The following is a 225,975-nucleotide window of genomic DNA, read 5'->3' as shown; positions in this document are numbered from 1 at the left end:
TCGGAAACGTCGCCATAGAATTTCGAAAGCACGGGATCGACGCTGTCGCCGGCATGAACGAGGCCGGCATAGGAGCCGAGCCGGCCGGCGAGATCGTCGATCGCCTCGTAGCGCCTGACTGCCCCGGCAAGCCAGCTTCCGCCGTCGTCGCGGGCAACGCCTTCCGCCAGCCTGCCCTTGTAATCCGCTTCAAAAGCGGTGCAGTCGGCATCCATCTTTTGCAGATCGCGCGCGATTTCGGGCGCGTCGATGCCGGAATAAAGATCGGCGAGGTTCCATTCCGGCAATTTGCCGGTTTTGGATTTGGCTGTGGCCGCCTTGCTGCCCGTGGCTGATTTGCGGGACGTCTTGCCGGCTCTGGAGGTCGCAGATTTCACGCTCATGACACTTTCAAAATTGGGAGGTGATCAGGAAATGGACGGGAAGATCAGGCCAAAGCCGCAAGCTGCGGTACGAACTGGACGAACAGCTCTTCGCCCTCGACGAGCCACGGCTCTGCCTTTTCATGGAGCGTGCTGCGAATCGCACACCACAATGTGATCGCACGTACCATCAGCCAAGAGGTCGACGGAACCGCGGCCTTCGCGTGCAGCGCGACAAGATCCAGGTTCCGATGCTCGAACAGCAGCCGGCCCGATCCGTCGTCCAGGATGTAACGTCCGTCGATCCGCGATACGCACACCTCGCAGGCCTGTTCCGGCAGCGGACCCAGCAGATAGAACTGGACGTCGCCCTTCTCGGTCATGCCGGTTTCCCACTCACGCCCGGTCCCCGGCGCCATCGCTGCGCCGAGCGCCGCGACAAGGGTGCTGAGTTCCTTTTCGCTCCATTCGCCGCTGTCTTGTTTGCGCTCGAACGCAACCACGCTCATTTGCTTTCTGCTCCGAACAGCAGCCGGTACAATTCCGGCTCGTAGTACATTAACAGATGCCTAGCGAAGGCGGCCTGTTCAAGGCCCAACTCGCGCGCCCATGCTCCCATGATTTCGGTTGGAACACGACTGAACCCGTTCTCGACCTGCGAGATGAAGGTGTAATATTTCAAGCCGAGGCGTACCGCGAGATCGGCCTGCGACAATTCGGCCTCCGCCCTTCGCTGCTTCAGCCAGTCCCCAGCCAGTTTGCGCAATTGCTTGGCATCCGTCGCCGCCTTGCCGGGCAGCCGTTCAGCGAAAACATCTTGATGTTTTCCTCGTTTCATGATTACTAAACTATCAAAATTGAATTGCTGGGTAAGTCATGTTCCCTACCACAATTCCAGTGCGCGAATAACAATCCGATGGCCTTCCTGGACCGCAGTCACACTGTCCCAACGAGCCACCGGGCAACCGCGGCGCGGGGCAAGGAGCTGTTCGCGGGGATCCTGCTGATCGCGCTGATTGTGACCCTGGGAATCCGGAACGTGGTGCCGGCGGACGCGCTGGCGCCTGCAATCGTCACCCTGCTCTTTGTCGTTGCCGTAATGACGGCCGGCTGCGCGCTGTTCTGCCGGCGCGATCGATTCCGCATCATGTGGTTCGACCTCGCCGGGAGCCTGACGTTCATCGGTGTCGTCCTCTCCGTTCTGATCGAGCCGGACCAGATGGTCAGGCTCTTCCCCCTCTCGGATCAACCTGAGTAACGGGAAAGCATTTTTCCGCAGTCTGACTGCGTCTTTTTCTACGCACGTCCAAGCCCGGGCCCCTCTGGCAGTTCAAGCGAACTGCGATGTCGGATTGGACCATCAACGGAGTGGCCCGAATGCTGGAATTAATCACCTCGCAGCACCTGACAGCGCTTTTCCAGGTCATCATGATCGACCTGGTGCTCGCCGGCGACAATGCGATCGTCATCGGGCTTGCAGCCGCCGGGCTACCCGAGGGGCAGCGCAAGAAGGCAATTCTGATCGGCATATTGGCGGCAACGATTCTGCGCATCGGCTTCGCTTCCGTCACGGTCCAACTGCTGCAGATCATAGGACTGCTGCTCGCAGGTGGCGTTTTGCTGCTTTGGGTTTGCTGGAAGATGTGGCGCGAGTTGCGTATGTCGCATCATCATCAACCGAAATTGCAGAGTCTTTCAGCCGCGAGCACGATCGATGTGTCAGCCGGTGCCGGTCATCAAAAGACGCTGAGCCAGGCCGTATGGCAGATCACGATCGCCGACGTCTCGATGTCGCTCGACAACGTGCTGGCGGTCGCCGGCGCTGCGCGCGAGCATCCGATGATTCTGATATTCGGCCTGGCGCTTTCCATCGCGCTGATGGGGCTCGCCGCCAACTTCATCGCGCGCCTCCTGGAAAAGCACCGCTGGATCGCCTATGTCGGCCTCGCGATCATCCTCTATGTGGCTTTCGACATGACCTACCGCGGCGTGCTGGAGGTGTGGCCACACCTCAACGCTTAGTGCCCGCGCCCTAAGGATGCCATTTCCAACAATTAAGCGTCCGTTAATCGGCATCGGCGAAAGTGCCCCGATTCGATACATTTCAGTAGCGTGCGGGGAGAGCCATGGCTGCCACCATTTTGATTGCCGACGACGACGCCGTGCAGCGCCGTTTGGTTGAAAACATGGTGCAGAAGTGCGGCTACGAGCCCTTGGTCGTCGATAGCGGCGACGCCGCCGTGGCTTTGCTGACCGCCCCTGATGCGCCGGCGATCGACGCGGTGGTGCTCGACCTCGTGATGCCCGGCCTCGACGGGCTCGGCGTGCTTTCAAGAATGCGTGAAGCAGGCCTGAGCATCCCGGTCATCGTGCAGACCGCCCATGGCGGCATCGACAATGTGGTTTCGGCGATGCGCGCCGGCGCGCAGGATTTCGTGGTCAAGCCGGCGAGCTTTGAACGGCTGCAGGTGTCGCTGCGCAACGCGCTCAACACCTCCGCGCTCAAGGGCGAGCTGCAGCGCATCCGCCACAGCCGCGAAGGCCGGCTGACTTTCGCCGACATCATCACCCGCAGCGAAGCCATGGCAGCCGTGCTGCGCACCGCGCAGAAGGCGGCTGCCTCAAGCATTCCGGTGCTGGTCGAGGGCGAGTCCGGCGTCGGCAAGGAATTGTTCGCCCGCGCCATCCACGGCTCCAGCGAACGCAAGTCCAAACCGTTCGTCGCGGTCAATTGCGGCGCCATCCCCGACAACCTCGTTGAATCGATCCTGTTCGGTCATGAGAAGGGCGCCTTCACCGGCGCCACCGAACGCCACATGGGCAAATTCGTCGAAGCCTCCGGCGGCACACTGTTTCTCGACGAGGTCGGCGAGCTGCCGCTGGCCGCGCAAGTAAAGCTGCTGCGCGCGCTGCAGGAAGGCACCGTCGAGGCGGTCGGCGGCCGCAAGCCTGTCAAGGTCGACGTCCGCATCATTTCCGCGACCAACCGCAAGCTGCTTGACCTCGTGAAGAACGGCGCGTTCCGCGAGGACCTGTTCTACCGGCTGCACGTGCTGCCGTTGACGATCCCGCCCTTGCGGATGCGGCGCGAGGACATCCCGCATCTGCTGCGCCACTTCCTGGCGCGCTTTGCCGCCGAGGAAAACCGCACCATCACCGGCATCAGCGGCGAGGCCGTGGCCCATCTCGCGCAGCTCGATTGGCCCGGCAACATCCGCCAGCTCGAGAACACGGTGTATCGCGCCGTCGTCATGAGTGAGGGCGACCAGCTCGGGCTGTCGGATTTCCCGCAAGTCCTCGGTCAGTCCGTACCGGACGGCCAGCTGGCGCACAGCGAACCTTTGATCGTCGCGCCATCGACGGCGCCTGCCATGGTTTCGGGTAGCGATATACCGATCGCCCCGCTCGCCACCGCCGGCAGCCTTGCGATGCTGACCGCCACCGGCGAGGTGCGGCCGCTCGAAGACATGGAGAACGAGATCATCCGTTTCGCGATCTCGCATTATCGCGGTCAGATGTCGGAAGTCGCGCGCCGGCTCAAGATCGGCCGCTCCACGCTCTACCGCAAACTCGATGAAGCTGCCGCCAACGACCCGGCCGAAGGGGACGCGAACTGAGCGGCCGGCGGTCGCGCGATTATGGCGCCCCCATGGCAAAGATCGTGGCAAACCAACGACATCCGCCGTTCGGAAGCTTTTGAACCGTGGCTTGGCGGTGACAGACAAAAGGCGGGGAGCGTGGCAAAACCATGCAACCCGAATGTAACGGGTAGTTTGAGGTCAGTTTGTCGTGAGTTGCCCCGCATGGCGCTGGCTGCATGAGAGGGGCATATGTATCGTCTGCGTTTGAACCGTGGCGTGCAGGCGTACGACTGAGAACCGACCGAGCCGGCGCTTCCCGCGCAAGCCGTGACGAACGATACCTAACGAACTGTTCCATGCCGGGGCAGTTTCGCCCAAGGGGGTGTGACGATGCGTGACTGTTCGACGAACCGTGCAGGATTTGACCGCGTGCTGATGGCCGTCGCGGCGACCTTCCTCACGGTGTCCGCGACCTCTGCACTGGCGGCGCAATCGACCACGCCGCGCGCCAGCGCCGCCGAGCTCGCGATCGACGCAGCAGTCCCCCGTCCCGAACCGGCCAACGTTCCGCCTCCGACCGCCGGCGACTTCAAGATGGACACCACGGCCACGGTGCCTGACGCCACAAAGCCGGCTGACCCCAGCCCCGCCGCAAAGGCAGCCGAGCCCAAACCCGCCGAGACCGTCACCGCACCTGCAGCCGTCACCACACCTGCAGCCAACGACGCCGCACCCGCCGCGCCGCCGGCGGCGACAGCTACCGCGCCGGCCGCCGAACCCGCCAAGGAGCCTGTGAAAGTCAGCACCGTCGCTCCAGCTGACCAGCCGGTCGCCGACCGCCTGCGCGACATGCTCGGCACCAAATCGCTACGCTACTTTGATCGCAAGAACGAGCGCGCGGCCGTCGAGAAGTTCTACACCGCACGCGACTACGCGCCGCAATTTACGCAGGCCGGCAAGTTGACCGACAGCGGCAAGGGCGTGATCGCCCGTTTGAAGGATGCGGCCTCCGAGGGCCTCAATCCGGCCGACTATCCGGTGCCGGAGTTTGCGGCCGCAGCGTCCCCGGACCAGCTCGCCGAAGCCGAACTGAAACTGACCGCGAGCATGCTCGACTATGCGCGGCAGGCCCAGAGCGGCCGGATGCACTGGTCGCAGGTCTCTGCCGACATCCAATATCCCGAACACCCGACCGACCCGGCCGAAGTGCTCGCCAACATCTCCACCGCCAAGGACGCTTCCGCGGCGCTCGACGGCTACAACCCGCCGCACAAGCTCTACAAGGAACTGAAGGCAAAGCTCGCCGAGCTGCGCGGCCAGGGCGACGGACCGATGATCCACATCGCCGAAGGTCCCGCGCTGGCGTTCAAGGCCGCCACCAAGAAGCAGGGTGAAGTCGCGCCGGAAGATCAGCGCGTGCCGCAACTGCGCGCCAAGCTCGGCGTCGAGAACCCCGACGATGCGCGCTACGACGCCAAGGTCGCAGCCGCCGTGCGCAAGTTCCAGGATCATGCCGACCTTAATCCGACCGGCGTGCTCGACGATCGCACCGTGAAGGCGATCAATAGCCCGAAGCGCGACCGGCAGATCGACACCGTACTCGTCAACATGGAGCGCTGGCGCTGGCTGCCGCGGCAGCTCGGGGCCTCCCCGCTCGGCAATGCCTATGTCATTCTCAACGTGCCCGACTTCACACTCAAGGTGATGCAGAACGGCGCGCAGGTCTGGACGACGCGGGTTGTGACCGGAAAGCCGGGCAAGCATGCGACGCCGATGCTCACGGAGACGATGAAGTTCATCACGGTCAACCCGACCTGGAACGTACCACCGTCGATCATCTACAACGAATATTTGCCGGCCCTGCAGCAGGATCCGACCGTGTTGCAACGCATGGGCCTGCGACTGGAGCGTAACCGCGACGGCAGCATCCACATTTCGCAGCCGCCGGGTGAAGCGAATGCGCTCGGCCGTGTCCGCTTCAACTTCCCGAACAAGTTCCTGGTGTATCAGCACGACACGCCGGACAAGCACCTGTTCGCCAAGGAAGAGCGTGCGTTCAGTCACGGCTGCATGCGGGTACAGAACCCGGATGTCTACGCGGCAACGCTGCTCAACATCACAATGCCGAACGAGCGCTACACGCCGGAAAAGATCCGCAGCATGTACGGCCGCAGCGAGATCGACCTGAAATTCCCGACGCCGATCCCGGTCAACATCACCTACCAGACCGCTTTCGTGGATGACGCCGGCAAGCTGCAGATCCGCAAGGATATCTACGGCCGCGACGCCGCGATGATCGGTCTGATGAAGAACGGCCGCAACAAGGATCTGGAGGCCATGGTCGCTCATGCGCAGCCGAGCTATTCGCGGCCGTCCGGCTCGAGCCTGCCGACTGGCGTCAACTTCGCCAGCGACAACACCTATTCCTCCGGCCCCTCCTTCTTCGAGCGCCTGTTCGGCGGCCCGTCGACCGCAACGCCGCCGGCCCCGGTCGGCCGCCGCCCGCAACAGCGGTTCACCAGGTAATCCGGAGGACTACTGCCCTGGGGCAGAATTTCCGAATGAAATCAACAATCTCTCCCACCGGGAGAGATTGTTTACGTTAACCATTGTCCACCCCGGACTGGCACCGGGCGCTTTTTTGCCACAGTCCGCGGGTTAGGTTAAGCATGGCTTGGGGGCGGGACGGTAAACCTCGGTTAACCATCCCGCTTTAAGAAAGCGTTCACCCTCTTTTGCCGGGGTCTGCAAAAGAAAACCGTGAACGCTCGTCGACTGGGTGGGCTTATACGTGCTGGCTGGTTTCGCGCGCCAATTCAATCCGCTTGCTTTGCCAAAAGCCGGATATCGGATCGGGCTAACTTCGCTGTTGCTGCTGGCAGGAGCGGGTTCGGTGCATGACGCGACGGCGCTGAACGAAACCCGCACCCTCTCCTTCCACCACACCCATTCCGACGAAGACCTCACCGTCACCTTCAAGCGCGACGGCCGTTACGACGAAGAGGCGCTGAAAAAGATCAATCACTTCCTCCGCGACTGGCGCAACCAGGACTCGACCACGATGGATCGGCATCTGTTCGATATCCTCTGGGAAGTCTACCGCGACGTCGACGGCAAGAAGCCGATCCAGATCATCTCCGCCTACCGCTCTCCCGCCACCAACGCCATGCTCCGCCGCCGCTCTTCCGGCGTGGCCCGCCATAGCCAGCACATGCTCGGCCACGCGATGGACTTCTACATTCCGGACGTGGCGCTGGAAAATATCCGCGCCGCCGGGCTCCGTCTGCAGCGCGGCGGCGTCGGCTTCTACCCGACCTCAGGCTCTCCGTTCGTCCACCTCGACACCGGCAGCATCCGTCACTGGCCGCGCATGACCTACGACCAGCTCGCCAGGGTGTTTCCGGATGGACGCACCGTCCACCAGTCCTCCAGCGGTCCGATGAAGGGCTATGAGCTGGCCCGCGCCGATATCGAGCGCCGCGGCAATGGCGACGATGCTGCAAGCTCCGGCAAGAAGCCGAGCCTGTTCGCGGCCCTGTTCCGGGGCGGCAAGTCGACCGAAGAGGATGACGAGGGCGCCAGCGCTCCGATCAAGAACGAGAAGTCCGCACCGGTCAGCGTGACGACTGCGAAATCCGCCGATCCGGTCCCGACGCCGCGCGCAAAGCCGGTCGGCTCGACCATTCAGCTGGCCTCGGCCGACGCACAGATCGTGTCGGCGACCAAAGCCAAGCCCGAGTCCAAGTCCGAGTCCAAGCCTGAAGCGAAACAGGCTGAGCAGGCTTCTGCCGAGCCGAAGCCGCAGACGCCGGCCGATATCATCAATTCCCGCGGCTTCTGGGACGACGTACCAAGGGCGGCGAACCAGGCTACCCCCGCCCAGGTCGCAGCGCTGCGCGCGCGCCAGGCGCTCGCCGCCGCCACCGATCCGCAGCCGACCGCCAGCGTCACGGAAGCGTTCAACAAAGCGATGGCCTACGCGCCGGCCGCGTCTCCGTCTTCGCCGGTTGATCGCGCCAACGTCGTCGCCGCCACCGCACCGGTCCCGCCGCGCCCCGCCCGTCCGGCGCGCAATGCCGGCGCCGCCGCCACCGAAATCAATACCGTGGTTGCCAAGGGCGCGCAGGGTCAGGACACCGTGGTCGCGACCTCGACCCGTCTCGCCGCCGCCCAGGGCAGCAGTATCTGGATGCGCGTGGTGATGCTGGCGCCGAGCGCGAGCAATGCAATGTCGACGACCGTGCTCGGCGACACCGAGATGACCCAGATGCGCAGCCACTTCGTCAAGCCGCAGGCCGCGATCGCCATGACCTTCTCGGAAGATCCGATGATGGGCATGACCTGCGACCGCTTCACGGGATCGGCGACCGCACAACTGCCGACGCAGTCGTTCGTGATGCGCACTGCCGCGCTGCGCTAAGCTTCAGACGTTATTGCCAACTCGTTGTCGTCCTCGCGAACGCGAGGACCCATAACCACGAATGCACGTTGCCGGAACACGCTGCGGCACCGACCCGATTCAACGCGGGCGTTTGTGGTTATGGGTCCCCCGATGTGCAATTGCACATCTGAGATCGCGCATCGCTTGTCCGGGACGACGAGAGAGTTCTGTGACGATCTAGCGCCTCACAGCATTCCCAGCGCCTGCATGTAGGTCTCCAGAATGGTCTCCTGCTCGGCGCGCTCATTGGCGTCCTGCTTGCGCATCCGCACGATGGTGCGCAGCACCTTGACGTCAAAACCGTTGCCCTTGGCTTCGGCATAGACGTCGCGGATGTCGTCGGAGATCGTCTTCTTTTCTTCTTCCAGACGCTCGATGCGCTCGATGATGGCCTTGAGCTGGTCTTTGGCGAATTTTGTCGCGGGCTCGTCCTGGACGGCGGCGGCGGCGGAGGTGGCCATCGGGTACTCCTGAGTGGAACTGAAGGGTGATGCTGAAAGATCAAGCGCCGCACGCGTTACCGCACGGCGCTTTTTACAGGATGACCCTCAAGATCGCCGCGCCTTGCGTCAAGGAAACATCGCGCTCATCCACAGCGCGCCCACAGGAAGGTACGGCACGCTGTTCCCTCGTCATGGCCGGGCTTGACGGAGGATTTAGTGGCAGATCACACGAGCGAATGAAAACGCATCAATGCCCGGGGTGAACCTTCTTCATCGCGGCCAATTGCTCCGGGGTGGCGGCGCCCTGATGTTTCGCCTTCCATTCCTCGTAGGGCATGCCGTAGACCGCCTCGCGGCTCTCGTCCTTGCTGACGGCAACCCCCTTGGCGTCGGCCTCTTCCTTCATCCAGTTGGACAGGCAGTTGCGGCAAAAGCCGGCCAGATTCATCAAATCGATGTTCTGAACGTCGGTACGGGCGCGCAGGTGGTCGACCAGGCGCCGGAAAACGGCGGCTTCCAGTTCCGTTCTGGTTTTGTCGTCGATCGTCATGGCCTTGGTCCTGGTCTTGGGTCCTGCGTCAGATGGAGCCGAGCATATTGATATCAGGTAGGAATTGTCACAGATTTTGCCATATCTGCGCGCAAAGGTGGGTATCGCACGTGGAGTCCCGGTTTCCCATAGCGCGGGAAAGGCGTGCCCGGCCGTTGACAGGTCCCGCCGGCTCACGCGAAATCGTCAATGATTTGATATAGCTTCGGTGCATGACCGCAAAAGATTCTCGCCGCTTGTCCTCCCTTTCCGCACGCATGACCGCCGGCCTGATGCCGATGCTCGCGTTGGCGGCGACATGCCTGTGGAGCAGTCCGGCGGCGGCCGATTTCCGGCTCTGCAACAACACTTCCAGCCGGGTCGGCATTGCGCTGGGCTACAAGGACGCCGAGGGCTGGACCACCGAGGGCTGGTGGAACGTGTCATCGCGCAGTTGCGAGACCCTGCTGCGCGGAACCCTTGTCGCCCGTTACTATTACATCTACGCGCTCGACTATGACCGCGGCGGCGAATGGTCGGGACAGGCCTTCATGTGTTCGCGTGACAAGGAATTCACCATCAAGGGCACCGAAAATTGCCTGGGCGCGCGGCTACGACCGCACCGGGTTCTTCGAGGTCGACACCGGCGAACAGCGAGCATGGACCGTGCAACTGACAGAAGCCAACGAGCAGCCCGCGCAGCGCGTGCCGGGAATTCCGGGAACGGTGGGACCGGGCAACCCCGGCGGGGTTCCCGGCCTGTCCAGTCCACCAAGCGGTCCGGGTCTGCCGCCAGCCGCGGCGCCCAAGCAATGAGGCGGCTCCGTCGCATCAAGATTCTCGCCACCCTCGGCCCGGCATCGTCGGACAGCGCGATGATCCGCAAACTGTTCGAGGCCGGTGCGGACGTATTCCGCATCAACATGAGCCATACGCCGCACGACAAGATGCGCGAGCTGGTCTCGACCATCCGCAATGTCGAGTCGAGCTATGGCCGGCCGATCGGCATCCTGGTCGACCTGCAGGGGCCTAAGCTGCGGCTCGGCGCGTTCGCCGAAGGCTCGACCCAGCTCAAGAACGGCCAGAGTTTTGTGCTCGATTCCGACAAGACGCCGGGCGACAACAACCGCGTGCAACTGCCGCATCCGGAAATCCTCGCAGCCCTTCGGCCGGGCCATGCGCTGCTGCTCGACGACGGCAAGGTGCGCCTGATCGCCGAGGAGACCTCGCCGGACCGCGCGGTGACGCGCGTGGTGATCGGCGGCAAGATGTCTGATCGCAAAGGCGTCAGCCTGCCCGATACCGACCTGCCGGTGTCGGCGATGACGCCAAAGGATCGCGCCGATCTCGAAGCAGCCCTTGTAACCGGGGTCGACTGGATCGCGCTCTCCTTCGTGCAGCGCGCCGAAGACGTCCACGAGGCCAAGCGGATGATCCGCGGCCGCGCCGCCGTGATGGCCAAGATCGAGAAGCCTCAGGCGATCGACCGGCTCGGTGAGATCATCGACGCCTCCGACGCGCTGATGGTGGCGCGCGGCGACCTCGGCGTCGAACTGCCGCTGGAGCGGGTGCCGAGCCTGCAGAAACAAATGACGCGGATGGCGCGCCGCGCTGGCAAGCCGGTGGTGATCGCAACGCAGATGCTGGAATCGATGATCCAGTCGCCGGTGCCGACGCGGGCCGAAGTCTCCGACGTCGCGACCGCCGTCTATGAAGGCGCCGACGCCATCATGCTGTCGGCTGAATCGGCCGCCGGCAAATTCCCGGTCGAGGCGGTCTCGACCATGAACCGCATCGGCGAGGAAGTGGAGCGCGACCCGACCTACCGCTCTGTGCTGATGGCGCAACGGCCTGAGCCTGAGAATACGGTCGGCGACGCCATCGCGGACGCTGCACGGCAGATCGCCGAGACGCTGGAATTGTCGGCGATCATCTGCTGGACCTCGTCGGGCTCGACCGCCATCCGCGTCGCGCGCGAGCGGCCGAAGCCGCCGGTGGTGGCGATCACGCCGAACCTGGCGACGGGCCGCAAATTGTCCGTCGTCTGGGGCGTGCATTGCGTGGTGGCCGAAGACGCCCACGACCAGGACGACATGGTCGATCGCGCCGGCTCGATCGCGTTCCGTGACGGCTTTGCCAATGCGGGCCAGCGCGTCATCATCGTCGCCGGCGTGCCGCTCGGCATCGCCGGCACCACCAACATGGTGCGCATCGCCAATGTCGAGCCGGAAGGCGGGGCGAAGAAGTGATGGCGTTCATTCCGGGGCGCGGGCAGGCGCGAACCCGGAAATGACGACGTCAGTTACTGCAGCATCGCGTCCAGCGTGATCTTCGTGTTCAGCAGTTTCGACACCGGGCAGCCGGCCTTGGCCTTGCCTGCAAGCTCCTCGAACGTCGCCTTGTCGGCGCCCGGGATCTTCGCATTCAGCACCAGATGAACCGAGGTGATGGCAAAACCATCGCCCTGCTTTTCCAGCGTGACGTCGGCCTTGGTCTCCATGTGTTCGGCGGTGAGCTTGGCTTCGCCCAAAATCAGCGACAGCGCCATCGTGAAGCAGGCGGCGTGCGCGGCGCCGATCAATTCTTCCGGATTGGAGCCGGGCTTGCCCTCGAAGCGGCTGGCGAAGCCGTAGGGGTAATCGTTGAGCGCGCCGCTCTTGGTCGAAATCGCGCCCTTGCCGTCCTTGATGCCGCCCTGCCATTTGGCGGATCCTGATGTCGTTGTCATCGCATGCTCCTGATCACGGTTGAACCGTCGATAAGCCGCAGCGTGGCAAATGGTTGCGACAAAGTCGTGTCGCCGACGGCAGAGGCTTTCTAAGCTCCCACCAGCGCTTTCGCCGGCAGCACCGCCTGCACGACGAGGCCGCGGGCGCGGGCATCCATCACGCCGACGGCGCGCAGCGCCAATAACGTGACGGTTTGCACGGCGTCGCGCAGCTTCGCGGGATCATCCAGGTTCTCGGGCGCCAGCGGGCCGACCAAGGATTCATGCAGCGCACCGAGCAGCGCGGTGGCGGCGAGCGCCGTATCCTGCGCCGGCAGATGGCCAGCGCGCACCGCGGCGTCGATTCTGGCTGCAATCTCGCCGGAGATTTCGCGGCGGCTGGCGAGCCGCGACGCCGAGACGTCGACATCGACAGGTTCGGCCAGAATGCCCCAGGCGAGCTTGCGCTGCGACAGCACATGCACGGCAACCGTGGTGACGGCGCCGGCGAGCGCCGAAGACGGCCCCGGCGCTGCATCCGCCGCGCGGCGGATCGCCGCCAGTTCGTCGCGCGACACCTCGGCGATCAGCTCGGAAATCAGCTCGGCCTTGGAGGGGAAGTAACGGTAGACGGTGCCGGCCGCGACATTGGCGCGGACTGCAACCGGGGCGATCTGCACCGCCGCCATGCCTCCCTCGGCCGCAGCGTCCCGCGCCGCCGCCAGGATGGCGCTACGCCGCGCCGCCAGCCGCTTTACGACCTGATGGGTTCGCCGATAGACCATGGCGTCTTCCGTCCCCGACGCGCCCTCGAGCCCCTGGGGCCCGCCAGAACGCGCGCACCTTCAATATCTTGAGCGACAGGCACACCCATCGCTTTGAAGAAGTGAACAACTATTCAGGCCCGATGACAAGACGGTTTGCAGCCTGGTTCGGGAGGATTTGCCGATAGGGTCTTCCAACCATTAACAGGCTCTCAACGCCGCCCGGCTAGCATGCGCCGGATTGGGCAGCCTCAGATTACTTCCCTCGCGCTCCAAATTGCGCTCGGCCCGAATCGGTGAGCGCCATCCAAACGGACGAGCCGTGTACACCTACGACGAAGCTGAGCGACCCTGGAGAACATTTCCCTTGTTGCGCCTTGCCGCGTTCCTGATGGGTGGCGTGCTGATCGGCACGATTGCCGGCGGAATGCTGACGCCGGGCGCCCGCCAGGCCGGCCTGGCTGGGCTTCCGCCGCCGCCGGCGCGCGTCGAACGGGCGTGCGGCCCCGTATCCGGCAAGACGGCCGTTATCGTCGTGCACGGCCAGAGCAACGCGGCCAACTACGGAAGCGCCCGACATGCGGCCCGCGAAGCCGTCGACAATTTCGATCCCGCGAGCGGCAAATGCTTTGCTGCAGTCGATCCCTTGCTGGGCACCGATGGCATCGGCGGAAGCTTTGCAACACGCCTCGGCGACATCCTGATCCAGGCCGGACGCTATGACCGCGTGATTTTCGTTCCCCTTGCCCGGGGCGGGGCATCGCTCGCCTTCCTGAACAGCGAGGGCGCCGAGTTGACGACCAATGGCATCGCGAAGCTGAAGGAAGCCGGGCTGACGCCGACGCATATTCTGTTTCAGCAGGGAGAAACGGATGCGGTATCGGCGACGACTGCCGAACAATATGCCTCGCTGTTGCATCAGCTGGTCAAGCGATTTCGCGCGGCCGGTTTCGATGCGCCCTTCTATCTGTCACGTAGCGCAAAATGCGACTACGTCGGGCCGAACAACGTTGCGGCGGTACGTGCCGGTCAACACTCCGCGGTCGATGAAGCTCTGAATATCCGCCCGGGGCCCGACACCGACACGATCGGAAATGAAGGCCGCAGCCCAGATGGCTGCCACATGAACGAGGCCGGCACGCTGGCGAATGCTGCCCTGTGGGCGGCGTTCATCAAATAGCGACCGCTGACTTTACGCCCCTGCCGCGACGAGTTTTGGCGCCGGCTGATGCTGCCACCACGATCCGGCGCGGCGCAGGATCAGCGCGGCCACGACCAGCGTGGCGCCAAGGCCCGTCGGAATGCCGGTGAACATGTAGCAACCGATGAGGGCGACGACGGCGCCCAGCGCCGGAAGCTCGTAGGCGCGAAAACCGCTCGTCAATCCGATGCGGACCAGGAAGGCGATCGGGATCGTCAGCACCATCATGTCGTACATGAAGAGATAGGGCGTGGTCAGCAGCGCTCCGGCGGCGAGCGCTGCGGCCTTCAGCGTGTAGGGCACGCGGCTTCGCCACATCAGCGCCAGCACCACGGCCACGGAGGCGGTGAGGACCCACTGGAACGCCCAGCCAAGCGGCTCGCTGCCGCCGAAGTAACGCACCAGCGAGAAGATGCTCTGCAGCTTCCACCATGGGGCCTTGCCTTCGGTCAGGAACGTCTGCGAGAATTTCGGCATCCAGTGGAAGAACGCCAGCCAGCTCTCGATGCCGAAGGCGAGCCAGGAAGCGGTGGCCAGCACGACAGCCGTGACGGCGGCGCTGATGAACACGCGCCAATGCCCGGCCGCGATCAGCGCGATCGGAAACAGCAGCCCGTATTGCGGCTTGTAGGTCAAAAGCCCGAGGCAGATGCCTGCCAGTACCGGCCGTATCGGGATCAGATAGAGCGTGCCGCCGATCAGGGCCGCGGTGAGGAATCCGTTCTGCCCGACCAGCGCATTGATGAACGCCATCGGAATGGCGAGCGCGAGCAGATAGCCGAAGGGGTGGCCGACGATCGCACGCATCGCGACCAGGAAGGGCAGAAAGCTGACCACGACCCAGCCGATATACGCGACCTGATAGGGAAGCTGCGCCAGCAAGGAAGCAATGAACAGGAATGGCGGCGGATAGTGCCAGGCAAAATAGCCGACAAAATCCTGCCCGAGTTTTGCGACCTCGACCTGCTTCTGGATGTCCCAGTCATAGGCCTGCGCCGGGAGGCCGTCGAGCACCAGTCGGCCGGCAGCCCAGACGTTGATGAAATCGGTCGGGATGCCGAGGCCGTTCGGATCGTATACCCACCAGTGTGAGAAATACGCCGACAGGCAAAGTGTCACGTTCGCAATCGCCAGCACCAGGCAGACCCTGATGAGCCACGGCGGAATCGAAGCTTGCTCGCCTGCGGGCTTGAAGGTGGAAAGAGAGGCGGTCATGCGCGGTCCTTGCCTGGGCGCACGCCTTCCCCGAAGGCGCACACCCCAAGCAATAGGCCGGACTGCATTGAGGAAATCTTAAGTTTTAGCGCGGCAACGGCGGGATTTTCTGTCGTCCCTGCGAACGCAGGGACCCATACCGCGTGATCTAACGATTTCGCGGGATGGGAGCCGTCATTCGTAACGACAAAAGCTGGTGGTTATGGGTCCCTGCTTTCGCAGGGACGACGGGCAGAGGGAGTAAGCCATCCCTACTCCCAGCTCAGCGCCCCGCCGTTCTGATATTCGATCACCCGCGTCTCGAAAAAATTCTTCTCCTTCTTCAGGTCCATCGCTTCCGACATCCAGGGAAACGGATTCTCGGTTTCGTCGAACACCCGCGCCAGGCCAAGCTGTGCGCAGCGGCGGTTGGCGATGAAGTGCATGTAGGTTTCGCACAGCGCCGCATTCAGGCCGAGGAAACCGTGCGGCATGGTGTCCCGCCCGTAGGCCGCTTCCAGTTCGGCCGCCTCACGCACCATGGCGCGGACTTCGTCCTGAAAGGCTTTGGTCCACAGATGCGGATTCTCGATCTTGATCTGGTTGATGACGTCGATGCCGAAGTTCAGATGAATCGATTCATCGCGCAGGATGTACTGGTACTGCTCGGCGATGCCCACCATCTTGTTGCGGCGGCCGAGCGAGAGGATCTGGGCGAACCCGGTATAGAACCACATGCCCTCGAAGATGACGTAGAAGGCGACGAGATCGCGCAGGAACGCCTGGTCGGCTTCCGGCGTACCGGTCTTGAAATCGGGATCGTCGAGATGCTGAGTGTGCTTCAACGCCCACGCCGCCTTGTCGGTGATCGACGGCACCTCGCGGTACATGTTGAACAGCTCGCCCTCGTCGAGGCCGAGGCTTTCGACGATGTACTGGAAGGTGTGGGTGTGAACGGCCTCCTCGAAGGACTGCCGCAGCAGATACTGCCGGCATTCCGGATTGGTCAAATGGCGGTAGATCGCCAGCACGATGTTGTTGGCGACAAGGCTTTCGGACGCCGCGAAGAAGCCGAGATTGCGCTTGATGGCGCGGCGCTCGTCCTCGGTGAGGCCGTCGCGCGATTTCCACAAAGCGATGTCGGCCTGCATCGAGACTTCGGTCGGCATCCAGTGATTGTTGCAGCCGGCGAGATACTTCTCCCACGCCCATTTGTATTTCAGCGGCAGCAACTGATTGACGTCGGCGCGGCAGTTGATCATCCGCTTGTCGTCCACGGACACCCTGCCGCCGCTTCGGTCGATGGCGCCGAGGCCGGCTTGATCGGCCGCAACGATGGTTTGCGCCACCAACGGAGGCGGCATCCGGAGCGAGGGCGCAGCGGGTTCTGACCAGTCGAGCATTGTTGTTTCCTTCTCTTCTTGTCTGCTTACTGGCAGGCTTCGCATTCGGGATTATCGATGGAACACGCGATTGCGCCGGACAGGTCAGGCGCCGTGATCGCTGATGGCACGATGATCGGCGCGCCCGCCGACATCAAAGGTGCGGCCGCAACGGCGTTGAGCTTGCCGTCGGTGCCCCGGAGCGTGGATTTTTCGACATGCGTCGCGCTGCGCGAACGCAAATAATAGGTCGTCTTCAGCCCACGCGCCCAGGCCAGCCGATAGAGCGCATCGAGCTTCTTGCCGCTAGGGTTGGCGATATAGAGGTTGAGCGACTGCGACTGGTCGATCCATTTCTGCCGCCGCGAGGCCGCCTCGATCAGCCAGGCGCTGTCGATCTCGAAGGCGGTGGCATAGAGCGCCTTGAGGTCGTCGGGAATGCGATCGATGGCGCCAACGCTGCCGTCGAAATATTTCAGGTCGTTGACCATCACCTCGTCCCACAGCCCGCGCGCCTTGAGGTCGCGCACCAAAAACTCGTTCACCACGGTGAAGTCGCCGGACATGTTGGATTTGACATAGAGGTTCTGGTAGGCGGGCTCGATCGACTGCGCCACGCCGCAGATGTTGGAAATGGTCGCCGTCGGCGCGATCGCCATCACGTTCGAATTGCGCATGCCTGATGATTTGACGCGCTCGCGCAAGTGATCCCAGTCAAGCGCCATGCCGCGGTCCATCGCGAGACCACCGCGGGCTTCCGCCAGCAGTTCGATCGAATCGATCGGCAAAATGCCCCGGCTCCACAGCGAGCCGTCGAACGACGGATAGCGCCCGCGCTCGGCGGCCAGATCGACCGAGGCCGAGATCGCATAGTAGGAGATCATCTCCATGCTGGTATCGGCGAAGGCAACAGCCGCATCGGAAGCCATCGCGATCCGCAACGCCTGCAGTGCATCCTGGAATCCCATCAGCCCGAGGCCGACCGGGCGGTGCCGCAGGTTCGAGCGGCGCGCTTCCGGGATGGTGTAGAAGTTTATGTCGATGACGTTGTCGAGCATCCGCATCGCAATGGCCACGCTGCGCTGCAACCGCGGCTCATCGAGCCGCCCTTCCCGCACATGGTTGAGCAGATTGATCGAGCCGAGATTGCAGACGGCGGTTTCGTCGTCGGAGGTATTGAGCGTGATCTCCGTGCAGAGATTCGAGGAATGGATCACGCCGGCATGGCGCTGCGGCGAGCGCAGATTGCAGGGATCCTTGAACGTGATCCAGGGATGCCCGGTCTCGAACAGCATGGTCAACATCTTGCGCCACAAATCCGTGGCGCGAACCTGCTTGAACACGCGGATTTCGCCGCGCGCCGCCTTCGCCTCATACGCCGCATAGCGCTCGGCGAAGGGCTGGCCGTAGAGGTCGTGCAGGTCGGGCGTCTCGTCCGGCGAGAACAGCGTCCATTCGCCATCGGCCTCGACGCGCTGCATGAACAGGTCAGGCACCCAGTTCGCGGTGTTCATGTCATGGGTGCGGCGGCGATCGTCGCCGGTGTTCTTGCGCAGGTCCAGAAATTCTTCGATGTCGATGTGCCAGGTTTCGAGATAGGCGCACACCGCACCCTTGCGCTTTCCGCCCTGGTTGACTGCGATGGCAGTGTCGTTGGCCACCTTCAGGAACGGCACCACGCCCTGGCTCTCGCCATTGGTACCCTTGATGTGGGCGCCGAGCCCGCGCACGCGGGTCCAGTCATTGCCCAGCCCGCCGGAATATTTCGCCAGCAGCGCGTTGTCCTTGACCGACTTGAAGATGCCGTCGAGATCGTCGGCAACGGTGGTGAGGAAGCAGGACGACAATTGCGGCCGCAGCGTTCCCGAGTTGAACAAGGTGGGCGTCGAAGCCATGAAGTCGAACGACGACAGCAGATCGTAGAACTCGATGGCGCGCGCCTCGCGGTCGATCTCTCGCACCGCAAGGCCCATGGCGACGCGCATGAAGAACGCCTGCGGCAGCTCGATGCGGTTGCCGCGTTCATGCAGGAAATAGCGGTCGTACAGCGTTTGCAGCCCCAAAAACTGAAACGCCAGATCGCGCTCCGGCTTCAGCGCCGCGGCCAGCTTCTTCAGGTCGAACCGCGCCAGATCGGGATCGAGCAGTTCGGCCTTGATGCCGGCCTTGACGTAGGCGGGAAAATATTCGCCGTAGCGCACCGCCATATCGGCCTGCGACGCACTGGTCGGCGCTCCAAGCACGAACGACAGCACCTCGGTGCGCAGCTTGTCGAGCAACAGCCGCGCGCTGACATAGGCATAGTTCGGCTCCTGCTCCACCAGCGTGCGCGCAGCCATCACCGACGCCAGCGCCAGTTCGCCCTCGCCGATGCCGTCATAGAGATTGCGCTGCGTCTCAGTGAGCACGGCAGCAGCGCTGGCGCCCTCTAGCCCGGCGCAGGCTTCTTCGATGATCAGCGTCAGGCGCTCGATATCGAGCGGGACCTGCACACCGCTGGCCAGGGTGACGCGCAGCGAAGGCTCCCCCGACGGTTGGGCGGCATTGGCCGCTTCCTGCCCGGCACGCTGCCGCGTGCGCTCCTCGCGATACAGCACATAGGCGCGCGCGACCTTGTGGTGCTCGCTGCGCATCAAGGCCAGTTCGACCTGATCCTGCACGTCCTCGATATGAAAGGTGCGGCCCTCGCTCATCCGGCGCGACAGCGCGCCGACAACTTCCGTGGTCAGTTGCTCGACGATTTCATGCACGCGGCGGGAGGCTGCTGCGCCATGCCCCTCGACGGCGAGAAACGCCTTGGTCATCGCGACCGAAACCTTGCTGGCGTCGAATTTCGAAACCGTGCCGTTGCGGCGGATCACCTGCATCGGCAGCGCGCCTTCCGGCGAAGCTGACGATTCGGTACGCAACGCAAGAAAGGGAGCGGCTTTGGCTTCGGGAGAAACGAGTTGAGAAGATTGCGACATCGGCAGACCCCGTAGTGTTGTTGGGGCTGGATGTCTTGGAGCGACGCTGCATTGGATGCCCGGCGCAAAGCACCGGCATGATTCTGCGAGCGACCGCCGGACACCCCGCCCGTGGACGTTTTTCGGTGTCGCGGCAGGTCTCCTGGCTCGCAGGTCAGCGTCGTGCCCGGTCTTCCCAATGCGTGGCCGCATCAGTGACGTGAAATCGGGAACAACTCACTGCTTACAGTTGCGGGGGCAGCGCCGGACTCGCGCGCGCTGGCGCGTTACACCGGCTTCCCTCTTAGCCACCAGCTGTTGAGGTCTGGCGGACCGTGACATCTACATGTGGTAGTATTCGCGAGAGAGTGTCAATGGGCCGTTAAGATCAATGCCCGCTATTCAAGAAAAAAATTATCCGACCGGTGGATGAGAAGCACGACAAGCTGATTCTTTCTCGGCCTGAAAGACGTTTTTCCCCGCTATCCCGGCCGCATCGGCTCATGAGGTCGCATACGGCGCGAATCGGGACCGCGTTTCGTCGATTCGCAAGGCGCGGCCGACCGGTGGAAACGCGCGTTGCGGACAATCCGGCCGTTCGCACACCTTGCAGCCCATGCCGATCGGCGTCGCCAGTGACGGATCGATCTTGAGGCCCTGCGAATAGACGATTCGCTCCGCATGGCGAACATCGCATCCGAGCGCGACCGCAAACGTCTTGGCGGGCGCGCCGTAGCCTCCTCGGCCGTGCGTCACCGTCCGGGCAACCCAGAGATAGGTTCGCTCATCGGGCATCCTTGCCAGCTGCGTCAGGATACGCCCGGGGCTGGCGAAGGCCTCATAAACGTTCCACAGCGGACACGTTCCGCCAACCCGGGAAAAATGGAAATCGGTCGCCGATTGGCGCTTCGATATGTTTCCGGCGCGATCGACGCGGATGAAGAAGAACGGCACGCCCCGCGCGTTGTGGCGCTGCAGGGTGCTCAGCCGGTGACAGATCGTTTCAAAACCCACGCCGAAGCGGTGACTGAGCAGTTCGATGTCGTAACGGCACCGCTCCGCCTCGTTGAGGAAGACGGAGTAAGGCAAAATCAGCGCACCGGCGAAATAGTTTGCAAGCCCGATCCGAGCAAGGCCGCGCGCTTCGTCGCTGGTCAACTTTGCCTTGTCGACGATTGCATGGATCGCCTCGTCCAGTTCCAGAATGGCGATCTGCGTCGCGAGCTGAAACGCCTGCTGGCCCGGATCAAGGCCAGGCGACAGACGTAGCGTTCGGGTGCGACCATCGAACAGGCGCTGCGTTCCCGATCCGGGTTCGTCGATCGCATCGATCAGGACAGTCACGCCGTGCCGGCTTTCCAGATACGACACCAGGCCTGGCGTCATCCGCCCGATCGGCAATTCCATGCGGCTGGCGATCGCTTCCGCCGCATCGTCGAGCTCGGCAATGTAGTTGTGCTGCAGATAGAAGAAGTCGCGGACTTCCTCGAACGGCGTGGAGGGCAGCACCGCCGCCGCGGCCTGACGGTCCTCGCCGAGCCGCGCGGAGATAGCCGCATATTGCTCGGCGGCGTGACGATATTTCCGGTTGAGATTGACCAGCGCGCGCCCGACTGCGGGCATGTTCTGCGCGAGTTCGCGAAGTTCAGCGACGGCGATCGTTTCACCCAGTGAAGGGTCCGCGAGCGCTTCGCGAAGGTCCGAGATCAAGCGCGCCTCGTCGCCCTCGGCGAACGACTGCACGTCGAGGCCGAATACCGAATTGAGCGCCAGCAGCACCGGCAGGGTGAGCGGCCGCTGATTGTTTTCCAGCTGGTTGAGATAGCTCAGGGAGATCCCGAGTTTGCCAGCAAGCGCTGCCTGCGTCAGGCGCTGCTCCTCCCGCAGCCTCTTCAACCGCACGCCCATGAAGGTCTTTTTCATCGCACCACCTTTGCAAACTTTGCAAATCAGCCGTTTTTTCTTCGCAAGACTATGCTTTTTCAGCCATTTCGAGAGCGCATGTTTGTAGATATTGCGAAGTCGTGAGGAAATAACAAGTCGGGCGGAGCAGGAAAATGCACTCAGCGGCGTCGCCAAACCTCCATCCCGTCGAAACCCGGTTCGTGGAGATGGTGTTTCCGGAGCAGGCCAATCACTACGGCACGCTGTTCGGCGGCCATGCCCTGAGCCTGATGGGCAAGGCGGCATTCGTCTCGGCGACGCGGCACGCGCGCCAGAGCGTCGTGATGGCAACCTCGGACAGAATCGAATTTCACGAGCCCGTCCATGTCGGCGAACTCATCGAGCTCGTTGCCCAGGTCGTGCGCGTCGGCCGCAGCTCCATGACGGTCGCGGTCGACATGATCCGCGAAGACCTGATCAGCGGCAGACGGAAATCCGCGGTGCGCGGAACGTTCGAGATGGTCGCGGTGAATGAATTCGGCCGGCCGGTCCCGATCACGCAATCAACCATGACCGACCCCATCCAGAAGGAAGCTGCGTCTTGAAACAGCATAGCGTTCGTACGTTCAAATCGGCCGATCATCTGCCGCGCGCAGGCCAACTGGCATGGAAGATCGCCGAGGTCGCTGCCGATCCCGTCGCGGTCGAGAGCGACGTGGTGGAGATGCTGGGCAACCGCATCATCGACAACGCCGCCGTTGCCGCAGCCTCGGTGGCGCGGCGTCCCGTTGCCAGCGCGCGAGCGCAAGCCGAGGCGCATCCTCACCAGCCGGGATCAACCGTGTTCGGGCTGGCACGGTCGCAGCGGACATCACCGGAATGGGCCGCCTGGGCCAACGGCGTCGCCGTCCGCGAGCTCGATTTCCACGACACGTTCCTTGCCGCGGACTATTCACATCCCGGTGACAACATTCCGCCGGTGCTGGCTGTGGCCCAGCACTGCGGGCTGACGGGCGCGGACCTCGTTCGCGGACTGGCTGCGGCCTACGAAATCCAGGTCGATCTCGTGAAAGGCATCTGCCTGCACGAGCACAAGATCGATCACATCGCCCATCTCGGCCCGTCCGCCGCCGCCGGGATCGGCGCGCTGCTCGGCTTGCCTGCCGAGACGATCTATCAGGCCGTTCAGCAGGCGCTCCACGTCACCACGACCACGCGGCAATCGCGCAAGGGCGAGATTTCAAGCTGGAAGGCCTATGCGCCGGCCTTCGCCGGCAAGATGGCGATCGAGTCCGTCGATCGCGTGATGCGCGGCGAAGGCGCGCCGTCCCCGGCCTATGAAGGCGAGGACGGCTTTATTGCCTGGCTGCTCGGCGGCCCCAGCGCGGAATACACGGTGCCGCTGCCGGAGAAGGGCGAACCCAAGCGCGCCATTCTCGACACCTATACCAAGGAGCATTCGGCCGAATACCAAAGCCAGGCCCTGATCGACCTGGCGCGCCGGCTGGGGCCGAAGATCGGCGATCTCTCGAAAATCGAAAGCATCGTCATCCACACCAGCCACCACACCCACTATGTCATCGGCACCGGCGCCAACGACCCGCAGAAGATGGACCCGACGGCGAGCCGCGAGACGCTCGACCATTCGATCATGTATATTTTCGCGGTCGCGCTCGAAGACGGCAGCTGGCATCACGAGCGATCCTATGCCCCCGAGCGCGCGGGCCGCGAAACCACGATCGCGCTATGGCGCAAGATCTCGACGGTCGAAGACCTCGCATGGACCCGCCGCTACCACAGCCACGATCCGAAGGAAAAAGCGTTCGGCGGCCGCGTGATCGTGAAGCTGAAGGGCGGCTCCATCATCAGCGACGAAATTGCGCTGGCTGACGCACATCCGCTCGGCGCCCGCCCGTTTAGGCGGACGGACTACATCCGGAAATTCCGCAACCTGGCGGAAGGCGTGATCAGCGCGGCCGAGCAGGATCGCTTCATCGCGACGGTCGAGAGATTGCCCTCGCTCAAGGCAGGTGAACTGACCGACCTCACCTTCACGGTCGATCCGAAATCACTCGGAGCGACATCGACGCACGGCATCTTCGACTGGCGTGACACGGCCCCGGTTGCGATCCAGCGCGCCGCCGGCAATCGATAGGAGATTGAGATGACGGACATCAAGCCCGCCCCGAAGAAATCGGTCGCCCTGTCAGGCGTGATCGCCGGCGACACCGCGCTATGCACGGTCGGCCGCACCGGAAACGACCTGCATTATCGCGGCTACGACATCCTCGATGTCGCCGAAACCTGCGAGTTCGAGGAAATCGCCTATCTCCTGGTTCACGGCAGCCTGCCCACTTTGGCCGAGCTCAAAAACTACAAGGCCAAGCTGAAGGCGCTGCGCGGGTTACCTTCGGCGGTGTTGCAGACGCTGGAATTGCTGCCCGCCGCCGCACATCCGATGGACGTCTTGAGGAGCGGCGTCTCCGCGCTCGGCTGCATCCTTCCCGAGGCCCATGACCACAATCAGCCCGGCGCGCGCGACATTGCCGACCGGCTGATGGCCTCGCTTGGATCGATGCTGCTCTACTGGCACCACTACGCCCACCACGGCCGCCGGATCGACGTCGAAACCGACGACGATTCGATCGGCTCGCATTTCCTGCATCTGCTCCATGGCAGGAAGCCGTCGCCATCGCACGAGCGCGCGATGCATACCTCACTGATCCTCTATGCCGAGCACGAGTATAACGCCTCGACGTTCACCGCGCGCTCGATCGCGGGCACCGGCTCGGACCTCTATTCCGCCATCACCGGCGCGATCGGCGCGCTGCGCGGGCCCAAGCATGGCGGCGCCAACGAGATCGCGTTCGAAGTGCAAAAACGTTACGGCAACACGGAAGAAGCGGAGGCCGATATCCGCCGGCGCGTCGCGGCCAGGGAAGTCGTGATCGGCTTCGGCCACCCGGTCTACACCATCGCCGACCCGCGCAACAAGGTGATCAAGGAAGTCGCGCGCCGCCTCAGCATTGAAAGCGAGAGCACCCGGATGTTCGAAATCGCCGACCGGATCGAGGCCGTGATGGCCGATGCCAAGAAGATGTTCGCCAATCTCGACTGGTTCAGCGCGGTCTCCTACCACGCGATGGGGGTGCCGACCGCGATGTTCACACCGCTGTTCGTGATTTCCCGAACATCCGGATGGGCGGCGCATGTGATGGAACAGCGCGTCAACAACAAGATCATACGCCCGGCCGCGAATTACATCGGCCCGGAGAATCTGAAGTTCGTGCCGCTGCAGGAGCGTGGCAAGGCTGCGATCGCCCCGCGCGCCGCGTAAGGACGTAATAATGGTATATCTCCTGGGTACTGATGCGGCCGACAGGCCGGCCGGGGTTCGCTTCCGCGATCTCCTGGACAGACCGGGCATTCTCCGGATGCCCGGCGCGCACAACGGAATGGCCGCGTTGCAGGCCCGGGACGCGGGCTTTCCCGCGCTCTATCTGTCGGGCGCGGCGATGACGGCTTCGATGGGCCTGCCGGACCTCGGCATCATCACGATCGAGGAAGTCGCCTTCTTCATCCGCCAGGTGGCACGCGCCAGCGGCCTGCCGCTGCTGGTCGATGGCGACACCGGCTATGGCGAAGCGCTCAATGTCATGAACATGGTGCGCACCTTCGAGGATGCCGGTGCTGCGGCCGTTCACATCGAGGACCAGCTGCTTCCGAAAAAATGCGGTCATCTCAACGACAAGAAGCTGGCGGATGCGCGCGACATGGCCGCCAAGGTCGCCGCCGCCGCCAAGGCGCGGCGTCATCTCTATCTGATCGCGAGAACCGATGCCGCGGCGAGCGAAGGCATGGATGGTGCGGTAGCGCGTGCAAAACTCTATCTGGAAGCGGGAGCGGACGCGATCTTCCCGGAAGCGATGATTTCGCGCGAGATGTTCGAGGAGTTCGCCAGGCGCGTTCCCGGCGTTCCACTGCTGGCGAACATGACCGAGTTCGGCAAGACGCCGTTCTTCACCGCGTCTGAGTTCGAGGCCATGGGCTATCGCATGGTGATTTGGCCGGTGTCATCGCTGCGCGTTGCCAACAAGGCGCAGCAAGATCTATTCAACACGATCAGGCGCGACGGTGGCACCCACGCGATGCTGGACCGGATGCAGACGCGCGCCGAACTCTACGAGACTATCGGGCTTCACGAATATGAAGCCCTGGACGCCTCCATCGTCAGAACCATTCTTCCTGAAGGAGGCCGCAGAACTGAGTAACTTGGATGTTCGGCCCAACGGCATCGATCGGGAGCGATGGGTAGCTTCCCACTCCGGGCTCGATTGACCGGGATTGCCGTTGATCCTAACTGAGACCGTCGTGGTTCTTCGGGCTCGTTCGGCCCGAAGCTAAGAGGGAAGCCGGTGCGAAGCCGGAGCTGCCCCCGCAACTGTAAGCGGCGAGCCGCTGTCCAACAAAGTCACTGAGACCACGATTGGTTTCGGGAAGGCCGGACAGCAGCATTGACCCGTGAGCCAGGAGACCTGCCTCGACAACATACACGTCCACGGGCGGGGTGTCCCGGTGGTGCGGTTGCGATTCCGCGCGCGCTTCCCGCCGTACGCGGAATCCAGACGTGTCACTTCGGCCTTTGCCCCCAACTTTTGGGGTTAAGCCATGTCTACTTCTTCACTTCCTGTTGCAACGCTCGGAACGCCGCGGATCGGACCCCGCCGCGAACTCAAAATGGCGCTGGAAAGCTTTTGGTCCGGTAAATCCAGCGAGCAGGCGCTCCGCGACACAGCCACCGGGCTTCGAGCCGCAAACTGGGCGCGCCAGAAATCGCTTGGCGTCACCGTTATCCCGTCCAACGACTTTTCAATGTACGACCAGGTTCTCGACACCAGCGTGATGGTCGGCGCAATACCGGAAGTATATGGCTGGAAAGGCGGCGAGGTCTCGCTTTCCACCTATTTCGCGATGGCGCGCGGCGCAGAAGGTGCCGGCCATGACGAAAGCTGCGGGCATGCCCATCATGAACACGGGTCGTCGCATGGCGCGCCCGCACAGGAAATGACCAAGTGGTTCGACACCAACTATCATTATATGGTGCCGGAGTTCGGCAAAGGGCAAACCTTCAAGCTCTCTTCGCGCAAGCCTATTGAAGAGTATGAGGAAGCGAGGAGCCTCGGCTATCAGACGCGCCCGGTTCTGGTCGGTCCGGTCACCTTCCTGAAGCTTGGCAAGAGCTCCGATCCGACGCTCGATCCGCTGTCGCTGCTCGACGCGTTGTTGCCGGTCTATATCGAGGTTCTGGAAAAGCTCGCGAAAAGCGGCGCCGAATGGGTGCAGCTCGATGAACCCTGTTTGGTTCTCGATCTGAACGATACTGCGCGGCAGGCGCTGCAGCGTGCTTACGCGGCGTTTGCAAAGGCGTTGCCCTCGCTCAAAATCATGCTGACGACGTATTTTGGTGGGCTCGGCGACAATCTGGAAACCGCATTGGCGCTTCCTGTTGCCGGCCTCCACATCGACCTCGTTCGCGCGCCGGACCAACTGAACGACGTCATCTCCCGTGCACCGAAGAATCTGATTGTCTCGCTCGGGGCCATCGATGGCCGCAACGTCTGGCGGGCGAACCTCGCTGCCTCGATTGAACGGCTCAAGCCGGCAATTGCCGACCTGGGAGCCAGCCGGGTCCAGATCGCGCCGTCATGCTCGCTGCTCCACGTTCCGATTGATCTCGAACTGGAAGCCGATCTCGATCCTGACGTGAAAAGCTGGCTTGCTTTCTCTGTGCAGAAGATCAGGGAACTCGCCGTGCTCGGCCAGGCGCTCGCCGGTAACAGCGAAAAGGTCGCTGACGCGCTGGCAGCGTCGGAAGCCGCAGCCATCGCCCGCGAGACATCGCCAAAGATTCACAGTGCGAGCGTTGCCCGGCGCATGGCCGCAATCGACGAAACGATGTGCCGACGTAACAGCATATTCACCAAGCGGGCCGGCGTGCAGCGATCACGGTTCGCTCTGCCCGCATTCCCCACCACGACGATCGGCTCTTTCCCGCAAACCGCCGAGGTTCGCAATGCGCGGGCGGCGCACGGCAAGGGCACGATGAGCGACGCGCAATACGAACAATTCCTGAAGGAAGAGACGGCGCACGCCGTTCGCTGGCAGGAGGAAATCGGTCTCGACGTGCTTGTGCACGGCGAGTTCGAACGCAACGATATGGTGCAGTATTTCGGTGAGCAACTGTCAGGTTTCACCTTCACCAGGCACGGTTGGGTGCAGTCCTACGGTTCACGTTACGTCAGGCCACCGATCCTGTTCGGGGACGTCTCTCGTCCCGAGCCAATGACGGTCGAGTGGTGGCGTTACGCCCAGTCCCTGACAAAGAAGCCGATGAAGGCGATGCTCACCGGACCGGTGACCATTTTGAACTGGTCGTTTGTGCGCAACGATATCCCACGCAGCCAGACCTGCCGGCAGATCGCGCTGGCGATCAGGGACGAAGTCACCGACCTCGAAAGGGCCGGAGCGAAAATGATCCAGATCGACGAGGCGGCCTTGCGTGAAGGCCTGCCGCTGCGGAAGTCACAATGGAAAACCTATCTCGACTGGGCCGTCGAGAGCTTTCGCATCTGTTCGAGCGGGGTGGCCGACGAAACCCAGATCCACACCCATATGTGCTACTCCGAGTTCAACGACATCATCGATGCGATCGGCGCCATGGATGCGGACGTGATTTCGATCGAAACGTCGCGCTCCAAGATGGAACTGCTGGACGCCTTCAAGACCTACAAATACCCCAACGAGATCGGGCCCGGCGTCTATGACATCCATTCGCCGCGCGTTCCCGGGGTCAGCGAGATGGCGGAGCTTCTCTCGCTGGCGCGACAACGGCTGACAGATGCACAACTCTGGATCAATCCGGATTGCGGGCTGAAAACCCGTAAATGGGAGGAGGTCCGCCCGGCTCTCGTCAACATGGTCGCCGCGGCGCGTGAAATGAGGGCCGCATCCTGAGCAAATCCGGAGTGCGCGGCTTTGCCGCGCGCTCCGCCTGGCATCGAGGTCGAACATGCGCTTCTGGATCGAATGTACCAGGTGGGAGACAGGGCAGCCCACGCACATCAATATCGCACTGGTTGGCAGCATGTGGCGCGACGGCGAGCGAACGGTGCTCGCCTTCGTCGGCGGTGATGCCCAGCGCATCGAAGTCACCGAGACGCCCGAAAAGATCATGGCCCTTCATCTTGGCCCGCTGGCAAAGGCGTGACAACGCGATGACGGTGAGGCCCGATAACGCATGGTCGGAAGCATCGCTCGATCTTCGCAAGGTCGGCGCGCATCCGGATCACTGGTACCCGGTGGCATGGTCGCGCGAAGTGAAGCCGGGTCAGACATATGCCGCACGGTTCGCGGGCGAGCCGATCGCGCTGGTGCGGCCCAAGGGCGGCGAGGTCTTCGCGCTGGAAGACCGCTGCGCACACCGGCAGGTGCCGTTGTCGAAAGGCACGGTCGATGGCTGCACCATCCGCTGCGGCTATCATGGTTGGCGCTACGACGCATCCGGCGCTTGTGTGGATGTTCCCTATCTCGGCAAGGGCAAGCTGCCGAACGGCGTCCACCGCTACCCCTGTTTGGAGCGCGACGGGCTGATCTTCGTGTGGCCGGGCACGTCCCCTGCCGCTCCTCCGCTGGCGCGGATCGGCGCGGCGGCCGACGCGGCCTACAGGACGCGGCTGTTCGGCAAGCACGTCGCCTGCCACTATACATTCATGCACGAGAACCTGATGGACATGAACCACCAGTTCCTGCATCGCCGCACCACCGGCAAGGTCGTGCCGCGCTATCTTGGCAGCCGGGCTGGCGAGCGCTGGATGGAAGTCGATTACAGCTTCGCCCGGCCCGGCGAGAAGCCGCCGATCGGCGAGGCCGTCATCGTCGGCAGCTTGCGCGGCCGGGCGCAGGCGGCACGCGATCTCATGACGGTTCGCACCGAGTATCCATACCAAAGCTTGCGGATGTGGACGCGCGGGGACGAGCCCGTGCTCAGCGTATGGCTGGGCTACACGCCCGTCGACGCAGCCCAGCGCTGTAACCGGACCTTCGTTGTGCTGTCGGTGCGCAGGCCCCGAATTCCCGGTCTGCTCGACCTGGCCTGGCCGGTGCTGGCCTGGTTTACCAACCGGGTCTTCGCGGAGGATTGCGAGATCGTCGAGATGGAACAGGCCGCTCATGACGCGCAAGGCGCCGACTGGAATCAGGAAGTGTTTCCGCCGATCCGCGCACTGCGAAAACTTTTGCGCGAATGCGGCGAGCCGCTTGCCGCCCCGCGGGCAATTCTCCGCTAGTTCCCCGTCTGCAATTCCCCAAAACGCTCCCACGTCTTGCCGTTGAAACGCATGAATTGCATCTGGTCAACCGGCACGTGGTCGGTCGGCGAGGTGTTGACCTTGATGCCGGGCAATAGCATCGGCAATTCCAGATCCGTGATCGAATACGCCTGCTTTAGAATGTTCTCGGTCGACAGGTCGTTGCCGCAGGCCTTCAGCACGGCCTCCAGCACCATCGCACTGTTATAGGCGTTGACGTAGTTGGTGTCGTGCTGGTCGCCGTCGGGGACGTATTTGGTCATGAATTCCCGCCAGCCCTTGACGCCTGCATCGTCCTTCCAGGCGGGATCGTCGGGATCCTTGACATAGGCGGTGGAGAGAATGCCGGTGCCGGCCTCGACGCCCGCCGGCTCCATCACGGTCGAAATCCACACCGCGACATTGGAGAGGAACGTCATCGGCCGCCAGCCGATCTCGAACGCCTTGCGGATGGATTGCGCGGCAAACTTGGGCGTAGCCGCGATCACGAACACGTCGGCGCCGGAGGCCTTCAGCTTCACGATCTGGGAGTCGATGGTCGGGTCTGATATTTCGTAAGTCGCGCCGGTGACGACGGAATCGTATTTGTCGCCGAGTACGTCCTTCAAACCCGACAGATAGTCGCGGCCGTAATCGTCGTTCTGTGAAATGACGGCGAATTTGGCGTTCGGGTTCTTCGAAAGCGCATAGCGCGCATAGAGCCGCGCCTCATAGCGGAACGGTGCCTGCACGCCGACGGTGGCCTGCGGAAATTGCGCGATGTCGGCAAATTTCGAGGCGCCGGAGGCCAGAAACAGTTGCGGGATGTTCTTGCTCTGCAGATATTTCGCGATCGCGGTGTTATGCGCGGTGCCGATCGAGGAGAAGATCAGCGCGACCTCGTCGCTTTCGACCAGCCGTCGTGTCTGCTCCACCGTCTTCGGCGGCGCGTAGCTGTCGTCGAGCGAGATCAGGTTGACCTTGCGGCCATTGATGCCGCCGCGCTCATTGACCATCTTGAAATAGCCGACCTCGCCCTTGCCGAGCGCGCCGAACGCCGACACCGGCCCGCTATACGGCATGGTCTGGCCGATCTTGATTTCGGTTGCGGTGACGCCGCGCATTTCGGCTGCGGGCGAGACGGCAGGCAGCATCAGACAAGCGACAGCGCCCAGCGCGCCAACTCCCGTGACGAAACGCATCGGCTTCCCTCCCCTTGTGTCGTCAGCCGCGCTTAGGGGCGCGCGGAGCGGCCGGTATTTCGTTCCGGCCTGCGGAAACATGCCATGACGCCCCGACGGACGCCAACCCTAATCATGGTGGTTCGGACGCAAGGGATCAGCGGTCTCGGCCGCCAGTCATAGCCGTTTCGCCGCCACCGCATTGGCCAGCAGCGACTGAACGCCGGTCCGGTGGAACGGCACGATAAGGAACAGATAGATTTTGCCGGAGAGGTTATGCACTGAGCAAATCGTCGAAACGACGACGCTCTCCGCGTCGCCATCCACCAGCCGGAGCACCGAGAGCCTGAAGTCGAGATGCTTGTTGTTGCGGCCCGCGACAATCTCATCGTCACCAATGAAGAAAATCGGCCACGGACCGATCTTGTCGCCAACGCCGTAGTTCGCGCGCACCGCAGGCTTGAGAATTTCGGCGGCGGTCGGCACTTCCAGTCCGAAGCATCTGACTATGGCATTGCGGGTGATCAACAACGCCTTCATCCAGCGCGGCGTATGGCCGAACAGCGCAAAAAAGATTTCGACGATTGTCAGCCCCGGACGCGTCAGCGGCACGCGGTATGAATCATGGAAATAGGCTTTACTGATCGCGTCCTTGCCAAGCGCGCTCGTGGGCGGAAGCTCGCATTCGACCACGTGCATGCCGATCCCCCGTCAAGCGGACGTCCATAACAGAACGGGCGCTGATGCGCCCGTTCCTAACTCAGTCAGATAACAACCCAGCTTACGCCTGCGGCTGCGGCTCCAGGCCCGGGTCCGGATCGGGACGCGGGCGCGGCTTGCCGGCCGGCGGCACGGCGGAAGCGCGCGGCGTGCTCGGCTCAAGCACCGACTCACGGTTGGGCTTCTTGCCGTTGAGCAGGTCCTGAATCTCGTCGCCGCTCAGCGTCTCGAACTCGAGCAGGCCCTTCGCCAGCGTTTCGAGGTCCTGGCGCTTCTCGGTGAGGATGCGCGTGGCTTCGTTGTAGCCCTCTTCGACAAAGCGCCGGATCTCGGTGTCAATCTTCTGAACCGTGGCTTCCGACGCGTTCTGGGTGCGGGAAACCGACATGCCGAGGAACACCTCGTCCTGGTTTTCGCCGTAGGACACGGTGCCAAGGGCTTCGGACAGACCCCAGCGCGTGACCATCATGCGCGCCAGTCGCGTTGCCTGCTCGATATCGGAAGAGGCGCCGGAGGTCACCTTCTCCTTGCCGAAGATCAGTTCTTCCGCGACACGGCCGCCCATCATGATCGCCAGCCGCGACGTCATCTGCTCGAGCGACATCGACAGCTTGTCGCGCTCGGGCAGCTGCATCACCATGCCGAGCGCCCGGCCACGCGGAATGATCGTGGCCTTGTGGATCGGATCGGTCGCGACGACGTTGAGGCCGACGATGGCGTGGCCGCCCTCGTGATAGGCCGTCAGCAGCTTCTCTTCCTCGGTCATGACGAGCGACTTGCGCTCGGCGCCCATCATCACCTTGTCTTTGGCTTCCTCGAACTCGGCCTGCGTCACCATCCGCTTGTTGCGACGGGCGGCGGTCAAGGCAGCCTCGTTGACGAGGTTCATCAGGTCGGCGCCGGAGAAGCCCGGCGTGCCGCGCGCGATGGTCTTGAGGTTGATATCCGGCGCCAGCGGCACCTTGCGGACGTGAACTTTCAGGATCTGCTCGCGGCCAACGACATCCGGGTTCGGCACCACCACCTGGCGGTCGAAACGGCCGGGACGCAGCAGCGCGGGATCGAGCACGTCGGGACGGTTGGTCGCCGCGATCAGGATCACGCCTTCATTGGCCTCGAAGCCGTCCATCTCGACCAGCAACTGGTTGAGGGTCTGTTCGCGCTCGTCATTGCCACCGCCGAGGCCGGCGCCGCGATGACGGCCGACCGCATCGATTTCGTCGATGAAGATGATGCAGGGCGCGTTCTTCTTGGCCTGCTCGAACATGTCACGGACGCGGGAAGCACCAACGCCGACGAACATTTCGACGAAGTCCGAACCCGATATCGTGAAGAACGGCACGTTGGCTTCGCCCGCGACCGCACGCGCGATCAGGGTCTTACCGGTGCCGGGAGGGCCGACCAGCAGCACGCCGCGCGGAATCCGTCCACCGAGGCGCTGGAATTTGCCGGGGTCGCGCAGGAATTCGACGATCTCCTGCAGGTCCTGCTTGGCTTCGTCGACACCCGCGACGTCCTCGAAGGTGACGCGGCCATGGGCCTCCGTCAGCATCTTGGCGCGCGACTTGCCGAAGCCCATCGCCTTGCCGGCGCCGCCCTGCATCTGGCGCGACAGGAAGATCCACACGCCGATCAGCGCGATGAAGGGCAGCCAGGAGACCAGCAGCGAGACGAACCACGGCACGTTGTCGCCGGGCGGCTTGGCGGTGATCGAGACCTTGCCGTCATAGAGGCGCTTTACCAGCGTCGGATCGTTCGGCGCATAGGTCTGGAACGAGGAGCCGTTGGTGAAGGTGCCGTGGATATCCGGCCCCTGGATCACGACGTCGCGCACGCGGTTCTGGTCGACCTCGCTCAACAGCTGGGAAAACGAGATGTCCTGCGAGGACGTGCGCTGACCGGGATTCTGGAAAAGCGTGAACAATGCCAACAGCAGCAAAACAATGATGACCCAGAGGGCGAAGTTGCGCAGATTGGCGTTCATCGATCTTCCTTCGTGGTCGCGCGGATCGCGGCCCTATGTCCTTGGCGGAAACCCTAAAGTATTCCTTGGATAGCGTGGCGAGAATCCCCGGTCCACTGCACCCCAATCTAGGTGGCGCCCGGGTCAATGCCAAGGGAACCACACGGGACTATTTAACGCATCTTAACGCGATTCCCGGTCAAAAAATGACGCGAAAACCGAGGTTTTTCCGAGGTGGTTAAGGCTCTTGGCGCCGATATATCCGGATATTGCGGTATGTGGACGCCTCTCACGCCCGATTGCCCCTCCGTGGCGGTGCTGGATCGATGTGAATTCGCCCCTTCGTCAGGCTGATCGCCGCCCCGGCCAGCGTCTGTTTCAGCCTTGTCTGCCTCTCGCCATTCGCAATGGCCCGGTCCAGCACCTCCAGCAGCGCCTCGACCTTGCCAAGTTCCGCAGGCCCCTCGTGACCGGCCCGGTCGATCGCGCGCTTGAGCAGCCTAAGCCGGATTTCCTCGGGCAGACCGGCAAATGCACCAGCATCGAATCCGAAGCGCGAGGCATCATCGCGATCTCGCAAGGCGAGATAGCGCTCGGCGCCGTCGGCCAGCACTTCAACCGCGGCATTCGCCCGCGCCAGCCGCGTTGCCAGCCGCGCCAGGTTGCGGCTATCGCCGCCCTCCTCGACCAGCGCAGGCATCAGCGCGCGCAGCCGCGGCCGCGTGAAGCTCACGTCGCGATTGGTCGGATCGTCGGCAAAGGCGATCTTCGCCCTGCCCAGTGTCGCCACGAGCCGGGATTTCGGAACGTCGAGCAACGGCCGCGCCAGCCACACGCCCTCACGCTCGGTCTCGCGCGCCATCGCGGCGAGACCGGCGATGCCGCTGCCCCGCAGTATCCGCATCAACAGCGTCTCGGCCTGGTCGTCGCGGGTATGCGCGGTGAGGATGTGCGTGGCGCCGCTCGCCCGCGCGGCCTTGGCCAGCAAGTGATAGCGCGCGGCGCGAGCCGCGGCCGGCAAGCCGGTCTTCGGCTTGGTCCCGGTCCAGCGCAGTGTGCGATGGGGCACATCGAGTGTCTCTGCGAGACGCTTGACATCGCGCGCCTCGCGCGCGGCCTCGGGCCGCAAGCCGTGGTCGACGGTGACGGCGATCAATCGCGGCCCGCGCGAAAGCGCACGGCGCCAGCGGGCGGCAAGCCACATCAGGGCAAGGGAATCGGGACCGCCCGACACCGCCAGCACCAGTGCGGGCGCGGCCTTCCAATGCGCGAACAGATCCTTCGCTTGCGGAACCGAGATCGGCGCGTGGTCGTCGTCAGCCATGGCATTGCCAGTCTATCGGAGACCGGTGGCGGCCTCGACCGGCTTCCGCTTTAGCACTTAACCCGCTTCTGCTCACGATCGACGGCGGCTTTGACGCCGGCCGACGCGCGCGGATATTTCCGCGTCACCTCGCCGAGCGCGGCGCAGGCGGCTTCCTTTTCCTTAAGCGCCGCCAGCGACTGGCCTAGCCGCAGCAGCGCGTCGGGCGCCTTGCCCGATTTGTCGAACTTGGTTGTAACGCCGAGGAACGCCTCGGCAGCGTCGCGATACTGCTGGCGCTGGAAGTAACTTTCCCCGAGCCAGTATTGCGAATCCCCGATCAGCGGATCGCTCGGATGTTTTTGTGCGAAATTCTTCATCGTCTCTTCGGCCAGCGCATAATCCTTGCGCTGCATGTAGCCGATGCCGAGATCGAATTCGTCCTTCGACGTGGCGCCAGGCGGCAACGTGGTCAGCGCGGCGCTGGCGCCGGGCCCCGGGCCGCGCGGTGGCGGTGCTGCAGCGGGCGGCGGCAAGGCGCCACCGGGATCGCGCGGACCGCCGAGATTGAGTGGTTCGCCCGGACCGCGCCCGCCCGGCGCGCCGGCCGCCGCTTCGTTCGACATCGGCATCTGGCCGCCACCGAGTGCGCGCGGCGCGCCCGGAGCGTTGGGATTCTGGTTCGGGTCGAAGGCATCGCCGCGGCGCCGGCCGCCGGCCGCCGGGGCCGCCTGTTCCTGCACGATGGGCGCGGGTGAGGCAATCTGCGGTTGCTGCTGGTCGTAGCCAGGCTGTGCCTGCGGGTAACCCTGCGGCTGGCGATTACCTTGCTGCGGATAGCCTTGCTGCGGATAGCCTTGCTGTGCCTGCGGCGGCGCGGGCTGAACCGCGGGCGGAGCCGCGGCCACGTTGGGCTGCGCCATCGGCGGCTGGCCTCCCGCCGCCGGCGGCGCGGCGCCGAGCTGGCGCAGCCGGTCCTCGAGCTGGCGGTTACGGAATTGCAACTCCTCGTTCTGGCCGGTGAGTTGCCGAAGCTGATTTTCCAACCGCTGGATCCGCATTTCCAGGTCGGCGTCGTCGGACTGCACCTGGCCTTGCGGGGCGCTTTGCTGTGAACGCTCCCACGGGAACGTGATCTGTGCGGACGAGGTTTGCACAGACAAAGCGAGCGTCACGGCAATCGCCGCGGCGCCGGTGGCATTGAGAAATTTAGATGACATTTTGCCCTGACGACGAAATCGCGTGTCAAACGAAAGCAGAACACTATTGAGATAGGGAGTGCGCCAGAATTGTGACTGGCATTTCCGATTCGGTTCGCTGAGTTCCGGTATGGTTTAGTATCTGCTTCAAGACAAGCCGCCGGCCCGGCGGACCGTTCACAAATCGATGGAGATCCGCTCATGCACGTATCCGTGAACGGGGTGCGGCTGTTCTTCGACGTCGAGGGCACCAAGCTGGTCCCGGACGGCCCAGTGATGCGGGAAAAGCCGGTGCTGCTGATGCTGCATGGCGGCCCCGGCGCCGACCATTCGATCTACCGGCCCGCCTACTCCGCCTTGGCCGATATCGCGCAAATCGTCTACCTCGACCATCGCGGCAACGGCCGCAGCGAGGATGGTCCCACGGAGTGCTGGAATCTGGCGCAGTGGGGTGATGACGTGCGCGCGTTCTGTGACGCGCTCGGCATCGCGAATCCGATCGTGCTCGGCGCGTCGTTCGGCGGCATGGTCGCATTGGCCTATGCCACGAGGCACCCGGATCACCCTTCAAAGCTGATCGTGATCAGCACCGAAGCCCGTGGCGGGTCATATCCGGATCGGCGCGTGGAACTGTTCGAGCGCTTCGGAGGTCCGGAAGTAGGCGCGCTGGCGCGCCGCCGCTTCCTGGAGTTTCACGGCCATCCGGACCAGGCCTCACGCGACGCGTGGCGGCAGCTGGCCATGCCGCTTTACTTCCGCACCCCGCGCGATCCCGATATGGCGCGGCGCGCCGTCAACCGGCCGGAGGTGGCGCAGTGGTTCACCAGGCCGGGCGGCGAGAGCAACACGTTCAACATGTTCCCAGAGTTTGACCGGATCCGGTGTCCGACCCTGGTGATCGGGGGTGAAGACGATCCGATGCACCCGATCGAAAGCCAGGCTGATATCGCTGCCGCGCTGCCGCCGAACCTCGTGCAGTTCGAACGCTTCGCGGATTGCGGACACGGCGTAGTGCCCGATGCGCCTGAACGGGCGATGGCGCTGCTTCGGGAATTCATCCTGAAGCGCTAGATTAACTTGTTGTTCAGTTTCGTTAACAAACGCGTGCATCCAGCTGGACTACAAGCATAAAGTGCAGTTAAACCGGCGTCTGAAGACGCCGGTTTTGAAGCTCTGCGAAAGTCCGAAGGCTCAGGCGCCGGCGTTCAACACCGTGACGGCGCGGCGGTTCTGCGACCAGCAGGAGATGTCGTTACAGACCGCCACCGGACGCTCCTTGCCATAGGAGATGGTGCGCATGCGGTTCGCGTCGATCCCGCGCGAGGCGAGATAGCTGCGCACCGACTGGGCACGGCGTGCGCCGAGCGCGATGTTGTATTCGCGGGTGCCGCGCTCGTCGGCATGGCCTTCGATGGTGAAGGAATAGCGGTTGTAGGTCTGCAGCCACTGCGCCTGCTTCTCCAGCGTGGCGATCGCTTGCGGGCTCAGCTCGGTCTGGTCGCTCTCGAAGAACACGCGGTCGCCGACATTGACCACGAAATCCTGCTGGCTGCCCGGGGTCGCCGCGCTCGCCATCGCGCCATCAGCGCCGACGTTGTTCTTGGCGCAGGCGCCCATCGACAGCGCCACAGCGACCAAGGCTGCCAGCTTCCATCCCTGGAGGATACGCATCTGATATTTCATTCCGGAGCCTCCGCGCTCACGTTTTTCGACTGTTATCCGGTCTACAGGTCGATGGTTAAGCGAACGTTCCGTCAACCTTGATGGAACCTTGCCAGACCCGGTCAAATGCCGACAAACCGTGAAAAGCAAACGCGATAGTTAATGGTATGTAAATGTGGCGCGAGGGTGAAGGCAAGTATGCGCCTGCCCAAATCACCAGGTTTGGGGCGTTGTCGGAGGCAAAAGCGCGCCCGCGGACGAATGTCGCGCCGTGGCAATGGAATGCCCAGGGCGCGGGAGGCTGGGGCGTGGAGCCGCCGCGGTTAGCCGAATCAGGAACTCAAGACGATCGAGGCGCGCTCGAAGGGGGTGACGACCTCGCGCGGGGACGCATGACGCTCGCCCGAGCGCTGGAACAACATCCGGCGCTCGAAAGCGCTCGAACGCATGAACGGGAAGCGCTGGAAGACCCGGTCGCGAATCTCGCGATAGTTGGCGGCCATCAACCCGACCGGCTTGATCAGGCCGGGAAATAATTTCGGCTCGCCCAGCGGTGTCTGCAGAAATACCTTGCGATAGAAAGCCCGGTGCTCGGGCCGAACGTTGGCAAGTCCGATATCGGCATTGAACTGGCCGCAGGCGACGTAACCGAGCCGCACCGTGACGTAAGGCAGTTCGGGGAACACCCTGGCCTTGTCGGGATCGGCGACAAACCGCGTGGGATCGATGATGGTTTTGCCGCGATCCAGCTCGGGGTGCAGAAGATCGGCAAACATTTCTGACGATGGTGACCCGCGCCATTGGCCCTGGAGAACGCTGATGCGGATCGAGCTGTAGAGCTCGTCACGATAGTAGACGCCGAAGATGAAATTGTTCGGCTCGTCATCGTATCGATCGGTGACGCGCTGGGACTCGGACGGCAGGATCGCGCCCTCGCGCAGGTAAGCACGGTATCTCAGACGGTAGATCTCGTCCTTCTCCTCGGCAGTCTCTGCGAGGCGGTAATCGACGAATTCGAGGGGGTCCGAGCTTCGTTCAGGAAATAACGCGGTTACTTGAGCGGCGGATCTCATTCATTACTCCCAGCTCCGCCAGACAACTTCCGCGGGCACGCCAAAAGATTAACATCTTCTTAACGGCCGTGCAAAGGGATCACAATCTTAGGGTTAAGAGCAAGCCCCCGTATTTTCACGGGAATCAGGCGATGGACCGCGAGGAAAGCGGGACCAGCTGTCCCTCCGGCTGACGGCGGCCATGCGAGGCATTCAGCAACTGGCGAACCCGCACCGCGGGCACCGGCGGGCTGAACAGATAGCCCTGCGCCTCGGTTACCGCACCATCGGCGCTGATCAGCTCGAGCTGCTCATTGGTCTCGATGCCCTCCACCACCACTGACATTCCGAGATCGGCCGACAGCCGCGCCACGCCGCGCAGCAGCGTCAGCGGACGGTCGCTGTCGATCCCTTCCAGGAAGGAGCGGTCTATCTTGACCTTCTGCAATGGAAAGTTGTGCAGATAAGAGAGGCTGGAATAGCCGGTGCCGAAGTCGTCGAGCGAGATCCGCACGCCGAGCGAATGCAATTGCGACAGCACATCGTGCGTCAGCTGCGTGTTCCGCAGCAGCGAGGATTCGGTGATTTCGATTTCGAGCCGGTTCGCCGGCAGGCCGGAGACCTCGAGCGCGTAGCGGACCTCGCTCAGCACGTCGCGCTGATGGAATTGCTGCGGCGAGAAGTTGACCGCGACGCTGACGCCTTCGGGCCATTTCATGCATTCCATGCAGGCCTTGCGCAAAATCCAGCGGCCGAGATCGACGATCAGGCCCATGTCCTCGGCGACCGGAATGATATCGGTCGGCGAAACCGTGCCGCGAACCGGATGATTCCAGCGCAACAGCGCTTCGCAGGTGGATATTCGCCCCGATTTGAGATTGACCAGCGGCTGGAAGAACAGCTCGAATTCCTCATTGGCCAGCGCCTTGCGCAGGTCGAGTTCGAGGATGCGGCGGGATTCGACGACCTGCGCCATCTCGTCCCGGAAGAAGCAGAAGGTGCCGCGGCCGTCGGCCTTGGCGCGGTACAGCGCCATGTCGGCGTTCTTCAACAGCGTATCGGCGCTGACGCCGCGAGAGGTCATGGCGATGCCGATGCTGGCGCCGATCTCGACCAGATGACTGTCGATCTTGTAACGTTCGCTCAGGCGATCGACGATGCGCCGGGCGAGACCGGCGGCGTCGTCGGGAGAATGGATGTTCTGCTGGAACACCACGAACTCGTCGCCGCCGAACCGTGCCACGAAATCTTCGGGCCGCAGCATCTCGCGCAACCGTCCGGCCACCGCGCACAGCAACTGGTCACCGCAGGGATGGCCGAGCGTGTCGTTGACCTGCTTGAACTGGTCAAGGTCGATGAACAGCAGCGCCGACAATTGTTCAGCGCCCTGCTGGGCCGCCAGAAGATGTCCGATCTCGTCGCGGAAGTTGACCCGGTTTGGCAGCTCGGTGAGTTCGTCATAGCGCGCCAGATGGCTGATCCTGGCTTCCGCATCCTTGCGCTCGGTGATGTCCTCCACCAGCATCACCGTGCCGCCGCCAGCCATCGGCTGGAACGTCCAGGACAGCGACCGGTTCTTGGTGAAGTCCGGATCGGTCGTGATGATGTCGCTGGCGCGGGAGTGCTTGACTTCCTGCAGAATGAGCCGCGCGCTCGCCTCCGACATCGTTCCGGCTGCGACGCAGGCCGCGCAGATGTCCGATACGTCGGCGCCACGCTGCACGAAGTCTTCGGACAGGTTCATCATCTTGCTGAAGCGATTATTCATGACCGCGAGGCGGCCGTCGGCGCGAAACATCGCCAGGCCATGCGGCATGTTGTTGAGCGCCGTGTCGAACTGGCTGGCAAGCGCCGCCTCGCGCTCGCGCGCAATCAGGGCGTGGACGAAAATTTTCTGCAGGCTGGTCGAGATGTGCTTCAGGGAGAAGAAAAACAGTACGTTCAGCAGGGCCATGCCGATGTAGAACGGGCTGCCATCGGCGGCCAGCGCCGCGGTCAGCGGGCCGCAGGCCAGCAGCATCTGCACATGAAAGATCCAGGGCCGGCCGTAGGTGCGGCCGCCGCCGGCGGCCACGTAGCAGAGCGTGACCGAGGTCGCGATCATGTGGGCGACGGCATCGTCGCTGCCGGTCAGCGTGACCAGGCACCACAGCCCGAGGGCTGCGGCATAGAGCATGGCGCCGAACTGGTAGCGCACTTCCCAACGCACGACATCGTCGGCCGTCAGGCTGGACCGAACTTTCTTGTACTGACGCGTGTCGAGCGCGCGCAATGCACCGGTGACGACGAGCAGCGCGACGCACGGCCACAGCAGCGCATTGCCGGTCTTCAGCGCTGTCATGATTGCGGCGACGCCGGCGCATAGCGCACCCGCAAACATCGGACCAGGATCGGTGAATAGCGAATCGATCAGCGCCGCGTAAATCGACGGCGACATCTTCTGATCGGACTCTCCGCTCTGGTTGGCGAGTTGCATCTTGGGGGCAAGCATCCTGTTAGGGTACGTAGTTCTACCCTTCCCAGATGAAGCCTTTCTGAGGGAACATCGTTACCGAGACGTTGCTTTTATTCGGGACGCGAAAAATTTTCTTGAAAAATCAGGGGGCTAGGCAATGTTTACCTATTAACAAGGGCTTCCGCACCGACCGGGTTCCATCAAGACAGCAGCGGCGACCACGCCGGATCGGACGCAAAACCAGGCGTTGGTACCCGCAATTCGTTGCGACCTGAGATATCCACGGTGAACAAGGAAGGCCCGCCGCTGCCGCCGGGTTCGCGGAAGAACATCACGACGCGGCCGTTCGGCGCAAAGGTCGGCCCCTCATTGTGAAACCCCGAGGTGAGGATGCGTTCGCCCGAACCGTCGGTCTTCATGATGCCGATCGCAAACTGCCCGCCGCCCTGCTTGGTGAAGGCGATGTAGTCGCCGCGCGGCGACCAGACCGGCGTCGAATAGCTGCCCTCGCCGAATGAGATGCGCTGCGCCCCTCCCCCGGTGGCCGCCATCACGTAGATCTGTGGCTTGCCGCCGCGATCGGATTCGAAACAGATGCGGCTGCCGTCCGGCGAATAGGACGGCGAGGTGTCGATCGCCGGCGTATCGGTCAGCCGCGTCGTCGATTTCGAACGCAGGTCCATCACGAACAGGTTCGAGTTGCCGCCCTGCTGCAGGCTCATGATGATACGCTGGCCGTCCGGCGAGAACCGCGGCGAGAACGACATGCCGGGGAAGTTACCGACGATCTCGCGCTGCCCGGTCTCGACGTTGTACAGATAGACGCGCGGATCGCCCTGGCCGAATTCCATATAGGTGATCTCTTGCGTCGACGGCGAGAATCGCGGCGTCAGCACCAGATCGGCGCCCTTGGTCAGATATCTGACATTGGCGCCGTCCTGATCCATCAGCGCGAGCCGCTTGACGCGGCGCTCCTTGGACCCGGTCTCGTCGACGAACACGACGCGGCTGTCGAAATAGCCCTTCTCGCTGGTCGCGCGTTCGTAGATCTGGTCGGAGATGATGTGGGCAATCCGCCGCCAGTATTCCGGCGAGGTCTGGTATTGCTGACCGGCCATCTGCTGGGCTTGGTTGACGTCCCAGAGGCGGAATTCCGCTTTCAGCCGACCGTCGCCCTGCCGCGTCATGCGGCCGGTCACCAGAAACTGCGCGCTGATCTGCTTCCAGCTCTGAAATGTCGGCGGGAGGTCGGGATTGGTGATGCGCTCGATATAGGCGGCCTGATCGATCGGCGCGAACAGCCCACTGCGCTTGAGGTTGTTGGTGATGACCTGCGTCACACCGACGCCGACCTCGGCATCGCCCGGCGTGCCCGCGACGAAATTCGGGATCGCGATCGGAAGCGGAACGAACTCGCCTTCGGGAATGACAATTTTCTTCGGTGCCTGCGCGAGGGCATTGCGACCGCCGGTGACCGCGCCAAGCGCAGCCATTCCGGCAATGACCTGGCGGCGGCTCGGGCGATACAGCATGTTCGGCAATCCATCTTTGTCAGTCATCGCTTCAAACTTTGCTCATATCCGTCATTGCCAACAGGTGTCCGCCACGTGACAAAACCGTTAGACTTTTTCCTTGAACACCGGCGCGAAATATTTCCATTCCTCGTAAAAGGCCGCCGGCAATTTGTACGGCTGGCATTCGATGATCGCGCGTAACGCGCTCTCCTGATAGACGCGCAGGAACGGTGTCGCCGGAACGCCTTCCGGAACCGGCGAGCCTTCGAGGCTGCCGTCGCGCTTCAGACGAATGGCAAACGCGACCTCAGGCTTCTGCGACTCGATTCCGCCATAGGGCTTCTTCCAGCATCGCTCGACCTGCCGCTGGAACATCGAGCCCCAGGTGGCGGAATTGTCCGCCGCCGTGCCCTTGGAAAGACCGAGCGCGGCGTTGGAGTTCAGCGTGTCGTTCGCGACCGCCTGACGCGTCGGGTCGCGCTTGTCGAGAAGAGCGGCGATCTGGCTCTGATCGAAGTGGCGTTCGACGATTCTCGGCTTCTGCGGCTCCGGCGGCTTGGCGGCCTGCACCGGCTTCGGCGGCGGCTTCTTCTCTTCCTTCTTGATCGCCTCGGCGATCGGGTCGGGCTTCACCGGCTCGGTTTTTTTCTCGACCGGGTTATTCTCGGCAGCCTTTGGCGGGTCAGGCTTCTTCTCGGCCGGCTTCGGCTCTTCCTTCGGCTTGTTCTCGACGGCCTTCGGCAGGTCGGGCTTCTTCTCGACCGGCTTCTCCTCGACCTTGGGCTGCGGCGGCGGCGCGGTCTCGGTCACAACCGGCGCCTTCTCGGTGATCTTGCCGACGGCATCGTCCACGGGCTTGGCTTCGGCGACCTTCTCGGCCAGCGGCTTTGGATTTTCCTTCTTGCCGGTCTTCGTGCCGGCCATGACCTTGGCAAGCTGGTCGGGCGAAATCACATCGACCGGCACCGAATCTTCCGGCGGCATTTCGAGCGCCTTGGTCGAGAACGACAGCATCACCCACCCCAGCACGAGAACGTGCAGGGCAACCGACGCCAGGACCGTCTTGTCGACCTTGACCTTCACTTGAGCTTTCCCGCTCCACTATCAGCCGTCGCGTACCGCTTCATGCCTCATGAGCCCTGCTCTGGGATGATGACGATATTCGCCTTGAATCCCGCCGTCCGAATATACCCCAAAAGTTTCATCATATCCGTGTAACAGACGTCCTTGTCGCCACGCAGGTATACCACGCTCTCGGCCTCCGACCGGGTCTCCCGGATCGCCTTGATCTTGGGCAAGAGGTCGGTGGCCGAAATCAGCGTATCTCCGAGGTAAAGCTCGACGTTCGAATTGCACGCTCCGCCGGTGCGCTTGACCGACAGTGTCAGCGGTGGCGCATTGGCCGCGAGCGACTTGCCGCCGCCGGCGACCGGCAGGTCGATATCGATGGTCGACGTCATCAGGGGAGCCGCCACCATGAAGATGATGAGCAGCACCAGCATCACGTCGACCATCGGCGTGACGTTGATCTCCGCCATCACGGCGGCGCGACGCCGGCCGCGGCGTCCACCGCCACCGCCAGCCGAACCTGCCATGTTCATCGCCATGATCTGGATCTCACGATGCGCTCGTCATTTGCCGTCCTCATGCCCGCTCGTCGATCTGGCGGGACAGGATGGCCGAAAACTCGTCGGCGAAGCCTTCCAGCCGCTGCGCCTGCCGATTCACTTCGGACGTGAACTTATTGTAGAAAATGGTCGCGGGGATGGCAGCGATAAGACCGATGGCGGTAGCAAACAGTGCCTCCGCAATGCCCGGCGCCACAACCGCGAGTGAAGTGTTTTTCGAGGCCGCGATCGACTGGAAGCTCGACATGATGCCCCAGACGGTTCCGAACAGGCCGACGAACGGCCCGGCGGAGCCTACGGTGGCGAGCACCAGCAGCCTTCGTTCCAGCCGCTCGACCTCGCGGGCGATGGAGACGTTCATCACCTTCTCGATCCGCATCTGCAGGCCGGCAAAGGAGCGCGTCTGGCTCTCGAACGAGCGCTTCCACTCGCGCATGGCCGCAACGAAACACGCTGCCATCGACTGCGTCGGTTTGGCCGACAGCGCGCGATAGAGCTCCTCGATCGATTGACCCGACCAGAACGCCTGCTCGAAGCGGTCCATGGCGCGCTTGGTGCGGCCATAGAGGAATATCTTGTCGATCGCTATCGCCCAAACCCAGACCGAGCAGGCCAACAGCCCAAGCATGACGGTTTTCACGACCCAATGGGCCTGCATGAACAGGGCGATCAGCGACACGTCGGCGGAGACCAACGGCAGAGCTGACTGAGCCACGTCGGCGGGATTCATGGGCGGTATCCTCTCAACGCAAGTGTCCCTATTTCCTCCGGGAGCAAACGGCTGCCGGTACCACAGCCGCGCGTCGGGCGCGGCGTCATGCGCCAGCGCGAGAGCTCTCTTGGTGTCGCATGGGGGGCCCGCCGAAAGCCGGGTCCTGCTTCCCCTGCCAACATGTCAAAACGAGGGCTGTCAGCGCGTCATTCCGTCCCTAACCAGACGCTAAGCTTGGTTAACTTTAGGTTACCAAAGGGAAATGTGGCTGCCGCAAATCGAGGCAGGCCGGGCGGTTGCGGGCTCGGGCCCGGGTTCCACGAACCTGGTATGCCACGGTGCGGCCGGGGTGCCGCCCTTCGAGACGGCCGGTCTCTGCCTCCCCGTCATTGCGAGCGCAGCGAAGCAATCCATAGCGCCGCAAGTTGGAGAGGTGGATTGCTTCGCTGCGCTCGCAATGACGGTTGAACGAGCTTGCGCATCGCCTCTCGCGAACGTGACGCCAGCACCGCGGCGTCAGAACCACACGACTTCGCCGTAGGCTTCAGTCTCGTAGGGTGGGCAGAGCGAAGCGTGCCCACCATTTCGATGCGCGATCGGCGATAGATGGTGGGCACGTCGCTAACGCGCCTTTGCCCACCCACGGCTACGCGCTCAGGCGGAAACCTTTGACTCCGGGCAATTGGTCAACCGCACGGGAACGCCGACCGCGGTGCAGCCGGGCGGCACGTCATGCTCGATTATGGCGCCGGCGCCGATCTTGGCGAAATCGCCGATGCTGACACCGCCGATAATGGTCGATCCGGCGCTGAGATAAACGCCTTTGCCGATTTTCGGGGCGCGGTCCGGCTCCGAATGCTTTCGGCCGATGGTGACGTTCTGCAGGATCGTCACCTCGTCGCCGATCACGACGAAGGCGCCGATGATGATGCCGGTGGCGTGATCGAGAAACACCGACGTTCCGATCGATGCTGTGGGGTGAATGCTGACCTGAAGCTGATCGGACGACAGGCTCCGCAACAGCAGCGCGAGATCGCTTCGGTGCTGGCGCCACAGCCAGTTGGAGACGCGCCAGGCCTGCAGCGCGACATAGCCCTTGAAGTTCAACAGCGGCGGCAGAAGCGCCGTCGTCGCGGGATCGTGAACGGCGATGCTCTGTAGGTCGCGGCTCGCCGCATCGATCAGATCGGGCGCGCGACCGAACGCATCAAAGGCGAGCTGCGCAAACTGCCGGCGATCCGCCAGACTTTTGCCGAGCCGCTCGCCGACCTGATGCGCCAGCGCGTGAGCGAAGTCTGAATGATCGAGAAGCGCCGATGACAGCGCCACGCCGAATACCGGATCGCGCGCCACCGCGCTTTCGGCTTCACGCCGGATCATTCGCCAGAGCTGATCGACAGAAATTTCACTCTGAATCATGACGCCGTCCTGGATTAGCGCTGGCTCGTAGCATATTCCGGCTGTCGAATAACGCCAGACGTCTATTCAAGGATGGACATCCCAGGATGTTCCGCGACGCCCGTTTCCTGCCCAAAAGCGGAAACGTCTTATGGATTGAAACGGCCAACGCAAGGCTTTTGCTTCCGGCAATCGGCGACGCAGGTCATAGCAAGCCACCGCCGTTCTATCCCACAGAGCAGGCATCGCGAGGCCGCTTGCTTAGGCGAACCGGGTTCCACCCCTTCTGGCTGCAAGCCCTCGCCAATTCGCGTCTCGAACGGGACCGCAGAATGTGGAACCCAGGTCTCATTTTGCCAACCGCCGTTAAGGTCCACTGTCGGAACCAGCTAATTCGTTGTAAGATTGTTTTTGTCGCGAAGGGAATTCACCCACGTACGGGATGAATGAGCCGCGCCCATGGAAGAGAAGTCTCCTCAGATAAGATTGGCCCAGCCGCGGGGGACCGTGCTGACGAATATGGCCGTCGCAGCGTTGATCATTGCTGCGCTCTATTTCGGTCGCGAAATTTTTGTTCCCTTCGCGTTAGCACTTCTCTTGAGTTTCGTTTTAGCGCCCTTCGTGATGCGCTTACGCTCCTGGCGAATTCCGCGCACGATTTCCGTGCTGGTGGTCGTCTTCATCGGATTCTCGATCATATTCAGTCTGGGCGGTCTTATGGTTTCGCAGGCGACCCGCCTTGCCGCCAGGCTGCCTGGCTATCAACAAACATTGAGCGACAAGATCGAAAGCCTGCGCGGCTTAATGGGCGGCTCTGGAACATTGGAGCAGGCGTCCACAGTTCTCAAGGAATTGAAGACAGAGCTGCAACATCGAGATGCGGCCGGTCGACCTGCTGACAGCGAACTCACCAGACAGCCGTCAGATAAGCTGACACCCATACCCGTCGAGGTAAGGCAACCTGACCCTGGTGCTTTGTCGACGTTTGGCGCAATCATCCAGCCACTGATTTCACCTTTAACGACGACAGGGATCGTCGTGATCTTTGTTGTCTTTGTCCTGCTGCAACGGGAGGACCTGAGAAATCGGCTGGTCCGACTAGCCGGATCAGCGGACATTCAACGGACAACCGCGGCCCTGGACGACGCCGGCAAGCGTCTGAGCAAGCTCTTTCTTACCCAGATCGCGTTCAATGCCGTGTTCGGTCTTGCGATAGGCATAGGTCTTGAATTCATCGGTGTCCCCTCGGCTCCGCTATGGGGGCTGGTCGCGATGATCATGCGATTTGTACCGTATATCGGTGCATTGATATCTGCGGTATTCCCTCTCATTCTCGCAGCGGCGGTCGGCTCGGGCTGGCAGATGTTGATCCTTACGGCGGCATTGTTCGTCGTCCTGGAGCTGCTCGCAGGACAAGTCCTCGAACCCTTGATTTTTGGGCATAGCTCGGGACTTTCCCCGGTTGCAATTATCCTGTCAGCGTCATTCTGGACCTGGCTTTGGGGGCCGGTCGGATTGGTGTTGGCCACGCCCCTGACAATTTGTCTTGTCGTCCTTGGGCGGCATGTCGATCGCCTTAAATTCCTTGACGTCATGCTTGGCGACCGACCTCCGCTGACGCCGCCGCAACTGGCTTACCAACGAATGCTGGCGGGAGATCCCGTTGAAGCGGTGGAGCAGGCGCATGAATATCTGAGTGATGCGTCGCTTGAGAATTATTATGACGCCATCCTCTTGAAAGGCCTGAGACTCGCGGAGGCCGACCGTCAATTGGGTCACCTCGATGAAGACCGATTAAGTCGGGTCGTCTCAACGGTCGAAGAATTGGTCGCTGAGCTGGAGGCATACCATGACGTGGCAGCACCAGAAGCTGGGGCTCCAGATCTAAGCTCAAGCCCGGGAGCTGCCATCGCACTCGAGCAAGCAAGCTCGCGACACGCCGTGATTCAGGAGCAGCCGACCTCGCCGCTTTCGGTCGTTTGCATTCCTGGAGCTGGACGATTGGACGAGGCGACGGCGCTCGTGTTGGCGCAGCTCCTGCGGAACCGCGGGATTAAGGCAATAGCGGAAAAGGCTGACGCTTTATCAATGTCGAAATTGCTTTCGCTCGAATTGGCGAACACTGCGCTTGTATGCGTCTGCTACCTGAGTCAGCCGTCCGCCGCCAAGATTCAGCACGCCGTTCGAGGGCTCGGTAGAAGGATTGACGGAACCCGTATCCTGTTCGCTTTACTGGGAACGGAGGCCGTAGAGCCGGTGGAAAACGCTTCCAATGCGCTGGTAACGGGCGGGTCATTCGGTGCCACGTTGGAAGCAATAGTCCAAGTGACTTCCGAGCAAACGATTGACGCGTCGGGTCGGGCCAAGGTCGCATAGCACGAATCTTTTGCGCGTTTGGATTGCGGAGCGTCGCAGACGCGGCCGCCGCTCGTAACCGGCAGTCAAACCAATTCGAGGTCCGAATTGGGTCCAATGCCGGACTCATGCAGCGCAGCTACCCTTTGTCACGATCCTGCAAAGGAGGCGGCGAAAACATCTGTTCGATGAAGCAGCGCCACCCCCGACTTCAGGTGCACAAAAAAACAAACCGCCCATCTGCGTGTCGCAGATGGGCGGCTGTATCCGCCGTCAGGCATCATGGGGGCATCATACCCGAGGCTGAATGACTATCCGGTTGTCGCGCTTAACCCTGCTGGGGCTGGTCGTTCGGCGGGGTCGGACGCGGCTTGTGCTGCGCCATGAACTGGTCGAACTCTTCCTTGTCCTTGGCGTGACGCAGGCGATCGAGGAAATTCCTGAACTCGACCTGCTCTTCTTCGAGACGCTGCAAGGTTTCCGTGCGGTACTCGTCGAAGGCGCGGTTGCCGCTGGAGGGCGGACCGAAGCCGAAGCCGGAGAAGCCGCGACGCTCCATGCGGCCGCGCATCCGCTCCATCTTGTACTGCATCCGCTCCATCTTGTTCTGCCAGCGATCCTGGTGACTCCAGCAACCCATTTTTCTGCTCCCTAGTGTGAAAAAGAGAAGGGCAAGCCCGATCGGCCACCAGATGATGAAGCCGAGGATCGTCACGGCGATCCAGCCGGGATGCCAGGGCGACTCGAGCATATGCGGGGGTCGATAGGATTCTTCCGTTGGGCCGCGCCATCGATTGACATCTGCGGTGTAGGCCATTTCCCTCTCCATCACGGCGATCACGCCGTTGTGAATGTAAATAACATTTACATACCTAAACCATCCCACGTTTTTGTCAAGCGGACGGCCGGTCGCACCCTCGAAAATTTATTTTGGGGTGCCCCAGGGACCTGATGGCGCGCCGGCGGGCGGCACCGGCGGCGGACCCGGCGGTTTTGGCTCCGGCCGGCGGTCGGTCGGGAAGCCGAGGCCGCGCAGATAGATCAGCACTTCCGCTTCCAGCAGATCCTCTGGAGACATCGGCAGTTTGCGCCGTGCCGCGTCGCCGCGGCCGAACAGCGAGGCCACGCCGTGCGCCATCGACCAGATATGCAGCGCCATCATCATCGCCGGCGGCCGCGGCGTGCCGGGCGGCGCCAGCGCCGCAAGCCGCTCGGCAGCAGCGCGGATGATGCCGAAAGCCCGCTCACTGGCGGCCATCAATGTAGGGTTTGCATCGACGGGAAGCCCGGATTCGAACATCGCCGAATAGAACGCGGGCTCGTTGCGCGCGAAGGCGAGATAGGCCTTGCCGACCCGTTCGAACGCCGTGACCGTGTCCGGGCGGCCGTCGTCCCAGGCCTGCGTCAGCAGCGCTTCGAACTGCTCGAAGCCGCGCTGGGCGATCGAGGACAGTAGTTCATCGCGGTCGCGGAAATGTCGGTAGGGCGCGGCGGGGCTGACGCCGGCCATCCGCGCAGCGTCGGCGAAGGTGAAACCGGCCGCGCCTTTTTCGGCGATCAGGCCGAGCGCTGCCTGCAGCAGCGCCTCCTTCAGATTACCGTGATGGTAGCCACGCTCGCCGCGGCCTTGGTCCTTTCGCCAGCTCATGTGAAAGGCTTTTACATGAGCTGGCTGAAAAGGTCACTTGTTTTGAGGCCGTTAACTGGCGTTCATCAAGATTAACGGCGTGCGGGGAACGCAATTCCGGACGGTTCCAACCGGCCGGCCGGTCTAACCGCCCGGGATCGGGAGCACCGGCATGATCTCCACACGCTCGCCGGGGAAGATCGCAAAATGCGGGTGGTTCTCGAACATTTTCGCAGCCGCCTCGTGGGACGCGGCGCGCACCACGGTGAAGGCCCCCAGTTCGTTGCTGATGTCGGCAACACCACTTGAATCAACCCTCTTGGTCTTGCCCAGCGGGCCACCCAGCTCGACGATCGCTGCCTGGTGCTTTTCGACCCATGCCTTCCACGCCGCGATTCCCTGCTGCTCCTTGCCGCGCCGCTCAGCCTCCGGCAGCGCGTTCCAGGCCGCCATTTTCGCGTTGGTCTTGCTGCCGAGGAAGACGGCGAGAAACGTATCGCTGGTGCTCATTGGATTACTTCTCCCATGCGGTTGGTGGTAAACTCTCGACTTAGCGGCGCGCCGTTCTGCCCTGCAGCTCGGCAAGACCTTTGGCCGCCTCCTGCACCTCTTCGGAGAAATCGGCCATCTCCTGCACCTGGCGGATTTCGATGATCTCGTTCTCGGAGGCCGGGCACTTCTTCGCCCAGGCAATCGCCTCCTCGCGCGACTTCACGTCGATCATCCAGTAGCCGCCGAGCACTTCCTTGGCCTCCGTGAAGGGCCCGTCGGTGACGACGGGCTTGCCGGTGGCGAAGGAAACCCGCGCGCCCATCGACGGCGGATGCAGCCCGTCGAGCGCGATCAGTACGCCGGCGTCCTTCAGCGCCTCGTTGTATTTCATCATCGCCTTGACCCGTTCAGGGTCGAGCTGGACGTCCGGCGGCGCGGTCTCATAGCCCAGGGGGATCATCAGCATCATGAATCGCATGGTGGGTTTCCCTTTTTTCAAGTTGTCGTCATTCCCCGGTGCGCAAATGCGCACCGGGGAATGCGAGGGAGAGCGACGAACGTCACTTCTTCGCAGCCTGGGACCGCAGCCGCTCTTCCTGCTCGCGCAGCTCAGGGGTGAGCGCTTCGCCGAAATCTTCCGCCGCAAACACCTGACGGATTTCGATCTCGTCGCCATTGCCGAACGGCGCACGCTGCATCCATTCGACCGCTTCATCGAGCGATTTGGTGTTGATCAGCCAGAAGCCGCAGACGAGATCGCCGGAGAGAGGGAACGGGCCGCGGCGGACGCCGCCCTGCCCGCTGCCATACTTGATCCGCGCGCCCTTCGAGCTCGGATGCAGGCCCTCGCCCGCCTCCATCACGCCGGCCTTCACCAGTTCCTCGTTGAACTGGCCCATCGCGGTCAGCAGTTCCGTGCTCGGCATCACGCCTGCTTCCGTATCCTTGCTGGCCTTCACAATCACCATGAATCGCATCGTTATTCTCCGGTTTGATCTTTTTGGGCCGGCTACTGTCGCGTCGGCCTTCGTCAACAAGACGAGCGGGCTTCTACGCCGCCGACATGTCAGTGAAAATTATTTTTGAAGTAATTGTTCGGCCGCCGGATATTCGGATCTCGTCCCCGGACGAGCGCACTTGTGCTCACTCGGGAGGAGGCGCGCGAAGACATCCTCCCCATGAGGGGCACGTCCGCGGGCTACCCGGGTTGTTTGACGAAGGCGCCATCGTCGTAAGTCGCGCCGAAATAGACGTCGATGCGTCTCACCTTGAAGCCCTCGAAGACGAAGAATTCGATATTGCGAAACGTCCTGCCGCCCTTGGCGATGCAGCGGTAGGTGACAAAGGCTTCATCGCCTTCGACGAAAATCCGCTCCAGCTCGTGCCGTTCGATCCAGTCGCTGCCCTTCCAGCACCGTTCGAAATAGGTCGCCTTGTCGATATTGTCGTCGTAGGGACTGGTGAAGCGGAAATCGTCGCTGAACGCATCCTCGACGAATTTGCGGTCGCTGGCGAGATAGGCCGCAAAGATGGCACGGATCATATCCGCCCTGCTGGCGAACGCCATTCAACGCTCCTCCCTTAGGACGCTTTGGGCACCATCTGGAAATACGGCTCCGCCTCCTTCATCACGCGCGCGAACGAGGGCCGCGCCTTCAGCCGCTCGAAATAGGCCGCAAGATTCTTCTGCGTTTCCTCGAACGGCACCACCATGCTGCCGTAGAACAGCGGCGGCGCCGCGGCGCAATCGGCGAGGCTGAAATCCTGGCCCATCGCCCACCCGCCATTTGCCATCTGCTGCTCGATCATGGCGTAGGACGTCCGCAGTTGCGCCCGGGCCTCTTCGACGCCTTGTGGATCCCTTTTGTCCGCAGGCCGCATCCGGTTCAACATGATCTTCTGCATCGGCAAATGCACATAGAGATCGTAGAAGCGGTCGCGCAGCCGTGTCTGCAGAGCAAGACCGGCATCATCGGGAATGAATCGCGTGGGGCCGCGATAGTGGCGGTCCAGATACTCAATGATGATGCTGGATTCCGGCACGGTCTCGTTCCGCGCGTCGTCGCGCAGCACCGGAAATTTGCCTATTCCCCACAGCTTCACCAGCGCGGCGCGCTCCGCCGGATTGCCGAGATCGACCAGGTTCGGCGTGAACGGTATGTCGTTCTCGTACAGCGCAATCAACGCCTTCCAGCAATACGAGGCCAGCGGGTGGAAATGCAGCGTCAGCGACATGGGCAACTCCATACTGATTGCGATTTGCAACTGGTTGTATCCTGATATTACTGATGCAATGTTGCAAGCAGTTTTTTAGGACGCCCCGACCGTCCGTCTGGAACCGAACATGACCGACATCAAGCGTTCCGGCTGCCCGATCAATCTCTCGCTGGAAGTTCTCGGCGACAAATGGAGCCTGCTCATCATCCGCGACATGATGTTCGGCAACCGCCGGCACTTTCGCGAGCTCCTGACCAAATCGGAGGAAGGCATCTCCTCCAACATCCTCGCCGATCGGCTGAAGACCCTGCTCGACGAAGGGGTCATCACCCGCGAGGACGATCCCACGCACAAGCAGAAGGGAATCTATTCGCTGACGGAACAGGGCATCGAGCTGTTGCCGGTTCTCGCGCAGATGGCGGCCTGGGGTTACAAATATCTTCCCGTCAGCAAGGAGCTTGGCATTCGCGCGCGGCTGCTCAGCGAGGGCGGACCGAAACTATGGGCCGAGTTCATGGATGAGTTGCGCGAAAGCCATCTCGGCGCGAAGCAGCGCAAGCGAATCAGTCCATCCGTCGGCGAGCGATTGCAGGCGGCGTACGAGAGCGTCGTGAAACGAAAGTAAGTCCTCGAGGCCGTAGGACTACGGAGCGCCTCTCATCGCTGTGCATGCTCGCATGCATACGCGATCCAACAAATGTTAAGTGGACGAATTTTTTTCGCATTTTGTCGCAGCGATGCGCGCCGAGCCCCGCATGCTTCACGAAACGTTAAGTTGCATTCCGCAACCTAGGAAAAGTAGCAAAACTCCACAATTTATTCCTTTTCGATTTTTTTGAATGGAGCGGAGACTTGTTCAATTTTCAAAACAAATCATTGGTTCGAAATGCAATCGCGCAAGCCGCCGCCATCAACAAATCGCAGGCGGTGATCGAGTTCAAGCTGGACGGCACCATCGTTACGGCGAACAAGAATTTTCTCGACGCGATGGGCTACACGCTCGATGAAATCAAGGGCAAGCATCACGGCATCTTCGTCGACCCGGCCGAGCGCGAGAGCACGGCCTATCGCGAGTTCTGGGCACGACTGAACCGCGGCGAGTTCCAGGCCACGCAATACAAGAGGTTCGCCAAGGGCGGCCGCGAGATCTGGATCCAGGCCTCCTACAACCCGATCGTCGACGGGAGCGGCAGGCCCACGGGCGTCATCAAGTTTGCGACCGACATCACAGCACAGAAGATCCACAGCATGGAAGACGCCGGCAAGATCGCGGCGATCAGCCGCGCGCAGGCCGTGATCGAATTCAACATGGATGGCACCATCGTCACCGCGAACGACAATTTCCTGCGCGCGATGGGCTATACGCTCGCCGAGATCGAGGGCAAGCACCACAGCATGTTTGTCGTGCCCGAGGATCGCGGCAGCGCCGCCTACCGCGAATTCTGGGCCAGGCTGAATCGCGGCGAGTTTCAGGCCGCCGAGTACAAGCGCCTCGGAAAGGGCGACAAGGAGATCTGGATCCTCGCCACCTACAATCCGATCCTCAACGAAGCCGGAAAGCCGTTCAAGGTCGTCAAGTTCGCGACCGACGTCACCGGACAGAAGCTGAAGGCCGCCGACAATGGCGGCCAGATCGCCGCTATCAGTAAGTCGCAGGCGGTGATCGAGTTCAACATGGACGGCGCCGTCCGTACCGCCAACCAGAACTTCCTCGGCGCGATGGGCTACACGCTCGGCGAGGTGCAGGGCAAGCATCACGGCATATTCGTCGAGCCAGCCGAGCGCAACGCGCCGGCCTATCGCGAATTCTGGGACAAGCTCAACCGTGGCCAGTACCAGGCGGCGGAATACAGGCGCATTGCCAAGGGCGGCCGCGAGATCTGGATTCAGGCATCCTACAACCCGATCCTCGACCTCAACGGCAAGCCGTTCAAGGTCGTCAAATATGCCACCGACGTCACCGTGCAGGCGCTGATGCGCAGGAAGGCCGAGAACGCCAGAGGCCTGATCGAGCAGGTGGCGGCGGGCAGCGAGGAGATGAGCGCGTCGATCCGCGAGATTTCCGAGACGATGAGCAAGTCCAAGGCGAACGCAGCCCAGGCGACCGGGCGGATCGACGCCGCCGACCAGCAGGCGCAGAAGCTCAACGCTGCGGCGCAGGCGATGAGCGGGATCGTCGAACTGATCGGCAACATCACCGGCCAGATCAACCTCTTGGCGCTCAACGCCACGATCGAATCGGCGCGTGCCGGCGAGGCCGGGCGGGGATTTGCAGTGGTCGCGTCCGAGGTCAAGAATCTCGCCAACCAGGCCAAGCACGCCACCGACACGATCTCGAAGGAAATCGAATCGCTCAACGGCGTGGCCGGCGATGTCGCGGGATCGCTGACCGCCATCAAGGCGGCGATTGCCGGCGTCAACGAGTTCATCGCCTCCACGGCCGCGGCCGTCGAAGAGCAAAGCATCGTGACGCAGGACATGTCGAACAACATGCACCGCGCTTCGGCGGAATTGTCATGATGCGCTAATCGGCAGCACGGCGCTCGCACCGCGTTTAGCGCCGTGCGGAGACATCCTTAAGTCCGCACGGCCTTGCGATGTTGTTCTCCGTCATCCTACGGAGAACAGCGTTAACGCATTCTTTTTTTCTTTGATCAAACGTGAAAGCCGGGCAGCGAGGCTCGGAAAGCGATTGGTCGACAGCCTCATCATTTCACTGCAACCGGATGGGGCTTTTCGTGTTTCAGCTTCTCAAAAATTCCTCCGCAGACAAGTCGCTCGCCGACGCGCTCGGCCGCTCGCAGGCCGTGATCGAGTTCGGGATGGACGGCACCATCCTCACCGCCAACGACAATTTCCTCAAAGCCCTCGGCTACTCGCTCGGCGAAATCCAGGGCAAGCATCACAGCATGTTCGTCGATCCGTCGGAGCGCGACAGCGCGGCGTATCGTGATTTCTGGGCGGCGCTCAAGCGCGGCGAATACCAGGCCGCCGAATACAAGCGGATCGGCAAGGGAGCCAGGGAGGTCTGGATCCAGGCGACCTACAACCCGGTGCTCGACGCAGGCGGCAAGCCGGTCAAGGTCGTGAAGTTTGCGACCGACATTACCGCGCGCAAGATCAAGAGCATGGAGGACGCCGGCCAGATCGCTGCGATCAGCCGCGCGCAGGCGGTCATTGCGTTCGAGATGAATGGCACCATCCTCACCGCCAATGAAAACTTCCTGCAGGCGATGGGCTACACGCTCGCCGAAATCCAGGGCAAGCATCACAGCATGTTCGTCGAGCAGGCGACGCGCGACAGCGCGGCCTACCGCGAGTTCTGGGCGCGCCTCAACCGCGGCGAAAACCAGTCGGCCGAGTACAAGCGGATCGGCAAGGGTGGCAAAGAAGTCTGGATCCTCGCCTCCTATAACCCGGTGCTCGACGAAAAGGGCAAACCGTTCCGGGTGGTGAAATTCGCCACCGACGTCACCAAGGAGAAACTGGCGACAGCCGACCTCGCCGGGCAGATCGCATCGATCAGCAAGTCGCAGGCCGTGATCGAATTCAACATGGACGGCACCATCATCGGCGCCAACCAGAACTTCCTCAAGACGGTCGGTTACGCGCTGGACGAGATCCGCGGCCGGCACCACAGCATGTTCGTCGATCCGTCCGAGCGTGACGGCACGGCCTACCGCGAATTCTGGGCGGCGCTCAACCGCGGCGAATATCAGGCGGCCGAGTACAAGCGGATCGGCAAGAACGGCAAGGAAGTCTGGATCCAGGCGTCCTACAATCCGATCCTCGATCTCAACGGCAAGCCGTTCAAGGTCGTCAAATACGCCACCGACACCACCGCGCAGGTGCTGGTGCGCATGGGCAACGAGCGCGTGCGCGGCATGATGGAATCGGTTGCCGCCGGTGCGGAGGAACTGAACGCGTCCGTGCGGGAAATCTCCGAAGCCATGACCAAATCGCGCGAGACGGCGTCGACCGCGGTCGGGCGGGTCGAGGCGGCCGACGCCCAGGCCAAGCGCCTGAACGAAGCGGCGCAGGCCATGAGCGGCATTGTGGAACTGATCGGCAGCATCACCGGCCAGATCAACCTTCTGGCGCTGAACGCGACGATCGAATCGGCGCGTGCCGGCGAGGCCGGGCGCGGCTTTGCCGTGGTGGCGTCCGAGGTCAAGAACCTCGCCACCCAGGCCAAGCAGGCGACCGACAAGATCGGGCAGGAGATCAGCAATCTCAACGGTATCTCCGGCGACGTCGTATCCGCGCTCGACAGCATCAAGCAGGCGATCCAGGGCGTCAGCGAATATGTCACCGCCACCGCGGCCGCGGTCGAGGAACAGAGCACCGTCACCGGCGAGATGTCCTCCAGCATGCAGCGCGCCGCCGCCGAAGCAAAAGCGATCGCGCAGCGGTAACGCTTCGCCATCGGCAGGCGCATTAACCCGATACGGGAGGTTTTCCGTATCGCATCGGACCTGCCCGAATCTGCATTGAATTTCTCTGCACCGCAGCCGGGACACGGCACAGGGCTTGGGTTATAGGAGCGGGAAATTCTTTCTCTCGCCAACGGACCCGCCCATGCCCGCCTCCCCGCAAAAGATTGCTCTCGTCACCGGCGCCGCGCGCGGCATCGGGCTTGCGACGGCGAAACGATTTCTCGCCGAGGGCTGGCGGGTGGCGCTGCTCGACATCGAGGGCGAGTTGCTGCGCGGCGCGGTCGCTGGCCTCGCCGACCCGGATAACACGCTGGCGCTGCATTGCGACGTCTCCGATGCCAAGGCCGTGACGAACGCCATGGCGTCGGTGAGCGCGCGCTTCGGCCGGCTCGACGCGCTGGTCAACAATGCCGGCATCGCGGTGTTCGCGCCTTTGCTCGACACTTCCGACGAAGACTGGAGCCGCATCCTGCAGGTCAACCTCACCGGGCCGTTTATCTGCACCAAGGCGGCAGCGCCTTTGATGCGCGAACATGGCGGTGGCGCGATCGTCAACATCACCTCGATCTCGGCGGTGCGCGCCTCTACGCTGCGTTCGGCCTACGGCACCAGCAAAGCCGGGCTCGCGCATCTCACAAAACAGCTCGCGGTCGAACTGGCCTCTCTCGGCATTCGCGTCAACGCCGTGGCGCCCGGCCCGGTCGAGACCGCGATGGCCAAGCAGGTCCATACGCCGGAAATCCGCGCCGACTATCACGACGCCATTCCGCTCAATCGCTACGGCCTCGAGGAGGAGCTGGCGGAAGCGATCTTCTTCCTGTGCAGCGATCGTTCGAGCTACATCACCGGGCAGGTCCTCGCCGTCGACGGCGGCTTTGATGCCGCCGGCATCGGCCTGCCGACGCTGCGCGGCCAGCGGCGGAACGGGTAATTCTTCCTCGCTCTTCCCCAGGAGTGGGGCGATGGAAACGCGGCAAACAAAAATTGCTGGTGCATAATCGATTCTGCTTGAATCAGACCCGAAGCTCCAGGCTCTTGATTTGACGCGTTTTCTTCACGTAATCCGGAATCCATTTCGCTTGAGGGCGCCATGGCGCCCTTCGCTGGCGCAGCGTGACCTTCACGTCGCAAACGCTTAGGTTGTGTCGGCGCGGCGATGGTCCGGCGCCCTGCCTGTGCCAAAACTTCACACCGGATCCTCGGGAGTGACGTGTCATGTCGGGAATGCTCATCAACCTGATCATCCAGATCGTCAGCGGCGCCATCGGCGGCAATGTCGCAGGCGGCGCGGCCAAGAACATCGATCTCGGCACGCTTGGAAATACCATCGCGGGCGCCATCGGCGGCGGTGCCGGCGGGCAGCTTCTTGGCATGCTGATTCCGCTGCTGGCCAATAGCGCCTCGACGCCCGATATCGGCAGCATCATAGGCCAGGTCGCCGGCGGCGGCGTTGCCGGCGCGGTTCTCACCGCGATCGTCGGCGCGCCCTCAAAAACAGGACGGCCTGAGCGGTTCCGCGATCACGCGCCTGCATAATTGGCAGCGGACATCTGCAGAAACAGCATTTGTCCGCCGGCGGCTGCGACTGTATAGAACGGTAGCTTCTTCTCATGACTTGAAGAGGCTCTTATGAACGACTTGCATACGTGGCTTTCGCAGCAGCACCACGGCTTGCGGACCTTCCGCACCTTTCAGCAAAAACTGGATGATCTCGGCAACGGCGACCCCGGGCAACGCGCCATGTGCCGGCTGCTGAAGAGCATCGTGGGCAGCTACATCGATGCCTTCGATGAGGAACCCTTGCCGGTTGCGGTCGCCGACCGCGCCTACGGACGCCTGCTCGATACGGTGGCCAGCCTGGATTTCGACGGGAATGCCGACCGGCGGCTGGCCGACATCAACCGTGTCGCCGCCATGGATTTGCGTCACTAATCCTTCTGGTTGACCGCAACCACGCGCCAGCCGTCGGCAAGCCGATCGATACGCGTCAGCGAAAGCGGATCGATCACGAAACGCAGCGCCTGCTCGGGCGCAAGATCAAGCGCGATGGCGAGCACGGCGCGGATGGTGCCGGAATGCACGACGAGAATCGCCTCGCCTGCGGGCAGCAGCGCAAGCCCAGCGCTCGCGCGCGCGATCTGATCGACAAAACTTTCGCCGCCGGGCGGCCGGTTGCTCGCCGGCGATTTCCAGAATTCGCGATAGGCCGGGCCGAGCTCGCTCTCGAGTTCGTTGTGACGCCGTCCGGTCCATGCGCCAAAGTCCTGTTCGCGAAACGCGGCCTGTTCGACCGCAGCGAGCCCCAGTCTCTCGGCCGTCTCCCGCGTGCGGCGCGCCGGACTGCACACCGCCAATGCGCCTCCCGGCAATCTTGCCTTGAGCGCAGCAAAGGCTGCGACATCGCCGAGATCGGCCGGCGCGTCGGGACCGTGAATCACCCCGCGCGGTCCGTCGACCGGCGCGTGGCGAATCAGCCAGAAATTTGTTGGGGCATTCATGGCTGCGCCAGCCGTTTCATGACTGCGCCAGCCTTGCGGCGAGCAGGACAAGGATTGCGGTCTCGGCGACCTGCTCGGCGCCGCCGAGCACGTCGCCGGTCTGGCCGCCGATTTGCCGCAGCGCCAGCCACGCGACGGCGAGCCCGCTCAAGCCCGCCAGCACCGCCGCCCACAACGCGTTGCTCCATGACAGTGAAAGCAGCGCGATCAGCAGCGCCAGCCCGCCGGCGATGACCGCCGTCGCCGCGTCGGGCTGGCCGGCGTTGCGGGCCAAGCCATCCTTGCGCGCATAAGGCAGGTTCAGCGACATCGCCGGCAAGATGCCGCGTCCCAGCGCGTGCGCGGCGATCAGGCACGGCACGACATGGCTGTCCGGGATCGCTGCGAGCGCCGACAGTCTTGCGGCAAAGCTCACCAGCAAAACCATGGCGCCATAGGTGCCGAGCCGACTGTCGCGCATGATCTCCAGCTTCGATTCGAGATTGCGGCCGCCGCCGAATCCGTCGGCGACGTCGGCCAAGCCATCCTCGTGCAGCGCGCCTGTCATGATGGCGCTTGCGCCCAGCGCCAGCGCTGCCGCAGCCAGATCGGGCACGCCGAGATATCGCAAGCCGAGACAGAGCAATCCCACCGCAACGCCGATCAGCGCGCCGACCACCGGAAACATGCGGTGGGCGCGCACGAAATTTGCAGGTATAGCGCCATCAGGATGCGGCATCGGCAGCCGCGTCAGGAACGCGACGGCGGTTTTGAAGTCGTCGAACCATTCATGCATGGAGATGTCCGGAGAATCGTTTTAGCCTGCGGCGCCCGTTCGATGCCCAAAAGCAAAAAGAGAATCGCATGCAGTTCGCCAGTCTAGACGACATCCGCGCCTTCTGTCGCGACCTGCCCGGCGGCGATCGGCGATTCGCTGACATGGCCGCACACCGCCAACAGAATCTGACAAAGCCGCCGGGCAGCCTCGGCCGCCTCGAAGAACTCGCGATATGGCTGGCGCAATGGCAGGGCCGCGAGCAGCCGCTTCTGGAGCGCGTCACCGTCGCCGTGTTCGCCGGCAATCACGGCGTCGCCGCGCGCGGCGTCTCGGCCTATCCGCCGGCGGTCACCGCGCAGATGGTGGCGAATTTCGCCACAGGCGGCGCGGCCATCAGCCAGATCGCAAAAGCCGCTGCCGCCGAGCTGCGCGTGGTGCCGATCGAACTCGAACGTCCGACGCGCGATTTCACCGAAGCCGCAGCGATGAGCGTGGAAGAGTTTCTCGAAGCGGTCGACGCCGGATGTCGCACCGTGCCCCACGATTGCGATCTGCTGGCGGTCGGCGAGATGGGTATCGCCAACACGACGACGGCGGCCATGCTGTGCGCGGCCCTGCTTGGCGGCGGCGCGGCGCGCTGGGCCGGCCGGGGCACCGGCGTCGACGACAGCGGGCTGGCGCGCAAGCGCACGGCTATCGAGTCCGCGCTGAATTTCCATCGCGGCATTCTGGACGATCCGCTGGCGGTGGCGGCAGCACTGGGCGGCCGCGAGCTGGCGGCGATCGCAGGCGCCGTGCTCGCCGCGCGGCGGCATAACGTCCCGGTGCTGCTCGACGGATTCGTGGCGACATCGGCGGTGCTGCCGCTGGCGCGTCTCGATGCAGCCGCGCTCGATCATTGCCGCGCCGGGCACGTTTCGGCCGAAGCCGGCCACCGCGACCTCCTGCGCGAACTGAAACTGCCTCCGCTGCTCGACCTCAACATGCGGCTCGGGGAAGCGTCCGGCGCGGGGGTCGCGATCCTGCTGGCGCGCGCCGCGCTGGCCTGCCACGCCGGGATGGCGACATTCGCCGAGGCCGGCGTCTCCGGCGCGGACAATTGACGAAACCTTGCCACATATCTCAGCGTAACTGTCTGGGAGGGCAGTGCTGACGAAGGAGCCGCGCATGCGCATGGCGATCATCAAGGCAATTGTCGTCGCGGCCGCGCTTTTTGCGGTAATCGCGCCCGTTCGGGCCGAGATTCGCATTCTCGCCAGCCCCGGCGGACAGGTCGGACCGTTTCTCGACCTGTTCGATCGCGTGCGCCAATCCGGCGAGCGGGTGGTGATCGACGGGCCATGCCTGTCGGCCTGCACACTGGTGCTGATGACGATACCGGAAGAGCGGATCTGCGTGACCCGGCGCGCGGTGCTGGGATTTCATGCCGCGCGCTCGATCGACCGCCGCGGCCGGATGTATGCGGAACCGGAAGCCTCGCGCGCGGTACAGGAAGCCTATCCGGCGCCGGTGCGGGACTGGATCAGCCGCCACGGCGGACTGACCTCGCGGATGCTGCTGTTGCGAGGGCGCGAACTCGCCGCGATCTATCCGAGGTGCAGGTAGTGCTTCGCAAGGTGGGCAAAGGCGCATCTCGCGCCGTGCCCACCATCTTTCCACGAGGCGCCAATGGTGGGCACACTTCGCTTTGCCCACCCTACGATTCTGCGGGCTACCCGCGCGCCGTCCCGCCAGACCTCATCCAGAGGAGCGCGTCTTCGCGCGTCTCGAAGGATGAATGGCAACCAGCGGGGCCTCATGGTTCTCCCGGCGATGCGAAGCATCGTCCGGAGACGGCGCTACGCGCCTCCTCACCATGAGGATTGGAGAGCTCACATGTCTTCCTTCGGGCAATTGACCATCCAGGGAATGCCGAACTTATCGACGCACATGCCAAAGCCGTTGGAGAAGAAGGTCTTGCCGAACGGCATTCGCACCGTGCCACCCTCGGCGAGCGCGTTGAAGCGGCGCTCGGCATCCGCGGGATCCTCGATCGCGAGCGCAACCGAAAAACCCTGCGGCTGATGGTAATCGCCGGGTGTGGCGTCGGATGCCATCAGCACCTCGCCGTCGATGGTGATGCGCGAGTGCATGATCTTCGTCTTCCAGTCCGCCGGGACCGGCATATCGGCGGGCCCGTCGCCATACGGCATCGTCGCCTCGATCTGCGCACCCAGCGCCTTTTGATAGTACTTCAGCGCTTCCTCGCAATTGCCGTTGTAGAACAGATAGGGATTGACCTGCATCGCTGGCTCCTTGGGTAACTGGAATTCGAGTGACGATTTATTTCTCGGTGAGCTTCTTCAGTTTGGCGAGACCGGCTTCGAAATCCCGGCCGATCATGTTGTCCAGATTCATGAAGACCTGGATCAGCCTGGTCACGAAGCGTGCGGGACCATGCATCAGCCATGTGACATGGGTGCCATCGCCCTGCGGCAGCATTGTGAACTCGGCGGTGTTGTGGCCTTCGAACGGCGTGAAGAAATCGAGCTTGATGACGATCTTTTGCGGCGCGGAGGCCTCGAGAATCTGCATTCGGCCGGAACCGACATTCTTGTCGCCTTCCCAGGCATAGACGGCGCCCTTGCCGCGCTCAGCGCCGCTATAGGTGCGCTTCATCGCCGGATCCTTCTGCTCGTAGGGCGACCAGGCCACCCACTGATGAAAGTCGGAGATCAGCGGAAAGATCCCTTCCGGCGGCGCCTTGATGGTGACCGAGCGCTGCACGCGCAACGTGCCCGGCTTGGTTGCGGCGAGAATGAGGACCGCGGCGATGGCAATCGCCAATATGACAGCGATGATGACAATGACTTCAAACATGACTGGCTCCGTATTCGTGAAAGTTGAAGCACATCAGCGGCGAAACGGAATCAAGCCGAGCAGGTTACTGTCGCGCAGCCACAGCCCGCCCCATACCATCAGACCGAGATAGAGCCCGAACAGCGTGTGCGTGAACAAGGGGCTGCCGATCCGTACATGCGAGGCCATCGCGCCGCCGAGATAGCCGGTGAGCAGGATCGCGCCGAGGATCGAGGTCGGCGGAATGGAATAGAGCACCGTGCAGACGATGGTGATGAGGCCGAGACTCCGCGCCAGCGTTTCGCTCGAACCATAGCCCATCCTGTCCATGGTCTCGGTGACGACCGGCCACGGCACCAGCTTGATGGCGCCGTCGATCATCAGGAACACGATGACGAGGCCTGAGAGGATGCGGCCGATCCAGCGTGCGGGTTTCGAGGCTGGCAGGGTCTCGGCGATGATGGTCATGATGGGTCCCCGTGGTCTTGAATGGCTGTTCGAATTCAAGACGAACGAGGGGAGCGGAAACCGACAGGGGGATGAAAATTTTCGCGGCGCCTGCGGTTCTTCCCTTCTCCCCTTTTGGGAGAAGGTGGATCGAATGGGCGTCAGCTCATTCGAAACACCGCCTTAAACAATGATCTAGATCAAAGCGGTCGCTCGACTGCGGAAAAAACTGGCGCATGGGGCAGACATTTTGAAACGATTGTAGGAGGAGAGAACCATGCATAGGTATGCACTAGCCTTACTCATCGTTGCTTCTCCGTTTTCTGCATTCGCGGCCGAGCTGCCAAAGGAGGGCAGCTACGACTACACTTCCTGCTGGTCTGGCGTTAACAACGTGATCACGTTCTCTAAGACCCACACTGCATCTAGTTTTGAAATGACGGGCGCTAGCCGCAGCAATCCTCCCGGAGGCATATTTGATAAGAACACTTTTCGCTGCGTAGGAATGAATGCCTCGCTTGACGGGAAGATCACAGCGTCCACCGTATGCGAGACAACCGATGTTGACGGTGACAAGCGACTTACATATTTTTCGACTGGCGATGGAAAAGTAATCAGGACGTTCGTTGCAGGAACTGGAAAATACGAAGGCATGGTCACGGAGGGCACGGTTCAACCGCTGGGGCCGTTTCCGGCCATCAAGGCCGGAACGTTTCAGGACTGCAATATTCAGACCGGCACTTACAAGCTAAAATAACCCCGCAACGAGAATTGGCCGCCGCTGAAGGAAGCGCGCTACTTCCCCGCCTTTTTGCCGAGGGGCTGGCTGTCGCGCTGCAGGCGGTCGAGGTGCATGCGGATGTGGGCGGCTTCGGCCGAGGTGTTCGCCAGCGCAATGGCGCGGTCGAAGGCGGTGCGCGCCTCGTCGTTGCGGCCGAGCTGCATCAGGAAGGCGCCGCGCACGCCGAAGAAATGAAAATAGTTCGACAGCCGCGCCGCCAACGGTTCGATCATGTCGAGCCCGGCCTGCGGCCCCCGCACCTTGGACGCTGCGACCGCGCGGTTCAACGTCACCACCGGCGACGGTTGCATGATCTCGAGCGCACCATAAAGCAGGTCGATCTGGGTCCAGTCGGTATCCTCGGGCTTCCCGGCACGGGCATGCAGCGCCGCGATCGCGGCCTGCACCTGGTAGGGCCCGCTGCGGCGATGGCGCATCGCCTTGTCGATCAGCGCCAGCCCCTCGGCGATGAGAGACTTGTTCCAAAGCGAGCGATCCTGATCGTCGAGCAGGATCACCGCGCCATCGGCGTCGAACCGCGCAGCAGCCCGCGCATGCTGTATCAGCAGCAGCGCGGTCAGCCCCATGATCTCGGGTTCGCCCTGGAACAGCCGCAGCAACAGCCGCGCCAGACGAATGGCCTCCTCGCACAGGGTGCTGCGAATCTCGGCGGTATCGCCGCTGGCCGAATAGCCCTCGTTGAAGATCAGGTAGATCATGGCGGCGACGGAGGTGAGGCGTTCAGAACGCTCCACCGCACCAGGCGTTTCGAACGGCACATCGGCGTCGGCCACGCGAGCCTTGGCCCGCGTGATGCGCTGCTCCATCGCGGCTTCCGAGACCAGGAAGGCGCGCGCGATCTGCTTGACCGTCAGCCCTGAGACAATGCGCAAAGCGAGCGCGATCTGCTGCGTCGCCGGCAGGTCCGGATGGCAGCAGATGAACAGCAGCCGCAGGATGTCGTCGCGATAGTGCGAGCCGTCGAGCCGCTCGGCAAGCTGCTCCTCGGCGTCGTCGAGGTCGGAGATCGCGTCTTCCTCGGGCAGCGGCTGCTGCTTCTTGTTCCGCCTGATATCGTCGATCGCGACGTTGCGGCCGACCATGATCAGCCACGCCGCGGGATCGCGCGGCGGGCCGTTCTGCGGCCAGCTCTTCAGCGCGCGCAAGCAGGCGTTCTGGAACGCCTCCTCGGCGGTGTCGAGATTGCGGAAATAGCGCAGCAACGCGCCGACCGCCTGGGGACGCGCCGAGGTCAGTGCGCCATCGATCCAGGCGGCGTCGGTCACGGCTGCACACTCCCTGGCGTGAAGTGGCCGACGGGACGGATCTCGTAGGCGCCGCCCGGATTGGCCGCGCCGAGATCGCGCGCGACGTCGAGCGCAGCGTCTAGGTCCTTGCAGTCGACCAGGTAGAAGCCGAGCAACTGTTCCTTGGTTTCGGCATAGGGGCCGTCGAGCACCAGCGGCGGATCGTCCTTGCGCAGCGTGGTCGCCGCCGTCGTCGGCAGCAGCCGCGCGACCGGGCCGAGCCGGCCCTGCTTGACGAGCTTGTCCTGCACGACGGCAAGTTTCTTCATGACCGCAGCGTCCTGTTCTTTGGTCCAGGAACCGACAGTGTCTTCGTCGTGATAGCAAAGGATGGCGTAAAGCATGAGGGCTGGCATCTCCGTTGTCTTGATGACGAACGATTATGCCCGCTGCCGACAGGTGCGTCGAAGAATTTTTGGATGGTTCCGTCGCCGGTCAGGGACCGACGATCGGAGGCGGCGGCGGATTGCAGTGCCTCCAGGTGTGGACGATCGCCTTGGAACAAAGAAGGCACACACCGAGAATGAGAAGGATGTTCTTGATCGTCTTCATCTGACGGTCTCGACTTTGGCCGGGCCAAAGTCGCGGTGATTGTTCTGCCAGGAGAGCGCCAGCCAGAGCATCACCGCAACGATGATGAAACCGCGCATCACCAGGAGATGCCATACTGCGCGGCGATCTGGTGTACCGTTTGCTCGTCGGTCTCGCGCCGGCTGGCCGGGCTCTTGTTCGAGCTGGACGACGCCCGCTTCCTGGAGGCTGCTGGCGTGGCTTCCGCCGGCGCGGCGGGGGAAGCCGCCGCCGGCGCGTCGTTGCCGGCGGGGATCAGGCTGCCGATGTCGCTGGCTTGCGCCGAGGCGGAGGCCAGGACGAAAGAGGAGACGAAAGCGGAAACGAGGAACAGTTTGCGCATCTGCAGTCTCCCTTGCTGGATGAAAGGAGGCTAGAGAAGCGGTTCGATCGATTATGTGAGGCGGGTCACGCCGAGTTGGCGATACGAAAGGGACGGCCGAAACAATGACAGTGAATAAAGGTGCGCTCGCCCTGCTGGTGCATGGCGGGACTGAAAACTGGTCGCCGCAGCGCTGGAAAAGCCGGTTCGACGACGTCTGCGAGGGGCGGCCCGTGCTGCTGCTGCCGGATGCCTCGTTCGATCCGGCGGAGGTGCATTACGCCGCGGTGTGGAAGCCGCATCCGGGCGAGCTTGCCGCCTTCCCCAACCTGCGTGTGATCTTCAATCTCGGCGCCGGTGTCGATGCGCTGATGGCGGACCGCTCATTGCCCGACGTGCCGCTGGTGCGCGTTGCGGTCGGCGACCTCACCGCGCGGATGACCGAATATGTCGTGCTGCATGCGCTGATGCACCACCGGCAGGAGCTTTATTTGCGGGAATCGCAGCGCGCCAAGCGCTGGGCGCCGAAATCGCAATGGGCGGCGGGCGCGGTCTCGGTCGGCATCATGGGCCTGGGCACGCTCGGGGCTGACGCGGCCGACGCGCTCAAGCGGCTAGGCTTTCGCGTCGCGGGCTGGAGCCGGAGCCCGAAAGCCGTCGACGGCATCGATTGCCTGCACGGCGAAGCGCAGTTCGAAGCGTTCCTGCGGCGGACCGACATTCTGGTCTGCCTTTTGCCGCTGACGCCGGAGACACGGCACATTCTCAACCGCGCGCTGTTCGAGAAACTGAATCGCAGCAGTCCTCTCGGCGCGCCGGTGCTGATCAATGCCGGCCGCGGGGCTCTGCAGAACGAGGCCGACATCCTGCAATGCCTCGACGATGGCACGCTCGGTGGCGCCTCGCTCGACGTCTACGCCACCGAGCCGCTGCCCGTGGATAGCCTGTTCTGGACCCACCCAAAAGTGGTGCTGACACCGCACAACGCCGCCGACACCGATCCCGACGAGATATCCAAATATGTCGCGCACCAGATCGCGCGCTTCGAGGCCGGCGGCGCGCTGGAAAACGTGGTGGACCGCAACCGGGGGTATTAGGCGAGCATCACACCGGCACGAAGGTGATCGCGCCGTCGGCGTCGACATCGCGCGTCAGCCGCCCGATCGAGGCCAACATGTTCAGATGCGCAAGCGACTCGCCGAATGCCTGGCGGGGATTAGCGTACAGCACCCGGGGGAACACTTCCTGTGCAATCGCAAACGCCGTGGTTTTGCCTGTGATGACGGACGCCACGTCATCGAGTCGGGCCAAATGGTGCTCGCGCAACTGAGCGAGCCGGTCATGAAGCCCACGAAACGGCAAGCCATGCGAGGGCAGCACCAGCGTATCCGGCGGCAGCGCCTCAAGCCGCGTCAGTGAATCCAGATACTCCTTCATCGGGTTGGCCTCGGGCTGCGCTGCGGGCGCGATCACCGAGGGCGTCATGTGCGACAAGACCTGATCGCCCGCGATCAGGATCTTGTCGCTTTCGCAATAGAACAGGGCGTGTTCGACCGAATGGCCGCCTGCAGTGATCACGCGCCAATCGCGTTGGCCCATCGCGACCATTTCGCCGTCCCGAATGCGGATGAACTCGCGCGGCGGCCTCAGGCCGAGAAATTTCGACCGGCGCTGGGCATTCATTATCCCGGCGGCCTCATCGTCGGAGGTGCCGTTTCGCTTCATGAATACGGCGAAATGCTCGTCCGGCCCCTCCTCGCGCTCATGCCACATCTTCCACGCGCTGAGCCATTCCGCTAGCGGGAGGCGCACCGCGCATTTCATTTCCTTCGCGAAATATCCGGCGAGGCCGAAATGATCGAGATGCGCATGCGTGAAAATGAGGTTCTGCAAGGGTCGGCTGCGCAGCAGCCCCCGCCATAGTTTGTCCCAGATCTCGAACGTGTCGTCAGTGTTCATGCCGCAGTCGACCAGCGTCCAACCGGGGCCGTTGTCGAGCAGCCAGCAATTGACGTGATTGGGCGGCGTCGGCACCGGCAGCCGCACCCAGAACAGTCCCGGCAGGACGTCGGTCAACTCGCCATAGGCCGGCGGCCGCTGGACCGTGAATTTCAGATCATCGGTCATCTCTGTCCCCGGCGCCTTAACCCGCACGATTTCAAGCCGGCGCCTTCCGCTTGACCATCGATTGCAAGCTTACGCAATTTGATCAGCCCATCAATGCCGGCGAGACTGTTATGCCTCCTAGGCAGGACAAGACAGCAAGAATCCTCCTCTGACGGCTTGAGCACGAGCCGTTTTTCGCTTCCTCGCCCATATCAGGGCGGCGTGAGGGGCCGATCGGAAGCGAGTTCTATCGTCGTCCCTCAGCCCATCGCCGGAAGCGCGTGCGCAAAGCTCCAGGAATGGCCGAACGGGTCCATGATGCGGGCGTAGCGCGCGCCCCAGAATGAATCCCACGGCTCCAGCGTCACGGTGGCGCCGGCGTCCTTGGCACGCTTCACCGCGGCGTCGCAGTTCTCGACTTCGAGATGCATGGTCACCGACGTGCCCTTGATCTGGTCCGGCGGAAACACCGCGTCGACACCATGGGAGCCGCGATGCTCGGGAAAGTCGTCCACGACGAATATTCGCGCGCCGCTGACCTGGATTTCCGAATGCATCAGGCGCTTGCCGTCCTGGGCCGGCATCCGGACGGTTTCGGTCGCGCCGAGCGCCTTCTTGTAGAATTCGAGCGCGGCGTTGGCGTCGCGGACGACGAGATGGGGGGTGACGATCTGGACGGCTGCGGTCATTTCTCGGCTCCTGATTTCCTGGACACGTCATGAAGACGAGCCAAGAAACTGGAAACCGACAGGGATTAGAAAAGAAAGATCGTCGTGCCTGCGAACGCCGGGACGGCGCGAAAGTTATTTTGCGACCCCGAGCATCACATCGAGCGCTCCGTTCACAATCGCCTCCAGCTCCTTGCGCGGCGTCTGCGCGCGGGCGCGGATCGCGATCGTGTGAATGGTGGCGGAGGCAAGTTGCGCCAGTACGACCGGATCGGCGCGCTCAGGTAGCTCGCCCTTTTCCTTGGCGCGCCGGAAACAGGCGGCAAAGGCCTTGTCGAGTTCGACAAAACCTTCCAGCACCATGGCGCGGATATCGGGATCGTGCACCGCCTCGGAGGCCGCGGTCATCACCGTGAAACAGCCGCGGGGGCCGGATTCGCCGGACAGATAGATATCGAGCGCCACGGCATAGATCCGCTCCAGCCGCCGGCGGATCGGCAGTTCGTCACGGAAGATGTCACCCATCGCGCCCCGCGCGTCGTCGCGATAGCGGCGGTAGCTCTTGATGAACAGCTCGCGCTTGTCGCCGAACGCGCCGTAAAGGCTTGGCCGGTTCATGCCGGTGGCAGCTGAGAGATCGTCCAGCGAGGTCGCGGCGAAGCCATCGCGGCGGAACAAATCGAGCGCCTTGCCCAGCGCCACGTCCGGCTCATAGGCGCGTGGCCGGCCGCGGCGCTTGGGCGCCACGGGATCGTCGATCTTCGTCACAGGCGGCTTCTTACTTTTTTGTACCATTTCGCAAAAAATCCTTGACCGAATTTATATTATGCGGAACAGTATAAAAATCAATCCCGCTCGCCCCAAGCGCCGGCCCGATTGATCAACCGCCAAGGAGGCAAACCATGGATCTTTATTTTTCGCCGCTCGCCTGCTCGCTGGCGACCCGGATTGCGCTGTACGAAGCCGGCGCCGAGGCCAACTATCTCGAAGTCGATCCCAAGACCAAGGTGGTGCAGAAGGACGGCTCGGATTTCCGCGCCGTCAATCCGCTCGGGCTGGTGCCGACGCTGCGCACCGATGACGGCACGGTGCTGACCGAAAACGCGGCGATCCTGCAATATGTCGCCGACCGTTTTCCGAAAGCCGGCATCTCGGCCGCATCGGCTGAGGAGCGCAGCCGCCTGCATCAGTGGCTGTGCTTCATCGGCACCGAACTGCACAAGGCGCTGTTCGTGCCGCTGCTCGACAAGATGGCGCCGCAGGACGCGAAGACCTATGCGCTAACCAAGAATATCTCGCGGCTCGACTATCTCGAGAACTATCTGAAGGGCCGCGAATTCCTGCTCGATCACTTCAGCGTGGCCGACGCCTATCTCGTCACCATCATCAACTGGACGATGGCGACGCCGCCGATCGAGTTGGCGAAATGGCCCACAGTGAAGGCCTATCACGACCGGCTCCGCGCCCGCCCGAGCATCGCGAAGGCGATCGCCGAGGAGTTCGAGATGTACAAGGCCGAACTCGCCCGGCACAAAGCGGCGGCGTAAGCCGTCAGTCTCTCGACACGTCGTCCCCGCCTTGTGCGGAATTGCGCACTTGGCAGGGACGACGTCGTTCTTGCAGCCGTCACTCCGCCGGCGCCAGTAGCCGCGACGTCAGATCGCTCAGCGCCCGGCGAAAGATTCCGGCGTCGTTGCGCGCCCGCGCCAAAACCAACGCGCCCTGAATGGTCAACAGCGCATCTTCCGCGCGCCGCTGCGCCTGGCTCTTGCTCAATCCGGATCGCCGCAACAGCTGCGCCAGCGCGACATGCCAGCGCGCAAAATAATCGTCGACCGCTTCGGCAAATGTGTCGCGCGCAGAACCGAGTGCCACCAGTCCAACCAGACAGACGCGATCGCCGGAATGAAAATACTGGTCGACGCCGGCGATCATTGCCGCGATCGCGCGCGCGGGATCGGAGGCCTCGCGCAACGGCGCGTAGATGTTGAGTTCGAACCAGCCGTCGATGTCGGCCAGCACCTCGGTGGCCATCTGCTCCTTGCCGCCGGGAAACAGGTGATAGAGGCTGCCCTTGCCGAGCCCGGTGGCCTCGGTGATCAGCGTCAGCGAGGCCCCCTCATAGCCATGGGCGCGAAACACCTCGCCGAGCGCACGCAACACTTCCCCGCGCTCGACGCCCTTCTTCAGCATGGCGTCACAGCGGGTTCTCGCTTAAGCCCGCGACATCGGCCGGGCGCGGCCCAGGCGCCGGCCAGTGGAAGCGCCGTTCGCTCTCCTTGATGGCGATATCGTTGATGCTGGCCTCGCGCCGCCGCATCAGGCCGTGTTCGTCGAACTCCCACTGCTCGTTGCCATAGGAGCGATGCCACTGCCCGGCATCGTCGTGCCATTCGTACTGGAAGCGCACGGCGATGCGGTTCTGATCGAACGCCCAGAGGTCCTTGATCAGGCGATAGTCATGCTCCTTCGTCCCATTTGCGGGTGAGGAATTCGACGATCGCATCGCGTCCTTCAAAGAATTCGGCGCGGTTACGCCAGCGGCTGTCCTCGGTATAGGCCAGCGACACCCGTACCGGATCGCGCGAATTCCAGGCGTCTTCCGCCATGCGGGCCTTCTGGGCGGCGGTTTCGCGGGTGAACGGCGGCAGCGGCGGACGCGACATGAGGTTTCTCCGGGATTGGCGATCCCGCGACATTGTACCGATCGGTACAGGGAGTCAATCGGTAAGAATCAATCCAGATCGGCCTTCATCAAAAGCCGCAGCGATTTCGGGATCGGCTTCGCCCGACCCTCGCTGATGAAGGCGACGCGGACCTCTGCCTTGACCAGCACCTCGTCGCCGCGCCGCACCTCCTGCGCCAGCGTGATGGAGGCGCCCTTCACCGCGACCGGCCATGTCACCACGTCGAGCACGTCGTCCATGCGCGCGGGGCGCAGAAAATCGAGCTGCATCGAGCGCACCACGAAGGCAAAACCCGGCGTCTCCTCCTGCGCCTGTTCGAACAGCGCATGCTGTTCGGCGCCCATCAGCCGCAGATGGTTGGTGCGCCCGCGCTCCATGAAGCGCAGATAATTGGCGTGATAGACAATGCCGGAGAAGTCCGTGTCCTCGTAATAAACGCGGACCTGCATGTGATGGCGGCCGTCACGGATCTCGCCGTCGAGAATGGGTGATGTCACTTGCGGTCCCTGATCGCGCTGGAAAGCAGTGGTTTTGCGCAAAATCAGCCCGGCACGCAAGCGCAGCGAGGTTCCGCTACGCCACCGCCGGCCGCGCCGCGCCCAGCGTCACCAGCACGATTTCCGGGGGGACGCCGAGCCGGAACGGCATGATGCTGCAGCCGAGGCCGCCGGAGACCACGACGTCGCAGTTCATCTTGATGTGGCCATAGGCGAGCTGCTGTCCGGACGGCGCGATCGGCGACCAGCCCAGCATCCGCACCTGGCCGCCATGGGTATGCCCGGAGAGCTGCAGCGCCACGCGCGAGGTCACGCGCCGGGCGATGTCGGGCTCATGCGCCATCAGAACGACGGGGGCATCGTCGGTGACCTTCGCCAGCGTCGCGCCGAGATCGTCGACGCCGATGCGCTTGAGCGGCCTGAAGCGGCGCGCCGGCATATAGGCGAGTTGGTCGCCGAGACCGGCCAGCCAGAACGAATGACCGTTCTTGGTCAGTTTCTTCGCATCGTTCTCGTAAACCGGAATGCCGGCGGCCTCCAGCGCGCGGCCTGCCGACGGCAGTCCGTGCCCGTCCCGCTGCACCGTCTTGTCTTCCCACCAGTCGTGATTGCCGAGCACGGCGTGAACGCCGAGCGGCGCCTTCAGGCCGGCGAGCGCCGCCGCCCATTCGGCATCGGGAATGATGCGCGTCACCTTGCGATGCCCAGTCACATAGTCGCCGAGCATGACGACGATATCAGGCTTGAGCGCGTTGGTGCGTTCGACAATCGCCTGGATGTGATCGAGCGACATCCAGGGATCGCAGGCATGGAGGTCGGCAATCGCGGCGATCCTGAGCTTGAGCCCTGCTGGCCACTGCGGCGGTGAGATGTGGTACCGCGCGACGCGAAGCCGAACGACCGGTGCGCTGAATCCGTAGGCGGTGGTGGAGACGCCCAGCGCGCCCAATCCACCCATGGCTCTCAGAAAGTTACGGCGTGTTAACATGTGATCCAATCGTGATGCATCGCGAACATGGTGGCGGATTGAGCCCGAATTGCGGTGCGCTTGTGCAGAAGGTCAGCAGAGCTGCAGCAACTTCTCACCAACGGTTCTGCCCCACCAGCGCATCCAGCCGCGCCTTCAACTCGTCCGGCGCACGGTAATACCAGACGCCGCCGAGCAGATCATGGAACCGCTTGTTGGCAGACGCTTCGCGCTCGATGCGGTCGATGGTCTCCATGCTGATGACGTCTTCGAGCGGACCGGCGGCGAGCAGCGACAGCATCACCGGGTTGGTCTCGATCTTCAGGATCTCGACGATCAGATCGATCGCCTTGTCGGGATCCTCCTCCCGCAGCTCGCTCTCGTAATCCATCATCGCGAAGAAATTGTCATCGCGGTCGCGTTCGGATTTCGAATATTGCTCGACCCAGGCGCGCGCCAGTTCCGCCACCGACATGGCCTCGCAATCGAGCGGATGCTTCGGCGTCCGGCGCGCGAGATCGTCGGCGCGCCAGCCCTTGCTGTCGGCAATCGACTCGATGCGGCGCTTGAACGGTTCATCGGGGTCCGAAGTGCATCCCACCCAGCAGCCAGCGCAGCCCGGCGTTTTGCTTCGCTTCGGCTTCGATCCGTCCGATCACGGCGGCGCCGTGCGCAAAGAGCAGCGACAGCATGAACTTGTCGTTGAGCTGCATCACCGTCGGCTTGTCCGGCTCGGTGCGCAGCACTTCGAGCGCGAGATCGAGCGCGCGGTCCGGCCGCTTGTGCGGCAGATGGTCGAAATAAAGGAATGCCGACCAGGAGGCGCCCGTCCGGTCGCGCCGGCTCAGGCGCTGCGCCGCGCCCCACATCGAGGCGAGCTCTGATATCGGCATGGCGTCGAGCAAGACTTCGGTATCGTCCGGCGTCGCCAGTTCCGGCGCCGCCGCGATGAGGGCCAGCATGTCAGCGTCTTCGGTCGAACCCATCATTGTTGCACTCCACGGCAAGCAGACCCGGCGCGGAAGCGCGCCTGGCATTTGCCCCTTAGTGCATCGCTGGAAGGATCGGGTTCGAAGCGATCAATCGTCGCTGTCACCATTGCCGAACAGGCCGAACTGCGCGGGATCGCGCGTGGGCTCAGTGAGGCCGAGATGACGGAAGGCGTGCGAGGTCAGGAGCCTGCCGCGCGGCGTGCGCTGCAAATAGCCACACTGGATCAGGAACGGCTCGATGATGTCCTCGATGGCGTCGCGCGGCTCCGACAGCGCCGCCGCCATGGTCTCGACGCCGACCGGCCCGCCGCCGTAGTTCAGCGCGATCGTCGTGAGATAGCGCCGGTCCATGGCATCCAGGCCGGCGGCATCGACCTCCAGCGCGCTCAGCGCGTGGTCGGCGATGGCGCGGTCGATGGAGCTCGCGTCCGCGGCGGATGCAAAGTCACGCACGCGGCGCAGCAGGCGGCCGGCGATGCGCGGTGTGCCGCGGGCGCGGCGCGCGATCTCGTTGGCGCCGTCAGGCGACATGCCGATATTGAGCACGCGGGCGCCGCGGGTGACGATCTTCTCCAGCTCTTCCTCGGTGTAGAAATTCAAGCGAACCGGAATGCCAAAGCGGTCGCGCAACGGATTGGTCAACAGCCCTGCGCGCGTGGTGGCGCCGACGAGGGTGAATTTTGCCAGATCGATCTTGACCGAGCGCGCCGCAGGTCCCTCGCCGATGATGAGGTCGAGCTGGAAATCCTCCATCGCAGGGTAAAGCACTTCCTCGACCGCCGGGCTGAGGCGATGGATTTCGTCGATGAACAACACGTCGCGCTCTTCGAGGTTGGTGAGCAGTGCTGCGAGATCGCCGGCCTTTGCAATGACGGGACCCGAAGTGGCGCGGAAGCCGACGCCAAGCTCGCGCGCGACGATCTGCGCCAGCGTGGTCTTGCCAAGGCCCGGAGGGCCAACGAACAACACGTGATCCAGCGCTTCGCCCCGCTTGCGCGCTGCCTCGATGAAGATCGAGAGATTCTTTCGCGCCTGCGCCTGGCCGACGAACTCCGACAGCAATTGCGGACGCAGCGCGGTGTCGCCTACATCGTCGGAACGGCGCTCGGGCGTGACGATGCGGGAGGGCGGGTTCACTCGCTGCCCCGCTTGTACTTGTTGGGCAGGAGTTCGCCGATGCTCACCACTTTCGGCGCACGGCCGCTGTCGGGAACGATGACCCGCGCTTTGGCGTCGTAGTCATGGATCAGCTCGCGACAGATGCCGCAGGGCGAGACAACCGCGATCTTGCCGGGCTCGCCGGGCTTGGGGTGACGCACGGCGACGATGGTTTCGATACCGTGGTCACCATTTTCGGTGATGGCGCGGCCGATGGCGATCGCTTCGGCGCAGACCGCGATCCGGCCGATATAGGCGTCAATATTGACGCCGGTGACGATACGGCCGTCGCGGGTGCGCATGGCAGCACCGACCTCCTGCCAGTCATTGCGATAGCGCTGGCCTATAGCTTCGGTGGCCGCGGCGATCAGTTCCTGATCCTTTTTGCTCGGCATGATGGAGAATGCGTTCCTTTAGTCAGATCGTAGGGTGGGAAAAGGCGCTTTGCGCCGTGCCCACCCTCTCCCCGGTTATATCAAATGGTGGGCACGCTTCGCTTTGCCCACCCTACGGTCTCGACACTCATTTCGACAATTCCTTCAAGCCCAGCCGGATCAGTTGCGCCGTCTCGGCCTTCTCGCCAGCGCTGCGAGAGGCAGCGGCGATGGCCGCAGCTGCCTGGGGCTGGCCGTAGCCGAGATTGACCAGCGCGGAGATCGCATCCGTGACCGGGCGCGGCGCGCGGTGGTCGTCGACCGCGCCAGCAAGATGCACGACGGCGGGATCGACATTGGCAAAGGCCGGCGCCTTGTCCTTCAATTCGCTGACGATACGTTCGGCGACTTTCGGGCCGACGCCGGGCGTGCGCGATACCGCGGCCTTGTCGCGCAGCGCAATCGCATTGGCGAGTTCGGTCGGCGGCAGCGTCGAGAGCACGGCGAGTGCGACCTTGGCGCCGACGCCCTGCACGGTCTGCAGCAGGCGGAACCATTCGCGCTCGGTATCGGTGCGGAAGCCGAATAGCTTTATTTGATCCTCGCGCACGTATGTCTCGATCGACAGCACCGCCGCATCGCCCGGCGATGGCAGCGCCTGCAGCGTGCGCGACGAGCAATGCACCTGATAGCCGACGCCGCCGACGTCGAGGATCACATAATCCTCGCCGTAGGAATCGATCAGGCCTTTCAGTTTGCCGATCATAGGCTCGCTACCCTTAGCCGCAGCGCTGCGCCCTGGCGGTGATGGGCGTGCGTGATGGCGATCGCCAGCGCATCGGCGGCGTCGGCGGATTTCGGCTCGGCCTTCGGCAGCAGGATCTTCAGCATCACAGCGATCTGGTTCTTGTCGGCGTGTCCGGCGCCGACCACAGTCTTCTTCACTTGATTGGGCGCATATTCCGCAACCGATATGCCGAACATCGCAGGCCCGAGCATGGCAACGCCCCTCGCCTGGCCGAGTTTGAGCGTGGCGACGCCGTCCTTGTTCACAAAGGTCTGTTCGACCGCAGCCTCCGCCGGCCTGAAATCGCCGAGCACTGTGGCGAGCCCTTCATGGATCGCCAAGAGGCGGCTGGCCAGCGGCAGATCGTCCGGCGGCTCCACCGAACCGCAGCCGATGAAGACGAGCCGGTTGCCCTCGGTCTCGATCACGCCCCAGCCGGTGCGGCGCAGGCCGGGGTCGATGCCGATGATCCGAACGGGTTGGCGAATCGGTGGGGGTTTCATGGCCTAGTGATAACGCCAGAGCCGGGTGAACGAAACATAAAGAGAACGGAAATCCCCTGCCCGGGACGTCGATACGCCTTCCCATGTCATCCCCGCGAAAGCGGGGATCCAGTACGCCGCGGCTTCTCGGGACCAAACCAGGTCTCTGGAATACTGGATCGCCCGGTCAAGCCGGCGACGACAGCGGAATGTGGAGGCGCAAGGGACGACCTATCCGCCCATCTTGGCGACCAGTGCGTCCGAAATCTCGAAATTGGCATAGACGTTCTGGACGTCGTCGTGCTCGTTCAAAAGGTCCATCAGCTTCAACAGCTTCTCGCCGGTCTCGTCGTCGACGGCGATGGTGTTCTGCGGCTTCCAGGTCAGCGCCGCCTTGCGGGCTTCGCCGAATTTCGCTTCCAGCGCCTTGGCGACCTCGCGAAAGGTTTCCTGCGAGGCGTAGATCTCGTGGCCGCCTTCGCTGGAAACCACATCGTCGGCGCCGGCCTCGATCGCTGCATCCAGCATCGCGTCGTCGGAGGCTTTGCTGGAATCATATTCGATGATGCCGGTGCGGTCGAACATGAAGGCGACCGAGCCGGTCTCGCCGAGATTGCCGCCGGACTTGGCGAAGAAGGAACGGATGTCGGAGGCGGCGCGGTTGCGGTTGTCCGTCAGCGCCTCGACGATCACGGCGACGCCGCCGGGGCCGTAGCCCTCGTAGCGGATTTCGTCGTAGCTCTCGCTGTCGCCGCCGGTCGCCTTCTTGATGGCGCGCTCGATATTGTCCTTCGGCATGTTTTCCTGGCGCGCCGCGATCACGGCCGCGCGCAGCCGCGGATTCATGGCCGGGTCCGGGGTTCCGAGCTTGGCCGCCACCGTGATTTCCCGCGCCAGCTTGCCGAACAGTTTCGACTTCTGGGCATCCTGCTTGCCCTTGCGGTGCATGATGTTCTTGAACTGGGAATGGCCGGCCATGCAGGGTCTCTTGGATTCGTCCGGGAGGGATGCGGGGTGAAAGCGCGGCCTTATAGGCCGGCAATCGGTCAAAATCAAAGATTTGCGGTCCCCTCAGGTATGCAAGTAGTGCCGCGTGCCGGAATATCAGGCAGTTGTTAACCATGACTTCATGCTCGGATGAGAGGATTTCGTAGCAGTCCTCAACTTTTAAGAGACGTCATGGCGTTCGGTTTGTTCAAAAAGCGGGTGCCAGAACCGGCTGCGCCTGCCGCTGAAGCCAAGGTTCCGCAGGCCTTGGCCGCGACCGAGGCCGTCGCCGGGGACGATTCGGCCAAGGCGATCCTCGAACTGCTGGAGCTCGAACTTGGCGCGATGATCCGCCAGCTCGAACGCGCGGCCAATTCGGTCGCAGGCGGCGCCGAGGCGACCGCTGCGACGCTTTCCACCATCCGCCAGCGCACCAACGCCCTGACCGACCGCACCAGCGCCGCACAGGGCACGGCGACGACCTTTTCGCACGCCGCCGACAAGTTCACCCAGTCGGCGCAGGGAATCGGTTCCCAGGTGCGCGACGCCGGCAAGCTCGCCGACCAGGCCAGCGACGCCGCCCGCGAGGCCAGCGCCAATGTCGACCGCCTGAGGGAATCATCGGCGGCGATCGGCAATGTCGTCAACCTGATCGCGCAGATCGCGCGGCAGACCACGCTGCTGGCCCTCAATTCCACCATCGAGGCCGCCCGCGCCGGCGAGGCCGGGCGCGGCTTCGCGGTAGTCGCCACCGAGGTGAAGGCGCTCGCGGTGCAGACCCAGAACGCGACTGAAGAGATCACCAAGAAGATCGAGGCGCTGCAGCGCGACGCCGCGGGCTCGGTCGACGCCGTGCATCGCATCTCGCAGGCGATCGAGGCGATCCGCCCGGTGTTCGCGAACGTCAACGGCGCGGTTGCCGAGCAGAACGCGACGACCGGCGAAATGGCTGAGAACGCGGCTTCCGCCTCCAGCTTCATCGGCTCGGTCGGCGAGAGCGCCACCGAGATCGATCACGCGACCAAGGAAGCCGAAGTACATGGCGAAAGCGTCGCCAAAGCCGGACGGGCGGTCACCACGTTTGCGCAGAAGCTCAAGTCGCGTTGCGCCGTGCTGCTGCGGCAGGGAGAGAAAGAAGATGACCGCCAGGACCGCCGCAAGGACCAAAGGCTGCCTTGCAGCCTCAGAATCGAAATTGCCGCCCCGCGCGGGGTGATATCGGCACCGGTCTACGAAATTTCCATGGGGGGCATTCTGGTCAGCGGGGCAGACGCGGAAGCGCTGGCGCAGGGCCAGAGCTTCAACGCGACGCTGCAGGATATCGGCGCCTGCCGGCTTCGCATCGTCCAGCGGTCGAAGGCCGGCGCGCACGCGCAGTTCGAAAGGCCGGATGCGGCGCTGACCGAAAAGATCGAAGACAAGTTGTGGTCGATCCAGGACGACAACACCGAGGCGGTGACCCGCGCGATGGAAGCCGGCGCGGCGTTGAAGAAGATTTTCGATGGTGGCATCGACAGCGGCGCGATTTCGATCGAGGACATGTTCGACACCAACTATGTCGAGATCGCGGGCAGCAATCCGGTGCAGTACCGCACCAGGATCCTGGACTGGGCCGACCGCGCACTGCCGCCGTTCCAGGAAGCGTTCCTGGCCAGGGACAAGCGGATGGCGTTCTGCGCCATGATCGACACCAACGGCTACCTGCCGGTGCACAACAAGATCTATTCGCACCCGCAGCGGCCGGGCGACGTCACCTGGAACACCGCCAACAGCCGCAACCGCCGCATCTTCAACGATGCGGCCGGGCTTGCCGCCGGGCGCAACCAGCGCGCCTATCTGATCCAGAGCTACGCCCGCGACATGGGCAACGGCAACACCGTGATGATGCGCGAGATCGACGTGCCGATCCGCGTCAAAGGCCGCCACTGGGGCGGCTTCCGCACTGCCTACCGGCTCTAGTGCGCTCTCAGGCAAGACCCCAAGGCGCGAATCACGCTCTAAACTTGGAATTGGAATGCGATCGCTGCGGTGGGCCGATCATCGGCTCTGACTGGAGAAAGTTCGAACATGTCCTTTGTGCAGCGTGCAGTCCTGGACACTCAATCCAACCAGACACTGGCTGAACGACTCATTGACCAGCTTGCCAACCGCATCGGCGGACTCGGCGTGGAACTTGCCGATATCGCCGGCAACGTTCAGGAGGTCGCCAGCCGCGTCGCGAATCAGTCGGAGCGGTTCCACCACTTGCAGAAGACGGCCCAGACGATGGTCTCGGCCAACCGCGACATCGCTAACGCATCGCAGGCGGTGCAATCGACCACGTCCGCAGCCGTCGTAGAAATCGTTCAGTCGCGCAGCGCGGTGGATACGGCCGTCAAGCACATCGCCGAACTCGTCGAAGCGGTTGGCCGCATCGAGGCCCGGCTCAGCGCCGTCGGCTCGGCTCTGTCGCAGGTTGCAAAAGTTTCCGGCTCGATCGAGGCGATTGCGAAGCAGACTAACCTGCTGGCGCTCAATGCCACGATCGAGGCGGCGCGCGCTGGAACCGCCGGCCGCGGCTTTGCCGTGGTCGCGAGCGAAGTGAAGAGCCTGGCGGAGGGCACTCGCCAGGCCACGCAGCAGATTTCCGATACCATGCGCGATCTCGATGGCCAGATCGGCAGCCTGATCGGCGAGAGCAGCGACGCCTCACTCCGCGCCAAGAGCGCCGGTGACGGCGCACAGCAGATCAGCGGGATCATCGCGCGCGTACACCAGGGCATCGCGTCCGTAGGCCAGGAGATCGACGGCGTCGCCAGGGCCGCGACGTCCAATCTCGGCCATTGCGACACCGTTATCACCGAGCTTAGCGAGCTCGCCAAGGGCGTCGACCTCTCCTCGCGCGATCTCAAGCACGCGGACGAACGGGCGGCAAAGCTGCTCGAGACCTCCGAAGACCTGATCGCGCTGATCGCCGACAGCGGCGTCGAGACCTCGGACGCACCGCTGATCCGCGTCGTCGTCGACACCGCCAAGCGCATCTCGGCCGAGTTCGAGGCCGCGATCGACCGCGGCGAGATCACGGTCGAGCAGCTGATGGACGAGAAGTACCGCGAAATCGCACGCACCGATCCGAAGCAATATCTGACCGACTATGTCGCCTTCACCGACCGCGTCCTGCCTTCCATTCAGGATCCGATCCAGAAGAGCGATCCGCGCATCGTGTTCTGCGTCGCCTGGGCCAAGGGCGGTTATCTGCCGACCCACAATCCGAACTACCGCCTGCCGCAGGGGAGCGACCCCGTCTGGAACAACGCCAATTGCCGCAACCGCCGCCTGTTCAACGACCGCGCGGTGAAGAAGGTGGCGGCGAACACAAAACCGTTCCTGCTGCAGACCTACCGGCGCGACATGGGCGGCGGCAATTTCGTGCTGATGAAGGACCTGTCGTCACCGATCGTCGTCCGCGGCCGCCACTGGGGCGCTTTCCGGATGGGTTTCCGGCAGAGCTAGAGCATGATCCGGAAAAGTGGGTACCGGTTTTCCCTCGCGACAAACGCGGAACGCGTTTGCGCGGAGATCATGCTCAAATCAAAGAGATAGAGCGGGATGACGATTCGAAGAAACGTCATCCCGCTCTAGCGCTAACTCACGAGCGCGTAACCGAATCCGAAATGGATACGGGCTTGACGAAGGCCACGCCATCAGCTGCGAGCTTGTCATGCCGGGTTGCGACGACATTGCTTGATCTTGCTAAATGTCAGCCGCGCCTGCGCTCTGCCGCGCGGCTTTTTCCTGTACCACGATTCCTTCCAGCCGTGAGATGTTCTCCAGCAGGCGCTGGCTGGTCAGGACGAGGAAGTAATAGCCAAATTGCGGATTTTGAAAATAGATCTCGAGCAGCTTGTCATAAGTTATGGTCAGTACCTGCCCGTCCTCTATGCATTCGACCGTCGCGGTTCGCTGCTTATTGGGCGTCAGGAAGCCAAGTTCGCCCACGATGCGTCCCGGCGGAAGTTCGACGCCGATTTCCGTGACTAGATACCTTCCTGTGATTGTCAGGAACATTTCGTTGGCTGCATCGTCCTTCTTGCACAATGTATCGCCGCGGCGATATCTGCGCTCGGTCATGAACGGTCTGAGCCATTCCATCGAGGTGTCGCTCTCGGTCGCGATACGTGCCTTCTTGATCAGATTGCGCATTTGACGGAGGCGCACGGCATTGATCGGCAGCAAAAGCAGATAAAGCAGAAACGTTGCGACGTTGCCGGAGAGCGCGCCAAAGGCAACAAAGAATGTACAGCCGGCCATGTTCGCAATGCGCAGCGGCACCATTGTCTGCATCAGCAAGGTCGCGACAAAGAAGATGGCGCCAATCAGGGCGAACATGTTGGCAAGCGTGATGTTGGCCAACCCGATTTCCAGCAGGCGATTGAATAGTGCGTCGTAGGTAATGTTGTTGGGATCAAGGCCCATCTGAACCAGAATCTTTGCGATCCTGAGATTGTCCGCCGCCGTATCGAGAATGCGGTTCAATACCGTCGAAAAATCTGCATTGCTGGACGCCATCGGACCATCCCCTGCGTCATTGCCGCTTTAGTTGACATGCCTCAACAGGCGCGCGCACTCAAATGACGACGATCACATCAGTTCGATTAAACCTGATGCAAGCGCGCTGCACAATCGTGTGATGTGCCGCGTCGGCGATGCAGATCAGCATTGCGGAAAATATCCTCGCTTCCTGGCTCGCGGCGGCGCGATATTTCCCACGCCTAACCCGGTGTCCGCTGCCTGACCGGCCGCGACCGTCGAACGCACGTATCCTCACTTTCCGTTCTGAACCTTCCTTGTTCGAACTCGTTGTTTGTCCGGCTTGGAACCCGGCAATCAGATCTGAGCGTCTTGGTCGACAGCGGGCTGTAGCGTCCGAGCACCATGCTTGCGCGCCGCCCCAGGCAGGTGGAGATGAAAATGGCGCGATCTGGCACAGCAAAGCGTGTAACGCGGACCGCCACGCTGCCGGAGAAAATTCCGATCAGGCTGACCGTCAACGGCAGCCAAATGGAACTCACGGTCGCCCCATGGACGACGTTACTTGATGCGCTGCGCGACCATCTCGACCTGACCGGCACCAAGAAGGGCTGCGACCACGGACAATGCGGCGCGTGCACCGTGCTCGTCGACGGGCGGCGGATCAATTCCTGCCTGACGCTGGCTGTCATGAAGGAGGGCGCCGAAATCACCACCATCGAGGGCCTTGCGCGCGATGGTGAGCTGCATCCGCTGCAGCAGGCATTCATCGATCACGATGCGTTTCAGTGCGGCTACTGCACATCGGGACAGATCTGCTCGGCCGCCGGGCTGATCGCCGAAGGCAAGGCAAGAACGCCCGACGAGATTCGCGAACTCATGAGCGGCAACATCTGCCGTTGCGGCGCCTATCCGAACATCGTGGCGGCAATCCTGCAGGCGATGGAGCGCTCATCATGACCCCATTCCAGTACGCGCGCGCCAACGACGTCGCCGACGCCATCAAACAGATCGCCACAGACCCATCCGCAAAATTCATTGCGGGCGGCACCAACCTGATCGACCTGATCAAATACGATGTCGAAGGCCCGGCCCGGCTGATCGATATTTCGCACCTGCCGCTCAGGAGCGTCGAGCCAACCGCCGCCGGCGGCCTTCTGATCGGGGCGATGGTGCCGAATACCGATCTCGCCTATCACCCGCTGATCGAAGAGCGCTATCCGCTACTGGCGCGCGCGATATTATCAGGCGCGTCGCAACAGTTGCGCAACATGGCCTCGACCGGCGGCAACCTGCTGCAACGGACGCGCTGCTTCTACTTCTACGACACTGCGACGCCATGCAACAAACGGGTGCCGGGCAGCGGCTGCTCGGCAATTGACGGTGTCAACCGCATCAACGCGATCCTCGGAACGAGCGAATCCTGCATCGCCACGCATCCGTCCGACATGTGCGTGGCGCTCGCAGCCCTCGAAGCCACGGTGCATGTCGCAGGCCCGGCCGGGGCGCGCAGCTTCGCGTTTGCAGATTTCCACCGGCTGCCCGGCAACACGCCGCAGCGCGACACCAATCTGGAACCCGATGAGATCATCACGGCCATCGAGCTTCCGCCAAAGGGTTTTAGCGCGAACTATTCCTACCTGAAGATCCGCGATCGCCTGTCCTATGCGTTTGCCCTTGTATCGGTCGCGGCGGCGCTCGAACTTGACGGCGACATGATCAAGGAGGCCCGTTTGGCGCTCGGTGGCGTCGCGCATAAACCATGGCGCAGTTCCGCGGCCGAAATCCTCCTGCGCGGCGAGCGCGCCGACGCGAGCGCATTCGCGCGAGCCGCGGACATCCTGCTGCGCGGCGCCAAGGGCTGTGGGCACAACAATTTCAAGATCGGCCTTGCGCACCGCGCCATCATGCGGACGCTCAGCCAGGCCGCGCGGGGGACGCCGCAGTCGTTATCCGACAAGAAAATACGGTGAGCGCCATGGCCAGCTATATCGGATCAGCGACATCCCGTATCGACGGCAGAGCCAAGGTCACCGGCGAAGCCAGATATGCCGCCGAATTCAACGTCCCCGGCCTGGTCCACGGCTATGTCGTCGAATCGACGATCCCGAAGGGACGGGTCGTGCGCATCGATACCAGCGGGGCGCTGAACGTTGATGGCGTGATCGACGTGCTCACCCATCGCCACCGGCCGCCTATGGCCGACAAAGACGACGCCTTCAAGGACGAAGTCGCGCCGGAAAAAGGTTCACCCTATCGCCCGCTCTACGACGACGGCATTCATTTCAGCGGACAACCGCTCGCGCTGGTGTTGGCGGAGGATTGGGAAACCGCCCGCGTCGCGGCCTCCATGGTGCGGGTCGAATACCAGAAGGAGCCTCACGCTACGAATCTGCACGCGCAACGCGACAAGGCGTTTGCCATCGACGCGCCGGCAAAGCCACGCGGCGATGCCGATAAAAATTTTGCGACCGCCGCCGTGCGCCACGTGGCCGAATACTTCATCCCGACCGAGCACCACAATCCGATGGAATTGTTCGCCTCGACGGCAATGTGGGACGACGGCAAGCTCACGGTGTACGACAAGACGCAGGGCGTGCAGAACGTCCAGAAATATCTCTGCGGCGTGTTCGATATGCAGCCTGACGCGGTTCGCGTCATGTCGCCCTATATGGGCGGCGGCTTTGGGGCCGGCCTGCGCCCGCAATACCAGGTCGTGCTCGCGGTGCTGGGCGCGCGCGCACTCAAGCGCCCGGTACGCGTCATGCTGACCCGCTCGCAGATGTATGCGCTCGGCCACCGGCCCGCGAGCATCGAACGCGTCGCGCTCGGGGCCAACAGCGGCGGCACGCTCGACGCGATGACGCATGAGGCGATCGCCGTGACCTCGCAATTCGAGGAATTCGCGCGCAACGATACCGGCTGGGGAAACCTGCTTTACAAGAGCGCCACCGCAAAATTTGGACACCAGCTCGTCAGGCTGGACGTGCCGACCTCCTGCGACATGCGCGCCCCGGGGGCAGCGACCGGGGTCTATGCGCTCGAATGCGCGATGGATGAACTCGCCATCGCGCTCAAGATCGATCCGGTGCAGCTTCGCCTGCAATGCTATTCCGACCGCGACCAGGGCGAGGACCTGCCCTATACCAGCAAGCAACTGCGCGAATGCTACCGGCAGGGCGCGGCGGCGTTCGGCTGGGATAAGCGCCAGGCGGAGCCGCGCTCAATGCGCGACGGCAGCGAACTGGTCGGCTGGGGCATGGCGACGGGCGTCTGGGAAGCCCTGCAGATGCCGGCCACGGTCCGGATCGTGCTGACGGCCAATGGCCACGCGGAAGTCGCGACCGCGGCCTCCGATATCGGCACCGGGACTTACACGATCATGGCGCAGGTCGCGGCCGACATGCTCGGCCTGCCGATCGACAACATCAGCGTCAAGCTCGGCGATTCGACATTGCCGCAATGTCCGCTGGAAGGCGGATCGTGGATCGCGTCCTCGGTCTGCAATGCCATCGCGAACACGGCGCATGCGGTTCGCGGCGACTTGCTGAAGCTTGCCAAGGCGATGAAAGATTCGCCGCTGGCGGATGCCGACGTGGAGGATGTTGCGCTGATCGATGGCAAGATCGTCAGCAAGCGCGATGCGAATCGCGCCGTCCCGATCGCAAGCGCGATGCAGTCCGACAACGCCGAACGCATCACGCGCGAGGAAGCCAACAAGGTTGCCGAAGACAAGGCTCACGCGCGCAATGTCCACTCGGCCGTCTTCGCGGAGATCAAGGTGGATGAAGACCTTGGCGTCATCCGCGTCACCCGCGTAGTCAATGCGGTGGCCGCCGGCCGCATCCTTAACCTCAAGACCGCCCACAGCCAGATGATGGGCGGCGTGGTCTGGGGCATCGGCATGGCGCTACACGAAGAAACGCTGTTCGACCACCGCTTCGGACGCGTCATGAACGCCAACATTGCCGAATACCACGTGCCCGTGAATGCCGATGTGCATGACATCAATGTCATCTTCGTCGAGGAGCCGGACGAGATCGTCAATCCGCTCGGCATCAAGGGCCTCGGCGAAATCGGCATCGTGGGCGTGGCGGCAGCGATTGCCAACGCGGTCTATCATGCGACGGGAAAGCGCGTGCGCGACCTGCCGATCACGCTCGACAAGGTGGTTCAGTTCAACTGAAGGCCCTCGTCAGACCCAGAACGCCGGCACCGCTGGCTCGAGCCTTCCACCGATCCGCACCGGCGCCACACGCAGCGCGAGCCCGGTGGCATCATCGGTCTCGACCGCGACGCCGCTGAGTGTCGCCACGCCAACCGCCGGTTCGAAGCGGCCTGAGGGAATGCCGGTCGTGAAGCGCCGCAGCGGCTCTTCCTTCTGCATGCCGATGACGGAATCATAGTCGCCGGTCATGCCGGCGTCGGTCATATAGGCGGTGCCTCCGGTCAGGATCTGATGATCGGCGGTCGGCACGTGGGTGTGGGTGCCGACGACGAGGCTGGCGCGGCCGTCGCAGAAGAAGCCGATGCCCTGTTTCTCGCTCGACGCCTCACCATGAAAATCGACCACGATCGCGTCCGCCGCCTCGCGCAGCGGACAGGCATCGAGTTCGCGGTTGAGCACCGCGAAGGGATCGTCGAACGCGGTCATGAAGACGCGGCCGATGGCGTTGACGACAAGCGCGCGCTTGCCGTTCTTGGTGTCGACTAGCGCCGCGCCACGGCCCGGCGTGCCCTTCGGGAAGTTCGCGGGGCGGACCAGCTTCGGTGCGCGCTCGATGAACACCAGCGCCTCGCGCTGATCCCACGCGTGATTGCCGAGGGTTACGGCATCGGCGCCGGCGTCGAGGAATTCCTGATAGATCGCCTCGGTGATGCCAAAACCGCCGGCGGAATTCTCGCCATTGACGACGACGAGGTCGAGTTGCCAGTCTCTGACCATACCGGGCAGATATTCCGCGATCGCGGTGCGGCCTGCCCGGCCGACCACGTCGCCAACGAAGAGAATACGCAAAGTTCAACTCCGGAAATCGAACACTTTCTTTTCCGTTAGCACATAATCCAGCGCCACGTCGTGGGGCAGCGCGGGAACGGCTTTTATTTCCTGCAACGAAAATGCGGCGCCGACGGCCGTGATGGCCTTCACTTTACGCAAATGGGCGAGCGTGAAGTCGTAATGTCCCGCGCCATAGCCGATGCGGTGGCCCTCGCGGTCGAACGCCGCCAGCGGCACTAGCATGATATCGGGAATGAGTTCGGCCGCGGCCGGCGACGGCTCGAGGATACCGAGCGGCCCCATCATCAGGCGGTCGTCGGGCGACCAGGCGCGAAACGCCAGCGATTTTCCGCGCGCCATCACCGCTGGCAGCGCCAGCTTCGCGCCTTGTTCGGCGAGCTTGCGCATCAAGGGGGCCGGGTCGATCTCGCTGCGGATCGGCGAGTAGCCGGAGACGACCATGCCCGGCAGAATCGCGAACGGCACGCCACGCTTGGCCATCGCCTGCGCCGCGGCCGCGCGCTGCTCGTCGCTCAACGCATCGCGTTTCGCCAGCGCGGCGGTGCGGAGGTCGGCTTTCGACAGGGTTGCCGTCATGCAGTATCTTTCCGCTGTCATCACCCGCCTTGTGCGCTGAAGCGGGGGATCCAGATTTCCAGAGACTTCAGTGATTCAACCGAGACGCCGCGGCGTACTGGATACCCCGCATTCGCGGGGTATGACGGGACGCGCGGGTAAGACCAAGTGCAAGCAACCAAAACAAAAGTGCGAAGCCGCGTACGCCGTTGAAGCACTCGATCCCGGAGTTCCCTACGAAAGTAGGTGGGCACCATATGTCCGGATCCACGGACCCGGCCAGGGACAGTTCCCTAAAGGATCGATAAGGCCCCGGGGATATATGGCTCCTGACGCACGACGCAGCTTCGCAAACGCAATGTAAGCGTTACAGACCCAATCCGCCAGCGCTATCCCAGCACTTCACCCGATCGCGACGCCGTTGCCGATGGTACGGTTGATGACCTGTGTGGTTTTTTCGATGCGGTCGGCGGCGGCGTTGAGGGCATTGGCGACCGCAACCTGGGTGGCCTTGGCGCGGTCGGCGGCGGCGACGCGCACGTTGCGCAGGCTTTCGAGTTCGCCCTCCAGCGCGCGGATGCGCGCGTTGGCATCCAGCAGTTCATCGCACACGGTGAGCGCGGCCATCACCGTGAGGCGCGCATCGCCGATCTCGCCGAACTTGCCGCGCAACTCGCCGACCCGCGTTTCCAGGCTCTCGGCAAGCTTCAGGAGCCGCACTTCCTGCCCTTCCTCGCAGGCCATGCGATACTGCCGGCCGTTGATGGTGACGTTGATGTGGCTCATTCATCCTCTCCGGCATCGAGCACCGCACGGATGGTGCCGATCGCGACATCCAGTTTTTCTGATATCTCGCGGTTGGTGCGCTCCAGTCGCCGCGTCTTCACCAGCGAGCCGTCGAGTTCGTCGGCGAGCCGCGAGCGATCGGCGCCGAGCGCCTGGATCCGGCTCGCCAGCTCGTTCTCGTCGCGGTCGGCATCGCGCCGCCGCTCGGCCGCGGCCTCGAGCGCGTCGAGCGCCATCATCAGGCGCCGCGTGGCGGCGTCGATGTCGGCATAGACCGGCTCGGCATTGCCGGCCCCGTTGGTGTAACGATCGCTCATGGGAGGCAGCGCGCACCTTCGCGTAGGCCCGCCGCACGGCAGCAAAATCCGCGGTTCGGCAAGCGGTTAGAGCACGAAATTTACGTGGCAAGCGAGGGAAGCGCAACGCCCGCGCGAAGCTATGCACCGCAAAGCAACTTTTCGCATGGCAAGCGCGTTTCCCCGCCTTGGACTCACGGGGATTGTGGTGCTATCCAGCCCCGACTTTCCCTTAAGCCACGCCCGTATTGCGGCCTTTGCCCGGTACGTACCCACAACCAAGCACCTCATTTCAGGCGGATTTTCATCATGACGCAGGTCGATCATACCCGTATGGCCAATGCGATTCGCGGGCTTGCCATGGATGCCGTCGAAAAGGCGAAATCCGGCCATCCCGGCTTGCCGATGGGCGCCGCCGACGTCGCGACCGTACTGTTCACACAATTCCTCAAATTCGACGCTGCTGCTCCGGCTTGGCCGGACCGCGACCGCTTCGTGCTCTCGGCCGGACACGGCTCGATGCTGCTCTATGCCTTGCTGTACCTGACCGGCAACAAGGACATGACGCTCGACCAGATCAGGAATTTCCGTCAGCTCGGCTCGCTGACGCCGGGACATCCCGAGAACTTCGAGACCAGCGGTGTCGAGACCACCACCGGTCCCCTTGGCCAGGGCATCGCCACCGCGGTCGGCATGGCGCTGGCGGAAAAGATGCTGGTCGCGGAATTCGGCAAGAAGGTGGTCGGCCACCACACTTACGTGCTCGCCTCCGACGGCGACCTGATGGAAGGCGTGTCGCAGGAAGCGATCGCGATGGCCGGACACTGGAAGCTCAACAAGATGATCGTGCTGTACGACGACAACGGCATCTCGATCGACGGCCCGACCTCGATCGCCGATTCGGTCGACCAGGTGAAGCGCTTCAAGTCCGCGGGCTGGGCCGCCGAATTGATCGACGGCCACGACCCGAAGGCGATTGCCGCCGCGATCACCCGCGCGCAAAAATCCAACAAGCCGTCCCTGATCGCCTGCAAGACCACCATCGGCTATGGCGCACCGACGCGGGCCGGCACGGCGAAGGCGCATGGCGAGGCGCTCGGCGCCGACGAACTCAAGGGCGCCAAGGAAAAGCTCGGCATCTCGCTTGAGCCGTTCTCCGTACCCGACGACGTCTTGAAGGCATGGCGTGCCGCCGGCAGCCGCGGCGCTGCCGCGCGCGAAGAGTGGCAGGCCCGCTTCGACGAACTCGGCACCCGCAAGCGCGCCGAGTTCGAGCGGCGGATGCGGCACGAGCGGCCGGCTTCGCTGGCGAAGGCGCTGCGGGCGCACAAGAAGGCGCTGCTGGAAACGCCGCAGAATATCGCCACGCGGAAATCCTCCGAATCCGCGATCGAGGCGATTGCATCGGCGATGCCGATGGAATTCCTTGCCGGCTCCGCCGATCTCACCGGCTCCAACAACAACAAGGCGAAATCGGCCGTGGCGTTTTCGGCCAAGACGCCGAAGGGCCGTTTCATCCATTACGGCATCCGCGAGCACGGCATGGCCGCGGCCATGAACGGCATCTTCCTGCATGGCGGTTTTGCGCCGAACGGCGCGACCTTCCTGATCTTCACCGATTACGCGCGCCCGGCGATGCGGCTGGCCGCGCTGATGGGCACGGGCGTCGTCTACGTGATGACCCACGATTCGATCGGGCTCGGAGAAGACGGCCCGACGCACCAGCCGGTCGAGCATCTCGCCGCGCTGCGCGCGATTCCCAACATGCGCGTGTTCCGGCCCTGCGACGCGGTCGAGGTCACCGAATGCTGGGAACTGGCGCTCAATCGGATCGACGGCCCGACGGTGCTGGCACTCACTCGCCAGAACCTGCCGCAACTCCGCACCAATGCGCCGAACGATAACCCTTGCGCGCATGGCGCCTATGAGCTGGTCGCGGCGCAGGGCGACGCCAAGGTGTCGCTGTTCGCCTCGGGCTCCGAGGTCGAGATCGCGGTGGCCGCCCAGAAGCAGCTGGCTGAACGCGGCATCGCGTCGCGGGTGGTCTCGGTGCCCTCGCTCGAACTGCTGCTGGCGCAGCCGGCGGACCGGCGCAAGGCCATCATCGGCAATGCCCCGGTCAAGATCGCCATCGAGGCCGCGGTACGCTGGGGCTGGGACGCCGTGATCGGCCCGGATGGTGAATTCGTGGGCATGCACGGTTTCGGCGCCAGCGCGCCCGCCAAGGACCTTTTCAAGCACTTCGGAATTACCGCCGAGGCCGTCGTTAACGCTGCCCAGAAGCGCTTGGGCTGACGGTTGAGATTACTGGGAAAAAGGACTACCTAGACCCCCATCTTGACCGTTCCCGCCCGGCCGAACCGGGCGTTCCGCCGTAAGCCCCTCGTGGAACGTTTCCGCGGGGATGGCGCCAGCTATCAGAGGAGAAACAAGCATGGCAGTCCGGGTCGCGATCAACGGATTTGGCCGCATCGGCCGCAATATCTTGCGGGCCATCGCGGAATCCGGCCGCAAGGATATCGAAGTGGTCGGGATCAACGATCTCGGCCCGGTCGAGACCAACGCCCATCTGCTGCGCTTCGATTCCGTGCACGGCCGGTTCCCCGGCATCGTCACCGTCGATGGCGACTCGCTCAGCCTCGGCAATGGCAAGATCAAGGTTTCCGCCGAGCGCGATCCCTCCAAGCTGCCGTGGAAAGAACTCGGCGTCGACATCGCGCTGGAATGCACGGGCATTTTCAGCGCCAAGGCCAAGGCATCAGCGCATCTGACCGCCGGCGCCAAGCGCGTACTGGTTTCGGCGCCCTCCGACGGCGCGGACGCGACCATCGTGTTCGGCGTCAATCACGACAAGCTGACCAAGGATCATCTGGTCGTTTCCAACGGCTCCTGCACCACCAACTGCCTGGCGCCGGTCGCCAAGGTGCTGAACGACACCGTCGGCATCGAGACCGGCTTCATGACCACGATCCACGCCTATACCGGCGACCAGCCGACGCTCGATACCCTGCACAGCGACCTCTACCGCGGCCGTGCAGCAGCGATGTCGATGATCCCGACCTCGACAGGTGCGGCCAAGGCGATCGGCCTGGTGCTGCCGGAGCTTCAAGGCAAGCTCGACGGCGTCGCGATCCGCGTGCCGACGCCGAACGTCTCGGTGGTCGATCTCAAGATCGTCGCGCAGCGCAAGACCGACGTGAAGGAAATCAACGAGGCGATGAAGCGCGCTTCGGAACAGCAGATGAAGGGCATCCTCGGCTACACCACCGCGCCCAACGTCTCGATCGACTTCAACCACGACCCCCACTCGTCCACGTTCCACATGGACCAGACCAAGGTGCAGAACGGCACGCTGGTGCGGGTGATGTCCTGGTACGACAATGAATGGGGTTTCTCCAACCGCATGTCGGACACCGCGGTTGCGATGGGGAAGCTGCTGTAAGTCTCGTGTCCCGGCAGCGTCGCGGCACAAAGTGACGCGACGCTGAGCCGGGACCCATTCCAGCGTAGGTCCCGGTTCTGCAGCGCAACGCTTCGCGCTGCGCAGCGCCCGGGACAAGAGAGCGCCAATGCCGAAAACATTCCGCACCCTCGATGACGTCGACGTGAAGGGCAAGCGCGTGCTGCTGCGCGTCGACCTCAACGTACCCATGGAAAACGGCCGCGTTTCCGACGCGACCAGGCTCGAGCGCGTCGCGCCGACCATCACCGAGATTTCGTACAAGGGCGGCAAGGTCATCCTGCTCGCCCATTTCGGCCGGCCGAAGGGACGCGACGCCAAGGATTCGCTCAAACCCGTCGCGGCGGCGCTGGGGCACGTCATCAAGAAGCCGGTCGCCTTCGCCGACGACTGCATCGGCGAGGCCGCGGCCAAGGCCGTGGCTGCGATGAAGGACGGCGACATCCTCTGTCTGGAGAACACCCGCTTCCATAAAGAGGAAGAGAAGAACGATCCGGCGTTCGTAGCTGAGTTGGCAAAGCTCGGTGACATCTGGGTCAACGATGCCTTCTCGGCCGCGCACCGCGCGCATGCCACGACCGAAGGCCTCGGCCACAAGCTGCCCGCCTATGCCGGCCGCACCATGCAGGCCGAGCTCACTGCGCTTGAGAAGGCGCTGGAAGCGCCGACCAAGCCGGTCATCGCGATCATCGGTGGCGCCAAGGTATCGACCAAGATCGACCTGCTCGAAAACCTCGTGACAAAAGTCGATGCGCTGGTCATCGGCGGCGGCATGGCCAACACCTTCCTGCACGCGCAGGGTGTCGGCGTCGGCAAGTCGCTGGCTGAGAAAGATCTCGCGGCAACCGCGCTGCGCATCATGGAAAAGGCCGAGGCTGCGAACTGCGCCATCATCCTCCCCGTCGACGCCGTGGTCGCCTATCACTTCGCGGCCAACTCGCCCTCGCACGCCTATGGGCTCGATGCGATTCCGGCCGACGGCATGATCCTCGACGTCGGGCCGCAATCGATCGCGCGGATTCATTCCGCGATCGACGACGCCAAGACACTGGTCTGGAACGGCCCGCTCGGCGCGTTCGAAATGACGCCGTTCGATCGCGGCACCATGGTGGCTGCCAAGCATGCGGCCGACCGGACCAGGGCCAGGAAACTGGTTTCGGTCGCCGGCGGCGGCGACACCGTCGCGGCGCTGAACCAGGCCGGCGTGGCCGACGATTTTTCCTATGTTTCGACGGCCGGCGGCGCGTTTCTCGAATGGATGGAGGGCAAACCGCTGCCCGGCGTCGAAGTTCTCAAACTACGTTAGTACCGAAATTAGTGGAGCGCCAAAGGCGCGGCAAATACAGGAGAATTTGAATGGCTCGCATTACCTTGCGTCAACTGCTCGATCATGCGGCAGAGCACGATTACGGGGTGCCGGCCTTCAACATCAACAACATGGAGCAGGCGCTGGCCATCATGGAGGCCGCCTCCTCGCTCGATGCGCCCGTCATCATCCAGGCCTCGCGCGGCGCGCGCTCCTACGCCAACGACGTGATGCTCAAGCACATGATGGACGCGGTCACCGAAATCTATCCGCAGATCCCGGTCTGCGTGCATCTCGATCACGGCAACGAACCCGCGACCTGCATGACCGCGATCCAGGCCGGCTTCACCTCGGTCATGATGGACGGCTCGCTGAAGGCCGACGGCAAGACCCCCGGCGATTGGGACTACAATGTCGGCGTGACCAAGACCGTCACCGACATGGCCCATCTGGGCGGCATCTCGGTGGAAGGCGAACTCGGCGTGCTCGGCTCGCTCGAGACCGGCATGGGCGACAAGGAAGACGGCCACGGCGCCGAAGGCAAGCTCTCGCACGACCAGTTGCTGACCAATCCCGACGAAGCCGTGAAGTTCGTGAAAGAAACAAAGGTCGATGCGCTGGCGATCGCGATGGGCACTTCGCACGGCGCCTACAAGTTCACCCGCAAGCCGGACGGCGACATCCTCGCCATGAAGGTGATCGAGGAGATCCATCGCAAGCTGCCGAACACGCATCTGGTGATGCATGGCTCGTCCTCGGTGCCGCAAGACCTGCAGGAGATCATCAACGCCAATGGCGGCAAGATGAAGCCGACCTGGGGCGTGCCGGTTTCCGAAATTCAGCGCGGCATCAAGAACGGCGTGCGCAAGATCAACATCGACACCGACAACCGCATGGCGATGACCGGCCAGATCCGCAAGGTTCTGAAGGACAATCCGGAAGAGTTCGATCCGCGCAAGTATCTCAAGCCGGCGATGGAAGCGATGGCCAAGCTGTGCAAGCAGCGGCTGCAGGAATTCAATACCGCAGGCCAGGCCAGCAAGATCAAGAAGGTGCTGACGACGGCCGAAATGGCCAAGCGTTACACCAAGGGCGAACTCGACCCGCGGGTGGCCTGACCGGCACCCGCGCCCTGCAAACGCCCCCGGTGCGACGAACGTTTTCTAGGCAATTGCCCGAGAACCGCCTATTTTGGTGCGCAAGGGCATGATGTTACTGGAGAACTTCGATGAATCTTGCTGACCTCAACAAGGTTGCCCTCGCCATGGTCACCCCGGGCAAGGGCATTCTCGCCGCCGACGAATCCTCGGGCACGATCAAGAAGCGTTTTGACGCCATCAAGGTCGAATCGACCGAGGAGACGCGCCGCGACTATCGCGAGATGCTGTTCCGCTCCACCGAGGCGATGAGCAAATACGTCTCGGGCGTGATCCTGTACGACGAGACGATCTGGCAGAACGCGAAGGACGGCACGCCGCTGGTCAAGCTGATCGAGCAGTCCGGTGCGATCCCCGGCATCAAGGTGGATGAGGGGACGCAAGGCTTGCCGCAATGTCCGGGCGAACTGGTGACTGTCGGCCTCGACAAGCTCGCCGAGCGGCTGAAGAAATATTACGAGCGCGGTGCGCGCTTCGCCAAATGGCGCGCAGTGATCGATATTGGCAGCGGCACTGACGGCCGGGGCATTCCCACCATGACCGCAATCAGCGTCAACGCGCATGCGCTGGCGCGCTATGCGGCGCTGTGCCAGGCGGCGCAGATCGTGCCTATCGTGGAGCCGGAAGTGCTGATGGATGGCGATCACGACATCGACCGCTGCTACGACGTCACCCAGCGCGTTCTGAACAAGACGTTCCAGGAATTGCGGGTGCAGCGCGTCGAACTCGAAGGCATGGTGCTGAAGCCCAACATGGCCATTTCAGGCAAGAAGTGCGCGAGGCAGGCTTCCGTCGAGGAAGTCGCGGAGAAGACCGTGCGCATGCTGAAGGCGTGCGTGCCCGCGGCCGTGCCGGGCATCGCCTTCCTTTCCGGCGGGCAATCCGACGAGGACGCGACCGCGCATCTGAATGCCATGAACCGGATCGGCGGCATGCCTTGGCGGCTGACCTTCTCCTATGGCCGGGCGCTGCAGGCGGCGCCGCAAAAGGCATGGTCGGGTAAGGCCGAGAATGTCGCCGCGGGCCAGCGCGCCTTCACGCACCGTGCGCAGATGAACGCGCTGGCGAGCAAGGGCGAGTGGGAAACCGGCCTTGAAAAGAAGGTCGCCTAGACTTGGCTAATAAATCCGTTCCGTTGCGGCCGGCGCCGCGCCTCTATCTCGCGACGTCAGAGGTGGACGATCCGTCGCAGCTCGCAAGCCTGCTTCCGGAGCTATTGGCCGCGGCCGACGTCGCCGCGGTGCTGCTGCGGCTGAAGCAGACTGACCAGCGCACCATGATTTCGCGTGTGAAGACACTGGCGCCCGTGATCCAGAATGCCGGCGCGGCGCTCCTGCTCGACGGTCACGTCGAGCTGGTGGCGCGCGCGGGCGCCGACGGCGCGCATCTGAACGGCCTCGCCGCGCTGGAAGATGCCTTGCCATCGCTGAAGCCGGACCGCATTGCCGGCGTCGGCGGCCTTGCCACGCGGCACGATTCGATGGCCGCGGGCGAACGGGGCGCAGACTACGTGCTGTTCGGCGAGCCTGACGCCAACGGCCAGCGGCCCTCGGTGGACGCGATCGCCGAGCGCCTGCAATGGTGGGATGAACTGTTCGAGCCGCCTTGCATAGGCTTTGCCGCCTCGCGCGAGGAGGCTTCCGAATTCGCAAGCTCCGGCGCGGATTTTGTGCTGGTCGGCGATTTCATCTGGGCCGACCCGCGCGGCGCCAAAGCGGCCCTGACCGATGCCGGGCAGGCGATCGCAGAAGCGCACGAAGCCGCGTTCGGAAAAACCAAGACCGGTACTGACAAGACCGGTACTGACAAGACCAGCCCTGATAGAGCCGGGCGCGGATAACGCCGGATCATGAAACTCCTGCGTCCCATATCGCTGCTTGCGAGCCTCTTGATGACGATGGCCGGCGCCACCGCGCAGGTCTCGCTGACGCCGCCTGCCGCGCAACCGCCCGCGAACCCTCCGGCTGCGAAAAAGGAGGCGCCAAAACCGAAGGCTCCGACCGCGGCGAAAAAGCCCGCTGCGACACCGACGCCGACGGCTGCACCCGCGCCTGCGGCGCCGCTCAAGCCCGCGATCACGACCAGGCCCGCGCCGCCGCCGACACCCTCCCCCTCGCCGACGCTCACCTTCGACGATCCGAACGTTGACAACGTCTACGGCGCCTATCAGCGCGGCCTCTACAAGACGGCCTTCGATCTCGCCATCACGCGCGCGCAGTATAACGGCGACGCCAAGGCGATGACGATGCTGGGCGAGCTCTATGCCAACGGGCTCGGCATCAAGCGCAACTATGCGAAGGCCGCCGAGTGGTACCAGCGCGCGGCCGACGCCGGCGATCGCGAAGCCATGTTCGCGCTCGCCATGATGCGGCTGTCCGGCCGCGGTGGCGCCACCAACCGCGACCAGGCGGTCAAGCTCCTGGCCTCCTCGGCCAAGCTCGGCAACCCCAAGGCGGCCTACAATCTGGCGCTGCTCTATCTCGACGGCAGCACGCTGCCGCAGGACCCCCGCCGCGCCGCCGAACTGCTGCGCGTCGCAGCCGACGCCGGCAACCCGGAAGCGCAATACGCGCTGGCGACCTTCTACAAGGAAGGCACCGGCGTGCCGAAGGATCTCGACAAGGCGGTGCGGCTGCTGCAGGCCGCTGCACTGGCCGACAATGTCGACGCCGAGGTCGAATATGCCATCGCGCTGTACAACGGCACCGGCACGCCGAAGAACCAGGCGGCAGCGGTCGCGCTGCTGCGCAAAGCGGCGCGGCAGAATTCGCCAATCGCGCAGAACCGCCTCGCCCGCGTGCTCGTGAGCGGACTGGGCGCGCCGATGGACAAGATCGAGGGCCTGAAGTGGCACCTGGTCGCCAAGACCGCCGGCAAGGGCGACCCTGAGCTCGATGAGCGGCTCCTGGAGCTCAGCCCCGAGGACCGCGCCAAGGCCGAGGCGGCGGCGCGCAAATGGACCGGCACCACCGGCAAATGACGCCTTGACGGCGGCACATCTGCAGGGCACCCAGTCCCCAACCCCTGACGGCATTGGGCCGTTCCCTCACACCATAAGCTCGCATCATGCTGTATTCAGCCCTTATCAACGTCATGGTGAAAGCCGCGCGCCGCGCCGGCCGCAACCTCAAGCGCGACCTCGGCGAGATCGAGCATTTGCAGGTGTCGCTGAAGGGACCGGCGAACTTCGTTACCAAGGCCGACAAGCGCGCCGAGGAAATGCTGTACGAGGACCTCGCCAAGGCGCGGCCGGGCTACGGCTTCATCGGCGAGGAAGGCGGCACCCGCGAAGGCGCCGACAAGAGCCACACCTGGATCGTCGATCCCCTGGACGGGACCACCAACTTCCTGCACGGCATTCCGCAATTTGCGATCTCGATCGGCCTGCAGCGCGAGGGCACGATCATTGCGGGCGTGATCTACAACCCCGCCAATGACGAATTGTACATCGCCGAGCGCGGCAAGGGCGCGTTCCTCAACGACCAAAGGCTGCGCGTCGCCGGCCGCCGCCGGCTCGACGAATGCGTGATCGCTTGCGGCCTGCCGCATATCGGCCGCGGCGACCATGAACTGGCGCTGAAGGAAATGGCCGTGCTGCAGAACAAGGTCGCCGGCTTCCGCCGCTTCGGCGCCGCCTCCCTCGACCTCGCCTTCGTCGCCGCCGGCCGCCTCGACGGCTACTGGGAACGCAATTTGCAGCCCTGGGACATCGCGGCCGGGCAGATCATGGTACGCGAAGCCGGCGGAACGGTGTCAGGCACCGAGGGCAGTGACGATCCGCTGAAGACCGGGCATGTGGTCTGCGGGAATGAGTACGTGCACGGGGAATTGGTGAAGATACTGGGGCCGCTGGGGAAGTAGGGCAACGGTTCCAAGCCACGCGCCGTCACTTCATCCGCGATCGGATGATGCAGCCTTCCGGAGGCGGCGGAAGGACACGGAGGAGCCTCGGCACTCCCGGCCAAAATATTGAAAACAACCCCATGCACAGTAGCCGGCACTCGTCGAGTGCCGAAGTAGACATTTGACACGTCGGGCAAATCAGCGAGACAACACCATCATCCACCGAACGAAGCGGTTGTAACAAGTCGTGCGGGGACCATAGGTCGCCGGCAGGTCGCGCCATGGCGCACCTGAACGCTGAACCCAAACGATGCCATCGAGCACGCGGCGGTGATCTACCCGCGGCTTGTTCGGCAACATCGGCTTAAGGGCGGTCCACTCATGTTCGCTGACTTCGCAGCGCATGATTCGAGGCTCCGGTTTCGAAGCTTGAATGACGTCCAGGGGAGCGCCATCAATCCGCACCGGCCTCAAGACTAGTCTAGCGAAGCCGCCAATGCCCTGAATTTACTTCCGCTTTCGGAGGCATAGCCGACATGGCCGGACTTGCCGCAGGATCGCCCGTGTAGCGATTGACCCTTTGCGGACATATCGAAATCAAAACAGACCGAAATGGCCGAGACGAGAAGCACTGCGGCTCAACTACGGAAGTCCTTTTGTCACCGTAAAGGGATTGAACCCACGTTCCGCGAGGGCAGCCCACGAAGCTGCGCCAAGATGTGGCAATCGGAAATAGAGTCGCGGCTTGGTCGGATCGGTGTCCAGCACGAACCCAGTCGGTAACTCGCGGGCAGTTGTGGCATACCACCCACCATCCGGCGACCTCTGGGATTCGATGACAGCGATCAACGACCTTGCCCTCCCAGTCCTGCCAAGCAATTTCAACAAGAGAGCCATTTGGCCCGTCCCTTCGGTCCACACACCGTCTCGGTCTTCACCGTAGGAAAAGCCCTTGTCGACACTCATTCGCTGTTCGGCGGTAGTAATTGCCGATGCAAATTTCTCGGCCGCTCCGGGGAGCGCCATTAAAGGCCAGACCTGGGCATCCAGAGCCAAAATCGGATTGTGCGTGACACCGTCTTCAGCGGTACCTGCGGCGAAACAGGCGCATGCCGGATCCCACATCGTATTTACGAAGTACTCAGCAACCGTTGCCTTATCGCGCCAGCGCGAATCGCCTGTACGGATCGCAAGAAGGCCAAACGCGGCGGCGAGGTCAGTATTATGTTCAGTCGATTTCCACGTCCGCACTTCCGGCGTCGGTTCGTGCCCAAACGTACCACCCGTGAAACCGCCAGTACCGCGCGTATCGGCCCATTGCGCGACCCAGGCGCCAAGCCGTGCTGCACCATCGCGGAACCGAGAGCCGGTGTTCACATCATCAATCGACAGCAATGCCAACATGGCCCATGCCATGTTACCAACATCGCTGCCCACCTGATATCGATCTTCTAACCACTTGTTCTGAGTATTGTCCCACCAACCCGGAAGTTTGGCGGAGCCACTCGCCACCACACCCGCGGCGTAAGCGTTCCGGAGCCGTCCATCATGCCAGGTCCGGTCGTTATCGATGGCCCAGAGAATCGCCGCGCCGATCCGACGTGCTTTGTCTCGCTCACCGCAACCGACTAATGCGACGGCGGCCACCGCATTGTCATAAAGGTATGCGGCGCCATGGAGAGGCCCCGATTCCACGGTCGGATAGCTGGGCAAGAACAACGGCCCTGGCGGTGCCTTATCGATTAGACCGGCGAGGTACCCGCATGCAGACGCTTCTGGTGCTGCTAAAGCCCGTGGTGGAGTGGCGGCCATAATGATTATGAAAGTCGTTACGATCCATACGAAGGTTTCTATTCGGGCCACTTGCTGTTCTCCGGGGTGGACGATGATCCTATATACCCATCGGCGATGTCTGTTCTTGGCACTTTTCGGACGTGCTGCGGCAGCCTTCCGATGTCCGCTGTTGGAGGTTGAACAGACCTAAATCAGCTGCGCCCGAAGGTCGCCTTGTGACCCGAACCGGACATTAGCGAGTGCTGATGCTATAATGGCAAGCAGGAGCTAAGGAGGGTCTCGCAATGGTTGATCACCACCATTGGCAACTCGACGGTAGTGCGCCGGAGCTTTACGAAAAGTACTTAGTACCAGCGATTACAACAAAATGGGCAGATGATCTGGTGAGTCGATCCCAGCCCACAGCAGGAGAAGAGGTCCTCGACGTCGCTTGCGGCACCGGCGTTGTGGCCCGTTCAGCAAGCAGGTGCATGCTCCATGGACACGTTACCGGCTTGGACCTGAACAAGGGGATGTTGGCGGTTGCTCAGACGCTAGTATGCGAGGGAGCACCAATCGCTTGGATCGAGGGCAGTGCGCTCGATCTACCATTCCCGGCCGAAAAATTTGACCTAGTTCTTTGTCAGCTGGGATTGCAGTTTTTTCCAGATCAGGGCCGCGCTCTCCGCGAAATGCGTAGGGTGCTGTCGCCGTCGGGTCGCGTCGCACTCAGCGTCTATAGTCCGATAGAACGAACTCCGGGTGCGAACGCATTCGTGTTGGCACTCGATAGCGTCCTTGGGCCGAATGCATCCAAGATCAAACGCGGCGAGCATTCCTTCAACGCGCCGGACGAGCTTCGAGAGCCATTAATTGAGGCGGGATTTGTCAAAGTCGAAGTCCAGACCGTGGTGCAGCAGATCGCATTTCCGTCGGTGCTCGACTACGTGAGGTTCCAACTTCTCGCAACACCTATGGCAGCCCTATTGAGTAACCGAGACGAGGCTGATCGTCAGGCGGCCATCAAGGCGATTGCCTTGGAGACCGCTAGCTTTTCTGATCGGGCAATGCTGGAAGGCGGCGGGTTTTCGTTCCGCCAAGAAGCATACGTAGGAACTGGGCATGCTACCGGTTGATCACTTCCGCTGTTGGCACTTTTCGGACCTGCCGACGTGGCCTGATGATGTCCGTTCATCGAGGTAAAGCGGGCCTGGCAACTACGCGCGTCGAAGTCAGAAATTGACGCATTACGGTCATTTGCGTGTAAATCATTGGCAGTCCGGATTGGGCTGCGGCGATGGACCTCAACGCAGCCTCGAGCCTTCCGGCCAGCCTTGCGCAAACCCTTGACCGGTGATCTTCGGGTCGAAACCACGGTGCTCTCTTGCGGAGATACATGTCGAATGCCGCCGGTGCGCAGGAGACCGCTTCCTCCGATGCTCGCTTCGCTTCTGCTGTGCGCCCCTCGATGTCTGCGAACATGAACGGCAATTGCGTGTTTCCGCTTTTCGCGGCACGTTTCGGGTGGCACCATCCTCGTGAAAGGACGGGAGGGTCGCTATGCGCTGGTGTGTCTCGGTCGGGGCGGTGCTTGTTGCAGGAGCTATAGTCGGCGTTGCTGGCATTGCCGCGCCGAGCCCGAAATCTCGATTCGCTGACACCAAAGAGAATGTACCATCCGTCAATGTCGAGCTCGTTATCGCCGTCGACGTCTCCTATTCGATGGACATGGACGAACTTGCAGTTCAGCGCGAGGGCTATGCACAGGCCTTCGTCTCGAAAGATTTCCTTCAGGCTCTAAGGGCTGGGCCGAGCAGCAAGGTGGCCGTGACCTATTTCGAGTGGTCAATGTCAGGCGACGAGAGGATCATCCTTCCCTGGCGAGTGATCGACGGCCCGGAATCGGCGGATGTCGTGGCCACTGAGATCATGAAAACGCCGGTTCGCCGAGGTTCGAGTACGTCGATTTCTGGCGCGATTAATTTCGCACTGCAGCTGTTCGAAGAGAACCCATATCGCGGGTTGCGGCGCGTTATCGATATTTCCGGTGATGGACCGAACAACGACGGAGCTCCCGTAACCGGCGCGCGCGACGCTGCCCTGCAGAAGGGCGTCACCATCAACGGTCTGCCGATCATGGTGAAGGAGCCATCCTATGCGACGACCGATATCGAGAATCTCGATCTCTATTACGAGGACTGCGTGATCGGCGGGCCGGGCGCCTTCATGGTGACGATCAAAGATCGAGAAAAATTCCAGGAAGCTATCCGGACCAAGCTTGTTCTCGAAGTGGCGGGCCTCACGCCCGAGCGCCGGATCGTCCCAGCCGCCGAGAAAAGTGCCCCGGGTTCCCTGTTTGATCGGCGAGAAAAAGTGGCAGGACCGCTGGAGGCGGTGAGAGTCGAGACAATCGTTCAGAGTTGCCGGACGAACAAACATGTAAGCCGCGGTTACCAATAGCGCGGCTCCAACAACAGCGCCCCCGTCGTCAATACTGGTATGAGTTCAGCGGAATCGGCCGAGGCTAAGAGAAAAAATCAGACGAAAGAGAAAGCAGGCGGCGTCGTCAATACTGGTACGCCAATTACGCAGCGAGCGGGGCCACTTCCGGTTATGGCACTTTTCGGACGTGCTGCGGCAGTCTTTCGATGTCCGATGTTGGGGGGTGAACAGACCTAAATCACCGCGCCCGAAGGTCGCCCTTTGACCCAAAACAGACCTCTTGGCTGCCGTCCCATCTGGTCGGGAACCGCTGACTGTGATCAGATGATCGCGCGGAAATGGCAACGGAGGTTGAGATGCGATCTTCGGCAGAAATTCCTATCGTGGCGCTCGCGTTTGGTCTTGGAATATCATTGTCGGTCGCCACGGCTCAGGCAGAGCCCAAGGCAGACGTAGCAGCAGCAACCTCGGCTTGGGCCGAGGCGGTTGCCGATCCGGAGAAAGTGTCCTCGTTATATTCGGACGATGCAGTGCTCTGGGGCACGTCAGCACCGAAAATACGTTCGGGCCGGACAGCGGTGCGCGAGTATTTCGCCGGTGTCGCCAAGGCCGTGCCCGGCATCAAAACGGAATTCGGCGATCAGTTAATCCGCGTCTACGGCAATGCGGCGGTCAACAGCGGCTATTATACATTCTCTTGGATCAAGGACGGCGAGACGAAGAACCTGCCTGCACGCTACAGCTTCACCTACGTCAAGGATGGCGAGCGATGGCTTATCGTCGATCATCATTCCTCAGCGTTGCCGCCACCGCCGAAATAGGCGTGAAGACCATCACTGGGCCTTCGTTCGCGGGTTGATACCTGCGCATGTCGGTTTCTGGCACGAAACGGACCTTGCGTTCGCGTGGGGCCACGTCTGTTCGGAGGGGGAAAGCGGACGTCGTTCAGGACCGAGCCGAGGTCCGAAAATGACCCGATTCGGACATCACCGGCTACAACGCGGCGGCCCATCCGCGGCTTTTGCGTAGTTCTACAAGCCTTCGCGCCCGAAGAATGCGCCAACTAGACTTCAAAAAGTCAGGCTACGCACCAACCTAAAATCACCATGCGCTAAAGCATCATCGTGAGTGGGCTGCCGCTTGGGTTTGATCCTAATCGAGTTCAGAAGCATCGCGGCGACGATCATCATCAGGATTCCACCGAGACTGAGCGCGATCTGCATCGGAAGCCCATCTGAGATGTCGAGCAGCGCCACGTGGCTAGCGAGCGCCAGCAGAACGCCGAGGCAGTAGATTGGCAGCGAGTTCTCGCCACAGCGCATCGCGCCGCGCATCACAGGCGTCATTAGCCCGCGCCAAGTGTGAGGCACAAACCTTACGGCCAAAATCGCAAGAGCAAGAAAATGCAGCACGCGCAATGGACCGAGATTTGACTTGTCCACCGGGAAAAGCAGATTCGTCAAAGTCTGCGGGACCGGCGGTTCGAGCGACTTGATGCTCGAACTCAATGCGATAATGAGGCTGAGAGCCAGATAGAGAACGGCAAGTACCAGCGCCGTGCGCGAGGTCACCCACGGCCGCAGTCTCTTCCCCTCGATGACCCACCACGCGCCCAACACGATCAGAAGCTGCCAGGCGAGGGGATTGAAGAACCAGACATTGTTGGGCCAAGTAGGGACGGTCCAGCCGAAGACGTGCACGAGCGCATAAAGCAGCAGCGAGGCGCCAAGCGTCACGTTCGGCACGCGCAGCAGCAGCCACAACAGCGGCGCGAACAAAACGTGATAAACCACGAAGATCGGCAAGATGTCCGTGTTGACGGGACGATATTGAAGGACCGCAGCGTGCGCGAGCGCCGCGCCCGGATGTTCCAACAGAACACGCGTATTGCTCTCGTCGGCAAGATGGTCGCGGCCTGCGAGGTAAACCATGATGGCGCAAGCGAGCGTGAGCAGCAGAAATGCGGCATAAATGTCCCACCCTCGCCGCAGCGAACGCCTGATCACGCCGCTCCAGCCCTCGCACCGACGTGCCCTATCGTAGGCCAGCGCGCAGGTCACACCCGAGATGAACATGAATACTTCGGCCGCATCGCTGAAGCCGTAGTTCCGCAGTGTCAACCAGCTTCCGATGTTGTTGGGGATATGATCAAGAAAGATCCACCATAGCGCGATACCACGGCAGGCATCGATGCGCGGGTCACGGCCAAACCCCTCCGGCGGTAGCTCGCCGATCAGTGGCTTCGAGGTGTGGATTCGACCATGCATATGATTGCCCCGTCCGGCGTGCGAGCACGCGCTCGACCGGAAGCAGGCCGATGAGTCACGCGTGGGGAACGCCTTTGCGTTTCAAGTTGCGCGCGATCCTCCAGAGGTGTGTAGGTACCGAGCGGGCTCGCTGACCGAGCCGATGCTGCTACCGGATGGTTGGGGCTTCTTCGTCGCGATGTCGTCACCCAAGCTGGCATCCCGATCATCAGGGCGGGCAGGATCGCTGGCATCCCAATTTGCTCCCGGGATTTCGTCGTTGGCAACCGAGAGCAGAAGCTGTTTCCGCATTTCGGCGAGGCGGGCACGGCAATATTCGCGGTAAAGCAGGTCGAGTATAGCGGACATGATCGAACCCTCGCTTGATCACCACTTCCCACGCGGTCGTTTTCAGCCATTCGCCCGCGGCAGAAATTGAACAGTGCGCGGGAATTTGCTGCTGGCGATTGCGATCTCATACCAAACGTACGGAACGATGTCGGTATCAGAGGATCAGACATCCAAGTGCTGCAAGTCGATCGCCCCGCAGATCGTTGATTTCGATCAACCGCGATCAACAAGTAAAGCTGGACCCTACAGTTGCACCGCTGGACCAGCGAGTCTTCAAAACGAATGTGATCGTAACAACTAGAAATCGCTTCATCATCACGATCTCGTCTTAAGAGAGATTTTTGGCACCACCACTTTCGCAATGACGTTTGCTTAATTTTTTCGCCGCCACGTGAGCTCATTCACATGCGGCCTTGATCACAATGAGTGAGACTAACAGGCGGACGCTGTCGTTTCTTGGCGTTCTGCGCACCACGCAACGGAAGCTCGGTGCGCGAATTGCAAATTACAGATACTGACAACAACTTGTCAGAGTACTTTGGCCGAACGTTTATCAAGGCGGGGAGAATCCGCATGCCAGCGTGTGCAGCCGATTTTACATCGCTTCGATTCTCGACGCGCGGGCTTCCGGAGCGGATGCGCATCCCGATATGGCGCGAGGAGTTCGGGCGATGCATAGTCCACGTCGATATGGAGCCTTCATCGGACGTTCCGTTTCAGGTCGAAGCAACGCTGCAAGCACTTCAGGGTTTGCGCACACTCGCATGGCAGGGTTCAGCCATGCGTTTCAAGCGTTCAAGAGCGAACATTGTTGATGGTGATGACTCGATAGGCATCATCGTCTGCTCTCCCAGGAGGAGTAAGCTATCGCAGCGCGGCCAGGAGATCGAACTTCGCGCCGGCGATGCAATCGCGCTTCTGCATTCTGAACCAGCGATTGTCACCTATGCAGAAGGATTGCAGTTTGGTCTGTCCGTGCCGCGCGACGCGCTGGCGGGGCGCGTGACGAATGTCGACAGCCTCACCATGCGGCCGATTTCTCGCCGAACCGAAGCGCTCCGACTTCTCATGACTTATCTGAAGTCGGCATTGAAGGAGGGCGTTCTGGCTGCCCCGAAGTTGCGTGATGTGGTCGTGACTCACATCCACGATCTCGCGGCGCTCGCAATCAGCGAGTGCGCTCCTTTGGGCGAGAGCTGCGCGAGCGCTGTTGTGGCTGCGCGCCACAGCGCCGCCCTCGACCACATCGTCAGGCATTTTCAGGACCCGGAGCTGAGCCTTGATGCAGTCGCCCGTTGTCAGGGCATTTCTCCGCGTTACCTGCAGCACCTGATGACGTCATCGGGAATGTCGTTCACTGATCGCGTGAATGAGTTGCGGCTGCAACGGGCGTTCGCGTTACTGATCGAGCTTCACGACAGCGCACAGCGAATCTCCGACATCGCGCTAGAGGTCGGCTTTTCGGATATTTCGCATTTCAACCGACTATTCCGGGGCCGCTTCGGCGTTTCGCCGCGTGGCGTGCGGAGTGCTGGAAGGGTGCTAGCTGAGTCACGTGACCTCGATCCGTGAATGGGGATACAAATACGCCTCGCGCCAGTTCTGACGCGCGACGCTGAGTAACCGTCGCAGTACCGAGCCCAGATTACGCCATCGCACTGGCTTGCTCATTCGTCCTTGCGGCCTCAGCAAGCGACCTGAGCGATAAGCGCGGATATCACGCGGGCATCGGGTTCATGTCCGGTTATGGCACATTGCGTCGTTTCGCTGCTATGCAGCAGCACGTCGGCTATCGGGGCATTGCGGACTCTGGCGCGGCGTCAGCCCGGCCAATTCATGAGTTCACGGACTGGATGCATCGGCCACCGCCCGGGCTAAAGCCCCTCGACGGCTCAAGACCGCAAGTCCCGGCGAAGCCTGACGTCGGGGTCACGGAGCATGATAGCTCTATGGTTTCACCGGAGCCGGCGGGCCGACCACCTCTGCTCCCGCGGCCGCCTCCACCTTCTCCCGGTCCCCCGCCAGCACGCGCTGCACGGAGACAAAGAACACCGGCACCATCAACAGCGCGAGGATCACCACGGCGATCATGCCGCCCATGACGCTGGTGCCCAGCGCCTGCTGGCTGGCGCCGCCGGCGCCGGTCGCGATCGCCATCGGCAGCACGCCGCAGACGAAGGCCAGGCCCGTCATCAGGATCGGGCGGAAGCGCAGGCTACAGGCTTCGATCGTGGCCTCGACCAACGGCTTGCCCTGGGCGCGCAGATCCTTGGCGAATTCGATGATGAGGATGGCGTCTTTTGCCGCCAGGCCAATGATGGTGATCAGGCCGACGGTGAAATAGACGTCGTTCGGCAGGCCGCGCATCGTGGCCGCGATCACAGCGCCGCAGATGCCGAGCGGCACTGTCAGCAGCACCGCGAGCGGAATGGTCCAGCTTTCATAGAGAGCGGCGAGCAGCAGGAACACCACCAGCACCGAGAGGCCGAGCAGGAACGGCGCCTGCGAGCCGGATAGTTTTTCCTGCAGCGATTGCCCGGTCCATTCGTAGCCGAAGCCGCGCGGCAGCTTGCCCGCAAGCCGCTCCATCTCGGCGATGGCATCGCCGGAGGTGAAGCCGGGTTTTGCTTCGCCGGAGATGCGCACGGCGGGATAATAGTTGAAGCCCGCGATCTGGGTCGGGCCCTTCGACCACTGCACGGTGGCGAAGGCCGAGAACGGCACCAATTGCCCGCGGCTGTTCTTGACGTTGTAATTGAGGATGTCATCCGCGTTCATGCGGCTGGTACGATCCGCCTGCACGATCACGCGCTGCATCCGGCCGCGGTTCGGGAAGTCGTTGATGTAGTTCGAACCGAGATTGGTCGAAATGGTCTGGTTGATGTCCTCGAAGGTGACGCCGAACGCGCCGGCCTTTTCGCGGTCGATCATCAGATTGACCTGCGGCGCCGGCGGCAGGCCCTCGACATAGACCTTCTGCAGCACACGGCTGGCATTGGCCTCCGCAATCAGACGGTCGGCGGCGGCGACCAGCGCCGGATAGCCCTTCTGGCCACGGTCCTGCAGGCGGAACGAGAAGCCCGAGGAATTGCCGAGGTTGTCGATCGGCGGCGGCTGCAGCGCCGAAATTTTGGCGTCGCGTATCGACGACAGGTCGCGGTTGATGTCGGCGACGATCGCGGCGGCGGAATCCGCACGCCCCCGCTCCGACCAATCCTTCAGCGTGATGAAGGCCTGCGCGGTGTTCACGCCCTGGCCGAGGAAGCTGAAGCCGGTCAGGAACGTCACATCCTCGACGCCGGCGCGCTCGCGCAGATATTTTTCGACCTGCTCAACCGCGGCCTCGGTGCGGGCATAGGAGGAGTCCGACGGCGCCTGCACGTCGGTCGTGATAAAACCCTGGTCGTCGACCGGCAGGAAGCCGCCGGGCAGCCGCACGAAGGCCCAGCCGAGGCCAATCAACAGCGCGGCATAGATCAGCATCAGCCGTCCGGTGCGCTTCAACGAGCCCTTTACGGTGCGCGTATAGCCGCCGCGGCCCGACTCGAGCACGCGGTTGAACCAGCCGAACACGCCCTTGCGCGCATGGCCGTGGCCGGCTTCGACCGGCTTCAGCAGCGTCGCGCACAAAGCCGGCGTCAGCGACAGCGCCAGCAGCGCGGAGAAGGCGATGGCGGACACCATGGTGACCGAGAACTGGCGGTAGATGATGCCGACCGATCCCGGGAAGAACGCCATCGGCACGAACACCGCCATCAGCACCAGCGTGATGCCGATGATGGCGCTGGTGATCTGCGTCATCGCCTTGCGGGTCGCTTCCTTCGGCGGCAGGCCCTCCTCCGCCATGATGCGCTCGACGTTCTCGACCACGACAATGGCGTCGTCGACGAGAATGCCGACCGCCAGCACCATGCCGAACATGGTCAGCATGTTGATGGAATAGCCGGCCGCCATCAGCACCGCGCAGGTGCCGAGCAGCGCCACCGGCACCACGATGGTCGGGATGATGGTGTAGCGGATGTTCTGCAGGAACAGGAACATCACGATGAAGACCAGCACCACCGCCTCGACCAGCGTCATCAGCACCTTGTTGATCGAGGCCTTGACGACGGGGGTGATGTTGTAGGGGATTTCGTAGCCGATATTGGCCGGAAAGAATTTTGACAATTCCTTCATCTTGGCTTCGACGGCGCTGGCGGTCGCCAGCGCATTGCCGGTCGGCGACAGCAGCACCGAAAGGCCCGCGGTCGGCTTGCCATTGAGCCGCGTGTTGAACTGGTAGCTCAGGCCGCCGATCTCGATGCGCGCGACATCGCGCAGCCGCACGGTTGAGCCGTCCGGATTGGCGCGCAGCGTGATCGCGCCGAACTCTTCGGGCGAGGCGAGCTGGCCCTTGACCAGCACCAGCGCGGAAATCTTCTGTTCCGGCGTGCTCGGCTCGGCGCCGATGCTGCCGGAGGCGACCTGCGCGTTCTGCGCAGTGATCGCCTTGTTGACGTCGTCGGCGGTGAGGCCGTAGCCGACGAGCTTTGCGGGATCGATCCAGATCCGCAGCGAACGTTCGGTCGAATAAAGCGTGGCGCGGCCGACGCCGGGAATGCGCCTGATCTCGCCGAGTACGTTGCGGATCATGAAATCGCCGAGGCCGATTTCGTCAAGCGAGCCGTCCGTCGAGTTCAGCGTGATGATCTGCAGCACGGCAGAGGAGGCTTCCTCGACCAGGATGCCCTGCTGGATCACCGCGCGCGGCAACCGTGCCTCGACGCGCTTGAGGCGGTTCTGCACTTCGACCGAGGCCGCGCCCGTCTCGGTGCCGGGCACGAAGTTGGCGATGATCTCGACCTGCCCCAGCGAGTCCGAGGTGGATTCGAAGTTGAGAATGCCGGAGGCGCCGTTGAGCTCTTCCTCGATCAGCCGCGTGACGCTGTTGTAGAGGTTTTCCGGCGACGCGCCGGGATAGCTGGTCGAGATCGAGATCGAGGGCGGCGCGATGATCGGATATTGCGCGACCGCCAACAACGGGATCGAGATCGCGCCGATCAAACAGATGAAAAGCGCAACGACCCAGGCGAAGATCGGCCTGTCAATGAAGAAGGAGGGCATATCTCGATCTCAGCGGGCGGCTTGCGTCGCCGGTGCGCCCGGTATGGTCCCAACCGAGGCATCCGCATCCATCCACGCCTTCGCCTTGACCTTGTCGCCGGGCACGAATTTCTGGAACCCGTCGACGATGACGCGGTCGCCGTCCTTGAGGCCCTCGCTGACCAGCCACAGGCCGTCCTGCACCGCACCGGTGCGGATCGGCTGCGTCGCCACGCGGCCGTCTTCCTTGACCACGAAGACCTCGCTGCCGCCGCCGGCGTCGCGCTGGATCGCCTGCTGCGGAACGGCGATGGCATCGGAATCGATGCCCTGTTCGATCAGGACGCGGACATACATGCCGGGCAGCAGCTCGCGATTCGGGTTGGCGAACTGACCGCGTAGCGTGACCTGCCCGGTATAGGCATCGACCTTGGCCTCGGAGAACAGCAGTTTGCCCGGGACCGGGTAAACTGTTCCGTCGTCGAGCACGAGGCGGACCTTGGCCGCGTCGGGTGAAATCCGGTCGAGATCGCCATTGTCAAAGGCACGGCGCAGCTTGTGCATCTCCGAGACCGATTGGGTGAAGTCGGCGTAGATCGGATCGAGCTGCTGGATCGTGGCAAGGCTGGTGGTCTCGTTCTGCACCACCAGCGCGCCTTCGCTCACCAGCGCGGCGCCGACGACGCCACTGATCGGCGCACGGATCGTTGCATAGTCGAGATTGAGTCGCGCGCGTGCGACGTCGGCCTTGCGGCTGCCGACCTCGGCCTGGGCCTGGCGCTGGGCGCCGATGGCCTTTTCGTTCTCCGCCTCGGGCGCGGCGCGCTGACTGGTCAGCGTCGCGATGCGCCGCGCATGCTGTGCGGCGAGATCGAGCGCAGCGGCAGCCTTGTCCAGCGCGGCTTCGCTCGCCTGCAGTTCCACCTCGAACGGCTTGGGATCGATCCGGTACAGCGGATCACCGGCGTTCACCTCGGTGCCCTGCTGGAACAAACGTTCGACGATGATGCCGGAGACGCGCGTGCGTACTTCCGAAACCCGGGTGGGCGCGATGCGGCCGGGCAGTTCGCGCACGAGGGCGCGGGACTGAGGCCGTACGGTGAAGGTGCCCACTTCGGGCTCGGCCGGTTTTGCCGCTACGGTCGCGGCGACCGGCTCGTTGCAGCCGGCCAATAGCGGCGCCATCGCAGCGAACATCAAAACGATGCATGCCGATTGCGTTCGAAGTCCGGACATTGAAAGCATTGCCCCAGTTCAGGTTTGAGAGCGCGAGTTGAGTATTCGCGACGTTGCCGCAAGAGGACGTCGTAAGAAGACGCCCTAAGAGATCTTTGGAACTCACGGTTGATGGAGATAGGATAGGGACAGCCTGCTGCGACGCAATACGGTCACGCGGCGGCCCAATGTCACACAACGCTATCGCGCTGAATTAGCGCCGATTTTTGGGGGTCACTCGATTGTGAGTCGGGGTTCCATCGCAGCATTTGCGTTTGGATCGAAGACAAACCGCCCCGAAACTGCCGTTTGGCCGGATGCGATCGCAGCAGATGCTGGAGCGCGAGGCAATCCGGCACGAATCAAGTGAGGCCGGCTAACCCGCCGCTTTCAGCCGATAATGGCTGACGCCCCACTCGCTGCCGCCAGCGTAACCGAACAGGCCTGCGGTGGCGAGCAGGAACCAGCGCCAGCGCCGCATCCACAACGCGGTCTCGCCGCCATGGACCTTGCGAAGCACGCGCTCGATCCCGTCGCGATGCGCGTCGAAATTTTCAAGCCAATTCTGCGCGGTGCGCTGATAGTGCGCGCCGCTCCAGCGCCATTCCTTTTCGACTTCGAACAGATCGGCATATTGCCGGATCAAATGATGGCTCGGCATCACGCCGCCGGTCGAGAAACGTTGCGCGATCCAATCCTCGCCATCGGCGCGACCGAACAGATAGGCGCCGGAGCGATGGGTGAAGATGTGCAGGAAGAAACGGCCATCGGGCTTCAGCCATGCGCGCACGCGCGTCATCAATTCGCGCCAGTTCATCATGTGCTCGAACATCTCGACGGAGAGGATGCGGTCGTACCGCGCTTCCGGCGCGAACAGGTTCACGTCTGACGTGATGACGTGCAGATTGGCCAGGCCACGCTTTGCGGCTTCGCCCTCGACATATTCGCGTTGCGCGTTCGAGTTGGAGACCGCTGTTATCTGCGAATGCGGGAACTGCCGCGCGATCCACAGCGACAGCGAACCCCACCCGCAGCCGAGTTCGAGAATCGACTGCCCATCGGCCAGATCGGCATGCTCGACGCTCTGGCGCAGCGCTTCCTCCTCGGCCTCCTGCAGGGTCGAGGCGGCCTCCTTGTAGAAACAGCAGGAATATTTGCGGTTCGGACCGAGCACGCGGGCAAAGAACTCGGCCGGCACCTCGTCGCCCCGGGTATCGGGCTCGTCGCTATATTCGGCGATGGCGCGCGCCGCCATTTCGTCGGCGAGCCAGGCATCGCTTTCCGCATTCCCGGTGGCGAGCCGCGCGGCGGTGCGGGAACAGAGCTGGCGGATGGCGGCCCGGATGATGACGTCGGGCAACGGTACCCGTTCGGCGGTGCCCATGATCCTGGAAACGAAGCTCATGTGGCCACTCCCTTCGGCAGAGAACGGGCTGCGGCGGCTGGCCTATCCTGCAACAAGTGCTTCCTTCGAATAGCCGCTGGACGGGGCGGCCGGCCCTGCGGAGGCGGCCGCCGGCCCCTCGAGACATAAGGCCGTCATCAAAAATCCCGGTTGGACATCATACCGTTCCAAAATACGCTGATGTCAAAGCCGGGTTTCGGGCAGAGGTTCCACCATCGTTTGCCCGAAATCGCGGCTTGCCCGCTTTTTTCTCCAGCCCGCTGTGCCATATTGGTTCCCCAACGCCGCTTTTTCGTAACGGATGACACCCGCAAATGCCCTCAGGCCCTTCCTCCCGCTCCGAAATGGAGATCGAACTGAGCAAACTGTCTTGGCCCCGGATTTTCCTGGTGCGGATGCTGGTGTTCCTGGTGCTGTGCGCGCTGATCACGGTCGTGCTCTACAAGCAGATCATCGCGGCGTTCTTTGCCAATCCCGGCCTTAACGCCCTGATCGGCGCGGTGCTTCTGATCGGCATCATCCTGTCGTTCCGGCAGGTGATCCGGCTCTACCCGGAAGTATCCTGGGTGAACAATTTCCGCATCGCCGATCCCGGTCTGGCGCTCGAGCGGCGCCCGAAGCTGCTGGCGCCGATGGCGGCTATACTCGGCGGCGAGCGCTCGGGGCGGATGACGATCTCGCAGCAGACCATGCGGCATTTGCTGGATTCGATTGCGACGCGGCTGGATGAAGCGCGCGATATTTCCCGCTACATGACCGGCTTGCTGGTCTTTCTCGGCCTGCTCGGCACCTTCTGGGGCCTGATCGAAACCGTTGGCTCTGTCGGCAAGGTGATCGAAGGCTTGAAGGTCGGCGGCGATTCCGGCGCCCTGTTCGATACCCTGAAGGACGGGCTGGCCGCGCCGCTCGGCGGCATGGGCATCTCGTTCTCGTCCTCGCTGTTCGGCCTCGCCGGCTCGCTGATCCTGGGCTTCCTCGACCTGCAGTCGAGCCAGGCGCAGAACCGCTTCTACACCGATCTGGAGGACTGGCTCGCCTCCACTGTCCGCGAATATGGCGAAGGCGTGTCCGGCATCGCCGGCGAATTGCAACATGCGATGGAGCGGATGCGCACGGTGGTTGAAGAGAGCGGCGGCGGCCGCAGCACCACGGCAGCGATGGCCAACCTCGCCGAGGCCATCCAGGGCCTGGTCGCGCATATGCGCACCGAGCAGCAGATGATCCGCGAATGGGCCGACGGCCAGGGCGAGCAAAACCGCGAGATCAAGAAGCTGCTGGAACGGATCGCCAAGCAGCCCGAGAAGAGCTAGCGACAAGAGTTGTGGTATGCTCGATCACGTCACCATCGGTGTCAGCGATATCGAGCGATCGAGAAACTTCTATGATCTGGCGCTGCGTCCCTTGGGGATCACGCGCCTGTATGCGGAAGGCGAAACGGCCTCGGGCTACGGAATCTCTCCCAAGGCCTTCTTCTGGATCAGTTGGCGAAGTTTTCCGCAGACGGGCGCCCATATCGCCTTCACGGCGCAGGACCGTGCCGTGGTGGACCGGTTTCATGCGGAAGCCATCGCGGCTGGCGGCAAAGACAATGGAGTGCCCGGAATACGCCCGAATTACCATCCCAGTTACTACGGAGCTTTCGTCCTCGATCCCGACGGCCACAATATCGAGGCAGTTTGCCACGCGCGGCAGGGATAGACTGCCGCCAATGCGTCAACCCAAGAGATAGAGAATTTCGAATGGCCCTCGCCCGTGCCCGCCGCAGCGAAACCGGTTTCAACTACTGGCCGGGGTTTGTCGACGCACTGTCGACGCTGGTGCTGTCGATCGTGTTCCTGCTGTCGGTGTTTTTGGTGGTGCAGTTCTTCCTGTCACAGGAAGTCACCGGCAAGGACAAGGCTCTGGAGCAGCTCAACGCCAAGATCGCGCAGCTCAACGACCTGCTGTCGCTGGAAAAGCTCGGCAAGCTCACGCTCGACGACCAGATCGGGCAATTGCGCGCCGGCCTCGCCGCAGCCGAAGGCGAGCGCGACCGCATCAAGGGGCTTTACGACGGGCTGGCCGGCGCCGGCGGCGACGCCCAGGGTCGCGCCAATGAGCTCAACAAGGCGCTCGAATCCGAAAAGACCGTGACCTCGCGCGCGCTCGCCCAGATCGAGGTCCTGAACCAACAGATCAGCGCGCTACGCCGCCAGCTCGCGGCGCTCGAGGAAGCGCTGGAAGTCTCCGAAAAGCGCGACAAGGAATCGCAAGGGCGGATTGCCGATCTCGGCCAGCGCCTGAATGTCGCACTGGCGCAGCGCGTGCAGGAATTATCGCGCTACCGTTCGGAATTCTTCGGCCGCCTGCGCGCCATTCTGGGTAATCGCCCTGACATCCGCATCGTCGGCGACCGCTTTGTGTTCCAGTCGGAAGTTTTCTTCGATAGCGGCCAGGCGCTGTTGCTGCCCGAGGGCCGCGCCGAACTCGACAAGCTCGCCACCGCGCTGATGGATCTGGACAAGCAGATTCCGAGCGAGATCGCCTGGGTGCTGCGGGTCGACGGCCACACCGACATGCGGCCGATCAACTCGCCGCTGTTCAAATCGAACTGGGAATTGTCGTCGGCGCGCGCCATCTCCGTGGTGCAATATCTGATTTTCCTCGGCGTCCCCGCGCAGCGGCTGGTCGCCGCCGGCTTTGCCGAATTCCAGCCGCTCGACACCGCTCCCACCGAGGAAGCCTACAAGCGCAACCGTCGCATCGAACTGAAGCTGACGGAACGGTAGGGCATGATCCCGAAAAGTGGGCACCGGTTTTCGGATCAGATCATGCCCAACAAAAACGTCGCCACGCGATGACCGCGGATTTCACGCTTCGTCCCTATCGCGCCGAGGACGAAGACGCTGCGATCGAGCTGTGGCGGCTAACGTGGCAGCAGGCCTATCCTTCGATCGATTTCACCGCGCGCGTGGCGTGGTGGCGCGAGCGCTGGCGGGGCGAACTGGTGCCGAATGCATCGATCATCGTCGCCGAACAGGCGCAAGCCCTGACCGGTTTCGTAATCATCGATGGCAGCGGCTATCTCGACCAGCTCGTGGTCAGCCCGGATCACTGGGGCTCGAAACTTGCCACCGCATTGGTCGATGAAACGAAACGCCTGTCGCCCGACGGCGTTACCCTGGAGGTCAACAAGGATAACGCCCGCGCCATCCGCTTCTACGAGCGCAACGGCTTTGGGCATGCCGGGGAGGACGTCAACCCGACATCGGGGCGGCCGGTGTTGCGAATGACATGGAGGCCGTGATCGTCATCACAGGCCGGACGAGTGGGGTGCGGTAGGCCGACTGCGCAACTCAACAACGGAGACGAAACGATGACGCGGGCCGAATTTGCCAAGGGCTCGGCGACGTTTTTGGTGGTGATCGTCGCCGGATTGCTGTCTGAGACCTATCTGGATCGGCACCTCGCTGCCACCGAGACGGACAAAAAGGCGACGTCGCCCGATGGCACCGATGCATCGGCGCCAACCACATCGTCGGCGGCATGCGTCGGGAAAGACGGCTCCTGGAAAAACTGGCCGTGGTCGAACGTGCCGATACTATCGCCAAAATGCCGCGAGGATCGCTAACCGCTATCGGCAGCGATGACGCTGCGATAGCGGAAGCGGCTTTGGAAGACCTGGATGCAGGAGGATTTGGGACGCAGGAAGCTTGGGACGCTGCCAAAGCGTCACACACCCCGAAACAGCACGCCAACCATCAATACGACATAGGCGATGGTCAGGACGTCGAAGACTCGCGACGAGCCGATGATCGGGACGGAAACGTGAGCATAATGAACGAGAAAGGCGAGAGCCGCCAGCACCAGCGAAATCACGAATATCACGAGCGACGGCGGCGTAAGCGCAAAACCTCCGCGGCGGTAAGGCATACCTCTCTCCTGTCCGATCTGACTTAAGGTTAGAACGAGGTTGCAACAGCCACGCGACGTTCTGGTTCCCGTCTTTTTTATACTCCCTCAAATTGCAACCGCGCCAGCCGCGCGTACAACCCGTTCGCTGCAACCAGCTCGGTATGCGTACCCTGTTCGACGATCCTGCCCTGATCCATCACCATAATCCGGTCGCAGGACAGCACGGTAGCGAGGCGATGCGCGATCACCAGCGTGGTGCGGTGGCGCATCAATTCCTCCAGCGCGGTCTGCACCAGCGTCTCGCTTTCGGCATCGAGCGCGGAAGTGGCTTCGTCGAGCAGCAGCAGCGGCGCGTCGCGCAGGATCGCGCGCGCGATCGCGATGCGCTGGCGCTGGCCGCCGGACAGCGTCACGCCGCGCTCGCCGAGTTGCGCCTCGAAGCCGCCGGGCAGGCGGCGCAGGAATTCGGTGGCGTGCGCCAGATCGGCGGCGCGCTCGACCTCGGCGTCGCTGGCGTCGGGCCGGCCGAAGCGGATGTTTTCGCGCGCGCTGGCCGCGAACACCACCGTGTCCTGCGGCACCAGCGCGATGCGCGCGCGAACGTCAACCGGGTCGGCCGATCTGACCGGCACACCGTCGAGCGAAATCGTGCCGCGCGCGGGATCGTAGAAGCGTAGCAGGAGGTGAAACAACGTGCTCTTGCCCGCACCCGACGGTCCGACGATTGCGACCTTTTCGCCGGCCTTGACCGCGAACGAAACGTTGTCGATTGCGAGCACCTCCGGCCGCGTCGGATAGGCGAAGCTGACACTGTCGAAACCGACATCGCCGCGCGCAGGCTGCGGCAGCGCCACCGGCTTCGGCGGCGCCGTGATCTGCGATTTCACGCGCAAAATCTCGAACAACCGCTCGGCGGCGCCAGAGGCTGCCGAGACTTCGCCCCAGACCTCGCTGAGCTGCCCGAGACCGGTCGCCGCGAACGCCGCATACAGCACGAACTGGCCGAGCCGGCCCGGCGTGATCTGCCCGGTCAGCACGTCGTGCGAGCCGACCCAGAGGATCGCCACGACGCTGGAGAACACGATGAAGATGATGATCAGCGTCAGCACCGCCCGCGCCCGCGTCGAGCTGCGCGCCGCCTCATAGGCCTGTTCGACGTCACCGCCGAAGCGGCTGGTCGCCAGCCGCTCGCTGGTATAGGCCTGCACGGTCCTGATCGCGCCGATCAGCTCGGAGGCGTAGGCGCTGGCGTCCGCCAGCGTATCCTGCGCGTTGCGCGACAGCCGCCGCACCCAGCGCCCGAACGCGACAAGCGGAATCACGATCAGCGGGATCGCCAGCAGCACGAAGCCCGACAGTTTAGGGCTCGTGATCACCATCATGGCGGCGGCGCCGATGAACAGCATCATGTTGCGCAGCGCGATCGACACCGAGGCGCCGACCGCGGATTTGATCTGGGTGGTGTCGGCCGTCAGCCGCGACACCAGTTCGCCTGAGCGCGCGGAATCGAAGAAGGCCGGCGACAGCGAGACCAGATGCGCGAACACGTCGCGCCTGATATCGGCGACGATGCGCTCGCCGATCGTCATCACGAGGTAGTAGCGCGACGCGCTGGCCGCGGCCAGCACCGCGACAATGGCGATCATGACGCTGAAATAGCTGTTGATCAGGGCGATGCCTTCGGGGCTGAAGCCGAAATCGATCATGCGCCTGACCGCGATCGGCACGACCAGCGTGGTGATCGCCGCAACCGTCAGCGAGATGAAGGCGAGCGCCGCGCGCCCGCGATAGCGCGCGACGTAAGGCGCCAGCGCCAGCAGCGGGCGGAGCTTGGCGCCCGTCTTGGCCGGCGACTGCGTCAGCTGGGCTTCGATGAAGGCCTCTTCCTCAAGCAGGGCATCGCGCCGCGGGGGCACGGTTTTGACGTCTTCAAGCTGTTCCGCTGCGCTCATGAAATCCGACCGGTTTTGCCGCCCCCAGATAGGCCCCACGGGGGCCGTCTGGCAAATCCGGCAGATTCCCAATCAGGGCTTATACGTAGCTTGTTTTGGCGGGCGGGTTACGTTATAGAGCCGCCAAATCCCGTATCCCCTGACTTTTGCGACGGGCGCCGGCGCGCCGAAGGATATGCCATGAAAGCCGAAATTCATCCGAATTATCATACGATTACGGTCGTGATGACCGACGGGACCGAGTACCAGACCCGCTCCACCTGGGGCAAGGAAGGCGACAAGCTGAACCTCGATATCGACCCCAAGTCGCACCCGGCCTGGACCGGCGGCTCGCAGCAGCTGCTCGACCGCGGCGGCCGCGTGTCGCGCTTCCAGAAGAAGTTTTCGGGCTTCCTCAAGAAGGACTGAGGATTTTCAGACCCCTGCCTTTCCGGCCCAGAAATGCAAAACGCCCCGGTTTCCGGGGCGTTTTTTGTTTCTCACCGTCACCGCGAGCCACCCGGTGGCTCGCAATGACGGAGACTGAAATTACTGCTCGAAAGCCGCCTTCAGGCGGTTGAGCTGCGGCACCAGCGGGTTGCCGATCGGGGCCCGCTCCGCTGGTGAGGCGTGGATCGTGGTGTCGAGCCGGCGAACCCGCGCCTGCAGGCTCATCGAGCGCGCGATCAGGTCCTGCAATTGCTGCGGCAGCTTGGCGATCATGTCCTCGGCACCGGGATCGGCGGCCGACAGCTTGACCTTGGTTTTTTCCCGATTGGCCTGGGTCAGCGTCATCTCGCCTTCCTTGACTGCACGATGCAGCAACAGCCAGGACGCGAGCTGCATCAGGCGGGTGGTGAGGCGCATGCTTTCGGTTGCGTAAGTGAGGCTGACAGAGCGTTCGAGCGCCTTCGCCTCGGTGCGGCCGTCGCCGTCGAGATAGGCGGCGGTTTCCTCAACCAGATCCATGCCTTCCCGAAACAGGGTTCCGAACGCCGCGGAATTGGTGAGCCGCTCGCTGAACTGAACGAGCGCGGATTCGCTATACGAACGGTCCGCCATGGTTAACGCCCTCACGCCACTACTTGCCCCACCGGCTGTGAACCACCGGCTTATGATGAACAAATCATTGCGCTTGTCCGGGCGAGAGTCCAGCGGCAACCGGATTTATGGTTTCCAGCGTATGGGGGCACAAAATAGCCGTCCTGCGCACAAAAAAGAGCCGCCGTTTCCGGCGGCTTTTGAAGTTGATAACAGGGAGGCGTCAAACAGAGTGGACAGGAGCCACTCGGTGTCCAAACGAGGACGAGGCCAGTCATAAAGGAGAAAGCTTAATCCTTCGTAAACGAGCGATTTTCTTCAGAGATTATTTGCCATGTCGGCCAGTGGCCGAGTTTTGGAATTGACTCCGACGTCCCTGCGAACGCAGGCACCCATAACCACCGGCAATTGTGATTTGCAGGAAGTCGGCCAGCGGCCTGCCACAAGATGGGCCGCGGCGTATGGGTCCCTGCGCCCGGTGCGCAATTGCGCACGAGGCAGGGACGACGTGATGAGCGTGAGAGTGTGAATTCTACGTCTTGAAGAAACTGTTCGCGGCATCCTTCGACGCGCGCTTCTTCGTGACGGCCTGCTGCAGCCGTTCGATTTCCGAAGTCATCAGCGCGATGCGTTCGGTCAATTCCTCGACCGACAGCAGCGACAGGTCCTGGCCGATTTCGTGGGTGATCTTCTTCCGCGGCTTGTCGTCATCCTCGATCGCCATGCGCTTCTCCAACCCTTAAATCGCGCGGTGTTGACAGTTCAACCGCATCTGGCATCTTTGCCGTGGCGTGTTATTCTGCGCAAGTTCTCGGAGATTCCGAAGTGATTTTTGCAAGCGCGCAGTTCCTGACTCGAATGCCCCGGCCCGACCGCATGGAGTCTGACCGGACGGGATAGCGCGCGCATTTTTGCGCCAAGGCACAAGCCGAATCCAAGCCCTTCCGGTCACGCGGGAGGGCTTTTTGATTTTCCGGGGTTCGGCATCCTCATGCGCGAAAGATCGCTTCAATGGCAAAGATTCTCATTACCAGTGCACTCCCCTATGTGAACGGCGTAAAGCACCTCGGCAATCTCGTCGGCTCGCTTCTTCCGGCCGATGTCCATGCACGCTTCAGACGGCAGATCGGCGACGAGGTTCTCTTTATCTGCAGCACCGACGAACACGGAACGCCCGCTGAACTCGGCGCAATCCAGGCCGGGCAGGATGTGCGGGCCTTCTGCGACGAGCAGCACGCGGTTCAGGCGGATATCTATCGGCGGTTCGGCCTGTCGTTCGACCATTTCGGGCGAACTTCGTCTTTGCAAAACCAGGCGCTGACGCAGCATTTCTACCGCAGGCTGGACGCCGCCGGACTGGTCGAGGAGCGCGAGGTCCGTCAAATCTGGTCGGCGGTGGATCGGCGGTTTCTTCCGGACCGATATGTAGTCGGAACGTGCCCGCATTGCGGGTTCGAGCAGGCCAGGGGCGATCAGTGCGATGGGTGCGGAGTTCTTCTCGACCCTCCCGAACTGATCCGGCCACGATCCTCACTGTCGGGCGATACCTCGCTGGAAATCCGTCAAAGCCGGCACCTGTTTCTCCGCCAGTCCCTGCTGGTCGAAAAGTTGAGCGAGTGGGTGGAGAGCCGGAACGGCTGGCCGCCTTTTGTCGTCTCGCTGGCGAAAAGCTGGCTCACCTCCGAACTCAGGGATCGCTGCATCACGCGCGACCTCGCCTGGGGCGTAGCGGTGCCGCGTGCAGGATTTGAACAGAAGGTGTTCTATGTCTGGTTCGACGCGCCCATTGGCTACATCGCGGCAACGCAGGAATGGGCCGAAGCGCACCACCGGGATTGGCGGGAGTGGTGGTGGAACGCCGAGGACGTCAAATACATCCAGTTTCTCGGCAAGGATAACGTGCCGTTCCACACCGTGAGCTTTCCGGCGACCTTGATCGGGTCAGGGGAGCCATGGAAAACGGTGGATGTGATCAAGGGGTTCCACTGGCTGAATTACCACGGCGGCAAATTCAGCACGAGCAGAGGGCGCGGAATCTTCACCGATCAGGCATTGGAGGAACTGCCATCGGACCTCTGGCGCTGGTGGCTGATCGCCAACGCTCCGGAAACGTCGGACACCGACTTCAACGCCGGCAGGTTCGTGGCCGATGTAAACAAGGACCTCGCCGACATCTTCGGTAATCTCGTCAACCGGATCGTCAGCTTCACGCATCAGGCCTTCGACGGCCGCATTCCCGGGGGTGGCGAGCCTTCGACACGGGAGACGTCGTTGGCCGCCGAACTTGACCATCGCATAGCGACCCTTCGAACACTTCACGAGGCATGCGAATTCCGCCGCGCCGCCGCCGAAACCCGGGCAATATGGAACGCGGCGAACGCTTATCTCCAGCACGCCGCGCCCTGGACGACCGTCAAATCCGATCCAGCCCGCGCAGCGGTCGCAACCCGGACGGGATTGAACCTCGTGCGTTTGTCCGCGGCGCTGGCGTGGAGTGTCATTCCGGCTCTCTCCGAGACCGTGCTTCGTGCATTTGGCGAAGGCCAGCTATTCCACGCTGGCCGTGCGGTCCGAGCGGACCGGTTTTGAATAGCGGCGCGGGAAAGCGGGTAGTGCGGCTGGACCCACTCGTAACCAAAATCACCCGCGAAAAAGCCAACCATCTGGTGGCCCGGTTCGGCGGGTAGGATCGGGCGCATGAGGGACATTTCACTTCACCCGAAAAGGCGTTATGCCATGCTCCGCTTCAAAACCCCTGCAAGGAAAAACTATGGATAAGCTGCCCGCGCAAATGACCGTCGTCGGCATCAGCAAGCCCGGCGGCCCCGAAGTGCTTTTGCCCGAAACCCGCGCCCTGCCCGTGCCCGGTCCGGGCGAGATCCTGGTCAAGGTGATGGCCGCCGGCGTCAACCGCCCTGATGTCGCGCAGCGCTCCGGCGCCTACCCGCCGCCGCCCGGCGCCAGCGACCTGCCCGGCCTTGAAATCGCGGGCGAGGTGGTAGCCCTCGGCGAAGGCGCGGCCAAGCACAAGCTCGGCGACAAGGTGATGTCGCTGGTGGCGGGCGGCGGCTACGCCCAATATTGCATCGCGCAAGACGCGCAGGCGATGGCGGTTCCGCCGTCGCTCTCGATCCAGGAAGCCGGCGCGCTCCCGGAAACGCTGATGACGGTCTGGCACAATGTGTTCGAGCGCGGCGCGCTGAAGCCGGGCGAAACCTTGCTGATCCACGGCGGCTCATCCGGCATCGGCACGATGGCGATCCAGCTTGCCAAGGCTTTCGGCTCCAAAGTGATCGTGACCGTCGGCTCGCAGGACAAGATCGACGCCTGCCTGAAACTCGGCGCCGACCGCGCCATCAACTACAAGACCGAGGACTTCGTCGCCGTGGTCAAGGCGGAGACCAACAATGCGGGCGCCAACCTCATTCTCGATATGGTCGCCGGCGACTATGTCGATCGCAATTATGACGCCGCCGCGGTCGATGGCCGTATCGTGCAGATCGCAACCCTCAACGGACCCAAGGTCACCGTCAACATTGCCAAGGTGATGGTGAAGCGGCTGACCCACACCGGCTCCACACTGCGCCCCCGTACTAATGCGGATAAGGCAGCGATGGTCGCGGCAATCGAGGCCAGGGTCATGCCACTATTACGCGAAGGACGTGTAAAACCGCTGATGGACAGCTCATTCCCGCTGGAAAAAGCTGCCGACGCGCACCGGCGCATGGAGACCAGCGCACATATTGGCAAAATTGTGTTGGCTGTATAGCCAATCGCGCGCGGAGTGAAGGCGGAAACCCTTTGATTCGCTTTGCTTTCATGTCATTTATCGCGGCTACGCCGACCCGTTCGCTGGGCCGGGAGAATCGTTGGTCGCGGAGTACTGACATTGCGTCTGATCAGGTGCCTGGCGCTGGTTGCGCTGGGCCTCATGATTGTTGCGGCGGCGCCTCCGGCGCACGCCATTGACGCTGTTAGCGTCCGCAGTGACGCGCCTGCCATCGACCTCACCGCCGTGCTCGACCATCAGCGCAGCGAAACCGACCGGATCCAGGTTTCGACAGCGCCGGGAACCGACGGCATCGTCCGCCGCATCGAGGTCCGCGCCCGCGAGGGCGGGCAGAACTGGGTGGTGTTCGCGCTTGCCAACAACACCGACGACCAGCTCGACCGCCTGATCGTCGCGCCCCATTATCGCATCGTGTCGTCCGGCCTCTTGTGGCCCGACCTCGGCCTGTCGCGCATCGCAACCATCACGCCGTCGGTCGGCGATCGTCCCGAGCGCCAGGAAAGCGCTACCGCCGACATCTTCCGCATCACGCTCGATCCCGGCGCCGTCGTCACCTTCGTCGCCGAACTGCGCACCGACAAACTGCCGCAGCTCTATCTGTGGGAACCCGACGCCTACAAGGACAAGGTGAACTCGTTCACGCTGTATCAGGGCATCGTGATCGGCATCTCCGGACTCCTGGCGCTGGTGCTGACCATCCTGTTCGTGGTCAAGGGCAGCATCATGTTCCCGGCGGCGGCCGCACTGGCCTGGGCGGTGCTGGTCTATATCGGCGTCGATTTCGGCTTCTGGGGCAAGGTGCTCGACATGTCGAACAACGCCGAGCGCGTCTGGCGCGCGGCGGGCGAAGCGATCCTGGCAGCGACGCTTCTCGTGTTCCTGTTCGCCTATCTCAATCTCAGCCGCTGGCATGTGCGCTATTCCCACATCACCGTCGGCTGGCTGGCCTTCCTCGGCTCGCTGGTGGCGCTGGCGCTGTTCGATCCCGCGGTCGCTTCCGGCATCGCGCGCATCTCGCTGGTGCTGATCGCCTTCGCCGGCTTCACGCTGATCGTCTATCTCTCGACCCATGGTTTCGACCGCGCGGTGCTGTTGATTCCGACCTGGTTCCTGCTGGTGGTCTGGGTGATCGCGGCCGGCATGACGGTGGGGGGCAGCGTCACCAACGACATCGTCGGTCCCGCCCTGCTCGGCGGCCTTGTGCTGATCGTGATGCTGATCGGATTTACGGTGATGCAGCACGCCTTCGCCGGCGGCGGCGCGACCACCGGCATCGTCTCCGACGTCGAACGCCGCGCGCTGGCGCTGACGGGCTCCGGCGACCTGATCTGGGACTGGGACGTCTCCGCCGACAAGGTGTTCACCAGCCCGGAGACCGAAAGCCTGCTCGGGCTGAAACGCGGCACGCTGGAGGGCCCGGCGGCGAAATGGCTCGAGGTGCTGCACCCGCTCGACCAGGACCGCTTCCGGGCGGCGCTGGACAGCGTGCTCGACCAGCGCCGCGGCCGGCTGGTGCAGGATTTCCGCCTGCGCACCCCCGACGGCCATTTCATGTGGTTCGCGCTGAAGGCGCGCCCGGTGGTCGGCTCCGACGGCGAGGTCTCGCGCGTGGTCGGAACGCTCACCGACGTCACCGAGATCAAGAACGCCGAAGAGCGCATGCTCCACGACTCCGTGCATGACAACCTCACCGGTCTTCCGAACCGCAAATTGTTCATGGACCGCCTTGGTGCGGTCGCCAATTTCGCCAAGAGCATGCCGTCGCTGCGGCCGACGCTGATGGTGATCGACCTCGACCGTTTCAAGCAGGTCAATGATTCCGTCGGCATCTCGGTCGGCGACTCCATCCTGCTGACGCTGGCACGGCGGCTGACGCGCATCCTGAAACCGCAGGACACGCTGGCGCGGCTGGCCGGCGACCAGTTCGGCCTGATTCTGTTGTCGGAGCAGGATCCGGCGCGCATCACCGCGTTCGCCGAAACCATCCGCAAAACCATCCGCGCACCGATCGCCTTCAACGACCGCGAGATCTTCCTGACTGCGTCGATCGGGCTCGCGCTGTCGGATCCGCAAACGCAATTGTCCGAGGAGATCATCAAGGACGCCGAGCTTGCGATGTATCACTCCAAGCGCATCGGCGGCGACCGCATCGACGTCTACAAGCCGGCGATGCGCGCCCGCAAGACCGACCGCCTGACGCTGGAAAGCGAACTGCGCCGCGCCATCGAGCGGCAGGAAATCACCATTCTCTACCAGCCGATCGTGCGGCTGGAAGACCGATCGATCGCCGGCTTCGAAGCGCTGGCGCGCTGGGACCATCCCAAGCTCGGCCGGATGTCGCCGTCGGAATTCATCGCGATTGCCGAGGAAATCGGCCTGATCGTCGATCTCGGCATGTTCGTGATGGACCAGACCGCGCGGCAGCTTTCGATCTGGCAGCGCGCGATGCGCTCGCGCGAGCCGATCTTCGCCTCAGTCAACGTCTCCTCGCGGCAGTTGCTGCGCCACGATCTGATCCACGATATCCGCACCGTGCTGTCGCGCTCCTCGGTGGCGCGCGGCACGCTGAAACTGGAACTGACGGAATCGTTGGTGATGGAAAACCCGGAGCACGCGGCGCAGATGTTGACCCGCATCCGCGAACTCGGCACCGGGCTGTCGCTCGACGATTTCGGCACCGGGCATTCATCGCTGGCCTATCTGCAACGTTTTCCCTTCGACACCATCAAGATCGACCAGTCCTTCGTGCGCACCACCAGCCGCGGCACCCGCCCGGTGATCCTGAAATCGATCATCGCGCTCGCCCACGACCTCGGCATGGACGTGGTGGCGGAAGGCGCGGAAACGGATTCGGATGCGGTCGAGCTCTATCAGCTCGGCTGCGAATACGCCCAGGGCTTTGCCTTCGGCGAGCCGATGGATGCCGACGCCGCGATGCGGCTGCTGACGGAAGAACGGTTGGAAGCGGCGAGCTGACGCCGCGCCGAGTGTCGGACGCACCTCACACCAACGCGTCGTCATACCCGCGAAGGCGGGTATCCAGTACGCTGCGGCCTTTCGGTTCAATTACCAACGTCTCTGGAATACTGGATCACCCGCTTTCGCGGGTGATGACAGCGAAACTCACCGCCGCACCGGCATCTTCTTGAACTTCACGCTCTTGCCATCCGCCTGCCGCGTCGCGATGTAGCCTGCTTCGAGACAGGCTTCGCGCTGCGGCATCTTCTCCTGCGGGCTGCGCTCGGTTTCCCACCACGACGCCCGATGCGCGGCGCGCGGCAGGGCTGCGTCGAGGATCTCCTCGATCTGCTCGAAGCTCAGCACGAATTCGGGAAGCTTCTGTTTTTTCAGATAGTCCCGCAGCAGATCGTAGTCGTTCACCCGTGTCTCCAATGGCGATTTGCGAAAAACCGTAGCTCCCGGCAACCAAGCGTTAACTGATTATCATATCGCTGTCGCCGTTTAAGGCTGCAACAACATATCCGGCCGCATACCGGAAGGATTGGAGCGGTCTATGCTATTTCGACGGCAAAGCGACGTAACCAGAATTGGCTGGTTCAGGACGGACTCCGGCCGCCGGCCCTGGCGCCTGGGCGCGAAGCTGTTGATCGCGTCGTCGATCGCGACCGTGATCGGCTTCTCCACGATTTGCACCAGCGTCATGCTCGAGATGCGCCGCGGCGAGGAAGAGTTGGCACGCCAGACTCTGGAAAATCTCGCAGCCGGCATCGATTCCGACATCAGCCGCAATATCGAACTCTACGATCTGTCGCTGCGCGCCGTCGCCAGCAACCTGGTGATGCCGGAGATCAAGGGCGTCAGCAAGGAGATCCAGCACCTGATCCTGTTCGATCACGCCGCCACCGCCAAGCATTTCGGCGTGATCCAGATATTCGACGCGCAGGGCAAGCTGACGAACGATGCGGCAACCCTCGATCCGGTGCCGGAGGATCGCAGCGACGAGGAGTATTTCCAGGTCCATCGCGCCAATCCCGATATAGGCCTGTACATGAGCCGCCCGATGCTGCGCCGCGGCGCCTTCTCGATCGTGCTCAGCCGGCGCATCAACGATGCCGATGGTGGCTTTCTCGGCGTCGTGGTGGGCTCGATCCGTTTCAGCTATTTCCACGATCTGTTCGGCCGGCTGACCCTCAACCCCGGCGACACGATCACGGTGCTGCGCCGCGATCGATTGATCATCATGCGAACGCCTTTCGACCTCGATGTCATCGGGAAGAACCTGGCGGAGCGGCCGAAGTGGCGCGCGGACAATCTGAAGGAAGGCAGCGCCTATGCCGGTGTCGGGCCGGTCGATCCGACACCGCGGCTTTACGTTCGAAGCGGCAGCACGAACTTGTTCTTTGTCGTGGTCGGCAAGCCGCTGGCGAGCATCCTCAACCTTTGGCACCGGGAGGTGCTGCGGATTGGGGCGGTCATGTTGACGCTGATCCTGTTCGTGGTCGGCACCACGCTGTTCCTCGCGCGCGAGATCGGCCGCCGCGCCGAGGCCGAGCACAAGCTGGAGGAGCTGGCAACCACCGATGCGCTCACCGGTCTGAAGAACCGGCGCAAATTCGATTCCGAAATCGACCTGGAATGGCGGCGGGCGGCGCGCAGCAAGACCCCCGTCGCGGTACTGATGATCGATGCGGACCACTTCAAGGCCTACAACGACACCTACGGGCATCAGGCCGGCGACCAGGTGCTGGTCGGCATCGCGATCTGCATTTCGGACGCGGTGCGACGCTCGGGCGACTGTCCGTCGCGCTACGGCGGCGAGGAATTCGCGGTACTGCTGCCGGGCCTCTCGGCGGTGGAAGCGTTCACCGTCGCCGAGAACATCCGCCTGAAGGTCGAACAGTGGGCGGAAGACCCCAGCGTGACCACCGTCAGTATCGGTGTGGCGAGCATGACGCCCGCAGGGCCATTGAGCTGGTCCGATCTCATCGGAGCCGCCGACAAGGCGCTCTATGCGGCCAAGACCAATGGCCGCAATCAGTCTGTAGTCGCGGCCATCCCGCAGCTCGCGCTGGTGGCGTAAGGCGCAGCCTCGTCATGCCCGCGAAGGCGGGCATCCAGTACGCCGCGCCGCTTAGGATCAATTAGTAATGCCCCGGAGTACTGGATCATCCGCCTTCGCGGATGATGACAGCGGGGAACGCTGAAGACGTCCCCCTCCTCACTTCTCCAGATACTTCTTCATCTCGGCGCGCAGGCCGTCGCGCAGATCGGGGCGCGCCATGCCGTAGGCGATGTTGGCGCGCAGGAAGCCGGGTTTCGAGCCGCAATCGTGCCGCTCGCCCTCGAACTCCACGCCATAGAAGCTTTGCGTCCGGGCGAGGGTTTTCATCGCATCGGTGAGCTGGATCTCGTTGCCCGCACCGCGCTCCTGGGTCTCCAGGATCTTGAAGATCTCCGGCTGCAGGATGTAGCGCCCGGTGATCGAAAGGTTTGATGGCGCCGTTCCCTTCGGCGGTTTCTCCACCATGCCGTCGACCTCGAACATGTTCTTGGCGAGCCGCTTGCCGACGCCGCAGATGCCGTATTGATGGGTGAGATCCTCGGGCACCGCCTCCACCGCGAGCAGATTGGACTTAGCCCCGAGTTTTTCGGCAGCCTCGATCATCTGCTTCAGACAACCCGGGCTGTTCAGCACCAGTTCGTCCGGCAGCACCACAGCGAACGGCTCGTCGCCGACGATGTCGCGCGCGCACCAGACCGCGTGGCCGAGGCCGAGCGGCGCCTGCTGGCGGGTGAAACTCGTGGCGCCGGCTTCGGGCTGGTCGCGCGCCAAAATGTCCTGCTCGGCCTTCTTGTTGCCGCGCGCGGCCAGCGTGGTGTCGAGCTCGAACATCCGGTCGAAATGATCCTCGATCACGCCCTTGTTGCGCCCGGTGACGAAGACGAAATGCTCGATACCGGCTTCCTTGGCCTCATCCACCACATACTGGATCAGTGGTTTGTCGACGATGGTGAGCATTTCCTTCGGCATCGCCTTGGTGGCGGGCAGGACGCGGGTGCCGAGACCGGCGACCGGAAAAACGGCTTTACGGATTTTCATGGGATCTAGGGGGCCTTGGAAATGAGGAGTTTTGGGAACGGGGAAAGTGCTTTGATTGCACGTTGGTAGCCGGTTTGCATCCCCCAACAAAGGCGGATGTATGGTGCCAATTGTTTCGCCTCCCCTTGCGCTGGCCGGGGGCGACAACGAAATTCCGCCTCTGTTAAACTGTTGGAAACCGTGGCAGGGCCTTCTGAACCGGGGTGAGAAGCAACGGACGGACACTGAATGGGTTTGCCTGAACGAGCGATGACCAATCGAGCCGGCGCGATGCTAATCGTGGCGGCGCTGGTGTGTTCCAGCCAGGCCGTTTTTGTCAGCCCGTCCCAGGCCCAATCCTCCGGCAACGACGGGATTTCGAACTTTCTCGGCAACATCTTCTCCGGTCCGAAATCCGGCCCGGCGCCACAGGCCGCGCCCGGCCCGGACGGCAGTCCGGCGGCGGCGCCCCCTTGGAGCGGCGAGGATGGTTCCTCCGGCCATCCGCTGATGACGGCTTCCGCGATCCGGGAAGCGGCGGCGAATTTTCAAAACTGCGTCGCCGCGATGTGGCCTGATGCCGCACGGCGCAACATCACCCAGGAAAATTTCCAGCGCTTCACCACCGGCCTCGCGCCTGATTTGCGCATCATGGACCTGATGGATTCTCAGCCCGAATTCACCAAGGCGATCTGGGACTATCTCGACATCCTCGTGAACGACAACCGCCTCGCCAAGGGCCGCGAGATCCTCGCGAAGTACAAGCCGCAGTTCGACGCGGTGGAGAAAACTTCCGGCGTCGACCGCTACATCATTGCGTCGATCTGGGGTATCGAATCCAACTACTCGACCCAGATGGGCGACCGCAACGTGGTGAATTCGACGGCGACGCTGGCCTGCGTCGGCCGCCGCCAGGCCTATTTCAAGGACGAATTCCTCACCGCGCTGGAAATTCTCAACCGCGGCGATCTGCGCCCCGAACAGATGCGCGGCTCCTGGGCCGGCGCGTTCGGGCCGACGCAGTTCATGCCGACCGCCTTCAAGCGCTACGCCGTCGATGGCGACGGCGACGGCCGCCGCGACGTCGTCGACAACGCCGCCGACCTGATTGCGTCGACCGCCAACAACCTCAAGAAGGACGGCTGGCAGACCGGGCGGAGCTGGGGCTACGAGGTGGTGCTGCCGGAGGGCTTTAACTTCATGCTGGCGGACAAGGCCAAGGCGATGACGATCGCGCAGTGGCAAAGCCAGGGAATGAAGCGGGCCGACGGCAAGCCGTTCCCTGACGCGACCGATAAGGCCTACCTGCTGGCGCCGGCCGGCGCGCAGGGACCCGGCTTCCTGATGCTGCAGAATTTCCGCGTGATCATGAAATACAACCCGGCGGAGGCCTATGCGCTGGCAATCGGCCATTTTGCCGACCGCCTGCGCGGCGGACCCGCCTTCGTGCAGCCCTGGCCGCGGCAGGAACGGGTGCTGTCGCGTGCCGAGCGGCTGGAACTGCAGCAGTTGCTGGCCCAGCGCGGCTTCTACAAGGGCACGCCGGACGGCCAGTTTGGCGGCCAGACGCGGGAGGCGCTCCGCAGCTTCCAGGCCTCGATCGGGGCCCCGGCGGACGGCTTTGCCTCGTCCGACGTGCTGGAACGGCTGCGAGGGCGGTAAAATCAGGTTTTCAGGCCCGAAAGTAACCCTGAAAGCCACAATTCGGCACAAGCCTTGACGGTCAGGCCGGAACCCCGATTTATGGGGAAAATCTGCCCGCTTGCGGCCCGATTCCGTTACTATATTTGACACATCACGACCCATTGCGATCGAGCCGGATGCGAAAGCCAAAGTCCTTTTTGCGCGTGTTCACCGACACCGGCCCGCTGGTGGCACTGGCGGTTGCAATCGCGCTTTTGATCGGGATCGTTGGCCCCGCCTCGGCGCAGTTTTTCAATTTCGGCGGCCCGTCGCGGCCGGCCCCGCGCAGCGGCGGCGGCTGGTTTGGCGGCGATTTCTTCCAGCCATTCCAGCAATCGCCGTCCCAGCAGCAGGCGCCACGCCAGGACTTCTCCCGTGCGCCCGGGCCCGCCAAGCGCGACACCGTGCCGGAACGTAACGTGCTGGTGCTGGGCGACGCCACGGCGGACTGGCTAGGTTATGGCCTGGAAGACGCCTATGCCGAGCAGCCCGACATGGGCGTGATCCGCAAGCACAAGACCGTCTCCGGCCTGATCAAGTATCAGCCGCGCGGCGACCCCGCCGATTGGGCCGCGGCCGCCAAGGGCATCCTCGCCACCGAAAAGCCTGACGCCATCGTCGTCATGCTCGGGCTCCACGATCGGGTAGCGATCCGCGAGGCGCTCACCGAGAAGAAGACCGACAAGAAGGAAGACAAGAAAGACGCGCGCGCCAAGCCGGGCGATGCAAAGTCCAAGCCTGAAGGCTCGACTGATGCCGCCAAGTCCGATGCTGGCAAGACCGATACTGCCAAGGCTGATGGAACCAAGGCAGACACTGCCAAGACTGATACCGCGAAGACTGATACCGCGAAGGCTGACGATGCCGAGGACGATGATGCGCCGCAAATCACAGCCCCCGAAAAGGGCGCGCGCGCGGGCGGCGGGCTCTATGAGTTTCGCGATGAGCGCTGGGTCGAACTCTACGCCAAGAAGATCGAAGAGCTGATTGGCGTGCTGAAAACCAAGGGCGTGCCGGTGTTGTGGGTCGGCCTGCCTGCGATCCGCGGGCAAAAGGGAACGTCCGACCTGCTGTTCCTGGATGCCCTGTACCGCGACGGGGCCGGCAAGGCCGGCATCACCTATGTCGATGTCTGGGACGGCTTTGTCGACGAAGGCGGCCGCTTCATGCAGAGGGGTCCCGACTTTGAGGGCCAGCCCCGCAAGTTGCGTTCCGACGACGGCATCTTCTTCACCAAGGCCGGCGCCCGCAAGCTCGCGCATTATGTCGAGCGCGAGGTGACGCGCCTGCTCGCTTCACGCTCCGGGCCGATCGCCGTGCCGATCGAGCCGGTAACGCCCGACGCCAATGTCGTTCCAGGTCAACCGGCGCCGCGTCCGCTGGCCGGACCGGTCATGCCGCTGGTGGCCTCTTCTGTCGGCACCGATCAGTTGCTCGGCGGTCCCGGCTCGCGCCCCGCCGGGGTGGATGCGCTCGCTGCGCGCACGCTGGTGAAGGGTGAAGCGCTGGCGGCACCAGCCGGCCGCGCCGACGATTACGCCTGGCCGCGCCGGGAAATCGGCCGCGAGCAGGCCAAGGGCGATACGCCGATGGCAGCCACATCGCCGAGCGGAACGGTGGCGCCGGTGCCCGGACAGAAGCAGCTCTTGCTTCCGCCGCCGCAGCAAACGTTCCAGCAACAGAAGAGGCAGCCGCAGCAGCAGCAGCAGCAGCCGCCGCCGATGCAGCTCCGACCCGCGCCAACCACCGGGCCGTCGCTGCGCGACTTCTTCGGCGGCTTCGGTGCGGCGCCGCGTCAGCCCGCGCCGCCTGCGGCCGCACCGCCGCGTGGACCGGTGGCCCCGGGCGTGCCGCGCCCGCCGGGTAATGTCGGACGATCGGCCGAAGTCCCGCCGGTTCCGCCGGGCAATCTCACGCGATTCTGACGTCACCGTGAGACGCGCGTTTCCCGACGATGCATTGCATCGCCGGGCTAACTATTCAGGGACCGGGCAACTATTCAGGACCGAGCTAGCCGTAATAGCGCCAGCGTTGCGGGGGGCGGCGCGGCTGGCGCGTCATCAACAGCGCCAGCGCGAATCCAATTCCACCTGCAACCAACAGCGCGCCGAGCGGATTTTCCTGCACGGTTTTCGCTACCGCTTTCTGGCCGCTGCGAACGGTGTCGCCGCTGTTTTCATAGGCGTCCTTGGCATAGTTGACGGCGGTATCGGTGGCGTCGCGGGCGGCATCCTTGGCCTGGCCGTAGAGATTTTGCACCGAGCCGGCGGCTTCGCGCGCGCGGCCCTCGGCTTGCGTTTTCGCATCGCCAGCCATGTCGCCAACAGTGCTTTCGACCTTACCGGCAAAATCCTTGGCCGAGCCGACAATTCGATCCTTGTCCATCGCGGTTTCTCCTGTTTTCAGAGGATGTAACCGGCGAGACCCTTTCGGGTTCCTGAAAGCGCTCCAAATGCCTCGATTCAGAACGCTTCAGAAGACTTGGCTCAAAGTAGAAGACTTGGCTCAAAGTATAAGCCCGCCATCGACCACGATGGTCTGACCGATGACATAGGACGAAAGCGGCGAGGCCAGGAACAGCGCCGCGCCTGCCATGTCGGCGGGCGTGCCGAGCCGCTTCAGCGGGATCCGCTCCAGCGCGCCTTCGAGGCGCTTCGGATTTGATGTCGTCGCCTTGGTCATCTTGGTGTCGACCAGACCGGGCGCGATGCCGTTGACGCGGATGCCGTTCTCGGCCCACGCCTCACCGAGCGTGCGCGTCAACCCCACCGCGCCGGTCTTCGAAGCGTTATAGGCCGGATTGCCCATGGTGGAGTGGTAGGCGGCGGTCGAACTGACGATGATCAGCGAACCCCGGCTCGCGCTCAGCATCGCATGGAATTTGGTCGCACACGCCATCAGGCTCATCAGATTGACTTCCAGCACCTTGCGAAAGCCATCCATTTCGAATTCGCCGCGGCGGTAGATCACCGCACCTTGCGCCAGCACCAGCACGTCGAGCTTTTCGAACGGCGGCTTCAAGGCCTCGATCACCTGCGTATTACTGACATCGAGCCGGAAGTAGTCGAGACCTTCGAGATGCGAACCTTCGTCAGGCGAATAATCGGCTGCACTTGCGCGGGTGCCGCAGACGGCGACCTGCGCGCCCTTGACGCGGAAGGCCTGCGCGATGCCATTGCCGATGCCGCTGGAGCCGCCGACCACCAGCACCTGCCTGCCGCTGAAATCCAGTTCGTTCATCGCTGCGATCCTTTTCTTGTTAGGCTTTAGCTTAGACCTTCGTCGAGGAATTTCACCATCAGAACTTCGTCGAAATATCGCCCGCCATGTTTGAGGGCTCGTTTTTCATAACCGTACTCGACAAAGCCCATCGCTTCATAAAGCCGGCGCGCGGCTTCGTTCTCGCTCACCACGGTCAACTGAACCATCTCCACGCGCTCGCGCGCATGATCGAGAACAGCTGCGACAAGTATTTTCCCAAGCCCGGATTTTCGCACAGCACTTCGAACATACATGGCCCAAAGCAATCCCTTATGCGCGTGCTTCGTACCTTCCTGTGCGGCAAATCCGGCTACTCCCATAAGCCGCCCATCATGGAATCCTCCGAAGATATCCGCGCGGGAAATGGCCGCTTCGAACCACGATAGCGGTTGCGCGTTTTCTCTCTCGAACGTGCTGCCGAATGCTTCGGGATTTCGCTGGAGCGCTTCCAGCCTGATTTCCCTGTACAGGGCAGCGTCTCCAGGCTCCAGGCGACGTATCTGCGGGCCGCCAATACTGGTCACGATTGCACCTCGCTGGACTTCGTTTGACCTGTCTGCGGATCGGTGCCAGCCTTGTCAATCCTGCAACGCGCACCCTCGCATCTCCTGCCCGGACCGCATCATGTCAGATTTCAAAGAGCTCAGCCGCTCGGTCAAAGGCCTGACCGTTCTCGTTACCGGCGCCGCCAGCGGCATGGGACGCGCCACGGCGCTCGTGTTCGCGAGCGACGGCGCCAATGTCGCTGTTACCGATATCAGCGCGGAGGCCACGCGGGCCGTCGCCAGCGAGATCGCTTCAAGGGGCGGCTCGGCAAAAGCCTGGACGCTCGATGTTGCCGACCGCGACAACATCACCGATGTCGTCAACGAAGTCGCGGCGCATTTCGGCGGGCTCGATATCGTCATCAACAATGCCGGCATCTCCGTGCGCGCAGCGATCGACGATGACGGCTATGACGAGGCCTGGGCAAAGGGCTTGGCCGTCATGCTGACCGCGCACCAGCGCATCATCCGCGCTGCACTGCCTTACCTGCGCAAATCGAAATCGCCGCGGATCGTCAATATCGCCTCCACCGAGGCGCTCGGCGCCACCGCATTGCACAGTCCCTACTCCGCCGCCAAGGCCGGCGTCGTCGGCCTGACGCGCTCGCTTGCGGTCGAGCTCGGCCGCGACGGCATCACGGTGAACTGCATCTGCCCGGGGCCGATCCTCACCGGCATGACCGCCCGGATCGCCGCCGAGCACAAGGCGATCTACGCCAAACGCCGCACCGCGCTCGGCCGCTACGGCGAGCCTGAGGAAGTCGCGCACATGACGCTGAGCCTGTGCCTGCCGGCGGCCTCGTTCCTGACCGGCGCGGTCATCCCCGTGGACGGCGGGTTGATGGCTCGAAATGCGTAGCGGGCATGCGTCCGCAGCGTTGACTTGGATACGTTGGAGAGTAACTTTTCTCTCAAACAGAGCGGGACAAACCGCCCGCCGCTTTCAGGAGAGACGCCATGACGGTCACGATCCGGCAGCTTCATCCGCATTTTTTCGGCGAGGTTTCGGGCGTTGATTTGCGAAATCCCCTGACGCCGCAGGAAGCGGCCGACATCGAGGCCGGCATGGACAAATATGCCGTGCTGCTGTTCCGCAACCAGGACATCACGGACGAACAGCAACTGGCCTTCGCGCTGAATTTCGGCGAGCGCGAGAGTGCACGCGGCGGCAACATCACCAAGAAGGAAGACTATCGCCTGACCACGGGGTTGAACGACGTCTCCAACCTCGGCAAGGACGGCAAACCCCTGCCGCGCGACAGCCGGGCCCATCTGTTCAATCTCGGAAATTGCCTGTGGCATTCCGACAGCTCGTTCCGCCCGATCCCGGCAAAGTTTTCGCTGTTGTCGGCGCGGGTGGTGAACCCCAAGGGCGGCAACACCGAATTCGCCGACATGCGCGCGGCCTATGACGCGCTCGACGACGACACCAAGGCCGAGATCGAGGACATGATCTGCGAGCATTCGCTGATGTATTCGCGCGGCTCGCTTGGCTTCTTGGATTATACAGACGAAGAGAAAGCGATGTTCAAGCCGGTGCTACAACGGCTGGTGCGGACCCATCCGGTGCATCGCCGCAAGTCGCTGTATCTGTCATCGCATGCCGGCGCCATCCAAGGCATGAGCATGCCCGAGGCGCGGCTGTTGCTGCGCGATCTCACCGAGCACGCCACGCAGCCGGAATTCGTCCACGTTCATAAATGGACGTTGCATGACCTCGTGATGTGGGACAACCGCCAGACCATGCACCGCGTCCGGCGCTACGACCAGTCGCAGCCCCGCGACATGCGGCGCGCGACGGTGGCCGGCACCGAACCGACGGTGCAGCAGCAGGCGGCGGAGTAACGATCTCGCAGGCCGTAGGGTGGGCAAAGGCGCACTTGCGCCGTGCCCACCATCTATCCAAACCGTTGTCGTGAATGGTGGGCACGCTTCGCTTTGCCCACCCTACGAATCGGAGCTACGCGTGCCCGGCTTCGTTCGACAGCATCCCGGGATCGATGCCGATTTTGCGCAGCGCGCGCAGGTATTTTTCATCGACGTCGTCGCCGAAGACCAGGTCCGGATCGGCGTCGCAATGCAGCCAGCCATTGTGCTGGATCTCGTTCTCGAGCTGGCCCGGCGCCCAGCCGGCATAGCCCAGCGCCAGGATCGCGTGCTTCGGGCCGGTGCCCTGGGCGATCGCCTTGAGGATGTCCACCGTCGCGGTCAGGCAGATGCCGTCGTCGATATTCAGCGTCGCGTCCTGGATGAAGAAATCGCTCGAATGCAGCACGAAGCCGCGGCCGGTATCGACCGGGCCGCCCTTCAGCACCTGCATGCTCTCGGCGTTTTCCGGCAGCTTGATCTGGTCGGCCTTCTGGATGATGTCGAGCTGCACCAGCAGGCCGGGAAAATCGATGCTGCCGGCCGGACGGTTGACGATGATGCCCATCGCCCCTTCCGACGAATGCGCGCACATGTAGATGACGGAGCGCTCGAAGCGCGGATCGCCCATGACCGGCATGGCAATCAGCAGCTGGCCGTCCAGATAACCGTCGCCGGGCGAATTATCGCCAATGCCGGCGGCTTTGCGGCGAACGGGCTTCGGTTTCTTGCCTTCAGGGCTCATCCGCAAAGGCCTCTCTTGCTGAGTCATATCCTGATATCGGGTGCGGTTTCTGTCAATCAAGCTTCCGGCATCATTCGGCGGCCGATCACACGCAATTCAATGGTTTGCGCCGCAACTTGCCTGTAAAGACGTGCCATGATCGTGATGGTTCCCCTGCGCGCCGCGCTCGGCGTCGCCGCCCTATGTGTCGCGTGTGCGACGTCGGAGGTTCGCGCCGAGGATGCCTCGCCATGGCAACGCGACGCGCATTCCGCAGTGCGGTTGCTGGCGGGATCGCGCAGCGGCACGGTGTTGCTTGGCGGCGTTGCAATCCAGTTGCAGCCGGGATGGAAGACCTATTGGCGGACCCCCGGCGATTCCGGCGTTCCGCCCCGCTTCGACTTTTCCAAATCGGACAATGTCGAAGCCGTGACCGTGCTGTGGCCGGCACCGAAGAAATTCGACGACGGCGCCGGTGGCACCGCGCTGGGATACAAGCAGCAGGTCGTATTGCCGCTGCGGATCGTCGCCAAGAATGCCGACAAGCCGGTGACGCTGCGCGCCCACGTCAGTTATGCCGTCTGCGACAAGCTCTGCATTCCGGTCGAAGCCCAAGCTGAACTCGCGTTTGCCAGCGTCGCAAGCACCGAGGACGGCAATTTGTCCGATGCGCTCAATACCGTGCCGAAGCCCGCCAATATCGGCGACCCCAATCCGCTGACCATCCGCGACGTCAAGCGCGAGGGAAAGAGCAACGTGCTGGTCGACGTGACGGCGCCCGACGCCAAGGAGGTCAGCCTGTTCGTCGAGGGGCCGACGCCGGACTGGGCGCTGCCGGTTCCCAGGCTCGCCGAGCAAAGCCCGCCCGGCGTCAAACGTTTTACCTTCGAACTCGACGGCCTGCCGCCCGGCGCCAGCGCCGAAGGCGCCGCGCTCAAACTGACGCTGGTCAGCGGCGACCGGGCGTACGAGTTCAATGTCAGTTTGAACTGACGGTTTCTCGTCGTCCCCGCGAACGCGGGGACCCATACGCCGCGGCGGTTGTCGTGAGGCAGTCTGGCAGACACCTTTTGAAGTAACTGCTCCCTGTGGTCATGGGTCCCTGCTTTCGCAGGGACGACACCGAGGGCGGCCCACCCAACCGAATCTTAACGAATGGTTGATACATCCGGGCATCGCCGCCGCCTCGCGGCGCGTTTCGGGGATGCACCCTTGTGGCCGTGATGGATACCCAATCCGCAACCGCCTCGCCTGCCGGCGTAATCGCGCGCCTGCGTGCGCTGCTTGGCGGCTCCAGTGAGGCCTCCGTCACACGGCGGCTGGCCGGCACCATCTTCGTCATCCGCGTCTTCAGCGCAGCGCTCGCCTATTTCTCACAGATCCTGCTGGCGCGCTGGATGGGCGGGTCGGATTACGGCGTCTACGTCTATGTCTGGACCTGGGTGCTGCTGCTCGGCAGCATGATGGATTTCGGCATCTCGGCATCCGCGCAGAAGATCATTCCGGAGTATCGAACCCGCGGCGAACACGCCCTGCTGCGCGGCTTCCTCGCCGGCAGCCGCTGGATCACGTTCGCCGTCTCCTCCGTCGTCTCGCTGCTGCTGGCGGGCGTGGTGAAAGGGTTGTCGCCGTGGATCGACGCCAATGCGATCGTTCCGCTCTATATCGGCTGCCTGACGCTGCCGGCGTTTGTCGTCGCCAACACCCAGGACGGCATCGCCCGCTCGCACGACTGGATGCGGCTCGGGCTGATGCCGCAATTCATCGTGCGGCAGTCGCTGATCATCGGGCTGACCGCCGGCGCCTTCGCGCTCGGCTTCAATCTCGGCGCCACCGCCGCGATGGGGGCCAGCGCCGCGGCGGTATGGATCGCGATGATCGGGCAGATGATCGTGCTGAACCGCAGGCTCGGCGGCCACATCGAACCTGGCCCCAAGGCCTATGATTTCCGCGGCTGGCTCGCGATCTCGCTGCCGATCCTGCTGGTGGAAAGCTTTTATCTGCTGTTGTCCTACACCGACGTGCTGGTGCTGCAGCAATTCCGCTCCTCCGAAGAAGTCGGCGTCTATTTCGCCGTGGTGAAGACGCTGGCGCTGGTCTCCTTCATTCACTATGCGATGGCGGCGACGACGGCGCATCGCTTTGCCGAGTACCACGCGCAGGGCGACAAGCCGCGGCTGTCGGCCTATGTGGCGCACGCGATCCAGTGGACGTTCTGGCCGTCGCTGGCCGCGACCATTTTGCTGCTGGCGGTGGGCAAGCCGCTGCTGTGGCTGTTCGGGCCGCAATTCGTGGTCGGCTACGACATCATGTTCATTGCCGCGATTGGCCTCGTGGTGCGCTCCGCCATCGGCCCGGTCGAGCGGCTGCTCAACATGCTCGGCCACCAGCACATCTGCGCGCTGGCCTATGCGCTCGCCTTCGTCATGAACCTCGTGCTGTGCGTGATGCTGGTTCCGCGCTTCGGCGGCCATGGTGCTGCGGCTGCGACCTCGATCTCGCTGGCGTTCGAGACGGTGCTGCTGTTCTGGATCGTGCGCCGGCGGCTCGGACTGCACGTGCTGGCGTTCGGCAAGCGCCGATCTCAGGACCAATAGGACAGCAAACACGCCACATCGCGCCGGTCTTTTCAGGCCCGGAAATGGACGGCTGTCGGCGGGTCCGTACGACCTCGCGCTCCATCGGCGCCCCGCGACCGCCGCATTTGAGACTTGAGAACGCCACCACGGTCGTATCGGCATATGAGAGAAAATATCCGGCGCTTCCGATGCGCACATAAAACATTCTTATCTCGTTCGATCGGGACGCCCGTGCTGGCATTGCTATATACTCGACGGACTCAAATGATCTGACCCCGGAAATGATTGATCCTCTCTACGTTGCATCGGGATTCGGCGTCGGCCTGCTGGTCGGGATGACCGGCGTCGGCGGCGGCTCGCTGATGACGCCGTTGCTGATCCTGCTGTTCGGCATCCACCCGTCGACCGCCGTCGGCACCGACCTGCTCTACGCCGCGGCGACCAAGACCGGCGGCAGCCTGGTGCATGGCGTGGCCCGCAGCATTCACTGGCCGGCGGTGATGCGTCTCGCCAGCGGCAGCATCCCGGCGAGCGTCGTCACGCTGCTTGTGCTCTGGCAACTCGAGCTCAACGGGAATTCCGCGCGCAGCCTGGTCAATCTGGTGCTGTGCTTTGCGCTCATCCTGACGGCGACGTCGTTGATCTTCCGCAAGGCGATCATGGATCGATACCGTCGGCGCATGGAACGGCTCGGCGCCTCGACGATCGGCTACGCGACCGTGGTGGTTGGCGTGGCGCTCGGTGTGCTGGTCTCGATTTCGTCCGTGGGCGCCGGCGCGGTCGGCGTCACCGCGCTGCTGCTGCTCTATCCGCGACTGCCGATGGCGAGCATTGTCGGCTCCGACATCGCGCACGCCGTGCCGCTGACGCTGGTCGCCGGCATCGGCCACTGGGCCATGGGTTCGGTCGACTGGGCGCTGATGGGAGTGCTGCTGATGGGCTCGCTGCCCGGCATCGTTATCGGCAGTTACTGCGCGGTTCGTGTCCCGGAGACGGTGCTCAGGCTGCTGCTGGCCACCGTTCTGATTCTGATCGCCGGCAAACTTGGCTTCAATGAGTTGCACCTGTCGACGGCGAGCATCGCGGCGGTAACCGGGAGCGTCGCCCACTAGGCGCGCTCCCGGGAAGCCGTTCGCAATTCCTACTCCGCGGTCCAGCCGCCGTCGATCGAGAGATTGGCGCCGGTGATCTGGGCGGCATCGTCGCCGCACAGGAACAGCGCCAGCGCTGCGACCTGTTCCGAGGTCACGAACTCCTTGGTCGGCTGCGCGTCGAGCAGCACATCCTTGATGACCTGCTCCTTGGTCAGGTTGCGCGCCTTCATGGTCTCGGGAATTTGCTTCTCGACCAGCGGCGTCCAGACATAACCGGGACTGATGCAGTTGCAGGTGATCTTGAAGGTCGCAAGCTCCAGCGCCACCGTCTTGGTGAGGCCGGCGATGCCGTGCTTGGCCGAGACATAGGCCGACTTGAACGGCGAAGCCACCAACGAATGCGCAGACGCCGTGTTGATGATGCGGCCCCAGCCGCGCTTCTTCATGCCGGGCACCGCGGCGCGAATGCCGTAAAACGCCGACGACAGGTTGATGGCGATGATCGCTTCCCACTTCTCCGGCGGAAACTCCTCGATCGGCGACACGAACTGGATGCCGGCATTGTTGACGAGGATATCGACCGAGCCAAAAGTCTTCTCGCCAAGCGCGACCATTTCGGCGATCTCGGCGGGCTTGGTCATGTCGGCGTGGCGAATGCACCGCGCGCACCTTGAAATCGGTCTCGATGCCGGAACGCTCGCGCTCGATATCGGCCGGCACGCCCATGCCGTTGAGGACGACATTGGCGCCGGCGGCGGCGAACGCACGCGCGTAAGCCAATCCGATGCCACTGGTCGAGCCGGTAACGACAGCGGTCTTGCCTTTTAACGTACCCATTTGATCACTCCTGCTTGCCTCCGGGGGATTTGGGAACATCCCCCGACATATCGTAAGCCTTCATGCTCTCGCCAGATTGCGGGCGCTCGAGCACATCCTTGTGACGCATCGACTGATGAACGTCGCGGACGCCCGCGTTCCAATGCTCGACCATGGCGACATGCGAAAAGTCGTAGTCCTTGGAATTTGTCTCGTAATTCTTGCCCTTGTAGATCAGGTGCACGACCGTAACGGTGTTTTCCTTCGAGGCCTTGCGCAGGAATTCGACCGACGGATCGTTCTGCAAATGATCCGGCAATTTGCCGAGCAGATCGCGCACCGCCATGCGCGCGTTGTGGATCTGCTTGTTCTTGTCGGTACTCATGCGGGTGCGGCTGGAATAACGGATGTCCTTTTCCCGCTCGGCGGCATCGAGCAGCGACTCCGGCAGTTCCCCGCGCGCACTGAACAGATCGACCTGGAAGATCAGAAGGTCGCGCCTGAACTCTTCCTCCAGCACGAAATCGAGCGGCGTATTCGAGGCGATGCCGCCATCCCAGTAGTGTTCACCTTCGATGACGATGGATGGAAAGCCTGGCGGCAACGCGCCGGAGGCCATGATGTGCTCCGGTTCGATCTTCTTGCCGAGCTGCCTGAACTCGAAATTGTCGAAATATTTCAGATTGCCCGAGGTCACGCCGACGGCGCCGACGCTGAGCCGCGTCTTCAGGTCGTTGATGCGATCGAAGTCGACCAGCCGCTCCAGCGTCCTCTTCAAGGGGGCGGTGTCGTAATAGCTCTGCGATTGCGGGCTGCCCGGCGGCCACAACGGCGCGGGCGGAAGGCGCGGCGTGAAGAAGCCCGGCACGCCGAAGGTCGCAATCAGCGCGGCCGAGGTTTCGTTGAACAGCGAGCGCGCGCGGTCGCCCGGCGTCACTGGACTCCATGACACCGGAGACGAGACCATCTCCCAGAATTCCTTGAGGCGATCGACACGCGTTTCCGGCCCATTGCCGGCAATGATCGCGGCATTGATGGCGCCGATCGAAATGCCCGCGACCCATTCCGGTTCGAAGCCTGAGCGACACAGCGCCTGAAAGGCCCCGGCCTGATAGGAGCCGAGCGCGCCACCGCCCTGCAGGACCAGCACACGCTGCGCTTTGGCAGGCGTGGTTGCGGGCGCGGGGTTTGAATGATCCATCGTGACCGTCAATCAGTGGGCAAAGACGACGGCACCGTGGCGGCAGTTCGCGACGGCGTCAATCGGCGAGATCGAAGCAAGGATCACGCCGAGTTTACTACCCTGTGAGGCATGGAAGCCCGTAACCGGACCTGCTTCAGGTTGATGCAAGGATGAGCGTCCAGAACACCTTGTATTTGGTATTTGGAGCATAAGCCGCCGCGATGCCCAATTTTGTGACACCGTTCTTGAGCATGTTCGCCTTGTGCGGGGGCGAGTCACGCCAGCCGGAGAAGGCTTCCGCCAGGGTGTGGTATCCGGCCGAGACGTTTTCGACGGCGAGCGTCGCCGGATAGCCGGAGGCCCCCAGCCGCTTGTCCAGCGGCCCCTTCACGTTGTGGTCCATCTTGTTGCGGGCCGCCATCGCCTGGGACTGCTGCTCGGCGAGCCGGGTGAGGTCGGGATCGACCACCACGGTGCCGAGGCCGTTGTTCTGGCGGTATTGCGAGATCATGATCGCGGCCGCGACCGTGTCGAGCGTGGCGCCGGGTTGCGCCATGTCGAGATACATGGACGGCTGATCCGGGATTTTGACGTCTGCCGAGCAGCCGGCAAGCAGCAAAAGCCCGATAATGGCGATGGTCGCCCGTTTCACTGAAAGAATCCCCCGAAGAATCCGCAAAAGGCTGGACGCGGGCGTTGTTGCATACCAACCGTGGCTGAATGGTGAACGGGGCGCCAATTTCGGGGTAGCTGCGGGGCTACGGAATCACTCCTGGGCGGCAAAGATCCGGTAGCGGCGGGGCTGCAGGCCGATGATCTCGCCGGCCTGGAGTTCCCGGTCCCGAGGGGCGTCGATCTCAATCACGGTATTGCCCTCGCCGCCCGAGAGCGCGACCTCCGCCCGCTGGATCGGGCCGAACGAGCGGACATGGCGCACCGCGCCCTCCAGCGAGCCGGTTCCGGCCGGGCCGATCTGCATGTCGTGGCGGCGGACGAACAGTTTTGAGGCGCCGGAGGCCGCGCCATCGGCGGCGATATTGAGCGGCTGGCCGCCGAGCCGCACCGAGCCGCCGGTAACCTCCACCGGCAGCACGATGGATTCGCCGATGAAGCCATGGACGAAGGCCGTGGCGGGATTGTCGTAGACGTCGCCCGGCGAGCCGATCTGTTCGATACGGCCCTTGTCCATCACAACCACGCGGTTGGCGACTTCGAGCGCCTCCTCCTGGTCGTGGGTGACGAAAATCGAGGTGACGTGGATCTCATTGTGCAGCGAGCGCAACCATTGCCGCAGCTCTTTACGCACCTTGGCATCGAGCGCGCCAAAGGGCTCGTCGAGCAGCAGGATGCGCGGCTCGATCGCGAGCGCACGCGCCAGCGCAATGCGCTGCCGCTGGCCGCCGGACAACTGGCTGGGATAGCGATTGGCCAGCCAGTCGAGTTGCACGAGATCAAGCAATTCCTTGACGCGCGCGCGGATCGTGGCCTCGTCCTTGCGGATGGCGCGCGGCTGCACGCGCAGGCCAAAGGCAACGTTTTCGAACACCGTCATGTGGCGGAACAGCGCGTAGTGCTGGAACACGAATCCGACATGGCGCTCGCTGGCGCCGTGTCCCAGCGCATCCTCGCCATCGATCCGCACTTCGCCGGCGTCAGGCCAGTCAAGGCCTGCAATGATCCGCAGCAGCGTCGTCTTGCCCGAACCGGATGGACCAAGCAGCGCCAGCAATTCGCCCTTGCCGACCTTCAGGTCGACATTGTCGAGCGCGGCAAACGCGCCGAACTTCTTGACGATGTTTTTGACTTCAATGGTCACTTAATTAGTCCCTTGAATAGTTCTCTGGGGTTTGCCCTTCGTCCAGACGCTGTTCGAGAACGGTCTTCACGACCAGCGTGATCAGGGCCAGCATCGCCAGCAGCGAGGCAATCGCAAACGACGCCACGAATTGATACTCATTGTAGAGAATCTCGACCAGCAGCGGCATCGTGTTGGTCTCGCCGCGGATATGGCCCGACACCACAGACACCGCGCCGAACTCGCCCATGGCGCGCGCGTTGCACAGCAGTACGCCATACAACAGGCCCCATTTGATATTGGGCAGAGTGACGCGGAAGAAGGTCTGCAGGCCTGACGCTCCCAGCGAGATCGCGGCCTCTTCCTCCTGCGTGCCCTGCTCCTGCATCAGCGGAATGAGCGAACGGGCGACAAACGGAAACGTCACGAAAATCGTCGCCAGCGCAATGCCCGGCACCGCGAACAGGATGTGGATGTCATGGGCCTGCAGCCACGTGCCCCAATAACCCTGCGCGCCGAACAGCAGCACGAAGACGAGGCCGGAAATGACCGGGCTGACCGAGAACGGCAGGTCGATCAATGTGATCAGGAAGGTCTTGCCGCGAAATTCGAATTTCGCGATCGCCCAGGCCGCGATCACGCCGAACACCAAATTGAGCGTGACGGAGATTGCCGCCACCAGCAGCGTGAGCCTGATGGCCGAAAGCGCCTCCGGCTCCGTAAGCGCGGCAAGATAGGCGCTGATGCCCTTGGAAAAGGCCGAGGCGAATACCACCACCAGCGGCAGCACGACGAAAATCGTGAGAAAGGAAATCGCGAGCGCAACGATGATGAACCGGATCGGCCTGGGCTCGTTTAGCAGATTCCTGGAGGTAGCGATCCGGCGCGCACGGTCGCTTACCTCGTGTATGGCCGGTGGAGAAATGGCAAGGTCCGCGGTGGAGGCGTAGGCCCGGAGCGAAGCCGCCGGTGTCACAAAACTCGTTTCCGTAGACATCGACCGGCCCTCAATGCACGGGAATGCGGGCTTGCGCCCAGCGTTGCAGGCGATTGACGACAAGGATGATCAGGAACGAAGCCAGCAGCATGATGACGGCGATCGCCGTCGCGTCGGCATAACGAAATTCGGACAACCGGATCACAATAAGGAGCGGCGCGATTTCCGACACGTTCGGCAGATTGCCGGCGATGAAGATCACCGAGCCGTATTCGCCGACCGCACGCGCGAACGCCAGCGCGAAGCCGGTCAACAGCGCCGGAATAAGACTCGGCAGGATGACCCGGAACACCGTGTGCCAGCGGTTGGCGCCGAGGCTCGCGGCGGCCTCCTCGATTTCAGGATCGAGATCGATCAACACCGGCTGCACCGTGCGCACCACGAACGGAATTCCGATGAAGACCATCGCAATGAAAATTCCGATCGGCGTGAACGCCACCTTGATGCCGAGTTCGGCCAGCGGCGCGCCGAGCCAGCCCTTTTGCGCGAACAATTGCGTCAACGCCACGCCCGCAACCGCGGTCGGCAGCGCGAAGGGAATGTCGACGATGGCGTCGAACAGCCGCCGGCCCGGAAAACGATACCGCACCAGCGCCCAGACGATGATGGTCCCCATCACCAGATTGACGCAGGCTGCGGCAAAGGAGAGGCCGAACGAGAGCTTCAGCGCATTCAGGGTGCGGCGGCTGGTGAGGATTTCCCAGAACTGCCCGGGCGAAAGCTCAAGCGTCTTGAGAAACAGGCCGGCGAGCGGAATGAGGATGATAACGGAGAGCCATGTCAGGGTCAGTCCCATGGTGAGACCGAACCCCGGCAAGCTGCTTCGCCGCGCGACCGCTGTGCTCACAAATCCCCCTGCTTCCGGCTATGGCTGGCTGTTGACCAGATCAATTCTTGTAAATCTGGTCGAAAATGCCGCCTTCGCCGAAGTGATCCTTCTGCGCCTTGGTCCAACCACCAAAAACGTTATCGATCGTGAAAAGTTCAACCTTGGCGAAGGATTTTTCGTACTCCTTCGCAATCTCCGAATCGCGCGGACGATAGGAGTTGCGTGCGGCTATTTCCTGACCTTCCTTGGTATACCAGTACTTCAGGTAGGCCTCGGCAACCGCGCGGGTGCCTTTTTTGTCGGCAACCTTGTCGACGACCGCCACCGGCGGCTCGGCGAGGATCGACAGTGGCGGCGCCACGATCTCGAACTTGTCCTTGCCGAACTCGCGCTGCGCCAGGAATGCCTCGTTCTCCCACGCCAGCAGCACGTCGCCGACGCCGCGCTCGACGAAGGTCACCGTCGAACCGCGCGCGCCGGTATCCAGCACCGGCACGTTCTTGAAGAGATTGCCGACGAACTGCTTCGCCTTGTCGGCGGAGCCGAATTTCTTCTCCGCATAGCCCCAGGCCGCCAGGTAATTCCAACGCGCGCCGCCCGAGGTCTTCGGGTTCGGGGTGATCACCTGCACGCCGGGCTTGATCAGATCGTCCCAATCCTTGATGCCCTTGGGATTGCCCTTGCGCACCAGGAACACGATGGTTGACGTGTAGGGCGAAGCGTTGAGCGACAGGCGCTTCTGCCAGTCGGGCGCAATCAGGCCCTTGGCGGCGATGGCGTCAACGTCATAGGCCAGCGCCAGAGTCACGACATCCGCCTGCAGGCCGTCGATCACCGATCGCGCCTGCGAGCCCGAGCCACCGTGCGATTGCTTGATCTCGACGCTCTTGCCGGTTTCCTTCTGATAGGCCGCCGTGAACGCCTTGTTGAAGTCGACATAGAGCTCGCGCGTCGGATCGTAGGACACGTTGAGCAGGGTGTAATCGGCAGCGAAGGCCGAACTCGCCCAGAGCAGTCCCGCGACCAGCGGCAGAATGCGACGGATCATCTTTGATCTCCATTCGGCTGACAAAGCATATCATCAACGGTGAGCGCATAAGTCGCGACGAATGGCCGCTTAGTCAACGAAACCGCATTTCATTGTTTGCGGAACCGCAGCGGCGTTGTCCTATGAAGTCTTCGTCGTGTGGATGCCACATTCTCTCTTGGCCTGGCCGCGCCAGCGGCCGGCACGTGCATCCTCGCCGGGCGCCGTCCGGCTCGAGCACGGCATGCAGCCGACCGACAGGTAGCCCGAGGCGACCAGCGGATGCGGCGGCAATCTTGCCATTTTGTAGATCGCCTCGATCTCCTCGCGCGACACATTGGCGAACGGATTGAACTTCAATTTCGTGCCGTCGTCCTCGACAACAGGTATCTCGGCCCGCGCGCCACCCTGGAAGCGCTTGCGCCCGTTGATCCATGCCGCGAACGGCTTTAGCGCCCGCGCCAACGGCTCCACCTTGCGGATACGGCAGCAGGCATCGGGATCGGAGAACCACAATTCGCGATCCGGGTCCTCGCGCGACAGCGCTTCCTCCAGCGGCTTGATCGAGCGAACGTCGGTGAGGCCAAGCGTGGCGATCAGCGTGTCGCGATAGGCGAGCGTCTCCTCGAACAGCCAGCCGGTATCGAGGAACACCACGGGAATTGCAGGATCGACGTCCGCCATCACCTTGAGCAGCGCCGCCGATTCCGTACCGAACGAAGAGACCAGCGCGAGGTTCTCGCGGCCGACGGTCTTCAGTGCGGTTTCGATGACTTCCGCAGGCGACGCATCGCGCAACGCGCGGTCGAGCGCCTGCGCCGGCGAAACATTCGCCGCTTCCGTGATCATGGCCTGCTGTACGATCGTGCTCACTGGCCGGCACTCTCCGAATGACGCAACTGCATCCGCCGATTGAGCGCGGTGACGCGGCCATCGCCGGTCGGCTGGTAGAACACCGAATAGCGCTTGGTAGTGGCCGCAAACGCCGCCGCGTCGCTATCCTTCTTCACTTCAAAGGCATCGAAGCCGGCGCGCAGCATGAACACGAACTGATCGCGCAGCACCTGGCCGGTGGCGCGGAGCTCGCCTTCGAATCCGTGTCGCTCGCGCAACAGCCGCGCCTGGCTATAGGCGCGGCCGTCGCGGAACGACGGAAACACCAATGCGACGGCGGCGAGCCGGTCGAGATACGGCACGAGATCGTCAATGTCGCGATTGTTTGGCCAGATCACACCGAGCTTGCCGGCGCGGGCCAGCAAGGCTTGCGGATCTTCGAGAAACCGCGCCGCCGGCACCAGGATCGCGCCATCGCCCGGCAGTTCGGCGCCGTCGGGCACATGAACGAACAGGTCGGCTGCAATTTTTCCGTCTTTAACGAGTGGCATAGACCCGCTCCCTGAATGGTTCGACGCCGAGCCGCTTCACCGTATCGACGAACAATTCGTCGGGGCGCGCGCGCAAGGCAAGATAGGCTTCGACAATGTCCTCGATCACGTCGGCGACGTCGCCGTAGGGCACCGCCGGTCCGATCAAGGTGCCCACCTGGGCATTCTCGTCGGCGCGGCCGCCGATGGTGATCTGGTAGAATTCGTCGCCGTTCTTCTCGACGCCGAGAATGCCGATGTGGCCGACATGGTGGTGGCCGCAGGCATTGATGCAGCCGGAAATATTGATGTGCAGGCGACCGATCATGTTCGCCGTCTCGTGATTGGCGAAGCGGCGCGTCAATTCCTGCGCGATCGGGATCGAACGTGCATTGGCCAGCGAGCAATAATCCAGCCCCGGACAGGCAATGATGTCGGAGACCAGATTGATGTTCGGCGTCGCGAGGCCGATCTTGTCGAGCGCCTTCCACAGCGCGGGCAGATCGCGCTTGGCGACGTGCGGCAGCACCAGGTTCTGCTCGTGGCCGACGCGGATTTCGCCGAAGGAATACTTGTCCGCAAGATCGGCGACCGCGTCCATCTGGTCGGCGGTGGCGTCGCCCGGAGGCCCGCCAACCGGCTTCAGCGACAGCGTCACGATCGAATAGCCCTGCACCTTGTGCGTGAACACCGAGTTGCGGCGCCAGGCTTCGAAATGTGGATCATGCGCCGCCTTCTTCAGCTCTTCCGGCATGTGCGGCAGCTTGGCATAGGCCGGATAGGAGAAGCGCGAGCGGATTTCCTCGATCACGGAATCCTCCAGCGTCAGCGCGCTGTCGCGGATATGCTGCCACTCCTCCTCGACTTCGGCCGCGAACTTCTCGATGCCGAGCTCGTGCACGAGGATCTTGATGCGGGCCTTGTAGATGTTGTCGCGGCGGCCGTACTGGTTATAGACGCGCAGGATCGCCTCGACATAGCTGAGGATATCGCGGCGCGACACGAACGGCTTGATGGTCTTGGCGATGAACGGCGTGCGGCCGAGCCCGCCGCCGACCAGCACCTCGAAGCCGGTCTCGCCTTGCGCGTTCCGGTACAGACGCAAGCCGATGTCGTGAACCTTGATCGCGGCGCGGTCGTGGTCGGAGGCCGTGATCGCGATCTTGAACTTGCGCGGCAGGAACGAGAATTCCGGATGCAGCGTGGTGTGCTGGCGCAGGATTTCCGACCAGATGCGGGGATCCTCGATCTCACCGGGCGCAACGCCTGCCCACTGGTCCGAGGTGACGTTGCGCATGTTGTTGCCGGAGGTCTGCATGGCGTGAATGCCGACTTCGGCAAGATCGGCCAGCGCATCCGGCAGTTCGGCAAGCTTGATCCAGTTGTACTGGATGTTCTGCCGGGTGGTGAAATGGCCGTAGCCACGGTCGTAGCGGCGCGCGACATGGGCCAGCGCCCGCAACTGCTTCGACGACAGCGTGCCATAGGGAATGGCGACGCGGAACATGTAGGCGTGCAGTTGCAGATAGACGCCGTTCTGCAGCCGCAGCATCTTGAATTCGTCCTCGGTGAGTTCGCCGGAGAGACGGCGCTTCACCTGATCGCGGAATTCGGACACGCGTTCATTGATCAGCGTGCGATCGAGTTCGTCATATGCGTACATGATGGATCAGCCTTGATATTTCGTTTTAGGCCGGAAGCAGGTCGATGGTGAGACCCTTCGACCGAATGCGTTCGCGCAAATTGCCGGGTTTGATCTCGCCGCTGTCCTTGAGCTCGACCGGCGCGATATAGGCGCCGACCGCGCCGACGTCGTCGGCATTGGCTTCGGCCAGCAGCGCCCGCGCCTCATCGGAGGTGCGGACGATCGCAGCGTCCGACAAGCTTGCCGACCAGCCCTGCTGCGCGGTGCGATAGATCACGATGCCATCCGAGGTGCGGTTGGCGGTAACCATCGAGGGACCGGTGATCTTGATTTTTTGTTGAAGCGGAGAGGTCATTCGGCAGCATCCAGCAGTTTGGAGATGATTTGATCGGGGTTGGACAGGCGCCACGGCGCGGAATGCGCGACGACGTCGCCGATGATGAGGACGGCAGGACCGCCATCGATTTTTTCGACCAGCGCGGGAAGGCTTTCGAGCGTGCCGACCACGGCCTGGGCATCCGGCCGCGTCACCCGCGCGAACACACCGACGGGTGTTTGCGGTAACCGGCCTGCGGCAAGCAGGCCCGCGCGCACCGATGGCGCCGCGGTCATGCCCATATAGACCACGATGGTCATCTTCCTGTCTGTCAGCACCGACCAGTCGACCGTCTCGGCGTCCTTTGCCTTGTGCGCGGTCAGGAAGGTGATGCGCAGCGCTTCGTGCCTAAAGGTCAGCGGCGCTTCGAACTGCGCGGCGGCGCCGAGCCCTGCGGTAATGCCCGGCACCACCGAATAGGCGACGCCGGCCGCGCGCAGCACTTCGATCTCCTCGCCGCCGCGGCCGAAGATGAAGGGATCGCCGCCCTTCAGCCGTACCGCGCGCTGCCCCGCCTTCGCAGCGTCAATCAGCAGCTTGTGGATCGCATCCTGGCCGATGCCGGGCTTGCCGACGCGGCGGCCGACCGGAATGCGCGCGGCATCGCGACGGACGCGGTCGAGAATTTCAGGCGAGACCAGCTCGTCGTAAAAAACAACGTCGGCATCCTGCAGGGCGCGCAGCGCCTTGATGGTGAGCAAATCCGGATCGCCCGGACCGGCGCCGACCAGCGTCACCCTGCCCTCGGCCTTGCCGTCCTTGCTCGCGCCGGCGAAGGCTGCGGGATCGGCGATTTCGTTCAGCGCTTTTTCAGCCTCGTCCTTGCGGCCGGCGAGCACCAGCGCGCCGATCGGGCCATCGATCACTCGCTCCCAGAAGCGGCGGCGCAACGGAAATTCGGGAATGCGCGCATGCATCGGTTTGCGAACGCGGCCGATGAAGGCGGCGAGATCGCCGATGCGCGCCGGCAGCACCGCTTCGATGCGCTCGCGCACGCGGCGCGCGACCACCGGCGACGTGCCGCCGGTGCCGACGGCAACGACGACATCGCCGCGATCGACGATCGCGGGAAAGATGAAAGTGGAATGCGCGAGATCGTCCATCACGTTGACGGGAAGGCCGACGGCCTTCGCGCGCGCCGACATCGCAACGCCGACGTCGCCGGCGCCGGCGCAGAGAATTGCAATGACACCCGAGAGGTCGGCTGACAGCGGATCGCCGGAGGCCAGATCGATCCGCGCAGCATCATTGGCGTCGAGGCCGGCCAGATCATGATTGCCATCGGTCGCATACCACTGGACCTGCGCGCCGGCCGAAACCAGCAGGCGCAATTTTGCGCGCACGAGGTCACCCGCTCCAACGAGCAGCACCTTGCCGCTTTGCAAATCCAGGAAGACAGGCAGATAGCGCATCCGACACTCGCTTTCCCCAACTTGGGGGTTGACTGAAATTATTTTCTATTTATGTCTCGATCAAGAGCTGCAAAGAGAAAATTATTTCTTCTCTATTGCAGCGCAACTTTAGAATTTTTCCACTCCCAAGTCCAAGGCCCAGAGATGCATCTTCTCAACCCTGAATCCAGCGGACACAGGTTGCAGCCCGCCCCCCTCCACGAAGCATCAGCTGTGCCGAAAATTTTTCCCGGCTCGAGGCTGCCGCCGCCTTCGATGGACCATCTCGACGAGCTCGAGGCGCAGAGCATCTATATTCTGCGAGAGGCCTTTGCGCGCTTGAAGAAGCTCGCGCTGCTGTGGTCGCTGGGCAAGGACTCCAACGTGATGATCTGGCTGGCGCGCAAGGCCTTCTTCGGCCGCGTGCCGTTTCCGGCGCTCCACGTCGACACCGGCAAGAAATTTCCGGAGATGTATGCGTTCCGCGATCGCTTCGGCAAGGAATGGGATCTTGATCTGAAGATCGAGCCCTGCCCGCCGATCGACGCCGTCGATCCGACCTTGCCGCCGGCTGCGCGCTCCGCCGCGCGCAAGACCGAGGGTCTCAAATGGGCGCTCACCAAATATGGTTTCGACGGCTTGATCGCCGGCATCCGCCGCGATGAAGAGGCGACCCGCGCCAAGGAGCGCGTGTTCTCGCCGCGCGGGCTCGAAGGCGGCTGGGACGTGCGCGATCAACCCCCGGAATTCTGGGACCAGTTCAACGCTTCGCCGCCACCCGGCGCGCACTTGCGCATCCATCCGATCCTGCATTGGACCGAGGCCGACATCTGGGCCTACACCAAGCGCGAGAACATTCCGATCATTCCGCTTTATCTTTCGCACAACGGCAAGCGTTATCGCTCGCTGGGTGACCAGGACATCACCAACCCGGTGGCTTCGATGGCATCCAGCATCGATGAGATCCTGACCGAACTCGACGGCACCAAGGTGCCGGAGCGCGCCGGCCGCGCGCTCGATCACGAAACCGAGGATGCGTTCGAGCGGCTGCGCGTCGCCGGCTATCTCTAACGGATATTTGGTGTGAGCGTCGCTATGAACATGATCCTCCCCGCAAGCGTTTCGGCCACGCCGAACGACACCACGTCGATGCCAAATGGCACGACGCGACCGCAGGTCCGCATCGTCATCGTCGGCCACGTCGATCACGGCAAATCCACGCTGGTCGGCCGCCTGCTGCACGAGACCGGCAGCCTGCCCGAGGGCAAGCTGGAAATGCTCAAAGCGGTCAGCGCGCGCCGCGGCATGCCGTTCGAATGGTCGTTCCTGCTGGATGCGCTGCAGACCGAGCGCGACCAGGGCATCACCATCGACACCACGCAGATCCGCTTCCGCACCCGCTCGCGCGACGTCGTGCTGATCGACGCGCCGGGCCACGCCGAATTCCTCCGCAACATGATCACGGGCGCTTCGCAGGCCGACGGCGCGGTCTTGATTATCGACGCGCTGGAAGGCGTGCGCGACCAGACCCGGCGTCACGGCTATCTGCTGCATCTGTTGGGCATCAAGCAGGTCGCCATCGTCGTCAACAAGATGGACCGCGTCGATTTCAGCGCTGACCGCTTCAAGGAGATCAGCGACGAGATTTCGGCGCACCTGATCGGCCTCGGCGTGACGCCATCAGCGGTGATTCCGATTTCCGCGCGCGACGGCGACGGCGTCGCCGAACACACGCCGCGGATCGGCTGGTACCAGGGACCGACCGTGGTCGAGGCGCTCGACGCGCTCGAACCGGCACGGCCGCTGGAGCAACTGGCGCTGCGCCTGCCGGTGCAGGCGATCTACAAGTTCGATGACCGCCGCATCGTCGCGGGCCGCATCGAGTCCGGCAGCCTGGGCGCCGGCGATGAAATCGTCATCATGCCGGCCGGCAAGATCGCGAAGATCAAATCCGTCGAGAGCTGGCCGGTGACGCCGCTCACGGGCAGCCATGGCGCCGGCCGCTCGGTCGGTATTACGCTCGACCGTGAATTGTTCATCGAACGCGGCGATGTCATCGCCCATGTGGGCGCCACCCCGCGCGATACGCGGCGAATTCGGGCGCGGATCTTCTGGCTGCACGACAAGCCGTTGTCGAAGGGCGATCAGATCCTGATCCGCCTCGGCACGCGGGAAAGCCGCGCCAGCGTGGTCGCCATCGAGAAGGCCGTCGATCCCGGCGAGCTGTCCAATGAGGAGACCAAGGCGATCGCGCGCAACCACGTCGGCGAAATCGATATTTCGCTGGCGCAGCCGATCGCGGCCGATCCCTATCAGGAAAATCCGCGCACCGGGCGACTGGTGATCGAGGTCAACGGCCGCATCGCCGGCGGTGGGCTCGTGCTGTCGGTCGACGCCGGACAGCGTGCGGTCCCGATCGACATCGTGCCGGTCGAATCCGCACTTCGGCCCGAAGAACGCTCGGCGCGCTATCGCCACAACGGCGCGGTGATCTGGCTGACCGGTCTGCCGGGCTCCGGAAAATCGACGCTGGCGCGCGCGCTGGAGCGCCGGCTGTTCTCGCGCGGCGGTTCGCCGATCCTGCTGGATGGCGACACCTTGCGCGCCGGCCTCAACGGCGACCTCGGTTTCTCCGCGCAGGACCGCACCGAAAACATCCGCAGGCTTGCCGAAGTCGCGACCCATCTGGCGCGCAACGGACATATCGCCGTCGTCGCCGCGGTGTCGCCGTCGGCGGATGATCGGGCCGCCGCCCGCCGCATCGCCGACACGACGTTCCGCGAGATCTATGTCGCAACGCCGGCCGAGATCTGCGAGAGCCGCGACCCCAAGGGCCATTACGCCAAGGCGCGCGCCGGCACGCTGCAGGCCTTCACCGGGATCGGCAATGATTACCAGCCGCCGGCCCGCGCGGAGTTGAGCATCGACACCTCGGCCCGAACGGTTTCGGACGCAACTGACGAGATCGAGCGGATGCTGGCGGAGACCGGTATTCTGTTCGACGAACTGGTCGATCTGGCGGCGAACATCTAGGCCTTTTAGGCACTTCTCATTGACCCGGCTTTAGGGCTAAAAGGGCGGCCAACGCTGCCCTTTTTGGCGCGTTTTTTGCTGCTTTTCGCCAGAAAACAGCCTTTCAACGCCAATTTCTACCGAGAAAGCCCATCATGAATCGTGTCGATGCCCACGGATTGAAGATCGCCCCTGTCCTGTTCGATTTCATCGCCAAGGAGGCGGCCCCCAAAACCGGGATTTCGCCCGATGCGTTCTGGGCCGGTGTCGCCGCCATCATCAGGAAGCTAGGGCCGAAAAACCGCGAGCTGCTCGCCTTCCGCGACGCGCTGCAGGCCAAGATCGACGGCTGGCATCGCGCCAACAAGGGCAAGCCGTTCGACATGAACGCCTATACGGCCTTCCTCAAGGAGATCGGCTATCTGCTGCCGGAGCCGGCGACGCAGAAGGTTGAGACCGCCAATGTCGACGAGGAAATCGGCAAGATCTGCGGACCGCAGCTCGTCGTCCCCCTGACCAATGCCCGCTACGCGCTGAACGCGGCGAACGCGCGTTGGGGCAGTCTGTATGACGCCTTCTACGGCACCGATGCGATCCCGCATGATCCGAGCGAAAGCGGCAAGGGCTACAACAAGGCGCGCGGCGGCAAGGTGATCGCGAAGGCAAAAGCCTTCCTCGATGCGGCGGTGCCGCTCGCGACCGGCAGCCACACCGACGTCACGTCGTACAGCATCATCGCCGGCCAGCTCGCGGTGAAGCTCAAGAGCGGCAACGCCACCGCTTTGAAGTCTGCTTCGCAGTTCGCAGGCTTCCATGGCGACGCCGCTCAACCTTCCGCGATCCTGCTGGTCAACAACGGCATGCATGTCGAAGTGAAGATCGACCGCAGCCACGTGATCGGCAAGGACGATCCCGCCGGCGTCGCCGACATGATCCTGGAATCGGCGGTCTCCACGATTTTGGACATGGAAGACTCGGTCGCCGCTGTTGATGCCGAGGACAAGGTGCTGGTCTATCGCAACACGCTCGGCCTGATGGATGGCACGCTCTCGGCCGATTTCGAGAAGGGCGGCAAGACGCTCAAGCGTTCGCTCAGCCCCGACCGCGTCTACAAGACGCCCGATGGCAAGGAGCTGACGCTGCATGGCCGCAGCCTGCTCTTGATGCGCAATGTCGGCCATCACATGTTCACCGACGCCGTGCTCGACGAGAAGGGCGAGGAAATTCCGGAAGGCCTGCTCGACGCTGCCGTCGCCGGCCTGCTCGCGATCCACGACCTCAAGGGTTCGTCAAAGACCAAGAACAGCCGCACCGGCTCGGTCTACATCGTCAAGCCGAAGATGCACGGCCCCGACGAAATTGCGCTGACGTGCGACCTGTTCGGCGAAGTGGAGAAGCTTCTCGGCCTGCCCGAGAACACCATGAAGGTCGGCATCATGGACGAGGAGCGCCGCACCACGGTCAACCTCAAGGCCTGCATCCAGAACGCGTCGAAGCGCATCTGCTTCATCAACACCGGCTTCCTCGACCGCACCGGCGACGAGATCCATACCTCGATGGAAGCAGGCCCGATGATCCGCAAGAACGACATGAAGGCGCAGCCCTGGATCAAGTCCTATGAGGACTGGAACGTCGACATGGGCCTGATCGACGGCCTGCCCGGCCATGCCCAGATCGGCAAGGGCATGTGGGCCGCACCCGACAAGATGGCCGACATGCTGACCCAAAAGGTCGGCCATCCGCAGGCCGGCGCGACCACCGCCTGGGTGCCCTCTCCGACCGCCGCCACGCTGCACGCGCTGCACTATCACCAGATCAACGTGCAGGCCCGCCAGCAGGAACTCGCCAAGGGCGGCCCGCGCGCAAAGCTCTCTGACATCCTCACCATCCCGGTATCGCAATCGAACTGGGCGCCTGACGATGTGAAGCAGGAGATCGACAACAACTGCCAGGGCATCCTTGGCTATGTCGTGCGCTGGATCGACCAGGGCGTCGGCTGTTCCAAGGTGCCCGACATCCACGACGTCGGCCTGATGGAAGACCGCGCCACCTTGCGCATCTCCAGCCAGCATCTGGCGAACTGGCTCGCGCATGGCGTCGTCACCAAGGACCAGGTGATGGAATCGCTCAAGCGCATGGCTGATGTGGTCGATAAGCAAAATGCTGGCGACCCGCTCTACAAGCCGATGGCACCTTCGTTCGACGGTGTCGCTTTCCAGGCCGCCTGCGACCTTGTCTTCAAGGGCCGCGAGCAGCCGAACGGTTACACCGAATACATTCTTACCGCGCGCCGTCGCGAGGCGAAGGCGGCGGGATAACCCATAGCGTTTTCAAGCGAAGTGGATACCGGTTCGCCCTGGAAAACGCGTCAAACGAGAAATTACGTCACGATGACGCAGGAACGCCTGCGCTCTCCGTCCGTTGTTGAACATCCCAACATGGATGGAGACAGCGATGGATTGGAACAGGGTCGAAGGCAACTGGAAACAGTTCAAGGGTTCCGCCAAGGAGAAATGGGGCAAGCTCACCGATGACGATCTCAACGTCATCGAGGGCCGCCGCGAACAACTCGAAGGCAAGCTGCAGCAGCGCTACGGCTTCGCCAAGGACCAGATCCGCAAGGACGTGGACGACTGGTTCGGGACCTTGAAGTGAGCTCACGCTTCCCGAACATGAAAAGCCCCGGCGTTGGCCGGGGCTTTTTTGTGTGGATCTGGAACGTTAGAACACCGCCAGATATTTCAGCAGCGAAATGATGCCGATGATGATGACGACCACGCGGGCAATCTGCTTGGCGCGACCGTCCAGTGGCAGCATGTTGATCAGGTAGAGCACCAGAATGATGACGAGAAAGGTGATCAGGATACCGATGAGTACCGACACGGAGGCCCCCTTTTGCTTGCGACGCTCGATTGACTCGTCGCATGAGGTCTAGAACCGCGCAGGTCCTTCAAAGTTCCCCAAACGGAACCAGACAACGAAATTTCAAAAATTACCGAGTAAAATCAAGCAATTAAATCTCCGTATTATTACTGTCAGTCATCCTTTCCAAGTCTTTACAGTTTTCCTTCCAAATGCGCGCAGATTTGGGGGAGCTTCATGTTGAACCGTCTGACCGTATCCGCGCTGCTGAAGACCGTCATCCTCGTCACCTCCTTCTGCGTGGTGGTTGGATTTTCGCTCAATGCCTGGGACGCCTGGGGCCGCCTGCAGGCGGCGAGCCGCATTGCTGTCATCGCCGATGCCTCGGCGAACATCTTCAAGGCGATGCACAATCTGCGCACCGACCGCTCCACGACCAACCGGTTGCTGAATTCCGACGCGCCCATGGACGCCGATATCGAGAAGTATCTGCGCAACATCCGGGACACCGAAATGCCGGCGATGGGCAACGCGCTCGGCCTGCTCGGCGGCCTGGAATTCGCCCAGCAACAGACGCTGGTGCCGGAATTCGATCGCGTGCTCAGGACGATGGCCACGCTGCAGAAGGAGTTCTGGGAAGCGGTGGCCAAGCCGAAGGCACAGCGCCGTCCCGAACTGGCCAAGGAGTACATGGCTGCCTCCAACGCCATGCTGGAGACGCTGGAGAAGCTTTCCGGGACGCTGGCCGCCGCCGTCAATCACCAGGACGCCACCATCGACCAGTTGCTGGCGATCAAGCAGATCGCCTGGCTGTTGCGTAACACCGCCGGCGAAGCCTCGCTGATCGTCTCGACCGGGCTCAGCGCCGAAAAGGTCGCGCCGGAAGCGAGGCTTGCCTACACGAAATATACCGGCGGCATCGACGCCGCATGGGGCGCGCTGCAGCTGACCGCGGCGGGGATGGCGTTGCCGCCGGCCATCTCGAGCGCGATCGCTGCGACCAAGACCGCCTATTTCGAACCGTCCTATCTCAGCCTCCGCGACCGGCTGCTGACGCAGATCTCGGCCGGCGAGAAGCCGGAGCTTAATGCCAACCAGTGGACTCCGGTTACGGTCGGGCGTCTCGGTGCGGCCGTCACTGTCGCCGAAGCCGCCCTCGACGCCGCCAAGGATCGCGCCGAGCACCTGTACGCCACCGCCCTCCGCTCGCTCGTGATGCAGCTCGCATTGCTGACCGGCGCGCTGGTGCTGGCCTTGGGCGCCCAGATGATCGTCGCCCGCCGCGTCATCAAGCCGCTGCACACCATGCGCGACGCAATGCTGAAGGTCGCAGCGGGCGACCTCCACGTCGATACCGGCTACGCTGCGCGCCACGACGAAATCGGCGCGCTGGCCGGCGCGCTGGAGACCTTCAAGCAGCAGGCCGCCGACAAGGTCCGGATCGAGACGCAGGAGCGCGAACGCAATGCCGGCGCCACGGCGCGGCAGCAGGCGATCGAGAGCCATGTCGGCGAGTTCGAGCGCATGGTGCGCCAGACGCTCAGCCAGCTCGGCGACGCTTCCGGCCAGATGCGGACCACCTCGGCCGGCCTGTCGACGATTTCGCGCCAGACCAACGAGCGCGTACAGGTCGCCGGGAAGGCTTCCAGCGAGGCCTCGATGAGCGTCGAGACGGTGGCCGCGGCTTCCGAAGAGCTCAGCGCCTCGATCAACGACATCAGCCAGCAGGCGGCGCATGCCGCCGGCATCGCCAGCCGCGCGGTCGGCCAGGCGCGTGACACCGACGGCACCGTCCAGGGGCTCGCCCAATCGGCGGGGCGGATCGGCGAAGTCGTCGGCCTCATCAACACCATCGCAGCCCAGACCAATCTCCTGGCGCTCAACGCCACCATCGAGGCCGCGCGCGCCGGCGAGGCCGGCCGCGGCTTCGCGGTGGTCGCCTCCGAAGTCAAATCGCTGGCGAGCCAGACGGCGAAGGCGACGGAGGAAATCTCCGAGCAGATCTCCGACATCCAGCGGGTCGCCGGCGAGGCCATCGACGCCATCAAGGGCATCGGCAGCATCATCGGCGAGGTCAACGAGGTCGCGACCGCGATTGCGACCGCCGTCCAGCAACAGGGCGCCGCGACGCAGGAGATCACGCGCTCGACGCAGTTCGCCGCGCAGGGCACCAAGAACGTGTCTGACAACATCACCGGCGTGAAGGCCGACGCGGACGCAGCCGCCGCCGCTGCCGAGAATGTGAAGCAGGCTTCCCAGACGCTGGAGACGCAGAGCCAGCAACTGGGCAATCAGGTCACTCAATTCCTCGGCAAGATCCGCGCGGCGTAGTGCCCGGGCAGAAGGGCGAAGCGCGTCTTCGCGCTTCTGCCCGGCCATGACGAAATACCAACTTCAATCTCACTCCCTCGCCACCACGGGCACGCGGCCGTATTTGGCGCGGACCTTCTCGGATGCGGGCGAGAAATTCAGTTCGGCGCCGCGCTTGTCGGAGCTGCGGCCTGCAACCACAAGGCCGTTCTCGCCCGCGACAATGTCGCCCTTGCGCAGCGTCGGATCGTCCTCGACCTTGACCGGCGCCAGACCGACCTGATCCTTGCCGTTGCAGGTGCAGCCGCTGACGAGCTCGTTGCGGTACTTGAATGCGTTCGGCAGGTCCGAATAGGACTTGCCGTTTTCGGCGGTCGCATTGTCGATGTTGCTGCCGTTGAACACTTTGGTCTCGCTCGCCGGGCACAGTTTGCTGCAGGAGGCCGCCCGGCTCGCATTGTCTGAGGCCGTGACCGGGAAATAGCGTCCATCGCAGGTCCGCACGCAGTACGCCTGGCCCCCTCCGCCGCCTCCGCTGTAGCGGCTACGCCCCTCACCACGCGGCGTGTAGACTTGGCCGTCGCCATTGCCGAACGGCGTCTGGATATAGGGCTGGTGGCGCTGGCGGCCGAAGCCGCCGAACAGTTGCGAGAAAAAGTCTTGCGCCTGCGCGGCAGGCGCCAGCGCCGAAGCGCACACCAATGCGGCTGCCCCCCATGCTACCGGTTTCGATCGCATCAAGCTTCTCCTCTCGCGCAACACGACGCGTCCGTTCAGTTGGGTTGTGGCGCTATCAGGTTCATCGCCTGGCGGCCCGAGGGCGTGGTCGCGACCGGGCGCGGATGGGCACCGGCCGGTCGAGCCGTGATGCCGATCCTGCTATTCCCGCCGCGCGCCATGACCGGCGCGTTCTTCGGCAGCACCACGACCCTGGTGCCGACATCGACCCGGCTGAACAGGTCGGCGACGTCCTCATTGGTCAGGCGGATGCAGCCCGACGAGACGAATTTTCCGATCGTCGAGGGATCGTTGGTGCCGTGAATGCGGTACTGGCTGGTGCCGAGATACATCGCTCGCGCGCCGAGCGGATTGCCGGGACCGCCGGCCATGAAGCGCGGCAGATAGGGCTGGCGCGCGATCATCTCGGCCGGTGGATGCCAATCCGGCCATTCCGCCTTTCGGCTGATGGTCTGCACGCCGGACCAGGTAAAGCCGTCGCGGCCGACGCCGACGCCGTACCGGACGGCACGACCCTGTCCGAGCACGTAGTAGAGCGTGGTGTTGCCGGTATCGATGATGATGGTGCCCGGCGCCTCCGTCGTGCCAAAGGCAACGATGGCGCGGCGAAGCCGCTCCGGTGTCGCGCCCTCGTCGGACGCGATCACCTCATCGGCGGGATATCCATTCGGCTGGGTCGAAGCGTAGCCGAGCGTCTGCGCGTTCGCAGCGATCGAAACCATCGCCAGCATCAACAAGACGGCGACGAAGAAGACAAGCGCCCCCGCTACGCGCGACGAAGGCCGGCGATAAAACGACTGTGTCATGGGACTGCCCCGTGGGATGTGCATCATTGGATGCTCTGCACCAACAAACGCGCCCGGGGGTCGACAGTTCCGTTCGCCCGCCGTTGCACCTCGTCAAGCGCGACAACGTTCACACCTCAGCGATTGGAACCGGCGTGTCCGCGCCACGTTGTGGTGCCAGTCCGGATCGCGAGGTCGCGTCTGCCTATGATCGCCGCCTCAGGCGGGGGAAACCATTGTGAGCGACATTCCCACCAAGCCTGCGCTAGGCAAGCCTTCGACCGCGAAGCCTTCGGCCGCCAAGCCCTCGGCCGCCAAGCCCTCGGCCGCTAAACCTTTGGCTTCCAAATTTCCGCCGGCAAAACCTTTGCCCGGAGAACGCCTGCCCCCCAACGGTAACGAAGGTACGCCGGTCCCCGACAGCAAGACCGAGATGCCGCCGCTCATCCGCCGCACGGAAGTGGTGACCATCGCACTCGTCGGCCTGCTGATCATCTGCATCATCGCCGGCCTCTATCTCGCCAAGGCGTTCTTTCTGCCGATCACGATGGCCTTCATTGTCGGGACCATGCTGTCGCCGGCCGCCGGTTTCCTGGAGCGCTATCGCATTCCGCGCGCCGTCGCCGCCGTGCTGATCGTGGTGGCCGCCGGCGCCGGGGCCGTCTTCATGGTCGGCCTGATCGCGTCGCCTGCGGTGGAATGGAGCGGCAAGCTCCCGGAACTGGGGGGGCTGCTGAAGGAGAAGCTGCACGTGTTCGACCGGCCGCTCGCGCTCTGGCAGCAGCTGCAAAGCATGCTTGGCGGCCCCGACACGCTCTCGACGCTGCATCTGCCCAAGTTCGACTGGGTGCAGCCGACACTGGAATTCCTGTCGCCGACCTTTGCCGAATTCCTGCTGTTCGCGGCAACGTTGATCCTGTTCATCGCGAGTTGGCGGGAGCTGCGTCGCGCGTTGATCATGAATTTCGGCGAGCGGGAGTGGCGGCTGCGGACGCTGCGGATCCTCAACGAGATCGAGGAACATCTCGGCAACTACCTCTTGATGGTGACCACCATCAATGTCGGCGTCGGCGTCGTGACTGGCCTGATCTGCGCGATCACGGGCATGCCCAACCCGGCCGGGCTGGGCGCGCTGGCCGCGATCCTGAATTTCATTCCGATCATCGGCCCAGTGGCGATGTTCGCCGTGCTGGTCGTGGTAGGGATCGTCTCGTTCCCGACCATCGGCGCTGGACTGCTCGCACCGGCGCTGTTTGCGGCCATGACCTTCCTGGAAGGCCACTTCCTCACGCCGATGATCATCGGCCGCCGGCTGGCGCTGAACGCGCTAGCCGTTTTCATCGCGCTCGCCTTCTGGACTTGGCTGTGGGGCCCGATGGGCGCGTTCCTGTCCTCGCCGCTCCTGATCGTTGCGCTGATCGTAAAGGAGCACTTGATGCCGCCCGATTCCCCGCAATTGCCGGGGGATTAACCGGTTTCGAATCGGGAACTTCCGCTTCGACGGAGCGTTTGGTCCGCAGCTGAATTTCAACACCGGGGAGCTTTCGATGTCGATGACCAACGGTGAAGCCGCAACGAAAAATCTGACGGACAAAGCGACCTATGAACGCCTGGAAAAGGATGTAACCGCCGTGAAAAACGATATCGCAGCCCTGACCGACCAGATTACCGACGCGCTGAACAGTTTTGCCGGCACCGCCACCAAGCAGGCCCGCCGCGGCTACAAGCAGGCGCGCGCCAATGCGGAGCAGGCGGTCGACGATATGTCCGAACGCAGCAGCGCCATGATGGATGCCGCCCAGGACGCCGCGTCCTCGATCGGGGAGACGCTGGAAGACGCCATTACGGAGCGGCCGCTGGCAACCGTGGGCATTGCGCTCGGCATCGGCTTCCTGATCGGCGTGACGTGGCGCAGGTAGTTTTGGCGCAGGCCGTTTGGGCGCCGATCGACTTCGATGACGCGTGGCGGCGGCGCGCCCGCCGCAGCGGCGCCGTGTATGGTGGCTTGTTTCGTTGACGGCGTTTTCAGGTCGAGGCTTTCGGACCGAGGCTCTTGGATCAAAGGTTTGGCCATGTTTCAGCGATTGATCGATGATTTCAAGGATTCGACCGGCGCCGCGCTGCGGCTGACGTCGCTCGCAGCCGCGGCGGCCATGGCGCTGCTGATCACGACCGCCTTTCTGTGTGCGGCGGCCTTCGTGTTCGTGCTGGAGAAATATGGTCCCGTGCAGGCCTGCCTGACCGGGGCCGCCATCTTCTTTGTAGTCACCTTGATTGCGGCCGGCAGCTACATGATGCGCAAGAAGCAGATGGAGGCGCGCGCCGAACAGGCGGCGCGGATGGCAAAATCCACCGCGCAGACCGTGCTGGCCGATCCGATGCTGGTTGCCGCCGGCATCCAGGTGGTCCGCGCCATCGGCGTCAAGAAGCTGATCCCGATCCTTGCGGTCGGCGGACTGGCGCTGGGATTTCTCGCAAGTCGCGCCAACGCGAACAGTGGTGAAGCGCCGGCGGAGTAGGGAAGCGCAACAACCGCTCCATCGTCGTCCCTGCGAACGCAGGGACGACGGAAGATTTTCAGCCGTGCGTGGGGTGGGCAAAGCGCAGCGTGCCCACCCTCAACAAGCGCGCTCGATAATAGATAGTGGGCAGGTCCGCTATCGCGCCTTCGCCTACCCTGTGGATCCAGGTACCTTCGCGGACACCATGCGCCGCGATCAGGTCACGCAGCGGCCGGGCTGAAGCAGTTTTGCGACTTCGGTCAACACGCTGACCGGAGGTTCGCAGGCCACTGTCATCTTCGATGCGGGCTTGGCCGGCACCGCTGGAAGGTTCCGGACCTCCTCGCTGGCGCCGGGCGCTCGGACCACGGGCGCTTGGACCACGGGCGCCTGGACGACGGGAACACGCACCACCACGGAGGTCTCGTCGAGGCCGACGTTGCGGATCGTAATCGTCTCGGTCCGGCCTGGCGCTGCTTTGAGCGCCGCGCGGTCGGCCTTGGCGGTGCGGTTGATCTCCCCCGCGGGCTCGGTCGCGGCGAGTTCCGAACGGCCCATGAGGTCATGGCCCGACGCGAGCTGGACGACGCCAAACGTCGCAGTGGCGGCGAGAGCGGCAAAAACTACCTTGAAAATCTGTGACATGACGTTCTGTCCCGCGCCCCAATGGCGACCTGGACACAACCCGAATCGAGCCGAAGGAGGTCCGGCGTTTCTCGATCACTTAACCGTGTACGAAAAATTTGCGGCACCCTGGAACGACTCCCGGGGCCCGGAGTCATCCCGGCAGCCGGTTATTCCCCCTGCCCCATTGACCGGCGACGTAGGGTGCGACCGTGGTGATGCCGGTCGCACCCTGCTTTTTTTTAAGCCGGCTTCTTCAAAGCGCGTTCCAGAAGTTCCAGCCGGTCCTGGCCCCAGAAGATTTCGCCGGAAGGCAGCACGTAGCTCGGCGCACCGAAGACGCCTGCGGCCAGCGCCTCCTCTGTAAACTTCTCATGCAGCCCATCGAGTTCGGCGTCCGAAGGCCCGCCCGCCCGCAGTTCCGCGGCGTCGAGACCCGCGCGCTGGGCGGCCAACGAGATCGCTACGGGATCGAGCGTTTCCTCGCGTTCCCACACCGCGCGGGAGAGCTCCAGCGACAGCCGGTGGGCATTCTTGCCTTGCAGCTTGGCGGCGATCACCAGGCGGGTCGCCGCGGCGTCGTCGCAGGGAAAATGCTTCGGCTCGAGATTGATGGGAATGCCCAGCACCTCGCGCCAGCGCTTCAACTCCATCATCCGGTAGGCGCGCCGCTGCGGTGAGCGCTTCGGCAGCGGCAGTCCGCCGGTCCGCTCGAAGATCGGCCCGAACTTGCAGGGCTTGATGTTGACGGTCGCGCCATTTCGTTCGGCGATTTCGGCAAATCGCGCGCTGCCGAGATGCGTCCACGGCGAGGTGAGCGACAGGTAGTAGTCGATTGTGACGGGCATGTTCGCGGGCTTCCCCCAGGCAGGCTGATGTCCATCAAGCTAGCCTTGCGAGGATATGCCAGCAACCTCCTTCAGCCACGACTGGTAGCGGCCGCCTTTAGTGCAAGGCGTTGGTGATCTTGTGATCGAGATGACCGGTCTTGTAGTCGCGGCGAAGCTGGCTCAGCGACGTCTCGTTCAGGTAAGTCAAAACATCGCTCAGCTTGTCGGTTGGGGGATAACCGGCCGCAAAACCTTGCCCGTAAATCTTGCGCAACGTGCCGATGGGGGTGGCGCCGTGCTTGTGACCGATTTCACCATCCTGCTTGCGATTGTCGAGACCTGCCTTGCTCATGCCGCTCTCCCTGTGCCGGTCCTGAAACATCCTCCCGCTGGGGCGAAATGGCAATCGTGCACTGCAACCGGGAATTAGAGCAGGCTTATCGCACCAGCCTGTTATGATCGCCGCGGCCGAAAAGGCCATCGAACCGGCGCCCACCCGTTGCGGTGCATTGGGCACACGATGAGGAACAAGTGATCCGGATAACAGTTGCTCCATGACGAAGCATCGAGAGACTTTAAATCAGGGAAGATAAGCCATTGCGCGTCTTCATCCTCGCATTGTCAGTCCTTGGAATCCTCGTCAGTGCAAATGTTGCCAAGGCCGGTCCGAGCATGACCGACCGCGACCTGCTGGCCTCCGCCGATCCGGCTACTTCCGTGCCCGAGGCAACTCAGGAAACCGAAGATCAGATAGGACTAAACAAGGGAAAGCGTCGCGACGTGCAGCGCCGGCTGACCCGTCTCGGATTCGACACCAAGGTCAACGGACGGTTCGACAAGTCGACCCGCGCCGTGATCACCCGATGGCAGGCGGCTCGCGGCTATCCCAAGACCGGCTACCTCGACACGCTGCAGCATCAGGCACTACTGACTGAGTCCGTCTCAGCGGCGCACGCCAGCCTTGGCAGCAGCGACAAATCCGATGACGACCGTCCGGCCCGCCGTCGCGGCCATCACCGCAGTGGTGGCGGTCCAGGTGGATTGATTGGCGGCGTGGTGGGCGGACTGTTCGGACGCAGGTGATCCAACAGATTGTGCGGCGTGTTAGTCCGCCGGCGTTTTCGGCACGGGGATCGACGGGTGGCCACCGCCTGACGGACTCAGCTTCTCTGCGAGAACTTGACTGTCGAGACAGGCCACTTTCCATCGTGACCCCGGATCGAAATTCGCAAGCCGTGCAATTCGTCAAGCCATACCCGGTCCACGGTCCCGCATATACCGTCGGTAAGGATCACAGCCTTGTCGACAAGCTCTGTCTGAGCTTGCTCAAACTCGCCGAGAATCGTGATCGCGCGAATTTTCACAGTTGGCATGGGAGCCTCCGGAGAGTTGATTAGGCTGCCAGTCACCGATGGTTGCACCGAAAGCCAGTTCCCGCTTGTTCCCAAGGCGGTGCTTGTGTGTTCGTATGATGTTATCGGAACTCGGTGTTATGATTACTGCGTCTCCACTGCGCATTCGCCGTGCGGCGTTTTGTGGGCGAATCTTCCCAACGATTCCGGAGAGAAATGTACCTGTTCCGGCCTGTTGGATCCGGATGAAATGATACCGTGCCTGATCGGTGCTAGCGCCCCGCCGCCCGCATTTCCTCGCTCGGCCTGACGTCCTGCGACCGGCTGTAGATCGCGACCGCAACGATCAGCACCAGCGTCAGCGTGCCGAACAGAGCGCGGTAAGCTTCTTCCGCCCGCGCGCCGCTGGCCACCGGCTCGAACGCGCCGATGATGATGCCTGACAGCGTCTGCATGCAGGCGACGCCGAGCATCACTGCGGTGTTCATGGTCGAGATGCCGCGGCCGATCAGCCGGTCGGGGAAGATGCCGCGGCCGTGCGTCATCACCATGGTGCCGGAGGCAGAGAAGAAGCCCATGACGATGATGACGGCGACCGGCAGCCATAGCGGCGGGTGCGAGAACAGCGCCAGGGTCGCGAGCAGAAAAATGATCACCAGCGTGCCGCCGATCGCTATTCCCTTGCGGGTGTCGAGCCGGCGGTCGAGCGGGCCGAAGGCGAGCATGCCGGCCTGGTAGGCGATCACGGCGCAGAGCAGGACGTTGCCGGCCGCGATCGGACTAAGCCCATGCACCTCGCGCAGGAACGCGCCACCCCACAGGCCCTGCACGGTGAAAGTGCAGGCGTAGTTGCAGAAGTTCAGCGCCAGGATCGGCTTCAGGCGCGGATTGCGCAGCACCTCAAGCATGCCCCTGAGCATCTCGCCTGATGGCTCTGCCTTGCGGGAGAGGAAGGGATGACCGGGCGGCGCGTCGCGCACCACCAGCCAGATCGCGATCGTGGCCAGCGCGGTGAAGATAACGACGGCGCCGAACACCGCCCGCCAGCCGACCGCCTGCGACGCCCAGGCGAGCGGCGTGGTGGCGGCGAGGTTGCCGAGCAGGCCGATCGACAACACCATGGCTGTCAGCGTCGAGAAGCGGTCCGGCGGAAACCAGCGCGAGATCACCACCATGCTGCCGATCAGCATCACGCCGCAGCCGGCGCCCATCAGTGCCCGGCCGGTCAACAGCACCGGCCAGCTCGGCGCCAGCGTGAACAGGGCACCGCCGAGGCTCGCGATGACGAGCATGCCGACCACGGTGTAGCGCGGCCCGAACCGATCGAAGAAGAAGCCGCAGGGAATCTGCATCGCCGCGAAACCGAAGAAGAACGCGCCGGTCAGCGCGCCCAAGGCTTCCGGCCCGATGGCGAGATCGCGCATCAAATCGAGGCCGATGGTGACGTTGGAGGCGCGGAAAAAATGGCTGGCGACGTAGGCGGTAGCCAATGTCGCGACGATGATCAGGCCCCGGCGGTAGGGCAAAGGCCGCTCGGCGGACTGCATCGCTAAAAGGGACGTTTCCGGTTGTTTTCTTGTTGCGGCAGCGACCCTATGCGGGCGTGGGGCGCAGTTCAACAAGCAATCCCGGACAAAAAATCCGGCGCGCAGGTGCGCGCCGGATAAGTCCGACCAGCTTTGAAGGCTGGTGGCCCGAGCCAGGGGGAGGTGCCTGGCCGCGAACACGGTGTCGCCGGCAATCGCCAGTCCAGACGGCGAAGTCGTGGGCATCGGCGACGAATCAGTAGAGATAATGATACCGCCGGCGCCGCGATCCAAAGGTGAACTGGTTCACATGGCGCGCTCAATCAGAAATCATTTCGCGGGGTCGCTGAGCGTCGCGCGCGAACAAAAATTGCGGGCGATTCAGGTGACGAGGCAGGCGGCGCCGACGACCGACCGGGAGGAGAGATCGACGATGCGCAGGCAATTCGACCATGTACATCCTGCCTCGACGTGACGACGTTAAGGTCCGCGCACGCCATGCTCAATTGTACCGAGGTAAGCGGCCGACATCGAAACGGATGGGCCGGCTATACGAAGGTTTATGAGCCCGGCTTTGCGCAGCGGAACCAAGATGCTCGAGAGCGCACAGTGGAGCAAAGCAGGCGGCCCTTCACGGAGCGGACGTGCTCTGACGGCGGGGCAGAAAGCGCTTCAGCGATTTCCATGCAGGCGCGAAGACAAATCCGACGACCGGTATAGATACGGCGCCGACCAGGAGGCCAATCACGCCGGATATGGCCGCCTCGACCGTCCACTCGAGGATCGCGGCAAGCGGCGGGAATGCGTGGGCTACGGCCTCGGCAGCGGACTTGACGACGTGGCCGATGGCCGGCGGACCGTAGACTTCGAGGCCATGCAGGATGATGCCGCCGCCAACCCAGATCATGGCGGCTGTGCCGACCACGCTGAGGAATTTCAAAAGCACGGGCATCCCACGAACAGTGCCGCGGCCGACTGCCCGGCCGATCGCCGAGGCGCCGTCGCTCCGTGCCAGCGCCATACCGACATCGTCGGCCTTCACGATCAGCGCCACCACACCGTACACGGCGACGGTGATTCCGATTGCCACGACCGCCAGCACAAGCGCCTGCTTCCAGATGCTCCCTGCGGGAAGGGCTGCCAGCGTGATCGCCATGATCTCGGCCGAGAGGATGAAATCGGTCTTGATCGCGCTTGCGACCTTCTCGTCTTCGACCGACCGCGCGTTCAAGGCCACGGTGCCGAGCTGGGCCTCATGCTGATGCGCATGATGGGGCATGACGGCCTCAAGCGCCTTCTCCACCCCTTCGTAACAAAGATAAGCACCGCCCAGCATCAGCAGCGGCGTGATCGTCCAGGGAAGGAAGTAGCTCAGCACCAGGGCAGCGGGCAGCAGGATCAAGAGCTTGTTGCGCAGCGATCCCGCCGCGATCTTGCCCACCATGGGAAGCTCGCGCTTCGGCTCAAATCCGATCACGTAACCGGGCGTGACGGCGGTATCGTCGATGACGACGCCTGCCGCCTTGGCGCCTGCCTTGGCAGCCTGGCTCGCCACATCATCGAGCGAAGCTGCAGCCACCTTGGCGATGGCAGCGATGTCGTCGAGAAGGCCGATCAGCCCGATACTCATCGATCCTTGCTCCGCACATCAAGACAGGAGGACCGTAATGGGCTGGTCCCAACAAAAATCCGGCGCGCAGTGGGCGCGCCGGATCAATCCTAATTCAGGTTACAACGCTTCAGTCAGCCCGCGGCCGCCCGCGGCGCGCGGTTGCGCGAGTTGCGCTGGAAGAACAGCGCCTGGCTGGCAACCGCCGAGACCATCGCGGGCTGGAACGGTTTTGAGATCAGGAACGCCGGCTCGGGGCGTTCGCCGGTCAGGAAGCGCTCGGGGTATGCGGTGATGAACACCACCGGCACCTCGAACACCTTCAACAGCTCGTTGACCGCATCCAGGCCCGACGAGCCGTCGGCGAGCTGGATGTCGGCGAGGATCAGGCCGGGCTTCTTGTTCTTGGCCAGCGCCACCGCATCGGCATGGGTGCGGGCAACGCCGATCACGTTGTGGCCGAGGTTCTTCACGAGGCTCTCGAGGTCCATCGCGATGAAGGTCTCGTCCTCGATGATCAGGACGTCGGTGGCGATTTCTGCCGCCATCTCGCGGCCGGCGGCGTCTGTCAACGCGCGGGTCTCCGGGATGTCGATGTTGAGAATGAACGCCACCTCCTCCTCGGAGAAGCCTTCGAGCGAGAGCAGCAGGAACGCCTGCCGCGGCAGCGGCGTGATGTTCGACAGCCTGCGCTCCGGCGGCAGCGCCAGCGTCGCGACGTCAGGATTGTCGTTGAGCGAGACCGAATTCCAGATCTGGGTGAACAGCTTGAACAGCCCTGCGCGCGGGCCATGCCGTTCGTCGAGCAGCGAGCCATCCTGCAGCAGGGCCTCCAGCATGGCACCCACATAGGCATCGCCCGAGGCCTGGTTTCCGGTCAGCGCACGGGCATAGCGCCGCAATAGCGGCAGATGTTCAGCAACGAGCTGTGATCGGGACATCCCCATTTCATCCTTATCTTGGGCCGTATCCTTGGCCATATACTTAGGGTCTCAGCCGGGCGGACGTAACCTTGAAGCGCCGCGTCAGGCGTCTATTTAGTTTCGGCGGGGGGACCCTGGTTCCCCTGTCAACCCCGACTACTCATGGGGCGCAAGAAAGTTCCAAAAAAAGTTCCCAGATTTCGGAACCTTCCGCAGATATTCGCATTAGCTTTTCGAGCTATACCGCGGCGGCTTAGGCCCAATTTCGAGGTAACCTCTTGAAACCACAGAGACTTAACTCTCGGGGAAGCGTGGATCAGACCATGAAGGAAGTAAAGAAGCAGGGCGGGCTTAACGCCGAGATTCAATCCAGGATCGGGCATCAGCTGCGCGCCATGTACGATGACGTGGTCCGACAAGGCGTGCCGGACCGCTTTGCGGAGCTGATCCGGAAGCTCGATGGGCCGGAGGCGGCTGCCGAAATCGCAAAAAAAGAAGGAGGTGAGTAATGCCTCTCACCGACTCCCTTCGCGACGACATTCTAGCGTCGGTACCGAGCCTGCGCGCGTTCGCGATCTCGCTCTCGGGCAATGGTGACCGCGCCGACGATTTGGTGCAGGAAACGCTGCTGCGGGCGATTGCCAACATCGACTCGTTCCAGCCCGGCTCGAACCTGCCGGCGTGGCTGTTCACCATCCTGCGCAACCTGTTCCGCTCCGACTACCGGAAACGGCGGCGCGAGGTGGAAGACGCCGAGGGCAATTACGCGAAAACCCTGAAGACCCAGCCAGCGCAAAACGCGCATCTGGAGTTCGAGGAGTTTCGCCAAGCGCTCGACAAGCTGCCGCAGGACCAGCGCGAAGCGTTGATCCTGGTCGGCGCCTCCGGCTTTTCCTATGAGGACGCCGCCGCCATCTGCGGCTGCGCGGTCGGCACCATCAAGAGCCGTGTCAACCGTGCGCGCTCGAAACTCTCCGCGCTGCTCTATGTCGATGGCGCTGAGGATTTCGGACCCGACGAGACCGTGCGCGCGGTCATCGGCGGCAATGGCGGGTGATGACGCTATCGAAATGACACGAAAGGCGGCCCGCGTGGGCCGCCTTTTTTTTGTTGTCGAATTCGTCGCCGGCGTGAAGTTTGTAGCCCGGCAATCGTTGGCGCTCAGTGCAGGCCGCCGAAGGCGTAGATCAGGACTAAAATAGGAATCGGCACGCCGAGCAGCCACAACAAAAGATAACGTCCCACGAGGAACTCCTCCATCATTGGTTTGATGGATTAATTCGAAGCGGACGGACATGTTCCGATGACGTGGGGCACGTGCAGGGCGGGCAAAGCGAAGCGTGCCCACCCTTTATCCGGTTAACGCAGTCGCATCATTTGCGCGCGCCTACCGCACCGGTGCGGAAATCTGCTCCGTCCTGTCGCGCTCGGTCATGTCGACGACGGTGACCATCGGCGCGGTGAGTTCGTAGACGTAGCTGACGTCGGTAAAGAAGCGCTTCGCGGTGCCGCCGAGCGCTTCGGGTGCTACGCGGTCGAGCAGGATGAGGCCGAAATCCGAGTCTTCCCGCCGCGTCGCCGCGCTGGTGTTGAACTCTTCCCAGCGGAAATGAAAGATCATGTCCGGATCCTCGCCCGAGATTTCCCAGTTGGCGACGATGTGCGGGTGCTTGCCGACCAGCGACAGGCCCTCGTCGGAATGCGACGCGAGCTCGAAGAACAACAGCGACAGCGACTGCGCGGCGCGCGCGCTGACGGCGATATCCGGACCGTTGACCACGATGCGGTCGGCATGCGGAATCGCGCGCGACTCGAACAGCCCCCTGAGCTTGACGCCCTGCCACTGGCTTTCTGAGAGCAGCGTCACCACGTTCGACATCGCATGGATGCGGCCGATCAGAAGCTCGCGCGACACATCCATGTCGGAGCCGTGGCGCAGCGTGCGCGTCACGATCGACTGGATCACGGCGAGGATGTTCTTGACCCGGTGGTTGAGTTCGTCGATGACGGCGGTCAACCGCCGCTCGAAACCAATGCGGACCTGAATCTCGCGGCTGAGCCGCAGGTTGTTGTAGGCGACATAGCCGAACAGGCCGCAGACGATGCCGGTGAGCGCGAGGCCGATGGCCGCCACGATGATCGCCGTCTGCTGGGCGCGCTGTACGGCATTGTTCTTGGCATAGTAGCCCAGCGACCAGTCGCGGCCACCGAACGTCACCGTCCGCACCACCGACGGCAACGGATCGCCCTGCTTGACCGCCCGCAGCGAGATGACGCCCTGGTCGTTGGAGACATATTCGTCGCTGACGTCATCGGGGTCCTTCAGCACCACCGAAAACAGCGAGCGGTCGTCGTTGGTCAGCATCAGCGGCGCCAGCTCGTAGGAAAAGGTGACGAAGCCGGCGGGCTCGGAGGTGCCTTCCTTCAGAACGGGCGACGCGAGCACGAGGCCGATCGGCCCGTTCTGCCGCAGCAGCGGGATCGGGTCCGACGCGACAGGCTTGCCGGTCTCCGCCGCCTTCACCAGCATCGGCCCGATCGCCGAGTGACGGTCATAGGCGCGGCCCGGAAAGCCCAGCGTATCCGCGCTGCGCGGTTCGAGGTCCATCAGGACGTCGAGCGGCTTGTCGATCGCCTTGATGTCGAGCGGCTTGTCGTCGAAATCCCTGATCGTCGGGTTGGTGAAGCCGGCGCTCTTCAGCTCCGCCTGCGCTGCGGCCAGATCGGCCGGCTTGAGCCGCGCGATCCAGGACGCGATCACAAAATCGGTCTTGAAGGCATAGATCGCCGAGCGCAGCGGCTGCAGCACGTTGGCCTTCACTACCGAAGGTGCCCGAAACAATCCGGATGCAACGCGTGCGAGCAATTCGCGCTCGGTCAGCCGGTCCTGCACCAGGCTGGCATGAACGTCGATGGCGCGGGACAGCGCGATGCCGTCGATCGCCAGTTCCTGTTCGTGAACGCGATAAGCCGCGAGACCGGAGAGCAGAACTCCGATCAGCGCGATGAAGCCGATAATGAAGCCCAGCCGAACCACTCGCTTACTCGGGAATGACGTATTGGCGAAGACGTATTGGAAGCATCCTGGGGTCTGCCGGGGCAGAGACACATGGCAATAGTACGAAGGCCAACCGCGGCGAATATGACGGAGCGCTCATCAGCACGCAACTGACAGGTTGGCAGCGAGGTAAACAACACGGCCACCGTTAACGCTGGTTTGGCGGGGCCAGAGATTGATAATCTGACAGTGCCGATTTGGTTCCAGCGAGGATGAGCAAATCCGAGGGCTGCGGCGGCGGACCGAATATTAGTGTTAACGCCCGGCCTACCCGGCCGCTGGCCTGACCGCTTTTCCGGTCGCTTGCTCGCCCCACCCGGCTCGGCCGTGTAGCTCGCCTACCCGGTCTTGGCTTTCGCCGCCGGCCGCAGGCCGCCCTTGGTCTCGATGAAGCCGATGATGCGATCGAGCCCCTCGCTCTTCTTCAGATTGGTCATCACGAACGGCCGCTCGCCCCGCATCCGTTTCGCATCAAGCTCCATCTTCTCGAGCGACGCCCCGACATGCGGCGCGAGGTCGATCTTGTTGATCACCAGCAGATCCGAACGGGTGATGCCGGGCCCTCCTTTGGAGGGTATCTTGTCGCCGGCGGCGACGTCGATCACATAGATCGTGAGATCGGCGAGTTCGGGCGAAAACGTCGCGGCGAGATTGTCGCCGCCGGACTCGATCAGCACCAGGTCGAGATCGGGAAATTTCGCGCGCATGTCGGCGACCGCCGCGAGATTCATCGAGGCGTCCTCGCGGATCGCAGTGTGCGGGCAGCCGCCGGTCTCGACGCCGGCGATGCGATCGGGCGTCAGCGAGCCCGAGCGCACCAGAAACTCCGCATCCCATTTGGTGTAGATATCGTTGGTGATCGCAGCGATGTCGTAGCGCTCCCGCATCGACTTGCAGAGCAGGTCCATCAGCGCGGTCTTGCCGGAGCCGACGGGACCGCCGACGCCGATCCGAAGCGGGCCGTGAGATTTAGACATGTGCGATGCTCTCTCGATTGTTGTCCTTGTTTTCGTCGTCCCTGCGAACGCAGGGACCCATACGCCGCGGCCCCGGCGGTTGCAAACGGCGCCGGCCATTCTGCCTAACTGACAGATCACGCGGTATGGGTCCCTGCGTTCGCAGGGACGACAGGAAGGATGCACTCATGACCGGAACAGCCTCGTATATTGCGTCTCGTGACGGAGGCTGGCGAGATCGGCGCGAAAGGTTGCGCTGCCGAGATCGTCGAAAGAAGCTTCCAGCGCGCGCTTCGCGGTGGCGGCAACATCGGCTTCGAGGCTTGCCAGGATGCGCTGGCTGTCGGTTTGTCCGAGCGGGACCAGCCGCGCGCCGGCGGAAATCCAGTTCGACACCACGGCATGCAGGAAGGCGTGCATCGCCGGCGCCAGAGGTACGGCGTGCGCCGCACTGACGAGGCCGACCGCGACGGGATAGACGATCAAGCCGCCACAAGCAGCCACCATTTCGTCGAGCCCGGCGCCGGCCCAGGCCGAGCGTGCGATCTCGATGAAGGCGCGGCCCTGCGTCGAGGTCTCGAGCTGGCGCTCGCGCGAGGGCACGAAGGCGGCCGCCAGTTCGGCAATCTCGCGCAATCCGGCCTCATCCTGCGCGGATGCGGCGCGATGCGCCTGGGCCAGAAACACGGCGTCGCAGAAGCCGGAGCCTTCGCCGAGCATCGCCGCCAGCCAGTCGCGCAGCGATGCGGCGTCCGTGATGTCGCCCGCCTCCACCGCCCATTCAATGCCGCTGGAATAGGAAAATGCGCCGACCGGAAAGGACGGCGACAGCCAGGTCATCAACCGGTAGAGCGCCGCCGCCTCCTCGGCATTCATCTCGCCCTGCGCGTCGGCCGGGACCGGCTCACTTGTGGTCATGAGCATGAGAGTGATCGTGGTGGTGATGATCGTGGTCGCAATGTTCGTCGTGGTCGTGTTCACTGTGGTGAACGTGATCACTGTGGTGATCGTGATCACTGTGGTGATCGTGATCACTGTGGTGATCGTGATCACCGTGGTGATGATGGCCATGATCATGCGCGGCATGATCATGCGACGCCTGCGCGTACGCCCCGCCCTCGGGATCGAACGGCGCCTCGATTTCGATGATGCGCGCGCCCAGACCCTTCACCATCGCCTCGATGACGTGATCCCTGCGGATGCGCAGGCCTTTTGGCATGATCTGGGTCGGCAGATGGCGGTTGCCGAGATGCCAGGCGATGCGAACCAGATGCAGGGGATCGGCGCCCCTGATCTCGATCAAGGGCTCGGCGGCCGCGACCACCTCGATCAGCCTGCCGTCCTCCAGCACCAGCGCATCGCCGCCGCGTAGCGCGACAGCGTTTTCCAGATCGAGCAGGAATTCCAGCCCGCGCGTCCCCGTCATCGCCATCCGCCGCCGGTGCCGGTCGTCGAAATCGAGCACGACGGTATCGGCGGCTGATTGCGTCCAGCGATGCTGGCCGAGGACTTTGGTCGCCCGGATCATGTGAGGATACCTGGAGCGGGTTGGAGCATCGGGGCAACATCCTTCGAGACGGCGCTTCGCGCCTCCTCAGGATGAGGTCGGACAGTCTCACGAGATCCGAGATCCTCATGGTGAGGAGCGCGGCTACGCCGCGCGTCTCGAACCATGTAGCCACCGACGGTGCAACAACGCATGCTAGAATTTCTCCACCTTGCCGTCGCTGATGATCTCGATCACCGTCGGCGCCGTCTTCATCTGCGAGGAATACTCCCGCCACACCTTCATGTGCGGCGCACGGCCATGTGCGTTGAGGTCGTCGCGGGTCTCCCAGCGCTCCACCACCACATACAGATTGGGATTGTTCACGCTGACATGGCCGTCATAGGAGATGCAGCCCTTCTCCTTGAGCGTTTCGGCGGTACAGGCCTTGTGTCCCTTGATGAAGTCGTCCTTGTTTTCCGGCTTCATCGGCGTGGTGGCGATGACATAGATCATGAGATTTTCTCCCGTTGGCTTTTCTTGTTAGCGGGTTTCGACCTTCGCGGGGGTGATGTATTCGATCTTCGGCGGCGCTGTCATGCATTTGACCGCAACGCGGCCGAAGGTCTTCATGTGCTCGGCGGTCCGATGCGGCCCCAGCGCTTCCATGTTTTCCCACTGCTCGACGAACACCATTTTGGTGGGATCGGTGACGCTTTCGTGCAGGTCGTAGGCGATGTTGCCCGGCTCTTTCCGGGTTTCCTTGATGCAGGCAGTGGCGGCCGCGATGAATTCGGCGCGCGTTTCGGGTTTCACGGTCAGCGTGGCAACGACGTAAATCACTGGATCCTCCCGGATTTTGTTCTTGGATACGGTTCCGGGATCGACCTTAGAACATGAAATACCGCTGCGCCATGGGCAGGACCTCGGCCGGCGCGCATGTCAAAAGCTCGCCGTCTGCGCGCACCTCATAGGTCTCGGAATCGACCTCGATTTTCGGCGTCGCGCCGTTATGGATCATGCTCTTCTTGGTGATGCCGCCGCGGGTGTTTTTCACGGGGTAGAGCTTCTTTTCGATGCCGAGCTTGCGCGCCAAGCCGCCGGTAATCGCAGCCTTTGAGGTGAACACCACCGAAGACGCCGTCAGCGATTTGCCGTATGCGGCGAACATCGGCTGGTAATGCACGGGCTGCGGCGTGGGAATGGAGGCGTTGGGATCGCCCATCGGCGCCGCCACGATCGATCCGCCCTTGATGATGCAATCGGGTTTAACGCCAAAGAAGGCCGGTGACCACAGCACGAGGTCGGCAAGCTTGCCCTTCTCCACCGAGCCGATCAGCTTCGATACGCCGTGCGCGATCGACGGGTTGATGGTGTATTTCGAGATGTAGCGCTTGACGCGGAAATTATCGTTGTCGTTGCCCTTGTCCTCGGGCAGCGCGCCGCGCTGTTTTTTCATCTTGTCGGCGGTTTGCCAGGTGCGGATGACGACTTCGCCGAGCCGGCCCATCGCCTGCGAGTCCGACGACATCATCGAGAGCGCGCCGAGATCGTGCAGGATATCTTCCGCCGCGATGGTTTCCTTGCGGATGCGGCTTTCGGCGAAGGCGAGGTCTTCGGCGATCGAGGGATCGAGATGGTGACACACCATCAGCATGTCCAGATGCTCGTCGATGGTGTTGCGCGTGAAGGGCCGCGTCGGGTTGGTCGAGGACGGCAGCACGTTCTTCAGGCCGGCGATCTTGATAATGTCTGGCGCATGACCGCCACCGGCGCCTTCGGTGTGGAAGGCATGTATGGTGCGGCCCTTGAAGGCCTTGACCGTGTCCTCGACAAAACCTGACTCATTCAGCGTATCCGAATGCAGCATCACCTGGACGTCGTAATCGTCGGCCACGCTGAGACAATTGTCGATTGCGGCCGGCGTGGTGCCCCAGTCCTCATGCAGTTTCAGCGCGCAGGCGCCGCCCTTGATCATCTCGACCAGTGCCGCGGGGCGCGCCGCATTGCCCTTGCCGGAAATACCGAGATTGACCGGGAAGGCGTCGAACGACTGGATCATCCGCCCCATGTGCCAGGGGCCGGGCGTACAGGTCGTCGCAAAGGTGCCATGCGAAGGCCCGGTGCCGCCACCGAGCATCGAGGTCACACCAGACATCAGCGCGTGCTCGATCTGCTGCGGGCAGATGAAATGAATGTGGCTGTCGAAGCCGCCCGCGGTGAGGATTTTCCCCTCGCCTGCGATGATGTCGGTTCCGGGACCGATCACGATGGTCACGCCGGGCTGGATGTCGGGATTGCCGGCCTTGCCGATGGCCGCGATCATGCCTTCCTTGATCGCGACGTCGGCCTTCACGATACCCCAGTGATCGACGATCAGCGCATTGGTGATGACGGTATCGGCCGCGCCCTGCCGGTTGGTGACCTGCGACTGCCCCATGCCGTCGCGGATCACCTTGCCGCCGCCGAACTTCACCTCCTCGCCATAGGTGGTGAAGTCCTTTTCCACCTCGATGATGAGATCGGTGTCGGCCAGCCGCACCTTGTCGCCGGTGGTCGGCCCGAACATGTCAGCATAGACGGAACGTTTGATTTTCGTGCTCACAGTGTACTCCTGGCAAGCTCGGCTGTTGTGTCGAAGGTCCTATCGAGCATCGCGTTGACACCACGGCATCCGGCGACAACTTTCTCCGCCCAAGCGACGTAGTCGGCGAGTTCGTCGCGATCGGTCTCGCTCGGATGCGGCAAGATGCGCGCACTGACATTGCTGATCTTGTCAGCGATCTTGACCAGTTTTGCGTCTGGCGATTTGTGCGGGGCGTCTTCGATCTGCTTTTTCCGGCGCCAGCCGGCCGCAACGAGCTCGGCATCCGCGCCATCAGTCGCGACAGCGAGAAAGTGCGCGACCTCGGCGAGATGGTTGACATAGGGCTCGTTGCCGCGCCCCTTGCGCGCCATGCCGGTGTGGCGGCGCGCGGCGAACTCGGCAGCTTCGGTAACGAGACATATTCCTGTCAGCATTTCGCCTTCGAAGATCACAGTTTCCCCTGCACGTCGCCGCGGAAGCCGTAGATGACCCGTTTGCCGGCGAGCGCCACCAGTTGCACGTCGCGAGTCTGGCCCGGCTCGAACCGCACCGCCGTGCCGGCGGCGATGTCGAGCCGCATGCCGCGCGCTTTCCTGCGGTCGAATTTCAGCGCGGGGTTGGTTTCGAAGAAGTGGTAGTGCGAGCCGACCTGGATCGGGCGGTCACCAGTGTTGGCGACCGTGAGCGTCGCGGTCTTGCGGCCGGCATTGAGTTCGATCTCGCCGTCCTTGATGAAGAGTTCGCCGGGGATCATCTGAAGCTCCTACCTGATCGGCTCGTGCACGGTGACAAGCTTTGTGCCGTCGGGAAATGTCGCCTCGACCTGGATGTCGTGGATCATCTCCGGGATGCCGTCCATGCACTGTGCGCGGGTGATGACCTGCGCGCCTGATTGCATCAGCTCGGCGACGGTGCGGCCGTCGCGCGCGCCCTCGACGATGAAGTCGGAGATGATGGCGATTGCCTCGGGGTGGTTGAGCTTGACGCCGCGCTCCAGCCTGCGGCGCGCCACCATGGCCGCCATCGAGATCAAGAGCTTGTCCTTTTCGCGGGGAGAGAGATTCATGCGAGCACTCGGGTGATTGAAGACCTAGTTTAGCCAAAGCCTTGGCAGCGCCACACCGGAGGCGCGGCCAAGCACGGCCATCATGTCGGCGCGGAGCCGGGCCGCATCTTGGGCACAGAAGCGCGCCATTGCAAATCCATTCCACGAGGAGATACCGACCTCGCCGCCGAACGCGTCCTGCGCTTCGCGGATCCGCTCCACCAGCGCCTCATCGCCCGGCACGATCAGCGCGGTGCCGATCGCGACGCCGCCCTTGGCCACCGCCGGCCGCGCCAGTTTTTCGCCGATGTCGCCATCGAGCCGGACGGTTTCCGCAAACACGAGGCGACCGCCGCGGCGCAGGCGCCAGCGGTCGACGAGCTCGCCGTGCAGCATCTTCTCGCCCATCGCCGCGCGGCCGAACACCACGATTTCGCAGAGCAGAAGCGACGCGCTTTCGGCCAGATCGATATCGATGCGCCTGATGATGCGCGCGCGGTCGAACAGGATGGTCTCCTGCGGCAGCCAGGAGAGGTGCGCGCCCGCTTCCGCCTTCAGGGCGATGCTGAGCTGGGCAGCCGCACCCGGCGCGCGATAGACCTTTTCGGCCGCCGCCGTCGTCAGCGTCAGCCGCGTCCCCTCGCCCGCCGCGATATCGATATCAAAACGGTCGCCGCCTGCAATTCCACCGGCCGTGTTGACGAACACGCCGGACAACCCGTCTGCTTCGGGAGAAGGAAAGCGCACGCGCAGCGAGCCGGATTCATGCAAGTCGCCGCGGCGCGTGACGCCGTCCTGAAGGTGTACGCCAAACCGCACCGCGCCTTGGGCGCGGTTGGCCGCGAACGTCGCCGAACTCGCCCGCGTGCTATCGGTCCGCATCCGTCCCCCAAACGCTGGCGCCCGATACGGCCTTACAGCGCCATCTGGCGGCTGATCTCGGCGGGATCGAGATTGCTGCGGTCGCAGGCATATTTCACCGCGCCGCGGTCCATGACCGCGAAATTGTCGCCGAGCTCGCAGGCAAAGTCGAGATATTGTTCGACCAGCACGATCGCCATGTTGCCGAGGCTGCGCAGGTAGGTGATGGCGCGGCCGATGTCCTTGATGATCGAGGGCTGGATGCCCTCGGTCGGCTCGTCCAGCAACAGCAATTTCGGCCGCATCACCAGCGCCCGGCCGATCGCCAATTGTTGTTGTTGCCCACCAGAGAGATCGCCGCCGCGCCGGCCCAGCATCGTGTTCAGCACCGGAAACAGCGAGAACACATCGTCGGGAATGTTGCGCTGGTCGCGCTTCAAAGGGCCGAAACCGGTCTTGAGGTTTTCTTCCACCGTCAGCAGCGGAAATATCTCGCGGCCCTGCGGGACAAAGCCGATGCCGCGCCGGGCCCGCTCATAGGATTTCAGGGGATTGATGTCTTCGCCGTTGAAGGTGATGCTTCCCGAAGAGATCGGGTACTGCCCGACCAACGCGCGGAGCAGTGAGGTCTTGCCGACGCCGTTGCGGCCGAGCACGCAGGTCACCTTGCCAGGTTCTGCGGACAGCGAAACGCCGCGCAGCGCCTGCGCCGCGCCGTAGTAGAGGCTGATGTTGTCGACCGTCAGCATGGATCAGCGCCCCAGATACACTTCGATGACCCGCTCGTTCGACGAGACCTGGTCGATGGTGCCTTCCGCCAGTACCGTTCCTTCGTGCAGGCACGTCACCTTGACGCCGAGCTCGCGCACGAAAGTCATGTCGTGCTCGACCACCATGATGGTGTGATTGCGGTTGATCTGCTTGAGCAGCTCCGCCGTCAGGTGCGTCTCGACATCGGTCATGCCGGCGACGGGTTCGTCGACGAGCAGGACTTTCGGATCCTGCGCCAGCAGCATGCCGATCTCGAGCCATTGTTTTTGGCCGTGCGACAGGCTTCCGGCAAGTCGATGGCGCGCATCCGTCAAGCGGATGGTTTCGAGCACCTTGTCGACGCGCTCGGATTCGGCTTTGTTGCCGCGCCAGAACAGCGTGCCCTTGACGCTATGATCGACGTTGAGCGCGAGCATGAGATTGTCCTGCACGGTCTGGCTTTCAAACACCGTCGGCTTCTGGAATTTTCTGCCGATGCCGAGTTCGGCGATGCGGGTCTCGTCGAGGCGGGTCAGATCGGTGACGCCGTCGAACAGCACCGTCCCCTCGTCCGGCTTGGTCTTGCCGGTGATGATGTCCATCATCGTGGTCTTGCCAGCACCGTTGGGGCCAATGATGGCGCGCATCTCGCCGGGCGCGAGCGTCAGTGACAGATTGTTGATGGCGTGGAAGCCGTCAAAGGAGACGTGCACGCCATCGAGATAGAGGATGGCCGACGTCTTGCGGGTGTCCATGACGTTCATGTGCTCACTCCGCCGGATTCGGTTTCGGCGCGGCGCCGTCTTCGCGCGCGGCGCTCGCGGCGGCGCCATTGCCAAGTTCGGCCTTCCGTCCCTCCCACCGTGCGTTGAAGGTGCCGATAATGCCCTTCGGCAGCAGCAGCGTCACCAGGATGAACAGCGCGCCCAGCATGAACAGCCAGTACGGCGCCAGCGGGCCCGACGTAAAATAGGTCTTTGCGTAGTTGACGACGACGGCGCCGAGGGCCGCGCCCACCAGGGTGCCGCGGCCACCGACCGCAACCCAGATCACCGCCTCGATGGAATTGCCCGGCGCGAATTCGGATGGGTTGATGATGCCGACCTGCGGGACATAGAGCGCGCCGGCAACGCCGGCCATGCAGGCGGACAGCGTGAACACGAACAGCTTGTAGGACTCGACGCGATAGCCGAGGAAGCGGGTGCGGGATTCGGCGTCGCGGATCGCGATCAGGACCTTGCCGAGTTTCGAGGTCACAACCGCCCGGCAGATCAGGAAGGCCAGGATCAGCGCCAGGCAACTCAGCGCGAACAATGCAGCGCGGGTGCCGTCGGCCTGCACGTTGAAACCCAAAATGTCCTTGAAGTCAGTCAGGCCGTTGTTGCCGCCGAAGCCGAAATCGTTGCGGAAGAACGCCAGCAGCAGCGCATAGGTCATCGCCTGCGTGATGATCGAGAGATAGACGCCGGTGACGCGCGAACGAAACGCCAGCCAGCCGAAACAGAACGCCAGCAATCCCGGCACCACGAGAACCATCAGCGCCGCGAACCAGAACATATCAAAGCCGTGCCAGTACCATGGCAGTTCTGGATAGTTCAGGAACACCATGAAGTCTGGTAATATCGGATTGCCGTAGACGCCGCGGCTGCCGATCTGGCGCATCAGGTACATGCCCATCGCGTAGCCGCCGAGCGCGAAGAACGCGCCGTGGCCGAGCGAGAGAATGCCGCAATAGCCCCAGATCAAATCGATCGACAGCGCGAGAATGGCGTAGCAGGCGTATTTGCCGAACAGCGCGACCAGATAGGTCGGCACCTGAAACACCGAACCCGCCGGCAGCAGCAGGTTCGACAGCGGGATCAGCACGCCGAGGCCGGCAACCACCAGGATGAAGATGGAAGCGCTTCGATCCAGCGAACGCGTCAGAACATGCGGCGTCATGCTTCCACCGCCCGGCCCTTGAGCGCGAACAGTCCGCGCGGCCGTTTCTGGATGAACAGAATGATCAGCACCAGAATGGCGATCTTGCCGAGCACGGCGCCTGCCACCGGCTCCAGGAACTTGTTGGCGATGCCGAGCGTAAACGCGCCGACCAGCGTGCCCCAGAGATTGCCGACGCCGCCGAACACGACGACCATGAAGCTGTCGATGATGTAGCTCTGGCCGAGGTTGGGGCTAACATTGTCGATCTGCGACAGCGCCACGCCGGCGATGCCGGCAATGCCCGAGCCGAGGCCGAAGGTCAGCGCATCGACGCGCGAGGTGGCGATGCCCATCGAGGCCGCCATGCGGCGATTTTGAGTGACCGCGCGCATCTCCAGCCCAAGCGCGGTGTAGCGCAGCATGGCGAGCAGGATGGCGAACACGGCCAGCGTGAAGCAGAGGATCCAAAGCCGGTTGTAGGTGATGGTGATCTGCCCCAGTTCGAACGCGCCGCTCATCCAGGAGGGATTGCCGACCTCGCGGTTGGTGGGGCCGAACATGGTGCGCACGGCCTGCTGCAGCACCAGCGAAAGCCCCCAGGTCGCGAGCAGCGTTTCCAGCGGGCGGCCATAGAGAAAGCGGATGATGCCGCGTTCGATCAGGACACCAATGGCCCCTGCAACCAGGAAAGCCAGCGGCACCGCGATCAGCAGCGAATAGTCGAACAATTGAGGATAGCGGGTGCGGATGACCTCCTGCACCACGAAGGTGGTGTAAGCGCCGATCATCACCATCTCGCCATGGGCCATGTTGATGACACCCATGACGCCGAAGGTGATGGCTAGCCCAATCGCGGCCAGCAGCAGCACCGAGCCCAGCGACAGGCCGTACCAGGCGTTCTGCACCATCGACCACATTGCGAGGTTGCTCTGGATCGAGGCGATCGCACTGGTGGCGGCCTGCGCGACCAGCGGCGGCGCATCGCTGCCGAGGCCGGTCAGCAGCGCCAGGGCTTCCTGGTCACCCTTCGCCTTCACCACGGCGATCGCTTCGAGCTTCTCGACCTCGGTCGCATCGGCCTTGTAGAGCAGGATTGCCGCGCGGGCCTCGGTGAAGGCCGCCTTGACGGCCTTGTTGCTCTCCTTCGCCAGCGCACCATCGATGACGGGCAGCGCATTCTCGTCGTGGCTCTTGAACACCGACTGCGCGGCCGCGATGCGCTTGGCGGGATCGGGCGACAGCAGCGTCAGGCCGCCGAGAGCCGCCTCCACCGTGCGGCGCAGGCGGTTGTTGAGGCGGACGGCGGCAGCATTGTCGGGCAGCTTGTCGACGACGGCGCCGGTGGCGGCATCGGTGATCTTGCCGTCGGCGCCCGTTACAAAAACCTTCTTGGTATCCGGATCGGTCGACAGCCGGCCGTCCTGCAGCGCGCTGATGATGGGAAAGGCCAGCGGATTGCCAGAAGTGGCGACCGCGCCGATCGCCTCGTCGGTGTCGGAAAAATCGTCATTGGCGAATTTGGCGACCGCGTCCTCGAACGGGCCCGCCAGCGCCGGCACGGCGAAAGCTACGGTCAAAAAAATCGCGACAAAAAGCGCGCGAAAACGGTCGAGGAAATTGGCAGACACGATTACGACCCCGGCAGGAGTGTGGGGAGAAGGCGGCGGCAGCGCCGCCTTCTCCGGTCTCTCTTGGTAGTTCTCTTGTTAGTTCTCTTGGAAGTTTTATTGCAACTCAGACGGAAATCAGGAGCCCTGACCGCCGCACTTGTTGGTCTTGGTGTTGTAGTTGCCGCACTTCTTGCCGACCCAGTCGCCGATCAGGTCCTTGGAGCCGTCGAGCTCCTTCGACCAGGCGTCGCCAGCGACAAGACCCGGGGTCTTCCACACCACGTCGAACTGGCCGTTGGCTTTGATTTCGCCAATGAACACCGGCTTGGTGATGTGATGGTTCGGAAGCATCTTGGAGGTGCCGCCGGTCAGGTTCTTGGCTTCGATGCCGGGCAGCGCGTCGATCACCTTGTCGGCGTCGGTCGACTTCACCTTCTCGACCGCCTTGACCCACATTTCGAAGCCGATGACGTGTGCTTCCATCGGATCGTTGGTCACGCGCTTCGGATTCTTGGTGTAAGCCTGCCAGGCCTTGATGAACTTCTCGTTGCCCGGATCCTTGATCGACTGGAAGTAGTTCCAGGCGGCCAGATGGCCGAGCAGCGGCTTGGTGTCGATGCCGGCGAGTTCTTCTTCACCGACCGAGAACGCGACAACCGGAATGTCGGTCGCCTTGATGCCCTGGTTGCCGAGCTCCTTGTAGAAGGGAACGTTGGCGTCGCCGTTGATGGTGGAGACCACGGCGGTCTTCTTGCCGGCCGAGCCGAACTTCTTGATGTCGGCCACGATCGTCTGCCAGTCGCTATGACCGAACGGCGTGTAGTTGATCATGATGTCTTCCTGCTTGACGCCCTTCGACTTCAAGTAGGCTTCGAGGATCTTGTTGGTGGTGCGCGGATAGACGTAGTCGGTGCCGGCCAGCACCCAGCGCTTCACCTTCTCGTCCTTGGCGAGATAGTCGACCGCGGGGATCGCCTGCTGGTTCGGCGCAGCACCCGTGTAGAACACGTTGCGCTCGCTCTCCTCGCCCTCGTACTGCACGGGGTAGAACAGGATCGAGTTCAGTTCCTTGAATACCGGGAGCACGGACTTGCGCGACACCGAGGTCCAGCAGCCGAATACGACCGAGACCTTGTCCTTGGTGATCAGCTCGCGGGCCTTTTCGGCGAACAGCGGCCAGTTCGAGGCGGGATCGACCACGACGGCCTCGAGCTTCTTGCCGAGCACGCCGCCCTTCTTGTTCTGCTCGTCGATCAGGAAGAGAACGGTGTCCTTCAGCGTGGTTTCGCTGATGGCCATGGTGCCGGAAAGCGAGTGCAGGACGCCGACCTTGATGGTGTCGTCCGCCGCCTTGGCGTTTGAAAATGTGGCCAGGCCCAAAACGAGGCCGGCGGTCGCCGCCAGCCAGCGGCGGCGGCTCATCGCCGTTATATCGTGAGTCAATTGAGTAAGCATGAGGTGTCATCTCCCTGACGCAGGCGTTGAAACGCTGCGAACGGCCCCAACGGCCGCCTGCGTTAACGGAATCGCAAGAACCATGCCACCGACAGAAAACGCGATAAGCCTATCTAATCGTTTTGGAATCTGAAGTACGCGGAAACCAGGCGGGGGAAGAATGCTCATTTTTTAGACTGCAGAAATGTATGCTTTGAGGGCAAACTATCCATTTTTTGGGCAATTACCGCAATTTGGCTAAATTTCTTGCACGAATTTTGATCGTTTGAGTTGCTGACGAGCGGCCGTGGTTTGGGTCTCGGTGAGCAGTTCCTTAACTGCGCGGACGAAACGCGCGGAATTCGCCTTGAAAGCGCCGCGCGGGTGTTCCATATGATCTCCGTGACCTAGAGAATCATCAGGTCCTTGCGAGCCGCGTGTTCTGATCCCGTTTTGCGGTTTCTGGCTTGCCCCTTCAGCTAGCAAAACCGACGCCCCAAGCACGCGGGTGTCTCTGACACCCCCTCGCGCGTTCCTGGCCGATACCGGTCGGGCGCCTGACTTTTTAATGGAAAGAACCCTCTTTTGACCTCCTTTCAGGATTTCGGCCTTGCCGAACCCATTTCGCGTGCACTCAAGGAAGAAAATTACGTCACGCCCACGCCCATCCAGGCACAGACCATCCCGCTCGCAATGACCGGCCGCGACGTCGTCGGCATCGCCCAGACCGGCACCGGCAAGACCGCGGCCTTTGCGCTCCCGATCCTGCACCGCATTCTGGAAAACCGCATCCGGCCGCAGCCCAAGACCTGCCGCGTGCTGGTGCTCTCGCCGACCCGCGAATTGTCGGGCCAGATCCTCGACAGCTTCAACGCCTACGGCCGCCACATCCGCCTCAGCTCGGCACTGGCGATCGGCGGCGTGCCGATGGGCCGTCAGGTCCGCTCGGTCATGCAGGGCGTCGAGGTCATGGTGGCGACCCCCGGCCGCCTGCTCGATCTCGTCCAGAGCAACGGGCTGAAGCTCAACCAGGTCGAATTCCTCGTGCTCGACGAAGCCGACCGCATGCTCGACATGGGCTTCATCAACGACATCCGCAAAGTCGTCGCCAAGCTGCCGATCAGGCGGCAGACGCTGTTCTTCTCGGCCACCATGCCGAAGGACATCGCAGAACTCGCCGAAGCCATGCTGCGCGACCCCGCTCGCGTTGCGGTGACGCCGGTGGCCTCGACCGTCGAGCGCATCGCCCAGCGCATCATCCAGGTCGATTTCTCGGCCAAGTCGGGCGTGCTGGCGCAGCTTCTGAAGCAGGAGCCGGTTGACCGCGCGCTGATCTTTACCCGCACCAAGCACGGCGCCGACAAGGTCGTGAAGACGCTGGAGAAGGCCGGCATCTCCGCCAACGCCATTCACGGCAACAAGTCGCAGAACCACCGCGAACGCGTGCTGGCCGCGTTCCGCACCGGCGAGATCCGCACCCTGGTCGCCACCGACATTGCCGCCCGCGGCATCGACGTCGACGGCATCAGCCATGTGGTGAATTTCGACCTGCCCAACATCCCAGAAACCTATGTCCACCGCATCGGCCGCACCGCGCGCGCCGGCGCCGAAGGCGTTGCGATCTCGCTGATCGCCGGCGCCGAGGAGATGGGCTATCTGCGCGACATCGAACGGCTGATCCGCATCACGCTGCCGCGGGAAGACCGTCGCACGCCGGGCAGCCGCGACGCCGCGCCGGCGGCCTCGCAGCGCCCTGCACAGCAACACCGGGGCGGACGGTCCGCACCGCGCGCCCACACCGCCAGGTCCCATGACTCCAGAGGACATGACTCCAGAGGACATGAATCCCGTGGACATGAATCCAGAGGTCACGAATCCCGTGGACATGAATCGGCACCGGGATCAAAAGGCCCTCGCCGTCCCCGCCGCGGTGGTGGTAATAATGCCGCTCCGCAGCCGAACCGGCACGAACAGCCGCGTCCAGCGCAGCAGGCCGGCAAGAGCCAGGGCGGGAAAAGTGAGGGCATTCAGGGCGTCGCCTTCTTGCATCGCGAGAGCCGTCCGAATACTCAACCCAACCGTACCCACCGACCGCAGCGCTAGCCTCGATCGATCTGGAGACCACCATGGCTAAAGAAGAGCTGATCCAGTTCGAAGGACTGGTGACCGAAATCCTCCCCGACGCGCGCTACCGCGTGCAGCTCGACGCCGGACACGAGATTGTTGCCTACACCGCCGGCAAGATGAAGAAGAACCGGATCAAGACGCTGGCAGGCGATCGGGTCACGATCGAAATGTCGCCGTACGATCTGGAGAAGGGCCGCCTGATCTTCCGTCACAAGGACGAGCGTCCGAGCACCGGCGCTCCGCGGGGCGGACCGCCGCGCGGCGGCCAGTTCCGCCGCCGGTAAGCGTATCCGGAACGTCAGCGAAAACGCGCCCGATACGCCTATATCGTGCGCGGTCGCGGCCGGCCGGCCGGCCGAATCAAAAAATCGTGCACGTCAGGATTGTTTTGACCACTACTATCGAATAATATTGTCCATCGATTTTCGGCCGGACGACATTAGCTATCCACCGGTACAGCCGGTTTAGACGCTGACGACCCTTCCAAAAATTCGATCTCACCAGCCCATCGAAGGGTGGGCTACGACTTGTATATCTGAGAAGGGACTACCCCGTGAGCATGGGAACCGTGAAGTGGTTTAACGCAACCAAGGGCTATGGCTTCATCCAGCCGGATGACGGCGGCAATGACGTGTTCGTGCACATCAGCGCTGTCGAGCGTGCCGGTCTTGGGACGTTGCGTGAAGGCCAGAAGATCTCCTACGAAATCGTGGCAGATCGTCGCTCTGGCAAATCTTCGGCCGACAATCTACGCGCCGCCGGATAAGCGGTTTCCTCCGGCCTCGGCCGGGAAATCGCATTCGAAATATAGAAAGGCCGCGCTGATGCGCGGCCTTTTTTATTCGGTCGATGCGAGCGACCTGGCGATCGACGACGAGCGGGCATTGCGCCATCACGGCGCCGACGTAGTAAACAGATCGTAACCCGGGAGCTTCCTGAAGAGGGCTCCTGAAGAGGGCTCCTGAAGTCGGTCACACCCGAAATCAGCCCGTTTTTCGGTGATCAGGTTAAGGGGCACTTAGGGGAGGTCGGGCTACGATCACGCGCTTTTGGATAGCCAGGGGGCGTCTCGTGCCATTTCGTCTTAAGCAGTATCTTTCCTGTTTCCGCCGCGATCGGCGTGGCAATGTCGCGGCAATTTTCGCGATCACGGCGATCCCTCTGATATCGGCCATTGGCTGTGCGGTGGATTACTCGCTCGCGACCAGAATGAAGGCAAAAATGCAAACCGCGGCAGACGCTGCGGGCATCGCCGCGCTTTCGCAGAAATCCCCGGGCTTTCTCGCGGCCTCGGTAATGACAGGCAACGGCTCGGTCACCAACGGCGTTACCGATGCCAACAATGTCTTTGACGCCAACATGAGCGGGATCACCGGCTACCAAAATCTGGTTCGCAGCAGCACTGTTACGAAGACCGGCATCAAGCTGGCTGCAACCGTGACATACACTGCCGATGTACCGGTATCCTTCCTGAAAGTGATCGGGTTTAGTAAACTGACGATAACGGGCGCTTCAAGTTCGGCCGCCACGCTGCCGCCGTATCTCGATTTTTATCTGACGCTGGACGTCTCGGGCTCGATGGGCCTGCCGTCGACCGCCGCCGAGCAGACGCGGCTTTCACAAGTCAATCCGGATAACTATCGCCAATATCCCACCGGCTGCACCTTCGCCTGCCATTTTGCGCCACAGAACATGGCCTGCACCAATAGCGGGACCCAGGCATACCCAACGAACAACTACTGCATGGGCTATGCGATCTCGCGCGTCAGCTTTAGCGGATACAAGGCCCTTCTCTCAAATGTAACGGCAGATTCGACATATCCTTCGGGCAAGAAACTCTCAAACGCGATGGCGTCCGGCCTGCCGAATACGCTGTATGCGGCCCTGCCCCCGGTTTCATCCTGCGACACCGACGGCACCAACGCCTGTATCCAGTTGCGCGCCGACGCGGTCGGCTACGCCGTGAACCAGTTGTTCATTACCGCGAACGCCTCCATGAAGGTTACCAACCAGTTCCGGATCGGCCTCTACCCGTTCATTCGGTATCTCTACTCTTATTTTCCGCTGACCAGCGCTATCAACGGCTCACCCACCAACTCAACCACCATCAACTACGCGGCCGCAAACCTTGCCACGCTGCTTGACACAAATGCCAACACAAACCTTGGCTCCGGCGGCACGCATATCGATGAAGCGCTTAATTCGGTCAACGGCCTCATCTCCAGCGGCACCGGCACGGTCGGCGACGGCAGCACGCCGACCACCCCGCAGCCTTACGTCTTCCTCGTCACCGACGGCGCGCAGGATAACCAGTACAGAGACATTCCGATTCCCGGCAATAACGGCAACTGGCATGGCAGTAACCGCGCCACTGTCCTGAGCGACCCCGTCAACACCTACCCCAACGCCTGCCAGACGCTCAAGGACCGCGGCATCATCGTTTCCGTGCTTTATATTCCCTATGAAACGATCTCACCCGTGAATACGAGCTTTGCCGGCAATGAAGACACCTATGCCAACAACAACATCCCGAATATTCCTCCCAGCCTTCAAGCCTGCGCGTCGCCTGGCTTCTTCTACACCGCAAACTCGCCCGCTGATATCACCGCGGCGCTGAACGCCATGTTCAACCACGCGCTGCAGACCGCGCATATTACGAACTGACCTGGCGGAAGGCGGGACGCCGCCTTGACACCGAGCCTCAGAAAGCCCCGGAGCGATCCGGGGCTTTTTATTGTTCGGCCACAGGGGTGATACCGTGGTTGCTCACCGCTCGATGGCATGGACCGGCAAGGCCACCGGACGAACTCGCGGAGACGCCAAGAGTTGACTTGGGCCGTTGACTTGGGCCGTTGATTTGGGCGGCGAGCTACCAACCCCGGACCTTAGCAGCGTTAGCGAGCCGGCCGTCAGGCCTCCCGTGGGCTGTTTTGCCGCGGGGTGTCGCCGTAAAAATCGGCCAGGACTACGGCTGGCTCACGGGGCCGGCGTTTTAGTTTTTCGCGTTCTGTCTTAAGGCGGGGCAGGTGTCCAGAAGGACTACGATGAGATCGATTGTCCGTTCGGTAGTTCGGTTGCCGGCACAAGCAGGCGATAAATCGAGAAATCTGCGGGTTGCTCGCGCGCGCAACAGATCCTGATCCGATTAAGATTGAGTCGGATCAGGATCTAATGTCTTTGTGGATGATCTCCCGGCAAACGCTTCGCGCTTGTCCCGAGCGAAGCCCGTGCCTACCGGGTCCGGATCATGCTCTCGCAGCCAAAGTCCCACGATGGCGTTGGGCAGCAGAGGTGCCTGTATCGTTTTAGCGGAGGGTTTGAACGCATCCCGCATTGGATATAAGGCAGCTGTACGGGGCCTTCAATGCAGCGGATCAAGCCCGCCCTTACCGAAGCTGAACCAATGCAACCCCGAGAATACAGCGTCGCCCCTCTTCCAAGAGGGGCCGCGGTGAACGGTGCAGTTGCGAAGCTGGTGCGAGAGTGCCGCCGTCACAGCGTCGGACAGGTGGAGCTGGCACCCGTCGGATATATAACGCAGAGAACCGTACGCGGACGCGTGTAGGCGGCATCGCGAAAGGTCATGCCGGTCTTCGCCACCATATAACCGATCGCCGGCGTATACGTGTAGGCGACCTCGCTCCAGATCACGTATGTCCCCTTGGCCGCGACGAGGGTCGTCGGCAACACCACAACGTCACCCGGATTATGAGGCGCCGTCGCTGCGATCGAGACAACGCCTGTTGAACCGATCGTCAACCCCTTGCTCCACTGAACCCGAGCGACCCCGCTCACGCTATCGACGTAAACCTCCGTGACCGAGGAGACCAACGGCGGACCCGGGTAAGGTGTCATGATCGCCTTTGCCGCTTCACCAAAACTGACGAGATCAGCATTCGCCACGCTTACCATCTGAGATGTCAGATCGGAAAGCGTTCGCGCCACCAGGGTGGCCTTGCGATCCACGGAAATGGCCGCCGAAAGTTCGAGCACGCCGAAGAACATCACCACCATCATCGGAAAAATCATGGCGAACTCGACCGCCGCAAGACCGCTGCGATCATTCCACAGCCTGCGCACGCTAAGCGACGTTTTCTGCATCGGGGATACCATCATCGTATCACGGCTCTACATGGAAAGCGGCGGTCGCGGCAAGCAGCCGCTTGCTGCCGCTGAGATTTGAAATGTTGTATCCGAACCGCGTCACGTATAGCGGCCATTCATAAAAGGCGCGAACGACGACGGTATTGGGAGAGCCAGATGGCGTCAGGGAATATGAGAAAGGACCGGTCAGGTTTCCACTGACGATCGGATCGGTAATCGTGATCGAGGTGCCCGGGGCAAAGACCTTCACATCCACAGTAATGTTGCCCAGATTGCCTTGGCAATTGAACATCACCTTGATCCGATTGCAGAGGTCGGTCTTGAACGCGGTTTCGGTCATGCCGCTGTCCTGGGCCTGATGCGTGAGCATCAACCGGGCGCTTTCCGCCGTCCCCTGTTCCAGAACCTGGCCGGCAAAAAATACAATCGCCGTTTCGAGAATCGCAAACAGCATGCCGAAGAACAACGGCGCAACCAGCGCGAACTCGACGGCGGCCGAGCCCTGTCGGTTGCGGCGAAATCGGCGGAATACATTTCCAACAGAGACTGTTGCAGGAGCGGGTGACGACATCGAAAAATCCCCAGACGGCAGCGATTATCCGCCTGCAAGAACTACCCGAAACTGATTGTGGAAGTGTTTCGTCGAACCGAGGCAGGGCGGCCCGGCGCGCTAACGGAGCGTTAACTATCTGCGGAACGAGTCTGGTGCGGGCAGCGATCGATTCGCGGACAGGATAGCGGACGCGCCTACTGGAGCGTCCGTTGCTGATTCAATCAGAACCGAAAGAGCTCAGTTTGCCTATTTGGTCCCGGCGGCGGCGGCTTGACCACTGAGAGAGCCAGCCTGGTCGATCGCCGATTTGAAGTAGGTCTCGCCGTCGCCGAGCGTAATCCGGCGCTGGCAGATCGGCATGCAGCTCCAGGATTCGCGCTCGACGCCGCGATAGACGGTGACGAGCTGATCGGTCGGGCCTTCGACCTGAATCTGGCGGTCCACCAGCACCTCGCCGTTGCGGTCCATGGCGATGAAATTGGTGGCGCCGTAGCCCTTGCCGGTGACTACGATGATGCCGCCGCTCTGCAGCGTCACGTCCGCGATCAGCGGGTTTCCGACCACGATGGTGGAGACCTTGGCCGGAAGCTTCACGAGCTTGGCCTGATCGACATAGACGGCGATACGGTCTGGATCGGACGCGGCCAGGCAGACGGCCGGCCACAGCAGGAGACCTGCGGCGAGGGAACGCAATCCAAAACGCGCGCGTGCGCGAATACGCTGGGACTTGAACGACATACTTTACCCCGGGGCATCAACAAGCCGGCAATGGCGATACGCAACGGAACCGGCGCCCGACACGATGAATCTGACGACAATTCATGAACAAAGGGCAAATAGGCCCCGAAACGGGGCAAGAAATCCGCGACCAGCATGCTTAATAGATCGTGCTCTCCTCGCAAACGCGCTTCGCGTTTGTCGTCAGGGAAAACCGGCAACCATTTTTACGGATCATGTCTGTTTGCGGAACGGATAGACCAGTTGTCCGATGATTTCGCGGGGAAACGAGGACTGATCGTCCACGCCATATTGGTCCGGCAGCGTGCCGCTGGGCAACCGGAAGGTCCCGAACAGGATGTCCCAGAGCGGAAAGGTGCCCGCGAAATTGGTGTCGCCGCCCTCCTCACGGGCGGTGTGGTGCCAGCGGTGAAACACCGGCGTCGCCACGACGTATTTGAACGGGCCGAGCGTCCAGTTGAGGTTGGCGTGGACGAACGCGGAATGAAATATGTTGAACGGCCCGAGCCAGAGCATCACGCCCGGCGAAATGCCGGCCATCAGCAGCACGACATCGACCCCGATGGTACCTAACAGCAGGTTGACGGGGTGAAAGCGCGCCGCGGAGATCCAGTCGACGTCTTCCGACGAATGGTGGATAGCGTGGTATTTCCAGAACCCTCCGCCATGAAACATGCGGTGCAGCCAGTACATCATGAAATCGGCGGCGACCAGGAACAGGATAGCCTGCAGCCACAATGGCAGCCTCGACAGCGGGCCATGGCCGTTGTCGTAGAAGGCGATCAGCTCGTCGGCGTCGCGAATTCCAAACACCAGGGCGGCGCCGAGCACCAATAGCCCGATGCGGAACACGCGCGCGAACAGCGGTACCAGGAACCAGTAGCAGATGTCGGTGACGAGCTCGCGCTTGCGCCACCAGGGCCTGCCGGGATTGCAGGCCCAGAAATGCGCCAGCACCGAGAACACGAGCGCCAGCGCGATCGTGACCGGCACCACCTTGGCCAGGGTCTGGCCGAGCATTTCGACGATTTCGGTCGGCAGGTTCATTTCGACCGGCGTACCAGAAGCCCTGCCTCGCCGCCAGTTCGGGCGTTGCGGAGCCCGGCTCTGATTACTCAGAGCCGCGCTCCGAATTGCTGTTTCGACGCCTTTTCCTGACGCGAACGGCGTTCCCTTCGCTCGAGAACGTTATGAAAACCGACCCGGATCAGTTTGCGGTACGAACGTGCAGCACAGCGTTCTGGTCGGCGTAAACGCGCTGCCAGCCGCTAATATGATCGAGCAGGCGTGCCGCCGGGGTGTGCGGCATCAGCAGCACGGCGTCGATGTCCCACTTCTTGAGAATATCGAGGAACTCGTTGACGTCCTTGAGCTGCATGGCGCGGTAATAGGCCATGTCAAACGCTTCGCCGTACAGTTCGGCGCGTCCGTCGACGAATACGGGGATCTGCCGCCAGATCAGGTAGCCGCCGAACGGCATATCGTTGAGAATGCGCTTCGGATTATACGCCTTCAGCGCATCGAGAGCCGCCACCGGCGCCTGATTTTCGGGTGGTGCAAAAGGGGTGTTGGCCGCCAGCAGCCATGTCCAACCGCCGAGCAAAACCATCACGGCCGCGATCACGGGCATCGGGACAGCGGCGCGGGCGGTCCAGGCCGGCCGCAGCGCAAAATGCGACGCTACCGGCGCCAGCACCACGATCGGCAGCAGCAGCGCGAAGATCTCGAGATTCCTGACATGCGACAGCGCCATGTGCAGCAGGCCCAGCACCAGCGCGATCCGCGGCGGCGTGAGCTTGACGCCGCTGTAGAGGGTACCGCCGATCAGCGCGAGGATCGCCATCTCGAACGCACCGAATTTGCTGAAGTTTGCCGGCATCCATTCATAGATCAGATGCAGGAGTTCTCCGAGATCGAGGATCTTGCGCGCGGCGAAGATCGATCCCCACCCGTAAGGCGTGGCGCAGCAGGCCACCAGCGCGCCGATGCCGAACGCTGCCCAGCGCAGCGCCACCGACTTTCGCTGGGCGTGATCCGCATTCCACAGCGCGTCGAGCGCGAACGCGCCGACCAGTACCAGACCGAACACGAATCCGCCGTGCAGGTTCGCCCACAGCGCAATCAATGGCAGCAGCCATGGCGAAGGCGCCTGGCCGCGCTCGCTCGCCGACATCAGCCCGTTCGCCCACGCCAGCATGATCGGCAGCGCCAGCACATGCGGACGCGCCAGAAAATGCCCCATCGAAAGCGCCACCACCGCCATCGCGACGGCGAGCGCATAGAGCGCGGGGATGCGGCGGCCGAGAATGTGAATTAAAAGTGTGAAGGTCGCGGCGATGACGCCCGCGGCGAGAACCACCGGCCCGGTCCAGCCCACCAGATTATAGCTCGCCGCGTACAGCACCTGCGCCAGCCAGGACGACGACGTCCACGGCTCGCCCGCCTTGGTGAAGGAGTAGATGTCAACGCGCGGCAATGTGTGGTGATCGAGGATCCACTGGCCCACGGCGATCTGCCAGTAGGTATCGGAATCGATCAGGAGCGTTCGTCCGCCGATCGCTACCAGCGCGTAGACGCCAATTCCGAGCCAGAGCCATGCCGGGACGTTGGCAATGCTGAAGGCATTATTGTGTCGCTGGATTGCTCCGGCTTCAGTGCTCATGCGAAACTGCCGGCCCGATCATTGACGGAATGGATAGGCCAACTGCCCGCCGATCTCGGTGGGGATCACCTGATCGTCCACACCATAATCGTCAGGCAGCCGGTTCTCCGGCATGCGGAACGTGCCGAACAGCATGTCCCAGAGCGGAAAGGTGCCCGCGAAATTGGTATTGCCGCCCTCCTCGAGCGAGGTGTGATGCCAGCGATGGAAGACCGGCGTGGCAAGCACGTATTTGAAAGGGCCCAGCGTCCAGTTCAGGTTGGCGTGAACGAAGGCAGAGTGGAAGGTCGTGAACGGCCCGACCCACAGCATGATATTGGGAGAGATGCCCGCTATCAGCAGAATGACGTCGACCAGGATCGTTCCGATAAACAGGTTGACGGGGTGAAACCGCGCGGCCGAGATCCACTCGAGATCCTCCGAGGAATGATGGATCGCATGATATTTCCAGAATCCGCCGCCATGAAACATGCGGTGCAGCCAGTACAGCATGAAGTCGGACGCAACGAGGAACAGTATCGCCTGCACCCAGAGCGGAAGCTCCGACAGCGGCCCATGGCCGTTGTCGTAGAATGCGATCAGTTCGTCGACGTCGTGAATGTTGAAGAGGACAGCGGCGCCAATCACCAGCAAGCCGATGCGGAAGATGCGCGCAAATACCGGCACGAAGAACCAATAGCAGATGTCGGTAATGAGCTCGCGCTTGCGCCACCAGGGTTTACCCGGATTGCAAGACCAGAAATGCGAGAGCACCGTGAACACCAAAGCGAGTGCGATCGTGACCGGCACGACCTTTGCCAACGTCTGGCCTACTACCTCGATGACTTCCATTGGCAAACTGGACATGGCGGCCTCTTTCAATCGGAGACTTCAGGGGTATCTGCTCGCGCTTAAGGAGCCGTGAATCGACGGAGTCGGCGCACGGCGCGCGAGCGCGACAAACGGCCTTCCGCACTCCGCTTGCATTTAATCGGATGCCTTAATGCGGTGTTTACTGTGCTCAAGAACAGCAAGTTCCTGGCATTTTTGCACGGTCGAATTAACCGCGTCGAAATTGTCGCACCCTTAGGGTCACGCCATGGTCACGGTGCTGAGAACGCCGGCAAGACCAAACTTAAGTTCGACCAGCCACGTGTACACAGGAGTTATCATCTATGAAGAATCTCGTTTCGCGTTTCGTGAAGGATGAGTCCGGCGCCACCGCCATCGAGTACGGCCTGATTGCCGCCGGCATCGCGATCGCGATCATCACCGCCGTCAACGGTCTCGGCACCAAGCTGTCGACCAACTTCAACACGATCTCGAACTCGCTGAAGTAAGCGAGGCATCACTCAGTTGCTCTAAAGGCCCCGGCATTGCCGGGGCCTTTATTGTTTTTGGGATTTGCCTGAACGACCGAGGTGCGGCGGAACATGCTTTACGTTTTGTTGAAAGCAGACCGCTAGCCTGTCCCCTCCTCCAACGTCCCAGTTTCAAATGACCGTCAACGCGAGGATGATGCCCCAAAGCGCTGTCCGACCAGGCACATGGCGCGACGATGCCATGCTGGGACTGGCGGGCGCTCTGCTGGCGCTCGGCCTGCATGCGCTGGCCGGTTTCCCGACCCTCGCCGCTGCGAACGGGGACAATGACAGCCTGCTTCGGCTGGTCGAGATCCGCGATCTCATCGGCGGGCAGGCGTGGTTCGACCTGCACCAGTACCGAATGGGCCCGCCAGGCGGCTTCGTCATGCACTGGTCACGTCTCGTCGATGCGCCGATCGCGGCCATTATCGTTGTCGTATCCGCCCTGACCGGAAAACCGGCGACGGGCGAAACGGTAGCCCTGTTCGCCTGGACGACCCCGCTGATGGCGGCCGCGCTGACTTTCTTGCTGCGGATCGCACGCTCCGTCTATGACGAGTGGGCGATTATGCCGGCGTTCATCATCTGCACCGCCGCGCTCCACTTCAGCGGCGTCTTTGCCCCCGGCGATATCGACCACCACAATGTCCAGCTCACGCTCTGCCTTGCCGCCATCACCGCCCTGATCGTTGGACGCGGGTACATGGCCGGAATCGCCGCAGGCGCCGCCTGCGCCCTGATGCTGGCCGTCGGCATGGAAACGCTACCCTATGTCGCCGTTGCCGGGATGACCGCGGCGGCATCCTATCTGCTGGGCGATCGCCCCGAGGCCGCCAAGGCGGCCGGCTTTGGAATGGGCCTTAGCGCCGGTGGCCTTGCCACGTTCGTTGCGACCGTGCCGGCCAGTAGCTGGCTCATGCCCCATTGCGACGCCTACTCGATCCCGCAATTCTCTATCGCTGCGGCTTCGGGAATCGGCCTGGCAATAGCTGCGGCGTCTCCCGCGCTCGGCCGCAGCTTCGGCACAAGGCTCGCCGCGTTGCTTGCGCTCGGTATCGCCGTCGCCGCCGTGGCAGTTACCGCTTTTCCACAATGCTTCGCCGATCCCTATGCCGGACTGGATCCGAAGCTGCAGCAGTTCTGGCTGAATCAGGTGACGGAGGCGCAGCCGTTCTGGCGCGTACTCTCCGGCGACTGGGTCAAGGCCGCAGGCTCTTACGTCACGCCCATCCTCGCGCTGATCGTGCTCGGGCTGCGCCTGCGCCGTCATGGCAACGCGGCTGGTTGGATACTGATGGCATTCCTGACTGCAGCTTTCGTTGTCAGCCTTTGGCAGGTGCGCGGGGCCACGTTCTCGCTGCCGCTCGCCGCCATCGCGCTCGCGGGCTGGGTCGGCGACTGGCGAAACCGCACGGCGTCGACGTCGGACCGGCTCCCCCTGCTGCGAATGCCGTTGGTCTGGCTGGTTTCCCTCAATGTTTCCTGGAGCGCGGCCGCCCATGCAGCGTCGGCGGCCTTGGGAGAGACGGCGCCCGCGACTTCCCCCGCGGGCACTTGCGAGCGACCTGCCGATTACGCCCTCCTCGCTGCGCAGCAGCCGACGACCGTGCTTGCGATCTCCAACCTTGGGGCACCTATCCTTGCGCGCTCGCCTCACCGCGTGCTGGCCGGGCCCTATCACCGCAACGTCACCGGCAACCTGCTCACGCTCGACGCGTTCATCGGCACGGCCGACCAGGCGCGGACCACGATCCAGACCAACCGGATTGAACTTGTCGCCCTCTGCCGCGGCAATGCCGAAACCGCGCTGTTGACCGCACAGGCGCCAGACGGCCTCCTCGCCACGCTGGTCCGCGACCAGCCGCCGGACTGGCTCGAGAAGTTGCCGCAAGACGCCGGCGAGCCGCTCGAGATCTATCGCGTCCGGCCGCAACCGTGATGTCAGCCGAGGCCCGTTTTCCGATCGTTTACCTATCGTCAATAGGCTGCGCCGACGCGCCAAGCGCATTCCCAACCGAACGGGCCGTTACGCCATGATCCTCGATACCGCCCGCCTCCTGCTGTTTCCGGCCCTGATGGCGTTCGCAGCCGCGAGCGACCTGTTCACGATGACGATTTCGAACCGGGTGTCGCTGGCGCTGATCGCCGGCTTTTTGGCGCTCGCGGTGCTGGGCGGCATGGGCCTGCACGACATCCTCTTGCATTTCGGCGCCGGCGCGGCCGTTCTGGTGGTGGCCTTTGCCTGCTTCGCGATGGGATGGGTCGGCGGCGGCGACGCCAAGGTCGCGGCCAGCGTGGCGCTCTGGTTTGGTTTCGACCATCTCGTCAATTATCTGCTCTATGCCTCGCTGCTCGGCGGAGCGTTGACGGTCCTGCTGATTCAGTTCCGGCAATGGCCGCTGCCGTCCCTGTTTGCCGGACAAGCCTGGCTGAACCGGCTGCACGACAAACAGAGCGGAATTCCCTACGGCATCGCGCTCGCCGTCGGCGCGCTGATCGTCTATCCGCAGACCGAATGGATCAAGGCGATCGACCTCGCTCACCTCGCCATGCGCTGATCCAGCATCGCTAACTTTCCGTTAAGGCAATTTACACACGCCTCATTAACCATGCTTTGACGAATAGCTGGTCAACTCCCATCACGGCGGCGGAAGCGTCGCAGCGTAATGTGGAAAGTGAAGCGTAATGAATACCGCACGCATTGTGGTTCTGGCCATCGCCATCGGCGCCGGCGGCATTGCCGCATATCTCGCCAGCGGGTCCGACGACAAGCCCGCGCCGGCCCAGCCGGTCGCGCAGCTGCAGACCGTCGATATTCTCGTCGCCAAATCGGATATCGGACTTGGCCAGGCGGTCAAGCCTGATGATCTGCAATGGCAGACCTGGCCGGCTGCGACCGCCAGCAACAACTTTATCAACCGCGCCAGCAAGGCCGACGCCATCAAGGAGATCACGGGCTCCATCGCGCGCTCGCCGTTCATCGCGGGCGAGCCGATTCGCGAGCAGAAGCTGGTGAAGGCTGACGGATCCGGCTTCATGGCGGCGATCCTGCCCGCCGGCCACCGGGCCGTTTCTACCGAAATTTCGCCGGAAACCGGCGCCGGCGGCTTCATCCTGCCGAACGACCGCGTCGACGTTCTTCTTACCAAGCGCGAAAAGAGCACGGACGGCAAAGGCGCTGACGTCGCTAACTCGGAAATCATCCTCACCAATGTTCGCGTTCTCGCGATTGACCAGGCGCCGAAGGAAAAAGAAGGCACCAGCGCATTGGTCGGCAGGACGGTTACGCTCGAGCTGAAGCCCGAGCAGACCGAGACGCTCGCCCGCGCGCGCCAGAGCGGGACGCTGTCGCTGGCGCTGCGCAGCATTGCCGACATCAAGATGGTCGAGCAGCCGGACGAACAGCAATCCCGCAAGCGCGGAGACAACCTCAACGTCATTCGTTACGGCGTTGCCAGCCAGCAGACGATGCAGAAGTGACCGAAAGGACGCACGATATGAAGTGCAGGGAAATTCAGCCGATGATGCGAACGTTCATCGTCCGCGCCCTGTCGTTTTCGGCCGTGGCTGCGCTTACGCTCAATCCGGCACTGACACCGGTGGTGGCGAGCGACTATCGCACCTCGGCACCGGTCACCACTGACGGACAGATGAACGCGCGGTTCCTTTCGCTCGGGATCGGCAAATCGATCGTGATCGACCTGCCGCGGGAGATCAAGGACGTACTTGTCGCCGATCCGAAGGTCGCCAACGCCGTCGTCCGCTCGACCCAGCGCGCCTATATCATCGGCGCGGCGGTCGGCCAGACCAACATCGTCTTCTTCGATTCCACCGGCGCGCAGATCGCGGCCTACGACATTGCGGTCAAGCGCGACCTCAACGGCGTGCGCGCGGCGCTAAAGCAGTCGATGCCGAATTCGGACATCCTGATCGAGGGCGTCGGCGACGGCGTGGTATTGAGCGGCACCGCGGCGAGCCCGATCGAGGCGCAGCAGGCCGCCGATATCGCCGCCCGCCTCGTGGGCGGCAGTGAAAAGGTCGTCAATTCGATCGCCGTCCGCGGCCGTGACCAGGTCATGCTGAAAGTTACGGTCGCCGAAGTTACCCGCAGCATCATCAAGCAGTTGGGCATCGATCTCACGGCCAACCTGAACTACGGCACCGCGGTCGTGAACTTCAACAACTCCAATCCGCTTACCGCTCTCGGCCGCCCGCTGGTGGCGAGCAACGGGGCCTCGACGTCGTTCGGATCCTCGGTAACGGCCACGCTCCGCGCGATGGAGAGCGCCGGTGTCGTTCGCACGCTGGCCGAGCCCAATCTGACCGCGATCTCGGGCGAATCCGCGACCTTCATTGCAGGCGGCGAATTTCCGGTTCCCGCGGGCTATTCCTGCGATCCGGTCACACGCGTCTGTACGACCCAGATCTCGTTCAAGAAGTTCGGTATTTCGCTCAACTTCACGCCCGTGGTGATGACCGAAGGCCGGATCAGCCTTCGCGTCATGACGGAAGTGTCGGAACTGTCGAACGACAACTCGATCACGTTGACCCAGGCCCTCGGTGGCAACTCGACGAACTCGCTGACCATTCCCTCGATCAAGACCCGCCGCGCGGAAACCACGCTGGAAATTCCTTCGGGCGGCTCGATGGCCATGGCCGGCCTGATTGCGGAGCAGACCAAGCAGGCCATCAACGGCCTCCCCGGTCTGTCGCAACTGCCGGTTCTCGGCACGCTGTTCCGCAGCCGCGACTACGTCAACAACCAGACCGAACTGATGGTTCTGGTCACGCCCTATGTGGTGCGCGCGGTGGCGCAGAAGGATCTGTCGCGGCCCGATGACGGCTTTGCCGCCTCCTCGGACCCGCAGGCCGACCTGCTCGGCAGCATCAATCGAATCTACGGCGTTCCGGGCCGCGTCGAGAAGGCACGGAATTATCGCGGCACCTACGGCTTTATTACGGACTGAGGCGGGGACGATGACACCGAGTATGAAATCAAGGAAGCCCGCCGATCCCAGGCGCGCCCTCTGCGTGGCGGGAGCGCTGATCGGTCTTTCCGTGGCGCTTGGCGCCTGCAAGACCACCACCGACGTGGCGACGACGGCGGGCGTGCCCGACGACTACCGCCTGCGCCATCCGATCGCTGTCCAGGAAGCCGACCGCTCGATCGTGGTTTTCGTCGGCCGCGGACGCGGCGGCCTTTCCGCCACCCAGCGCGCCGATGTGATGTATCTGGGCCAGACCTGGATGCGCGAAGGCACCGGCATCATCAGCATCGACGTGCCCGTCAATACGCCGAACGCGCGGGCGGCCCAAGATTCATTGCGCGAGATCCAGGCGACGCTTGCCGCCACCGGCGTGCCGCCGCGCGCAACCAATGTGCGCCAGTATAGCCCCGAGGATCCCCGGCACATGGCCGCGATCCGCCTCAACTATCCGAAGATTTCGGCGGTGGCCGGCCCATGCGGGCTGTGGCCGGAAGATCTCGGACCGTCGGTCAACAACAAGAGCTATTTCGACAACAAGTCCTATTACAATTTCGGCTGCTCCAATCAGCGCAATCTGGCGGCGATGGTCGACAACCCGTCGGATCTCGTGCAGCCGCGTCCCGAAACACCAGCCTTCGCGCCGCGCCGTGGCGTAGCCTTCGAGAAATATCGCAAGGGCACCCCCACCACGACCACCTATCCCGAGGCCGACAAGGCCAAACTCAGCGATACCGGCAAATGATCACTTACTCGCGCCAGAATACAGACCAGCAGCCGGAAAACACGGCGCCGTCTACCGAGGATCACATCGCGCCGGCGCCGCGGGTGTCGGTGCAGGCTTTCTGCGAGACGGTGGAGACCGCGGCTGCCGTCCAGTCGGCGGGCGAAGACCGTCGGCTCGGCAAGGCTCACCTCAAGATCCAGATGGGCGGCATGGCCGCTGCCGTCGAGGCCTACCGCTCGGCCCCGACCCCGAACGTCATCATCCTGGAGACCGAAGGCCGCAACGACATTCTCCTCGGCCTCGACCAGCTCGCCACCGTCTGCGACGCCGGAACCCGCGTGATCGTGATCGGGCGCATCAACGACGTCATGCTCTATCGCGAACTGGTGCGTCGCGGCGTCAGCGACTACGTCATCGCCCCGGTCAACGCCATCGACGTCGTGCGCTCGATCTGCAACCTGTTCTCGTCGCCGGAAGCCAAGGCCGTCGGCCGCATCATTGCCATCGTCGGCGCCAAGGGCGGCGTCGGCTCGTCCACCGTCGCCCACAACGTCGCCTGGGCGATCGCGCGCGATCTGGCGCTGGATTCCGTGGTCGCCGATCTCGACCTCGCCTTCGGCACGGCCGGCCTCGACTACAATCAGGACCCGCCGCAGGGTATCGCGGATGCGGTGTTCTCGCCCGACCGGGTCGATACCGCGTTCCTCGACCGCCTGCTGTCGAAATGCACCGACCACCTCAGCCTGTTGGCGGCGCCGGCAACGCTCGACCGGGTCTACGATTTCGGCGTGGAGGCGTTCGATTCGATCTTCGATACGCTTCGCACCACGATGCCCTGCATCGTGCTCGACGTCCCCCATCAATGGTCGGGATGGACCAAGCGCGCATTGATCGCGGCCGACGACATCCTGATCGTCGCGGCACCCGATCTCGCCAATCTGCGCAACACCAAGAACATCTTCGACCTCCTGAAGACATCGCGGCCGAACGATCGCGCGCCGCTCTATTGTCTCAATCAGGTCGGCATCCCGAAGCGTCCGGAGATCCCCGCCGCCGAGTTCGCCAAGGCGATCGAAAACCACCCGATCGCCACTATACCGTTCGAGCCGCAAATCTTCGGTTCGGCCGCCAACAACGGCCAGATGATCGCGGAAATCGCCGCCACGCATCGCACCACCGAGATGTTCCTGCAGATTGCGCAGCGGCTCACTGGCCGCGGCGAAACCAAGAAGCCGAAGAGTTCGTTGCTATCGCCCTTGATCGAGAAGTTGCGGGCCAAGAAGTAGGTCGCCCGCGTGGAGTGCCATCGTGTTCGGTAAGCGTAGTGGAAATGATAGTGATACGCGGGTATTGAAGCCCGCCGTTCAGGCGCCGGAGCCGGCTTCGGCGCCTGCGCCTTCGCGCGAGATGGCCGCGCCGGTCGTCCCGTCGCCCCCAATCGCGCCCATGAAGGCGCCACCGCCCGCGCCCGCCATGGAGGCGCGGCGGTCCGACAATTACTACCAGGTCAAGGCGACCATCTTCGGCGCCCTGATCGAGGCGATCGACCTTGCCCAGCTCGCCAAGCTCGACGGCGAGTCCGCGCGCGAGGAAATCCGCGACATCGTCAACGAGATCATCGCGATCAAGAACATCGTGATGTCGATTGCCGAGCAGGAAGAGCTGCTCGACGACATCTGCAACGACGTGCTCGGCTACGGCCCGCTGGAACCTCTGCTGTCACGCGACGACATCGCCGACATCATGGTCAACGGCGCCGGCACGGTGTTCATCGAAGTCGCCGGCAAGATCCAGAAGACCGGGATCCGCTTTCGCGACAACCAGCAGCTGCTCAACATCTGCCAGCGCATCGTCAGCCAGGTCGGCCGGCGCGTCGACGAATCCTCGCCGATTTGCGACGCCCGCCTCGCCGACGGCTCCCGCGTCAACGCCATCGTGCCGCCGCTGGCGATCGACGGGCCCGCACTCACCATTCGTAAGTTCAAGAAGGACAAGCTGACGCTCGACCAGCTGGTCAAGTTCGGCGCGATCTCGCCGGAAGGCGCGCAGATCCTGCAGATCATCGGCCGCGTCCGCTGCAACGTCCTGATCTCTGGCGGTACCGGCTCGGGCAAGACCACGCTGTTGAACTGCCTGACCCAGTTCATCGAGCATGACGAGCGCGTCATCACCTGCGAAGACGCCGCCGAACTTCAGCTGCAGCAGCCTCACGTGGTGCGGCTGGAAACCCGTCCGCCCAACATCGAAGGCGAAGGCCAGGTGACGATGCGCGAACTGGTCCGCAACTGCCTGCGTATGCGGCCCGAACGCATCATCGTCGGCGAAGTCCGCGGACCCGAGGCATTCGACCTGCTGCAGGCCATGAACACGGGCCACGACGGCTCGATGGGAACGCTGCACGCCAACAACCCGCGCGAAGCCCTGTCACGCTGCGAATCCATGATCACGATGGGCGGCTTCTCGCTGCCCTCACGCACCATCCGCGAGATGATCTGCGCCTCGATCGACGTCATCGTACAAGCTGCGCGTTTGCGCGACGGTTCGCGCCGCATCACCCACATCACCGAGGTGATGGGCATGGAAGGCGACACCATCATCACCCAGGACGTATTCCTCTACGACATGGTCGGCGAAGACGCGAACGGCAAGATCATAGGGCGGCACCGCTCGACCGGGATCGGACGTCCGCGGTTCTGGGAGCGCGCGCGATATTTCGGCGAAGAGAAGCGGCTTGCGGCCGCGCTCGACGCCGCCGAAGTCATCGAGAACACGTGAGGAGTCCATGAGCATGCAGGCGCTCGCACTGGCGTTTCTCGCCGCTACCACCATTGGCGGCCTGGCCTGGGTATTCATCTATCCGTCGCTGTCGGGCCAGAGGAAGGCCGAATCCCGCCGCGCCTCGATCGCGCGTTCCGACGCTCCGACGCGCCAGGCCGAGAAAAGCCAGCGCTCGCGCCGTGAACAGGTCGAGGGATCGCTGAAGGAACTCGACGCCCGACGCAAGAAGGAGAAGTCCGTCCCGCTCGCCACCCGTCTTGCCCAGGCCGGGTTGGGATCCTGGACGCCCCAGAAATTCTGGATCGTGTCCGGCATTTCCGGCGCAGTCGGCTTCGTGCTCGCCTTTATGATCGGCGGCCACCCGCTGGGCGCCGCCGTGATGGCTTTCGGCACCGGCCTCGGCCTGCCGCGCTGGGTCCTGGGCTTTCTCAAGAAGCGCCGCGAGAAGGCGTTCCTGAAGGCGCTGCCCGACGCCGTCGACGTCATCGTGCGAGGCATCAAGGCCGGTCTACCGCTGTTCGAATCGATCAAGGTGGTGGCGGCCGATTCACCCGAGCCGCTGAAGAGCGAATTCAACGCCATCATCGAAACCCAGACCATCGGCATGCCGCTCGGCGAGGCCTGCACGCGGCTGTATGAGCGGATGCCGTTGCCGGAGGCGAACTTCTTCGGCATCGTGGTCGCGATTCAGCAGAAGTCGGGCGGCAACCTGTCGGAAGCGCTCGGCAACCTCTCCAAGGTGCTGCGCGATCGCAAGAAGATGGGGGAGAAGATCAAGGCGATGTCGACGGAAGCCAAGGCCTCCGCGGGCATCATCGGCTCGCTGCCGCCGATCGTGATGCTGCTGGTCTGGATGTCGACGCCCGACTACATCGCGCTGCTTTGGACCCATCAAATCGGTCAGTTCATGCTGGTGTGCTGCGTCGGCTGGATGACGATCGGCGTCCTTGTGATGAAAAAAATGATCAATTTCGACTTCTGACGGTGCAGCCATGATTGATTTTCTCATCACCAAGATGCACGACGCGCGGTTCATGACGATGCTGCTTGCCGCCATCGCGGCAAGCGCGACCGCCTATACGCTCATCATGCCGCTGCTTGCCGGTGAAGGCCTCTCCAAGCGCATGAAGGCCGTTGCCAGCGAGCGCGAACGGCTCCGGCAGCGCGAGCGCGACCGCCTCGCCAAATCGGAAAAGGTGTCGCTACGGCAAACCCCGAAGCAGCTCGTTTCCAAGGTGGTAGAAGATTTCAACCTGACCAAATGGCTGGCGCAGGAAGCCGCGCGCGACAAGCTGATCATGGCCGGCTATCGCGGCCACGCGCCCTACGTCACGTTCCTGTTTGCCCGCGCGGTGACACCGATCGTGCTGTTTATCGGCGCGGTCCTCTACGTGTTCGTGATCACCCACATGGACAAATCGCTGACGGTCAAGCTCGGCATCTGCGTCGCCGCCGCCTATCTCGGGCTGCAGGCCCCGATGCTGTTCCTGAAGAACGCCATCAGCAAGCGCCAGCTCTCGATCAGGCGCGCCTTTCCCGACGCACTCGACCTGCTGCTGATCTGCATCGAGTCCGGCATGTCGGTCGAAGTCGCCTTCCGCAAGGTCTCCAACGAAATTGCAACGCAGTCAATCGCGCTGTCGGAGGAATTCTCGCTGACCACGGCCGAATTGTCGTACCTGCAGGACCGCAAGGTGGCTTATGAGAACCTCGCCAAGCGCACCGGCCTCGAGGGCGTGAAATCGGTCTGCCTGGCGCTGATGCAGTCGGAACGCTACGGCACCCCGCTGGGCCAGAGCCTGCGCGTAATGGCGCAGGAAAACCGCGACATGCGGATGAACGAGGCCGAAAAGAAGGCGGCCGCGCTGCCGCCGAAGCTGACCGTGCCCATGATCCTGTTCTTCCTGCCGTGCCTGTTCATCGTCATTCTCGGACCGACCTACATCAAGATCCAGATGATGCCGTAAGGCGAGCGCGGGAGGGGCTTAACCCCTAACGCTTTCGTAATGGCCGGGCCTGTCCCGGCCATTTACGTTTCTTGCCTGCCGATGAAAAATACCTGGATGCCCGTCCCAAGGCTGGGCACGACAACCCCCGCGGAAGATCGGCAGCAATTTTGAGTTAGAGGCTGAGGTGCGCTTGAGAGCGCGAATGCCCCGGCGACCAGTGCGCCTCGGCGATGACGGCTCGCGCCTTGGCTTGGGTGAGAAAATTCAGTCGGGCCGGTTGAGGGCTGCGACCGGGACGGTCGCCTTGTTGCCGGGAGGACGCGAATTGTCCTTGTCCTTGCGGCTCAGCATTTCCCGCAAGTAGGCCACGTTGGCGGTCGCCTCGTCGGCGGGCAGATCGCCCTTGGCGATGGTCTCGGCTTCCGCGAAACGGCCCTGCAGGCCGACCACGAGCGCCAGGTTCTGCCGCACCCTTGCGTCGGCGCGGGGATTGGAATGGGCGCGCCGCAGCGTTTCCTCGGCCTGCGGCAACTCCCGGGTCAGCATGTAGGACAGGCCGAGATTGGACAGCACCGAAGGCTCTTCCGGCACGATCTTCAGCGCGGCCGCGTAATAGCCGCGGGCCTCCTCGTGCTTGGCCATCTTGTCGAGCGTGGTGCCCTGCACCGAAAGAATGCGCCAATCGGGATTGGCGGGCGAATGGGCGCGGCTCAGCACGTCGAAGGCCGCCTGCGAGCTACCGTTGTCGGCGAGCGCGCGGCCGTAAGCGGCAAGCAGCGCCTTGTTGCCGGGATTGGCGATGGTGGCCTGTTCGAGCACGGCGGCGGCCTGCGCCCGCTGGCCGGTGGCGCGCAGTGCCTGGCCATATCCCATTGCCGCCTCGGCGTCCTTGGGATTGGCGCGATGGCGCTCGCCATACACCTCGACCGCGCGGCGCGGATCGTCGGGAACGGCCTGTGCGCTGGGAGACGATGAGAGTCAGCGACCCTGTTATGTCGGACATGGTCTGACAGCCGCCAAGGCCCGCGGCGATAACCGCTGTCACGGCCGCGGAGGCGAGGAACCGAGCGAGGGACCCGGCAAGAGACCCGGCATGGCTGGACTGTCGACGCATGGCACTTCAACTCACGGAAAAGGCTGACGAATGAAGCCGAACGCGCCAGCAATAGACTGTTAACCCTAACGGCGGGTTAATCGGCCGTGCTATGCCCTTCGAGCACCACCCCGCCCGTCCCCTTCCGCGAGACCCGCATGCAATCCCCGTTCGAGACCACGCCCAACGCCGCTGCCATTCCGATCATTTTCGCCACCAAAACGACATGGGCCGGAATCGCCGGCGAGCTTCCCGAGCAGGCCCGGCAGTTTGCGGCAGCCAACGACTTCACCGCCAAGCCCGGCAAATGCCTGACGCTGCCCGCGCCCGACGGGAAGATCGCGCAGGTCGTTTTCGGCCTCGAGGACGAGAGCAGCAAATCCCCGCGACCTGTTCAGGCCCGGCGCCCTGCCCGGCCTGCTGCCGCCGGGCGTCTATCGATTTGCCAACGCGCCGCATGATGTGCGCCTCGCGACGCTGGCCTTTGCCCTTGGGACCTATCGGTTCGGTCGCTATCGCAAGGCGGATCGACCCGACGTCCGGCTGGTGCCGCCTGACGGCATCGACGTGGCCGATGTCGCGCGGATGGCGGAGGCGGCAGCACTGGCGCGCGACCTGATCAATACGCCATCGAACGATATGGGCCCGGAAGAACTGGCGCAGGCGGCGCAAGCGTTGGCGACGCGGTACGGCGCCCAGTTCAACTGCATCGTCGGCGACGAACTCGTGAAGCAGAACTTTCCGCTGATCCACGCCGTCGGCATGGCCTCGACACGTGCCCCGCGCCTGATCGATCTGAGCTGGGGCGATCCCGCCAACCCCAGGGTGACTTTGGTCGGCAAGGGTGTCTGCTTCGACACCGGCGGCCTCGATCTGAAGCCGTCCAGCGGCATGCTGATCATGAAAAAGGACATGGGCGGCGCCGCCAACGTGCTGGCGCTGGCGCAGATGGTGATGGATGCCAAGCTGAAGGTCCGGCTGCGCGTGCTGATCCCCGCGGTCGAGAACGCGGTGGCCGGCAACGCCTTCCGCCCGCTCGACATCTTCAAGTCGCGCAAGGGACCGACGGTCGAAATCGGCAACACCGATGCCGAAGGGCGGCTGGTGCTGGCGGACGCGCTGGCGCTGGCGGATGAAGAAAAACCGGATCTGCTGGTGGATCTGGGCACGCTGACGGGCGCGGCGCGGGTGGCGCTGGGACCGGATTTACCGCCCTTTTACACCCATGATGAGACACTCGCCCAAGCCGTTGCCGCCCACGCAAAAGGGGAGAACGACCCGTTGTGGCGAATGCCGCTGTGGCCGCCCTATGATTCGTGGCTGGATTCGAAGACAGCCGACATCAACAACGCGCCTTCCGGCGGCTTTGCCGGCTCGATCACCTGCGCACTGTTCCTGCAGCGCTTCGTTACCGAAGCAAAGAGCTGGCTGCATGTCGATATCTACGGCTGGACGCCTTCCGCAAAACCCGCGCGTCCCGAAGGCGGCGAATGCCAGGCCGCGCGCGCCATCTACAAGCTGCTGAGCGAACGCTATGGATGATCCCCGCCTGACGCCGGCACGGCCCGAAGTCGCGGCCAAATACCTTGAAGGCAAGGTGAAGGCCGCGCGCTTCGTCGAGGGCGAGGAATTTGGCGTGCGCGACGCCATCGCGCCAATGCGCGAGGCGCCGTCGGCAGATGCCATGCTGTCGACGCAAGCACTGATGGGCGAGCGCGTCACCATCTACGATCGTGACAGTGAAGGCTTTGCCTGGGGCCAATTGAACGGCGACGGCTATGTCGGATGGATTCCGGATGCCGCCCTGGTCAGGCCCGCTGCAGCTCCGACCCACAAGGTCACGGCGTTGCGGACGTTCGCGTTCCCGGGCCCGTCGATCAAGCTGCCGCCGGTCGAGACGCTGGCGATGGGCGCGCGCGTCACGGTTGCCCGTGAAGACGGCGCGTTCGCCGTAACGGGCGAGGGCTGGTATCTGCCGCGACGGCATGTCGGCAGCCTCGAGGCGATGGAAAAGGATTTCGTCGCGGTCGCCGAACGCTTCGTCGGCACGCCCTATCTCTGGGGCGGCAAGAGCTCGCTCGGCATCGATTGCTCCGGCCTTGTCCAGGTATCTCTGAACGCCGCCGGCACCGGCTGCCCGCGCGACAGCGACATGCAGCAGGACGGCCTCGGGCGGGCGCTGAATGCCGCCGAGATGAAGAAATTGCAACGCGGCGATCTGATCTTCTGGAAAGGCCATGTCGCGATCGTGCGCGACGCCGACAGCATGGTTCACGCCAATGCGCATCACATGGCGACCGTGATCGAAAACACGCGAGAGGCGATGGCACGGATCAAGGCGGCGGGCAGCGAAGTCACGGCGATCAAGCGGCTGTAGAACCGTCCCATCGTCATCACCCGCGAAGCCGGGTGATCCAGTATTCCAGAGAACCAGCGATTGAACCGAGAAGCCGCGGCGTACTGGATACCCCCGCCTTCGCGGGGTATGACGAGTGTTACTTGTGACGACTGTTACTGTAGGTCCGGCACGGCCTCGATCCGGAACGCGGCGGCGAACAGCGCGCGGGTGTAGTCGCTCTTCGGATTCTTGAAGAGCTCGGCGGCCGGCCCCTCCTCCACCACCTTGCCGTGGCGCATCACGATCAAATGGCTGGCGAGCGAGGCCACCACCCGCAAATCATGCGAGATGAACATGTAGGTCAGGTCGCGCTTGCGCTGCAGCTCGCGCAACAAATCGACCATCTGCGCCTGGAACAGCATGTCGAGCGCGCTCGTCGGCTCGTCCAGCACGACGAAGTTCGGCTCCAGCACCACCGCACGCGCGATCGAGATGCGCTGGCGCTGGCCGCCGGAGAATTCATGCGGATAGCGGAAGCGCGTCTCCGGATCGAGGCCGACATCCCTCAGCGCCTTGACGACGCGCGTATCGCGCTCTTCATACGACAGCGACTTCTGATGCACGCTCAAGCCTTCGGCGACGATATCGCCGACCGACATGCGCGGGCTCAACGCGCCGAACGGGTCCTGAAACACGATCTGCATGTCGCGGCGGAACGGCAGCATGTCTTTGAAGCGCAGGCCCTGGATGTTGCTGCCGAGGAACACGATCGGGCCATCCGAAGAGATCAGCCGGAGCAGCGCCAGCCCCAGCGTGGTCTTGCCGGAGCCGGATTCGCCGACCACGCCGAGCGTCTCGCCCTTGCGCACCGCAACACTGACGCCATCCACCGCCTTGATGTGGCCGACGGTCGAGCGCAACAGCCCACGCTTGATCGGAAACCAGACCTTCAAATTGTCGGCCGACATCACCACCGGCGCTTCGGGCCGCGGCGGCGCCGGGTCCGGCTTCGGTTCGGCCGCCAGCAGCGCACGGGTATAGGCGTGTTTCGGGGCTGTAAAAACCTCCTCGACCGGCCCCTGCTCGACGATCTTGCCCGAGTTCATCACGCAGACGACGTCGGCGATGCGGCGGACGATGCCGAGATCGTGGGTGATGAACAGCATGCTCATCCCGAGCCGGGACCTGATCTCGGCAAGCAATGCCAGGATCTGGGCCTGCACGGTGACGTCGAGCGCGGTGGTCGGCTCGTCCGCGATCAGAAGATCCGGCTCGTTGGCGAGCGCCATCGCGATCATGACCCGCTGGCGCTGGCCGCCGGACAATTGATGGGGATAGCTCTTCAGCCGGGTTTCGGGATCGGGAATGCCAACCTGCGTCAAGAGCTCCAGGGTGCGCGCCCGCGCCATCTGCCCGCGGATGCCGCTGTGCAGGAGCAGGATCTCGCCGATCTGCGCCTCGATCGTGTGCAGCGGATTGAGCGAGGTCATCGGCTCCTGAAAGATGATCGAGATATCGTTGCCGCGGATCTCGCGCATCTCGCTTTCCGCCGCCGTCAGCAGCTCGTGGCCGCGGAAGCGGATGTGGCCGGAAGGATGCGAGGCGCTGGGATACGGCAACAGCTTCAGGATCGACAATGCGCTGACGGATTTTCCGGAGCCGGACTCGCCTACCAGCGCCACGCATTCGCCGCGCTTGACGGAAAACGAGACATGATCGACCGCGAGCGTATCGCCGAACGCCACCGAGAGGTCGCTGACATCGAGCAGGGGCTGATTGATGGCGTCCATGCCCGGCCCTACCTGAACGTCTTGCGTGGATCGAAAGCGTCGCGCGCGGCTTCGCCGATGAAGATCAGCAGCGACAGCATGATCGCGACCGAGAAGAAGCCGGTGAAGCCGAGCCACGGCGCCTGCACGTTGGCCTTGCCCTGCGCCAGCAACTCGCCGAGCGACGGCGAACCCGGCGGCAAGCCGAAGCCAAGGAAATCCAGCGCCGTCAGCGTCATCACCGAGGACGACACGATGAATGGCAGGAAGGTCATGGTCGCCACCATCGCGTTCGGCAACAGATGACGGAACATGATGGTGGCATTAGAGACGCCGAGCGCCCGCGCCGCCTGGATATATTCAAAATTTCGGCCGCGCAGGAATTCGGCGCGCACGAGGCCGACCAGCGACACCCAGGAGAACAGCAGCAGAATGCCGAGCAGGATGAAGAAGCCCGGCGGCAGCACCGCCGATATGATCAAGAGCAGATAAAGCGAGGGGATCGCGGTCCAGATTTCGATAAACCGCTGGAAGGAGAGATCGATCCAGCCGCCGAAATAGCCCTGCACGCCACCGGCGGCGATGCCGATCATCGAGGAGAGGATGGTGAGCGTCAGTCCGAACAGCACCGAAATGCGGAACCCGTAGATCAGGCGCGCGAGCACGTCGCGGCTCTGGTCGTCGGTGCCGAGCCAATTGTATTCGAGGTCGCTGCAGCTCTTGAGACCCTTCTTCTTCACCACCTCCTTGCACTGCTCTTCCGTCAGCATCCAGGTCGGCTTCGACGGCGCCGGGGTCGGCGGATCGAGATTTTGGGTCTTGTAGGAGTAGCGGATCGGCGGCCAGATGATGGTGCCGCCCTTCTCCGCAATCTGCTTCTGCAGATAGGGATCACGATAGTCGGCGGTGGTTTCGAAATCGCCGCCGAAAGTAGTCTCGGAATAGTTGAAGATAACCGGCCAATAAAGCCGGCCGTCATATTTGACGACGAGCGGCTGGTCGTTAGCAATGAAATTGGCAAACAGCGAGACCGTGAAAAGCACGAGGAAGATCCAGAACGACCAATAGCCCCTTCGGTTGGCCTTGAAGTTCTGCCAGCGGCGGCGATTGAGCGGCGACGGCTGGAACGGATGACGCGTGATCGGGACCGCCGCACCGAGCGGCGATTGCGTGGAGGTCTCGACCGGTTGGGGCGCGGTGATTGTCATCAGACCTCCCGCGCCTCGAAATCGATCCGCGGATCGATCCACATGTAAGCGAGGTCGGAGATCAAATTGACCACGAGTCCGATCAGCGAAAAGATGAACAGGGTGCCAAACACGACCGGGTAATCGCGGTTCAAGATGCTCTCAAATCCGAGCAGACCAAGGCCATCGAGCGAGAAGATGGTCTCGATCAACAGCGAGCCGGAAAAGAAGGCGTGAATGAACGCGCTCGGAAAACCCGCGATCACGATCAGCATCGCGTTGCGGAAGATGTGGTAGTACAGCACCTGGCGTTCGCTGCAGCCCTTGGCGCGCGCGGTCATCACATATTGCTTGCGGATCTCGTCGAGGAACGAGTTCTTGGTCAGCAGCGTCATGGTGGCGAACGCGCCGAGCGCCATCGAGACCAGCGGCAGCGTGATGTGCCAGAAATAGTCGATGATCTTCCAGTACCAGGGGAACTGCGCCCAGCCGTCGGAAGTCAGGCCGCGCAGCGGAAAGATGTTGAGGAACGAGCCGCCGGCGAGCAGGATGATCAACAGGATCGCGAACAGGAACCCCGGGATCGCAAAGCCTATGATGATCACCGCCGAGGTCCAGGTGTCGAACTTCGATCCGTCCTGTACGGCCTTGCGGATGCCGAGCGGGATCGAGATCAGATAGGTCAGAAGCATCATCCAGATGCCGAGCGACATCGACACCGGCAGCTTCTCCTTGATCAGCTGGATCACGCTGACGTCGCGGAAATAGCTCTTGCCGAAATCGAAGCGCGAGAAATTCCACACCATCAGCGCGAAACGCTCCGGCGCCGGCTTGTCGAAGCCGAACTGCGCTTCCAGCTTCTTGATGAAGTCAGGATCCAGCCCCTGCGCGCCGCGGTATTTCGAACCGACGGCATCGGCGGACGCGCCGACCTGGCCGCGCGGACCGAAATCGCCGCCGCCGCCCGAAACCCGCGAAGTGCCGCCGGTGTCAGCGCCCGAGAGCTGCGCCAGCACGCGCTCAACCGGCCCGCCCGGCGCGAACTGCACGACGATGAAGGAGACGAACAATATCCCGAGCAGCGTCGGGAACATCAGCAGAATTCGGCGAGCGATATAGCCGGTCATGAATTACTTTGCCTGCTCGAGCTTCGCGGACTTGGCGGCGTCATACCACCAGTTTTCCGGCGCACCGGTGCCTTGCGTGTAGCGTGCCGGCTTGGGCGGATGCGCGAACAGGTCCCAATAGGCGATCGGATGGGTGCTGCGGAACCATTGCGGCACCCAGTAGCGGCCGGCCCGGAACACGCGATCGAGCGCCCGGCATGCGACCGTCAAATCGGTGCGCGTCTCGGCGCCGATGGCCTTGTCGACCAGCGCGTCGATCGCAGGGCTGGCCGCTCCCGCCAGATTGTACGATCCCTTGGTGGCGGCCGCCTGCGACGTAAAGTACGGCCGCAAGCTGTCGCCCGGCGTCGGCGACATGCTCAGGCGCATCATCGCCATATCGAAATCGAAGGCCTCCACCCGCGCGCGGTATTGCACGGCGTCGATCAAGCGGATGCTGGCTTCGATGCCGAGCTGGCCGAGGTTTTTGATGAAGGACGCGTGATGCGGCTGGATCGACGGCTCGTCGATCAGGAACTCGATCGTAAAGATCTCACCGTTCGGCAACAGCCGCTTGCCGTCCTTGATGGGAAGTTTCGCATCCTGCAACAATTGCTGCGCCTTGCGCAGCAGCGCCCGGTCCTGACCCGACCCATCCGATACCGGCGGCACGAACGGCTCGCCAAACACCTCGTCCGGCACCTGCCCGCGGAACGGCTCCAGCAGCTTCAGCTCTTCGGGCGACGGCAGGCCGGTCGCCACCATGTCCGAATTCTGGAACGGCGAAGCCGTGCGCGCATAGGCGCCGTACATCACGGTCTTGTTGGTCCATTCGAAATCGAATGCATTGATGACCGCTTCGCGCACCTTGGGGTCTTTGAACTTGTCGCGGCGGGTGTTGAAGAACCAACCCTGCCCGCCCGACGGCAGTTCATCCGGCAGGATCTCGCGCTTGACGCGGCCGTCCTTGATCGCGGGAAAATCGTAACGGGTGGCCCAGATGCGCGCGGTGAATTCCTCGCGATAAAGATAATTCTTGCCGGTAAAACCTTCGAACGCCACGTCGCGGTCGCGATAGAACTCGTAGCGCACGGTGCCGAAATTGTAGCTGCCGCGGTTGACGGGAAGATCGGCCGCCCAATAATCCTTGACCCGGTCGAATTCGACGTAGCGGTTGATCTCGTACTTGCCGACCTTGTACGGGCCCGAGCCGAGCGGGATTTCGGCGGTCGATTCCTCGAATGGACGCGTCGCGTAATAGGCTTTGGAAAAGATCGGCAAGCCCGCGACATAAAGCGGCACGTCACGCGCGCGATTCGGCGCAAAGATCACGGCCACCGTCGCGTCGTCGAGCACCTCAGCCTTCACGAAGTCGCGCAACTGCACCACGATCAGCGGATGGCCCTTTTCCTTCAAGGTGTTCAGCGAGAAGGCGACATCATGCGCGGTCATTTTCGAGCCGTCATGAAAACGCGCCTCCGGCCGCATCGTGAAGCGGTAGGTGAGCTTGTCCGGCGAAATCCACACCGACTTTGCGGCAAGGCCGTACATCGCGTCGGGCTCGTCGTTTGCACGCGCCATCAGCGTATCAAAAGTCAGCTCCATACCCTTCGCGCCTTCGCCCTTGAGGATGAAGGCGTTGAACGAATTGAAGGTCTGGAAGGACTGATTGTAGGCGCGAACCGACGGGATCGTCGAAAACAAGCCGCCCTTCGGCGCTTCCGGATTGACGTAGTCGAAATGCTTGAAGTCGGCCGGGTATTTCAGGTCGCCGAACACCGACATGCCGTGCATCTCGGTGCCGCCATTGTCGGCGGCGGCGGGACGAAATATGCCAGCGCTCAGCGCACCGATGCCGAGACCGAGCGCGTGTCGACGGTTGAGTAGCGCCATGCGCGATTCCTTCAACTGCGCTTGCCGATCTTGGCTGCCTTGTCGGCATCATACCACCACACCGTCGGGAATCCCGACACGCCGTATTTGGGCAAGGGATCGGGGTGGCTGAAACGATCCCAGCGCGCATAGCGCTGGAAGCCGTAGTTGAATTGTGTGACGCAATAGAAGTTCCAGAGCAGCACGCGGTCCATCGCCTTGCAGGCCGCGATCTGTTCGGCGCGGTTCTTGGCGAAGATGATGCGCTCGATCAGCGCATCGATCGCGGGGTTCTTGATTCCAACCATATTGCGGGAACCAGGCTTGTCCGCCGCTTGCGAGCCGAACCATTCGCGCTGTTCGTTGCCGGGCGACAGCGACTGCGGCCAGACCACGGTGGTCATGTCGAAGTCATAGTCACGCGTGCGGTTTTGAAACTGCACGTCATCGACCCGGCGTATGTTCACGGTGACGCCGAGCCGCTCCAGGGAAGGTTTGTAGAACAAGGAGATTCGCTCGTTGCCTTCGTCGGAACATAGAATCTCGACGCTGACGGGCTGGCCTGACGAATCGACCAGCTTGCGATCGCGGACTTCGAATCCGGCCTCCTTCAACAGCCGCGTCGCTTCGCGCAGATTGTTGCGGACGGCTTCGGGAGTGCCGCTGACGGGATCCTTGTAGGGCGTCGTGAAAACCTCCGGAGGCACCTTGTTGCGCAGCGGCTCCAGCATTTCCAGTTCAAGGCCCTCGGGAAGTCCGGTCGCCATGAAGTCGGGGATGCCATCGAAATAGCTGCTGTCGCGATGGTACTCGCCGGTCGACAAGGTCCGGTTCATCTCTTCGAAGTCGAACGCGTAGTTGAAGGCGCGTCGCAGCCGCACATCCTTGAACAGCGGCCGGCGCAGGTTGAACGCCCAGCCCTGCATCCGCCCCGAACTCAGGACCGGAAACTTTTCCTTGATCACCCGCCCGTCATGCACCGCGGGGAAGTCATAGGCCACCGACCATTCCTTGGCGCTGCGCTCGGCATACCAGTCGAACTGGTCAGCCTTGAAGGCCTGGCGTCCCACGACGTCGTCGCGGAAGAATTCGTAGCGGAGTTCGTCGAAATTGTCCTGGCCGATAGTGTTGGGCAAATCCTTGGCCCAGTAATCCTTGACCCGTTCGAGCACCAGCGACCGGCCGGCGACAAAGTCCTTGATGCGATAGGGCCCCGATCCCAGCGGCGGCTCCAGCGTGGTTGCCGTCACGTCGCGCTTGCGGCCCTGCGCGTCGGTGCCTTCCCACCAGTGCTTCGGCAACACGTTGAGCTGGCCGGTGATCAGGGGAAGTTCACGGTTGCCGGGGCTGTCGAAGAAGAATTTGACGTCGTGGTCACCGACCTTCTCGGCCTTGACGATATGCTGGTAGTAGAAGCGGGCTCTCGGGCTGCTGTTCTTGGACGTTTCAAACGAAAAAATCACGTCTTCCGGGGTCACCGGCTTGCCGTCATGCCAGCGCGCCATCGGGCGCAGGCGATAGATCACATAGGAGAAATCCTCGGGGTAGGTGACGAGTTCGGCCAGCGTGCCGTAATAGCTGTCCGGCTCATCGAGAGCCGGGTCCATCAGCGATTGATAGATTCGCCCCACACCGGCGGGGACCGATCCCTTCAACCCGGCGACCACGATGTTGAAGCTGTCATAGGTGCCAAGCTCGAACAGGCGGGCGACGCCGCCCTTGGGCGCATCCGGATTGACATAGTCGAAGCGCTTGAAGTCGGCAGGGTATTTGATGTCGCCGAAGGTGGAGATCGCATGCCGCCATTTCATCCCGTCCGGCGCGGCTTGCGCCAGCGCGGGCGAGGAAACGCCAATGTTGAGCCCGAGCGCGGGGGCCATGGCGGCTGCGGCAGTGCCTTGCAAAAGATGTCGTCGGGTGATTGCCAAGTGCTCAAATCCTGTTGCTCAAGGGGCCAGCCAGCACCCAATATAAGGCAAGGGTTCGACAAATTACGTTGCTTTTTCCTCATGATATCGACATGGGAACCACGCCGGTGCGGCGAAACGTCCCGATAACAACAACGCGATCAGCATAGACAAACGGCCAGGCAATGCCTGGCCGTCATGTCGTCGCAAAGTCCATGCCGGACTGTCGAAATTTTACTTCGCCGCGGTCGGCAGTGGCTCCGGCTTTTCCGATAGCGAGTTCAAATAGGCGATCACGTCGGCGCGCTCGCTGTCCTTCTGGATACCGGCAAAGCCCATCGCGGTGCCCGGAACAAAGCCCTTGGGATTGGAGATGAACTTGTTGAGGTCGTCAAAGGTCCAGGTGCCGCCCTTGCCCTTCATGGCGGCCGAGAAATTGAACCCGCCGCGGCCTGCGCCCTTCGGCTCGTTGACGACGCCATAGAGATTAGGACCGACGCGATTCGGGCCGCCCTTCTCGAAGGTGTGGCAAGCGGCGCACTTCTTGGCGGCGCCGGCGCCCTTCTCGACGGAGGCGGTCTGCAGCAGCTTCTCGATCGGCTCGGAGGGAGCTGCGGCTTCCTTGGCGCCGCCGTGCGAGGCGTCTTCCTTCACGGCAATCTCGAAGCCCGGCTTCTCCAGCGGCTTGGGCGTGAAAATCGCATGAGCGGCAAAGCTCGTCACCAGAACGAGAATGCAGGTGCCGAGGAGGGCACCGAGAATCTTGTTGAGTTCGAAGGAGTCCATAGTGGGATCAGGCTCCAGGCCGGAAAGGTCGACTGAAGGCCGGCAGACGGCCGCGGGTGCGCATCAGGAATCAGCCTTTCGCGCCGCACCCTCAGCAGGGTTGAGATATCGGTTTGCCCGGGCTCTGGCAACCCGTATAAACGCCCCGACTTTCTGCCAGTCCCCCATTATTTCCGGCCTGTTTTTGCTGGCCGGCTGACCTCGTTCCGGATGACCGACACCCGCATTTTGGTACTGATTCCCGCCCGCATGGCGGCGACCCGCCTGCCCGGCAAGCCACTGCTCGACATCGGCGGCCTGCCGATGATCGTCCACGTGCTGCGGCGGGCCGAGGAGGCCAAGATCGGCCGGGTGGCGGTCGCCACCGACACGCCGGAAATCGCGGCCGCCGTGAGGGCCGCCGGCGGCGAGGTGGTGATAACGCGGGCCGATCACCCCTCCGGCTCCGACCGGATCCATGAGGCGATGCGGACGATCGATCCCGGTGGCCGGGCCGAAATTGTGGTCAACCTGCAGGGCGACTTTCCCACGATCACGCCGGACACCATCCGTGCCGCGCTGCCGCCGCTCGACGACCCCGCCGTCGACATTGCGACGCTGGCCTCGCAGATCCATACCGCGGAAGAGGACCTCGCCCCCAGCGTGGTGAAGGCGGTCGGCTCCCCGATCGGCCCGAACCGGCTCCGAGCGCTCTATTTCACCCGCGCCACGGCGCCCCATGGCGACGGCCCCCGCTATCATCACATCGGCCTCTACGCCTACCGCCGCGCCGCGCTGGAACGGTTCGTGACGCTGCCCCCCTCTCCGCTGGAGCAGCAGGAGAAGCTAGAGCAGCTGCGCGCGCTGGAGGCCGGGATGCGGATCGACATCGCGATCGTCGACAGCGTCCCCCGCGGCGTCGACACCCCAGCCGACCTCGAAACCGCCCGGCACATATTAGAGCCCCGTTCAAGTTGAACGAGGCTCTACCCTTTTGTTTTGACGCGTTTTCTTCACGCGAACCGGCCTCCACTTCGCTCGAAAACGCTATAGCCAAAGCCTAACCGGCTGCTAAAAGGCCCGCCATGACCAAGAAACTCAAAATCGCATTCCAGGGCGAGCCTGGCGCCAATTCCCATATCGCCATCGTCGAGGCCTATCCCGACGCCGAGCCGTTGCCGTGCGCGACGTTCGAGGACGCGCTGTCGGCCATTTCCTCGGGCGAGGCCGATCTCGGCATGATCCCGATCGAGAATTCGGTCGCGGGGCGGGTCGCCGACATCCATCATTTGCTGCCGGCCTCCGGCCTGTTCATCGTCGGCGAATGGTTTTTGCCGATCCGCCACCAGTTGATGGCCGTGCGCGGGACAAAGCTCACCGACATCAAGACGGTGGAGAGCCATGTCCACGCGCTTGGTCAATGTCGGCGCATCATCCGCAAGCTCGGCATCAAGCCGATCGTCGCAGCCGATACCGCCGGCAGCGCGCGCGATGTCTCCGAGCGTGGGGACAAGGCCGTTGCCGCGATCGCCTCGCGCCTTGCCGCGAAAATCTATGGCCTCGATATTCTGGCCGAGGACGTCGAGGACGAGGCCCACAACACCACGCGCTTCGTGGTGCTGGCACGCGACCAGAAATGGGCCGACCAGGATTCGGGGCCGCTGGTCACGACTTTTGTTTTCCGGGTACGCAACCTGCCGGCCGCGCTCTACAAGGCGCTCGGCGGCTTCGCCACCAACGGCGTCAACATGACGAAATTGGAAAGCTACATGGTCGACGGCGAATTCTCCGCCACGCAATTCTATGCCGACGTCGACGGCCATCCCGAGGACAAGGGCCTCGCCTTTGCGCTGGAAGAATTGAAGTTCTTCTCGCGCGAATTCCGCATCGTCGGCGTGTATCCCGGCCATCCGTTCCGGGCGACGTTCAGCGGGGCGCAGGATTAGATTAGGTGCAGGCAGTCTCTCAACATGTCGTCCCTGCGAACGCAGGGACCCATAGCCACCGAACGCAGTTGCGTTAGAAGGTATTGGCGATACTGCTCTATCGATAGATCACGCGGTATTGGGTCCCTGCGTGCGCAGGGACGACAGCTTTATGCCGCCGCCTTCTTCCCCAGACCAAATGCATCGGCCAACAGGCTATACGATTGCTTCCGCGCGTCGTGGTCGTACACCGCCGTAATGATCATCAACTCATCCGGCTTGCCTGCCGTGATCATCGGCTGCAGCTTCGCCATGATGGTCGCGGGGCTGCCGACGAACAGCCGCGAGCGGTTGCGCGCGATCGAGGCGCGCTCGGCGTCGCTGTAATTATAGGCCAGCGCTTCCTCGACGCTCGGCAACGGCAGGTATTGCCCGCGGTCGCGGCGCAGGCGGTTGAGGTCCATCGAGGAAGCGATTTTCTCGGCTTCCACATCGGTTTCGGCGGCGACCACTGCGATGGCGAGGATGCCGTGCGGGGTCTCCCGCCAGCCGGACGGCTTGAAGTGGTCGCGGTAATTGGTCATCGCAGCGACCGCGTCATAGGACGCGAAATGATGCGCAAACGCGAAGCCCATGCCGACTTGCGCCGCCAGCTCCGAACTGTAGTCGCTCGAGCCGAGCAGCCAGATCGGCGGCAGCGGCGTATCATCCGGCATCGCCACCACATTGTTGTAGGGATGGCCGGCGGGAAAATCGCGGGTCTCCCACAACACCAGTTCACTTAAGCGCTCGAGGAAATCATCGCCCTCGCGGCGGTCGAGCCGGCTGCGCAGCGCATGCGCCGTGGCACCGTCGGTGCCGGGCGCGCGGCCGAGGCCGAGGTCGATGCGGCCGGGAAACAGCGCCTCCAGCATCTTGAAGCGTTCGGCCACCACCAGCGGTGCATGGTTGGGCAGCATCACGCCGCCGGAGCCGACGCGGATGTTTTTCGTCACCGCCGCGATCTGGCCGATCATCAGGTCGGGCGCGGG

Annotated in this window: 212 protein-coding genes, 1 other RNA gene, 7 pseudogenes and 2 riboswitches (2 of these 222 cut by a window edge); of the genes and pseudogenes, 91 read left to right on the top strand and 129 right to left on the bottom strand. The window is 63.1% G+C overall.

Features of this window, described 5'->3' with window-relative positions; genetic code table 11:
- The 3 genes in view from ACVWVY_RS11400 to ACVWVY_RS11390 are tightly spaced (at most 44 nt apart) and all read right to left on the bottom strand, a layout consistent with a single transcriptional unit that may run on beyond the window.
- Positions 1-383, bottom strand: partial view of a M3 family oligoendopeptidase gene (locus ACVWVY_RS11400; RefSeq protein WP_456626465.1) — the start only. Its footprint begins 1,480 nt before the window's first position; the window shows 383 of its 1,863 coding nt (coding positions 1-383); it begins with the start codon at positions 381-383; its stop codon lies off the left edge, out of view.
- A gap of 44 nt (positions 384-427) precedes the next feature.
- On the bottom strand, positions 428-871 hold the full coding sequence (locus ACVWVY_RS11395; RefSeq protein WP_456626464.1) for a hypothetical protein: 444 nt from the start codon (positions 869-871) through the stop codon (positions 428-430).
- Complete coding sequence (locus ACVWVY_RS11390) at positions 868-1,200, bottom strand: helix-turn-helix domain-containing protein (protein ID WP_456626463.1); 333 nt, start codon at positions 1,198-1,200, stop codon at positions 868-870. Before ACVWVY_RS11390 ends, ACVWVY_RS11395 begins: the two co-directional genes overlap by 4 nt.
- Positions 1,201-1,278: 78 nt before the next feature.
- Here ACVWVY_RS11390 and ACVWVY_RS11385 point away from each other — a divergent pair, with 78 nt between their 5' ends.
- From ACVWVY_RS11385 to ACVWVY_RS11365, 5 genes are all read left to right on the top strand, one after another.
- On the top strand, positions 1,279-1,620 hold the full coding sequence (locus ACVWVY_RS11385) for a hypothetical protein (RefSeq protein WP_456626462.1): 342 nt from the start codon (positions 1,279-1,281) through the stop codon (positions 1,618-1,620).
- Positions 1,621-1,739: 119 nt separating this feature from the next.
- Positions 1,740-2,384 carry a TerC family protein gene (locus ACVWVY_RS11380; protein WP_456626461.1) on the top strand — a complete coding sequence of 215 codons (645 nt, stop codon included), beginning with the start codon at positions 1,740-1,742 and terminating at the stop codon, positions 2,382-2,384.
- A gap of 104 nt (positions 2,385-2,488) precedes the next feature.
- Positions 2,489-3,979, top strand: coding sequence for a sigma-54-dependent transcriptional regulator (locus ACVWVY_RS11375; protein ID WP_456626460.1), 1,491 nt, complete (start codon positions 2,489-2,491; stop codon positions 3,977-3,979).
- Between the two features lie 354 nt (positions 3,980-4,333).
- On the top strand, positions 4,334-6,469 hold the full coding sequence (locus ACVWVY_RS11370; protein WP_456626459.1) for a L,D-transpeptidase family protein: 2,136 nt from the start codon (positions 4,334-4,336) through the stop codon (positions 6,467-6,469).
- 253 nt (positions 6,470-6,722) lie between these two features.
- Positions 6,723-8,363, top strand: a complete 1,641-nt coding sequence (locus ACVWVY_RS11365) for a DUF882 domain-containing protein (RefSeq protein ID WP_456626458.1) — start codon at positions 6,723-6,725, stop codon at positions 8,361-8,363.
- 206 nt (positions 8,364-8,569) lie between these two features.
- Here the strand turns inward: ACVWVY_RS11365 and ACVWVY_RS11360 are convergent, their stop codons facing one another.
- Entirely contained in the window at positions 8,570-8,845 is a 276-nt protein-coding gene (locus ACVWVY_RS11360; protein ID WP_214490606.1) for a DUF2312 domain-containing protein, read from the bottom strand.
- Positions 8,846-9,074: 229 nt separating this feature from the next.
- Positions 9,075-9,377, bottom strand: a complete 303-nt coding sequence (locus tag ACVWVY_RS11355) for a DUF1244 domain-containing protein (protein ID WP_456626457.1) — start codon at positions 9,375-9,377, stop codon at positions 9,075-9,077.
- A 212-nt stretch (positions 9,378-9,589) separates the two neighbouring features.
- Here ACVWVY_RS11355 and ACVWVY_RS11350 point away from each other — a divergent pair.
- Both ACVWVY_RS11350 and pyk read left to right on the top strand, forming a co-directional pair.
- Positions 9,590-10,172: pseudogene (locus ACVWVY_RS11350) on the top strand (DUF1036 domain-containing protein).
- Positions 10,169-11,605, top strand: a complete 1,437-nt coding sequence (gene pyk, locus ACVWVY_RS11345; RefSeq protein ID WP_456626456.1) for a pyruvate kinase — start codon at positions 10,169-10,171, stop codon at positions 11,603-11,605. Before ACVWVY_RS11350 ends, pyk begins: the two are co-directional and overlap by 4 nt.
- 53 nt (positions 11,606-11,658) lie before the next feature.
- On the opposite strand, the gene ACVWVY_RS11340 is transcribed toward pyk, so the two are convergent.
- Both ACVWVY_RS11340 and ACVWVY_RS11335 read right to left on the bottom strand, forming a co-directional pair.
- Complete coding sequence (locus ACVWVY_RS11340; protein ID WP_456626455.1) at positions 11,659-12,084, bottom strand: OsmC family protein; 426 nt, start codon at positions 12,082-12,084, stop codon at positions 11,659-11,661.
- A gap of 89 nt (positions 12,085-12,173) precedes the next feature.
- Complete coding sequence (locus ACVWVY_RS11335; RefSeq protein ID WP_456626454.1) at positions 12,174-12,848, bottom strand: helix-turn-helix domain-containing protein; 675 nt, start codon at positions 12,846-12,848, stop codon at positions 12,174-12,176.
- A 346-nt stretch (positions 12,849-13,194) separates the two neighbouring features.
- On the opposite strand from ACVWVY_RS11335, the gene ACVWVY_RS11330 reads away from it, so the two are divergent.
- On the top strand, positions 13,195-14,007 hold the full coding sequence (locus ACVWVY_RS11330) for a sialate O-acetylesterase (protein ID WP_456626453.1): 813 nt from the start codon (positions 13,195-13,197) through the stop codon (positions 14,005-14,007).
- Between the two features lie 12 nt (positions 14,008-14,019).
- Here ACVWVY_RS11330 and ACVWVY_RS11325 read toward each other — a convergent pair whose 3' ends face one another.
- The 4 genes from ACVWVY_RS11325 to ACVWVY_RS11310 all read right to left on the bottom strand — a co-directional run bounded on the left by ACVWVY_RS11325 (position 14,020) and on the right by ACVWVY_RS11310 (position 21,472).
- Positions 14,020-15,243, bottom strand: coding sequence for a glycosyltransferase family 87 protein (locus ACVWVY_RS11325; RefSeq protein WP_456626452.1), 1,224 nt, complete (start codon positions 15,241-15,243; stop codon positions 14,020-14,022).
- A gap of 251 nt (positions 15,244-15,494) precedes the next feature.
- Positions 15,495-16,625, bottom strand: a complete 1,131-nt coding sequence (locus ACVWVY_RS11320; RefSeq protein ID WP_456626451.1) for a ribonucleotide-diphosphate reductase subunit beta — start codon at positions 16,623-16,625, stop codon at positions 15,495-15,497.
- A 26-nt stretch (positions 16,626-16,651) separates the two neighbouring features.
- Positions 16,652-19,570 carry a ribonucleoside-diphosphate reductase subunit alpha gene (locus tag ACVWVY_RS11315; RefSeq protein ID WP_456626450.1) on the bottom strand — a complete coding sequence of 973 codons (2,919 nt, stop codon included), beginning with the start codon at positions 19,568-19,570 and terminating at the stop codon, positions 16,652-16,654.
- Positions 19,571-19,685: 115 nt separating this feature from the next.
- Positions 19,686-19,902, bottom strand: a riboswitch (cobalamin riboswitch).
- Positions 19,903-20,050: 148 nt separating this feature from the next.
- The gene (locus ACVWVY_RS11310; protein WP_456626449.1) at positions 20,051-21,472 is read right to left on the bottom strand and encodes a short-chain fatty acyl-CoA regulator family protein; all 1,422 of its coding nucleotides are present in this window, start codon (positions 21,470-21,472) and stop codon (positions 20,051-20,053) included.
- Positions 21,473-21,606: 134 nt separating this feature from the next.
- Between ACVWVY_RS11310 and ACVWVY_RS11305 the strand changes: the two genes are divergently transcribed.
- From ACVWVY_RS11305 to ACVWVY_RS11275, 7 genes are all read left to right on the top strand, one after another.
- Positions 21,607-22,038 carry an acyl-CoA thioesterase gene (locus tag ACVWVY_RS11305; RefSeq protein WP_456626448.1) on the top strand — a complete coding sequence of 144 codons (432 nt, stop codon included), beginning with the start codon at positions 21,607-21,609 and terminating at the stop codon, positions 22,036-22,038.
- Positions 22,035-23,588 carry an MmgE/PrpD family protein gene (locus tag ACVWVY_RS11300; protein WP_456626447.1) on the top strand — a complete coding sequence of 518 codons (1,554 nt, stop codon included), beginning with the start codon at positions 22,035-22,037 and terminating at the stop codon, positions 23,586-23,588. The genes ACVWVY_RS11305 and ACVWVY_RS11300 overlap by 4 nt, the downstream gene beginning before the upstream one ends.
- 9 nt (positions 23,589-23,597) lie before the next feature.
- Positions 23,598-24,770, top strand: coding sequence for a bifunctional 2-methylcitrate synthase/citrate synthase (gene prpC, locus ACVWVY_RS11295; RefSeq protein ID WP_456626446.1), 1,173 nt, complete (start codon positions 23,598-23,600; stop codon positions 24,768-24,770).
- 10 nt (positions 24,771-24,780) lie between these two features.
- On the top strand, positions 24,781-25,704 hold the full coding sequence (gene prpB / locus ACVWVY_RS11290; protein ID WP_456626445.1) for a methylisocitrate lyase: 924 nt from the start codon (positions 24,781-24,783) through the stop codon (positions 25,702-25,704).
- An 84-nt stretch (positions 25,705-25,788) separates the two neighbouring features.
- Positions 25,789-25,990: riboswitch (cobalamin riboswitch) on the top strand.
- Positions 25,991-26,101: 111 nt separating this feature from the next.
- A complete protein-coding gene (gene metE / locus ACVWVY_RS11285) occupies positions 26,102-28,447 on the top strand; it encodes a 5-methyltetrahydropteroyltriglutamate--homocysteine S-methyltransferase (RefSeq protein ID WP_456626444.1) in 2,346 nt (781 codons plus the stop codon).
- Between the two features lie 55 nt (positions 28,448-28,502).
- Positions 28,503-28,700, top strand: coding sequence for a hypothetical protein (locus tag ACVWVY_RS11280; RefSeq protein ID WP_426532419.1), 198 nt, complete (start codon positions 28,503-28,505; stop codon positions 28,698-28,700).
- A 7-nt stretch (positions 28,701-28,707) separates the two neighbouring features.
- The gene (locus ACVWVY_RS11275) at positions 28,708-29,778 is read left to right on the top strand and encodes a Rieske 2Fe-2S domain-containing protein (RefSeq protein ID WP_456626443.1); all 1,071 of its coding nucleotides are present in this window, start codon (positions 28,708-28,710) and stop codon (positions 29,776-29,778) included.
- Here ACVWVY_RS11275 and ACVWVY_RS11270 read toward each other — a convergent pair.
- From ACVWVY_RS11270 to ybgF, 5 genes are all read right to left on the bottom strand, one after another.
- A complete protein-coding gene (locus ACVWVY_RS11270; protein WP_456626442.1) occupies positions 29,775-30,980 on the bottom strand; it encodes an ABC transporter substrate-binding protein in 1,206 nt (401 codons plus the stop codon). The two genes, ACVWVY_RS11275 and ACVWVY_RS11270, sit on opposite strands and share 4 nt — an antisense overlap.
- Before the next feature lie 156 nt (positions 30,981-31,136).
- The gene (locus ACVWVY_RS11265) at positions 31,137-31,658 is read right to left on the bottom strand and encodes a DUF2867 domain-containing protein (protein ID WP_456626441.1); all 522 of its coding nucleotides are present in this window, start codon (positions 31,656-31,658) and stop codon (positions 31,137-31,139) included.
- 82 nt (positions 31,659-31,740) lie between these two features.
- Entirely contained in the window at positions 31,741-33,663 is a 1,923-nt protein-coding gene (ftsH, locus tag ACVWVY_RS11260; RefSeq protein WP_456626440.1) for an ATP-dependent zinc metalloprotease FtsH, read from the bottom strand.
- Between the two features lie 268 nt (positions 33,664-33,931).
- Positions 33,932-34,966: a tRNA lysidine(34) synthetase TilS gene (gene tilS, locus ACVWVY_RS11255; RefSeq protein WP_456626439.1), complete on the bottom strand. Its 1,035-nt coding sequence runs from the start codon at positions 34,964-34,966 to the stop codon at positions 33,932-33,934.
- Between the two features lie 50 nt (positions 34,967-35,016).
- Positions 35,017-36,165: a tol-pal system protein YbgF gene (ybgF, locus tag ACVWVY_RS11250; protein ID WP_456626438.1), complete on the bottom strand. Its 1,149-nt coding sequence runs from the start codon at positions 36,163-36,165 to the stop codon at positions 35,017-35,019.
- A gap of 180 nt (positions 36,166-36,345) precedes the next feature.
- Here ybgF and ACVWVY_RS11245 point away from each other — a divergent pair, with 180 nt between their 5' ends.
- Positions 36,346-37,215 carry an alpha/beta fold hydrolase gene (locus ACVWVY_RS11245; protein ID WP_456626437.1) on the top strand — a complete coding sequence of 290 codons (870 nt, stop codon included), beginning with the start codon at positions 36,346-36,348 and terminating at the stop codon, positions 37,213-37,215.
- A gap of 120 nt (positions 37,216-37,335) precedes the next feature.
- Here ACVWVY_RS11245 and pal read toward each other — a convergent pair whose 3' ends face one another.
- From pal to ACVWVY_RS11205, 8 genes are all read right to left on the bottom strand, one after another.
- Positions 37,336-37,827, bottom strand: coding sequence for a peptidoglycan-associated lipoprotein Pal (gene pal, locus ACVWVY_RS11240; protein WP_456626436.1), 492 nt, complete (start codon positions 37,825-37,827; stop codon positions 37,336-37,338).
- 311 nt (positions 37,828-38,138) lie between these two features.
- Positions 38,139-38,879, bottom strand: a complete 741-nt coding sequence (locus tag ACVWVY_RS11235; RefSeq protein ID WP_456626435.1) for an N-acyl amino acid synthase FeeM domain-containing protein — start codon at positions 38,877-38,879, stop codon at positions 38,139-38,141.
- Between the two features lie 124 nt (positions 38,880-39,003).
- On the bottom strand, positions 39,004-41,334 hold the full coding sequence (locus ACVWVY_RS11230) for a putative bifunctional diguanylate cyclase/phosphodiesterase (RefSeq protein ID WP_456626434.1): 2,331 nt from the start codon (positions 41,332-41,334) through the stop codon (positions 39,004-39,006).
- 179 nt (positions 41,335-41,513) lie between these two features.
- Positions 41,514-42,845, bottom strand: a complete 1,332-nt coding sequence (tolB, locus tag ACVWVY_RS11225) for a Tol-Pal system beta propeller repeat protein TolB (protein ID WP_456632171.1) — start codon at positions 42,843-42,845, stop codon at positions 41,514-41,516.
- Between the two features lie 87 nt (positions 42,846-42,932).
- Positions 42,933-43,910 carry a cell envelope integrity protein TolA gene (locus ACVWVY_RS11220; RefSeq protein WP_456626433.1) on the bottom strand — a complete coding sequence of 326 codons (978 nt, stop codon included), beginning with the start codon at positions 43,908-43,910 and terminating at the stop codon, positions 42,933-42,935.
- Between the two features lie 47 nt (positions 43,911-43,957).
- Positions 43,958-44,434, bottom strand: a complete 477-nt coding sequence (locus ACVWVY_RS11215; RefSeq protein ID WP_456626432.1) for a biopolymer transporter ExbD — start codon at positions 44,432-44,434, stop codon at positions 43,958-43,960.
- A 37-nt stretch (positions 44,435-44,471) separates the two neighbouring features.
- Positions 44,472-45,185 (bottom strand): protein TolQ, encoded by a 714-nt coding sequence (gene tolQ, locus ACVWVY_RS11210; RefSeq protein ID WP_456626431.1) that lies wholly within the window; start codon positions 45,183-45,185, stop codon positions 44,472-44,474.
- A gap of 636 nt (positions 45,186-45,821) precedes the next feature.
- On the bottom strand, positions 45,822-46,586 hold the full coding sequence (locus tag ACVWVY_RS11205) for a serine O-acetyltransferase (RefSeq protein ID WP_456626430.1): 765 nt from the start codon (positions 46,584-46,586) through the stop codon (positions 45,822-45,824).
- A 438-nt stretch (positions 46,587-47,024) separates the two neighbouring features.
- Here ACVWVY_RS11205 and ACVWVY_RS11200 point away from each other — a divergent pair, with 438 nt between their 5' ends.
- Complete coding sequence (locus ACVWVY_RS11200) at positions 47,025-48,941, top strand: AI-2E family transporter (protein ID WP_456626429.1); 1,917 nt, start codon at positions 47,025-47,027, stop codon at positions 48,939-48,941.
- 307 nt (positions 48,942-49,248) lie between these two features.
- Here ACVWVY_RS11200 and ACVWVY_RS11195 read toward each other — a convergent pair whose 3' ends face one another.
- The 7 genes from ACVWVY_RS11195 to ACVWVY_RS11165 all read right to left on the bottom strand — a co-directional run bounded on the left by ACVWVY_RS11195 (position 49,249) and on the right by ACVWVY_RS11165 (position 53,274).
- Positions 49,249-49,737: a DUF2852 domain-containing protein gene (locus tag ACVWVY_RS11195; RefSeq protein WP_456626428.1), complete on the bottom strand. Its 489-nt coding sequence runs from the start codon at positions 49,735-49,737 to the stop codon at positions 49,249-49,251.
- Positions 49,738-49,845: 108 nt separating this feature from the next.
- A complete protein-coding gene (locus tag ACVWVY_RS11190; protein ID WP_456626427.1) occupies positions 49,846-50,568 on the bottom strand; it encodes a TetR/AcrR family transcriptional regulator in 723 nt (240 codons plus the stop codon).
- Between the two features lie 123 nt (positions 50,569-50,691).
- A complete protein-coding gene (locus ACVWVY_RS11185) occupies positions 50,692-51,057 on the bottom strand; it encodes a hypothetical protein (protein WP_456626426.1) in 366 nt (121 codons plus the stop codon).
- Between the two features lie 40 nt (positions 51,058-51,097).
- Positions 51,098-51,517 carry a YciI family protein gene (locus ACVWVY_RS11180; protein ID WP_456626425.1) on the bottom strand — a complete coding sequence of 140 codons (420 nt, stop codon included), beginning with the start codon at positions 51,515-51,517 and terminating at the stop codon, positions 51,098-51,100.
- An 82-nt stretch (positions 51,518-51,599) separates the two neighbouring features.
- Positions 51,600-52,016 carry a YciI family protein gene (locus ACVWVY_RS11175; protein ID WP_456626424.1) on the bottom strand — a complete coding sequence of 139 codons (417 nt, stop codon included), beginning with the start codon at positions 52,014-52,016 and terminating at the stop codon, positions 51,600-51,602.
- Between the two features lie 221 nt (positions 52,017-52,237).
- Positions 52,238-52,606 carry a nuclear transport factor 2 family protein gene (locus ACVWVY_RS11170; protein WP_456626423.1) on the bottom strand — a complete coding sequence of 123 codons (369 nt, stop codon included), beginning with the start codon at positions 52,604-52,606 and terminating at the stop codon, positions 52,238-52,240.
- 14 nt (positions 52,607-52,620) lie between these two features.
- Entirely contained in the window at positions 52,621-53,274 is a 654-nt protein-coding gene (locus ACVWVY_RS11165; protein ID WP_456626422.1) for a glutathione S-transferase family protein, read from the bottom strand.
- Between the two features lie 109 nt (positions 53,275-53,383).
- Between ACVWVY_RS11165 and ACVWVY_RS11160 the strand changes: the two genes are divergently transcribed.
- The 6 genes from ACVWVY_RS11160 to ACVWVY_RS11135 all read left to right on the top strand — a co-directional run bounded on the left by ACVWVY_RS11160 (position 53,384) and on the right by ACVWVY_RS11135 (position 59,624).
- Positions 53,384-53,881 carry a winged helix-turn-helix transcriptional regulator gene (locus ACVWVY_RS11160; protein WP_456626421.1) on the top strand — a complete coding sequence of 166 codons (498 nt, stop codon included), beginning with the start codon at positions 53,384-53,386 and terminating at the stop codon, positions 53,879-53,881.
- A 227-nt stretch (positions 53,882-54,108) separates the two neighbouring features.
- The gene (locus ACVWVY_RS11155; RefSeq protein WP_456626420.1) at positions 54,109-55,776 is read left to right on the top strand and encodes a methyl-accepting chemotaxis protein; all 1,668 of its coding nucleotides are present in this window, start codon (positions 54,109-54,111) and stop codon (positions 55,774-55,776) included.
- A gap of 218 nt (positions 55,777-55,994) precedes the next feature.
- Complete coding sequence (locus tag ACVWVY_RS11150; protein WP_456626419.1) at positions 55,995-57,671, top strand: methyl-accepting chemotaxis protein; 1,677 nt, start codon at positions 55,995-55,997, stop codon at positions 57,669-57,671.
- 163 nt (positions 57,672-57,834) lie between these two features.
- The gene (locus ACVWVY_RS11145) at positions 57,835-58,623 is read left to right on the top strand and encodes an SDR family NAD(P)-dependent oxidoreductase (protein WP_456626418.1); all 789 of its coding nucleotides are present in this window, start codon (positions 57,835-57,837) and stop codon (positions 58,621-58,623) included.
- A gap of 284 nt (positions 58,624-58,907) precedes the next feature.
- A complete protein-coding gene (locus ACVWVY_RS11140) occupies positions 58,908-59,228 on the top strand; it encodes a hypothetical protein (protein WP_456626417.1) in 321 nt (106 codons plus the stop codon).
- Positions 59,229-59,321: 93 nt separating this feature from the next.
- Positions 59,322-59,624 carry a hypothetical protein gene (locus tag ACVWVY_RS11135; protein WP_456626416.1) on the top strand — a complete coding sequence of 101 codons (303 nt, stop codon included), beginning with the start codon at positions 59,322-59,324 and terminating at the stop codon, positions 59,622-59,624.
- On the opposite strand, the gene ACVWVY_RS11130 is transcribed toward ACVWVY_RS11135, so the two are convergent.
- Positions 59,621-60,190, bottom strand: coding sequence for a histidine phosphatase family protein (locus tag ACVWVY_RS11130; RefSeq protein WP_456626415.1), 570 nt, complete (start codon positions 60,188-60,190; stop codon positions 59,621-59,623). The two genes, ACVWVY_RS11135 and ACVWVY_RS11130, sit on opposite strands and share 4 nt — an antisense overlap.
- A gap of 16 nt (positions 60,191-60,206) precedes the next feature.
- Positions 60,207-60,965: an adenosylcobinamide-GDP ribazoletransferase gene (cobS, locus tag ACVWVY_RS11125; protein ID WP_456626414.1), complete on the bottom strand. Its 759-nt coding sequence runs from the start codon at positions 60,963-60,965 to the stop codon at positions 60,207-60,209.
- Between the two features lie 68 nt (positions 60,966-61,033).
- Between cobS and cobT the strand changes: the two genes are divergently transcribed.
- Positions 61,034-62,050 (top strand): nicotinate-nucleotide--dimethylbenzimidazole phosphoribosyltransferase, encoded by a 1,017-nt coding sequence (cobT, locus tag ACVWVY_RS11120; protein ID WP_456626413.1) that lies wholly within the window; start codon positions 61,034-61,036, stop codon positions 62,048-62,050.
- 70 nt (positions 62,051-62,120) lie between these two features.
- Positions 62,121-62,552 (top strand): hypothetical protein, encoded by a 432-nt coding sequence (locus ACVWVY_RS11115; protein ID WP_456632170.1) that lies wholly within the window; start codon positions 62,121-62,123, stop codon positions 62,550-62,552.
- 266 nt (positions 62,553-62,818) lie between these two features.
- Here the strand turns inward: ACVWVY_RS11115 and ACVWVY_RS11110 are convergent, their stop codons facing one another.
- Genes ACVWVY_RS11110 through ACVWVY_RS11100 form a run of 3 tightly spaced genes read right to left on the bottom strand, consistent with a single transcriptional unit; the run spans position 62,819 to position 64,253 of the window.
- Positions 62,819-63,232 (bottom strand): VOC family protein, encoded by a 414-nt coding sequence (locus ACVWVY_RS11110; RefSeq protein WP_456626412.1) that lies wholly within the window; start codon positions 63,230-63,232, stop codon positions 62,819-62,821.
- A 37-nt stretch (positions 63,233-63,269) separates the two neighbouring features.
- A complete protein-coding gene (locus tag ACVWVY_RS11105) occupies positions 63,270-63,806 on the bottom strand; it encodes an SRPBCC family protein (protein WP_456626411.1) in 537 nt (178 codons plus the stop codon).
- A gap of 33 nt (positions 63,807-63,839) precedes the next feature.
- Positions 63,840-64,253, bottom strand: a complete 414-nt coding sequence (locus tag ACVWVY_RS11100) for a DoxX family protein (protein WP_456626410.1) — start codon at positions 64,251-64,253, stop codon at positions 63,840-63,842.
- Between the two features lie 256 nt (positions 64,254-64,509).
- Between ACVWVY_RS11100 and ACVWVY_RS11095 the strand changes: the two genes are divergently transcribed.
- Positions 64,510-64,989, top strand: coding sequence for a hypothetical protein (locus tag ACVWVY_RS11095; RefSeq protein WP_456626409.1), 480 nt, complete (start codon positions 64,510-64,512; stop codon positions 64,987-64,989).
- Positions 64,990-65,027: 38 nt separating this feature from the next.
- On the opposite strand, the gene ACVWVY_RS11090 is transcribed toward ACVWVY_RS11095, so the two are convergent.
- The 3 genes from ACVWVY_RS11090 to ACVWVY_RS11080 form a co-directional block, all read right to left on the bottom strand.
- Positions 65,028-66,299: an RNA polymerase sigma factor gene (locus ACVWVY_RS11090; protein ID WP_456626408.1), complete on the bottom strand. Its 1,272-nt coding sequence runs from the start codon at positions 66,297-66,299 to the stop codon at positions 65,028-65,030.
- Positions 66,296-66,664 (bottom strand): YciI family protein, encoded by a 369-nt coding sequence (locus tag ACVWVY_RS11085; protein WP_456632169.1) that lies wholly within the window; start codon positions 66,662-66,664, stop codon positions 66,296-66,298. The genes ACVWVY_RS11090 and ACVWVY_RS11085 overlap by 4 nt, the downstream gene beginning before the upstream one ends.
- Before the next feature lie 305 nt (positions 66,665-66,969).
- The gene (locus ACVWVY_RS11080; RefSeq protein WP_456626407.1) at positions 66,970-67,233 is read right to left on the bottom strand and encodes a hypothetical protein; all 264 of its coding nucleotides are present in this window, start codon (positions 67,231-67,233) and stop codon (positions 66,970-66,972) included.
- Positions 67,234-67,343: 110 nt separating this feature from the next.
- Between ACVWVY_RS11080 and ACVWVY_RS11075 the strand changes: the two genes are divergently transcribed.
- Entirely contained in the window at positions 67,344-68,309 is a 966-nt protein-coding gene (locus tag ACVWVY_RS11075) for a 2-hydroxyacid dehydrogenase (RefSeq protein WP_456632168.1), read from the top strand.
- Positions 68,310-68,316: 7 nt separating this feature from the next.
- On the opposite strand, the gene ACVWVY_RS11070 is transcribed toward ACVWVY_RS11075, so the two are convergent.
- The 3 genes from ACVWVY_RS11070 to ACVWVY_RS11060 form a co-directional block, all read right to left on the bottom strand.
- Positions 68,317-69,339, bottom strand: a complete 1,023-nt coding sequence (locus tag ACVWVY_RS11070) for an MBL fold metallo-hydrolase (RefSeq protein ID WP_456626406.1) — start codon at positions 69,337-69,339, stop codon at positions 68,317-68,319.
- 239 nt (positions 69,340-69,578) lie between these two features.
- Entirely contained in the window at positions 69,579-70,007 is a 429-nt protein-coding gene (locus tag ACVWVY_RS11065) for a VOC family protein (RefSeq protein WP_456626405.1), read from the bottom strand.
- 114 nt (positions 70,008-70,121) lie between these two features.
- The gene (locus tag ACVWVY_RS11060; RefSeq protein WP_456626404.1) at positions 70,122-70,781 is read right to left on the bottom strand and encodes a TetR/AcrR family transcriptional regulator; all 660 of its coding nucleotides are present in this window, start codon (positions 70,779-70,781) and stop codon (positions 70,122-70,124) included.
- 107 nt (positions 70,782-70,888) lie between these two features.
- On the opposite strand from ACVWVY_RS11060, the gene ACVWVY_RS11055 reads away from it, so the two are divergent.
- Positions 70,889-71,533 carry a glutathione binding-like protein gene (locus ACVWVY_RS11055; RefSeq protein WP_456626403.1) on the top strand — a complete coding sequence of 215 codons (645 nt, stop codon included), beginning with the start codon at positions 70,889-70,891 and terminating at the stop codon, positions 71,531-71,533.
- Between the two features lie 79 nt (positions 71,534-71,612).
- Here the strand turns inward: ACVWVY_RS11055 and ACVWVY_RS11050 are convergent, their stop codons facing one another.
- The 11 genes and pseudogenes from ACVWVY_RS11050 to ACVWVY_RS11000 all read right to left on the bottom strand — a co-directional run bounded on the left by ACVWVY_RS11050 (position 71,613) and on the right by ACVWVY_RS11000 (position 78,908).
- Complete coding sequence (locus ACVWVY_RS11050; protein WP_456626402.1) at positions 71,613-72,179, bottom strand: TetR/AcrR family transcriptional regulator; 567 nt, start codon at positions 72,177-72,179, stop codon at positions 71,613-71,615.
- Between the two features lie 4 nt (positions 72,180-72,183).
- Positions 72,184-72,652, bottom strand: a pseudogene (locus ACVWVY_RS11045) (nuclear transport factor 2 family protein).
- Positions 72,653-72,720: 68 nt separating this feature from the next.
- Positions 72,721-73,170, bottom strand: a complete 450-nt coding sequence (gene ybgC, locus ACVWVY_RS11040) for a tol-pal system-associated acyl-CoA thioesterase (RefSeq protein WP_456626401.1) — start codon at positions 73,168-73,170, stop codon at positions 72,721-72,723.
- Between the two features lie 76 nt (positions 73,171-73,246).
- On the bottom strand, positions 73,247-74,158 hold the full coding sequence (locus ACVWVY_RS11035; RefSeq protein ID WP_456626400.1) for a metallophosphoesterase: 912 nt from the start codon (positions 74,156-74,158) through the stop codon (positions 73,247-73,249).
- Positions 74,159-74,252: 94 nt separating this feature from the next.
- Positions 74,253-74,738 carry a DUF6869 domain-containing protein gene (locus tag ACVWVY_RS11030; protein WP_456626399.1) on the bottom strand — a complete coding sequence of 162 codons (486 nt, stop codon included), beginning with the start codon at positions 74,736-74,738 and terminating at the stop codon, positions 74,253-74,255.
- The gene (locus tag ACVWVY_RS11025) at positions 74,713-75,126 is read right to left on the bottom strand and encodes a DUF6869 domain-containing protein (RefSeq protein WP_456626398.1); all 414 of its coding nucleotides are present in this window, start codon (positions 75,124-75,126) and stop codon (positions 74,713-74,715) included. The genes ACVWVY_RS11030 and ACVWVY_RS11025 overlap by 26 nt, the downstream gene beginning before the upstream one ends.
- A gap of 90 nt (positions 75,127-75,216) precedes the next feature.
- Entirely contained in the window at positions 75,217-76,266 is a 1,050-nt protein-coding gene (gene ruvB / locus ACVWVY_RS11020) for a Holliday junction branch migration DNA helicase RuvB (protein WP_456626397.1), read from the bottom strand.
- On the bottom strand, positions 76,263-76,682 hold the full coding sequence (locus tag ACVWVY_RS11015; protein WP_456626396.1) for a cytidine deaminase: 420 nt from the start codon (positions 76,680-76,682) through the stop codon (positions 76,263-76,265). Before ACVWVY_RS11015 ends, ruvB begins: the two co-directional genes overlap by 4 nt.
- Before the next feature lie 127 nt (positions 76,683-76,809).
- Positions 76,810-77,427: a Holliday junction branch migration protein RuvA gene (gene ruvA / locus ACVWVY_RS11010; RefSeq protein WP_456626395.1), complete on the bottom strand. Its 618-nt coding sequence runs from the start codon at positions 77,425-77,427 to the stop codon at positions 76,810-76,812.
- Positions 77,424-77,951 (bottom strand): crossover junction endodeoxyribonuclease RuvC, encoded by a 528-nt coding sequence (ruvC, locus tag ACVWVY_RS11005; RefSeq protein ID WP_456626394.1) that lies wholly within the window; start codon positions 77,949-77,951, stop codon positions 77,424-77,426. Before ruvC ends, ruvA begins: the two co-directional genes overlap by 4 nt.
- Positions 77,952-78,161: 210 nt before the next feature.
- Positions 78,162-78,908, bottom strand: coding sequence for a YebC/PmpR family DNA-binding transcriptional regulator (locus tag ACVWVY_RS11000; RefSeq protein WP_456626393.1), 747 nt, complete (start codon positions 78,906-78,908; stop codon positions 78,162-78,164).
- Between the two features lie 201 nt (positions 78,909-79,109).
- Here ACVWVY_RS11000 and ACVWVY_RS10995 point away from each other — a divergent pair, with 201 nt between their 5' ends.
- Both ACVWVY_RS10995 and ACVWVY_RS10990 read left to right on the top strand, forming a co-directional pair.
- Positions 79,110-80,876 carry a methyl-accepting chemotaxis protein gene (locus ACVWVY_RS10995; RefSeq protein ID WP_456626392.1) on the top strand — a complete coding sequence of 589 codons (1,767 nt, stop codon included), beginning with the start codon at positions 79,110-79,112 and terminating at the stop codon, positions 80,874-80,876.
- A gap of 108 nt (positions 80,877-80,984) precedes the next feature.
- A complete protein-coding gene (locus ACVWVY_RS10990) occupies positions 80,985-82,409 on the top strand; it encodes a methyl-accepting chemotaxis protein (protein WP_456626391.1) in 1,425 nt (474 codons plus the stop codon).
- 240 nt (positions 82,410-82,649) lie between these two features.
- On the opposite strand, the gene ACVWVY_RS10985 is transcribed toward ACVWVY_RS10990, so the two are convergent.
- On the bottom strand, positions 82,650-83,465 hold the full coding sequence (locus tag ACVWVY_RS10985) for a Crp/Fnr family transcriptional regulator (protein ID WP_456626390.1): 816 nt from the start codon (positions 83,463-83,465) through the stop codon (positions 82,650-82,652).
- A gap of 402 nt (positions 83,466-83,867) precedes the next feature.
- On the opposite strand from ACVWVY_RS10985, the gene ACVWVY_RS10980 reads away from it, so the two are divergent.
- From ACVWVY_RS10980 to ACVWVY_RS10970, 3 genes are read left to right on the top strand one after another with little or no spacing between them, the layout of a single operon-like run.
- Entirely contained in the window at positions 83,868-84,386 is a 519-nt protein-coding gene (locus tag ACVWVY_RS10980) for a (2Fe-2S)-binding protein (RefSeq protein ID WP_456626389.1), read from the top strand.
- Positions 84,383-85,399 carry an FAD binding domain-containing protein gene (locus ACVWVY_RS10975; RefSeq protein WP_456626388.1) on the top strand — a complete coding sequence of 339 codons (1,017 nt, stop codon included), beginning with the start codon at positions 84,383-84,385 and terminating at the stop codon, positions 85,397-85,399. The genes ACVWVY_RS10980 and ACVWVY_RS10975 overlap by 4 nt, the downstream gene beginning before the upstream one ends.
- A 5-nt stretch (positions 85,400-85,404) precedes the next feature.
- A complete protein-coding gene (locus ACVWVY_RS10970) occupies positions 85,405-87,612 on the top strand; it encodes a xanthine dehydrogenase family protein molybdopterin-binding subunit (protein WP_456626387.1) in 2,208 nt (735 codons plus the stop codon).
- Between the two features lie 9 nt (positions 87,613-87,621).
- Here the strand turns inward: ACVWVY_RS10970 and ACVWVY_RS10965 are convergent, their stop codons facing one another.
- The 5 genes from ACVWVY_RS10965 to ACVWVY_RS10945 all read right to left on the bottom strand — a co-directional run bounded on the left by ACVWVY_RS10965 (position 87,622) and on the right by ACVWVY_RS10945 (position 90,104).
- Positions 87,622-88,443, bottom strand: a complete 822-nt coding sequence (locus ACVWVY_RS10965) for a TIGR00282 family metallophosphoesterase (protein WP_456626386.1) — start codon at positions 88,441-88,443, stop codon at positions 87,622-87,624.
- A gap of 3 nt (positions 88,444-88,446) precedes the next feature.
- On the bottom strand, positions 88,447-89,022 hold the full coding sequence (locus tag ACVWVY_RS10960) for a 5-formyltetrahydrofolate cyclo-ligase (RefSeq protein WP_456626385.1): 576 nt from the start codon (positions 89,020-89,022) through the stop codon (positions 88,447-88,449).
- Positions 89,023-89,191: 169 nt separating this feature from the next.
- Positions 89,192-89,352: non-coding RNA, 6S RNA (gene ssrS, locus ACVWVY_RS10955), on the bottom strand.
- A 51-nt stretch (positions 89,353-89,403) separates the two neighbouring features.
- The gene (locus ACVWVY_RS10950) at positions 89,404-89,787 is read right to left on the bottom strand and encodes a cell division protein ZapA (protein ID WP_456626384.1); all 384 of its coding nucleotides are present in this window, start codon (positions 89,785-89,787) and stop codon (positions 89,404-89,406) included.
- Positions 89,784-90,104 (bottom strand): DUF4164 domain-containing protein, encoded by a 321-nt coding sequence (locus ACVWVY_RS10945; protein ID WP_456626383.1) that lies wholly within the window; start codon positions 90,102-90,104, stop codon positions 89,784-89,786. Before ACVWVY_RS10945 ends, ACVWVY_RS10950 begins: the two co-directional genes overlap by 4 nt.
- 288 nt (positions 90,105-90,392) lie before the next feature.
- Between ACVWVY_RS10945 and tkt the strand changes: the two genes are divergently transcribed.
- The 8 genes from tkt (at position 90,393) to ACVWVY_RS10905 (ending at position 99,867) form a co-directional block, all read left to right on the top strand.
- A complete protein-coding gene (tkt, locus tag ACVWVY_RS10940; RefSeq protein ID WP_456626382.1) occupies positions 90,393-92,378 on the top strand; it encodes a transketolase in 1,986 nt (661 codons plus the stop codon).
- Positions 92,379-92,517: 139 nt separating this feature from the next.
- Complete coding sequence (gene gap, locus ACVWVY_RS10935; RefSeq protein ID WP_456626381.1) at positions 92,518-93,525, top strand: type I glyceraldehyde-3-phosphate dehydrogenase; 1,008 nt, start codon at positions 92,518-92,520, stop codon at positions 93,523-93,525.
- A gap of 127 nt (positions 93,526-93,652) precedes the next feature.
- On the top strand, positions 93,653-94,849 hold the full coding sequence (locus ACVWVY_RS10930; protein ID WP_456626380.1) for a phosphoglycerate kinase: 1,197 nt from the start codon (positions 93,653-93,655) through the stop codon (positions 94,847-94,849).
- 50 nt (positions 94,850-94,899) lie between these two features.
- A complete protein-coding gene (gene fba, locus ACVWVY_RS10925; protein WP_456626379.1) occupies positions 94,900-95,967 on the top strand; it encodes a class II fructose-bisphosphate aldolase in 1,068 nt (355 codons plus the stop codon).
- 110 nt (positions 95,968-96,077) lie between these two features.
- Positions 96,078-97,118, top strand: a complete 1,041-nt coding sequence (locus ACVWVY_RS10920; protein ID WP_456626378.1) for a class I fructose-bisphosphate aldolase — start codon at positions 96,078-96,080, stop codon at positions 97,116-97,118.
- 2 nt (positions 97,119-97,120) lie between these two features.
- Positions 97,121-97,846: a thiamine phosphate synthase gene (locus ACVWVY_RS10915; RefSeq protein WP_456626377.1), complete on the top strand. Its 726-nt coding sequence runs from the start codon at positions 97,121-97,123 to the stop codon at positions 97,844-97,846.
- 9 nt (positions 97,847-97,855) lie between these two features.
- Positions 97,856-98,986, top strand: coding sequence for a tetratricopeptide repeat protein (locus ACVWVY_RS10910; RefSeq protein ID WP_456626376.1), 1,131 nt, complete (start codon positions 97,856-97,858; stop codon positions 98,984-98,986).
- 86 nt (positions 98,987-99,072) lie between these two features.
- Positions 99,073-99,867: an inositol monophosphatase family protein gene (locus tag ACVWVY_RS10905; RefSeq protein ID WP_456626375.1), complete on the top strand. Its 795-nt coding sequence runs from the start codon at positions 99,073-99,075 to the stop codon at positions 99,865-99,867.
- A 201-nt stretch (positions 99,868-100,068) separates the two neighbouring features.
- Here the strand turns inward: ACVWVY_RS10905 and ACVWVY_RS10900 are convergent.
- A pseudogene (locus ACVWVY_RS10900) lies at positions 100,069-100,254 on the bottom strand (transposase); the annotation flags it as partial.
- Between the two features lie 237 nt (positions 100,255-100,491).
- Positions 100,492-101,562 carry a hypothetical protein gene (locus ACVWVY_RS10895; RefSeq protein WP_456626374.1) on the bottom strand — a complete coding sequence of 357 codons (1,071 nt, stop codon included), beginning with the start codon at positions 101,560-101,562 and terminating at the stop codon, positions 100,492-100,494.
- Positions 101,563-101,927: 365 nt separating this feature from the next.
- Here ACVWVY_RS10895 and ACVWVY_RS10890 point away from each other — a divergent pair, with 365 nt between their 5' ends.
- The 3 genes and pseudogenes from ACVWVY_RS10890 to ACVWVY_RS10880 all read left to right on the top strand — a co-directional run bounded on the left by ACVWVY_RS10890 (position 101,928) and on the right by ACVWVY_RS10880 (position 104,885).
- Positions 101,928-102,758 (top strand): class I SAM-dependent methyltransferase, encoded by an 831-nt coding sequence (locus ACVWVY_RS10890; protein WP_456626373.1) that lies wholly within the window; start codon positions 101,928-101,930, stop codon positions 102,756-102,758.
- Positions 102,759-103,182: 424 nt separating this feature from the next.
- Positions 103,183-104,020: pseudogene (locus ACVWVY_RS10885) on the top strand (DUF1194 domain-containing protein).
- A gap of 382 nt (positions 104,021-104,402) precedes the next feature.
- The gene (locus ACVWVY_RS10880; RefSeq protein ID WP_456626372.1) at positions 104,403-104,885 is read left to right on the top strand and encodes an SgcJ/EcaC family oxidoreductase; all 483 of its coding nucleotides are present in this window, start codon (positions 104,403-104,405) and stop codon (positions 104,883-104,885) included.
- A 249-nt stretch (positions 104,886-105,134) separates the two neighbouring features.
- Here the strand turns inward: ACVWVY_RS10880 and ACVWVY_RS10875 are convergent, their stop codons facing one another.
- Both ACVWVY_RS10875 and ACVWVY_RS10870 read right to left on the bottom strand, forming a co-directional pair.
- Entirely contained in the window at positions 105,135-106,331 is a 1,197-nt protein-coding gene (locus tag ACVWVY_RS10875) for an OpgC domain-containing protein (protein ID WP_456626371.1), read from the bottom strand.
- An 81-nt stretch (positions 106,332-106,412) separates the two neighbouring features.
- Positions 106,413-106,679 (bottom strand): hypothetical protein, encoded by a 267-nt coding sequence (locus ACVWVY_RS10870; RefSeq protein ID WP_456626370.1) that lies wholly within the window; start codon positions 106,677-106,679, stop codon positions 106,413-106,415.
- A 471-nt stretch (positions 106,680-107,150) separates the two neighbouring features.
- On the opposite strand from ACVWVY_RS10870, the gene ACVWVY_RS10865 reads away from it, so the two are divergent.
- Positions 107,151-108,233 carry an AraC family transcriptional regulator gene (locus ACVWVY_RS10865; RefSeq protein WP_456626369.1) on the top strand — a complete coding sequence of 361 codons (1,083 nt, stop codon included), beginning with the start codon at positions 107,151-107,153 and terminating at the stop codon, positions 108,231-108,233.
- Positions 108,234-108,608: 375 nt separating this feature from the next.
- On the opposite strand, the gene ACVWVY_RS10860 is transcribed toward ACVWVY_RS10865, so the two are convergent.
- From ACVWVY_RS10860 to ACVWVY_RS10850, 3 genes are all read right to left on the bottom strand, one after another.
- On the bottom strand, positions 108,609-111,764 hold the full coding sequence (locus ACVWVY_RS10860) for a multidrug efflux RND transporter permease subunit (RefSeq protein WP_456626368.1): 3,156 nt from the start codon (positions 111,762-111,764) through the stop codon (positions 108,609-108,611).
- A gap of 9 nt (positions 111,765-111,773) precedes the next feature.
- A complete protein-coding gene (locus tag ACVWVY_RS10855; RefSeq protein ID WP_456626367.1) occupies positions 111,774-112,979 on the bottom strand; it encodes an efflux RND transporter periplasmic adaptor subunit in 1,206 nt (401 codons plus the stop codon).
- A 355-nt stretch (positions 112,980-113,334) separates the two neighbouring features.
- Positions 113,335-114,363, bottom strand: coding sequence for an SAM-dependent methyltransferase (locus tag ACVWVY_RS10850; RefSeq protein WP_456626366.1), 1,029 nt, complete (start codon positions 114,361-114,363; stop codon positions 113,335-113,337).
- 314 nt (positions 114,364-114,677) lie between these two features.
- On the opposite strand from ACVWVY_RS10850, the gene ACVWVY_RS10845 reads away from it, so the two are divergent.
- The 5 genes from ACVWVY_RS10845 to ACVWVY_RS10825 all read left to right on the top strand — a co-directional run bounded on the left by ACVWVY_RS10845 (position 114,678) and on the right by ACVWVY_RS10825 (position 117,973).
- Complete coding sequence (locus ACVWVY_RS10845; RefSeq protein WP_456626365.1) at positions 114,678-115,673, top strand: flagellar motor protein MotA; 996 nt, start codon at positions 114,678-114,680, stop codon at positions 115,671-115,673.
- 16 nt (positions 115,674-115,689) lie between these two features.
- Positions 115,690-116,061: a VOC family protein gene (locus ACVWVY_RS10840; RefSeq protein ID WP_456626364.1), complete on the top strand. Its 372-nt coding sequence runs from the start codon at positions 115,690-115,692 to the stop codon at positions 116,059-116,061.
- A gap of 41 nt (positions 116,062-116,102) precedes the next feature.
- Entirely contained in the window at positions 116,103-117,131 is a 1,029-nt protein-coding gene (locus ACVWVY_RS10835) for a peptidoglycan -binding protein (RefSeq protein ID WP_456626363.1), read from the top strand.
- 68 nt (positions 117,132-117,199) lie between these two features.
- On the top strand, positions 117,200-117,649 hold the full coding sequence (locus ACVWVY_RS10830) for a GNAT family N-acetyltransferase (RefSeq protein WP_456626362.1): 450 nt from the start codon (positions 117,200-117,202) through the stop codon (positions 117,647-117,649).
- Between the two features lie 69 nt (positions 117,650-117,718).
- A complete protein-coding gene (locus ACVWVY_RS10825; RefSeq protein ID WP_456626361.1) occupies positions 117,719-117,973 on the top strand; it encodes a hypothetical protein in 255 nt (84 codons plus the stop codon).
- A 101-nt stretch (positions 117,974-118,074) separates the two neighbouring features.
- On the opposite strand, the gene ACVWVY_RS10820 is transcribed toward ACVWVY_RS10825, so the two are convergent.
- Both ACVWVY_RS10820 and ACVWVY_RS10815 read right to left on the bottom strand, forming a co-directional pair.
- On the bottom strand, positions 118,075-118,275 hold the full coding sequence (locus ACVWVY_RS10820; RefSeq protein ID WP_456626360.1) for a hypothetical protein: 201 nt from the start codon (positions 118,273-118,275) through the stop codon (positions 118,075-118,077).
- A gap of 77 nt (positions 118,276-118,352) precedes the next feature.
- Positions 118,353-120,209: an ABC transporter ATP-binding protein/permease gene (locus ACVWVY_RS10815; RefSeq protein WP_456626359.1), complete on the bottom strand. Its 1,857-nt coding sequence runs from the start codon at positions 120,207-120,209 to the stop codon at positions 118,353-118,355.
- A gap of 180 nt (positions 120,210-120,389) precedes the next feature.
- Here ACVWVY_RS10815 and rpmE point away from each other — a divergent pair, with 180 nt between their 5' ends.
- Entirely contained in the window at positions 120,390-120,617 is a 228-nt protein-coding gene (gene rpmE / locus ACVWVY_RS10810) for a 50S ribosomal protein L31 (RefSeq protein ID WP_108514241.1), read from the top strand.
- A gap of 120 nt (positions 120,618-120,737) precedes the next feature.
- Here rpmE and rcdA read toward each other — a convergent pair whose 3' ends face one another.
- Both rcdA and ACVWVY_RS10800 read right to left on the bottom strand, forming a co-directional pair.
- Positions 120,738-121,250, bottom strand: a complete 513-nt coding sequence (rcdA, locus tag ACVWVY_RS10805; protein WP_456626358.1) for a protease adaptor protein RcdA — start codon at positions 121,248-121,250, stop codon at positions 120,738-120,740.
- Between the two features lie 511 nt (positions 121,251-121,761).
- Complete coding sequence (locus ACVWVY_RS10800) at positions 121,762-121,953, bottom strand: DUF1192 domain-containing protein (RefSeq protein WP_456626357.1); 192 nt, start codon at positions 121,951-121,953, stop codon at positions 121,762-121,764.
- Between the two features lie 287 nt (positions 121,954-122,240).
- Here ACVWVY_RS10800 and metG point away from each other — a divergent pair, with 287 nt between their 5' ends.
- The 3 genes from metG (at position 122,241) to ACVWVY_RS10785 (ending at position 127,995) form a co-directional block, all read left to right on the top strand.
- Positions 122,241-123,818: a methionine--tRNA ligase gene (metG, locus tag ACVWVY_RS10795; RefSeq protein ID WP_456626356.1), complete on the top strand. Its 1,578-nt coding sequence runs from the start codon at positions 122,241-122,243 to the stop codon at positions 123,816-123,818.
- Positions 123,819-123,999: 181 nt separating this feature from the next.
- On the top strand, positions 124,000-124,998 hold the full coding sequence (locus ACVWVY_RS10790; RefSeq protein WP_456626355.1) for an NAD(P)H-quinone oxidoreductase: 999 nt from the start codon (positions 124,000-124,002) through the stop codon (positions 124,996-124,998).
- 120 nt (positions 124,999-125,118) lie between these two features.
- A complete protein-coding gene (locus ACVWVY_RS10785) occupies positions 125,119-127,995 on the top strand; it encodes an EAL domain-containing protein (RefSeq protein WP_456626354.1) in 2,877 nt (958 codons plus the stop codon).
- A 147-nt stretch (positions 127,996-128,142) separates the two neighbouring features.
- Here ACVWVY_RS10785 and ACVWVY_RS10780 read toward each other — a convergent pair whose 3' ends face one another.
- Complete coding sequence (locus ACVWVY_RS10780; protein WP_456626353.1) at positions 128,143-128,400, bottom strand: DUF7662 domain-containing protein; 258 nt, start codon at positions 128,398-128,400, stop codon at positions 128,143-128,145.
- 133 nt (positions 128,401-128,533) lie between these two features.
- On the opposite strand from ACVWVY_RS10780, the gene ACVWVY_RS10775 reads away from it, so the two are divergent.
- Positions 128,534-130,060, top strand: coding sequence for a sensor domain-containing diguanylate cyclase (locus ACVWVY_RS10775; RefSeq protein WP_456626352.1), 1,527 nt, complete (start codon positions 128,534-128,536; stop codon positions 130,058-130,060).
- 138 nt (positions 130,061-130,198) lie between these two features.
- Here ACVWVY_RS10775 and galU read toward each other — a convergent pair whose 3' ends face one another.
- Positions 130,199-131,080, bottom strand: a complete 882-nt coding sequence (gene galU / locus ACVWVY_RS10770) for a UTP--glucose-1-phosphate uridylyltransferase GalU (protein ID WP_456626351.1) — start codon at positions 131,078-131,080, stop codon at positions 130,199-130,201.
- A 249-nt stretch (positions 131,081-131,329) separates the two neighbouring features.
- Between galU and ACVWVY_RS10765 the strand changes: the two genes are divergently transcribed.
- Together ACVWVY_RS10765 and ACVWVY_RS10760 are read left to right on the top strand one after the other, a co-directional pair.
- The gene (locus ACVWVY_RS10765; RefSeq protein ID WP_456626350.1) at positions 131,330-132,721 is read left to right on the top strand and encodes a lytic murein transglycosylase; all 1,392 of its coding nucleotides are present in this window, start codon (positions 131,330-131,332) and stop codon (positions 132,719-132,721) included.
- Between the two features lie 158 nt (positions 132,722-132,879).
- Complete coding sequence (locus ACVWVY_RS10760; protein ID WP_456626349.1) at positions 132,880-134,667, top strand: SGNH/GDSL hydrolase family protein; 1,788 nt, start codon at positions 132,880-132,882, stop codon at positions 134,665-134,667.
- Between the two features lie 85 nt (positions 134,668-134,752).
- On the opposite strand, the gene ACVWVY_RS10755 is transcribed toward ACVWVY_RS10760, so the two are convergent.
- From ACVWVY_RS10755 to ACVWVY_RS10745, 3 genes are all read right to left on the bottom strand, one after another.
- A complete protein-coding gene (locus tag ACVWVY_RS10755) occupies positions 134,753-135,127 on the bottom strand; it encodes a CsbD family protein (protein ID WP_456626348.1) in 375 nt (124 codons plus the stop codon).
- Between the two features lie 120 nt (positions 135,128-135,247).
- The gene (locus tag ACVWVY_RS10750; RefSeq protein ID WP_456626347.1) at positions 135,248-135,982 is read right to left on the bottom strand and encodes an SDR family NAD(P)-dependent oxidoreductase; all 735 of its coding nucleotides are present in this window, start codon (positions 135,980-135,982) and stop codon (positions 135,248-135,250) included.
- A gap of 26 nt (positions 135,983-136,008) precedes the next feature.
- Positions 136,009-136,527 carry an N-acetyltransferase family protein gene (locus tag ACVWVY_RS10745; RefSeq protein WP_456626346.1) on the bottom strand — a complete coding sequence of 173 codons (519 nt, stop codon included), beginning with the start codon at positions 136,525-136,527 and terminating at the stop codon, positions 136,009-136,011.
- Between the two features lie 100 nt (positions 136,528-136,627).
- Between ACVWVY_RS10745 and ACVWVY_RS10740 the strand changes: the two genes are divergently transcribed.
- Together ACVWVY_RS10740 and ACVWVY_RS10735 are read left to right on the top strand one after the other, a co-directional pair.
- Positions 136,628-137,407, top strand: a complete 780-nt coding sequence (locus ACVWVY_RS10740) for an SDR family NAD(P)-dependent oxidoreductase (RefSeq protein WP_456626345.1) — start codon at positions 136,628-136,630, stop codon at positions 137,405-137,407.
- A gap of 98 nt (positions 137,408-137,505) precedes the next feature.
- Positions 137,506-138,393, top strand: a complete 888-nt coding sequence (locus ACVWVY_RS10735) for a TauD/TfdA dioxygenase family protein (protein WP_456626344.1) — start codon at positions 137,506-137,508, stop codon at positions 138,391-138,393.
- Between the two features lie 115 nt (positions 138,394-138,508).
- On the opposite strand, the gene ACVWVY_RS10730 is transcribed toward ACVWVY_RS10735, so the two are convergent.
- Complete coding sequence (locus tag ACVWVY_RS10730) at positions 138,509-139,159, bottom strand: YqgE/AlgH family protein (protein WP_456626343.1); 651 nt, start codon at positions 139,157-139,159, stop codon at positions 138,509-138,511.
- Between the two features lie 135 nt (positions 139,160-139,294).
- Here ACVWVY_RS10730 and ACVWVY_RS10725 point away from each other — a divergent pair, with 135 nt between their 5' ends.
- The 3 genes from ACVWVY_RS10725 (at position 139,295) to ACVWVY_RS10715 (ending at position 142,829) form a co-directional block, all read left to right on the top strand.
- Complete coding sequence (locus ACVWVY_RS10725) at positions 139,295-140,131, top strand: protein-disulfide reductase DsbD domain-containing protein (RefSeq protein WP_456626342.1); 837 nt, start codon at positions 139,295-139,297, stop codon at positions 140,129-140,131.
- Positions 140,132-140,352: 221 nt separating this feature from the next.
- The gene (locus ACVWVY_RS10720) at positions 140,353-141,735 is read left to right on the top strand and encodes a flippase (RefSeq protein ID WP_456626341.1); all 1,383 of its coding nucleotides are present in this window, start codon (positions 140,353-140,355) and stop codon (positions 141,733-141,735) included.
- 263 nt (positions 141,736-141,998) lie between these two features.
- Positions 141,999-142,829, top strand: coding sequence for a sulfite exporter TauE/SafE family protein (locus ACVWVY_RS10715; protein ID WP_456626340.1), 831 nt, complete (start codon positions 141,999-142,001; stop codon positions 142,827-142,829).
- Positions 142,830-142,858: 29 nt separating this feature from the next.
- Here the strand turns inward: ACVWVY_RS10715 and ACVWVY_RS10710 are convergent.
- The 12 genes and pseudogenes from ACVWVY_RS10710 to cysG form a co-directional block, all read right to left on the bottom strand.
- Positions 142,859-143,648, bottom strand: a pseudogene (locus ACVWVY_RS10710) (3-hydroxybutyrate dehydrogenase).
- Between the two features lie 4 nt (positions 143,649-143,652).
- Positions 143,653-144,828 (bottom strand): DUF3734 domain-containing protein, encoded by a 1,176-nt coding sequence (locus ACVWVY_RS10705; protein ID WP_456626339.1) that lies wholly within the window; start codon positions 144,826-144,828, stop codon positions 143,653-143,655.
- A 136-nt stretch (positions 144,829-144,964) separates the two neighbouring features.
- Positions 144,965-145,462, bottom strand: coding sequence for a CAP domain-containing protein (locus tag ACVWVY_RS10700; protein ID WP_456626338.1), 498 nt, complete (start codon positions 145,460-145,462; stop codon positions 144,965-144,967).
- A 114-nt stretch (positions 145,463-145,576) separates the two neighbouring features.
- The gene (locus ACVWVY_RS10695; RefSeq protein WP_456626337.1) at positions 145,577-146,626 is read right to left on the bottom strand and encodes a sulfate/molybdate ABC transporter ATP-binding protein; all 1,050 of its coding nucleotides are present in this window, start codon (positions 146,624-146,626) and stop codon (positions 145,577-145,579) included.
- A gap of 4 nt (positions 146,627-146,630) precedes the next feature.
- On the bottom strand, positions 146,631-147,602 hold the full coding sequence (gene cysW / locus ACVWVY_RS10690) for a sulfate ABC transporter permease subunit CysW (protein WP_456626336.1): 972 nt from the start codon (positions 147,600-147,602) through the stop codon (positions 146,631-146,633).
- Positions 147,603-147,612: 10 nt separating this feature from the next.
- Positions 147,613-148,419, bottom strand: coding sequence for a sulfate ABC transporter permease subunit CysT (gene cysT, locus ACVWVY_RS10685; protein ID WP_456632167.1), 807 nt, complete (start codon positions 148,417-148,419; stop codon positions 147,613-147,615).
- Between the two features lie 70 nt (positions 148,420-148,489).
- Positions 148,490-149,479 carry a sulfate ABC transporter substrate-binding protein gene (locus ACVWVY_RS10680; RefSeq protein ID WP_456626335.1) on the bottom strand — a complete coding sequence of 330 codons (990 nt, stop codon included), beginning with the start codon at positions 149,477-149,479 and terminating at the stop codon, positions 148,490-148,492.
- Between the two features lie 120 nt (positions 149,480-149,599).
- Positions 149,600-150,307 carry a phosphoadenylyl-sulfate reductase gene (locus ACVWVY_RS10675; RefSeq protein ID WP_456632166.1) on the bottom strand — a complete coding sequence of 236 codons (708 nt, stop codon included), beginning with the start codon at positions 150,305-150,307 and terminating at the stop codon, positions 149,600-149,602.
- Positions 150,308-150,327: 20 nt separating this feature from the next.
- Positions 150,328-150,843, bottom strand: coding sequence for a DUF934 domain-containing protein (locus tag ACVWVY_RS10670; RefSeq protein WP_456626334.1), 516 nt, complete (start codon positions 150,841-150,843; stop codon positions 150,328-150,330).
- Entirely contained in the window at positions 150,830-152,485 is a 1,656-nt protein-coding gene (locus tag ACVWVY_RS10665; protein ID WP_456626333.1) for a nitrite/sulfite reductase, read from the bottom strand. Before ACVWVY_RS10665 ends, ACVWVY_RS10670 begins: the two co-directional genes overlap by 14 nt.
- Before the next feature lie 25 nt (positions 152,486-152,510).
- Complete coding sequence (locus tag ACVWVY_RS10660) at positions 152,511-152,822, bottom strand: DUF2849 domain-containing protein (protein ID WP_214489196.1); 312 nt, start codon at positions 152,820-152,822, stop codon at positions 152,511-152,513.
- On the bottom strand, positions 152,819-154,255 hold the full coding sequence (cysG, locus tag ACVWVY_RS10655; protein WP_456626332.1) for a siroheme synthase CysG: 1,437 nt from the start codon (positions 154,253-154,255) through the stop codon (positions 152,819-152,821). Before cysG ends, ACVWVY_RS10660 begins: the two co-directional genes overlap by 4 nt.
- 255 nt (positions 154,256-154,510) lie before the next feature.
- On the opposite strand from cysG, the gene cysD reads away from it, so the two are divergent.
- The 4 genes from cysD to ACVWVY_RS10635 all read left to right on the top strand — a co-directional run bounded on the left by cysD (position 154,511) and on the right by ACVWVY_RS10635 (position 159,901).
- Positions 154,511-155,305: a sulfate adenylyltransferase subunit CysD gene (gene cysD / locus ACVWVY_RS10650; RefSeq protein ID WP_456632165.1), complete on the top strand. Its 795-nt coding sequence runs from the start codon at positions 154,511-154,513 to the stop codon at positions 155,303-155,305.
- A 24-nt stretch (positions 155,306-155,329) separates the two neighbouring features.
- Positions 155,330-157,267 carry an adenylyl-sulfate kinase gene (gene cysC / locus ACVWVY_RS10645; RefSeq protein ID WP_456626331.1) on the top strand — a complete coding sequence of 646 codons (1,938 nt, stop codon included), beginning with the start codon at positions 155,330-155,332 and terminating at the stop codon, positions 157,265-157,267.
- Positions 157,268-157,401: 134 nt separating this feature from the next.
- Positions 157,402-159,564 carry a malate synthase G gene (locus tag ACVWVY_RS10640; RefSeq protein ID WP_456626330.1) on the top strand — a complete coding sequence of 721 codons (2,163 nt, stop codon included), beginning with the start codon at positions 157,402-157,404 and terminating at the stop codon, positions 159,562-159,564.
- A gap of 136 nt (positions 159,565-159,700) precedes the next feature.
- Positions 159,701-159,901: a CsbD family protein gene (locus tag ACVWVY_RS10635; RefSeq protein WP_334390876.1), complete on the top strand. Its 201-nt coding sequence runs from the start codon at positions 159,701-159,703 to the stop codon at positions 159,899-159,901.
- A 66-nt stretch (positions 159,902-159,967) separates the two neighbouring features.
- On the opposite strand, the gene ACVWVY_RS10630 is transcribed toward ACVWVY_RS10635, so the two are convergent.
- The gene (locus ACVWVY_RS10630; protein WP_426532139.1) at positions 159,968-160,129 is read right to left on the bottom strand and encodes a Thivi_2564 family membrane protein; all 162 of its coding nucleotides are present in this window, start codon (positions 160,127-160,129) and stop codon (positions 159,968-159,970) included.
- 216 nt (positions 160,130-160,345) lie between these two features.
- On the opposite strand from ACVWVY_RS10630, the gene ACVWVY_RS10625 reads away from it, so the two are divergent.
- Positions 160,346-162,439 carry a methyl-accepting chemotaxis protein gene (locus ACVWVY_RS10625; RefSeq protein WP_456626329.1) on the top strand — a complete coding sequence of 698 codons (2,094 nt, stop codon included), beginning with the start codon at positions 160,346-160,348 and terminating at the stop codon, positions 162,437-162,439.
- 69 nt (positions 162,440-162,508) lie between these two features.
- Here the strand turns inward: ACVWVY_RS10625 and ACVWVY_RS10620 are convergent, their stop codons facing one another.
- Together ACVWVY_RS10620 and ACVWVY_RS10615 are read right to left on the bottom strand one after the other, a co-directional pair.
- Complete coding sequence (locus ACVWVY_RS10620; protein ID WP_456626328.1) at positions 162,509-163,156, bottom strand: DUF2865 domain-containing protein; 648 nt, start codon at positions 163,154-163,156, stop codon at positions 162,509-162,511.
- Positions 163,157-163,191: 35 nt separating this feature from the next.
- Positions 163,192-163,962, bottom strand: a complete 771-nt coding sequence (locus ACVWVY_RS10615) for a L,D-transpeptidase (RefSeq protein WP_456626327.1) — start codon at positions 163,960-163,962, stop codon at positions 163,192-163,194.
- Positions 163,963-164,179: 217 nt separating this feature from the next.
- Here ACVWVY_RS10615 and ACVWVY_RS10610 point away from each other — a divergent pair, with 217 nt between their 5' ends.
- The 3 genes from ACVWVY_RS10610 to ACVWVY_RS10600 all read left to right on the top strand — a co-directional run bounded on the left by ACVWVY_RS10610 (position 164,180) and on the right by ACVWVY_RS10600 (position 166,460).
- Positions 164,180-165,412 carry an AI-2E family transporter gene (locus ACVWVY_RS10610; protein WP_456626326.1) on the top strand — a complete coding sequence of 411 codons (1,233 nt, stop codon included), beginning with the start codon at positions 164,180-164,182 and terminating at the stop codon, positions 165,410-165,412.
- A 76-nt stretch (positions 165,413-165,488) separates the two neighbouring features.
- Positions 165,489-165,860 (top strand): DUF883 family protein, encoded by a 372-nt coding sequence (locus tag ACVWVY_RS10605; protein ID WP_456626325.1) that lies wholly within the window; start codon positions 165,489-165,491, stop codon positions 165,858-165,860.
- 153 nt (positions 165,861-166,013) lie between these two features.
- Entirely contained in the window at positions 166,014-166,460 is a 447-nt protein-coding gene (locus ACVWVY_RS10600; RefSeq protein ID WP_456626324.1) for a hypothetical protein, read from the top strand.
- Between the two features lie 198 nt (positions 166,461-166,658).
- Here the strand turns inward: ACVWVY_RS10600 and ACVWVY_RS10595 are convergent, their stop codons facing one another.
- The 3 genes from ACVWVY_RS10595 to ACVWVY_RS10585 all read right to left on the bottom strand — a co-directional run bounded on the left by ACVWVY_RS10595 (position 166,659) and on the right by ACVWVY_RS10585 (position 168,248).
- Positions 166,659-167,087, bottom strand: a complete 429-nt coding sequence (locus ACVWVY_RS10595) for a hypothetical protein (RefSeq protein ID WP_456626323.1) — start codon at positions 167,085-167,087, stop codon at positions 166,659-166,661.
- 221 nt (positions 167,088-167,308) lie between these two features.
- The gene (locus ACVWVY_RS10590; protein WP_456626322.1) at positions 167,309-167,914 is read right to left on the bottom strand and encodes a DsbA family protein; all 606 of its coding nucleotides are present in this window, start codon (positions 167,912-167,914) and stop codon (positions 167,309-167,311) included.
- 97 nt (positions 167,915-168,011) lie between these two features.
- Positions 168,012-168,248, bottom strand: a complete 237-nt coding sequence (locus ACVWVY_RS10585) for a hypothetical protein (protein WP_456626321.1) — start codon at positions 168,246-168,248, stop codon at positions 168,012-168,014.
- A gap of 245 nt (positions 168,249-168,493) precedes the next feature.
- Between ACVWVY_RS10585 and ACVWVY_RS10580 the strand changes: the two genes are divergently transcribed.
- Complete coding sequence (locus tag ACVWVY_RS10580; protein WP_456626320.1) at positions 168,494-168,979, top strand: peptidoglycan-binding domain-containing protein; 486 nt, start codon at positions 168,494-168,496, stop codon at positions 168,977-168,979.
- Positions 168,980-169,056: 77 nt separating this feature from the next.
- Here the strand turns inward: ACVWVY_RS10580 and ACVWVY_RS10575 are convergent, their stop codons facing one another.
- The 4 genes from ACVWVY_RS10575 to ACVWVY_RS10560 all read right to left on the bottom strand — a co-directional run bounded on the left by ACVWVY_RS10575 (position 169,057) and on the right by ACVWVY_RS10560 (position 173,324).
- Positions 169,057-169,269 carry a PRC-barrel domain containing protein gene (locus tag ACVWVY_RS10575; protein WP_456626319.1) on the bottom strand — a complete coding sequence of 71 codons (213 nt, stop codon included), beginning with the start codon at positions 169,267-169,269 and terminating at the stop codon, positions 169,057-169,059.
- Between the two features lie 251 nt (positions 169,270-169,520).
- Positions 169,521-170,795: an MFS transporter gene (locus ACVWVY_RS10570; protein ID WP_456626318.1), complete on the bottom strand. Its 1,275-nt coding sequence runs from the start codon at positions 170,793-170,795 to the stop codon at positions 169,521-169,523.
- 610 nt (positions 170,796-171,405) lie between these two features.
- The gene (locus tag ACVWVY_RS10565; protein ID WP_456626317.1) at positions 171,406-172,404 is read right to left on the bottom strand and encodes a DUF808 domain-containing protein; all 999 of its coding nucleotides are present in this window, start codon (positions 172,402-172,404) and stop codon (positions 171,406-171,408) included.
- A 113-nt stretch (positions 172,405-172,517) separates the two neighbouring features.
- Positions 172,518-173,324, bottom strand: a complete 807-nt coding sequence (locus ACVWVY_RS10560; RefSeq protein ID WP_025588263.1) for a PhyR family response regulator anti-anti-sigma factor — start codon at positions 173,322-173,324, stop codon at positions 172,518-172,520.
- A 305-nt stretch (positions 173,325-173,629) separates the two neighbouring features.
- On the opposite strand from ACVWVY_RS10560, the gene ACVWVY_RS10555 reads away from it, so the two are divergent.
- Together ACVWVY_RS10555 and ACVWVY_RS10550 are read left to right on the top strand one after the other, a co-directional pair.
- Positions 173,630-173,815, top strand: coding sequence for a NepR family anti-sigma factor (locus tag ACVWVY_RS10555; protein WP_456626316.1), 186 nt, complete (start codon positions 173,630-173,632; stop codon positions 173,813-173,815).
- On the top strand, positions 173,815-174,363 hold the full coding sequence (locus tag ACVWVY_RS10550) for a sigma-70 family RNA polymerase sigma factor (protein ID WP_025588266.1): 549 nt from the start codon (positions 173,815-173,817) through the stop codon (positions 174,361-174,363). The genes ACVWVY_RS10555 and ACVWVY_RS10550 overlap by 1 nt, the downstream gene beginning before the upstream one ends.
- A 330-nt stretch (positions 174,364-174,693) precedes the next feature.
- Here ACVWVY_RS10550 and ACVWVY_RS10545 read toward each other — a convergent pair whose 3' ends face one another.
- From ACVWVY_RS10545 to ACVWVY_RS10465, 17 genes are all read right to left on the bottom strand, one after another.
- Positions 174,694-176,343, bottom strand: coding sequence for a CHASE domain-containing protein (locus ACVWVY_RS10545; RefSeq protein WP_456626315.1), 1,650 nt, complete (start codon positions 176,341-176,343; stop codon positions 174,694-174,696).
- Between the two features lie 359 nt (positions 176,344-176,702).
- Positions 176,703-177,341: an urease accessory protein UreG gene (gene ureG, locus ACVWVY_RS10540; RefSeq protein ID WP_456626314.1), complete on the bottom strand. Its 639-nt coding sequence runs from the start codon at positions 177,339-177,341 to the stop codon at positions 176,703-176,705.
- Positions 177,342-177,506: 165 nt separating this feature from the next.
- Positions 177,507-178,244 carry an urease accessory protein UreF gene (locus ACVWVY_RS10535; RefSeq protein WP_456632164.1) on the bottom strand — a complete coding sequence of 246 codons (738 nt, stop codon included), beginning with the start codon at positions 178,242-178,244 and terminating at the stop codon, positions 177,507-177,509.
- A complete protein-coding gene (locus ACVWVY_RS10530; protein ID WP_456626313.1) occupies positions 178,225-178,848 on the bottom strand; it encodes an urease accessory protein UreE in 624 nt (207 codons plus the stop codon). The genes ACVWVY_RS10535 and ACVWVY_RS10530 overlap by 20 nt, the downstream gene beginning before the upstream one ends.
- A gap of 174 nt (positions 178,849-179,022) precedes the next feature.
- Positions 179,023-179,322, bottom strand: a complete 300-nt coding sequence (locus ACVWVY_RS10525; protein ID WP_309179981.1) for a putative quinol monooxygenase — start codon at positions 179,320-179,322, stop codon at positions 179,023-179,025.
- A gap of 27 nt (positions 179,323-179,349) precedes the next feature.
- On the bottom strand, positions 179,350-179,649 hold the full coding sequence (locus ACVWVY_RS10520) for a putative quinol monooxygenase (protein ID WP_456626312.1): 300 nt from the start codon (positions 179,647-179,649) through the stop codon (positions 179,350-179,352).
- Between the two features lie 46 nt (positions 179,650-179,695).
- Complete coding sequence (ureC, locus tag ACVWVY_RS10515) at positions 179,696-181,411, bottom strand: urease subunit alpha (RefSeq protein ID WP_456626311.1); 1,716 nt, start codon at positions 181,409-181,411, stop codon at positions 179,696-179,698.
- A complete protein-coding gene (locus tag ACVWVY_RS10510) occupies positions 181,408-181,827 on the bottom strand; it encodes a phosphohydrolase (protein ID WP_456626310.1) in 420 nt (139 codons plus the stop codon). Before ACVWVY_RS10510 ends, ureC begins: the two co-directional genes overlap by 4 nt.
- A 14-nt stretch (positions 181,828-181,841) precedes the next feature.
- Positions 181,842-182,147 (bottom strand): urease subunit beta, encoded by a 306-nt coding sequence (locus tag ACVWVY_RS10505; protein WP_456626309.1) that lies wholly within the window; start codon positions 182,145-182,147, stop codon positions 181,842-181,844.
- A 9-nt stretch (positions 182,148-182,156) separates the two neighbouring features.
- A complete protein-coding gene (locus ACVWVY_RS10500; RefSeq protein ID WP_025588283.1) occupies positions 182,157-182,459 on the bottom strand; it encodes an urease subunit gamma in 303 nt (100 codons plus the stop codon).
- 24 nt (positions 182,460-182,483) lie between these two features.
- Positions 182,484-183,320 carry an urease accessory protein UreD gene (locus ACVWVY_RS10495; protein WP_456626308.1) on the bottom strand — a complete coding sequence of 279 codons (837 nt, stop codon included), beginning with the start codon at positions 183,318-183,320 and terminating at the stop codon, positions 182,484-182,486.
- A 32-nt stretch (positions 183,321-183,352) separates the two neighbouring features.
- Positions 183,353-184,048 (bottom strand): urea ABC transporter ATP-binding subunit UrtE, encoded by a 696-nt coding sequence (gene urtE / locus ACVWVY_RS10490; protein ID WP_456626307.1) that lies wholly within the window; start codon positions 184,046-184,048, stop codon positions 183,353-183,355.
- A gap of 3 nt (positions 184,049-184,051) precedes the next feature.
- On the bottom strand, positions 184,052-184,813 hold the full coding sequence (urtD, locus tag ACVWVY_RS10485; protein ID WP_456626306.1) for an urea ABC transporter ATP-binding protein UrtD: 762 nt from the start codon (positions 184,811-184,813) through the stop codon (positions 184,052-184,054).
- 4 nt (positions 184,814-184,817) lie between these two features.
- Positions 184,818-185,990: an urea ABC transporter permease subunit UrtC gene (urtC, locus tag ACVWVY_RS10480; RefSeq protein WP_456626305.1), complete on the bottom strand. Its 1,173-nt coding sequence runs from the start codon at positions 185,988-185,990 to the stop codon at positions 184,818-184,820.
- Complete coding sequence (urtB, locus tag ACVWVY_RS10475; RefSeq protein WP_456632163.1) at positions 185,987-187,555, bottom strand: urea ABC transporter permease subunit UrtB; 1,569 nt, start codon at positions 187,553-187,555, stop codon at positions 185,987-185,989. Before urtB ends, urtC begins: the two co-directional genes overlap by 4 nt.
- A 162-nt stretch (positions 187,556-187,717) precedes the next feature.
- The gene (gene urtA / locus ACVWVY_RS10470; RefSeq protein WP_456626304.1) at positions 187,718-189,037 is read right to left on the bottom strand and encodes an urea ABC transporter substrate-binding protein; all 1,320 of its coding nucleotides are present in this window, start codon (positions 189,035-189,037) and stop codon (positions 187,718-187,720) included.
- 237 nt (positions 189,038-189,274) lie between these two features.
- Positions 189,275-189,409: a hypothetical protein gene (locus ACVWVY_RS10465; RefSeq protein ID WP_456626303.1), complete on the bottom strand. Its 135-nt coding sequence runs from the start codon at positions 189,407-189,409 to the stop codon at positions 189,275-189,277.
- Between the two features lie 192 nt (positions 189,410-189,601).
- On the opposite strand from ACVWVY_RS10465, the gene ACVWVY_RS10460 reads away from it, so the two are divergent.
- From ACVWVY_RS10460 to ACVWVY_RS10445, 4 genes are all read left to right on the top strand, one after another.
- Positions 189,602-191,119, top strand: a complete 1,518-nt coding sequence (locus ACVWVY_RS10460; RefSeq protein ID WP_456626302.1) for a DEAD/DEAH box helicase — start codon at positions 189,602-189,604, stop codon at positions 191,117-191,119.
- A 23-nt stretch (positions 191,120-191,142) separates the two neighbouring features.
- On the top strand, positions 191,143-191,427 hold the full coding sequence (gene infA, locus ACVWVY_RS10455; protein WP_074819689.1) for a translation initiation factor IF-1: 285 nt from the start codon (positions 191,143-191,145) through the stop codon (positions 191,425-191,427).
- A 269-nt stretch (positions 191,428-191,696) separates the two neighbouring features.
- Positions 191,697-191,909 carry a cold-shock protein gene (locus tag ACVWVY_RS10450; RefSeq protein WP_002714433.1) on the top strand — a complete coding sequence of 71 codons (213 nt, stop codon included), beginning with the start codon at positions 191,697-191,699 and terminating at the stop codon, positions 191,907-191,909.
- Between the two features lie 305 nt (positions 191,910-192,214).
- Complete coding sequence (locus ACVWVY_RS10445; RefSeq protein WP_456626301.1) at positions 192,215-193,807, top strand: TadE/TadG family type IV pilus assembly protein; 1,593 nt, start codon at positions 192,215-192,217, stop codon at positions 193,805-193,807.
- 828 nt (positions 193,808-194,635) lie between these two features.
- Here the strand turns inward: ACVWVY_RS10445 and ACVWVY_RS10440 are convergent.
- The 6 genes from ACVWVY_RS10440 to ACVWVY_RS10415 form a co-directional block, all read right to left on the bottom strand.
- On the bottom strand, positions 194,636-195,244 hold the full coding sequence (locus ACVWVY_RS10440) for a TadE/TadG family type IV pilus assembly protein (RefSeq protein ID WP_456626300.1): 609 nt from the start codon (positions 195,242-195,244) through the stop codon (positions 194,636-194,638).
- A 19-nt stretch (positions 195,245-195,263) separates the two neighbouring features.
- On the bottom strand, positions 195,264-195,818 hold the full coding sequence (locus ACVWVY_RS10435; protein ID WP_456626299.1) for a TadE/TadG family type IV pilus assembly protein: 555 nt from the start codon (positions 195,816-195,818) through the stop codon (positions 195,264-195,266).
- A gap of 228 nt (positions 195,819-196,046) precedes the next feature.
- On the bottom strand, positions 196,047-196,538 hold the full coding sequence (locus ACVWVY_RS10430) for a pilus assembly protein N-terminal domain-containing protein (RefSeq protein ID WP_456626298.1): 492 nt from the start codon (positions 196,536-196,538) through the stop codon (positions 196,047-196,049).
- A gap of 213 nt (positions 196,539-196,751) precedes the next feature.
- Entirely contained in the window at positions 196,752-197,585 is an 834-nt protein-coding gene (locus tag ACVWVY_RS10425; protein ID WP_456626297.1) for a sterol desaturase family protein, read from the bottom strand.
- A gap of 160 nt (positions 197,586-197,745) precedes the next feature.
- Positions 197,746-199,200 (bottom strand): hypothetical protein, encoded by a 1,455-nt coding sequence (locus tag ACVWVY_RS10420; protein ID WP_456626296.1) that lies wholly within the window; start codon positions 199,198-199,200, stop codon positions 197,746-197,748.
- Between the two features lie 18 nt (positions 199,201-199,218).
- Positions 199,219-200,046: a sterol desaturase family protein gene (locus tag ACVWVY_RS10415; protein ID WP_456626295.1), complete on the bottom strand. Its 828-nt coding sequence runs from the start codon at positions 200,044-200,046 to the stop codon at positions 199,219-199,221.
- A gap of 308 nt (positions 200,047-200,354) precedes the next feature.
- Here ACVWVY_RS10415 and ACVWVY_RS10410 point away from each other — a divergent pair, with 308 nt between their 5' ends.
- From ACVWVY_RS10410 to ACVWVY_RS10365, 10 genes are all read left to right on the top strand, one after another.
- Positions 200,355-200,519 carry a Flp family type IVb pilin gene (locus ACVWVY_RS10410; RefSeq protein WP_334390913.1) on the top strand — a complete coding sequence of 55 codons (165 nt, stop codon included), beginning with the start codon at positions 200,355-200,357 and terminating at the stop codon, positions 200,517-200,519.
- Positions 200,520-200,742: 223 nt separating this feature from the next.
- Complete coding sequence (locus tag ACVWVY_RS10405) at positions 200,743-202,482, top strand: GtrA family protein (RefSeq protein ID WP_456626294.1); 1,740 nt, start codon at positions 200,743-200,745, stop codon at positions 202,480-202,482.
- Between the two features lie 94 nt (positions 202,483-202,576).
- Positions 202,577-203,101, top strand: coding sequence for an A24 family peptidase (locus tag ACVWVY_RS10400; protein ID WP_456626293.1), 525 nt, complete (start codon positions 202,577-202,579; stop codon positions 203,099-203,101).
- A gap of 127 nt (positions 203,102-203,228) precedes the next feature.
- A complete protein-coding gene (gene cpaB / locus ACVWVY_RS10395; RefSeq protein WP_456626292.1) occupies positions 203,229-204,023 on the top strand; it encodes a Flp pilus assembly protein CpaB in 795 nt (264 codons plus the stop codon).
- Between the two features lie 17 nt (positions 204,024-204,040).
- On the top strand, positions 204,041-205,510 hold the full coding sequence (locus tag ACVWVY_RS10390; RefSeq protein WP_456626291.1) for a type II and III secretion system protein family protein: 1,470 nt from the start codon (positions 204,041-204,043) through the stop codon (positions 205,508-205,510).
- A gap of 22 nt (positions 205,511-205,532) precedes the next feature.
- A complete protein-coding gene (locus ACVWVY_RS10385) occupies positions 205,533-206,273 on the top strand; it encodes a CpaD family pilus assembly protein (RefSeq protein WP_456626290.1) in 741 nt (246 codons plus the stop codon).
- Entirely contained in the window at positions 206,270-207,541 is a 1,272-nt protein-coding gene (locus ACVWVY_RS10380; protein WP_456626289.1) for an AAA family ATPase, read from the top strand. Before ACVWVY_RS10385 ends, ACVWVY_RS10380 begins: the two co-directional genes overlap by 4 nt.
- Before the next feature lie 22 nt (positions 207,542-207,563).
- The gene (locus ACVWVY_RS10375; protein WP_456626288.1) at positions 207,564-209,030 is read left to right on the top strand and encodes a CpaF family protein; all 1,467 of its coding nucleotides are present in this window, start codon (positions 207,564-207,566) and stop codon (positions 209,028-209,030) included.
- Between the two features lie 7 nt (positions 209,031-209,037).
- On the top strand, positions 209,038-210,015 hold the full coding sequence (locus ACVWVY_RS10370; RefSeq protein ID WP_456626287.1) for a type II secretion system F family protein: 978 nt from the start codon (positions 209,038-209,040) through the stop codon (positions 210,013-210,015).
- 10 nt (positions 210,016-210,025) lie between these two features.
- On the top strand, positions 210,026-211,000 hold the full coding sequence (locus ACVWVY_RS10365) for a type II secretion system F family protein (RefSeq protein WP_456626286.1): 975 nt from the start codon (positions 210,026-210,028) through the stop codon (positions 210,998-211,000).
- A 246-nt stretch (positions 211,001-211,246) separates the two neighbouring features.
- Here ACVWVY_RS10365 and ACVWVY_RS10360 read toward each other — a convergent pair.
- A pseudogene (locus ACVWVY_RS10360) lies at positions 211,247-212,096 on the bottom strand (tetratricopeptide repeat protein).
- 137 nt (positions 212,097-212,233) lie between these two features.
- On the opposite strand from ACVWVY_RS10360, the pseudogene ACVWVY_RS10355 reads away from it, so the two are divergent.
- Together ACVWVY_RS10355 and ACVWVY_RS10350 are read left to right on the top strand one after the other, a co-directional pair.
- Positions 212,234-213,617 (top strand): annotated as a pseudogene (locus ACVWVY_RS10355) (leucyl aminopeptidase family protein).
- Positions 213,610-214,452, top strand: a complete 843-nt coding sequence (locus tag ACVWVY_RS10350; RefSeq protein ID WP_456626285.1) for a C40 family peptidase — start codon at positions 213,610-213,612, stop codon at positions 214,450-214,452. The pseudogene ACVWVY_RS10355 and the gene ACVWVY_RS10350 overlap by 8 nt, the downstream one beginning before the upstream one ends.
- 134 nt (positions 214,453-214,586) lie before the next feature.
- Here ACVWVY_RS10350 and ACVWVY_RS10345 read toward each other — a convergent pair whose 3' ends face one another.
- From ACVWVY_RS10345 to ACVWVY_RS10320, 6 genes are all read right to left on the bottom strand, one after another.
- Complete coding sequence (locus tag ACVWVY_RS10345; RefSeq protein ID WP_456626284.1) at positions 214,587-216,203, bottom strand: ABC transporter ATP-binding protein; 1,617 nt, start codon at positions 216,201-216,203, stop codon at positions 214,587-214,589.
- A gap of 8 nt (positions 216,204-216,211) precedes the next feature.
- The gene (locus ACVWVY_RS10340) at positions 216,212-217,390 is read right to left on the bottom strand and encodes an ABC transporter permease (protein ID WP_456626283.1); all 1,179 of its coding nucleotides are present in this window, start codon (positions 217,388-217,390) and stop codon (positions 216,212-216,214) included.
- Complete coding sequence (locus ACVWVY_RS10335; protein WP_456626282.1) at positions 217,390-218,496, bottom strand: microcin C ABC transporter permease YejB; 1,107 nt, start codon at positions 218,494-218,496, stop codon at positions 217,390-217,392. Before ACVWVY_RS10335 ends, ACVWVY_RS10340 begins: the two co-directional genes overlap by 1 nt.
- Before the next feature lie 3 nt (positions 218,497-218,499).
- The gene (locus ACVWVY_RS10330; protein ID WP_456626281.1) at positions 218,500-220,368 is read right to left on the bottom strand and encodes an extracellular solute-binding protein; all 1,869 of its coding nucleotides are present in this window, start codon (positions 220,366-220,368) and stop codon (positions 218,500-218,502) included.
- A gap of 11 nt (positions 220,369-220,379) precedes the next feature.
- Positions 220,380-222,275 carry an extracellular solute-binding protein gene (locus tag ACVWVY_RS10325; RefSeq protein ID WP_456626280.1) on the bottom strand — a complete coding sequence of 632 codons (1,896 nt, stop codon included), beginning with the start codon at positions 222,273-222,275 and terminating at the stop codon, positions 220,380-220,382.
- 213 nt (positions 222,276-222,488) lie between these two features.
- Positions 222,489-223,040 (bottom strand): c-type cytochrome, encoded by a 552-nt coding sequence (locus ACVWVY_RS10320; protein ID WP_456626279.1) that lies wholly within the window; start codon positions 223,038-223,040, stop codon positions 222,489-222,491.
- A 210-nt stretch (positions 223,041-223,250) separates the two neighbouring features.
- On the opposite strand from ACVWVY_RS10320, the gene ACVWVY_RS10315 reads away from it, so the two are divergent.
- Positions 223,251-223,997 carry a 3-deoxy-manno-octulosonate cytidylyltransferase gene (locus tag ACVWVY_RS10315; protein ID WP_456626278.1) on the top strand — a complete coding sequence of 249 codons (747 nt, stop codon included), beginning with the start codon at positions 223,251-223,253 and terminating at the stop codon, positions 223,995-223,997.
- Between the two features lie 107 nt (positions 223,998-224,104).
- Entirely contained in the window at positions 224,105-224,965 is an 861-nt protein-coding gene (locus ACVWVY_RS10310; protein WP_456626277.1) for a prephenate dehydratase, read from the top strand.
- A gap of 149 nt (positions 224,966-225,114) precedes the next feature.
- Here ACVWVY_RS10310 and ACVWVY_RS10305 read toward each other — a convergent pair whose 3' ends face one another.
- Positions 225,115-225,975, bottom strand: the 3' portion of a protein-coding gene (locus ACVWVY_RS10305) for an LLM class flavin-dependent oxidoreductase (RefSeq protein WP_456626276.1). The gene runs 159 nt beyond the window's last position; the window shows 861 of its 1,020 coding nt (coding positions 160-1,020); the start codon falls outside the window, past its right edge; the stop codon is at positions 225,115-225,117.

The organism is Bradyrhizobium sp. URHC0002 (assembly GCF_054059515.1).
The sequence above is the reverse complement of the archived record's forward strand: the minus strand, read 5'-3'. Positions and strand labels throughout refer to the sequence as shown.

Excerpts from the sequence above, each read along its gene's own strand:
- ACVWVY_RS10640 (WP_456626330.1), top strand. The coding sequence starts at position 157,402 with ATGAATCGTGTCGATGCCCACGGATTGAAGATCGCCCCTGTCCTGTTC.
- ACVWVY_RS11130 (WP_456626415.1), bottom strand. The coding sequence starts at position 60,190 with ATGAATGCCCCAACAAATTTCTGGCTGATTCGCCACGCGCCGGTCGAC.
- ACVWVY_RS11270 (WP_456626442.1), bottom strand. The coding sequence starts at position 30,980 with ATGCGTTTCGTCACGGGAGTTGGCGCGCTGGGCGCTGTCGCTTGTCTG.
- ACVWVY_RS10845 (WP_456626365.1), top strand. The coding sequence starts at position 114,678 with ATGCCCTCAGGCCCTTCCTCCCGCTCCGAAATGGAGATCGAACTGAGC.
- ACVWVY_RS11355 (WP_456626457.1), bottom strand. The coding sequence starts at position 9,377 with ATGACGATCGACGACAAAACCAGAACGGAACTGGAAGCCGCCGTTTTC.
- ACVWVY_RS10350 (WP_456626285.1), top strand. The coding sequence starts at position 213,610 with ATGGATGATCCCCGCCTGACGCCGGCACGGCCCGAAGTCGCGGCCAAA.
- ftsH (WP_456626440.1), bottom strand. The coding sequence starts at position 33,663 with ATGAACGCCAATCTGCGCAACTTCGCCCTCTGGGTCATCATTGTTTTG.
- ACVWVY_RS10310 (WP_456626277.1), top strand. The coding sequence starts at position 224,105 with ATGACCAAGAAACTCAAAATCGCATTCCAGGGCGAGCCTGGCGCCAAT.
- ACVWVY_RS10625 (WP_456626329.1), top strand. The coding sequence starts at position 160,346 with ATGTTGAACCGTCTGACCGTATCCGCGCTGCTGAAGACCGTCATCCTC.
- ACVWVY_RS10740 (WP_456626345.1), top strand. The coding sequence starts at position 136,628 with ATGTCAGATTTCAAAGAGCTCAGCCGCTCGGTCAAAGGCCTGACCGTT.
- ACVWVY_RS11025 (WP_456626398.1), bottom strand. The coding sequence starts at position 75,126 with ATGATGGGTTCGACCGAAGACGCTGACATGCTGGCCCTCATCGCGGCG.
- ACVWVY_RS11165 (WP_456626422.1), bottom strand. The coding sequence starts at position 53,274 with ATGTCGCTGACGCTGCATTTCCACCCGCTGGCCTCGTATTGCTGGAAG.
- ACVWVY_RS10405 (WP_456626294.1), top strand. The coding sequence starts at position 200,743 with ATGCTGGGACTGGCGGGCGCTCTGCTGGCGCTCGGCCTGCATGCGCTG.
- ACVWVY_RS11235 (WP_456626435.1), bottom strand. The coding sequence starts at position 38,879 with ATGAGATCCGCCGCTCAAGTAACCGCGTTATTTCCTGAACGAAGCTCG.
- ACVWVY_RS10960 (WP_456626385.1), bottom strand. The coding sequence starts at position 89,022 with ATGACGGCAACCCTGTCGAAAGCCGACCTCCGCACCGCCGCGCTGGCG.
- ACVWVY_RS11305 (WP_456626448.1), top strand. The coding sequence starts at position 21,607 with ATGCACTCAGCGGCGTCGCCAAACCTCCATCCCGTCGAAACCCGGTTC.
- ruvC (WP_456626394.1), bottom strand. The coding sequence starts at position 77,951 with ATGAAACCCCCACCGATTCGCCAACCCGTTCGGATCATCGGCATCGAC.
- ACVWVY_RS10340 (WP_456626283.1), bottom strand. The coding sequence starts at position 217,390 with ATGACAATCACCGCGCCCCAACCGGTCGAGACCTCCACGCAATCGCCG.
- ACVWVY_RS10675 (WP_456632166.1), bottom strand. The coding sequence starts at position 150,307 with ATGATCACGGAAGCGGCGAATGTTTCGCCGGCGCAGGCGCTCGACCGC.
- ACVWVY_RS10330 (WP_456626281.1), bottom strand. The coding sequence starts at position 220,368 with ATGGCGCTACTCAACCGTCGACACGCGCTCGGTCTCGGCATCGGTGCG.
- ACVWVY_RS10680 (WP_456626335.1), bottom strand. The coding sequence starts at position 149,479 with ATGATCCGTCGCATTCTGCCGCTGGTCGCGGGACTGCTCTGGGCGAGT.
- rpmE (WP_108514241.1), top strand. The coding sequence starts at position 120,390 with ATGAAAGCCGAAATTCATCCGAATTATCATACGATTACGGTCGTGATG.
- ACVWVY_RS10855 (WP_456626367.1), bottom strand. The coding sequence starts at position 112,979 with ATGTCCGGACTTCGAACGCAATCGGCATGCATCGTTTTGATGTTCGCT.
- ACVWVY_RS11065 (WP_456626405.1), bottom strand. The coding sequence starts at position 70,007 with ATGACCGCAGCCGTCCAGATCGTCACCCCCCATCTCGTCGTCCGCGAC.
- ACVWVY_RS10730 (WP_456626343.1), bottom strand. The coding sequence starts at position 139,159 with ATGAGCCCTGAAGGCAAGAAACCGAAGCCCGTTCGCCGCAAAGCCGCC.
- ACVWVY_RS11180 (WP_456626425.1), bottom strand. The coding sequence starts at position 51,517 with ATGCGATTCATGATGCTGATGATCCCCCTGGGCTATGAGACCGCGCCG.
- rcdA (WP_456626358.1), bottom strand. The coding sequence starts at position 121,250 with ATGGCGGACCGTTCGTATAGCGAATCCGCGCTCGTTCAGTTCAGCGAG.
- ACVWVY_RS10775 (WP_456626352.1), top strand. The coding sequence starts at position 128,534 with ATGCTATTTCGACGGCAAAGCGACGTAACCAGAATTGGCTGGTTCAGG.
- metG (WP_456626356.1), top strand. The coding sequence starts at position 122,241 with ATGGCAAAGATTCTCATTACCAGTGCACTCCCCTATGTGAACGGCGTA.
- ACVWVY_RS11100 (WP_456626410.1), bottom strand. The coding sequence starts at position 64,253 with ATGACCATCATCGCCGAGACCCTGCCAGCCTCGAAACCCGCACGCTGG.
- ACVWVY_RS10320 (WP_456626279.1), bottom strand. The coding sequence starts at position 223,040 with ATGGACTCCTTCGAACTCAACAAGATTCTCGGTGCCCTCCTCGGCACC.
- ACVWVY_RS10890 (WP_456626373.1), top strand. The coding sequence starts at position 101,928 with ATGGTTGATCACCACCATTGGCAACTCGACGGTAGTGCGCCGGAGCTT.
- ACVWVY_RS11110 (WP_456626412.1), bottom strand. The coding sequence starts at position 63,232 with ATGCAGGTCAATCCCTATCTGTTCTACAACGGCAATTGCGAGGAAGCG.
- ACVWVY_RS11170 (WP_456626423.1), bottom strand. The coding sequence starts at position 52,606 with ATGGCGTTCGCCAGCAGGGCGGATATGATCCGTGCCATCTTTGCGGCC.
- ACVWVY_RS10400 (WP_456626293.1), top strand. The coding sequence starts at position 202,577 with ATGATCCTCGATACCGCCCGCCTCCTGCTGTTTCCGGCCCTGATGGCG.
- ACVWVY_RS10715 (WP_456626340.1), top strand. The coding sequence starts at position 141,999 with ATGATTGATCCTCTCTACGTTGCATCGGGATTCGGCGTCGGCCTGCTG.
- ACVWVY_RS11115 (WP_456632170.1), top strand. The coding sequence starts at position 62,121 with ATGGCGATCATCAAGGCAATTGTCGTCGCGGCCGCGCTTTTTGCGGTA.
- ACVWVY_RS11070 (WP_456626406.1), bottom strand. The coding sequence starts at position 69,339 with ATGACCGATGATCTGAAATTCACGGTCCAGCGGCCGCCGGCCTATGGC.
- ACVWVY_RS10385 (WP_456626290.1), top strand. The coding sequence starts at position 205,533 with ATGAAATCAAGGAAGCCCGCCGATCCCAGGCGCGCCCTCTGCGTGGCG.
- ACVWVY_RS10825 (WP_456626361.1), top strand. The coding sequence starts at position 117,719 with ATGACGCGGGCCGAATTTGCCAAGGGCTCGGCGACGTTTTTGGTGGTG.
- ACVWVY_RS10315 (WP_456626278.1), top strand. The coding sequence starts at position 223,251 with ATGACCGACACCCGCATTTTGGTACTGATTCCCGCCCGCATGGCGGCG.
- ACVWVY_RS11320 (WP_456626451.1), bottom strand. The coding sequence starts at position 16,625 with ATGCTCGACTGGTCAGAACCCGCTGCGCCCTCGCTCCGGATGCCGCCT.
- ACVWVY_RS10985 (WP_456626390.1), bottom strand. The coding sequence starts at position 83,465 with ATGGCGTCCAGCAATGCAGATTTTTCGACGGTATTGAACCGCATTCTC.
- ACVWVY_RS10665 (WP_456626333.1), bottom strand. The coding sequence starts at position 152,485 with ATGTACGCATATGACGAACTCGATCGCACGCTGATCAATGAACGCGTG.
- ACVWVY_RS11185 (WP_456626426.1), bottom strand. The coding sequence starts at position 51,057 with ATGAGCACCAGCGATACGTTTCTCGCCGTCTTCCTCGGCAGCAAGACC.
- ACVWVY_RS11175 (WP_456626424.1), bottom strand. The coding sequence starts at position 52,016 with ATGCGATTCATGGTGATTGTGAAGGCCAGCAAGGATACGGAAGCAGGC.
- ACVWVY_RS11380 (WP_456626461.1), top strand. The coding sequence starts at position 1,740 with ATGCTGGAATTAATCACCTCGCAGCACCTGACAGCGCTTTTCCAGGTC.
- fba (WP_456626379.1), top strand. The coding sequence starts at position 94,900 with ATGGCTCGCATTACCTTGCGTCAACTGCTCGATCATGCGGCAGAGCAC.
- ACVWVY_RS11245 (WP_456626437.1), top strand. The coding sequence starts at position 36,346 with ATGCACGTATCCGTGAACGGGGTGCGGCTGTTCTTCGACGTCGAGGGC.
- tkt (WP_456626382.1), top strand. The coding sequence starts at position 90,393 with ATGACGCAGGTCGATCATACCCGTATGGCCAATGCGATTCGCGGGCTT.
- gap (WP_456626381.1), top strand. The coding sequence starts at position 92,518 with ATGGCAGTCCGGGTCGCGATCAACGGATTTGGCCGCATCGGCCGCAAT.
- ACVWVY_RS11050 (WP_456626402.1), bottom strand. The coding sequence starts at position 72,179 with ATGCTGAAGAAGGGCGTCGAGCGCGGGGAAGTGTTGCGTGCGCTCGGC.
- ACVWVY_RS11325 (WP_456626452.1), bottom strand. The coding sequence starts at position 15,243 with ATGACCGCCTCTCTTTCCACCTTCAAGCCCGCAGGCGAGCAAGCTTCG.
- ACVWVY_RS10590 (WP_456626322.1), bottom strand. The coding sequence starts at position 167,914 with ATGCCCGTCACAATCGACTACTACCTGTCGCTCACCTCGCCGTGGACG.
- ACVWVY_RS10850 (WP_456626366.1), bottom strand. The coding sequence starts at position 114,363 with ATGAGCTTCGTTTCCAGGATCATGGGCACCGCCGAACGGGTACCGTTG.
- ACVWVY_RS10370 (WP_456626287.1), top strand. The coding sequence starts at position 209,038 with ATGAGCATGCAGGCGCTCGCACTGGCGTTTCTCGCCGCTACCACCATT.
- ACVWVY_RS11035 (WP_456626400.1), bottom strand. The coding sequence starts at position 74,158 with ATGTTAACACGCCGTAACTTTCTGAGAGCCATGGGTGGATTGGGCGCG.
- prpB (WP_456626445.1), top strand. The coding sequence starts at position 24,781 with ATGGTATATCTCCTGGGTACTGATGCGGCCGACAGGCCGGCCGGGGTT.
- ACVWVY_RS11395 (WP_456626464.1), bottom strand. The coding sequence starts at position 871 with ATGAGCGTGGTTGCGTTCGAGCGCAAACAAGACAGCGGCGAATGGAGC.
- ACVWVY_RS11215 (WP_456626432.1), bottom strand. The coding sequence starts at position 44,434 with ATGGCGATGAACATGGCAGGTTCGGCTGGCGGTGGCGGTGGACGCCGC.
- ACVWVY_RS11095 (WP_456626409.1), top strand. The coding sequence starts at position 64,510 with ATGCATAGGTATGCACTAGCCTTACTCATCGTTGCTTCTCCGTTTTCT.
- ACVWVY_RS10670 (WP_456626334.1), bottom strand. The coding sequence starts at position 150,843 with ATGCCACTCGTTAAAGACGGAAAAATTGCAGCCGACCTGTTCGTTCAT.
- urtC (WP_456626305.1), bottom strand. The coding sequence starts at position 185,990 with ATGACGCCGCATGTTCTGACGCGTTCGCTGGATCGAAGCGCTTCCATC.
- ACVWVY_RS10880 (WP_456626372.1), top strand. The coding sequence starts at position 104,403 with ATGGCAACGGAGGTTGAGATGCGATCTTCGGCAGAAATTCCTATCGTG.
- urtD (WP_456626306.1), bottom strand. The coding sequence starts at position 184,813 with ATGAACGTCATGGACACCCGCAAGACGTCGGCCATCCTCTATCTCGAT.
- ACVWVY_RS11375 (WP_456626460.1), top strand. The coding sequence starts at position 2,489 with ATGGCTGCCACCATTTTGATTGCCGACGACGACGCCGTGCAGCGCCGT.
- cobS (WP_456626414.1), bottom strand. The coding sequence starts at position 60,965 with ATGCATGAATGGTTCGACGACTTCAAAACCGCCGTCGCGTTCCTGACG.
- metE (WP_456626444.1), top strand. The coding sequence starts at position 26,102 with ATGTCTACTTCTTCACTTCCTGTTGCAACGCTCGGAACGCCGCGGATC.
- ACVWVY_RS10420 (WP_456626296.1), bottom strand. The coding sequence starts at position 199,200 with ATGAGCACTGAAGCCGGAGCAATCCAGCGACACAATAATGCCTTCAGC.
- ACVWVY_RS10510 (WP_456626310.1), bottom strand. The coding sequence starts at position 181,827 with ATGCTGACAGGAATATGTCTCGTTACCGAAGCTGCCGAGTTCGCCGCG.
- cysD (WP_456632165.1), top strand. The coding sequence starts at position 154,511 with ATGGACCATCTCGACGAGCTCGAGGCGCAGAGCATCTATATTCTGCGA.
- ruvA (WP_456626395.1), bottom strand. The coding sequence starts at position 77,427 with ATGATCGGCAAACTGAAAGGCCTGATCGATTCCTACGGCGAGGATTAT.
- ACVWVY_RS10815 (WP_456626359.1), bottom strand. The coding sequence starts at position 120,209 with ATGAGCGCAGCGGAACAGCTTGAAGACGTCAAAACCGTGCCCCCGCGG.
- ACVWVY_RS11055 (WP_456626403.1), top strand. The coding sequence starts at position 70,889 with ATGGATCTTTATTTTTCGCCGCTCGCCTGCTCGCTGGCGACCCGGATT.
- ybgF (WP_456626438.1), bottom strand. The coding sequence starts at position 36,165 with ATGTCATCTAAATTTCTCAATGCCACCGGCGCCGCGGCGATTGCCGTG.
- ACVWVY_RS10500 (WP_025588283.1), bottom strand. The coding sequence starts at position 182,459 with ATGAATCTCTCTCCCCGCGAAAAGGACAAGCTCTTGATCTCGATGGCG.
- ACVWVY_RS11195 (WP_456626428.1), bottom strand. The coding sequence starts at position 49,737 with ATGGCCTACACCGCAGATGTCAATCGATGGCGCGGCCCAACGGAAGAA.
- ACVWVY_RS10585 (WP_456626321.1), bottom strand. The coding sequence starts at position 168,248 with ATGAGCAAGGCAGGTCTCGACAATCGCAAGCAGGATGGTGAAATCGGT.
- ACVWVY_RS10345 (WP_456626284.1), bottom strand. The coding sequence starts at position 216,203 with ATGGACGCCATCAATCAGCCCCTGCTCGATGTCAGCGACCTCTCGGTG.
- ACVWVY_RS10860 (WP_456626368.1), bottom strand. The coding sequence starts at position 111,764 with ATGCCCTCCTTCTTCATTGACAGGCCGATCTTCGCCTGGGTCGTTGCG.
- ACVWVY_RS10705 (WP_456626339.1), bottom strand. The coding sequence starts at position 144,828 with ATGGATCATTCAAACCCCGCGCCCGCAACCACGCCTGCCAAAGCGCAG.
- cpaB (WP_456626292.1), top strand. The coding sequence starts at position 203,229 with ATGAATACCGCACGCATTGTGGTTCTGGCCATCGCCATCGGCGCCGGC.
- ACVWVY_RS10555 (WP_456626316.1), top strand. The coding sequence starts at position 173,630 with ATGAAGGAAGTAAAGAAGCAGGGCGGGCTTAACGCCGAGATTCAATCC.
- ACVWVY_RS10380 (WP_456626289.1), top strand. The coding sequence starts at position 206,270 with ATGATCACTTACTCGCGCCAGAATACAGACCAGCAGCCGGAAAACACG.
- ACVWVY_RS10920 (WP_456626378.1), top strand. The coding sequence starts at position 96,078 with ATGAATCTTGCTGACCTCAACAAGGTTGCCCTCGCCATGGTCACCCCG.
- ACVWVY_RS10465 (WP_456626303.1), bottom strand. The coding sequence starts at position 189,409 with ATGGAACACCCGCGCGGCGCTTTCAAGGCGAATTCCGCGCGTTTCGTC.
- ACVWVY_RS10430 (WP_456626298.1), bottom strand. The coding sequence starts at position 196,538 with ATGTCGTTCAAGTCCCAGCGTATTCGCGCACGCGCGCGTTTTGGATTG.
- ACVWVY_RS11160 (WP_456626421.1), top strand. The coding sequence starts at position 53,384 with ATGACCGACATCAAGCGTTCCGGCTGCCCGATCAATCTCTCGCTGGAA.
- ACVWVY_RS11230 (WP_456626434.1), bottom strand. The coding sequence starts at position 41,334 with ATGCAACTCGCCAACCAGAGCGGAGAGTCCGATCAGAAGATGTCGCCG.
- ACVWVY_RS10575 (WP_456626319.1), bottom strand. The coding sequence starts at position 169,269 with ATGCCAACTGTGAAAATTCGCGCGATCACGATTCTCGGCGAGTTTGAG.
- cysW (WP_456626336.1), bottom strand. The coding sequence starts at position 147,602 with ATGTCTACGGAAACGAGTTTTGTGACACCGGCGGCTTCGCTCCGGGCC.
- ACVWVY_RS10635 (WP_334390876.1), top strand. The coding sequence starts at position 159,701 with ATGGATTGGAACAGGGTCGAAGGCAACTGGAAACAGTTCAAGGGTTCC.
- ACVWVY_RS10530 (WP_456626313.1), bottom strand. The coding sequence starts at position 178,848 with ATGATCCGGGCGACCAAAGTCCTCGGCCAGCATCGCTGGACGCAATCA.
- ACVWVY_RS10615 (WP_456626327.1), bottom strand. The coding sequence starts at position 163,962 with ATGACACAGTCGTTTTATCGCCGGCCTTCGTCGCGCGTAGCGGGGGCG.
- ACVWVY_RS10990 (WP_456626391.1), top strand. The coding sequence starts at position 80,985 with ATGTCCTTTGTGCAGCGTGCAGTCCTGGACACTCAATCCAACCAGACA.
- infA (WP_074819689.1), top strand. The coding sequence starts at position 191,143 with ATGGCTAAAGAAGAGCTGATCCAGTTCGAAGGACTGGTGACCGAAATC.
- ACVWVY_RS11015 (WP_456626396.1), bottom strand. The coding sequence starts at position 76,682 with ATGCCGAGCAAAAAGGATCAGGAACTGATCGCCGCGGCCACCGAAGCT.
- ACVWVY_RS10620 (WP_456626328.1), bottom strand. The coding sequence starts at position 163,156 with ATGCGATCGAAACCGGTAGCATGGGGGGCAGCCGCATTGGTGTGCGCT.
- ACVWVY_RS10750 (WP_456626347.1), bottom strand. The coding sequence starts at position 135,982 with ATGAACGAACTGGATTTCAGCGGCAGGCAGGTGCTGGTGGTCGGCGGC.
- ACVWVY_RS11190 (WP_456626427.1), bottom strand. The coding sequence starts at position 50,568 with ATGAGCTGGCGAAAGGACCAAGGCCGCGGCGAGCGTGGCTACCATCAC.
- ACVWVY_RS11310 (WP_456626449.1), bottom strand. The coding sequence starts at position 21,472 with ATGAAAAAGACCTTCATGGGCGTGCGGTTGAAGAGGCTGCGGGAGGAG.
- ACVWVY_RS10950 (WP_456626384.1), bottom strand. The coding sequence starts at position 89,787 with ATGAGCCACATCAACGTCACCATCAACGGCCGGCAGTATCGCATGGCC.
- ACVWVY_RS10415 (WP_456626295.1), bottom strand. The coding sequence starts at position 200,046 with ATGTCCAGTTTGCCAATGGAAGTCATCGAGGTAGTAGGCCAGACGTTG.
- ACVWVY_RS11000 (WP_456626393.1), bottom strand. The coding sequence starts at position 78,908 with ATGGCCGGCCATTCCCAGTTCAAGAACATCATGCACCGCAAGGGCAAG.
- ACVWVY_RS11265 (WP_456626441.1), bottom strand. The coding sequence starts at position 31,658 with ATGCACGTGGTCGAATGCGAGCTTCCGCCCACGAGCGCGCTTGGCAAG.
- ACVWVY_RS11370 (WP_456626459.1), top strand. The coding sequence starts at position 4,334 with ATGCGTGACTGTTCGACGAACCGTGCAGGATTTGACCGCGTGCTGATG.
- ACVWVY_RS10840 (WP_456626364.1), top strand. The coding sequence starts at position 115,690 with ATGCTCGATCACGTCACCATCGGTGTCAGCGATATCGAGCGATCGAGA.
- ACVWVY_RS10550 (WP_025588266.1), top strand. The coding sequence starts at position 173,815 with ATGCCTCTCACCGACTCCCTTCGCGACGACATTCTAGCGTCGGTACCG.
- ACVWVY_RS10835 (WP_456626363.1), top strand. The coding sequence starts at position 116,103 with ATGGCCCTCGCCCGTGCCCGCCGCAGCGAAACCGGTTTCAACTACTGG.
- cysG (WP_456626332.1), bottom strand. The coding sequence starts at position 154,255 with ATGCGCTATCTGCCTGTCTTCCTGGATTTGCAAAGCGGCAAGGTGCTG.
- ACVWVY_RS10830 (WP_456626362.1), top strand. The coding sequence starts at position 117,200 with ATGACCGCGGATTTCACGCTTCGTCCCTATCGCGCCGAGGACGAAGAC.
- ACVWVY_RS10425 (WP_456626297.1), bottom strand. The coding sequence starts at position 197,585 with ATGAACCTGCCGACCGAAATCGTCGAAATGCTCGGCCAGACCCTGGCC.
- urtA (WP_456626304.1), bottom strand. The coding sequence starts at position 189,037 with ATGCTTACTCAATTGACTCACGATATAACGGCGATGAGCCGCCGCCGC.
- ACVWVY_RS10995 (WP_456626392.1), top strand. The coding sequence starts at position 79,110 with ATGGCGTTCGGTTTGTTCAAAAAGCGGGTGCCAGAACCGGCTGCGCCT.
- ACVWVY_RS10565 (WP_456626317.1), bottom strand. The coding sequence starts at position 172,404 with ATGAGTATCGGGCTGATCGGCCTTCTCGACGACATCGCTGCCATCGCC.
- ACVWVY_RS10435 (WP_456626299.1), bottom strand. The coding sequence starts at position 195,818 with ATGTCGTCACCCGCTCCTGCAACAGTCTCTGTTGGAAATGTATTCCGC.
- ACVWVY_RS11200 (WP_456626429.1), top strand. The coding sequence starts at position 47,025 with ATGGAAGAGAAGTCTCCTCAGATAAGATTGGCCCAGCCGCGGGGGACC.
- tolQ (WP_456626431.1), bottom strand. The coding sequence starts at position 45,185 with ATGAATCCCGCCGACGTGGCTCAGTCAGCTCTGCCGTTGGTCTCCGCC.
- ACVWVY_RS10980 (WP_456626389.1), top strand. The coding sequence starts at position 83,868 with ATGGCGCGATCTGGCACAGCAAAGCGTGTAACGCGGACCGCCACGCTG.
- urtE (WP_456626307.1), bottom strand. The coding sequence starts at position 184,048 with ATGCTGACGGTCGACAACATCAGCCTCTACTACGGCGCGGCGCAGGCG.
- ACVWVY_RS10495 (WP_456626308.1), bottom strand. The coding sequence starts at position 183,320 with ATGCGGACCGATAGCACGCGGGCGAGTTCGGCGACGTTCGCGGCCAAC.
- pal (WP_456626436.1), bottom strand. The coding sequence starts at position 37,827 with ATGAAATATCAGATGCGTATCCTCCAGGGATGGAAGCTGGCAGCCTTG.
- cysC (WP_456626331.1), top strand. The coding sequence starts at position 155,330 with ATGAACATGATCCTCCCCGCAAGCGTTTCGGCCACGCCGAACGACACC.
- ACVWVY_RS10765 (WP_456626350.1), top strand. The coding sequence starts at position 131,330 with ATGACCAATCGAGCCGGCGCGATGCTAATCGTGGCGGCGCTGGTGTGT.
- ACVWVY_RS10945 (WP_456626383.1), bottom strand. The coding sequence starts at position 90,104 with ATGAGCGATCGTTACACCAACGGGGCCGGCAATGCCGAGCCGGTCTAT.
- ACVWVY_RS10595 (WP_456626323.1), bottom strand. The coding sequence starts at position 167,087 with ATGTCACAGATTTTCAAGGTAGTTTTTGCCGCTCTCGCCGCCACTGCG.
- galU (WP_456626351.1), bottom strand. The coding sequence starts at position 131,080 with ATGAAAATCCGTAAAGCCGTTTTTCCGGTCGCCGGTCTCGGCACCCGC.
- ACVWVY_RS11135 (WP_456626416.1), top strand. The coding sequence starts at position 59,322 with ATGAACGACTTGCATACGTGGCTTTCGCAGCAGCACCACGGCTTGCGG.
- ACVWVY_RS10735 (WP_456626344.1), top strand. The coding sequence starts at position 137,506 with ATGACGGTCACGATCCGGCAGCTTCATCCGCATTTTTTCGGCGAGGTT.
- ACVWVY_RS10505 (WP_456626309.1), bottom strand. The coding sequence starts at position 182,147 with ATGATCCCCGGCGAACTCTTCATCAAGGACGGCGAGATCGAACTCAAT.
- ACVWVY_RS11340 (WP_456626455.1), bottom strand. The coding sequence starts at position 12,084 with ATGACAACGACATCAGGATCCGCCAAATGGCAGGGCGGCATCAAGGAC.
- ACVWVY_RS11105 (WP_456626411.1), bottom strand. The coding sequence starts at position 63,806 with ATGTTTGAAGTCATTGTCATCATCGCTGTCATATTGGCGATTGCCATC.
- ACVWVY_RS11145 (WP_456626418.1), top strand. The coding sequence starts at position 57,835 with ATGCCCGCCTCCCCGCAAAAGATTGCTCTCGTCACCGGCGCCGCGCGC.
- tilS (WP_456626439.1), bottom strand. The coding sequence starts at position 34,966 with ATGGCTGACGACGACCACGCGCCGATCTCGGTTCCGCAAGCGAAGGAT.
- ACVWVY_RS11140 (WP_456626417.1), top strand. The coding sequence starts at position 58,908 with ATGTCGGGAATGCTCATCAACCTGATCATCCAGATCGTCAGCGGCGCC.
- ACVWVY_RS11335 (WP_456626454.1), bottom strand. The coding sequence starts at position 12,848 with ATGGTCTATCGGCGAACCCATCAGGTCGTAAAGCGGCTGGCGGCGCGG.
- ACVWVY_RS11275 (WP_456626443.1), top strand. The coding sequence starts at position 28,708 with ATGACGGTGAGGCCCGATAACGCATGGTCGGAAGCATCGCTCGATCTT.
- ACVWVY_RS10560 (WP_025588263.1), bottom strand. The coding sequence starts at position 173,324 with ATGTCCCGATCACAGCTCGTTGCTGAACATCTGCCGCTATTGCGGCGC.
- ACVWVY_RS10760 (WP_456626349.1), top strand. The coding sequence starts at position 132,880 with ATGCGAAAGCCAAAGTCCTTTTTGCGCGTGTTCACCGACACCGGCCCG.
- ACVWVY_RS10800 (WP_456626357.1), bottom strand. The coding sequence starts at position 121,953 with ATGGCGATCGAGGATGACGACAAGCCGCGGAAGAAGATCACCCACGAA.
- ACVWVY_RS11390 (WP_456626463.1), bottom strand. The coding sequence starts at position 1,200 with ATGAAACGAGGAAAACATCAAGATGTTTTCGCTGAACGGCTGCCCGGC.
- tolB (WP_456632171.1), bottom strand. The coding sequence starts at position 42,845 with ATGCTGTATCGCCCGAGCCGCCGCCAGGTCATTGCCGGAATGGCTGCG.
- ACVWVY_RS10875 (WP_456626371.1), bottom strand. The coding sequence starts at position 106,331 with ATGCATGGTCGAATCCACACCTCGAAGCCACTGATCGGCGAGCTACCG.
- ACVWVY_RS10535 (WP_456632164.1), bottom strand. The coding sequence starts at position 178,244 with ATGCTCATGACCACAAGTGAGCCGGTCCCGGCCGACGCGCAGGGCGAG.
- ACVWVY_RS10570 (WP_456626318.1), bottom strand. The coding sequence starts at position 170,795 with ATGCAGTCCGCCGAGCGGCCTTTGCCCTACCGCCGGGGCCTGATCATC.
- ACVWVY_RS10975 (WP_456626388.1), top strand. The coding sequence starts at position 84,383 with ATGACCCCATTCCAGTACGCGCGCGCCAACGACGTCGCCGACGCCATC.
- ACVWVY_RS10600 (WP_456626324.1), top strand. The coding sequence starts at position 166,014 with ATGTTTCAGCGATTGATCGATGATTTCAAGGATTCGACCGGCGCCGCG.
- ACVWVY_RS10755 (WP_456626348.1), bottom strand. The coding sequence starts at position 135,127 with ATGGACAAGGATCGAATTGTCGGCTCGGCCAAGGATTTTGCCGGTAAG.
- ACVWVY_RS11085 (WP_456632169.1), bottom strand. The coding sequence starts at position 66,664 with ATGCTTTACGCCATCCTTTGCTATCACGACGAAGACACTGTCGGTTCC.
- ACVWVY_RS10335 (WP_456626282.1), bottom strand. The coding sequence starts at position 218,496 with ATGACCGGCTATATCGCTCGCCGAATTCTGCTGATGTTCCCGACGCTG.
- ACVWVY_RS10660 (WP_214489196.1), bottom strand. The coding sequence starts at position 152,822 with ATGACCTCTCCGCTTCAACAAAAAATCAAGATCACCGGTCCCTCGATG.
- ACVWVY_RS10910 (WP_456626376.1), top strand. The coding sequence starts at position 97,856 with ATGAAACTCCTGCGTCCCATATCGCTGCTTGCGAGCCTCTTGATGACG.
- ACVWVY_RS10440 (WP_456626300.1), bottom strand. The coding sequence starts at position 195,244 with ATGCAGAAAACGTCGCTTAGCGTGCGCAGGCTGTGGAATGATCGCAGC.
- ACVWVY_RS10905 (WP_456626375.1), top strand. The coding sequence starts at position 99,073 with ATGCTGTATTCAGCCCTTATCAACGTCATGGTGAAAGCCGCGCGCCGC.
- ACVWVY_RS10970 (WP_456626387.1), top strand. The coding sequence starts at position 85,405 with ATGGCCAGCTATATCGGATCAGCGACATCCCGTATCGACGGCAGAGCC.
- ACVWVY_RS11385 (WP_456626462.1), top strand. The coding sequence starts at position 1,279 with ATGGCCTTCCTGGACCGCAGTCACACTGTCCCAACGAGCCACCGGGCA.
- ACVWVY_RS10790 (WP_456626355.1), top strand. The coding sequence starts at position 124,000 with ATGGATAAGCTGCCCGCGCAAATGACCGTCGTCGGCATCAGCAAGCCC.
- ACVWVY_RS11080 (WP_456626407.1), bottom strand. The coding sequence starts at position 67,233 with ATGCGCAAACTGTTCCTCGTTTCCGCTTTCGTCTCCTCTTTCGTCCTG.
- ACVWVY_RS11315 (WP_456626450.1), bottom strand. The coding sequence starts at position 19,570 with ATGTCGCAATCTTCTCAACTCGTTTCTCCCGAAGCCAAAGCCGCTCCC.
- cobT (WP_456626413.1), top strand. The coding sequence starts at position 61,034 with ATGCAGTTCGCCAGTCTAGACGACATCCGCGCCTTCTGTCGCGACCTG.
- ACVWVY_RS10410 (WP_334390913.1), top strand. The coding sequence starts at position 200,355 with ATGAAGAATCTCGTTTCGCGTTTCGTGAAGGATGAGTCCGGCGCCACC.
- ACVWVY_RS11360 (WP_214490606.1), bottom strand. The coding sequence starts at position 8,845 with ATGGCCACCTCCGCCGCCGCCGCCGTCCAGGACGAGCCCGCGACAAAA.
- ACVWVY_RS10930 (WP_456626380.1), top strand. The coding sequence starts at position 93,653 with ATGCCGAAAACATTCCGCACCCTCGATGACGTCGACGTGAAGGGCAAG.
- ACVWVY_RS11060 (WP_456626404.1), bottom strand. The coding sequence starts at position 70,781 with ATGGTACAAAAAAGTAAGAAGCCGCCTGTGACGAAGATCGACGATCCC.
- ureG (WP_456626314.1), bottom strand. The coding sequence starts at position 177,341 with ATGTCTAAATCTCACGGCCCGCTTCGGATCGGCGTCGGCGGTCCCGTC.
- pyk (WP_456626456.1), top strand. The coding sequence starts at position 10,169 with ATGAGGCGGCTCCGTCGCATCAAGATTCTCGCCACCCTCGGCCCGGCA.
- ACVWVY_RS10525 (WP_309179981.1), bottom strand. The coding sequence starts at position 179,322 with ATGATCTATGTCATCGCCACCACGCCGATGAAGCCGGAAAACAAGGAC.
- ACVWVY_RS10725 (WP_456626342.1), top strand. The coding sequence starts at position 139,295 with ATGATCGTGATGGTTCCCCTGCGCGCCGCGCTCGGCGTCGCCGCCCTA.
- ACVWVY_RS10820 (WP_456626360.1), bottom strand. The coding sequence starts at position 118,275 with ATGCCTTACCGCCGCGGAGGTTTTGCGCTTACGCCGCCGTCGCTCGTG.
- ACVWVY_RS10390 (WP_456626291.1), top strand. The coding sequence starts at position 204,041 with ATGAAGTGCAGGGAAATTCAGCCGATGATGCGAACGTTCATCGTCCGC.
- ACVWVY_RS10365 (WP_456626286.1), top strand. The coding sequence starts at position 210,026 with ATGATTGATTTTCTCATCACCAAGATGCACGACGCGCGGTTCATGACG.
- prpC (WP_456626446.1), top strand. The coding sequence starts at position 23,598 with ATGACGGACATCAAGCCCGCCCCGAAGAAATCGGTCGCCCTGTCAGGC.
- ACVWVY_RS11205 (WP_456626430.1), bottom strand. The coding sequence starts at position 46,586 with ATGATTCAGAGTGAAATTTCTGTCGATCAGCTCTGGCGAATGATCCGG.
- ACVWVY_RS10870 (WP_456626370.1), bottom strand. The coding sequence starts at position 106,679 with ATGTCCGCTATACTCGACCTGCTTTACCGCGAATATTGCCGTGCCCGC.
- ACVWVY_RS11280 (WP_426532419.1), top strand. The coding sequence starts at position 28,503 with ATGCGCTTCTGGATCGAATGTACCAGGTGGGAGACAGGGCAGCCCACG.
- ACVWVY_RS10605 (WP_456626325.1), top strand. The coding sequence starts at position 165,489 with ATGTCGATGACCAACGGTGAAGCCGCAACGAAAAATCTGACGGACAAA.